At 54.5% G+C, this 225,224-nt stretch carries 231 protein-coding genes, 2 tRNA genes and 1 pseudogene (2 of these 234 cut by a window edge); 98 read left to right on the plus strand and 136 right to left on the minus strand.

Annotated features, from left to right (window positions below):
* The 4 genes in view from astB to ACG1VR_RS13960 are tightly spaced (each overlapping or abutting the next) and all read right to left on the minus strand, a layout consistent with a single transcriptional unit that may run on beyond the window.
* A protein-coding gene (gene astB, locus ACG1VR_RS13945) for an N-succinylarginine dihydrolase (RefSeq protein WP_395489098.1) crosses the window boundary here: on the minus strand, positions 1-218 show its 5' portion. 1,114 nt of this gene lie to the left of the window's left edge; only the first 218 of its 1,332 coding nucleotides appear in the window; the start codon lies at positions 216-218; its stop codon lies off the left edge, out of view.
* Complete coding sequence (gene astD, locus ACG1VR_RS13950; protein WP_395489099.1) at positions 215-1,693, minus strand: succinylglutamate-semialdehyde dehydrogenase; 1,479 nt, start codon at positions 1,691-1,693, stop codon at positions 215-217. Before astD ends, astB begins: the two co-directional genes overlap by 4 nt.
* The gene (gene astA / locus ACG1VR_RS13955) at positions 1,690-2,724 is read right to left on the minus strand and encodes an arginine N-succinyltransferase (RefSeq protein ID WP_016535985.1); all 1,035 of its coding nucleotides are present in this window, start codon (positions 2,722-2,724) and stop codon (positions 1,690-1,692) included. Before astA ends, astD begins: the two co-directional genes overlap by 4 nt.
* Positions 2,721-3,941 (minus strand): aspartate aminotransferase family protein, encoded by a 1,221-nt coding sequence (locus ACG1VR_RS13960; protein ID WP_016535984.1) that lies wholly within the window; start codon positions 3,939-3,941, stop codon positions 2,721-2,723. The genes astA and ACG1VR_RS13960 overlap by 4 nt, the downstream gene beginning before the upstream one ends.
* 444 nt (positions 3,942-4,385) lie before the next feature.
* Between ACG1VR_RS13960 and xthA the strand changes: the two genes are divergently transcribed.
* The 7 genes from xthA to ACG1VR_RS13995 all read left to right on the plus strand — a co-directional run bounded on the left by xthA (position 4,386) and on the right by ACG1VR_RS13995 (position 11,582).
* Positions 4,386-5,192 (plus strand): exodeoxyribonuclease III, encoded by an 807-nt coding sequence (gene xthA, locus ACG1VR_RS13965; protein WP_016535981.1) that lies wholly within the window; start codon positions 4,386-4,388, stop codon positions 5,190-5,192.
* Positions 5,193-5,270: 78 nt separating this feature from the next.
* Positions 5,271-5,939 (plus strand): TVP38/TMEM64 family protein, encoded by a 669-nt coding sequence (locus tag ACG1VR_RS13970; protein ID WP_395489100.1) that lies wholly within the window; start codon positions 5,271-5,273, stop codon positions 5,937-5,939.
* A gap of 203 nt (positions 5,940-6,142) precedes the next feature.
* Positions 6,143-6,805 carry a TVP38/TMEM64 family protein gene (locus ACG1VR_RS13975; RefSeq protein ID WP_395489101.1) on the plus strand — a complete coding sequence of 221 codons (663 nt, stop codon included), beginning with the start codon at positions 6,143-6,145 and terminating at the stop codon, positions 6,803-6,805.
* Positions 6,806-6,889: 84 nt separating this feature from the next.
* Positions 6,890-8,014, plus strand: coding sequence for an ABC transporter substrate-binding protein (locus ACG1VR_RS13980; protein ID WP_395491113.1), 1,125 nt, complete (start codon positions 6,890-6,892; stop codon positions 8,012-8,014).
* The gene (locus ACG1VR_RS13985) at positions 8,011-9,585 is read left to right on the plus strand and encodes an ABC transporter permease (RefSeq protein WP_395489102.1); all 1,575 of its coding nucleotides are present in this window, start codon (positions 8,011-8,013) and stop codon (positions 9,583-9,585) included. Before ACG1VR_RS13980 ends, ACG1VR_RS13985 begins: the two co-directional genes overlap by 4 nt.
* Positions 9,585-10,208 (plus strand): ATP-binding cassette domain-containing protein, encoded by a 624-nt coding sequence (locus ACG1VR_RS13990; protein ID WP_395489103.1) that lies wholly within the window; start codon positions 9,585-9,587, stop codon positions 10,206-10,208. Before ACG1VR_RS13985 ends, ACG1VR_RS13990 begins: the two co-directional genes overlap by 1 nt.
* Positions 10,209-10,292: 84 nt before the next feature.
* Positions 10,293-11,582, plus strand: coding sequence for a sulfurtransferase (locus ACG1VR_RS13995; protein WP_395489104.1), 1,290 nt, complete (start codon positions 10,293-10,295; stop codon positions 11,580-11,582).
* Positions 11,583-12,151: 569 nt separating this feature from the next.
* Here ACG1VR_RS13995 and ACG1VR_RS14000 read toward each other — a convergent pair.
* Together ACG1VR_RS14000 and ACG1VR_RS14005 are read right to left on the minus strand one after the other, a co-directional pair.
* Entirely contained in the window at positions 12,152-12,778 is a 627-nt protein-coding gene (locus ACG1VR_RS14000; protein WP_395489105.1) for a CDP-alcohol phosphatidyltransferase family protein, read from the minus strand.
* Entirely contained in the window at positions 12,779-13,345 is a 567-nt protein-coding gene (locus ACG1VR_RS14005) for a carboxymuconolactone decarboxylase family protein (RefSeq protein ID WP_016535972.1), read from the minus strand.
* 70 nt (positions 13,346-13,415) lie between these two features.
* On the opposite strand from ACG1VR_RS14005, the gene ACG1VR_RS14010 reads away from it, so the two are divergent.
* Positions 13,416-13,826: a pyrimidine (deoxy)nucleoside triphosphate diphosphatase gene (locus ACG1VR_RS14010; RefSeq protein WP_395489106.1), complete on the plus strand. Its 411-nt coding sequence runs from the start codon at positions 13,416-13,418 to the stop codon at positions 13,824-13,826.
* Here ACG1VR_RS14010 and ACG1VR_RS14015 read toward each other — a convergent pair.
* From ACG1VR_RS14015 to selD, 3 genes are read right to left on the minus strand one after another with little or no spacing between them, the layout of a single operon-like run.
* On the minus strand, positions 13,792-14,037 hold the full coding sequence (locus tag ACG1VR_RS14015) for a DUF1496 domain-containing protein (protein ID WP_227317665.1): 246 nt from the start codon (positions 14,035-14,037) through the stop codon (positions 13,792-13,794). The genes ACG1VR_RS14010 and ACG1VR_RS14015 overlap by 35 nt on opposite strands.
* Positions 13,994-15,988, minus strand: a complete 1,995-nt coding sequence (locus tag ACG1VR_RS14020) for a DNA topoisomerase III (RefSeq protein ID WP_016535970.1) — start codon at positions 15,986-15,988, stop codon at positions 13,994-13,996. Before ACG1VR_RS14020 ends, ACG1VR_RS14015 begins: the two co-directional genes overlap by 44 nt.
* Before the next feature lie 4 nt (positions 15,989-15,992).
* Positions 15,993-17,033 (minus strand): selenide, water dikinase SelD, encoded by a 1,041-nt coding sequence (gene selD, locus ACG1VR_RS14025; protein ID WP_395489107.1) that lies wholly within the window; start codon positions 17,031-17,033, stop codon positions 15,993-15,995.
* 229 nt (positions 17,034-17,262) lie between these two features.
* On the opposite strand from selD, the gene phoC reads away from it, so the two are divergent.
* A complete protein-coding gene (phoC, locus tag ACG1VR_RS14030) occupies positions 17,263-18,006 on the plus strand; it encodes an acid phosphatase PhoC (RefSeq protein WP_016535968.1) in 744 nt (247 codons plus the stop codon).
* Between the two features lie 56 nt (positions 18,007-18,062).
* Here phoC and ACG1VR_RS14035 read toward each other — a convergent pair whose 3' ends face one another.
* A complete protein-coding gene (locus ACG1VR_RS14035; protein WP_395489108.1) occupies positions 18,063-18,614 on the minus strand; it encodes an NAD(P)H nitroreductase in 552 nt (183 codons plus the stop codon).
* Between the two features lie 234 nt (positions 18,615-18,848).
* On the opposite strand from ACG1VR_RS14035, the gene sppA reads away from it, so the two are divergent.
* From sppA to ACG1VR_RS14055, 4 genes are all read left to right on the plus strand, one after another.
* The gene (gene sppA, locus ACG1VR_RS14040) at positions 18,849-20,699 is read left to right on the plus strand and encodes a signal peptide peptidase SppA (protein WP_016535966.1); all 1,851 of its coding nucleotides are present in this window, start codon (positions 18,849-18,851) and stop codon (positions 20,697-20,699) included.
* 97 nt (positions 20,700-20,796) lie between these two features.
* Positions 20,797-21,813, plus strand: a complete 1,017-nt coding sequence (ansA, locus tag ACG1VR_RS14045) for an asparaginase (protein ID WP_395489109.1) — start codon at positions 20,797-20,799, stop codon at positions 21,811-21,813.
* A gap of 9 nt (positions 21,814-21,822) precedes the next feature.
* Positions 21,823-22,458 carry a bifunctional nicotinamidase/pyrazinamidase gene (gene pncA, locus ACG1VR_RS14050; protein WP_172570238.1) on the plus strand — a complete coding sequence of 212 codons (636 nt, stop codon included), beginning with the start codon at positions 21,823-21,825 and terminating at the stop codon, positions 22,456-22,458.
* A 222-nt stretch (positions 22,459-22,680) separates the two neighbouring features.
* The gene (locus tag ACG1VR_RS14055; protein WP_395489110.1) at positions 22,681-23,955 is read left to right on the plus strand and encodes a glycoside hydrolase family 18 protein; all 1,275 of its coding nucleotides are present in this window, start codon (positions 22,681-22,683) and stop codon (positions 23,953-23,955) included.
* A 46-nt stretch (positions 23,956-24,001) separates the two neighbouring features.
* Here the strand turns inward: ACG1VR_RS14055 and ACG1VR_RS14060 are convergent, their stop codons facing one another.
* Together ACG1VR_RS14060 and msrB are read right to left on the minus strand one after the other, a co-directional pair.
* Complete coding sequence (locus ACG1VR_RS14060) at positions 24,002-24,283, minus strand: YeaC family protein (RefSeq protein WP_016535962.1); 282 nt, start codon at positions 24,281-24,283, stop codon at positions 24,002-24,004.
* A 39-nt stretch (positions 24,284-24,322) separates the two neighbouring features.
* The gene (gene msrB / locus ACG1VR_RS14065) at positions 24,323-24,736 is read right to left on the minus strand and encodes a peptide-methionine (R)-S-oxide reductase MsrB (protein WP_016535961.1); all 414 of its coding nucleotides are present in this window, start codon (positions 24,734-24,736) and stop codon (positions 24,323-24,325) included.
* 343 nt (positions 24,737-25,079) lie between these two features.
* On the opposite strand from msrB, the gene gapA reads away from it, so the two are divergent.
* Both gapA and ACG1VR_RS14075 read left to right on the plus strand, forming a co-directional pair.
* A complete protein-coding gene (gene gapA / locus ACG1VR_RS14070; RefSeq protein ID WP_016535960.1) occupies positions 25,080-26,075 on the plus strand; it encodes a glyceraldehyde-3-phosphate dehydrogenase in 996 nt (331 codons plus the stop codon).
* Positions 26,076-26,212: 137 nt separating this feature from the next.
* A complete protein-coding gene (locus ACG1VR_RS14075; protein WP_395489111.1) occupies positions 26,213-27,103 on the plus strand; it encodes a D-hexose-6-phosphate mutarotase in 891 nt (296 codons plus the stop codon).
* A gap of 56 nt (positions 27,104-27,159) precedes the next feature.
* Here ACG1VR_RS14075 and ACG1VR_RS14080 read toward each other — a convergent pair whose 3' ends face one another.
* Entirely contained in the window at positions 27,160-27,906 is a 747-nt protein-coding gene (locus tag ACG1VR_RS14080) for a GntR family transcriptional regulator (RefSeq protein WP_395489112.1), read from the minus strand.
* Between the two features lie 205 nt (positions 27,907-28,111).
* On the opposite strand from ACG1VR_RS14080, the gene ACG1VR_RS14085 reads away from it, so the two are divergent.
* From ACG1VR_RS14085 to ACG1VR_RS14105, 5 genes and pseudogenes are all read left to right on the plus strand, one after another.
* Positions 28,112-29,041, plus strand: coding sequence for a haloacid dehalogenase-like hydrolase (locus ACG1VR_RS14085; protein ID WP_395489113.1), 930 nt, complete (start codon positions 28,112-28,114; stop codon positions 29,039-29,041).
* Positions 29,042-29,071: 30 nt separating this feature from the next.
* The gene (locus tag ACG1VR_RS14090) at positions 29,072-30,988 is read left to right on the plus strand and encodes a hypothetical protein (RefSeq protein WP_395489114.1); all 1,917 of its coding nucleotides are present in this window, start codon (positions 29,072-29,074) and stop codon (positions 30,986-30,988) included.
* 589 nt (positions 30,989-31,577) lie between these two features.
* On the plus strand, positions 31,578-31,874 hold the full coding sequence (locus tag ACG1VR_RS14095) for a helix-turn-helix domain-containing protein (RefSeq protein WP_395489115.1): 297 nt from the start codon (positions 31,578-31,580) through the stop codon (positions 31,872-31,874).
* Between the two features lie 104 nt (positions 31,875-31,978).
* The gene (locus ACG1VR_RS14100; RefSeq protein WP_395489116.1) at positions 31,979-32,860 is read left to right on the plus strand and encodes a BRCT domain-containing protein; all 882 of its coding nucleotides are present in this window, start codon (positions 31,979-31,981) and stop codon (positions 32,858-32,860) included.
* Between the two features lie 235 nt (positions 32,861-33,095).
* Positions 33,096-33,251 (plus strand): annotated as a pseudogene (locus ACG1VR_RS14105) (DUF4760 domain-containing protein); the annotation flags it as partial.
* A gap of 210 nt (positions 33,252-33,461) precedes the next feature.
* Here ACG1VR_RS14105 and ACG1VR_RS14110 read toward each other — a convergent pair.
* Positions 33,462-34,208 (minus strand): MipA/OmpV family protein, encoded by a 747-nt coding sequence (locus ACG1VR_RS14110; RefSeq protein WP_016535958.1) that lies wholly within the window; start codon positions 34,206-34,208, stop codon positions 33,462-33,464.
* Positions 34,209-34,633: 425 nt separating this feature from the next.
* Between ACG1VR_RS14110 and yeaG the strand changes: the two genes are divergently transcribed.
* Both yeaG and ACG1VR_RS14120 read left to right on the plus strand, forming a co-directional pair.
* The gene (yeaG, locus tag ACG1VR_RS14115; protein WP_016535957.1) at positions 34,634-36,568 is read left to right on the plus strand and encodes a protein kinase YeaG; all 1,935 of its coding nucleotides are present in this window, start codon (positions 34,634-34,636) and stop codon (positions 36,566-36,568) included.
* A gap of 71 nt (positions 36,569-36,639) precedes the next feature.
* Entirely contained in the window at positions 36,640-37,923 is a 1,284-nt protein-coding gene (locus tag ACG1VR_RS14120; protein WP_016535956.1) for a YeaH/YhbH family protein, read from the plus strand.
* An 86-nt stretch (positions 37,924-38,009) separates the two neighbouring features.
* Here ACG1VR_RS14120 and ACG1VR_RS14125 read toward each other — a convergent pair whose 3' ends face one another.
* Both ACG1VR_RS14125 and ACG1VR_RS14130 read right to left on the minus strand, forming a co-directional pair.
* Positions 38,010-38,738 carry a MerR family transcriptional regulator gene (locus tag ACG1VR_RS14125; protein WP_395489117.1) on the minus strand — a complete coding sequence of 243 codons (729 nt, stop codon included), beginning with the start codon at positions 38,736-38,738 and terminating at the stop codon, positions 38,010-38,012.
* Between the two features lie 130 nt (positions 38,739-38,868).
* Complete coding sequence (locus ACG1VR_RS14130; protein WP_395489118.1) at positions 38,869-40,074, minus strand: diguanylate phosphodiesterase; 1,206 nt, start codon at positions 40,072-40,074, stop codon at positions 38,869-38,871.
* Between the two features lie 307 nt (positions 40,075-40,381).
* On the opposite strand from ACG1VR_RS14130, the gene ycgZ reads away from it, so the two are divergent.
* From ycgZ to ACG1VR_RS14155, 5 genes are all read left to right on the plus strand, one after another.
* Complete coding sequence (gene ycgZ / locus ACG1VR_RS14135) at positions 40,382-40,630, plus strand: regulatory protein YcgZ (protein ID WP_172570242.1); 249 nt, start codon at positions 40,382-40,384, stop codon at positions 40,628-40,630.
* A gap of 165 nt (positions 40,631-40,795) precedes the next feature.
* Positions 40,796-41,074: a hypothetical protein gene (locus tag ACG1VR_RS14140; protein WP_395489119.1), complete on the plus strand. Its 279-nt coding sequence runs from the start codon at positions 40,796-40,798 to the stop codon at positions 41,072-41,074.
* Positions 41,075-41,123: 49 nt separating this feature from the next.
* Complete coding sequence (locus ACG1VR_RS14145; RefSeq protein ID WP_392397297.1) at positions 41,124-41,390, plus strand: biofilm development regulator YmgB/AriR family protein; 267 nt, start codon at positions 41,124-41,126, stop codon at positions 41,388-41,390.
* Between the two features lie 199 nt (positions 41,391-41,589).
* A complete protein-coding gene (locus ACG1VR_RS14150) occupies positions 41,590-42,027 on the plus strand; it encodes an NUDIX domain-containing protein (RefSeq protein ID WP_395489120.1) in 438 nt (145 codons plus the stop codon).
* Positions 42,028-42,188: 161 nt separating this feature from the next.
* Complete coding sequence (locus ACG1VR_RS14155) at positions 42,189-42,692, plus strand: YbaK/prolyl-tRNA synthetase associated domain-containing protein (RefSeq protein ID WP_172570244.1); 504 nt, start codon at positions 42,189-42,191, stop codon at positions 42,690-42,692.
* Here the strand turns inward: ACG1VR_RS14155 and yoaI are convergent, their stop codons facing one another.
* Complete coding sequence (yoaI, locus tag ACG1VR_RS14160) at positions 42,693-42,830, minus strand: small membrane protein YoaI (RefSeq protein ID WP_172570245.1); 138 nt, start codon at positions 42,828-42,830, stop codon at positions 42,693-42,695. It abuts the gene before it with no gap.
* Between the two features lie 118 nt (positions 42,831-42,948).
* On the opposite strand from yoaI, the gene ACG1VR_RS14165 reads away from it, so the two are divergent.
* Positions 42,949-43,395 carry a DUF441 domain-containing protein gene (locus ACG1VR_RS14165; protein ID WP_039899230.1) on the plus strand — a complete coding sequence of 149 codons (447 nt, stop codon included), beginning with the start codon at positions 42,949-42,951 and terminating at the stop codon, positions 43,393-43,395.
* On the opposite strand, the gene ACG1VR_RS14170 is transcribed toward ACG1VR_RS14165, so the two are convergent.
* The 4 genes from ACG1VR_RS14170 to ACG1VR_RS14185 are packed head-to-tail and all read right to left on the minus strand — an operon-like array spanning position 43,376 to position 46,514.
* Positions 43,376-44,071, minus strand: coding sequence for an amino acid ABC transporter permease (locus tag ACG1VR_RS14170; protein WP_016535945.1), 696 nt, complete (start codon positions 44,069-44,071; stop codon positions 43,376-43,378). The genes ACG1VR_RS14165 and ACG1VR_RS14170 overlap by 20 nt on opposite strands.
* Positions 44,061-44,834 carry an amino acid ABC transporter permease gene (locus tag ACG1VR_RS14175; RefSeq protein WP_395489121.1) on the minus strand — a complete coding sequence of 258 codons (774 nt, stop codon included), beginning with the start codon at positions 44,832-44,834 and terminating at the stop codon, positions 44,061-44,063. Before ACG1VR_RS14175 ends, ACG1VR_RS14170 begins: the two co-directional genes overlap by 11 nt.
* Positions 44,834-45,655, minus strand: a complete 822-nt coding sequence (locus tag ACG1VR_RS14180; RefSeq protein ID WP_395489122.1) for an amino acid ABC transporter ATP-binding protein — start codon at positions 45,653-45,655, stop codon at positions 44,834-44,836. Before ACG1VR_RS14180 ends, ACG1VR_RS14175 begins: the two co-directional genes overlap by 1 nt.
* A 1-nt stretch (position 45,656) precedes the next feature.
* Entirely contained in the window at positions 45,657-46,514 is an 858-nt protein-coding gene (locus ACG1VR_RS14185) for an ABC transporter substrate-binding protein (RefSeq protein ID WP_016535942.1), read from the minus strand.
* A 294-nt stretch (positions 46,515-46,808) separates the two neighbouring features.
* On the opposite strand from ACG1VR_RS14185, the gene ACG1VR_RS14190 reads away from it, so the two are divergent.
* Positions 46,809-48,344: a methyl-accepting chemotaxis protein gene (locus ACG1VR_RS14190; RefSeq protein ID WP_395489123.1), complete on the plus strand. Its 1,536-nt coding sequence runs from the start codon at positions 46,809-46,811 to the stop codon at positions 48,342-48,344.
* On the opposite strand, the gene ACG1VR_RS14195 is transcribed toward ACG1VR_RS14190, so the two are convergent.
* Complete coding sequence (locus ACG1VR_RS14195; RefSeq protein WP_016535940.1) at positions 48,334-49,134, minus strand: helix-turn-helix domain-containing protein; 801 nt, start codon at positions 49,132-49,134, stop codon at positions 48,334-48,336. The two genes, ACG1VR_RS14190 and ACG1VR_RS14195, sit on opposite strands and share 11 nt — an antisense overlap.
* Before the next feature lie 98 nt (positions 49,135-49,232).
* Between ACG1VR_RS14195 and ACG1VR_RS14200 the strand changes: the two genes are divergently transcribed.
* Together ACG1VR_RS14200 and ACG1VR_RS14205 are read left to right on the plus strand one after the other, a co-directional pair.
* On the plus strand, positions 49,233-50,435 hold the full coding sequence (locus ACG1VR_RS14200) for a CynX/NimT family MFS transporter (protein ID WP_395489124.1): 1,203 nt from the start codon (positions 49,233-49,235) through the stop codon (positions 50,433-50,435).
* A 28-nt stretch (positions 50,436-50,463) separates the two neighbouring features.
* On the plus strand, positions 50,464-51,228 hold the full coding sequence (locus ACG1VR_RS14205) for a class I SAM-dependent methyltransferase (protein ID WP_395489125.1): 765 nt from the start codon (positions 50,464-50,466) through the stop codon (positions 51,226-51,228).
* A gap of 85 nt (positions 51,229-51,313) precedes the next feature.
* Here the strand turns inward: ACG1VR_RS14205 and ACG1VR_RS14210 are convergent, their stop codons facing one another.
* From ACG1VR_RS14210 to ACG1VR_RS14220, 3 genes are all read right to left on the minus strand, one after another.
* Positions 51,314-51,946, minus strand: coding sequence for a LysE family translocator (locus ACG1VR_RS14210; RefSeq protein ID WP_395489126.1), 633 nt, complete (start codon positions 51,944-51,946; stop codon positions 51,314-51,316).
* 49 nt (positions 51,947-51,995) lie between these two features.
* A complete protein-coding gene (locus tag ACG1VR_RS14215; RefSeq protein ID WP_395489127.1) occupies positions 51,996-52,907 on the minus strand; it encodes a phytanoyl-CoA dioxygenase family protein in 912 nt (303 codons plus the stop codon).
* 390 nt (positions 52,908-53,297) lie between these two features.
* Positions 53,298-54,005, minus strand: a complete 708-nt coding sequence (locus ACG1VR_RS14220; protein ID WP_395489128.1) for a CTP synthase — start codon at positions 54,003-54,005, stop codon at positions 53,298-53,300.
* A gap of 164 nt (positions 54,006-54,169) precedes the next feature.
* Between ACG1VR_RS14220 and ACG1VR_RS14225 the strand changes: the two genes are divergently transcribed.
* A complete protein-coding gene (locus tag ACG1VR_RS14225) occupies positions 54,170-54,673 on the plus strand; it encodes a DUF523 domain-containing protein (RefSeq protein ID WP_395489129.1) in 504 nt (167 codons plus the stop codon).
* The gene (locus ACG1VR_RS14230) at positions 54,670-55,020 is read left to right on the plus strand and encodes a DUF488 domain-containing protein (RefSeq protein ID WP_395489130.1); all 351 of its coding nucleotides are present in this window, start codon (positions 54,670-54,672) and stop codon (positions 55,018-55,020) included. Before ACG1VR_RS14225 ends, ACG1VR_RS14230 begins: the two co-directional genes overlap by 4 nt.
* On the opposite strand, the gene ACG1VR_RS14235 is transcribed toward ACG1VR_RS14230, so the two are convergent.
* Together ACG1VR_RS14235 and ACG1VR_RS14240 are read right to left on the minus strand one after the other, a co-directional pair.
* Positions 55,017-55,322, minus strand: coding sequence for a hypothetical protein (locus ACG1VR_RS14235; protein ID WP_016535932.1), 306 nt, complete (start codon positions 55,320-55,322; stop codon positions 55,017-55,019). The two genes, ACG1VR_RS14230 and ACG1VR_RS14235, sit on opposite strands and share 4 nt — an antisense overlap.
* 94 nt (positions 55,323-55,416) lie before the next feature.
* Positions 55,417-56,295, minus strand: coding sequence for a LysR family transcriptional regulator (locus tag ACG1VR_RS14240; RefSeq protein WP_172570254.1), 879 nt, complete (start codon positions 56,293-56,295; stop codon positions 55,417-55,419).
* A 130-nt stretch (positions 56,296-56,425) separates the two neighbouring features.
* Between ACG1VR_RS14240 and ACG1VR_RS14245 the strand changes: the two genes are divergently transcribed.
* Positions 56,426-57,280 (plus strand): Vmh family MBL fold metallo-hydrolase, encoded by an 855-nt coding sequence (locus tag ACG1VR_RS14245; protein ID WP_016535930.1) that lies wholly within the window; start codon positions 56,426-56,428, stop codon positions 57,278-57,280.
* Positions 57,281-57,355: 75 nt separating this feature from the next.
* Here the strand turns inward: ACG1VR_RS14245 and ACG1VR_RS14250 are convergent, their stop codons facing one another.
* The 6 genes from ACG1VR_RS14250 to ACG1VR_RS14275 all read right to left on the minus strand — a co-directional run bounded on the left by ACG1VR_RS14250 (position 57,356) and on the right by ACG1VR_RS14275 (position 60,705).
* Complete coding sequence (locus ACG1VR_RS14250; RefSeq protein ID WP_016535929.1) at positions 57,356-58,465, minus strand: SDR family oxidoreductase; 1,110 nt, start codon at positions 58,463-58,465, stop codon at positions 57,356-57,358.
* Between the two features lie 319 nt (positions 58,466-58,784).
* Positions 58,785-58,943 (minus strand): YqaE/Pmp3 family membrane protein, encoded by a 159-nt coding sequence (locus ACG1VR_RS14255; protein ID WP_016535928.1) that lies wholly within the window; start codon positions 58,941-58,943, stop codon positions 58,785-58,787.
* Between the two features lie 338 nt (positions 58,944-59,281).
* Positions 59,282-59,635 (minus strand): DUF1304 domain-containing protein, encoded by a 354-nt coding sequence (locus ACG1VR_RS14260; RefSeq protein ID WP_395489131.1) that lies wholly within the window; start codon positions 59,633-59,635, stop codon positions 59,282-59,284.
* Between the two features lie 40 nt (positions 59,636-59,675).
* On the minus strand, positions 59,676-59,891 hold the full coding sequence (gene fumD, locus ACG1VR_RS14265; protein WP_016535926.1) for a fumarate hydratase FumD: 216 nt from the start codon (positions 59,889-59,891) through the stop codon (positions 59,676-59,678).
* Between the two features lie 229 nt (positions 59,892-60,120).
* Complete coding sequence (locus ACG1VR_RS14270; RefSeq protein ID WP_172570256.1) at positions 60,121-60,390, minus strand: hypothetical protein; 270 nt, start codon at positions 60,388-60,390, stop codon at positions 60,121-60,123.
* A 135-nt stretch (positions 60,391-60,525) separates the two neighbouring features.
* Complete coding sequence (locus ACG1VR_RS14275) at positions 60,526-60,705, minus strand: hypothetical protein (protein ID WP_395489132.1); 180 nt, start codon at positions 60,703-60,705, stop codon at positions 60,526-60,528.
* 270 nt (positions 60,706-60,975) lie between these two features.
* On the opposite strand from ACG1VR_RS14275, the gene ACG1VR_RS14280 reads away from it, so the two are divergent.
* Positions 60,976-61,203, plus strand: a complete 228-nt coding sequence (locus tag ACG1VR_RS14280) for a hypothetical protein (RefSeq protein ID WP_016535923.1) — start codon at positions 60,976-60,978, stop codon at positions 61,201-61,203.
* Positions 61,204-61,307: 104 nt separating this feature from the next.
* Positions 61,308-62,201: a GGDEF domain-containing protein gene (locus tag ACG1VR_RS14285; RefSeq protein WP_395489133.1), complete on the plus strand. Its 894-nt coding sequence runs from the start codon at positions 61,308-61,310 to the stop codon at positions 62,199-62,201.
* Positions 62,202-62,447: 246 nt separating this feature from the next.
* On the opposite strand, the gene ACG1VR_RS14290 is transcribed toward ACG1VR_RS14285, so the two are convergent.
* Positions 62,448-62,930 carry a GNAT family N-acetyltransferase gene (locus tag ACG1VR_RS14290; protein ID WP_395489134.1) on the minus strand — a complete coding sequence of 161 codons (483 nt, stop codon included), beginning with the start codon at positions 62,928-62,930 and terminating at the stop codon, positions 62,448-62,450.
* Positions 62,931-63,112: 182 nt separating this feature from the next.
* Here ACG1VR_RS14290 and ACG1VR_RS14295 point away from each other — a divergent pair, with 182 nt between their 5' ends.
* Complete coding sequence (locus tag ACG1VR_RS14295) at positions 63,113-63,580, plus strand: GNAT family N-acetyltransferase (RefSeq protein WP_395489135.1); 468 nt, start codon at positions 63,113-63,115, stop codon at positions 63,578-63,580.
* Positions 63,581-63,729: 149 nt separating this feature from the next.
* Here ACG1VR_RS14295 and icd read toward each other — a convergent pair whose 3' ends face one another.
* Positions 63,730-64,980 (minus strand): NADP-dependent isocitrate dehydrogenase, encoded by a 1,251-nt coding sequence (gene icd, locus ACG1VR_RS14300; RefSeq protein WP_016535918.1) that lies wholly within the window; start codon positions 64,978-64,980, stop codon positions 63,730-63,732.
* Positions 64,981-65,116: 136 nt separating this feature from the next.
* Between icd and rluE the strand changes: the two genes are divergently transcribed.
* From rluE to ACG1VR_RS14340, 8 genes are all read left to right on the plus strand, one after another.
* On the plus strand, positions 65,117-65,749 hold the full coding sequence (gene rluE, locus ACG1VR_RS14305; RefSeq protein ID WP_395489136.1) for a 23S rRNA pseudouridine(2457) synthase RluE: 633 nt from the start codon (positions 65,117-65,119) through the stop codon (positions 65,747-65,749).
* A gap of 9 nt (positions 65,750-65,758) precedes the next feature.
* Positions 65,759-66,220, plus strand: a complete 462-nt coding sequence (locus tag ACG1VR_RS14310) for an NUDIX hydrolase (protein WP_395489137.1) — start codon at positions 65,759-65,761, stop codon at positions 66,218-66,220.
* Between the two features lie 53 nt (positions 66,221-66,273).
* Entirely contained in the window at positions 66,274-67,383 is a 1,110-nt protein-coding gene (gene mnmA / locus ACG1VR_RS14315) for a tRNA 2-thiouridine(34) synthase MnmA (protein ID WP_039898094.1), read from the plus strand.
* 22 nt (positions 67,384-67,405) lie between these two features.
* Positions 67,406-68,035, plus strand: a complete 630-nt coding sequence (gene hflD, locus ACG1VR_RS14320) for a high frequency lysogenization protein HflD (RefSeq protein WP_016535914.1) — start codon at positions 67,406-67,408, stop codon at positions 68,033-68,035.
* A 16-nt stretch (positions 68,036-68,051) separates the two neighbouring features.
* Positions 68,052-69,422, plus strand: a complete 1,371-nt coding sequence (gene purB, locus ACG1VR_RS14325) for an adenylosuccinate lyase (protein WP_227317690.1) — start codon at positions 68,052-68,054, stop codon at positions 69,420-69,422.
* Positions 69,423-69,541: 119 nt separating this feature from the next.
* A complete protein-coding gene (gene phoP / locus ACG1VR_RS14330; RefSeq protein ID WP_016535912.1) occupies positions 69,542-70,213 on the plus strand; it encodes a two-component system response regulator PhoP in 672 nt (223 codons plus the stop codon).
* Entirely contained in the window at positions 70,214-71,683 is a 1,470-nt protein-coding gene (phoQ, locus tag ACG1VR_RS14335) for a two-component system sensor histidine kinase PhoQ (RefSeq protein WP_016535911.1), read from the plus strand. It abuts the gene before it with no gap.
* A gap of 73 nt (positions 71,684-71,756) precedes the next feature.
* Complete coding sequence (locus tag ACG1VR_RS14340) at positions 71,757-72,878, plus strand: cupin domain-containing protein (RefSeq protein ID WP_016535910.1); 1,122 nt, start codon at positions 71,757-71,759, stop codon at positions 72,876-72,878.
* Between the two features lie 63 nt (positions 72,879-72,941).
* On the opposite strand, the gene ACG1VR_RS14345 is transcribed toward ACG1VR_RS14340, so the two are convergent.
* The 4 genes from ACG1VR_RS14345 to pepT all read right to left on the minus strand — a co-directional run bounded on the left by ACG1VR_RS14345 (position 72,942) and on the right by pepT (position 77,255).
* Positions 72,942-73,472, minus strand: coding sequence for a hypothetical protein (locus tag ACG1VR_RS14345; RefSeq protein ID WP_395489138.1), 531 nt, complete (start codon positions 73,470-73,472; stop codon positions 72,942-72,944).
* Positions 73,473-74,110: 638 nt separating this feature from the next.
* Positions 74,111-75,073 carry a Kiwa anti-phage protein KwaB-like domain-containing protein gene (locus ACG1VR_RS14350; RefSeq protein WP_395489139.1) on the minus strand — a complete coding sequence of 321 codons (963 nt, stop codon included), beginning with the start codon at positions 75,071-75,073 and terminating at the stop codon, positions 74,111-74,113.
* Positions 75,074-75,084: 11 nt separating this feature from the next.
* On the minus strand, positions 75,085-75,678 hold the full coding sequence (kwaA, locus tag ACG1VR_RS14355; RefSeq protein ID WP_395489140.1) for an anti-phage protein KwaA: 594 nt from the start codon (positions 75,676-75,678) through the stop codon (positions 75,085-75,087).
* 350 nt (positions 75,679-76,028) lie between these two features.
* On the minus strand, positions 76,029-77,255 hold the full coding sequence (gene pepT, locus ACG1VR_RS14360) for a peptidase T (RefSeq protein WP_395489141.1): 1,227 nt from the start codon (positions 77,253-77,255) through the stop codon (positions 76,029-76,031).
* A 295-nt stretch (positions 77,256-77,550) separates the two neighbouring features.
* Here pepT and potA point away from each other — a divergent pair, with 295 nt between their 5' ends.
* Genes potA through potD form a run of 4 tightly spaced genes read left to right on the plus strand, consistent with a single transcriptional unit; the run spans position 77,551 to position 81,374 of the window.
* Positions 77,551-78,687, plus strand: a complete 1,137-nt coding sequence (gene potA, locus ACG1VR_RS14365) for a spermidine/putrescine ABC transporter ATP-binding protein PotA (protein ID WP_172567808.1) — start codon at positions 77,551-77,553, stop codon at positions 78,685-78,687.
* The gene (potB, locus tag ACG1VR_RS14370; RefSeq protein ID WP_016535903.1) at positions 78,671-79,528 is read left to right on the plus strand and encodes a spermidine/putrescine ABC transporter permease PotB; all 858 of its coding nucleotides are present in this window, start codon (positions 78,671-78,673) and stop codon (positions 79,526-79,528) included. Before potA ends, potB begins: the two co-directional genes overlap by 17 nt.
* The gene (potC, locus tag ACG1VR_RS14375) at positions 79,525-80,316 is read left to right on the plus strand and encodes a spermidine/putrescine ABC transporter permease PotC (RefSeq protein ID WP_395489142.1); all 792 of its coding nucleotides are present in this window, start codon (positions 79,525-79,527) and stop codon (positions 80,314-80,316) included. The genes potB and potC overlap by 4 nt, the downstream gene beginning before the upstream one ends.
* The gene (potD, locus tag ACG1VR_RS14380) at positions 80,313-81,374 is read left to right on the plus strand and encodes a spermidine/putrescine ABC transporter substrate-binding protein PotD (RefSeq protein WP_395489143.1); all 1,062 of its coding nucleotides are present in this window, start codon (positions 80,313-80,315) and stop codon (positions 81,372-81,374) included. Before potC ends, potD begins: the two co-directional genes overlap by 4 nt.
* A 129-nt stretch (positions 81,375-81,503) precedes the next feature.
* Here the strand turns inward: potD and ACG1VR_RS14385 are convergent, their stop codons facing one another.
* The 6 genes from ACG1VR_RS14385 to lolC all read right to left on the minus strand — a co-directional run bounded on the left by ACG1VR_RS14385 (position 81,504) and on the right by lolC (position 87,673).
* On the minus strand, positions 81,504-82,646 hold the full coding sequence (locus tag ACG1VR_RS14385) for an IS481 family transposase (RefSeq protein WP_395488908.1): 1,143 nt from the start codon (positions 82,644-82,646) through the stop codon (positions 81,504-81,506).
* A 123-nt stretch (positions 82,647-82,769) separates the two neighbouring features.
* A complete protein-coding gene (cobB, locus tag ACG1VR_RS14390; protein WP_395489144.1) occupies positions 82,770-83,591 on the minus strand; it encodes a Sir2 family NAD+-dependent deacetylase in 822 nt (273 codons plus the stop codon).
* Positions 83,592-83,593: 2 nt separating this feature from the next.
* Positions 83,594-84,505: an N-acetylglucosamine kinase gene (gene nagK, locus ACG1VR_RS14395; protein ID WP_395489145.1), complete on the minus strand. Its 912-nt coding sequence runs from the start codon at positions 84,503-84,505 to the stop codon at positions 83,594-83,596.
* A 27-nt stretch (positions 84,506-84,532) separates the two neighbouring features.
* A complete protein-coding gene (gene lolE, locus ACG1VR_RS14400) occupies positions 84,533-85,777 on the minus strand; it encodes a lipoprotein-releasing ABC transporter permease subunit LolE (protein WP_216376812.1) in 1,245 nt (414 codons plus the stop codon).
* The gene (lolD, locus tag ACG1VR_RS14405; RefSeq protein ID WP_395489146.1) at positions 85,777-86,481 is read right to left on the minus strand and encodes a lipoprotein-releasing ABC transporter ATP-binding protein LolD; all 705 of its coding nucleotides are present in this window, start codon (positions 86,479-86,481) and stop codon (positions 85,777-85,779) included. The genes lolE and lolD overlap by 1 nt, the downstream gene beginning before the upstream one ends.
* Entirely contained in the window at positions 86,474-87,673 is a 1,200-nt protein-coding gene (gene lolC, locus ACG1VR_RS14410; protein ID WP_016535896.1) for a lipoprotein-releasing ABC transporter permease subunit LolC, read from the minus strand. The genes lolD and lolC overlap by 8 nt, the downstream gene beginning before the upstream one ends.
* A 354-nt stretch (positions 87,674-88,027) precedes the next feature.
* Here lolC and ACG1VR_RS14415 point away from each other — a divergent pair, with 354 nt between their 5' ends.
* The 4 genes from ACG1VR_RS14415 (at position 88,028) to ACG1VR_RS14430 (ending at position 96,469) form a co-directional block, all read left to right on the plus strand.
* Positions 88,028-89,086 (plus strand): acyltransferase family protein, encoded by a 1,059-nt coding sequence (locus ACG1VR_RS14415; RefSeq protein WP_395489147.1) that lies wholly within the window; start codon positions 88,028-88,030, stop codon positions 89,084-89,086.
* Positions 89,087-89,498: 412 nt separating this feature from the next.
* On the plus strand, positions 89,499-91,667 hold the full coding sequence (locus tag ACG1VR_RS14420) for a C10 family peptidase (RefSeq protein WP_395489148.1): 2,169 nt from the start codon (positions 89,499-89,501) through the stop codon (positions 91,665-91,667).
* 229 nt (positions 91,668-91,896) lie between these two features.
* On the plus strand, positions 91,897-95,343 hold the full coding sequence (gene mfd, locus ACG1VR_RS14425) for a transcription-repair coupling factor (protein WP_395489149.1): 3,447 nt from the start codon (positions 91,897-91,899) through the stop codon (positions 95,341-95,343).
* Between the two features lie 151 nt (positions 95,344-95,494).
* Positions 95,495-96,469: a L,D-transpeptidase family protein gene (locus tag ACG1VR_RS14430; RefSeq protein WP_395489150.1), complete on the plus strand. Its 975-nt coding sequence runs from the start codon at positions 95,495-95,497 to the stop codon at positions 96,467-96,469.
* 106 nt (positions 96,470-96,575) lie between these two features.
* Here ACG1VR_RS14430 and bhsA read toward each other — a convergent pair whose 3' ends face one another.
* Positions 96,576-96,833 carry a multiple stress resistance protein BhsA gene (gene bhsA / locus ACG1VR_RS14435; protein WP_016535887.1) on the minus strand — a complete coding sequence of 86 codons (258 nt, stop codon included), beginning with the start codon at positions 96,831-96,833 and terminating at the stop codon, positions 96,576-96,578.
* Between the two features lie 248 nt (positions 96,834-97,081).
* Between bhsA and ACG1VR_RS14440 the strand changes: the two genes are divergently transcribed.
* A complete protein-coding gene (locus ACG1VR_RS14440; RefSeq protein ID WP_016535886.1) occupies positions 97,082-97,717 on the plus strand; it encodes a TetR/AcrR family transcriptional regulator in 636 nt (211 codons plus the stop codon).
* 33 nt (positions 97,718-97,750) lie between these two features.
* Here ACG1VR_RS14440 and ACG1VR_RS14445 read toward each other — a convergent pair whose 3' ends face one another.
* Together ACG1VR_RS14445 and ACG1VR_RS14450 are read right to left on the minus strand one after the other, a co-directional pair.
* The gene (locus tag ACG1VR_RS14445) at positions 97,751-98,641 is read right to left on the minus strand and encodes a siderophore-interacting protein (protein WP_395489151.1); all 891 of its coding nucleotides are present in this window, start codon (positions 98,639-98,641) and stop codon (positions 97,751-97,753) included.
* A gap of 15 nt (positions 98,642-98,656) precedes the next feature.
* Complete coding sequence (locus tag ACG1VR_RS14450) at positions 98,657-99,868, minus strand: MFS transporter (protein WP_016535884.1); 1,212 nt, start codon at positions 99,866-99,868, stop codon at positions 98,657-98,659.
* Positions 99,869-100,000: 132 nt separating this feature from the next.
* Between ACG1VR_RS14450 and iucA the strand changes: the two genes are divergently transcribed.
* The 6 genes from iucA (at position 100,001) to ACG1VR_RS14480 (ending at position 109,127) form a co-directional block, all read left to right on the plus strand.
* Positions 100,001-101,725, plus strand: a complete 1,725-nt coding sequence (iucA, locus tag ACG1VR_RS14455) for an aerobactin synthase IucA (protein ID WP_395491114.1) — start codon at positions 100,001-100,003, stop codon at positions 101,723-101,725.
* On the plus strand, positions 101,726-102,673 hold the full coding sequence (iucB, locus tag ACG1VR_RS14460; RefSeq protein ID WP_395489152.1) for a N(6)-hydroxylysine O-acetyltransferase: 948 nt from the start codon (positions 101,726-101,728) through the stop codon (positions 102,671-102,673).
* Positions 102,673-104,406, plus strand: a complete 1,734-nt coding sequence (gene iucC, locus ACG1VR_RS14465; protein ID WP_395489153.1) for an aerobactin synthase IucC — start codon at positions 102,673-102,675, stop codon at positions 104,404-104,406. The genes iucB and iucC overlap by 1 nt, the downstream gene beginning before the upstream one ends.
* A 3-nt stretch (positions 104,407-104,409) precedes the next feature.
* Positions 104,410-105,744, plus strand: coding sequence for an NADPH-dependent L-lysine N(6)-monooxygenase (gene iucD / locus ACG1VR_RS14470; RefSeq protein ID WP_395489154.1), 1,335 nt, complete (start codon positions 104,410-104,412; stop codon positions 105,742-105,744).
* Between the two features lie 25 nt (positions 105,745-105,769).
* Positions 105,770-107,971, plus strand: coding sequence for a ferric aerobactin receptor IutA (iutA, locus tag ACG1VR_RS14475; protein ID WP_395489155.1), 2,202 nt, complete (start codon positions 105,770-105,772; stop codon positions 107,969-107,971).
* A 136-nt stretch (positions 107,972-108,107) separates the two neighbouring features.
* Positions 108,108-109,127, plus strand: a complete 1,020-nt coding sequence (locus ACG1VR_RS14480; protein ID WP_395489156.1) for a Gfo/Idh/MocA family oxidoreductase — start codon at positions 108,108-108,110, stop codon at positions 109,125-109,127.
* Positions 109,128-109,175: 48 nt separating this feature from the next.
* Here the strand turns inward: ACG1VR_RS14480 and ACG1VR_RS14485 are convergent, their stop codons facing one another.
* The 22 genes from ACG1VR_RS14485 to yceD form a co-directional block, all read right to left on the minus strand.
* Positions 109,176-109,712, minus strand: a complete 537-nt coding sequence (locus ACG1VR_RS14485) for a glycine zipper 2TM domain-containing protein (RefSeq protein WP_395489157.1) — start codon at positions 109,710-109,712, stop codon at positions 109,176-109,178.
* A 211-nt stretch (positions 109,713-109,923) separates the two neighbouring features.
* The gene (locus ACG1VR_RS14490) at positions 109,924-111,228 is read right to left on the minus strand and encodes an NAD(P)/FAD-dependent oxidoreductase (protein ID WP_039898090.1); all 1,305 of its coding nucleotides are present in this window, start codon (positions 111,226-111,228) and stop codon (positions 109,924-109,926) included.
* A 225-nt stretch (positions 111,229-111,453) separates the two neighbouring features.
* A complete protein-coding gene (gene ycfP, locus ACG1VR_RS14495; RefSeq protein WP_279044620.1) occupies positions 111,454-111,996 on the minus strand; it encodes an alpha/beta hydrolase YcfP in 543 nt (180 codons plus the stop codon).
* A gap of 41 nt (positions 111,997-112,037) precedes the next feature.
* Positions 112,038-113,063, minus strand: coding sequence for a beta-N-acetylhexosaminidase (gene nagZ, locus ACG1VR_RS14500; RefSeq protein WP_039898089.1), 1,026 nt, complete (start codon positions 113,061-113,063; stop codon positions 112,038-112,040).
* Positions 113,051-113,911, minus strand: a complete 861-nt coding sequence (gene thiK, locus ACG1VR_RS14505; protein WP_395489158.1) for a thiamine kinase — start codon at positions 113,909-113,911, stop codon at positions 113,051-113,053. Before thiK ends, nagZ begins: the two co-directional genes overlap by 13 nt.
* A complete protein-coding gene (lpoB, locus tag ACG1VR_RS14510; protein ID WP_395489159.1) occupies positions 113,889-114,530 on the minus strand; it encodes a penicillin-binding protein activator LpoB in 642 nt (213 codons plus the stop codon). The genes thiK and lpoB overlap by 23 nt, the downstream gene beginning before the upstream one ends.
* Before the next feature lie 10 nt (positions 114,531-114,540).
* On the minus strand, positions 114,541-114,912 hold the full coding sequence (locus ACG1VR_RS14515) for a YcfL family protein (protein ID WP_016535871.1): 372 nt from the start codon (positions 114,910-114,912) through the stop codon (positions 114,541-114,543).
* A gap of 4 nt (positions 114,913-114,916) precedes the next feature.
* Positions 114,917-115,273 (minus strand): purine nucleoside phosphoramidase, encoded by a 357-nt coding sequence (gene hinT, locus ACG1VR_RS14520; protein WP_172567827.1) that lies wholly within the window; start codon positions 115,271-115,273, stop codon positions 114,917-114,919.
* Positions 115,274-115,510: 237 nt separating this feature from the next.
* Positions 115,511-116,944: a PTS glucose transporter subunit IIBC gene (gene ptsG / locus ACG1VR_RS14525; protein WP_016535868.1), complete on the minus strand. Its 1,434-nt coding sequence runs from the start codon at positions 116,942-116,944 to the stop codon at positions 115,511-115,513.
* 301 nt (positions 116,945-117,245) lie between these two features.
* Entirely contained in the window at positions 117,246-118,040 is a 795-nt protein-coding gene (locus ACG1VR_RS14530) for a metal-dependent hydrolase (RefSeq protein WP_395489160.1), read from the minus strand.
* A gap of 10 nt (positions 118,041-118,050) precedes the next feature.
* Positions 118,051-119,058 carry a DNA polymerase III subunit delta' gene (holB, locus tag ACG1VR_RS14535; RefSeq protein WP_395489161.1) on the minus strand — a complete coding sequence of 336 codons (1,008 nt, stop codon included), beginning with the start codon at positions 119,056-119,058 and terminating at the stop codon, positions 118,051-118,053.
* A complete protein-coding gene (gene tmk, locus ACG1VR_RS14540; RefSeq protein WP_172567830.1) occupies positions 119,055-119,696 on the minus strand; it encodes a dTMP kinase in 642 nt (213 codons plus the stop codon). Before tmk ends, holB begins: the two co-directional genes overlap by 4 nt.
* On the minus strand, positions 119,686-120,708 hold the full coding sequence (gene yceG, locus ACG1VR_RS14545) for a cell division protein YceG (RefSeq protein ID WP_395489162.1): 1,023 nt from the start codon (positions 120,706-120,708) through the stop codon (positions 119,686-119,688). Before yceG ends, tmk begins: the two co-directional genes overlap by 11 nt.
* A gap of 10 nt (positions 120,709-120,718) precedes the next feature.
* Entirely contained in the window at positions 120,719-121,519 is an 801-nt protein-coding gene (gene pabC, locus ACG1VR_RS14550) for an aminodeoxychorismate lyase (RefSeq protein ID WP_395489163.1), read from the minus strand.
* Between the two features lie 111 nt (positions 121,520-121,630).
* Positions 121,631-122,872: a beta-ketoacyl-ACP synthase II gene (gene fabF / locus ACG1VR_RS14555; protein WP_039898088.1), complete on the minus strand. Its 1,242-nt coding sequence runs from the start codon at positions 122,870-122,872 to the stop codon at positions 121,631-121,633.
* Between the two features lie 85 nt (positions 122,873-122,957).
* Positions 122,958-123,194, minus strand: a complete 237-nt coding sequence (gene acpP / locus ACG1VR_RS14560; RefSeq protein ID WP_016535861.1) for an acyl carrier protein — start codon at positions 123,192-123,194, stop codon at positions 122,958-122,960.
* A gap of 154 nt (positions 123,195-123,348) precedes the next feature.
* Entirely contained in the window at positions 123,349-124,083 is a 735-nt protein-coding gene (fabG, locus tag ACG1VR_RS14565; RefSeq protein ID WP_016535860.1) for a 3-oxoacyl-ACP reductase FabG, read from the minus strand.
* A gap of 13 nt (positions 124,084-124,096) precedes the next feature.
* Positions 124,097-125,026, minus strand: coding sequence for an ACP S-malonyltransferase (gene fabD, locus ACG1VR_RS14570; protein WP_039898087.1), 930 nt, complete (start codon positions 125,024-125,026; stop codon positions 124,097-124,099).
* A 17-nt stretch (positions 125,027-125,043) separates the two neighbouring features.
* The gene (locus ACG1VR_RS14575) at positions 125,044-125,997 is read right to left on the minus strand and encodes a beta-ketoacyl-ACP synthase III (protein WP_016535858.1); all 954 of its coding nucleotides are present in this window, start codon (positions 125,995-125,997) and stop codon (positions 125,044-125,046) included.
* Between the two features lie 6 nt (positions 125,998-126,003).
* Positions 126,004-127,038: a phosphate acyltransferase PlsX gene (gene plsX, locus ACG1VR_RS14580; protein ID WP_071704086.1), complete on the minus strand. Its 1,035-nt coding sequence runs from the start codon at positions 127,036-127,038 to the stop codon at positions 126,004-126,006.
* Positions 127,039-127,050: 12 nt separating this feature from the next.
* Positions 127,051-127,221 (minus strand): 50S ribosomal protein L32, encoded by a 171-nt coding sequence (gene rpmF, locus ACG1VR_RS14585; RefSeq protein WP_016535856.1) that lies wholly within the window; start codon positions 127,219-127,221, stop codon positions 127,051-127,053.
* 16 nt (positions 127,222-127,237) lie between these two features.
* Positions 127,238-127,759: a 23S rRNA accumulation protein YceD gene (gene yceD / locus ACG1VR_RS14590; RefSeq protein ID WP_216376836.1), complete on the minus strand. Its 522-nt coding sequence runs from the start codon at positions 127,757-127,759 to the stop codon at positions 127,238-127,240.
* A 142-nt stretch (positions 127,760-127,901) separates the two neighbouring features.
* Here yceD and ACG1VR_RS14595 point away from each other — a divergent pair, with 142 nt between their 5' ends.
* Positions 127,902-128,486 carry a Maf family protein gene (locus tag ACG1VR_RS14595; RefSeq protein WP_395489164.1) on the plus strand — a complete coding sequence of 195 codons (585 nt, stop codon included), beginning with the start codon at positions 127,902-127,904 and terminating at the stop codon, positions 128,484-128,486.
* A 34-nt stretch (positions 128,487-128,520) separates the two neighbouring features.
* Here the strand turns inward: ACG1VR_RS14595 and rluC are convergent, their stop codons facing one another.
* The gene (gene rluC, locus ACG1VR_RS14600; RefSeq protein WP_167344794.1) at positions 128,521-129,474 is read right to left on the minus strand and encodes a 23S rRNA pseudouridine(955/2504/2580) synthase RluC; all 954 of its coding nucleotides are present in this window, start codon (positions 129,472-129,474) and stop codon (positions 128,521-128,523) included.
* Positions 129,475-130,045: 571 nt separating this feature from the next.
* Between rluC and rne the strand changes: the two genes are divergently transcribed.
* The 4 genes from rne to ACG1VR_RS14620 all read left to right on the plus strand — a co-directional run bounded on the left by rne (position 130,046) and on the right by ACG1VR_RS14620 (position 134,320).
* On the plus strand, positions 130,046-133,261 hold the full coding sequence (gene rne / locus ACG1VR_RS14605) for a ribonuclease E (RefSeq protein ID WP_395489165.1): 3,216 nt from the start codon (positions 130,046-130,048) through the stop codon (positions 133,259-133,261).
* A 179-nt stretch (positions 133,262-133,440) separates the two neighbouring features.
* Positions 133,441-133,767, plus strand: a complete 327-nt coding sequence (locus tag ACG1VR_RS14610; protein WP_016535850.1) for a DUF1971 domain-containing protein — start codon at positions 133,441-133,443, stop codon at positions 133,765-133,767.
* Between the two features lie 14 nt (positions 133,768-133,781).
* Entirely contained in the window at positions 133,782-134,135 is a 354-nt protein-coding gene (locus tag ACG1VR_RS14615) for a DUF1971 domain-containing protein (protein ID WP_039898085.1), read from the plus strand.
* Positions 134,136-134,137: 2 nt separating this feature from the next.
* Positions 134,138-134,320 (plus strand): DUF1869 domain-containing protein, encoded by a 183-nt coding sequence (locus ACG1VR_RS14620; protein WP_016535848.1) that lies wholly within the window; start codon positions 134,138-134,140, stop codon positions 134,318-134,320.
* 92 nt (positions 134,321-134,412) lie between these two features.
* Here ACG1VR_RS14620 and flgL read toward each other — a convergent pair whose 3' ends face one another.
* The 11 genes from flgL to flgB form a co-directional block, all read right to left on the minus strand.
* Entirely contained in the window at positions 134,413-135,381 is a 969-nt protein-coding gene (gene flgL, locus ACG1VR_RS14625; protein ID WP_016535847.1) for a flagellar hook-associated protein FlgL, read from the minus strand.
* 14 nt (positions 135,382-135,395) lie between these two features.
* A complete protein-coding gene (flgK, locus tag ACG1VR_RS14630) occupies positions 135,396-137,054 on the minus strand; it encodes a flagellar hook-associated protein FlgK (protein ID WP_016535846.1) in 1,659 nt (552 codons plus the stop codon).
* 75 nt (positions 137,055-137,129) lie between these two features.
* A complete protein-coding gene (flgJ, locus tag ACG1VR_RS14635; protein WP_395489166.1) occupies positions 137,130-138,074 on the minus strand; it encodes a flagellar assembly peptidoglycan hydrolase FlgJ in 945 nt (314 codons plus the stop codon).
* Complete coding sequence (locus tag ACG1VR_RS14640) at positions 138,074-139,171, minus strand: flagellar basal body P-ring protein FlgI (RefSeq protein ID WP_216376843.1); 1,098 nt, start codon at positions 139,169-139,171, stop codon at positions 138,074-138,076. Before ACG1VR_RS14640 ends, flgJ begins: the two co-directional genes overlap by 1 nt.
* A gap of 12 nt (positions 139,172-139,183) precedes the next feature.
* The gene (locus ACG1VR_RS14645) at positions 139,184-139,879 is read right to left on the minus strand and encodes a flagellar basal body L-ring protein FlgH (protein WP_115586290.1); all 696 of its coding nucleotides are present in this window, start codon (positions 139,877-139,879) and stop codon (positions 139,184-139,186) included.
* Between the two features lie 55 nt (positions 139,880-139,934).
* Positions 139,935-140,717, minus strand: coding sequence for a flagellar basal-body rod protein FlgG (flgG, locus tag ACG1VR_RS14650; RefSeq protein WP_016535842.1), 783 nt, complete (start codon positions 140,715-140,717; stop codon positions 139,935-139,937).
* A gap of 29 nt (positions 140,718-140,746) precedes the next feature.
* Complete coding sequence (locus tag ACG1VR_RS14655; RefSeq protein WP_016535841.1) at positions 140,747-141,502, minus strand: flagellar basal body rod protein FlgF; 756 nt, start codon at positions 141,500-141,502, stop codon at positions 140,747-140,749.
* A gap of 20 nt (positions 141,503-141,522) precedes the next feature.
* The gene (gene flgE, locus ACG1VR_RS14660) at positions 141,523-142,734 is read right to left on the minus strand and encodes a flagellar hook protein FlgE (RefSeq protein ID WP_395489167.1); all 1,212 of its coding nucleotides are present in this window, start codon (positions 142,732-142,734) and stop codon (positions 141,523-141,525) included.
* A gap of 26 nt (positions 142,735-142,760) precedes the next feature.
* A complete protein-coding gene (gene flgD, locus ACG1VR_RS14665) occupies positions 142,761-143,459 on the minus strand; it encodes a flagellar hook assembly protein FlgD (RefSeq protein ID WP_016535839.1) in 699 nt (232 codons plus the stop codon).
* Positions 143,460-143,470: 11 nt separating this feature from the next.
* Complete coding sequence (flgC, locus tag ACG1VR_RS14670) at positions 143,471-143,875, minus strand: flagellar basal body rod protein FlgC (protein ID WP_016535838.1); 405 nt, start codon at positions 143,873-143,875, stop codon at positions 143,471-143,473.
* A 3-nt stretch (positions 143,876-143,878) separates the two neighbouring features.
* On the minus strand, positions 143,879-144,289 hold the full coding sequence (gene flgB / locus ACG1VR_RS14675) for a flagellar basal body rod protein FlgB (protein ID WP_039898084.1): 411 nt from the start codon (positions 144,287-144,289) through the stop codon (positions 143,879-143,881).
* A 159-nt stretch (positions 144,290-144,448) separates the two neighbouring features.
* On the opposite strand from flgB, the gene flgA reads away from it, so the two are divergent.
* The 3 genes from flgA (at position 144,449) to flgN (ending at position 145,925) form a co-directional block, all read left to right on the plus strand.
* Positions 144,449-145,108, plus strand: coding sequence for a flagellar basal body P-ring formation chaperone FlgA (gene flgA / locus ACG1VR_RS14680; protein ID WP_395489168.1), 660 nt, complete (start codon positions 144,449-144,451; stop codon positions 145,106-145,108).
* Between the two features lie 95 nt (positions 145,109-145,203).
* Positions 145,204-145,497, plus strand: coding sequence for a flagellar biosynthesis anti-sigma factor FlgM (flgM, locus tag ACG1VR_RS14685; RefSeq protein ID WP_172567843.1), 294 nt, complete (start codon positions 145,204-145,206; stop codon positions 145,495-145,497).
* A gap of 2 nt (positions 145,498-145,499) precedes the next feature.
* Positions 145,500-145,925, plus strand: a complete 426-nt coding sequence (flgN, locus tag ACG1VR_RS14690) for a flagella biosynthesis chaperone FlgN (RefSeq protein ID WP_039898083.1) — start codon at positions 145,500-145,502, stop codon at positions 145,923-145,925.
* A gap of 58 nt (positions 145,926-145,983) precedes the next feature.
* Here flgN and ACG1VR_RS14695 read toward each other — a convergent pair whose 3' ends face one another.
* The 5 genes from ACG1VR_RS14695 to rimJ all read right to left on the minus strand — a co-directional run bounded on the left by ACG1VR_RS14695 (position 145,984) and on the right by rimJ (position 150,519).
* A complete protein-coding gene (locus ACG1VR_RS14695; protein ID WP_016535833.1) occupies positions 145,984-146,463 on the minus strand; it encodes a cold-shock protein in 480 nt (159 codons plus the stop codon).
* 78 nt (positions 146,464-146,541) lie between these two features.
* On the minus strand, positions 146,542-148,077 hold the full coding sequence (gene murJ, locus ACG1VR_RS14700; RefSeq protein ID WP_395489169.1) for a murein biosynthesis integral membrane protein MurJ: 1,536 nt from the start codon (positions 148,075-148,077) through the stop codon (positions 146,542-146,544).
* Between the two features lie 275 nt (positions 148,078-148,352).
* On the minus strand, positions 148,353-149,276 hold the full coding sequence (locus ACG1VR_RS14705) for a Gfo/Idh/MocA family protein (RefSeq protein WP_395489170.1): 924 nt from the start codon (positions 149,274-149,276) through the stop codon (positions 148,353-148,355).
* Between the two features lie 2 nt (positions 149,277-149,278).
* Positions 149,279-149,926, minus strand: a complete 648-nt coding sequence (locus ACG1VR_RS14710; protein WP_395489171.1) for a YceH family protein — start codon at positions 149,924-149,926, stop codon at positions 149,279-149,281.
* 2 nt (positions 149,927-149,928) lie between these two features.
* Complete coding sequence (gene rimJ, locus ACG1VR_RS14715) at positions 149,929-150,519, minus strand: ribosomal protein S5-alanine N-acetyltransferase (RefSeq protein ID WP_039899225.1); 591 nt, start codon at positions 150,517-150,519, stop codon at positions 149,929-149,931.
* A gap of 229 nt (positions 150,520-150,748) precedes the next feature.
* Between rimJ and mdtH the strand changes: the two genes are divergently transcribed.
* From mdtH to ACG1VR_RS14760, 9 genes are all read left to right on the plus strand, one after another.
* On the plus strand, positions 150,749-151,963 hold the full coding sequence (mdtH, locus tag ACG1VR_RS14720; protein WP_395489172.1) for a multidrug efflux MFS transporter MdtH: 1,215 nt from the start codon (positions 150,749-150,751) through the stop codon (positions 151,961-151,963).
* Between the two features lie 99 nt (positions 151,964-152,062).
* Positions 152,063-152,623 carry a lipoprotein gene (locus ACG1VR_RS14725; RefSeq protein ID WP_016535827.1) on the plus strand — a complete coding sequence of 187 codons (561 nt, stop codon included), beginning with the start codon at positions 152,063-152,065 and terminating at the stop codon, positions 152,621-152,623.
* A gap of 145 nt (positions 152,624-152,768) precedes the next feature.
* Positions 152,769-153,815 (plus strand): dihydroorotase, encoded by a 1,047-nt coding sequence (gene pyrC / locus ACG1VR_RS14730; protein ID WP_395489173.1) that lies wholly within the window; start codon positions 152,769-152,771, stop codon positions 153,813-153,815.
* Between the two features lie 75 nt (positions 153,816-153,890).
* A complete protein-coding gene (dinI, locus tag ACG1VR_RS14735) occupies positions 153,891-154,136 on the plus strand; it encodes a DNA damage-inducible protein I (protein ID WP_016535825.1) in 246 nt (81 codons plus the stop codon).
* A 298-nt stretch (positions 154,137-154,434) separates the two neighbouring features.
* Complete coding sequence (gene bssS, locus ACG1VR_RS14740) at positions 154,435-154,689, plus strand: biofilm formation regulator BssS (protein ID WP_039898081.1); 255 nt, start codon at positions 154,435-154,437, stop codon at positions 154,687-154,689.
* A 126-nt stretch (positions 154,690-154,815) separates the two neighbouring features.
* Positions 154,816-155,937 (plus strand): N-methyl-L-tryptophan oxidase, encoded by a 1,122-nt coding sequence (solA, locus tag ACG1VR_RS14745; protein WP_395489174.1) that lies wholly within the window; start codon positions 154,816-154,818, stop codon positions 155,935-155,937.
* Between the two features lie 47 nt (positions 155,938-155,984).
* Complete coding sequence (locus ACG1VR_RS14750) at positions 155,985-156,098, plus strand: DUF2770 family protein (protein WP_071704085.1); 114 nt, start codon at positions 155,985-155,987, stop codon at positions 156,096-156,098.
* 275 nt (positions 156,099-156,373) lie between these two features.
* Positions 156,374-156,928, plus strand: a complete 555-nt coding sequence (locus ACG1VR_RS14755; RefSeq protein ID WP_279044512.1) for a cytochrome b — start codon at positions 156,374-156,376, stop codon at positions 156,926-156,928.
* Positions 156,929-156,945: 17 nt separating this feature from the next.
* Positions 156,946-157,518, plus strand: a complete 573-nt coding sequence (locus ACG1VR_RS14760) for a YceI family protein (protein ID WP_016535820.1) — start codon at positions 156,946-156,948, stop codon at positions 157,516-157,518.
* Positions 157,519-157,553: 35 nt separating this feature from the next.
* On the opposite strand, the gene ACG1VR_RS14765 is transcribed toward ACG1VR_RS14760, so the two are convergent.
* Positions 157,554-158,603 (minus strand): rhodanese-related sulfurtransferase, encoded by a 1,050-nt coding sequence (locus ACG1VR_RS14765; RefSeq protein WP_016535819.1) that lies wholly within the window; start codon positions 158,601-158,603, stop codon positions 157,554-157,556.
* A 225-nt stretch (positions 158,604-158,828) separates the two neighbouring features.
* Here ACG1VR_RS14765 and ACG1VR_RS14770 point away from each other — a divergent pair, with 225 nt between their 5' ends.
* Positions 158,829-159,752, plus strand: coding sequence for a Kdo(2)-lipid IV(A) acyltransferase (locus tag ACG1VR_RS14770; protein WP_016535817.1), 924 nt, complete (start codon positions 158,829-158,831; stop codon positions 159,750-159,752).
* A 158-nt stretch (positions 159,753-159,910) separates the two neighbouring features.
* Positions 159,911-161,137, plus strand: coding sequence for a multidrug efflux MFS transporter MdtG (mdtG, locus tag ACG1VR_RS14775; protein ID WP_395489175.1), 1,227 nt, complete (start codon positions 159,911-159,913; stop codon positions 161,135-161,137).
* Positions 161,138-161,532: 395 nt separating this feature from the next.
* Here mdtG and ACG1VR_RS14780 read toward each other — a convergent pair whose 3' ends face one another.
* Together ACG1VR_RS14780 and ACG1VR_RS14785 are read right to left on the minus strand one after the other, a co-directional pair.
* Positions 161,533-161,949, minus strand: a complete 417-nt coding sequence (locus ACG1VR_RS14780) for a DUF2778 domain-containing protein (RefSeq protein WP_395491115.1) — start codon at positions 161,947-161,949, stop codon at positions 161,533-161,535.
* Between the two features lie 55 nt (positions 161,950-162,004).
* Positions 162,005-162,487: an Hcp family type VI secretion system effector gene (locus tag ACG1VR_RS14785; RefSeq protein WP_039898077.1), complete on the minus strand. Its 483-nt coding sequence runs from the start codon at positions 162,485-162,487 to the stop codon at positions 162,005-162,007.
* Positions 162,488-162,768: 281 nt separating this feature from the next.
* On the opposite strand from ACG1VR_RS14785, the gene ACG1VR_RS14790 reads away from it, so the two are divergent.
* Positions 162,769-163,143, plus strand: a complete 375-nt coding sequence (locus ACG1VR_RS14790; RefSeq protein WP_039898076.1) for a MysB family protein — start codon at positions 162,769-162,771, stop codon at positions 163,141-163,143.
* Positions 163,144-163,146: 3 nt separating this feature from the next.
* Here ACG1VR_RS14790 and ACG1VR_RS14795 read toward each other — a convergent pair whose 3' ends face one another.
* The 3 genes from ACG1VR_RS14795 to mdoG form a co-directional block, all read right to left on the minus strand.
* The gene (locus ACG1VR_RS14795; RefSeq protein WP_254065407.1) at positions 163,147-163,350 is read right to left on the minus strand and encodes a YceK/YidQ family lipoprotein; all 204 of its coding nucleotides are present in this window, start codon (positions 163,348-163,350) and stop codon (positions 163,147-163,149) included.
* 127 nt (positions 163,351-163,477) lie between these two features.
* Entirely contained in the window at positions 163,478-166,009 is a 2,532-nt protein-coding gene (gene mdoH, locus ACG1VR_RS14800; protein WP_395489176.1) for a glucans biosynthesis glucosyltransferase MdoH, read from the minus strand.
* A complete protein-coding gene (gene mdoG / locus ACG1VR_RS14805) occupies positions 166,002-167,537 on the minus strand; it encodes a glucans biosynthesis protein MdoG (protein ID WP_115586291.1) in 1,536 nt (511 codons plus the stop codon). Before mdoG ends, mdoH begins: the two co-directional genes overlap by 8 nt.
* A 295-nt stretch (positions 167,538-167,832) precedes the next feature.
* On the opposite strand from mdoG, the gene mdoC reads away from it, so the two are divergent.
* Positions 167,833-168,993: a glucans biosynthesis protein MdoC gene (gene mdoC, locus ACG1VR_RS14810; RefSeq protein ID WP_016535807.1), complete on the plus strand. Its 1,161-nt coding sequence runs from the start codon at positions 167,833-167,835 to the stop codon at positions 168,991-168,993.
* A 93-nt stretch (positions 168,994-169,086) separates the two neighbouring features.
* Here mdoC and ymdB read toward each other — a convergent pair whose 3' ends face one another.
* The 10 genes from ymdB to csgB form a co-directional block, all read right to left on the minus strand.
* Positions 169,087-169,617 carry an O-acetyl-ADP-ribose deacetylase gene (ymdB, locus tag ACG1VR_RS14815; RefSeq protein ID WP_172567857.1) on the minus strand — a complete coding sequence of 177 codons (531 nt, stop codon included), beginning with the start codon at positions 169,615-169,617 and terminating at the stop codon, positions 169,087-169,089.
* Between the two features lie 152 nt (positions 169,618-169,769).
* Positions 169,770-171,986: a TonB-dependent receptor gene (locus ACG1VR_RS14820; RefSeq protein ID WP_395489177.1), complete on the minus strand. Its 2,217-nt coding sequence runs from the start codon at positions 171,984-171,986 to the stop codon at positions 169,770-169,772.
* Positions 171,987-172,097: 111 nt separating this feature from the next.
* The gene (fhuB, locus tag ACG1VR_RS14825) at positions 172,098-174,035 is read right to left on the minus strand and encodes a Fe(3+)-hydroxamate ABC transporter permease FhuB (protein ID WP_395489178.1); all 1,938 of its coding nucleotides are present in this window, start codon (positions 174,033-174,035) and stop codon (positions 172,098-172,100) included.
* Positions 174,026-174,907: a Fe(3+)-hydroxamate ABC transporter substrate-binding protein FhuD gene (gene fhuD, locus ACG1VR_RS14830; protein WP_395489179.1), complete on the minus strand. Its 882-nt coding sequence runs from the start codon at positions 174,905-174,907 to the stop codon at positions 174,026-174,028. Before fhuD ends, fhuB begins: the two co-directional genes overlap by 10 nt.
* Positions 174,908-174,982: 75 nt before the next feature.
* The gene (locus ACG1VR_RS14835; RefSeq protein WP_395489180.1) at positions 174,983-175,624 is read right to left on the minus strand and encodes a 4'-phosphopantetheinyl transferase superfamily protein; all 642 of its coding nucleotides are present in this window, start codon (positions 175,622-175,624) and stop codon (positions 174,983-174,985) included.
* Positions 175,596-176,219 (minus strand): outer membrane lipoprotein carrier protein LolA, encoded by a 624-nt coding sequence (locus ACG1VR_RS14840; protein WP_016535801.1) that lies wholly within the window; start codon positions 176,217-176,219, stop codon positions 175,596-175,598. The genes ACG1VR_RS14835 and ACG1VR_RS14840 overlap by 29 nt, the downstream gene beginning before the upstream one ends.
* An 85-nt stretch (positions 176,220-176,304) precedes the next feature.
* Positions 176,305-176,613, minus strand: a complete 309-nt coding sequence (locus ACG1VR_RS14845; protein ID WP_115586262.1) for a hypothetical protein — start codon at positions 176,611-176,613, stop codon at positions 176,305-176,307.
* A 119-nt stretch (positions 176,614-176,732) separates the two neighbouring features.
* Entirely contained in the window at positions 176,733-177,062 is a 330-nt protein-coding gene (csgC, locus tag ACG1VR_RS14850; RefSeq protein WP_016535798.1) for a curli assembly chaperone CsgC, read from the minus strand.
* A gap of 65 nt (positions 177,063-177,127) precedes the next feature.
* Positions 177,128-177,541: a curli major subunit CsgA gene (gene csgA / locus ACG1VR_RS14855; RefSeq protein ID WP_395489181.1), complete on the minus strand. Its 414-nt coding sequence runs from the start codon at positions 177,539-177,541 to the stop codon at positions 177,128-177,130.
* Positions 177,542-177,586: 45 nt separating this feature from the next.
* Positions 177,587-178,042 carry a curli minor subunit CsgB gene (gene csgB, locus ACG1VR_RS14860; RefSeq protein ID WP_395489182.1) on the minus strand — a complete coding sequence of 152 codons (456 nt, stop codon included), beginning with the start codon at positions 178,040-178,042 and terminating at the stop codon, positions 177,587-177,589.
* Between the two features lie 776 nt (positions 178,043-178,818).
* Between csgB and csgD the strand changes: the two genes are divergently transcribed.
* Genes csgD through csgG form a run of 4 tightly spaced genes read left to right on the plus strand, consistent with a single transcriptional unit; the run spans position 178,819 to position 181,154 of the window.
* The gene (gene csgD / locus ACG1VR_RS14865; RefSeq protein ID WP_395489183.1) at positions 178,819-179,469 is read left to right on the plus strand and encodes a biofilm master transcriptional regulator CsgD; all 651 of its coding nucleotides are present in this window, start codon (positions 178,819-178,821) and stop codon (positions 179,467-179,469) included.
* A gap of 4 nt (positions 179,470-179,473) precedes the next feature.
* Entirely contained in the window at positions 179,474-179,857 is a 384-nt protein-coding gene (gene csgE / locus ACG1VR_RS14870; protein WP_016535794.1) for a curli production assembly/transport protein CsgE, read from the plus strand.
* A 9-nt stretch (positions 179,858-179,866) separates the two neighbouring features.
* Positions 179,867-180,283: a curli production assembly/transport protein CsgF gene (csgF, locus tag ACG1VR_RS14875; protein WP_039898072.1), complete on the plus strand. Its 417-nt coding sequence runs from the start codon at positions 179,867-179,869 to the stop codon at positions 180,281-180,283.
* Positions 180,284-180,320: 37 nt separating this feature from the next.
* The gene (csgG, locus tag ACG1VR_RS14880; RefSeq protein WP_016535792.1) at positions 180,321-181,154 is read left to right on the plus strand and encodes a curli production assembly/transport protein CsgG; all 834 of its coding nucleotides are present in this window, start codon (positions 180,321-180,323) and stop codon (positions 181,152-181,154) included.
* 51 nt (positions 181,155-181,205) lie between these two features.
* On the opposite strand, the gene ACG1VR_RS14885 is transcribed toward csgG, so the two are convergent.
* The 4 genes from ACG1VR_RS14885 to ghrA all read right to left on the minus strand — a co-directional run bounded on the left by ACG1VR_RS14885 (position 181,206) and on the right by ghrA (position 184,155).
* Positions 181,206-181,688, minus strand: coding sequence for a DUF1097 domain-containing protein (locus ACG1VR_RS14885; protein WP_039899218.1), 483 nt, complete (start codon positions 181,686-181,688; stop codon positions 181,206-181,208).
* 103 nt (positions 181,689-181,791) lie between these two features.
* The gene (locus ACG1VR_RS14890) at positions 181,792-182,346 is read right to left on the minus strand and encodes a molecular chaperone (RefSeq protein WP_395489184.1); all 555 of its coding nucleotides are present in this window, start codon (positions 182,344-182,346) and stop codon (positions 181,792-181,794) included.
* A gap of 28 nt (positions 182,347-182,374) precedes the next feature.
* Positions 182,375-183,112 carry a phosphatase gene (locus ACG1VR_RS14895; protein ID WP_039898071.1) on the minus strand — a complete coding sequence of 246 codons (738 nt, stop codon included), beginning with the start codon at positions 183,110-183,112 and terminating at the stop codon, positions 182,375-182,377.
* A 101-nt stretch (positions 183,113-183,213) separates the two neighbouring features.
* On the minus strand, positions 183,214-184,155 hold the full coding sequence (gene ghrA, locus ACG1VR_RS14900; RefSeq protein ID WP_016535788.1) for a glyoxylate/hydroxypyruvate reductase GhrA: 942 nt from the start codon (positions 184,153-184,155) through the stop codon (positions 183,214-183,216).
* Positions 184,156-184,358: 203 nt separating this feature from the next.
* On the opposite strand from ghrA, the gene ACG1VR_RS14905 reads away from it, so the two are divergent.
* Positions 184,359-184,446, plus strand: a tRNA-Ser gene (locus tag ACG1VR_RS14905).
* Between the two features lie 368 nt (positions 184,447-184,814).
* Positions 184,815-184,902: transfer RNA gene (locus tag ACG1VR_RS14910), tRNA-Ser, on the plus strand.
* A 251-nt stretch (positions 184,903-185,153) separates the two neighbouring features.
* Here the strand turns inward: ACG1VR_RS14910 and ACG1VR_RS14915 are convergent.
* The 12 genes from ACG1VR_RS14915 to putP all read right to left on the minus strand — a co-directional run bounded on the left by ACG1VR_RS14915 (position 185,154) and on the right by putP (position 197,633).
* Positions 185,154-185,498, minus strand: coding sequence for a nitrous oxide-stimulated promoter family protein (locus ACG1VR_RS14915; protein WP_395489185.1), 345 nt, complete (start codon positions 185,496-185,498; stop codon positions 185,154-185,156).
* Between the two features lie 94 nt (positions 185,499-185,592).
* Entirely contained in the window at positions 185,593-186,354 is a 762-nt protein-coding gene (gene chbG, locus ACG1VR_RS14920; protein WP_227317741.1) for a chitin disaccharide deacetylase, read from the minus strand.
* Positions 186,355-186,399: 45 nt separating this feature from the next.
* Entirely contained in the window at positions 186,400-187,743 is a 1,344-nt protein-coding gene (locus ACG1VR_RS14925; RefSeq protein ID WP_016535784.1) for a 6-phospho-beta-glucosidase, read from the minus strand.
* An 89-nt stretch (positions 187,744-187,832) separates the two neighbouring features.
* Positions 187,833-188,648 (minus strand): transcriptional regulator ChbR, encoded by an 816-nt coding sequence (chbR, locus tag ACG1VR_RS14930; protein WP_395491116.1) that lies wholly within the window; start codon positions 188,646-188,648, stop codon positions 187,833-187,835.
* A 32-nt stretch (positions 188,649-188,680) separates the two neighbouring features.
* Entirely contained in the window at positions 188,681-189,031 is a 351-nt protein-coding gene (chbA, locus tag ACG1VR_RS14935) for a PTS N,N'-diacetylchitobiose transporter subunit IIA (RefSeq protein ID WP_016535782.1), read from the minus strand.
* A 59-nt stretch (positions 189,032-189,090) separates the two neighbouring features.
* Positions 189,091-190,449: a PTS N,N'-diacetylchitobiose transporter subunit IIC gene (gene chbC / locus ACG1VR_RS14940; RefSeq protein ID WP_016535781.1), complete on the minus strand. Its 1,359-nt coding sequence runs from the start codon at positions 190,447-190,449 to the stop codon at positions 189,091-189,093.
* Positions 190,450-190,541: 92 nt separating this feature from the next.
* Positions 190,542-190,865, minus strand: coding sequence for a PTS sugar transporter subunit IIB (locus tag ACG1VR_RS14945; RefSeq protein ID WP_039898068.1), 324 nt, complete (start codon positions 190,863-190,865; stop codon positions 190,542-190,544).
* A 265-nt stretch (positions 190,866-191,130) separates the two neighbouring features.
* Positions 191,131-191,919 (minus strand): phosphate starvation-inducible protein PhoH, encoded by a 789-nt coding sequence (gene phoH / locus ACG1VR_RS14950; RefSeq protein ID WP_016535779.1) that lies wholly within the window; start codon positions 191,917-191,919, stop codon positions 191,131-191,133.
* A 566-nt stretch (positions 191,920-192,485) separates the two neighbouring features.
* Complete coding sequence (gene efeB / locus ACG1VR_RS14955; RefSeq protein WP_395489186.1) at positions 192,486-193,769, minus strand: iron uptake transporter deferrochelatase/peroxidase subunit; 1,284 nt, start codon at positions 193,767-193,769, stop codon at positions 192,486-192,488.
* Positions 193,770-193,774: 5 nt separating this feature from the next.
* Positions 193,775-194,899, minus strand: coding sequence for an iron uptake system protein EfeO (gene efeO, locus ACG1VR_RS14960; protein ID WP_395489187.1), 1,125 nt, complete (start codon positions 194,897-194,899; stop codon positions 193,775-193,777).
* 60 nt (positions 194,900-194,959) lie between these two features.
* On the minus strand, positions 194,960-195,793 hold the full coding sequence (gene efeU / locus ACG1VR_RS14965; protein WP_016535776.1) for an iron uptake transporter permease EfeU: 834 nt from the start codon (positions 195,791-195,793) through the stop codon (positions 194,960-194,962).
* A 331-nt stretch (positions 195,794-196,124) separates the two neighbouring features.
* Positions 196,125-197,633 carry a sodium/proline symporter PutP gene (gene putP, locus ACG1VR_RS14970; protein WP_395489188.1) on the minus strand — a complete coding sequence of 503 codons (1,509 nt, stop codon included), beginning with the start codon at positions 197,631-197,633 and terminating at the stop codon, positions 196,125-196,127.
* Positions 197,634-198,063: 430 nt separating this feature from the next.
* Here putP and putA point away from each other — a divergent pair, with 430 nt between their 5' ends.
* Positions 198,064-202,026, plus strand: coding sequence for a trifunctional transcriptional regulator/proline dehydrogenase/L-glutamate gamma-semialdehyde dehydrogenase (gene putA, locus ACG1VR_RS14975; RefSeq protein ID WP_395489189.1), 3,963 nt, complete (start codon positions 198,064-198,066; stop codon positions 202,024-202,026).
* Between the two features lie 61 nt (positions 202,027-202,087).
* Positions 202,088-202,480, plus strand: a complete 393-nt coding sequence (locus ACG1VR_RS14980; protein ID WP_395489190.1) for a lysozyme inhibitor LprI family protein — start codon at positions 202,088-202,090, stop codon at positions 202,478-202,480.
* 6 nt (positions 202,481-202,486) lie between these two features.
* Here ACG1VR_RS14980 and rutR read toward each other — a convergent pair whose 3' ends face one another.
* The 5 genes from rutR to ACG1VR_RS15005 all read right to left on the minus strand — a co-directional run bounded on the left by rutR (position 202,487) and on the right by ACG1VR_RS15005 (position 205,537).
* Positions 202,487-203,131 carry an HTH-type transcriptional regulator RutR gene (rutR, locus tag ACG1VR_RS14985; RefSeq protein ID WP_016535771.1) on the minus strand — a complete coding sequence of 215 codons (645 nt, stop codon included), beginning with the start codon at positions 203,129-203,131 and terminating at the stop codon, positions 202,487-202,489.
* 38 nt (positions 203,132-203,169) lie between these two features.
* Positions 203,170-204,105, minus strand: coding sequence for a DMT family transporter (locus ACG1VR_RS14990; protein ID WP_395489191.1), 936 nt, complete (start codon positions 204,103-204,105; stop codon positions 203,170-203,172).
* Positions 204,106-204,261: 156 nt separating this feature from the next.
* Positions 204,262-204,438 carry a general stress protein gene (locus ACG1VR_RS14995; RefSeq protein ID WP_016535769.1) on the minus strand — a complete coding sequence of 59 codons (177 nt, stop codon included), beginning with the start codon at positions 204,436-204,438 and terminating at the stop codon, positions 204,262-204,264.
* A gap of 341 nt (positions 204,439-204,779) precedes the next feature.
* Positions 204,780-205,352, minus strand: coding sequence for an N-acetyltransferase (locus ACG1VR_RS15000; RefSeq protein ID WP_395489192.1), 573 nt, complete (start codon positions 205,350-205,352; stop codon positions 204,780-204,782).
* A gap of 26 nt (positions 205,353-205,378) precedes the next feature.
* On the minus strand, positions 205,379-205,537 hold the full coding sequence (locus tag ACG1VR_RS15005; protein ID WP_172567876.1) for a hypothetical protein: 159 nt from the start codon (positions 205,535-205,537) through the stop codon (positions 205,379-205,381).
* A 248-nt stretch (positions 205,538-205,785) separates the two neighbouring features.
* On the opposite strand from ACG1VR_RS15005, the gene wrbA reads away from it, so the two are divergent.
* Positions 205,786-206,382 carry an NAD(P)H:quinone oxidoreductase gene (wrbA, locus tag ACG1VR_RS15010; protein ID WP_395489193.1) on the plus strand — a complete coding sequence of 199 codons (597 nt, stop codon included), beginning with the start codon at positions 205,786-205,788 and terminating at the stop codon, positions 206,380-206,382.
* Between the two features lie 15 nt (positions 206,383-206,397).
* Positions 206,398-206,625, plus strand: coding sequence for a YccJ family protein (locus ACG1VR_RS15015; protein ID WP_395489194.1), 228 nt, complete (start codon positions 206,398-206,400; stop codon positions 206,623-206,625).
* Between the two features lie 40 nt (positions 206,626-206,665).
* Here ACG1VR_RS15015 and agp read toward each other — a convergent pair whose 3' ends face one another.
* Together agp and ACG1VR_RS15025 are read right to left on the minus strand one after the other, a co-directional pair.
* Positions 206,666-207,910, minus strand: coding sequence for a bifunctional glucose-1-phosphatase/inositol phosphatase (gene agp / locus ACG1VR_RS15020; protein WP_395489195.1), 1,245 nt, complete (start codon positions 207,908-207,910; stop codon positions 206,666-206,668).
* A 92-nt stretch (positions 207,911-208,002) separates the two neighbouring features.
* Positions 208,003-208,887, minus strand: coding sequence for an HARLDQ motif MBL-fold protein (locus ACG1VR_RS15025; protein WP_172567878.1), 885 nt, complete (start codon positions 208,885-208,887; stop codon positions 208,003-208,005).
* Between the two features lie 73 nt (positions 208,888-208,960).
* Between ACG1VR_RS15025 and ACG1VR_RS15030 the strand changes: the two genes are divergently transcribed.
* The 3 genes from ACG1VR_RS15030 to ACG1VR_RS15040 all read left to right on the plus strand — a co-directional run bounded on the left by ACG1VR_RS15030 (position 208,961) and on the right by ACG1VR_RS15040 (position 211,340).
* Complete coding sequence (locus tag ACG1VR_RS15030) at positions 208,961-209,863, plus strand: LysR family transcriptional regulator (RefSeq protein WP_395489196.1); 903 nt, start codon at positions 208,961-208,963, stop codon at positions 209,861-209,863.
* A gap of 69 nt (positions 209,864-209,932) precedes the next feature.
* Positions 209,933-210,373, plus strand: coding sequence for a helix-turn-helix domain-containing protein (locus ACG1VR_RS15035; RefSeq protein ID WP_172567880.1), 441 nt, complete (start codon positions 209,933-209,935; stop codon positions 210,371-210,373).
* A 175-nt stretch (positions 210,374-210,548) separates the two neighbouring features.
* On the plus strand, positions 210,549-211,340 hold the full coding sequence (locus ACG1VR_RS15040; RefSeq protein WP_395489197.1) for an SDR family NAD(P)-dependent oxidoreductase: 792 nt from the start codon (positions 210,549-210,551) through the stop codon (positions 211,338-211,340).
* Positions 211,341-211,372: 32 nt separating this feature from the next.
* On the opposite strand, the gene ACG1VR_RS15045 is transcribed toward ACG1VR_RS15040, so the two are convergent.
* The 5 genes from ACG1VR_RS15045 to folE2 are packed head-to-tail and all read right to left on the minus strand — an operon-like array spanning position 211,373 to position 215,624.
* On the minus strand, positions 211,373-212,371 hold the full coding sequence (locus ACG1VR_RS15045; RefSeq protein WP_395489198.1) for a FecCD family ABC transporter permease: 999 nt from the start codon (positions 212,369-212,371) through the stop codon (positions 211,373-211,375).
* On the minus strand, positions 212,371-213,324 hold the full coding sequence (locus ACG1VR_RS15050) for an ABC transporter substrate-binding protein (protein WP_016535757.1): 954 nt from the start codon (positions 213,322-213,324) through the stop codon (positions 212,371-212,373). Before ACG1VR_RS15050 ends, ACG1VR_RS15045 begins: the two co-directional genes overlap by 1 nt.
* A 19-nt stretch (positions 213,325-213,343) precedes the next feature.
* The gene (locus ACG1VR_RS15055; protein ID WP_016535756.1) at positions 213,344-214,141 is read right to left on the minus strand and encodes an ABC transporter ATP-binding protein; all 798 of its coding nucleotides are present in this window, start codon (positions 214,139-214,141) and stop codon (positions 213,344-213,346) included.
* A 3-nt stretch (positions 214,142-214,144) separates the two neighbouring features.
* Positions 214,145-214,705 carry a transferase gene (locus ACG1VR_RS15060; RefSeq protein WP_016535755.1) on the minus strand — a complete coding sequence of 187 codons (561 nt, stop codon included), beginning with the start codon at positions 214,703-214,705 and terminating at the stop codon, positions 214,145-214,147.
* On the minus strand, positions 214,695-215,624 hold the full coding sequence (folE2, locus tag ACG1VR_RS15065) for a GTP cyclohydrolase FolE2 (RefSeq protein ID WP_395489199.1): 930 nt from the start codon (positions 215,622-215,624) through the stop codon (positions 214,695-214,697). The genes ACG1VR_RS15060 and folE2 overlap by 11 nt, the downstream gene beginning before the upstream one ends.
* A 190-nt stretch (positions 215,625-215,814) precedes the next feature.
* Here folE2 and ACG1VR_RS15070 point away from each other — a divergent pair, with 190 nt between their 5' ends.
* From ACG1VR_RS15070 to ACG1VR_RS15080, 3 genes are read left to right on the plus strand one after another with little or no spacing between them, the layout of a single operon-like run.
* Positions 215,815-216,426: a methylthioribulose 1-phosphate dehydratase gene (locus tag ACG1VR_RS15070; protein WP_216376897.1), complete on the plus strand. Its 612-nt coding sequence runs from the start codon at positions 215,815-215,817 to the stop codon at positions 216,424-216,426.
* Positions 216,427-216,472: 46 nt separating this feature from the next.
* Entirely contained in the window at positions 216,473-217,969 is a 1,497-nt protein-coding gene (locus ACG1VR_RS15075; protein ID WP_395489200.1) for an FGGY-family carbohydrate kinase, read from the plus strand.
* Positions 217,966-218,994 carry an NAD(P)-dependent oxidoreductase gene (locus ACG1VR_RS15080; protein WP_395489201.1) on the plus strand — a complete coding sequence of 343 codons (1,029 nt, stop codon included), beginning with the start codon at positions 217,966-217,968 and terminating at the stop codon, positions 218,992-218,994. The genes ACG1VR_RS15075 and ACG1VR_RS15080 overlap by 4 nt, the downstream gene beginning before the upstream one ends.
* 36 nt (positions 218,995-219,030) lie before the next feature.
* Here the strand turns inward: ACG1VR_RS15080 and ACG1VR_RS15085 are convergent, their stop codons facing one another.
* Genes ACG1VR_RS15085 through ACG1VR_RS15105 form a run of 5 tightly spaced genes read right to left on the minus strand, consistent with a single transcriptional unit; the run spans position 219,031 to position 224,488 of the window.
* Positions 219,031-219,975, minus strand: coding sequence for a carbohydrate kinase family protein (locus tag ACG1VR_RS15085; protein ID WP_395489202.1), 945 nt, complete (start codon positions 219,973-219,975; stop codon positions 219,031-219,033).
* Between the two features lie 7 nt (positions 219,976-219,982).
* Positions 219,983-220,987 (minus strand): ABC transporter permease, encoded by a 1,005-nt coding sequence (locus ACG1VR_RS15090; RefSeq protein WP_395489203.1) that lies wholly within the window; start codon positions 220,985-220,987, stop codon positions 219,983-219,985.
* On the minus strand, positions 220,987-221,973 hold the full coding sequence (locus ACG1VR_RS15095) for an ABC transporter permease (protein ID WP_395489204.1): 987 nt from the start codon (positions 221,971-221,973) through the stop codon (positions 220,987-220,989). Before ACG1VR_RS15095 ends, ACG1VR_RS15090 begins: the two co-directional genes overlap by 1 nt.
* On the minus strand, positions 221,970-223,475 hold the full coding sequence (locus tag ACG1VR_RS15100; protein WP_395491117.1) for a sugar ABC transporter ATP-binding protein: 1,506 nt from the start codon (positions 223,473-223,475) through the stop codon (positions 221,970-221,972). Before ACG1VR_RS15100 ends, ACG1VR_RS15095 begins: the two co-directional genes overlap by 4 nt.
* A 32-nt stretch (positions 223,476-223,507) precedes the next feature.
* Positions 223,508-224,488, minus strand: coding sequence for a sugar ABC transporter substrate-binding protein (locus tag ACG1VR_RS15105; protein WP_395489205.1), 981 nt, complete (start codon positions 224,486-224,488; stop codon positions 223,508-223,510).
* A 421-nt stretch (positions 224,489-224,909) separates the two neighbouring features.
* Between ACG1VR_RS15105 and ACG1VR_RS15110 the strand changes: the two genes are divergently transcribed.
* Positions 224,910-225,224 carry the 5' portion of a molybdopterin-dependent oxidoreductase gene (locus ACG1VR_RS15110; RefSeq protein ID WP_395489206.1) on the plus strand. The gene runs 1,992 nt beyond the window's last position, so 315 of the gene's 2,307 nt are visible here — the first part of the coding sequence; its start codon is at positions 224,910-224,912; its stop codon lies off the right edge, out of view.

The raw sequence follows: 225,224 nt of genomic DNA on the forward strand, positions 1-225,224 counted from the left end.
ACGCCGACATTTGGCCGCTCCTGCGGGGCAATCACGCCCTGCGGATAACCGGCATCCGCCAGCGCCTTCATTTTCAATAGCCCCTGCTTCGCCGCCAGCTTCGGATTAGAAACGCGAAACTGGTGCTTCGTGGAGGCTTCATTCCCAAACGACAGCCCGGCGTAATGGTGGGTCAGGCCCACCAGTCCGTCGAAATTGGCTTCACGCGCTTTCTTCATGGCTGCTCCTCGCGGCTAAAATCCAGCCCCGGGCTAAGCGTTTGCGGCAGCGGGAAGCCGGTGCTCTCCAGGGAAGCCATCGGCCAGGCGCAGTAATCTGCCGCATACCAGGCGCTTGCCCGATGGTTGCCGGAAGCCCCGACTCCGCCAAACGGTGCGGTACTGGCCGCCCCGGTCAGCGGTTTATTCCAGTTCACAATCCCGGCACGAGCCTCCAGCAGCAGCTGGTCGAACTGCTCACGAGAAGGCGAAATCAACCCGCTTGCCAGGCCAAAACGGGTGTTGTTAGCCATGCGGATGGCGTCGTCAAAGCTCTCATAGCGGTAAATCGCCAGCAGCGGGCCAAAGACTTCTTCATCCGGCACGTTAGCCACGCCGCTAAGATCGACAATGCCGGGCGTCAGCAGCGACGTGCCGGGGCGGATCATTTTGGGTTCCAGTAGCGGTTTGCCGCCGCGCGCCAGATGCTCCTGCCAGGCTGTCAGCACGCGCTCTGCGGCCTGTACCGAAATCAGCCCGCCGATAAACGGCTGCGGCATGGCATCCCACTCGCCCGGCTGCAGGCGGGCTGAAACCTCTACCAGACGGCGAATAAATTCATCGCCCTGAACGCCCTGCTTCACCAGCAGACGGCGGGCGCAGGTGCAGCGCTGCCCGGCGGTAATAAATGCAGACTGGATAGCAACATGAACGGCGCCGTCGATGTCCTGAGGATCTTCAACGATCAGCGGGTTGTTGCCGCCCATTTCCAGGGCGAGGATCTTCTCAGGCTGCCCGGCAAACTGGCGGTGAAGCTGGTAGCCGGTGCCCGCGCTGCCGGTAAACAGCAGGCCGTCAAGATCCGTCTGGGCGGAGAGCGCCTGGCCGGTTTCACGCCCGCCCTGCACCAGATTCAGCACCCCGGCAGGTATGCCCGCCTCTTCCCAAAGCTTCATCACCTGCTCGCCAATACGCGGCGTCAGCTCGCTCGGCTTAAAGATGATGGTATTCCCGGCCAGCAGCCCCGGCACGATATGGCCGTTCGGCAGGTGCCCCGGCAGATTGTAAGGGCCAAAAACAGCCAGCACGCCGTGCGGACGGTGGCGCAGCGTTGCCGCTCCGTCCGGCAGGGTGGAGTGAGTTTCGCCGGTGCGCGTATTATACGATTTAATCGAGATAGCGATTTTATTCACCATCGCCGTAGCTTCAGTAGCCGCTTCCCAGCGCGGTTTGCCGGTTTCCTGGGCAATGGTTTCGGCCAGCGCCTCTTTATTAGCTTCCAGCAGCGAAGCAAAGCGCTCAACAATCGCCTGGCGCTCGGCAAACGGGCGTTTTGCCCAGCCGGGGAAAGCCGCTCGCGCCGCTTTACAGGCTTCATCCACCTGCGCCTTATCGGCCACCAGCCCTTCCCACAGCAGCGAGCCGTTTACCGGGTTGTGTTTTAATAAAGCTTCGCCGCGTCCGGGAACCCAATGTCCATTGATCCAGTTAGTCATACTTTTTTCTCCTCGGGGCACAGGCGCACCACGCGTACGGTGTCACCGCTTGCGCACTTCAGCGCATCGGCGGTGGCGGCATCAATCACCAGTTTCTCGCCTTTCGGATCGGCCTTAATCAGCATCACGCGGAACTGGTGGTAATTTTCGTTGGCAACCAGGCAAAGCGGCAGTTCGTCCGTCGCGGGCTGGCCGATAGCGAGGGTTTGCAGGCGGCTTTTGCGGATGGCACGCACGCGGTCGATATCGCACTCAAGCGTCGGGCCGCCGTCGAAAATGTCGACATAGTTGCGGTAGCGGAACCCTTCGGCCTCAAGCACGGTCCGGGCTGGTGCAGTCTGAGGATGCACCTGACCAATAACCGCCTGCGCTTCTTTAGACAGAAAGTCGGTATAAATCGGGTGCTTCGGCATCAGCTCGGCAATAAAAGCTTTCTGCCCGGTACCGCACAGATAGTCGGCGCGGGCAAACTCCATCGAGAAGAAGCGGTTGCCAAGGCTTTCCCAGAAGGGGGAATGCCCGTGCTCGTCAATCACGCCGCGCATCTCGGCGACCACTTTCTCGTTAAACCGCTCACGGAAGGCGGCCATAAACAGAAAACGCGATTTAGACAGCAGGTAGCCGTTGCCCTCTTTGCGCCATGCCGGGTCGAGAAACAGCGTGCATAGCTCGCTGCTCCCGGTATGGTCGTGGCTCAGAAACAGCGTCGGCAGCGCGTTGTAGATATTCAGTTCTTTAGAGGCATGCACCAGCGTGCCGACCCGGTAGTTGTACCAGGGGTCATTAAGCCCGACGGCAACTTCAATCGCACAGATGCCGACCACCTGGCCGCTGGCGGAGTCCTCCAGCACAAAAACATAGCCCTGGTCTCCTTTCGGCAGCCCGCCCTGCCAGGTTTGCAGCGAGCGTTCGATTCGGTCGGCCAGCGTTTTTTCATCGGCGGGCAGCGAGGTCAGCCCGCCGCCGGTCTTCCCGGCAAGCGCAAGCAGCCCCGACAGATCGCCTCTTTCAACCGGGCGGATAACCATCATGATGAGACTCCCGCAAGGAAGCGTTCGCAGGCACGTTCAAAGCGATCCAGACCGAGCTGAACTTCCGCCTCGCTGACGGTTAACGCCGGGGCAAAACGCAGCACGTTGGCTCCGGCTATCAACATCATCAGACCTTCCTGCGCGGCGGCCTGCAAAATAAGTTTAGCTTTACCGGCGTGTTCCTGCCGCAGCGCGCAGCCGATTAACAGCCCCAGACCGCGCACTTCGCTGAACAGCTGATGTTTCTGATTAATGTGATTCAGGCGCTCCACAAACCATTCGTGGCGCTGCTTCACGCCGTTCAGAACTTCAGGCGTATTGATGATTTCCAGCACGCGACCCGCCACGGCAGACGCCAGCGGGTTGCCGCCATACGTGGTGCCGTGGGTGCCCACGGTCATCACTTTGGCAAAACGCTCACCCGCCAGCAAAGCGCCTATCGGGAAGCCGCCGCCGAGCGCTTTCGCGGTAGAAAGCACGTCAGGGGTTACGCCGTAATGCATGTACGCGTACAGCGAGCCGGTGCGGCCCACGCCGGTTTGCACCTCATCAAAAATCAGTACCGCATTGTGTTTGTCACACAGTTCGCGCAGCCCCTGAAGGAACTCAGGCGTGGCAGGTACTACGCCGCCCTCTCCCTGCATCGGCTCCACGATCACCGCGCAGGTATCATCATTAATCAGATCGCGGGCGGATTGTAGATCGTTAAATACCGCATGGTTGATTTGCGGTGGCAATGGCGCAAAGTCCTGGGAGTATGCAGGCTGCCCGCCGGCGGTAACGGTAAACAAAGTGCGGCCATGGAACGCATTTTTGAACGCCACGATGCCGCTCTTTTGCGCCCCGAAGTTGTCATGGGCGTATTTACGAGCCAGCTTCAGCGCGGCTTCGTTAGCCTCTGCTCCGGAGTTGCAGAAGAACACTTTGTCGGCAAATGTCGCGTCGATAAGCTGTTTAGCCAGCTTCAGAACCGGCTCATTGGTGTAGCCGTTGCCGGTATGCCAGAACTTCGCCGCCTGGCTTTCCAGCGCTTTACGCAATTCAGGATTAGCGTGCCCCAGGGCGTTAACCGCAATACCGCCCGCGAAGTCGATGTAGTCTTTACCCTGCTGATCCCACAACGTGGAACCCTCGCCGCGTACCGGAATAAAAGGCGCAGGGGCGTAAACCGGCATCATCCATTCGTCGAAATTTTGGCGTGTAATTGACTGCGACATAGTGACCCCTCACGGTAAACAAAAAGTTTATTAAATGTTAAATAATTGAGTGTTTGCGCTGTAAATGTAGATTGCAGACTTCGTGCCAGCCAGCGCTAAAATTGCATAAACCGAGGGGTAAAACGAAAAATCAAGGAGTTAGGAATTAGCGTTATTCATAAAAAATGAATAGAAAGTGCATAGTTTTAACGTGGCGCCTGAATCGCGACACGAAAACACGAAATATTATGCAGTGGTAAAATATAATGCTGGAATTGTGATCGCCTTCGGGATTTGCCTGCCGTTTTCGCCCCCTTTTTGCGCATATGGATCAATTTTGGTGCAATTGTTGCTTTATTTTCGCTCGCCCTGCGCGCCTATGACAGCGATTGCCCACAACGCAGCAACACGCGCCGTTTTCTGCTACCATCCTGCAACAATTAACCTGACAACCTGGCAGCGACTATGAAATTTGTCTCTTTTAATATCAACGGCCTGCGCGCCCGTCCGCATCAGCTTGAAGCCATCGTGGAACAGCATCAGCCGGACGTTATCGGTCTGCAGGAAACCAAAGTGCATGACGATATGTTCCCGCTGGAAGATGTGGCTAAGCTCGGCTATCACGTCTTTTATCACGGCCAAAAAGGCCACTATGGCGTAGCGCTCCTGACCAAAGAAAAACCAATTTCGGTACGCAAAGGCTTCCCCGGTGATGCAGAAGACGCCCAGCGCCGCATTATCATGGCGGAAATCCCGTCGCCGTTTGGCAACCTTACCGTTATCAACGGCTACTTCCCGCAGGGTGAAAGCCGCGATCATGAGACCAAATTCCCGGCCAAAGCTAAGTTTTATCAGGATCTGCAAAACTTCCTGCAAACCGAGTTAAACCCGGAAAATCCGGTATTGATTATGGGGGATGTGAACATTAGCCCAACGGACCTGGATATCGGTATCGGCGAAGAGAGCCGCAAACGCTGGCTGCGTACCGGCAAGTGCTCGTTCCTGCCGGAAGAGCGCGAGTGGATGGCACGCCTGCTCGGCTGGGGGCTGGTAGATACTTATCGCCACGCGAACCCGGAAGCGCAGGATAAATTCTCGTGGTTTGACTACCGCTCAAAAGGCTTTGACGACAATCGCGGCCTGCGTATCGACCTGCTGCTGGCAAGCAAGGGACTGGCGCCGCACTGCGTGGCAACCGGCATTGATTACGAAATCCGCGGTATGGAAAAACCGTCCGACCACGCGCCTGTTTGGGCGCAGTTTAAGCTGTAAGAGGAATACTAAAGCTCAAATGGTCACCTGAAAAGGACAGCAAGATGCGGTTTATTACCCTGACGAGGAGCGAACAGAATGCGTAAATTCCTGTTTTTGCTGCTGGCCACGCTGCTGCTCTTGCTGTTCATTATGCTGCCGCCGGGCACCCTCAGCCTGGCAACGCTACAAAAATATCACGCCCGGCTTGCGCTCTGGCATGCCGAGCGCCCGGCGCTGGTGATGAGCGCCTTTTTCCTCGGCTACTTCCTGATTTCCGCCCTTTCCGTTCCCGGCACCCGGATAATGACTCTGATGGGCGGCGCGCTATTTGGCCTGATAGAAGGGACAGCTCTGGTGGCGACCGCGGCGGCAAGCGGCGCAACCGTTGCCATGTTGCTGAGCCGCTATCTTCTGCATGACTGGGTGCAAACCCGGTTTTCAACGACGATGGCAAAGCTGAACCAGGGTTTAAAAAGCAATATTACGCACTATCTGTTTGCCCTGCGGCTGGTGCCGGTACTGCCTTTTTCAATCATTAATCTGGCGATGGGGCTGACGCCTATCTCCGCCGCCCGCTTCGCTATTATCACCTTTCTCGGACTGCTGCCGTCCATCGTGCTTTACATCAGCACCGGCCGCCAGCTTAGCCAGATAGAGAGCCTGCGGGATATTTTATCTCCCGGCATTCTGCTGCTTTTTGCCCTGATTGGCCTGCTGCCGCTGGTCTCCCACTGGCTGATTAAACAAATGTCCAAAGCAAACTAAACGCCCGGGCTGAGCGCAGGCGTGCGTGCAGAAATGTATAAGCCTGTATCCGCTTTTTGCCCGCTTCATGACATAACTCAAGAAGCGGGAAAGTTGTGAAAGCCATGCCTCCTCAACCCCTCAAACACTCCGCTATACTCCCTGCCTTTAAAGTACAGAGAAGATAAAAATGGATACCATCGGGCGAGAAGCAAGGACGACGCGTGCGTAAAATCATCTTCCTGCTGCTGGTGCTTGTTGTGGCGTTGTTTCTGGTCTGGCTGCCTCCCGGAACCCTAAGCCTGGCGACGCTCCAGCACTCTCAGGCTCAGCTCACGCTCTGGCATGCCAAACATCCCGTTCTGGCAGCGAGCGCTTTCTTCATCAGCTATTTTCTTATTGCGGCATTTTCTATCCCCGGCGCAACGCTGCTCACGCTGATGGGCGGAGCGTTATTCGGCCTGGCGCTCGGTACGCTGCTCGTCGCAACGGCGGCAACCTGCGGTGCGACAGTCGCCATGCTGCTCAGCCGCTACCTGCTGCGCGACTGGGTACAGAGGCGCTTTTCGCGCATGATGGAGAGAGTGAATCAGGGGGTGGAACGCGACGGCGGGCATTATCTCTTTGCGCTGCGGCTGACGCCGGTTTTCCCTTTTGTACTGGTGAACTTATTAATGGGTCTGACGCCGATTAGCATCACGCGCTATGCCTTTATCAGCCTGCTGGGCATGCTCCCCGCCATCGTGGTGTATATCAATACCGGCAGGCAGCTTAGCCAGATTGAGAGCCTGCGGGATATTGTCTCTCCGGGCATGATGCTGATGTTCACCCTGCTCGGTCTGCTGCCGTTGGCTTCGCGCTGGCTGGTAAAGCGAACCGCTAAATAACGTACTGAGGACTTTATCTTGCAACTTTTTGCTCCCGGAATAAGAGCCTTACTCCTCGCCCTGACGCTGACCAGCTTCGGAGCTATGGCCGGGCAAGGCAGCTGGCAAAACCTCAGCCAGCAGGCAAATGGCCAGACGGTTTACTTCAATGCCTGGGGCGGTGACCCGGCCGTAAACGGCTATCTGGATTTGGTAAAAGCTGAAGTAAAAACCCACTACGGCGTGAACCTTAAAATCGTCAAGCTGGCGGACGCCGCAGATGCGGTGAGGCGCATTCAGAGCGAGGCCGCCGCCGGAAGAAAAAACGGTGGCTCGGTAGACCTGCTTTGGGTGAACGGCGAAAACTTTAGCGTGCTCAAGCAGGCGGGCTTGCTCAGCGAAAACTGGGCTGAAACTCTGCCCAACTGGCGCTATGTGGACAGCAAAAAACCGGTACGGGAAGATTTCTCCGTCGCGGTTGACGGCTCAGAAGCCCCCTGGGGCAGCGCCCAGCTAATGTTTATCGGCGACGAACAGCGCACGCCCGCTTTCCCGCAAACTCCCCTGCAACTGCTGGCGTTTGCCAAAGCTAATCCGGGGAAAATCAGCTACCCGCGCCCGCCAGACTTCACCGGCACCGCGCTCCTGGAGCAGTTGCTGATTGTGCTGACCAAAACGCCCGATGCGCTGAAGGCCGCGCCCGATCCGGCGACTTTTGAGCAGGTTACCGCCCCGCTCTGGCACTATCTCGACCAGCTTCACCCTTACCTGTGGCGCGAAGGAAAAGGCTTCCCGCCAACCCCGGCCAGGATGGATCGCATGCTGGCCGACGGCGAGCTTCTGTTTTCCCTGACCTTCAACCCTGCCCACGCTGACAACCTGATCGGCCGCCGCCAGCTCCCGGCTTCTGCGCGCTCGTTTGGCTTTAACAACGGCATGCTGGGGAACGTGCATTTTGTTGCTATCCCGGCCAACAGCAGCGCCAAAGCGGGCGCTCAGGTAGTGGCTAATTTTCTGATGTCACCGGAAGCCCAAATCCGCAAGGCCGATCCCGCCGTTTGGGGGGACGCGAGCGTACTGGATAGCAGCAGCCTGCCCGCCGCCCAAAAAGCACAGCTGGAAAAACTGGCTCCGCGCAGCCAGCGCCCGGTGCCGTTCCTCGCTGAACCTCATGCAGCCTGGGTGACGGCGATTGAGCAGGCCTGGCTCCGCCGTTACGGTTCCCGATGAAAAAGGGCTTTGCCTGCGCGGCATGGCTGGCGGCTGGCATCGTATTTATGCCGCTGTTGCCCGGGTTCGTTTTAATGGCGAAACCGCTGCTGGCGGGCGAAATATGGCTGGCTTTATGGCGCGACTCCCAGTGGCCCGAGGCGCTGGAGACAACGCTTGTCTCAACTTTAATTAGCGTTTCCGGGGCGCTGCTGCTGGCGCTAATTATTCTGTGCGGCATCTATCCGGGAGAGCGCTGGCAACGCTATCTTCGCCGCCTCCCGCCGCTGCTGGCCTTTCCCCACGTGGCTTTTGCCAGCGGCTTTTACTTTTTGTTTGCGGATGGCGGCTGGCTGCCCAGGGCGCTCGGCCTCTCCCTGCCAGCGGATAATTACGGCGTGGGCCTGGGGCTGATGCTGGCGTTGAAAGAGGCCTGGTTTCTGCTGTGGTTTGCGGGCGCTCAGCTCGGAGCGCAGCGGATAAGCCAGCAGCTAACCGTCGCCCGCTCCCTCGGCTACGGCGAGCTGCAATCGCGCCTGCGGGTGCTGGTGCCGCAGCTGTTACCCCGGCTTGGCTGGGCGCTGGTGGCAATTACGGCTTATAGCCTTTCGGTTGTCGACGTCGCGCTGATACTCGGCCCCGATAATCCGCCGACCTTCGCCGTGCTGGCCTGGCAATGGCTGACCGACAGCGATACCCAACGGCAGGCAATGGGCCTGGCGGCATCCTGCGTTTTACTGCTGTTGCTGGGCGGTTTTATTTTTGGCGGGCGCTTACTGTGGAGCCTGGTCAGGCAAACCGGCGCGCATTTCTCCGGGCGGCGTAGCGATTTCAGTCTCAATTGTTTCGCCCGTATCCTGGCACGAACCTTATCGCTCATCGGGCTGTGTGCCGCCGCTATTTTAGCCGTATGGTCCTGCGCGGAAGGATGGTTTTACCCGGCGCTGTTCCCCGAAGCCTTTTCCCTGGGCGGCTGGCAGCAGGCCGCGCTTTCGCCGCTCATTACCAGCCTTTTTGCCGGGCTGGTCAGCGCCCTGCTTGCGGTCATTATCGTGCTGCTGTGGCTGGAAGGCGGCGAGCGGCACCATGATTTTTGGCTGCTGCTTCCTTTGCTGCTTCCCGCGCTCCCTCTGGCCGCAGGGCAATATCAGCTGCTGCTCAGGCTGAGGCTGGAAGGCAGCCCGGGCGCGCTTATCTGGAGCCATCTTCTCTGGGTCGTGCCCTATACTTTGATTATTCTCCGCCCCGCCTGGCAGGGCATAGACGCTCGTTCAGTGCTTACGGCGAGAACTTTTGGCTGGTCACGCGGCAAAATATTGTGCCTGATAAAAATCCCCCTGCTGATTCGCCCCCTGCTGGCGGCTCTGGCGGTAGGCTTCTCGGTAAGCATCGCACAATATCTCCCCACGCTGTATGCGGGCGCGGGGCGCTTTACCACGACGACTACCGAGGCCGTAGCACTCAGCAGCGGCGGCGATCCGCAGCAATTTGCTATCCAGGCGCTGCTGCAAACCCTGCTTCCGCTGCTGGTATTTATCGCTACGGCCCAGCTAAGCCGCCTGGCCGGTTTCTATCGAAAAGGATTACGCTAATGCTCAGCGTGCTAGATTGCTCCATTTTTAAAGACGGTTTTCCGCTGCTCGGGAGCATCAGTTTTACGGTCGCCGCAGGCGAAGTCGTCACCCTTATGGGGCCGTCCGGCTCGGGGAAATCAACATTTTTAAACTGGATGGTCGGGGATTTACACCCGCCCTTTAGCGCCAGTGGAGCACTACTACTTAACCAGCGCAGGATAGAGACGCTCCCGGTTGAGCACCGCCGCACGGGAATATTGTTTCAGGATGCGCTGCTGTTTCCCCATCTTAACGTCGAGCAAAACTTAATGATGGCGCTTCCGGCGGCCGCAAAGGGGCGTTTGCACCGGCAAAGCCTGGTGGCTAAGGCGCTGGAGAGTGCCGGCCTGGAAAACTATCAACGCAGAGATCCGGCTACGCTTTCCGGCGGCGAACGTTCACGAATAAGCCTGCTGCGCACGTTACTGGCCGAGCCACAAGCGCTGCTGCTGGATGAGCCATTTTCCCGGCTGGACTTGCCGCTACGCCAGTCATTCCGGCAATTTGTCTGGCAGGAAGCCGAACGTCTGGGGCTGCCGGTGGTGCTGGTCACCCACGATCCTCAGGATATCCCAGCGGGCAGCCAGGTTATCCGGCTTTAAGGAACCGAACATGAGATATCGCAAAGAAGCCAGAAACGGGGGTGAATAGAATGGCGTCTCTTTTGCTATCCTTCAGGTTATTAGATGAAACGTGTTTCTCAGTTAACCACCGCCCTGCTGCTTGCCGGGCTGTCACAATGTTCCTTCGCCGCCGCTATGCCTTCCAGCCTTAACTTCGCCAGCGTAAAAGCTGAAAACGGCACCCTTATCGATACGCGCCCGAGCGCGTTTTACAACGGCTGGCCTCAGTCGCTTAACGGCACGGGCGGGCATGAACCGGCCGCGCTCAATCTTTCAGCCAGCTGGCTTACGCTGATGAACGATGAGCAGCTCGGGCAGTGGGTGAAACAGCATCAGCTGGATAAAACCGGCCTCATTGCACTTTACGGCGATAACGCTCAGGCGGTAAAAAACCGCCTCGAAAAACTGGGTTTCAGCCACGTTGCGATGCTCGCAGATGGCCTGAAAGAGCCTTCCCGCCTGCAAAAATTGGCACATTTTGAACAGCTGGTTTACCCCCAGTGGCTCCATGATTTACAGAATAAAAAGCCGGTTACTGCCGCTCCTGCTGGCGACTGGAAGGTTATAGAAGCGGGCTGGGGCAAGCCGAAGAAATACCTGCTCAGCCATATTCCGGGCGCGGACTATATCAATACCGAAGAGGTGGAAAGCGAGCCGCTGTGGAACAAAGTTTCTGACCAGAAACTCAAAGAGATGCTGGCAAAACACGGCATCCGCCACGACACAACGGTGATTTTGTACGGGCGCGATGTCTACGCCGCGGCGCGCGTAGCGGTGATCATGCTTTACGCCGGGGTGAAAGATGTTCGCCTGCTGGACGGCGGCTGGACGACCTGGAGCGCGGCTGATTTACCGGTTGAACGCGGGCTGCCTGAGAAGGTCGAACCGGCACCTGATTTCGGGGCCGCCATCCCCGGCCAGCCGCAGCTGGTGCTGGACATGGAACAGGCCCGAGCCCTGCTACACCGCAAAGATGCCTCGCTGGTCAGCATTCGTTCCTGGCCTGAGTTTATCGGCACCACCAGCGGCTACAGCTACATCAAACCAAAAGGTGAAATCGCCGGCGCACGCTGGGGCCACGCGGGTTCGGACTCCACGCATATGGAAGATTTCCACAACCCGGACGGCACAATGCGCACCGGGAGCGACATAGCGGCGATGTGGAAAGAGTGGAATATCACGCCGGAGCAACAGGTTTCCTTCTACTGCGGCACCGGCTGGCGCGCCTCGGAAACGCTGATGTATGCCCGGGCAATGGGCTGGAAGAACGTCAGCCTGTACGACGGCGGCTGGTATGAATGGAGCGCCGATCCTAAAAACCCGGTGGTTAGCGGGGAACGTAAGCCAGAGTAACCTTCACTCTACCCTCTATCAGAGGGAAATCTGTCAGCCCGCAGTTGTTCCGTTCACCCGCACAGCAGATTATCTCTGTCACTGCCGCGAACGGTGAACGTATCAGGGGAAATTACGCCTTTCCCCCTGACAACCCCCAGCGCCGGGAACAAGACCGTGGCTTTTAGATTTAACGCGACGTGGGGTTTGAATGTGGCTGAGAGACGGAAGCGTGGCCGTTGTTCCGGCTTAAATCGCCTCCGTGTTCTCTCCGACTGACCAGGGTCCGAACGCCGGGAGCGGGCGGAGGCTGTGAGCGTCGGGAACGCATCTCAGCCGACCCAGGGCTGGGAGATAAAACGGAGGTTTACCGCTTGCGGCGATTTATCTCGCCGGGAGTCCGGGGTCTCGGGGGAGTGACGGTGACTCCCCTGAGACGTTCACCGGTTCGGTGGCCACATATGAAGCTGTGCTGGAAGTGACCGGAATCATCTTCGGATTTACATAAACGGCAGCTCAACCCCGCCTGAAATGGGTCAAAGCCAGGGGCGCTGAAAGCCGGGGACAAGGGCATCTCTGTGGATCCCCCCTTATAAAGAGGGGCCTCCCATCCGCTTCAACGTCCGATAGCCACTCCAGATGCGGTTCAGCGTCGTCAGCCAGCATAGCGCGCCAAATACCCACGCCAGTAAGGTAAACCAGCCGGGGAACAGACAGCTCAGCACAAACAGCAGAATGGTTTCGCTGCCTTCGGTCAACCCGCCAAGATAGTAAAATGATTTATGGGCGTAACCGGGGTTGGCGATGTTGTGTTTTTGCGCCAGCGCGGCAAAGGCGAGGAAGCTGCTGCCGGTGCCGATGAACGCAAACAGCAGCCATGCACCCGCCAGCGCATTTTGCGCCGGATCTGCGAGGATAAAACCAAACGGCACCAGGGCGTAAAACAGAAAATCCAGTGCGATGTCCAGGAAGCCCCCCGCGTCGGTCAGCCCTCTTCGCCTGGCGAGCGCGCCGTCCAGGCCATCAAACAGGCGGTTAACCAGAATCGCGGCCAGCGCCGCGCCGTACCAGTGCAGCGCCAGGAACGGCAACGCCAGCAGGCCGATAACGAAACCCGCCAGCGTAACGGCATCTGGCGTAATCGCAGGCTTATCGAGAACGCCCGCCATACGATTTAATACAGGCTTGATTCGGGGATGCAGGTAGCTGTCGAACATCTATTTTTTCCCGTTCGTTGGGCATAAACCCTGAGAGGGAATATCCAGCGCGGCATTGAAGCGGGCAGAGAGATTCTGGAAGGCAATCAGCGCGGTTAGCTCGGTGAGCGCCTGCTCGTTGAAATGCTTTTTGAGCGTCTCTTTCAGCTCGTCTCCTACTGCCGGAGGCGTGGCCGTTACCGCTTCAGCATAGGCCAGCGCGGCGCGTTCCTGCTCGCTAAAGCAAGTTTCTTCCCGCCAGTTCGCCACCGCCAGCACTTTGTCCAGCGAGCCGCTACGCTCGGCAAGTCTCAGGCTATTGGCATCAATACAGAATTCGCAACTGCACTGCTGTGACACCCGGGTCATCACCAGTGAACGGGTGACAGGGTCGAGTTTTGCCCGCCGCCGCTCAAGAAAACCAACAAACAGCGCCACCAGCCAGAATAAATACGGCAGCCTTCCCCACCAGCGGGTTGGGTTCAGCGGTGCGCCAAAATGTTTTTCCTGCATAGCCACAATCGGGCGCAGGCTTTTTGGCAAAACTTTCAGAGGCGCAATCCAGGCCGCGCGTTTGCTTTCCATCATCCTTCAGCTCTTCAGATAACCTTTGATGGCGGGTATTATGCCACGCCAGCCCCACGGAGAATGGACACTGATGCTAAAAAACCTTGATGTTGTCGCGGCTATTATCGAGCGCGAGGGAAAAATTCTGCTGGCTCGCCGCCCTGAAGATGGCGATCAGCCGGGACTTTGGGAGTTTCCGGGCGGCAAAGTGGAAGCGGATGAAACCCAGCCTGAGGCGCTGGCGCGTGAACTGCTGGAGGAGCTGGGCATTGCGGCAAACATTGGCGATTATGTTGCCAGCCACCGGCGCGAGGTTTCGGGCAGGATAATTCATCTGCACGCCTGGCATGTAGCGGCTTTTCAGGGCGAGTTAACCGCCCACTGCCACAGCGCCCTGGTCTGGTGCGAGCCGCCGGAAGCGCTGAACTATGCCCTCGCCCCGGCGGATATTCCCCTGCTGAAAGCGTTTATGGCTTCACGCGGTGCCAGACCAGCGGATTAGTCCCCAGCACTTTTTCATCGCGCTGGCACTGGAGCAGAATACCTTCGGTTTTCACCACCGCCCCTTCGGTATAGCTTTTGTTTTCGTAAATACAGCACTGGTTGCAGGGCGCGGCCTGCTGTTGGTTGCTGCTGGTAAACACTTCCGGGGGCACCACCACGTCAACGTCAGGCTGACGGTGCTGAACCGCCATCACCGGCAGACTCATCATTAGCGCCACGGCGGCGGCGAGCAGGCTTTTTACTGGCATCATCATTTCCTTCTTTTTTGGCCCAACGTTTCGATTTTTTTCCATCATCCGGGGCTTTGATGCCCTTAAAAGCATGGCGCACCGGCGTGGTACGCGCCTGGTGGATAAGCTCGTACAACGTCTGCACCAGCGGCTGCATAAAGTCCTGATAGCGGCACTGCTTCTCGCTGATTTGCGTCAGCGTTGACTCCCAGTGCGCCGTCATATCCGGCCTTGCGGCTAATTCAGGCAGCGAATGGATAAGCGCTCTGCCTGGCTCCGTAGAATGAATATAGCGCCCTTTTTTCACCAGGAAAGCGCGCTTAAACAACAGTTCGATTATCCCGGCTCGGGTCGCTTCTGTACCCAGGCCGTCCGTCGCTCGCAGGATCTTTTTAAGATCTTTGTCCTGCACGAACCGCGCGATCCCGGTCATCGCCGAGAGCAGCGTGGCGTCGGTAAAGTGCCGGGGCGGCTGAGTTTGCCGCTCGACCACTTCGCCGTGCTCGCACAGCAATTCGTCGCCCTTTGCCACCACCGGCAGCGGCGTACCGTCGTTTTCCTCATCGCGCTCTTTGTTACCCAGCAGCGCACGCCAGCCCGCTTCCGCCAGGAAACGCGCTTTGGCAATAAACTTGCCCCCGGCGATATCCAGGTCGATGGTGCATTTGCGGAACACCGCGTCGGGGCAGAACTGCATTAAGTACTGACGGGCGATCAGACCATAAACTTTAGCTTCATTTTCATTTAGCGAGATTGAACTGCTGCGCGCGGTCGGAATAATGGCGTGGTGGGCATCGACTTTTTTGTCGTCCCAGCAGCGATTGCGCAGGTCTGCATCTACCGCAGGCTGCGGCAGCAAATCGGGCTGATGCACGCTGATGGCGTTTAATACCGCGTGGCGGCCGGCGAAATGCTCTTCGGGCAGATAGCGGCTGTCGGAACGCGGATAGGTAATTAACTTGTGGGTTTCGTAGAGCTTCTGGCAGATATCGAGCACGTTTTGCGCGCTGAGGCCAAACCGCTTCGCCGCCTCAATTTGCAGGCTGGAGAGCGAGAACGGCAGCGGCGCAATTTCTGATTCCCGTTTATCGTTATAGGCGGTAACCAGCGCCGGATGGCCGTTAATACGCGCCACAACATGCTCCGCCAGCTTGCGGTTAAGCAGACGGCCCTCTTCATCCTGATGCGGCTCGCACGATTCGCTCGGCTGCCAGGTGGCGACAAAGCGCTCGTCCGCAGGAGTGACGATATGGGCCTTCACTTCGAAATAATCTTTGGCGACGAAGTTCTCAATCTCTTCGTCGCGGCGCACCACAAGCCCGAGCACCGGCGTTTGCACCCGGCCAACGGAGAGCACGCCCTGGTAGCCCGCATTGCGGCCAAGAATGGTATAAGCGCGGGTCATATTGATGCCATACAGCCAGTCGGCTCGGGCTCGGGCAAGCGCCGAGACGCAGAGAGGAATGAATTCGCTGTTGGCACGCAGGCGGGAAATCGCCCGCTCCACCGCCGACGGGTTAAGGTCGTTAATCAGGCAGCGCTGCACCTGCTGGCGCTTTTCCGGGGACAGTTGTAAATAGTCCAGCACCTCGTCCACCAGCAGTTGCCCTTCCCTGTCCGGGTCACCCGCGTGAACCACTTCGGTCGCCTGAGCCAGCAGCTTTTTTATGGCATTAAGCTGTTTTGTCACCGAGGGGCGCGGCTGAAGCTGCCATTTTTCAGGCACGATGGGTAAATCTGCCAGGTTCCAGCGGGCGTAGCGCCCGTCGTATGCGTCCGGCTGCGCCTGCTCCAGCAGGTGGCCGATGCACCAGGTCACCACCTGGCCGTTGCCGCATTCGATAAACCCATCGCCGCGACGATGCGGCTTAGGCAGCACGTCTGCAATGGCACGCGCCAGGCTCGGTTTTTCCGCAATAAACAGCCGCATGAAATTAACGGATCTCAATCATTGGGCGGCCTGCACGGGCATCTTTAAGCTCCCCGATAGGGCTGAGTTTGATTCCGTTGCGCTCCGCGACGGCAAAAACATCGGCCTCTGCGTCAGGGCGCACCGCCAGCAGCAGGCCGCCGGAGGTTTGCGGGTCGCACAGCAGGTTGCGCCACGCTTCCGGCATGTCGCCAACCAGCTGGCCGTAGCTTGCAAAATTACGCGAAGTGCCGCCGGGCACGCAGCCCTGTTCGATGTAGCTTTCAACGCCCGGCAGTTTAGGCACGCACTCAAACCAGACATCCGCCTGGACGCCCGCGCCCTGGCACATCTCGCTCAGGTGGCCAAGCAGGCCAAACCCGGTGACATCGGTCATCGCGGTGACGCCCGCAATATCGGCAAACTCGGTGCCGACCTTGTTCAACTGGCACATGGTTTCCGCCGCCAGTCCCTGATGCTCAGGCAGCAATAATGATTTTTTCTCGGCTGTGGTCAGCACGCCAATACCAAGCGGTTTGGTGAGGAACAATTTGCAGCCTGCTTCGGCGGAGCTGTTTTTCTTTACTCGTTCGGTCGGCACCACGCCGGTGACCGCCAGGCCAAAAATAGGTTCAGGCGCGTCGATTGAGTGGCCGCCCGCCAGTGAAATCCCGGCCTGCTGGCAGACAAAGCGCCCGCCCTCAATGACCTCGCGGGCAATTTCCGGCGCCAGGGTATTGATCGGCCAGCCGAGGATAGCAATCGCCATGATAGGCTTACCGCCCATCGCGTAAATATCGCTGATGGCGTTGGTCGCCGCGATGCGGCCAAAGTCGAAAGGATCGTCAACAATCGGCATGAAGAAGTCGGTAGTGCTGATGATGCCGGTACCGTTGCCCAGGTCGTAAACCGCCGCGTCGTCACGGGTTTCATTGCCCACCAGCAGATTAGGATCGGCAAACTTCGCCTGCTCGCTGTGCAAAATTGTTTCTAAGACTTTCGGGGAAATTTTGCAGCCGCATCCTGCGCCGTGGCTGTACTGGGTCAAACGAACGATTTGCTTCATGAACATCTCCTTTCTTTGCCAAATTCTGTACCTGATATGGTAGCGCTCAAACGCCCCGGGAGTAAGTCTGTCTATCTTAATTCGCGTCCCGTTGCTCACTATGCAGGCAAACCAGCGGTTTTGTGAACCTGCGCCACATTTTGGCGACGCCCGCTTTTACTTAATTATGACGGAAATGTTACAACCGGGAGGCACTTCTCTGGACTGTTAACGCAAGTAAGGAATAAGAATGAAAAAACGCGTAATTGCTTTTTGTATTGCCGGTTTATTTTCCTCAGCCGCCTTTGCCCTTGCCGGGAACGACGCCACAACCAAACCTGACCTCTATTACCTGACAAACGCCCAAGCCATCGACAGCCTGGCGCTGTTACCTCCGCCGCCGGAAATCGGCAGCATCGCCTTTTTAAATGACCAGGCGATGTACGAGAAAGGCCGACTGCTGCGTTCCACCGAGCGCGGTAAGCTGGCGGAAGAAGATGCCAACCTCAGCGGCGGCGGCGTGGCTAACGCCTTCTCCGGCGCTTTTGGCTCACCGATTACCGAGAAAGATTCGCCTGAACTGCACAAGCTGCTGACCAATATGATTGAAGATGCCGGTGACCTGGCGACGCGCGGAGCCAAAGAGAAGTACATGCGCATTCGTCCGTTCGCCTTCTACGGCGTGCCGACCTGCAACACCAAAGAGCAGGATAAGCTGTCGAAAAACGGCTCCTACCCTTCAGGCCACACGTCCATCGGCTGGGCCACCGCGCTGGTGCTGGCGGAAGTTAACCCGCAGCGCCAGAACGACATCCTCAAGCGTGGGTTCGAACTCGGCCAGAGCCGCGTAATTTGCGGCTACCACTGGCAGAGCGACATCGACGCCGCGCGCGTGGTCGGCTCTGCGGTTGTGGCAACCCTGCACACTAACCCGGCCTTCCAGCAGCAATTGCAGAAAGCCAAAGACGAGTTCGCTAAGCACCAGAAACAGTAAGAGAGTCACCTGCCGGGCGTCGGAAACGGCCCGGCAGGGTTAACAAATGATGAGGTTCAGAAGCGGGAAACGAAGGCGGAAGTATCCGGCACGCTAATGGTAGTAGACGCTTTTAGCTGCGGGGTGCCGAGGTAAAGGAAGCCGACCACTTTGTCCTGCTCGCGGCCGCCAAAAGCCTCGCGGATCGTGTCGTTTTCGGTCCAGATGCCGCTCCGCCAGATGCCGTTAAAGCCCTGAGCTACCGCCGCCATCTGCATCGCCATTACCGCACAGCCCGCAGAAACCACCTGCTCCCAGACCGGCACTTTATGATTAGCATCGCAGTGGGCGACCACGGCGATAATTTGCGGCGCGCGGAACGGAGAGGTACGCGCTTTCTCTACGCCCTTCTCATCCATGCCTTCGGCAATCGCCGCTTTCTCTAAGAGCTGGCTGAAGCGCTCGCGCCCCTCGCCTTCAATCACGATAAACCGCCACGGTTGCAGCGTGCCGTGGTCCGGGGCGCGCATACCGGCCCGCAGGATATTATCCAGCACTTCTCCGGCAGGGGCAGGTTCTGCCAGGCGGGACGCGCTGCGGCGGTTAATCAAGAGTTCAAGTGCATCCATTTAAAAGCCCCTTAGTTGCATGAAATGGCTGGCAAAGTGCAAAGCTTGTCACCAGCCTGTTAAATGATTTTCATTCACAAAATTAACACAGCCGTAGTTTTTGTTACAGCGCAACCCCGATTTCCTGCTGACATTTCCCCGCCCTCTCTTTAGGATAGCCTTTACTTTCGCCGCGTTAGCCAGAGTGATTGCGGCGTGCGGGTCAATCCCCCTATTGAAGGTTATGGAGAATACATGCGCACCATTGGGCGATTTATTAGCGGCTTTTTTAAGTGGACCTGGCGTCTGCTTAACTTTATTCGGGAATTTATTCTCAACTTGTTCCTCATCCTGCTGATTCTGGTTGGAGTCGGCGTCTGGATGCAGGTAAAAAGCACGCCGACGGAGCCTTCCCGCGGCGCGCTGCTGCTGGACATCACCGGCGTCGTGGTCGATAAGCCTTCGGTCAGCAACAAGCTGGGCGTCATTGGTCGCCAGCTGGTGGGTGCCAGTTCAGACCGGCTACAGGAAAACTCGCTGTTCGACATCGTCGATGCGATCCGCCAGGCAAAAGATGACCGCAATATCACCGGGATCGTGCTCGATCTGAAAGATTTTGCCGGAGCCGATCAGCCTTCCATGCAGTACATCGGTAAAGCGCTGCGCGAATTCCGCGACGGCGGCAAGCCGGTATATGCGATGGGCGACAGCTATAACCAGAGCCAATATTACCTGGCAAGCTTTGCCAATAAAATCTGGCTCTCACCGCAAGGCACGGTTGACCTGCACGGCTTTGCCACCAACGCGCTGTATTACAAAACGCTGCTCGACAAGCTGAAGGTTTCCACGCACGTATTCCGCGTCGGCACCTATAAATCCGCAGTTGAACCGTACCTTCGCGACGATATGTCCCCTGCTGCCCGCGATGCGGACGGCCGCTGGATTGGCGAACTGTGGCAAAACTACCTGAATACCGTAGCGGCTAACCGCCAGATAACTGCTCAGCAGGTGTTCCCTGGCGCTCAGGCGCTGCTGGACAGCCTGCAAAAGCTGGGCGGCGACACTGCAAAATACGCGCTGGATAACAAACTGGTAGACGAGCTTGCGAGCAGCGCGGTAGTTGATAAGGCGCTGGTCAAGCAGTTCGGCTGGAGCAAGGCCAACAAAGACTTTAGCTACACCAGCATCTACGACTACAACGTGAAGAAACCGGTTGAGCAAGGTGAGGCCATTGCGGTTATCTTTGCCAACGGCGCAATCATGGACGGGGAAGAAACGCCGGGCCAGGTCGGCGGCGACACCACGGCGATGCAAATTCGCGAAGCGCGTCTTGACCCGAAAGTAAAAGCGATTGTCTTCCGGGTTAACAGCCCTGGCGGCAGCGTTACCGCTTCTGAAACCATCCGTGAAGAGCTGGTTGCCGCGCGCGATGCCGGTAAACCGATTGTCGTTTCGATGGGCGGCATGGCGGCCTCCGGCGGCTACTGGATCTCCACGCCTGCGAACTACATCATCGCCAACCCAACCACCCTGACCGGCTCCATCGGCATCTTCGGCGTGATTAACACCGTAGAAAACACGCTGGATTCCATTGGCGTGCATACCGACGGCGTTTCAACTTCACCGCTGGCCGACGTGGCGGTTACCAAAAAACTGCCACCTGAAGTTCAGCAGATGATGCAGTTGAGTATTGAAAACGGCTATAAGCGCTTTATCGGCCTGGTGGCGGCTTCACGCGGCAAGACCCCGGAGCAAATCGACCAGATTGCCCAGGGCCACGTCTGGACCGGGGAAGACGCCAAAGCCAACGGTCTGGTGGACAGCCTGGGTGACTTTGACGATGCGGTTGCCAAAGCTGCGGAGCTGGCGAAACTGAAGACCTGGCACCTCGCCTTCTGGCAGGATGACGCAACCTTTACCGATATGGTGTTTAACGCCATGACCGGTTCAGTTCGTGCGGCGCTGCCGCAGGCGATTCAGGCTTACCTGCCTGCTCCACTGGCTGATGCCGCGCTGGCGATAAAAGCCCAGAATGATAAGTTCGGCACCATGAACGACCCGCAAAACCGTTACGCCTTCTGCCTTACCTGTGGCGATGTGCGTTAATTTACTTAAATGAAGCAAAGCCCGGTTACACCGGGCTTTTTTTTTCCGCCATCCTCTCTATACTCTGCCGCAAATATCGAAAGCGTTGAGCTACCCCATGCAAAAGAAATCCATCTACGTTGCCTACACCGGCGGTACTATCGGTATGCAGCGTTCTGAACACGGCTATATCCCCGTTTCCGGCCATCTACAACGCCAGCTGGCGATGATGCCCGAATTCCATCGTCCGGAAATGCCTGACTTCACCATTCACGAATACAACCCGCTGATGGACTCTTCGGACATGACGCCCGAAGACTGGCAGCACATTGCCGACGATATCAAAGCCCATTACGACGAATACGACGGCTTCGTTATCCTGCACGGCACGGACACCATGGCGTTCACCGCCTCGGCGCTCTCCTTCATGCTGGAAAACCTCGGCAAGCCGGTTATCGTTACCGGGTCGCAAATTCCGCTGGCCGAGCTGCGATCCGACGGGCAGATCAACCTGCTGAACTCACTCTATGTGGCGGCGAACTACCCGATTAACGAAGTGACGCTGTTCTTCAACAACCGTCTTTACCGCGGAAACCGCACCACCAAAGCGCATGCCGATGGCTTCGACGCATTTGCTTCGCCTAACCTTGCCCCGCTGCTGGAAGCCGGGATCCACATCCGTAAGTTGAATACGCCGCCTGCGCCGGGCGGTGAAGGCGAGCTGATTGTTCATCCGATAACCCCTCAGCCCATTGGCGTGGTCACCATCTACCCGGGAATTTCCGCCGATGTAGTGGGCAATTTCCTGCGCCAGCCGGTAAAAGCGCTGATCCTGCGTTCATACGGCGTGGGCAACGCTCCGCAGCAGGGGGCGTTTATTAAAGAGTTACAGGAGGCCAGCGCGCGCGGTATCGTGGTGGTTAACCTCACGCAGTGCATGTCCGGCAAAGTCAATATGGGCGGCTATGCCACCGGCAACGCGCTGGCGCAGGCAGGCGTTATTGGCGGTTCAGACATGACGGTTGAAGCCACCCTGACCAAGCTGCACTATTTGCTGAGCCAGGGGCTGGACGCACAGGCGATCCGCGAGGCCATGCCTCTGAACCTGCGCGGCGAGTTAACGCCGGACGAATAAGGAGTTGCCATGAAGCAGCGCGCTTTATTGTTGGTTGATTTACAGAATGATTTTTGCGCCGGAGGCTCGCTTGCCGTCCCCGAGGGCGACAGCACTATCGACATCGCGAACCAGTTAATCGAGCTGGCTAAGGCGCGCGGTGAAAGCGTTGTTGCAACCCAGGACTGGCACCCGGCAAACCACGGCAGTTTTGCCAGCGTTCAAAATGTGGAGCCTTACGGCCAGGGCAAGCTGGACGGGCTGGCACAAACCTGGTGGCCCGATCACTGCGTACAAAACAGCGAAGGCGCCCGGCTGCATCCGCTGCTGAACGCTTCAGCTATCGACAAAATCGTGCATAAAGGTGAAAACCCGGCGATTGACAGCTACAGCGCCTTCTTCGATAACGGCCATCGGCAGAAAACCGGGCTGGACGAATGGCTGCGTGAGCACGGCATCGCGGAGCTTATTGTCCTCGGTCTGGCAACAGACTACTGCGTGAAGTTTACCGTGCTGGATGCGCTGGAGCTGGGCTACGAGGTCACGGTCATTACCGACGGCTGCCGTGGCGTGAATATACAGCCGCAGGACAGCCTGTTCGCGTTCCAGGATATGGCGGTTGCCGGCGCAACGTTAATGACCCTCGCAGACTTTACCTGCCAGTAATCCACCCGCCAATAATTCCAGGGGCGATCCACCGCCCCGCATTCTTGTAGCGATTCCGCTCACAATCTAAGCTTTTTTTGCTCGCCCTATCCTGGGAGCGCTCTCATAATCACAATCAATGAATTTATTCAGCAGTTTAGCTGATTTCGCTTTCCGCCGTTTTCGTCAGTGCTCTGCGTGGCCGGGAAGCTTTTATGTTGTACCCGTCAAAGAGGAATCATTATGCCATTCACACGTAAACTGTTGCCCATTGTGGCCGCGGTGTCGTTAGCCTTTAGCGGCGTTGCGCAAGCTGAATCATTGCTTTCCGTGGGTTACTTTAACGGCGGCGGCGACGTAACCGCCGGGCCTGGCGGCGATATCAATAAGCTCGACGTACGCCAGATTACCCACCTTAACTACTCCTTTGGCCTGATTTATAACGACGAGAAAGGCGAAACGAACGAAGCGCAAAAAGACGCGTCAAAACTGCACCAGATTTATCTCTCGCCTAAAGTCATTGCCGACCTGGAAAAACTCCCGGTGTTGCGTAAGCAGAATCCGCAGCTGAAAGTCCTGCTTTCCGTTGGCGGCTGGGGCGCTCGCGGCTTCTCCGGAGCAGCCGCCTCTGCGGAAAACCGCGCGGTGTTTATCCGCTCTGTTCAGGAAGTGATGGACCGCTACGGCCTGGACGGTATCGACCTCGACTGGGAGTTCCCGGTGAACGGTGCCTGGGGGCTGGTCGATAAGCTGGATGCAGACAGGGACAACTTCACCGCCCTGCTCAAAGAGCTGCGCCACGCGGTGGGCGATAAAAAGCTGGTAACTATTGCCGTTGGCGCAAATGCCGAAAGCCCAAAAAGCTGGGTGGATGTGAAAGCTATCGCCCCCCTGCTGGACTACATCAACCTGATGACCTACGACATGGCGTACGGCACGCAGTATTTCAACTCCAACCTTTACGACTCGAAAAAGTGGCCAACCGTTGCCGAGGCTGATAAGTACAGCGCGGACTTCGTGGTTAATAACTATCTGGCAGCCGGGCTGAAGCCGCAGCAAATGAACCTCGGCATTGGCTTCTATGGCCGCGTGCCTAAGCGTGCCGTCGAACCGGGTATTGACTGGTCAAAACCGGATGCACAGAAAAATCCGGTGACCCAGCCTTACTTTGGCGAACGCGAGCTGGAGTTGTTCAAAACCGCCCTGGGCGTGGATCTGACGAAAGACACCTACGTTAAATACAACGATCTGGTGAAGAAGATGCTGAACGATCCGCAGAAGCGCTTTACCGAAGAGTGGGATGACGACGCGAAGGTGCCATACCTGACGCTGAAGTCTGCTGAAGGCAAACCGCTGTTTGCGATTTCTTATGAAAATCCGCGCTCGGTGAAAATCAAAGCCGAGTACATCAAAGAGAAAGGTCTTGGCGGGGCGATGTTCTGGGAGTACGGCGCGGATGATAACAACCAGCTGGCGAAGCAGCTCGCCGAATCGCTGGGCATTAAGCACGCGAAGTAACTTTTAACCGGGAAAAAGAAAGGGAGGCCGGTGCCTCCCTTTTTGCTTATTGCAGCTTCATGGTGACAAACGGAGCAGGCTCAATGCCGAAATCCGCTTTCAGCTGCTGCTTGCTCTTCATCACCATCTGGCCGCTGGTGTCGATGGTCATATGCTGCGCCTCGGTATTGTGGCGCGCCTGCCACAGCATCACCAGTTGCAGGCTGTTGTCCTTCTGCTCCTGGGTTAATGCCACGCCGTCGGGCCACTTACCCAGCTCTACCGCCGTCGCCAGACGCTGGTAAATTTCCGGCGTCATCACGCTCAACATATCATCCAGATTGCTCATTTTTCACCCCACAGAGGAATAATTAGCTGAATCGATTCTTCAACCGTCAACCTGCTCGCCGTTTTGCCCGTCGGTAAAGCTCATGGACGCGGAGTTCACGCAATAGCGTTCGCCGGTAGGCTGCGGGCCGTCCGGGAAGACGTGCCCCAGGTGCGCATCGCAGCTGCCGCAGCGGATCTCAACGCGCTCCATACCGTGGGAGTTATCGGTCAGGTAGCGGATGGCGTCCGGGTCCACCGGCTCATAGAAGCTGGGCCAGCCGCAGCCGGAGTCATATTTGCTCTCTGAAAGAAACAGCGGCGCATCGCAGACCAGGCAGTGATAAATCCCGTCGCGCTTATTATGCAGTAACCGCCCGGAGTATGGGGGTTCAGTGCCGTGCTTCTGGGTCACGTAATACTGCATTTCGCTGAGGTTTTTCTTATTTGAATCAGGGGGTAATTGATTAGACATAGGTGTACATCTCGGTCAGTTCAATTGGGACAGCTCACGGCGCTATTCTAACAAAAAATTAACAACACCGTGCTGGTTTTTGTTCTAAACTTAGCCCTGAAATTCTGGCACGGCACAAAACGTGACGTGAATCACATTTTTGTTGGAATTGGCGTTTAAAATCCCCCGCATCGTCCCCATTTGGACTTTAGCCCAAAAGGAAGTGTGAGGCGTTCAGTCGTACAAAGCATGTCCACAGGATTGATTTGTCGCAATGATTGACACGATTCCGCTTGACGCTGCGTAAGGTTTTTGTAATTTTACAGCCAACCTTTTATTCACTAACAAATAGCTGGTGGAATATATGACTATCAAAGTAGGTATCAACGGTTTTGGCCGTATCGGCCGTATCGTTTTCCGTGCTGCACAGGAACGTTCTGACATCGAAATCGTTGCAATCAACGACCTGTTAGACGCTGACTATATGGCTTACATGCTGAAGTACGACTCAACTCACGGTCGTTTCAACGGTACTGTAGAAGTTAAAGACGGCCACCTGGTTGTTAACGGTAAAACTATCCGTGTTACCGCAGAACGTGACCCGGCTAACCTGAAGTGGAACGAAGTGAACGTTGACGTTGTTGCAGAAGCAACTGGTCTGTTCCTGACTGATGAAACCGCTCGTAAGCACATCGCTGCTGGCGCGAAAAAAGTGGTTCTGACTGGTCCTTCCAAAGACAAAACGCCAATGTTCGTTAAAGGCGCTAACTTTGAAAAATATGCTGGCCAGGACATCGTTTCCAACGCATCCTGCACCACCAACTGCCTGGCACCACTGGCTAAAGTTATCAACGACAACTTCGGTATCGTTGAAGGCCTGATGACCACCGTTCACGCTACCACCGCAACTCAGAAAACCGTTGATGGCCCGTCTCACAAAGACTGGCGCGGCGGCCGCGGCGCAGCTCAGAACATCATCCCTTCTTCTACCGGTGCTGCTAAAGCGGTAGGCGTTGTACTGCCAGAACTGAACGGTAAAATTACCGGTATGGCGTTCCGCGTTCCTACTCCTAACGTATCCGTTGTTGACCTGACCGTTCGTCTGGAAAAACCAGCAACTTACGAGCAGATCAAAGCAGCAATCAAAACTGCTTCAGAAACCACCATGAAAGGTGTTCTGGGCTACACCGAAGATGACGTAGTTTCTACCGACTTCAACGGCGAAATCTGCACTTCCGTGTTCGATGCTAAAGCTGGTATCGCACTGAACGACAACTTTGTGAAACTGGTTTCCTGGTACGACAACGAAACTGGCTACTCAAACAAAGTACTGGACCTGATTGCTCACATCTCCAAATAAGTTGAGATGAGTAATTAATCCTTTAAAGGGCGACGCATGTCGCCCTTTTTTATTGCTTCCACCCTCGCCCACCTTTCGGTTAACGCCGCAGCTGGCCTTAACCCGAACGTGCACCGGGAAATAATAAGGTTGAGCCAATGATTACTAAAATTTTTGCCCTTCCGGTTGTTGAACAAATTAGCCCCGCCCTCTCTTTGCGCAAGCAGGATCAGCTCGACGTCATCGTCGTTGACCACCCTCAGGTTAGCGCCTCTTTTGCGCTTCAGGGTGCACACCTGCTTTCCTGGCAGCCTGCCGGTGAAGACGAAGTGTTGTGGCTGAGCGACATTACCCCGTTCCATAAAGGTAAAGCCCTGCGCGGCGGCGTGCCTATCTGCTGGCCGTGGTTTGGCCCGGCTGAGCAAGCAGGCCTTCAGGCACACGGTTTTGCCCGCAATCTACCCTGGACGCTCAGCGCCCATAATGAAGACGCCAACGGCGTGGTGCTGACTTTTGAACTGCATCATAACGAAGAAACGCTGAAGCTATGGCCGCACGAATTCACGCTGTACGCGCGCTTTAAGCTGGGTAAAACCTGCGAAATTGAGCTGGAAGCCCACGGCGAATTCGAAACCACCTCCGCCCTGCATACCTACTTCAACGTGGGCGACATTGCCGATGTGAAAGTCAGCGGGCTGGGTAATCCATATATTGATAAAGTGCTGAACGAAACCGCAGGTCAACTGACCGACGGCGTGCAGACCTTCCCTGACCGTACCGACCGCCTCTACCTGGAGCCGGAAGAGTGCAGCGTTATCCACGACGCAAGCAGCCTGAAGCGCACCCTGAACGTGGTTCACCACCATCACTATAACGTCGTCGGCTGGAACCCTGGCCCGGCGCTCTCCGTTTCAATGGGCGATATGCCGGACGACGGCTACAAAACCTTCGTCTGTGTGGAAACGGCCTGTGCTTCTAAAAAGCAGAAAGCCGCTGCGGAAAAACCGACTCGCCTGAGCCAGACCATCAGCGTGGCGAAGAAAGGCTAAACCATGTACTGGGCGCTTTCCCTCGACGTTATTCCTGAGCCGAAAGCGCCCTCTTATTATTTTTTGCGATGTAGCTCAATCGTGAAATCGTAATAATCGTTCAAACACCAGGTCCGGGTATATTCAACAGGCAAATCGTTATGCGTAAAGCCTGTTCTGGTAACCAGTAGAATGGGCTCATGCTCATCCGTACCGAGATAGCTTGCTAGTTGGCTATCCATGCTGGTGGCGCTAAAGCGCTGGCTAGCCCGTAATACCTGTACCCCTTTTTTCTCCAGATATAAATACAAAGACTCACCCAGGTCACTTACATCATCCAGCAAATATGCCGGTAAAATAGACATCTGAAGGGAGACAGCGATACCATTGATCTTTCTCAATCGAGTCAGCTCAACGACATGGTCTTTATCTTCAGCCAGTTGCAGGACACGATATTCTTCTGTCGTCGGGAGCCGCCGCAGATATCCCACCACCTCGCTTTGCGCGATGCCTCCGCTGGCCGCAGCCATTTCACTAAAGCTTTCCAGCAGCGGTAGCGACTGGCGTATATGCGGCGCAATAAACGTCCCCACACCTTGATTGCGTAAAAGAATACCTTCATCAAGTAGCTGCTGTAAGGCTTTACGAATCGTCCCACGCGCAATGTTCAACGTCTCTACCAGAGTCCGCTCTGATGGCAGAACATCGCCAGCATGTAAGTCCCCTTCCGCAATTGCGAATTTTATGGAGCTAACCAGTTGCATATACAAAGGCATAGCACTGGAAGCATCAAGTTGAAATAGGGCTGACGGGGCTATCTTCATTGCGCCTCTGATTCTGTTCTCGCTGGTTCAGCATTATGGGGAAATTATCACGCCGTAAAATCCCGCTATCCGCCAAAAGTACCAGGAATGAATTAATAAGGCCAGGTGAGTCACAAAATAGCTTTCCTCCGGTAGGGATCGGTATCGAATGTTTGTTAGGGTTCGAGTGGTACACAAATGGTACACACACTAAAGGGCACTACCAATGACGAAAAAACGCTTGCTGGACTGCTGTGCTTCCGATTTTGTATCGATGAATAAGGCAGATCTTCTGTATGCCATCCGCGCGAGTGAAGGCCGGGTGATGGTTAGCGAAACCATCGCAATCGCCCAGCCCTTACTGAACAATGTTACCAATGCTGAACTGGCTGCCTCACAAGGGGCAGATATCTTATTGATTAACATGTTTGATAGCGAAAACCCTCAAATCCAGGGACTCCCTGCTGATATTGAACCACAGCAAATGCTACATGCACTACAGCACCTGACAGGGCGTGTTATTGGTGTGAATCTGGAAGCTGTTGACCCCAAATTTGCCATCGCCCATGACGATATCTGGAAAATGAAATCGGGACGTGCCGCAACAGCAGAAAACGCACGTAAGTTAGTCGCTATGGGCGCGAAGATCCTGGTGCTGACCGGTAACCCCAATAATGGTGTCAGCAATCACGCGCTGGGAACGGCTATCGCGGATATTCGCGATGCCGTTGGTGACCGGGCTATCATTATCGCCGGGAAAATGCACGGTGCAGGCGTTGTTGGGGAAAGCGGAAGTAAGCTTGTGAGTGAAGAGGATGTTATCTGGTTCGCCTCTCAGGGGGCCGATATTGTTTTACTTCCTGCACCGGGAACAATACCCGGTATGAGCCAGCAACGCGTAGCATCACTTATTGAGGCTGCTCATCATCATGGCGTCCTGGCGATGACGGCCATAGGTACTTCTCAGGAAGGCGCAGACCTCTATACCATCCGCCAGATAGCGTTAATGAGCAAAATGGCAGGAGCAGACCTGCACCATATTGGTGACACGGGGTATATGGGAATGGCATTGCCGGAAAATATTCAGGCTTACAGTGTCGTGATTCGCGGGGTAAGGCATACCTATACCCGTATTGCGCGGTCAATTAATCGATAATAAATTTCTCACTGAACAGGGAGAATTACTGTGATTAGTGCATACGCCAGAGAAATGGACTCACTAAAACCGCAAAATAAAGTGGAATGGGAAAATAAATCAATAATTGAAAATTCTCCTCTACTGGAGGTTAAAAACGTCAGCAACGATAATGTTAAAATCTTAATAGTTGGCTATTCACCTACTGGCGGAGGGCATACGACCCGTATATTGAATGTCGTCGAGTACGCCCTCAACCAAGGATCGTTACCTGTTGGCAGCCAAGTATATTTTCATATACCTCCACGTTGGGAAAGTACAGCAAGACCCGCTTTACTAAAAAACATAGCAAATAGACTTGTATCTGCGGGGGTACAAGTCAAAGTTACTGAATCGGATAAGCCGGTATATGGGTATCTGGATGAAAAAACAGGTTCCTCTAACGACCCTAAAATTCTGAAACGCATCGCATTACATCCGTTACGTGATAAAAAACAATTTGGCAAAAACTTATTTTTAAAGAATTACTTCCCACAGCATCACTTACCTCATAAAAATGAGATAAGACATTACGCCAAAGATGACGACCTTGAAATTTTACCCAGAATTTCAGCCACCAACCTTTTTGAAAACATAATTCACATTAGTGGCCATAGCAAAAAAAACATATGGATCTTGTCAGATATGGATCCGGGTCTACAAAAAGCAGCTCATCTGTATGACATTCCTAATGTGCAGCGGGTTGATCAGCAGAATCATTCTCTTTTACTGAAAAAGAATGATGATGATTCAAATTTATCACTGGCTAATGCTATTCTGACAAAAGTCCTGGATGCCCGTGAAGCTAATATCTCTCATATAGCACTTGGTGGGAAAAACACTTTAATTGATGTATTAACAATGGCGACAACACTCGGCATTGACGAAAAATCAACATTAACCAACAGAAAAGCAACAATAAACAAAGTTATTTTCCCAATAGCTAAACTTGTGAATGAACTACCTCATGATGTTATTAATGGCTGTGTATTAAAAGGAGATAATGTTAATACACCTGATGATATTGAAAAGATCGTTTACGTGTACGCTCATAAAAAAACCAATATTGTTGCAGAGCATATCTGCAAACAGTTAGCTGCCAAAAACTGTCATTATCTTAATAAAGCATTTATTTTTTGTGGTAAAAATGCCGTCCCCGGCTATAATTCGATGCATCTGGCTTATTTAGCGGATGCCGATGGTATTACAACGGCCGGAGCTGGTACCAGCGGTGAGTTCGTATACCTGCATAGAGAAAGTGGCACTCAATCTAATCTTTTAATTTTACCGATAGAGAATCATAATGAACAGGAGACTATTGCCAATACTCTACAACTAAATTTCCCTGATTACATATTACGCTTGAACTTAGGAGAAAAGCTGGAGCATGGAGGGAAAATTGATGAACTTATCGAACGTAATAACATAAAAAACAATGGGATAATGTCAGGCTCAGGAAAATTAATGAACGCCATCAGCGCCTCCGAAAGTTACGTCAAACAAACGTACGACATATTATTCCACAATAAAGAAATGGATGAGGAAATATCAGCTCTCCGTAATATCCAACGTAAAATGTACAACGACCAGGATATGAAGGCCACTCGGCATTACCTTAAATTATATTTCCAGCTCACAACTTACCTTGCTATGGATGAAATAGCATTCCCTATAGAGATCTTATTCAAAAAAAAAAAAAATGAAAAGCCTGCAATAATATTTAATAGTGCCGAAGAAATTAACTTCTTGTTCAGCGATAATAATACGATCATGGCCCTTATCGACATGTCAAGCGAGGAGAAAGTTAATAAACTTCCATTATTTTATGAAGTTAAGAAACTTATGACCCAAAAAACATTCCCTCCATCTTTAGATAAGATAAATGCTTTAAATAAATCGTTTGGTCACTATATGACTACCGGCTTCTGACCTAATTGATATTGCATATTTTATTATTACCGATTGGGCTTTAAACCTATAAAAGGGGCTTAAGTGCCCCACAATGAATCGCTTAAGACATTAATATTCAATAAAATATTTATTAGCCACGAATGGCTCATGAATAATTCGGGGCTTGCCAGAGGCTACTATAAAACCAAACTTAACTGATTCTCTCCAATGTTATTGTACGGAAGTAAGGGCGCGCATTGCCATAGTATCTTCCAGATAAAAAACCAGCATCCACCAAGAGATCTATGATGCACCATAAGTACATGGCCTCGTTGCAAAGCACCAAGCTCAACAGTGACACGACCATGTTACGCCGTAACCACTCATCAACGGCAGCCACGCCGGGATAATCGTATATCCACGAAGGCCAGCGTCATAATTTCACATTCTTTTGTACCGCAAACAGGTATTTCTGTGATTTTACGCACCTTTGAAGACACAGCATTTTCTATGGTACTTTTCCGCGTTGTCTTCATGGGCTATCCTTACGATCGATTTAGATTGGTTTTGATAGGATTCTTTAAGGAACCTTTGAGTGAATATTAGGATGCTTTGGAGAATCCTGACAATGACGGGTGGAGAAAAATTACGCGGGATAAGTGAAGCTGAAGGGTTAACGCGCGAGGAGCTTGCTGAAATCACAGGGATTCCAGTGCCTACGATGAAACGTTATGAAACTGGTCGAAGCGCAACCATCGCAAGCGATACGCTCACTAAATATACTCAGTCCCCAGGATTTACAAAATATGCCCTCTGGCTCATGACCGATCAGATTGCGCCAGATTCCGGGCAGATATTCCCGGCTATATCCCCTGATGGGCAAAACAAAACATCTATTTCTCCAAAAGACCAGAAGGTTGGTTAACTGCCTATAAAATCTCAAAGATCCGGTATTATAGCGGTTTATACTTTGAAAGGTATATGTGAGTATAGAAGACTGTTTTAATTGAAATTTAAATGAGACTAGGTATGGAAACTAAATACAGCAAGTTCAATTATGTTCGTAAAAAAGACAAGCTTTTAACAAATCTGATCAGCTTAATTGATGGGATTTTAAGTGATGGAAAGATCACTCAAAACGAAGTGCTTTTCCTTGATACATGGCTCATGGAGGCCGACGTAATAAGCCGCAATTATTGTGTCCGCGCCATACGTAACAGAGCAGCGGATATCCTTGCGGATGGCGTGGTAACTGAAACTGAACTCAAGTTTTTTAAAGCTGACCTTCTTAAAATTCAAAAACAACTTATTGATACTCCCAGCCTGGATCTTTACTCAGATGAGGCAGATCGCCACCTGCTAGAAGGTCTTTGCAAAGGTATGCTTGCAGATCATCAGTTGCTTGATGAAGAAATTAAATATCTCAATTGGTGGCTTACAAGTAACGGAGTCTTAAAAAACAATTATCCCGGTAAAGAGTTATATCAGCTCGTTTCTGAAATTCTTAAAGACGGAGTCATTACTCCCGAAGAACGAGAATCATTGAAAGAAGGATTAATTGCTTTTACTGGATGTGATTTAACTAATGGTGTTGTTGATGGTATGTCAACGCGATTGCCTATAGATGCCGTGGATTCACTTGATTTGAACGGTTCTGTTGTATGCCTTACTGGTGACTTTCTTCATGGTAAACGAAGCAAATGCAAAGCCGATATTGAAGCCGCAGGCGCAAAAGTATGCGATAGCGTAACCATGAAAATTGATTATCTAATTGTTGGCACCTTGAGTGCTAAAGACTGGATGTACCAGAGTCATGGAAGGAAGATCGAGAAGGCTGTTGATTATAGAGATAATAAAAATATTCCTTTAAAAATCATCAGTGAAGAGCAATGGCAAAGCTTCATGATCTAGCTGGCGATGGCAATAAAATTGTTAGGTTCGGATGGCTGTATGGTGGATGTGCGCCCGCAAGGGCGTACAACAAAGCGTATCCGCAAAAAATTCACTACCAAAGCAGAAGCTCAGCAATATAAACGCTGGGCTATTGCCACCCTTCACAATAAAGAATGGCTTGATAAACCCAGGCATCGCAGAGCACTTAGTGACCGGATAACCCTGTTGTGGGAGCGATGCGGCAACACTCTGAAAGGTGACATCCTACACCACCGTATTGGATACTTACGAAATAGCGGAACCATTAATCAAAGCACTGCGAGAAAAGCTTTGTAACACTCTCACTTATCAGGAATTTGAGTGGCTACATAAACGCTGGAAGGGCAAACCGCCGAAGAGCAATAAATAATCCCTGCGAATAAATGGGACGACAAGACTTGCCGTAGAATGACCACAAAAGAAAAAATACTAATCCACATTTTAACCACGCAGGATTGATTTAGAGGGGTTTTGGTTGGTTTCGCCGCAAGTGTAAACGATTGATTCTGATGCGATTTACTTTTTCACTGATATTAAAACGGGGCGTAATCGCCCCGTTTTAGTGCGTTAGTTGCACCAATTAGAAGCTGTAGTTAACCCCGGTCAGCAGAACGCCGGTCCAGTTGCTGTTAACCATTGGGCTGTCGGTCACTTCTTTAGACAGGCGCACATAACGCCCCATGCCGAAGATGTTCCAGTCGTCGGTCAGCTTGTAGTTAACCGAAAGCTCAACATACGGCGACCAGCTGTTGCCCGCGTCGTACTCATTCAGGCCGCTGCGGGCAGATTCCTTGCCGCTTACGCCATAGTAGTAATCGTTCTGTTTCTTACTGTCCCACGTCACACCCACTCCAGGAGTCAGAGTTAAGCGGTCAGCATTGTAGCGATACAGCCAGGCGGTATCCCAGGTGATCCCGTTGCTGTTGTCGAGGATGTCCCCGGCAAGCACGGTACGCAGGAACCCGTAATCGGTGTTATGCACCCAGGAAAGACCGGCCATCACGGTTGAATGGCGGTAGTCCAGGGCGCGCATGCTGTCGTAGTTGCTGTCTTTCGGCCTGAAATGCAGCGGCGAATAGTACGCGGTAACGGAAAGCTTGTCCGCTTCGTCATTCCACAGGTAGTAACCCGCGTTGAAGCCACGGAAGTAGAAGTTTTCCCCTTCATAGCCAAACAAAGGAGCCGGATAAACGCGGTTCTGATCACCTTTATAAGGGTTTGGCGATACCAGAGCACCAGCACCAACGGACCACGGCCCTTCAGCGTGAGCCGCGGTAACGGAAGAAGCAAGCAGCACGCCTAATGCGAGAAGTTTGAAATTGGTCACAATCCTTTCAGTCCTTTAATCAAATAATCAGCCGAAGAAGTTTAACCGCCCTTGGCTCTCATCCCAAATAATTTACTTAATCTCAACCTTTAACCAACCCATAAACATCCCGTAACTCGATGACGGGAGGTTTTCATATTTATGGCAGCGGCGTGAACGGTGTTTCCCTCGCTTATCTCAAAAGCGAAATTTTTATGATGAGTTATTGATATGTCATTGAAATTGAGTTTCGGCCGTATGCAAGTTTTGCAAATGCCATCTACGCTTTATTTTAGGGAGACGAACGACCAGGAAAGCAGCGCTGATGCCCGTCATCAACCTGGCATAAGGGTTGCTGTAACTTAAGCAGACGTCTTCCGGGGAGCCTCTACTACACATTCCAACGGCTCTTTAACCTGTGCTAAAAAACGAAAGGACGGCATGCCATGAATATATTCGATCACTATCGCCAGCGTTATGAAGCTGCCAAGGACGAAGAGTTCACACTGCAGGAATTTCTTGCTATCTGTAAACAAGATCGCAGTGCCTATGCCAACGCGGCAGAACGGCTATTGACGGCCATTGGTGAGCCAGTGATGGTGGATACTGCCACAGAGCCACGGCTGTCCCGTCTCTTTTCGAACCGGGTGGTTGCCCGCTATCCTGCTTTTGAAGAATTTTATGGCATGGAAGAAGCCATCGAACAGATTGTTGCCTATCTGAAACATGCGGCCCAGGGCCTGGAAGAGAAGAAACAGATCCTCTATCTGCTGGGGCCGGTGGGCGGCGGTAAATCATCGCTGGCGGAACGCCTGAAAGCGCTTATGCAGCGCGTACCGATTTATGTGCTGAGCGCCAACGGCGAACGCAGCCCGGTGAACGACCATCCTCTTTGCCTGTTCAATCCGCAGGAAGATGCCAATATTCTGGAAAAAGAGTACGGTATCCCTAACCGCTACCTCGGCACGATTATGTCGCCGTGGGTGGCAAAACGCCTTAACGAATTCGGCGGCGACATCACCAAATTCCGCGTGGTGAAAGTCTGGCCTTCTATTCTTGCCCAAATCGCTATTGCCAAAACCGAGCCGGGCGATGAGAACAACCAGGATATCTCCGCCCTGGTCGGTAAAGTTGATATCCGTAAGCTGGAGCACCATGCGCAAAACGACCCTGATGCCTACGGCTATTCGGGCGCACTGTGCCGTGCCAACCAGGGGATTATGGAATTCGTCGAGATGTTCAAAGCGCCCATTAAGGTGCTGCACCCGCTGTTGACCGCCACTCAGGAAGGAAACTACAACGGCACCGAGGGTATCTCCGCCCTGCCGTTCAACGGGATAATCCTGGCGCACTCCAACGAGTCGGAATGGGTGACTTTCCGCAACAACAAGAATAACGAAGCCTTCCTTGACCGTGTATACATCGTCAAGGTGCCTTATTGCCTGCGCATCTCGGAAGAGATCAAAATCTACGAGAAGCTGCTTAACCACAGCGAGCTGTCCCATGCGCCTTGCGCTCCAGGCACGCTGGAAACGCTGTCCCGCTTCTCTATCCTGTCGCGCCTGAAAGAGCCGGAAAACTCAAGCATCTACTCAAAAATGCGCGTCTACGATGGTGAAAGCCTGAAAGACACCGACCCGAAAGCCAAGTCCTACCAGGAATACCGCGACTACGCAGGCGTGGACGAAGGGATGAACGGGCTCTCCACCCGCTTCGCCTTTAAAATTCTCTCCCGCGTGTTCAACTTCGACCACGTTGAAGTGGCGGCCAACCCGGTGCATCTGTTCTACGTGCTGGAGCAGCAGATCGAACGCGAACAGTTCCCTCAGGATCAGTCCGAGAAATACCTCGAGTACCTGAAAGGCTACCTGATCCCGAAATATGCTGAGTTTATCGGCAAAGAGATCCAGACCGCGTATCTCGAATCCTACTCGGAATATGGGCAGAACATTTTTGACCGTTATGTGACCTACGCCGACTTCTGGATCCAGGATCAGGAATACCGCGACCCGGACACCGGCCAGCTGTTTGACCGTGAAGCCCTGAACGCGGAACTTGAGAAAATTGAGAAACCGGCCGGGATAAGCAACCCGAAAGATTTCCGTAATGAAATCGTGAACTTCGTGCTGCGCGCCCGTGCCAATAATAATGGTCGTAACCCGAACTGGACCAGCTACGAGAAGCTGCGTACGGTTATCGAGAAGAAAATGTTCTCGAACACCGAAGAGCTGCTGCCCGTTATCTCGTTCAATGCCAAAACCTCCACCGACGAGCAGAAAAAACACGATGATTTTGTCGACCGTATGATGGAGAAAGGCTACACCCGCAAGCAGGTTCGCCTGCTGTGCGAATGGTATCTGCGGGTGCGTAAGTCTTCTTAAGGGAGTTTGCTGCGGACCACGCCGGGCGGCGTGGTCCCTTTGCGCACCTGGCATAAGCAGTTGGGGGAACTATGGCCTACTTTATAGACAGGCGGCTTAACGGCAAAAACAAGAGCGCGGTCAACCGCCAGCGCTTCTTGCGTCGTTATAAGGCGCAAATTAAACAGTCGATCTCCGGGGCCATTAACAAGCGTTCGGTTACCGACGTGGAGAGCGGTGAGTCCGTCTCCATTCCAAATGAAGATATCAACGAACCTATGTTTCATCAGGGGCGCGGCGGCCTGCGTCACCGCGTACACCCGGGCAACGACCACTTTGTGCAAAACGACCGCATCGAACGCCCTCAGGGCGGCGGAGGTGGCGGTGGGAGCGGCCAGGGCCAGGCAAGCCAGGACGGCGAAGGCCAGGATGAATTCGTATTCCAGATCTCCAAAGATGAATATCTCGATCTCTTGTTCGAGGATCTCGCCCTGCCGAACCTGAAGCGCAATCAGCACCGGCAGATAACGGAATTCAAATCACACCGCGCCGGTTTTACCTCAAACGGGGTTCCGGCCAACATCAGCGTCGTTCGTTCGCTTCAAAACTCTCTGGCCCGCCGCACGGCGATGAGCGCCGGTAAGCGCCGCCTGCTGCATGAGCTGGAAGAGAGTCTCGAAGCCGTTAGCCGCAGCGAGCCGGCCCAGTTGCTGGAAGAAGAACGCCTGCGCAAAGAGATAGCCGAACTGCGGGAAAAAATCGCCCGCGTGCCGTTTATCGACACCTTCGATTTACGCTACAAAAACTACGAAAAACGCCCGGAGCCTTCCAGCCAGGCGGTGATGTTCTGCCTGATGGACGTTTCCGGATCGATGGATCAGGCCACCAAGGATATGGCGAAGCGCTTCTATATTCTGCTTTACCTGTTCCTGAGCCGGACCTACAAAAACGTGGAAGTGGTTTATATTCGCCACCATACGCAGGCCAAAGAGGTAGACGAGCACGAGTTCTTCTATTCGCAGGAAACCGGGGGCACCATCGTCTCCAGCGCCCTGAAGCTGATGGATGAAGTGGTTCAGGAGCGCTACGATCCGGCGCAGTGGAACATTTACGCCGCGCAGGCATCGGACGGCGACAACTGGGCGGACGATTCGCCGCTGTGCCACGAAATACTGGCGAAAAAACTACTGCCGGTAGTGCGCTATTACAGCTACATAGAAATCACCCGCCGGGCGCACCAGACCCTGTGGCGTGAATATGAAAACCTGCAAAGCACCTTTGATAACTTTGCTATCCAGCATATTCGCGATCAGGATGATATCTATCCTGTATTCCGCGAACTGTTTCAAAAGCAAACCAGCGATGCTCATGGCTAGCATAAAACCGAAAGCCGGTGAATCACCGGCTTTTTTATCAATGGCAGAGGAGCGGGACGGATAAAATGAATTAAGTTTACGTCCGTTTATTGATGAAGTTCGATGTCATATCCCCACTGTTTCCAGTGAGCGAGCTGCTGCTGCTGCTCTTCTAATAGCGCTTTTCCCGTCCACAAAAAAATGTGCTGCCCCGGAAAAAGCTCCGGGCGAAAAGTTTCAACAGGCTCCGCAAGCACGTTAACTTGCATACCTCTGCGGGATAGACGCCACGCCTCAAGCCACAACGCTGTTCGGTCGTCTGTTTGCCAACCGATGAGCAGCACCTCCTCCCCACTTTGGCTTTGCCCTTCTGTCAGGCATTGTGCGCAGTGCCTTATCAACACGCCATCCAGCAGGCTGCACATCAAAGAGGCCGTAGATTCATCCTGGCTGAGTTTATTTCTCACCGGTAACAAAAGATTATCGATAAGCAGATCTGCGCTGTGTTCCCGGCTCAAAGCAACAATTTTATCACGTAGCTTTGCGGGGTTAACCTTTCGCAGAAGTAGCATCATTTCTTCTTGCAGAGTCACCCACAGCTGCTCTTCCGGAACGTGGCTGCGCTCAAGCAGGGCTTTCACTTTGCCCACGGAAACGCCTTTGCTCATCCAGTATTTAATTTCTTCAATGCGCTGGATGTCCGCATCATCAAACTGCCGATGACCGCCTTCGCTACGTTGAGGCTTTAGCAAACCATATCGGCGCTGCCAGGCACGCAGCGTGACCGGGTTGATTCCACATCGCTCTGCTACATCGCCGATAGTGTAATAGGCCATAGTGTCCCTCCCCGTACACAGTTCTCATGCTTCCATTAAAACACCCGTCAATCTGTTCAATGTGTACAATTTTTTCCGGTGTTGTACAAGAAAAAATTAAATGGCTGCCAGGCAGGGTATTCGACAGACATCACAATTCGGCCTGTCGTTCCGGCCAGGCAATCGCAAAATGGCCCCCGGCACAGGGTTTAGCAAACAGGTTACCCTGGAAGTGAGAAATCCCCGCCGCCTCCAGCCACATCCACTCTTCCGGTTGTTCAACGCCGGTTGCAGAGACCGCGATTTCAAGCGAGGCGCAGCACTTGATAATCGCCAGTATGATAGCCTGCCGCGGCCCGCTTTTATGAATATCCCGAATAAGCTCTCTGTTAATTTTGAGTCTTTCGGGCTGGAACTGTGCCAGCAGTTGAAGCCCTGCAAAACCGGCACCAAAATTATCTATCGCCAGCTTGATACCTGCGGATTTAAGCTGCCTGATGGCTTCGGTAAAGGCGCCAATATGCGGAGTAATTTCACTTTCGGTAAATTCAATCACCACCTGCTCGGGTACAAGCTTGTTAGACTCAATTTCCGCTAGCAGTTGTTCTACGGTCCCGGGGATTATCACCAGAGTCATGGGCAGAAGGTTGATGCATAGCGTTTGCTGGCCAATATTCGCGCCCTGTGCTGCGGCAAAGGCCGCTTTAGCATTCAGCAGATCGCGCAGGTAAAGATTGTCATTCATATCTTCATTGCCGGAGTCAGGTGATAAAACCGCATCCGCTGTTAATGCTTCAATCGCCGCTACCGAGCGCGCCATGGGGTCAACAATCGGCTGAAAAACAGTCTTTGCACGCGGGTCATCCATGGCGGAAGCTCCGCTATCTGGCGCATCGACGACAAATTCCCACGTGCCGCGTTGGGGGATCTCAAAATAATTTTCTTTTTCAGTCGATTCGATAAAGGTGCGGAAAAAATTTAAAGCACGGTCATCATAGGCCAGCTGATACCGGCTGGTACCTTTTTCCAAAACGACCTGTAATACATCGTGTTTATCGTGTTCCCTTAAATCAAAAAGCTCCATTCCCACTCGCCCGAAGCGGCGGGCTGGCGCGTAGTCACAAAGCAATTCAACGATGTTGTAGTGGCGGCTGTCTTTGCAAATAGCGTGATAAATTTTCTCTACGCATTCTTCAGGGCCTTCCAGCAGTTGAAAGAAATGCGTGCCGTTGAAAAGCAGTATTCCCGTCACATCCGCGTCAATATTTTTAGCGTTTGCGGCATAAACCATCTCCTGCAAGACCTCGAAAGGCGTGCTGCTGTGAATATGGCTGCGATAGATGATAGTTGTGAGCATGAGCGTTCCCTGCGGAAGGATAAGCTAATAATTTAACAGATAGCCGCTGAGACGTCGCCACAAACCCAACAAAACCTAAACAATTGAACAACATCCCGCATTTTCTTTTGCATTCCCCCTCAGTTTATCTTGTACAAGTTGACGCACAAATAATTTAAACAAAACCAAAAATAACTAACTGATAAATAACAAATAGCATTTTTAATCAAAAAATAGCAAGCGAAGTAATACACCTTTGTGTACAGTTTTTATAGCAATTGCATAACTTAGTTAACATTTTGCAAAGTTTAAATTACAGGAGCGGCTTATGCGACAGAACACTTTTATGCCCGGTCAGAACACGGCAGAAAATGATATTGCTCGTTATTTCAGCAACGCAATCCCTCTCTCTCAGCAGGAGACCATGGGGCAGATCGTGCTAGAAATTCTTAGCGATGGCCGCAATTTGAACAGAAAAGCGATTTGTACAAAATTACTGTCGCGCCTGGACAAGGTTTCGGAACCCGAAGAAGAAAAGCATTATCAGGCGCTGTTGGGCATGCTTTTCACTCGCTAACGTGATGGCCAAACCGGAGTTCCACCAGATTAATGGTCTGTGCCCCCCAACAGGGGAGAAGCCACAGTGTTGCAAATACTGAGTTCTTCCTCATTCTCAGGCTCCGGCTAATGACTTCATGCCAGCACTTATCCAAATACTGGCGAGGAAATCAGGAGTAAAGACGTGAAGAGAAGCGATGATGAACAATTAACGGACGAGATGATCGGTGAGGCAGCTTTATCCCTGCTCAAAAGTAACAGCGCAATAAGTACTCGCGCCTTAGTCGCCAAATTAGAGGCGATGTTTATATCCGAACAAGACACACGGCGGCGCAAAGTGCTGCAAAAAATTATCGAAGAAATTGAGGGCAATATTTCCCGGGTTTCGGCGGGAAAGAGAGAAAAAGAAGCGCGTTCAATAGCGGTAGAGACTAACCAGCGTAACGCAAAAAATGTCCACTAGCGGCCCATGGCCAATAACTGAAAAACGGTGAGTGACTATGACACAGCTAATTTCCAATACCTCTGAAATGCATACCGGGCTTGCTGATAAAGCATTAACCGACTACATCAGAAGCGCCGGAGATCGGCATGCCGAGGAGAATGCGGCTATTTCTCAGGCAATAACGGCCATTCTGTCTGCCAATAAGTCTGTTTCTAACAAAGCCATTATCATCTGGCTGGTGGAGGCTCTGGAAACCACCGACGATGTTGTGATGTGCGATGTCTACCGCAACGCCCTGGAAATTGTGGTCGGCCACACCATGGATGATATTTAGAAAGCGTTGGGAAACATTCGTGCCAACCGCATGGCCAACGCCATTTAGCGATCACACAAAGTAAAGGCCGATCATCAACGGCCTTTACTCTTCCTTCTCCACCAACTCTCCCCCGCTGTCACCCTACCAATTCAGGCATTGAAACTGGCCGATAGCACTGTATATATTTACAGAACCCTTGTTTAAAGAATCGAAGACAATGAAAAGAGAACGCTACCAGCTCTCCATTGCAGTGTTTGTGGTGCTACGCCGTGACGACGAAATTTGCCTTATCCGTAGGGCTAACACCGGCTGGATGGATGGCTTTTATAGCCTGCCAGCCGGTGGCCTTGAGTACGGGGAAACGCTTCTTTGCGCGGCGGCCAGAGAAGCAAACGAAGAGACAGGCGTCATCATCAGGCCCGAGCATCTAAAGTCAGGCCATTCAATACATGTCAAAACCGATGACCGCTCCTGGCTGGGCCACTTTTTCCTCTGTTCCGAGTGGCGGGAAGAACCTTATGTGGCAGAGCCTGATAAGCATTCCGAACTGCGTTGGGTAAACATCAGCGCGCTGCCGGACAATACCGTACCCTATGTTAAGCAGGCTCTGAACGCGATTCTTGCCGGAGAGATCTATTCAGAATACGGCTGGTAAGGCTTGCCATGAAGCGGGTAGTTGCGCAGCGTTGCTCTCCCCGTTTGCGTTAAGCAATGCCCGGCCATTTTCTCCTCTGGATTTTCAGACCTGCGGCATTTATCATCTCCAATAGATAAAACATCGAATATTGGACAAAGTGTTCATGCAGAGGGCAGGCAATGACAACCGAAATCAAAGGTGAAAAGGTTCATCAACAGCTGGTTAACCTGCTGGAGGAGAATCAGGCTCGTTATCGGGTGGTCAGCCACGTTGCGGCAGGCAAGTGCGAGGAAGTCTCGGCTATTCGCGGCACCGAACTTGGTCAGGGGGCAAAAGCGCTGGTGTGTAAGGTGAAAGGCAACGGTCTGAAACTGCACGTTCTGGCGATTCTGGCGGCAGATAAACAGGCCGATTTAAGCCTGCTGGCGCAGCATCTTGGCGGGCTGAAGGCCTCGCTGGCAAGCCCTGCAGAAGTGGACGAGCTAACCGGCTGCGTATTTGGCGCTATCCCCCCGTTTAGCTTTCATCCTCAGCTTAAACTGGTGGCAGACCCGTCTATTTTTGAGCGCTACGACGAAATAGCCTTTAACGCCGGGCTGCTGGAAAAATCAGTCGTAATGAATGCGCAGGATTACCTTCGTATTGCCGAACCCGAGCTGGTGGATTTTCACCGCACGGCATAGCTACCAGCGGCGCTCGAGATAAAGTACCGACATCACCAGCGCCGAAGCTATCACCAGGAATACTGCCGTAATACAGAGCGTATCGAAAAACGCAGGATCGTTCATCGCCTTGCCGCCTTTAGCCATTACATCGGTCAATTATTAAACACCAAAAATGACAAAATGATGAATGCTAAGAAATAAAGCGGCGGGTACATTAGCAAATGAATAACGATAAAAATCTTCTTTTGGCTCGTTTTTGCAAGGAAACCTCATGATATTCGACTCAACTTTATTAATACTTCTGGGCCTCGCCGGGCTGGGTTTTGTTAGCCACAACACCACGGTCGCCGTCTCCATTCTCGTGCTTATCATCGTGCGGGTTACGCCGCTCAGTACCTTTTTCCCGTGGATTGAAAAACAGGGCCTGACCGTCGGGATTATTATCCTCACCATCGGCGTGATGGCACCCATTGCCAGCGGCACTCTGCCCGCCAGCAGCCTGCTCCACTCCTTTACTCACTGGAAGTCGCTGGTTGCCATCGTGGTGGGTATCGCCGTTTCGTGGCTGGGCGGGCGCGGCGTAACGCTGATGGGCAACCAGCCAGGCCTGGTTGGCGGCCTGCTGGTAGGCACCGTCATTGGCGTCGCCCTGTTCCGCGGCGTGCCCGTCGGGCCGCTGATTGCCGCGGGCCTGGTTTCCCTTATAGTGGGGAAGCAATAGCTCCGCGGCGCTGCCAGCGACCAATCCGCCAGGCTAGCGCGCTGCACAGCAGGTAATACACCAGCCCGGTAAAGATAAAGATAGCCGCCGGGTATATCTGCACCCGGCTGTTAACCTGCCCGGCAACGGTGGTTAACTCCGGCACGTTGACGATAAACGCCAGCGAAGTATCTTTGATAAGCGAGATAAACAGCCCGGCGAAAGACGGCAATGCGTTACGTAGCGCCTGAGGCAGCAGAACCAGCCTTAAAGACTGCCACGGCGTAAAGCCCCCGGCCACGGCCGCTTCACTCTGCCCCTTCGCCAGCGACTCCAGGGCGGCAAGCGCGGTGTACATTACCGCCGCCGAGGTAAACCACGCCAGCGCCAGCGTGACGGTCAGCGGCCCCGGCAGGTCACGCCCGGTGATTGCAGGCAGCAGGAAATAGAGCCAGAAGATAACGAAGATCAGCGGAATACCGCGGATAAGATCGGCCCAGATAAACAAGACTCTGCGCACCACTCCGCCGTAACGCCAGGCTAAGCAGGCGAACAAAAGCCCGAAAATAAGCGCCAGCACTCCGGCACCGGCCGCCATCAACAACGTTAAGAGCACGCCACCCGGCTCGCCCTGCGCCATTCGCCCCCACAGCAAATAGTCGAGGTTATCCGAAATAACGGTCAGATTAGCTATCATGCTGCACCTCCGCTTTTAAAGCAGCCTGCCCTTCCCGCCTGTGCTTGCCCGGCGCAAAAAGCGTAAACAGTCCGCTCATAACCAGCCCCAACAGCAGGTAAAGTACCGTTCCGACGGCAAAGGCCGCCAGCGCATGCGCGTTGTAGCTTTCGATTCTGCGCACCTGGCTCGTGAGTTCGGCAAAGCCGATGCCGGTTGCCAGGGAAGAGAGCTTCATCAAATTAAGATACTGGCCGACCACAGGCTGCCAGGCGTTGACCACGCCCTGCGGGAGCAGCACGCGGCGGAACAGCTGCCAGCCGGAAAAACCCTGCGAAAGCGCCGCCTCGGTTTGCCCTTTCCCCACGGCCTGTAGCCCGCTGCGGATCTCTTCGACCAGAAATGCGGAGGTAAAAAGCCCCAGCCCCCAGGCCGCGCAGAGGAATTCAGGCGTCAGCCACCAGACGCCTCCCGGCAGCTGAGACCAGTTGTGATCGTCGTTGATAAACCAGCGTAAGCTTTGCGGCAGCGCGTTCCACGCGGCGAAGTACCAGAAAAGAAGCTGCACCAGCAGCGGCGTATTGCGGAAAATAGACACCCAGCCTGCGGCGATAAAACGCCCCCAGCGCCCGCCCGCCAGCCGCAACCCTAGCAACAACAAGGTACAGAGCGTGGCAATTACGCTCCCGGCAAGCGTAACCCAGGCGGTAGTCAGCAAGCCGGAGATAAGCCACTCGCGCGGCGCGCCGGTCAGCACCCCGGCCCAGTCAAAATAGTTGTTCATCACTCATCCCTTGCATCCGCATGCAGCGGGTCGAGAACCTTTTGCAGAAAACGGCGCGCCCGCGGGTGCTGTGGCGAACGGAAGAACTGAGCCGGAGCCGCCTGCTCGAGGATTTCGCCGCCGTCGATAAACACCACCCGGTCGGCAATTTCGCGGGCGAACTGCATCTCATGCGTGACCACAATCATGGTTATGCCGCTGTGAGCAAGATCCTTCATCACCTGAAGCACCTCGCCTATCATCTCCGGGTCCAGCGCCGAAGTTGGCTCATCAAACAGGATGATTTGCGGAGAAGAAGCCAGCGCCCTGGCAATAGCAACGCGCTGCTGCTGCCCGCCGGAAAGCTGCGCCGGGTAGTGATGAGCTTTCTCGGCCAGCCCCACCCGCGCTAACAGCGCCAGCGCCTGCTCACGCGCTTTATCGCGGCTCCAGCCGTGCACATGAGTCAGCGACAGCGTAATGTTTTTTTCGGCGGTTAAATGGGCATAAAGGTTGAACTGCTGGAAGACAAAACCGATCCGGCTACGCAGGCGGCGAAGCGCGGCACCGCTCAGCCGCCGGGTGGGTTTCCCGTCGATATAAATATCGCCATCGCTGAGCGTTTCAAGCTGGTTAATCAGCCTGATGAGCGTGGATTTTCCCGACCCGGAAGGGCCGCAAATCGCCACCACTTCGCCCCGCGTGATGCTGAGATCTATCGCGCGCAGCACGGAATTATCGCCATAGCTTTTACTGGCTTTGCGAAACTCCACGCTGGCGGACTCCAGATGCAAAAAATCCGCAGCCGAAGCTGCGGACAAATGAGGCGGTCTTTTAAACATATTATTTGGCTACAATTTTAAAGCTGCGCGGCTGTGGCGTTTTGCTGTCCGGGCCAAACCAGGCGTTGTAGATTTGCTCTGCCTGGCCGTTCTGTTCCAGCTTCACCAGCTCGTCGTTAACGGCTTTCAGCAAGGCTGGCTCTCCCTTTTTCACTCCGACGCCAATCTCCTCTTTACTCAGCAGGTCCGGCAGAATTTTAAACTTCGCCTTATCCGGCGCTTCGGCCAGCAGCCCGGCAAGAATAGTGCTGTCCTGCGTTATCGCCTGCACGTTGCCGTTACGCAGAGCGGTAAAGGCGAGCGGGATATCGTCATAAGAAAGCACTCGAATTGACGGGAAACGTTGCTGAAGCGCCTGTTCTCCTGTGGTGCCTTTTACCGCACCCACACGCCCTTTGGCGTAATCATCAAGCTTGTCCGGCCCGGAAACCGGAACCAGGAATTGCTGCCCGGTCACGAAGTACGGCGTGGAGAAATCGATTACCTGAGCACGCTCGGGCGTGATGGTGATATCCGCGACGATCAAATCCACTTTGCCGGACTGCAACAGCGGAATACGGTTTGCCGGGTTAGTGGCCACCAGTTCCAGCTTTACGCCCAGCGTTTTTGCCAGCGCTTTAGCAAAATCAACGTCATAACCCACGATATCGTGCGTTTTGGCATCTATGGAGCCAAACGGAGGGTTAGCGTCAAATGTCGCCACTTTGATTACCCCAGCCTTGTGGATATCCGCCAGCTGGTCTGCGTGGACCGCGGCGGAGGTCAGGCCGGACAGGGCCAGAACCAGAGAGGCAAGAGCGGTTTTGCCGCGCGCTGTGTTGTGTGCAGTTTTTTTAGATAAAGACTTTACCTGTGCCATTGATTTCCCTTGTTATCCCGTCTGTGAGCGAGCTATGCCTTTACGCTCGCATAAGCTTTCTCCCCTCGCCAATACTTAATCCTGCATTACATATGCAAAAATTGTATTAGTTAAAGCAGGGTTAACGCATTCGCTTATAGATTTAACAAATAGTTTTTCTAAGTGATTATTTTAAAAATAAAAAATCGGCCTTTTTTAGCCTAAATTTGTGATTAACCCTGTGGTTTTGGCATCAGGCGGCAAAGTTTCCCCTCTTCCTCGCCGATAACTTTTCAAAATAACAGGAGAGGCAAAATGAAATCACTGGCTCGCAATTTGTTGTTGTTAATTTGCTGTTCGATTTTGATGTCTGCTCTGGTTACCGCTATTTCTCTGTACGGCAGTCACCGGAGTGCGCAAAGTACCGAAAGCGGCCTGCTGGCCAAGGATTTAATGTCGGACATTAAGCCCGCGCCTATCTATCTTATTGAGCTGCGGCTGGTGCTGTCCCGCGTGGTAGAAGGCACGCTGAACGTTGACCAGGCCGATGCGGAAATCAAACGCCTGAGCAGCCAGTGGCACCAGCGTGTGGACTACTGGAAAACCACTCTCCCCCCGGAATTACAGGACAACTTGCTCGGCGAGCAGTACAAGGCCGGAGTGGCGATGATCAAAGACGCCAACGAGCTGGTGGAGCTGATTCGCTCTGGCGCACCAACGCCGCTGTTTGAAAAACTCAAAGCCGCAGATAAAGATTTTTTTGCCCATCAAAAAGGGATCGAGTCGCTTGTTAAGGCCTCCGACCAATATGCCGATAACGCGGTTGAAAACGCCAGGGACAGCAACGACATCTCAACCCGCTGGCAGCTGATTGGCTCCGGTGCCGCCGTGCTGCTGCTGCTGGTTGTTGGCTGGTGGGTACACCGCACGATTTTCCGCTCTCTGGGCGGGGAACCGAGCGAAGTGGCCGAAATCGCAAACGCCGTGGCCTGCGGTGACCTGACCCGCGAGGTTAAGGTGCGCAACGGGGACCGAAACAGCGTGATGGCGGCGATGGAAACCATGTGCCAGCAGCTGACGATGGTTATTCATCTGGTTCACGAAAGCAGCAATCAAATTTCCACCAGCTCCAGCGAAATCGCCAGCGGCAATATTGACCTTGCCTCTCGCACCGAAGAACAGGCCAGCGCGCTCGAGCAAACTGCTTCTTCTATGGAAGAGATGACCGCCACGGTCAAACAGAACGCAGAAAACGCCCAAAGCGCCAGCCAGCTTGCCAGCACCGCCTCACGCAGTGCGGAACAGGGCGGCGCGGTGGTGGCTCAGGTGGTCCAAACCATGGATGATATTTCCACCTCCGCCAACAAGATCACCGATATCATTGGCGTTATCGACAGCATTGCCTTCCAGACCAACATTCTGGCGCTGAATGCTGCTGTAGAGGCGGCAAGAGCGGGTGACCAGGGGCGTGGTTTCGCCGTGGTAGCCGGTGAAGTTCGCAGCCTGGCCCAGCGCAGCGCCAGTGCGGCAAAAGAAATTAAAGGGCTGATTGAAGATTCGGTACATCAGGTTTCTAACGGCAGCAGGCTGGTAAACGAGGCGGGTAAAACCATTAATACGGTGGTGCAGGACGTTAAGCGCGTTGCCGCCCTGATGGTGGAAATTACCCACGCCAGCGATGAGCAAAGCAGCGGTATCGAGCAGGTCAGCACCGCCATCAGCCAGATGGACGTCACCACCCAGCAGAACGCGGCAATGGTGAACCAGGCCTCTGCCGCCGCCGAATCTCTGCTGGCGCAAACCTACGAGCTGAACACCGCCGTTTCCCAGTTTAAGCTCGCTAGTCTGTAAAATCGTCCCCGGCCAGGGTGCTTAAATAACGCCCTGGCGTGGTCCCAAGCGCCTTTTTGAACATAGTGATAAACGCGGTTGTGGAGTCGTAGCCCAGCGACTCCGCCGCGTTTTGCACCGTCTGGCCGCTAATCAGCAGCCGCAGGGCAATGATCAGCTGCATCTGCTGCCGCCAGCGCAGAAAACTCAACCCCGTTTCCTTCACCACCAGCCGCGAGAGGTTACGCTCGCTCATCGCCATCTCGCCCGCCCACTGTGCCAGAGTGCGCCTCTGTTGCAGGTTTTTTGCCATTTCATCCGCCATCGCGCGGATTTTGGGGTGAGAAGAGATAGGCAACTGCAATTGCTCTACCGGCTGATTGGGCAGTTCGTCGAACAGCACCTGCACCAGCCGCTGAGTAGCCGCGCAGCCGAGGTGTTCATGCGGCACGTTAGACAGGCGCAGGATAATTTCACGTACCAGCGGCGAAATCTTAAGGGCGCAGCATTGATCGGGCATCGCGACCGCACCCGGTTCAATAAACAGAAAACAGAGGCGCGCATCGGCGGTGACTTTATTGCTGTGCGGCATTTGCCCCGGCACCCAAACCGCATACTGCGGCGGCACCATCCACATTGAGTTGGTGACTTCGCTGGTGATGCCTCCGTGCAGCGCCAGAATCAATTGCCCTTTACGGTGGGTATGAATTGGCTTTTCGTTGTAGCTTTGCGCCGCGCGGATCCTGAACGCCAGCGCGGGCGTTATAATGCTATCCGGGTCAAAGCCCTCAAGATCTAAATCGCGTTCCATAACTTGTCCGAATTTAGCGATAATCTGTCATTCTAGCTTGATTCGTAAAAGGGCAGAAGCGTGTATCTTTGCCCTCCCGTACTTTTGGATACTCTCTCATGACCTCGATAACTTCAGCGAGCAAGAAGAGCCGCTTTGTGCTTCTGCTCGGTATTCTGATGATTGCCACCACTTTGCGCGTCACCTTTACCGGAGCCGCACCGCTGCTGGATATGGTGCGCGACGCGCTGGCGCTCTCCACCGCGCAAATCGGTATTCTGACCACCCTGCCGCTGCTGGCCTTTGCCGTGGTGTCGCCGCTCGCCGCCGGGATCGCCCGCCGCTTTGGCACCGAACGCAGCCTGTTCGGGGCATTGGTTATTATTTGTGCCGGCATCGCCCTGCGCTCGGCGGGCCACGCCGCGTTTCTTTACTTCGGCACGGCGATTATCGGCTGCGGCATTGCGATGGGTAACGTCCTGCTGCCGAGCTTGCTGAAGCGCGATTTCCCCGGACAGGTAGCAAAACTTACCGGTGCTTATTCCCTGACGATGGGCGTTGCCGCCGCGCTTGGCTCCGTGATGGTGGTCCCGATTGCCCTGCACGGTTTTGGCTGGTCGGGCGCGATGTTGTCATTGATGATCTTCCCGCTGATTGCCCTGATTGTCTGGCTGCCGCAGCTGGGCAGCCACACGGTAATGAACCTCTCCGGCAACCCGGCGATGCAAAGCAGAGGCATCTGGTCTTCACCGCTGGCCTGGCAGGTTACGCTGTATCTCGGCATTAACTCACTGATTTATTATGTGATAATCGGCTGGCTGCCGTCGATTCTTATCAGCCACGGCTATAACGAGGCAGAAGCCGGGTCGATTCACGGTATTTTGCAGCTCGCCACCGCTATTCCCGGCCTGTTTGTCGGCCTGATCCTCAGCCGGCTGAAAGATCAGCGCGGTATCGCGGCCCTGATGGCCGTTCTGTGGTGTATGGCGACGCTGGGGCTGTGGCTGATGCCTGACTTCTCAATATTCTGGGTGTCGCTCGGCGGATTTGGTTCCGGCGCGGCGATGATCCTCGGCCTCTCGTTTATCGGGATGCGTACCGGCTCCGCTCACCAGGCCGCGGCGCTCTCCGGCATGGCGCAGTGCGTGGGCTACCTGCTTGCCGCCTTCGGGCCGCCGGTAATGGGTAAAGTCCACGATATTTCGGGAAGCTGGGCTTTACCCCTGCTGGGATGCGCGCTACTTTCGGTGGTAATGGCGGTATTTGGCGCTTATGCTGGCCGCCAGAAAGAGATAGGTGCAGCGGAGAAAACCGCCGCCTGATAGCCTGGCGATGAACAAGGAGGATCGAATGAACCCTAAAAACACCACGGCAGCGCCGCAGAATATTTTTGATGACCCGGTATTTTTTGAAAACTACCGCCAGCTACGCGAGAACGACTCCGGTCTTAACGGGCTGCTGGAAATTCCCGAACTGTATTCTCTGCTGCCCGCGCTGGATGGGCTAACGATCCTCGATCTGGGCTGCGGGTTTGGCGATTTCGCACGCTTTGCCCGCAGCCACGGCGCGGCCAGCGTTACCGGGTTTGATATCTCGGAGAAGATGCTGGCCCAGGCCCGCGCCGCCACGCAGGATGAGCATATTAGTTACCATAATTTGCCGATAGAACAATTTCCGGCGCAGTCCGGCCCGTGGGACTTAGCCATCTCGTCGCTGGCGCTACATTACATCGAAGACTTTGCCGCGCTGAGCAACAGAGTCTTCGCTGCCCTCAAGCCAGGCGGGGAATTCATCTTCTCCGTTGAACACCCTATGTGTACCGCCTTCCCGGTGGGCTGGCAGCCTTACGAAGAGGAAACCATCTGGCCGGTAAACCATTACCACCAGCAGGGGCTGCGCCACACCAAATGGTTTGTTGAGGATGTGCAAAAGTACCACCGCACCACGGAAACTTATGTCAATACGCTGCTGGACAGCGGCTTTGCGCTCACCCGAATGCTGGAAACTAAGCCCACACCCGAGGCTCTGGCTCTGCGCCCCGCCCTTGCTAAAGAATTGCGCCGCCCGGCATTTTTGATTCTCCAGGCGACAAAAAAAGAGATGATGGCAATATAAACCGCTTGCATATATCGATTGTGAGCTAAATTGAAAAAAGAAGCAGCTCTGATATTAAGGGCTGCTTCCTGAACTTCAAATATAATCAATTTATATAGGGCGCCAGAGCTGAAATCAGCAAGCCGGTAGCAAAAACCATGAATACGCAACCACCGATCTTGTTCAGCCAGGAAAACATATTCCCATTAGCCAGTTTTTTCTTGACTGTGCTTGCAGATACCGCATAAAGAAAATGAATAAGGACAACTAATATGCAAAAGATTGCTGAAAGCAGACAGAATTGCCAAATAAAAGATTTTTCATAATTAATAAATTGAGGGAATAAAGCCATGAAAAAAACGATAGGTTTTGGGTTGAAAATTGAGACAAAAAAACCCTGACGAAACCGCGATGAATTTGAAGGCAGCAAACTATACCTGGCGCTATCGCTCATTTTCTTTGGCGTGGTCCGAAATAGCTTTACCCCTAACCAGGCAAGATAGGCAGCACCAACGACTTTAACTATTATCAGTGCAAACTGAGAGGTCGTAATAATTATCCCCAAACTGCTGGCAGCAACGACAGAAATTACGCCCATACCGGCTGATACTCCGATAATACCGGCTAACGCACTCCTCAGGCTGTAATTTAGCGTATTCGTCAAAGTGAGCAGCACTCCCGGCCCCGGGCTTGCAATTGTAAGGCTTGCAATTAAGACGTACAGGTAAATCTGAGACATGATGACACCCTGTTCAATGGGGGGAAACGGGCCCCCCGTTAGTTTTAAACTAAAGTGAGAGGTCTCTGTAGTCCTGCCCGGCAAACAATGGGCTATCCACCAGACGTTCGCCTTCATGTTTTGCGACTTCTAAATGAAACTTTGTAGGGCCGGCGTATTTAAAGTAGCTTCGCGGAATTTCAAGACTGTTTGCACGTTTTGCGTCATATGTGCTTTCAGAGCAGAAGAAACGCATCACAAATGCGGCGCGCACATCTAACTCCCCCTCTTCAAGCATAATGCTGCGATGAATCACATACTTGTCGAAGATAAGTGCATCACCGGGTTCAAATTCATCCTCAACGCCAAAATGGTTCAGAATAGACATTTGTGCATTGTCGTTCAGCGGTCCATCTCGCCATTGCACAAAATCCTCCAGAGTTGGCTTCTCATTAGCATCGATTTTATCTTTCAGCATCTGGAATACTGCGGGGTCAATATGGCTGTAAAGGTATTCACCATTTACGCGATTTTTGGGAACGTAAGCCATACCTCCACGTTGACCTTTAGGGTTGATATTGACCAGTGGTGCCCAGATGGTGCATCCAAAATCCTCAGCATGCTGGTGGCCAAAGCTCTGCGTTCCGATGTGCCATGGAAACCCTTTGTTTTTAAGTTTTTCAAGCTCAAATGACAGCGCCTGTGCATAAAACATATTTCTGCCCGTCAGATCTTTCATGGCTTTTTTAAAAGCCGGGCTTTTCAACAAGCCGATTACCACCTCATCACCCTCGTACATATCAAATGCCAGGCGGCTAAATCCAGTCTGATATTTATCAGTGGGTTTATCAATATACTTGCCAATTGTTGATTTTATATAGCTTACAAACTCCGGAGCATAGAAGCCCTTAAGTAAAAGGAATCCTTTTTCCCGGAAGTCTGAGATTTGTTCTTGTGTCAGGCTGAATTGTTGATTAATCATTTACTGCTCCATTGTAAAAGCCCGTCAGGGCAAGACCAACCTTAGTGGTTGAGACTGATACCGATCCCTTTGTTTATTAATCTACAAAATCGAGCATGACATAATAGTCGTTATATCTTCATCTAAAACTGAAGTTCATAAAGCCACTATATTTCACATTTAATTTACTTTAGTCGCAATTGATTTATTTGCAATTAATTTACCCAGGCAACTCCATTTATCAATTAAATTATAAAAATCATAGAGTAAGCTTCAGTTATAGATTGCTTCAGGAATTTATAAACTTGCAAAATAAGCTCATTCCAGAATGCGATACATCAATATCGGATCGAACCCACATCATTAATGTTACCCGCACAGTTGCAGCACAAAAATGCGGGCTTTTATCCGTTATCTCTCGGCGGCAGCCAGCCAGGCCTCAACCAGCGGCGAAGGCTTGCCTTTCAGGGCGTTACGCTCATGCTGGAATAGCGTTGCCACAAAGAAAGGATGACCCTCAAGTTCTACCGCGCGGATCTCACGCTGCTTATCCCATCCCGTTGCTTTAAGAGGCTCGCAGGCAAGCGCGGTGGCAAACAGATCGGCTACGCCGTAGTTGCAGTGGTAGCCCTCTTCAATCTCCGTTTTACCGTAAGCCCTGCCGACGATGGATCCCGCTTTCAGCTCAATCACATCAGACACTTCCACCAGCGAGCAGCTCAGGCGGCCAATCACCAGGCGGCCTTCACTGGTGGTTTCCGCATGCCCTGCATCCTGCCAACCGAGGACGTTGCGCGCATATTCAACCACCGCGTATTGAAAACCCGCGCAGGTGCCAAGGAACGGAATATTGTTTTCGCGGGCAAAGCGAATGGCCAGGTAAGCCGCATCTTCATTCAGATAGGGGCTGGACGGAACGCACCAGATGGCGTCGTAACCGACAAGATCCTCATTGCTGATGACTTCAGGCGAAGGTAGCCAGTCATAGTCGGCGTTGACGCCAAGCACGGCGGCCGCGTTATCTAATGCCAGAGGAATAGCCTGATGAGCGATAACCGCAGGGTTATAATCACCGATAAGCGCAATGCGTAAAGTGGACTTCAGCTGTGTACCTGACATGCTTGTGTTGGCCTTATGTTTGAGGGAAGAGAACAACATAAGGAACGATAGATTAGGCGTTTTGCCCGGAGCTGACAACAGCAAAAATTAGCAGGCTGCCCCCTCTTCCCAGGCCTGCTGGCAATGTAGTACCGTGACAGGTTCACTTCGCAGATAAAATTTCCATGAAAGCAAAAATACTGGTCAGCGCCTGTCTGATGGGGTTCAAAGTTCGCTACAACGGCAGCGAAAAATCGCAAATCGGAGCCGCACTTGAACGGCTACAGCAGGATGAACGCCTGGTGGTTCACTGCCCGGAGCTTGCCGCCGGTTTATCTACCCCGCGCCTGCCCGCAGAGCTGCTGGGCGGCGATGGCGAAGCGGCATTTCTCGGCAAAGCCACAATTGTTGAAAGCGACGGAACCGACGTCACCCAGCCCTATCTGCTGGCCGCCTGGCTGGCTCTGCAAACCGCCCGCGAAAATAACTGCCGCTTTGCTATCCTTACCGACGGCAGCCCAACCTGCGGCAGCCAAAAGATCTACAACGGGCAATTTGAAGGCGCGACAATTCCGGGACAGGGCGTCGCCTCGGCGCTATTGCGCCAGCACGGAATTGAGGTATTTGCCGACCACCAAATCCCGCAGTTGCTGGAACGACTGGAAGAGGTTGATAAGGAGAGAGCATGATCCGCTGCAAACGTGTTTATGAAGCCCCCGCCCCGGAAGATGGTTACCGGGTGCTGGTAGACCGGTTATGGCCGCGTGGAGTTAAAAAAACGGATTTGCACTACGATGAATGGCCGAAGGATCTGACGCCGTCCAGCACACTGCGCAAAGAATTTCACAGCGAGGCCATCGACTTCACCGAATTCAGCCGCTGCTATAAAAAAGAGCTGGAACAGAATCTCAGCGCGGCAAAAGCGCTGGCAAAACACGGAAAGGAAGGAACGTTAACATTGCTGTATGGCGCAAAAAATGCCGACCAAAACCATGCTCTGGTGCTGGCCGATTTTCTGCGCCACTACGTGGATTAATGGCTGAGATGCAGCTCGTCGGTTTCCAGGGAAAAATCTTTATCCAGCGGCATCAGGTGCTCGGCTCGCACAAACGCGTAACCCTGGCGGCCATCAAATGCGATAACTTCGCCGGTGACCAGCCATAGCGGGTAATTCGCCTCCGGCGGCAGCTGCGTTACCACGCCGGTAACCGGATTAACAAAGCGCTCGCCCGGCTGGCACAGGCCAAACAGTTCCACCGCTTTACCAATATTCACCCGCCCTGCTGCGGTGCGGGCGCCAATGACCATCGCCAGGGTGCCCGGTTTTAATTGAAACATCGACTTCTTCCTCACATTTTTCGCCGCGAGATCAGAACATTCCTGGAATAAAAAGTAAACGGTACAGCGGCCAATTAGTGAGATTTTTCTTAGGTTATTTTGCCAGCCGCTCCGCCAGGGCAGTTAAAAAGATCCTCAGCGCCGCCGGAAGATAGCTGCGGCTGCGGTAGATACCGTAAATGCCCATCGTTCTGGGCGGGCAATCCTCCAGCACTTTCACCAGTTCGCCGCTATCAAGCCGCTGCTGCGCATCCTGCACCGGCAGCATGGCTATCCCCACGCCCTCCGCCACCGCGTCCATCAACACTACCGAGTCGTTGGCGCTAAAGTTGCCGCTCACCTCTACGCTAAGCGGCTCGCCCTGTTCGTCCACCATTTGCCAGATGTTGCGCAGAAAATAGCTGTATTGCAGGCAATTATGGTGCGCGAGATCGGCTGGCGAACGCGGCATGCCCTTGCTTTCTATATAGGCGGGCGAGGCGCACAGCACCGAATCACACTCCCCGAGGCGGCGGGCTATAATATTCGGGTCGAGGTCGTTAGTGATGCGGATAGCGAGATCGATGCGCTCTTCTATCATGTTTACCGCCTGGCTGCTGACGTGCAGCTCAACGCGGACATCCGGGTAGTTGCGCAAAAAGTCAGACAAGAAAGGCACGATGTAATAGCGGGCGCCAAACTGCGAGCAGGCTACGCGCAAGGTGCCAGAGGGCAAATCCTGCTGTTTCTGGCCGGTTATCCCCTCGGCAACTTCATTTAAACTGCGGGCCTGGCTGAGCACCCGCTCGCCCGCAGGCGTTAAGGTTAACTTGCGCGAGGAGCGATGCAGCAGCCGCTCCCCCGCCCAGCGCTCCATGTGTTCAAGATAGCGGCTTACCATCGGGCGGGACATATCCAGCGCTCGCGCCGCGGCGCTCAGGCTGCCGAGTTCACAAATCCTGGTGTACACCTTTGCCGCCACTATTCTGTCCATTTCTCACCCTATCTGCTCGATTTATGAAATTCATGTTACCTGAATAAGGCCGTTACGATTCACATAATGCAATTTAAACTGCTTTTATTCCCAAACGGGCTAACCAACTCAGTTAATCAGGATTAATGATATGAAGAAACATGCTCTGGCTGCGGCCATCTCCACTCTGGTATTCAGCGGCGCAAGCTTTGCCGCCCCGTTAACGCTTGAAGTCTACAACCCGCAGGATAAGGGCGTGTTCCCTGTGACCTCCACCCTGATTTCCGGCCCAACCGAAGCAACGCTGGTTGACGCCCAGTTCAGCGTTAAGGACGGCGCAGAGCTGGTCAAAATTATCCAGCACAGCGGTAAAAAACTGACCCGTATCCTGATTACCGCCGGTGACCCGGACTTTTACTTTGGCCTGGAGCCGATTGTTAAGGCCTGGCCGGATGTAAAAATTGAAGCCACTCCGCTGGTCGTTGAACACATCAATAAAACCAAAGACGCAAAAATTAAATACTGGGGCCCGATCCTGAAAGACGGTGCGCCGCAGAAAGTCTTTGTGCCTCAGGTGACCCATGCCACCACGTTTACCGTCGACGGTGAAAAGGTAGAACTGCGCCAGCCTGCTTCCCACGCCGCTTATTTGTGGATCCCTGCGAATAAAACCATCCTCGGCGGCGTGGCCGTAGATTCCGGCATTCACGTCTGGACGGCAGACTCGCAGACTAAAGCAGCACGCCAGGAATGGCGCGACGTGCTGGACGAAATGGCTGCCCTGAAGCCTGAGCGCGTGATCCCGGGCCACTTTATCGGTGAAGTGAAGCCGGGCACGGCTCCGGTTGTTTTCACCGGGGATTATTTAGCGGACTTCGAACTGGCGTTGAAGAAAGGCAAAAGCGCACCGGTTATCGCGGAGATGAAGCAAAAATATCCTAAGCTCGCGGATGAAAGCTCTCTTGAGATGAGCGCGAAGGTGAATACCGGCGAAATGAAGTGGTAAACCTGAAATGACAAAAGGAGCGAAAGCTCCTTTTTCTATGGCTGATAAAAAAGGGAGCATTTGCTCCCTTCTTCGTTATTTAAAGTCGACTTTCATCAGCTCGGGGATCGAGTATTCGCGAGTGGTTTCCACGCAACGGCTGATATAGTCCACGAAGCGCGGCGGCGGAGACATGCCCAGGTCCAGCAGCTTCTCGTTGGAGAAACGCACGTTCAGCATTGAGAATTCACCGTACAGGCGCATTGCCCTCAGCATCAGGCGTTCGTTACACGGCCCGTAAATAGACTTGAAGCTTCTGCGGCTCTTCACCAGCTCGCTGTAATCTACCTGCTCGTAATTGGTGCAAATTGGCTGCTGGTTAAGCGCGCCGGACATCGCCATATCAATATCGGCAAAGCGGGTGCTGCTCACGTCGCCAGCGGAAATATGGTAGACCTTCTCTTTCAGCGAGTCGCTCTTCGCCAGCAACAGCAGCGCTTCAGCGCAGTAGTCCACCGGGATAACGTCGATGTTATCGTCGAGCGAGCACATAAATTTGCCGAGCATCAGCACCATGCGGAACACCCAGAAGATGCTGCTGGACGGGCGGCAGCCCTGCTCGCTGTGGCCAACAACGATGGACGGGCGAGCGATAACCAGCGGCAGGTTCGGGAACTGCTCGGCCATCATATGTTCAATGGTGGACTTGGACCAGGTGTACTGAACCAGATGCTCTTCTTCCGGCTTGCGGGTCATGCTTTCGGTCACCAGAGTCCCGGCTTCCGGCACGCAGGACATCGCGGTGCCAACGTGCAGGAAACGCTCCAGGCCTTCAACCTGTGACATTCTGCGGGCAAACTTCAGGGTGCCCTCAACGTTAACTTTCCAGATCAGCGCATTTTCGCCAAAGGAAGCCACCGCCGCGCAGTTTATAACGTGAGTAACCTGCGACAGTCTTTCGTCATCAAGGAAGTGTTCCGGCTCGGCCAGGTCGCCCAGCAGGATATTTTTTTCGGTGATCCGCGCCAGTTGCGCTTCGTCGCAGCCAAAGTTAACCAGGTTATTCCTGATTCTTGCCACGCCCTCCTGAGGCGAATTCGCTCGCACCAATAATAAAACAGAGCTAAAAGAGGATTCAGAAAGTGATCGAGCTAAAACCGCGCCGCCCAGGAAACCTGTAGCGCCGGTTATCAAAAGATGATTCATTATTATAACCTCAGGAGTGAAAACATGGGCATAGTAAGGCCGCTAAAATAAACGCTACCTCAATAAACCGGATTACCTTAGCGTATTGCCCGATGCTTTCGTGTAACGGTTTGTACATCCTTGTTTTACAAAGACTTTAAATAAAAACAAATAATTCCTGGCGAAATTATTTTAACTATTTATTAATGACAGGATTATTAAGAAAACCTTAATAACAGATAAACAAAAGCATTATTTTTGCAGATTGAGGAACTCTTTTTAATTTAAGTGAAATAAAAAGCCCACCGAAGTGGGCCGAGCTGGCGATAACCGCAGCAGATCAATCCCGGGTCTGCACCCAGAATGCATGGATAAGCCCCGGGATGTAACCCAGCAGCGTAAGAATGATGTTGAGGAGGAAAGCCCAGCCAAACCCCTTGCCGAGCAGCACGCCCAGCGGCGGCAGAATAATAGTGAAAACGATGCGCCAGAATCCCATATAAACTCCTGATAAATTCGCTTAGTCCATTCAAAAAAACAACTCAGAACTTAAAGCATAGACGAATCTGAAAATCTCTTCAGGCCGATTATTCTGGAAAATTTAGTTTCAAAATTCATTATTAGAAAATATCACTCTCCGGCTCTTGCCAACGCCCCCGACTCAGGATAATTTCGAGCCTTCGCTGACGCTGTGAACCCTCATTCCGTTAGCGAAATATGCCTATATTTCTCCTCCTCTGGGGGGACCGGAACCACTTTAAAAACGATCCGGTCGATCACCTATTATATTAATGATGATAGCCTTGTGGTGACCCGGCATAGCCGGGTTTTCTTCGTTTATACTCCGCTGAGTAACGCAATTAATGCCAGCGCAGCGGGTACTGCCTGAACATAAAGAATTTTTTTACTCGCGGTAAAGCCGCCAAATAACCCTGCTATTAATACGAATATTAAGAAGAATACTTTAAATTCATAGCCCGCGCTGCTCGCCAGCAGGCCATAAATTAACCCGGCAGCTAAAAAGCCGTTATACAGCCCCTGATTGGCCGCCAGCGTTTTGGACTGGGTGGCAAACTCCGCAGACAGGCCGAAAGCCTTGCGTCCGGTGGGTTTATCCCAAAGCAGCATTTCCAGGACCAGAATATAAACGTGAATCAATGCGACCAGAATAATAAGGATGCTGGCAATCATAGGCGGTTCCTGAAGGGGTTATGTTCTGAGTACAAGGGGCTTACAGTTCGTAGCCCAGCGCTTTAATAACATGCTCCATGGCTTCTTCCGTCAGCGCCGAGCGTTTGATTTTGTGGTTGGCCAGCATCGTTCTTACCACTCCGGCAATGACGATATGCTTTGGCTCCTGCCCGAGGTCGCGCATCTCCAGCACCACCTTTCCCACGACGCGGCACATTTCCTGATACAGCTCATCGTCTTTCGCTTTTTTATCCATCTTGCCTCCGGCTTATCTGTTTGATCTTACAGTAGCATTTAAGTTGCTTATTATTAAATGGAGAAAGATCAGAATACAGAGCTTAGCCGCTATTTTGTTCATGTGGCTCAGGGCCTAATTGATGATAAAGGCGTGCTCACGCAGCATCGCTTTTTCTGACTTGTATGGCGGGTTTACTGAACAAAGATGAGAGCCGGGCGGCTCTCATTATTAGCAAAGCGCGGCTATATTAATCCCACTTAAACGTAACTCCGGCACGGGCTGTACTACTGCTATCGCGATCGTATTTAGAATAAGGGTCGGTCAGTAGTTGACGTTCAGTTTTGTCCAGCCTGCTGAACATATCCGGCTTTTTGTTCGAATCATTGTTGACGCAAACATTGCCCCGGCAGCCTTCTTCTTCAGCTTCGGTCCAGACCAGTTCGGACGCCGGTTTATTTGCGGCATGGGCCGCCGTGGCGCACAGTAGAGTCGTGCAAAGAATGAGCATCTTACTCATGAAACCTCCATTTGATAATGATAACCACTATCAATTATAACATTTGGGTATGAAAAGAAAACCAAGATTTAAGCGTTGGTTTAACTGATGTTAAAAAACGGCCCGTGGGCCGTTTTCTTGAGTTGGAGTCTGGTTTTATCCCAGAATGAGCAGATCAACCGCCCTTTGTACCGCCTGGTCGTCCAGATTGTTTGCGTAAACCACCTGCACCATATCGGCTATAGATTCCCGCGATATTGCCTGCTCCCGGGCAAGCAGCTGCATCACAGCCGTACCTACCACCTGCAACATGTCGGGATGAAATTCCTCAGTCACGCTTTTATCCATACCCATAGCCACTCCCTTAAAATTCCCTGAATGCTAAAACTAACACAACAAGATCGGCGAAAAACCGGGATTCAATCCGGAAAATTCCTCCGCGCGCGGCGTGCCTCATTAACTCATTGAAACAACTCCGCAACATATAGCGAAATTTTTTATGTCTGAATTTTACAGCCATTGCGATGCCTGACTGACAATCACCTCGTCAACGCCGCGCAAAGCTTTTATCATTGGCGGAGGTACGGGTATTGAGAAGGAGCGAACATGTTGCAATTCGATGTTTTTGGCCGCCGGGTCGGCGTAAAGCGAGTCGGTGAGCAATGGCTGCTCTACCGCGTTGACCCCAACGAGGGTAAATCATCACGCATTTATGACGTCGCGATCCCGCCTTATTTAACGGTAGAGGAGTTATCCGGCTGGCTGGGCGATATTTACCACGAGGCAGCAAACGAACGGCATCCTGATGTTCGCTTAATTGATACGGACGAGTAGTGTTCCAGGGTGCTCATTTGCAAGCGGCTAAAACAATATAATATTATATCCCCGGCTGCCTGAATAATTAGCACTTATGCCCCGAAGTTAGCAAAGGAATGAAAATGAACTTTAAAATACACGACAAGCTTATTGAAGGGGCCGGGTCGGCACGCGGATTGCTCTATCGAATGATTATCGCATTCGTCTGTTTTACAATGACGATAATTTTTATTCTGGCGTTTACCATAGGTAACCCGTCCAAAGTTAACTTTTATTTCCTTATTAATACCTGCACCGTTTTAATTCTGACATGGATCATAAGAAAGTCATTTAACATTCAATCAAAAGAAAAGCACCTTGCGATTTTTAGGATCAGTTTGTTTCTTTTGTTAAATTCAAGTCTTGTGTCCCTTGCCGGTGGACTGGGAGTGATAGACCGTGATTCAGCATCGCTGGTTGCAGCGCTTCTGTATGCCCCGGCTATATTTCTTATCACGCTGTCCTTCAATAACTTCGTCAAATACATAAATCGGAATTACAAAGCCGCAGTCAAATTATCATTAACTGATGAGTTAACGGGGCTGCCAAACAGAAGGCACCTTAATATAAAGTTAAGAGAATTAGAGCCGAAAAGTGGCACCCTTTGCATTATCGACATCGATCATTTCAAGAACATAAACGATACTTACGGCCATGATTTTGGTGATAAAGTTCTTAAAGATACGGGATTGCAATTAGGGGCATTTATTTCCGAAGACGTTTTCATCGCCCGTTCCGGAGGAGAGGAGTTCGCGGTTATCATCTTTAACAACACAGACGCGGAAGAGTTTATCAATAAAATAAAATCATCAATATCCTGCAAAGATGCTAGCGGAGAAGCCATTACCCTGAGCATTGGCGTTGCTGTGAAAAAGAACCATCATTCCTCCTCACACATTCTTACCGCCGCCGATGAAGCGCTTTATCAAGCCAAAAGGAACGGGAGAGACTGTATTATTTATGCCCTTCCGCGCTGACAGACCGAGTTATTTATATTAAGTCTGCCGACCTTTGCAAAGCCCTGCCCCTCATATAGCAAATTGAAATGCCCCCCCAGGTATTCGGATCTGGTTCATCGCTATTATCGGCAAACAGCGGCGCGGCATCTTTGTCTTCAAATGAGCGAATGATGAGCCGCGTTGTGGGGGTGACTAACATGAAAGCCTCGTTTCGTCGGATAATTTTCGCAAGCTCATCATAGTATTCTTGAATATAGGTAAATTCTATTCCGAAGGCTTTATCGCTTTACTCATGTTTATGCCCGTGACGCCAAAACCCGTCGTTTCGTAAACATGCCGGGCACGGACGTTATCTGCGGCAACACGGAGTTTTATCTGCTCAAACCCCTGTTCCTGCAAATCCAGCTCAAAAGCGCGGAGAGCCTTTTTAGCCAGGCCTTGCCCCTGGTAAGCATTGAAGATGTAAAAATCGTAGATAAATACGCTACGTTGAACAAAGTCGGGTTTGTACCAAAGGTAGCCGACATGCCTGCCAGCGCTGTCTACCGGGTCAATTAAACACAGGAGAACTTGCCCGGGAGTATTGACGCCATTGGGGAGCTGCATGGCTATTTCCTGTTCCGCTTTTGCAGTAGGATCCTGGCCGGAAAGCGGATAGTTTGAGGCAATTTCCTGTGCATAATCCGGAATGAAATACGCTAAATAAGCAGGATATTCATCCTCACGCATTGGGCGGAGCAGTATCATTTATTTATCCTTATCTTCTGCTGGAGCACATCCTGCTCCCTCAACTTTACACTTTATCTTTCGCATACATTTTTCCTTAGCGCCATTGCAATTATCACTTCCAGGGTATTCAGCAGTCCATTATGTTTGTATTTTCATGTGAATGATAAGTTAGGTCCCCACCCTTATAAGCAGGAGTGAACGTGAGTATTTCAAAGAAGCTCGAATGGCGTAAGCATCACTATCTGGTAAGTACAGACAGGGAAAAGCTGGACTTGCAGGCTATCCATCGCTACCTGACCAGATCCACTTGGGCGAAAGGTATTGACCTGGCGACTGTCGGCGCATCAATTGAAAACAGCCTGAACTTCGGTGTTTATCATAATGAAACACAGATAGGCTTCGCTCGTCTCATAACGGATTATGCTACGTTCGCTTACCTTTGCGACGTTTATGTTCTCGAAGAATACCAGGGTGAAGGGCTTGGAAGATGGGTTATGGAATGCATACATAATCATCCTGTTTTTGAGCAACTTCGCAGAATTTTGTTATTCACAACCACAGCTCCCTGGCTTTATGAAAAGTTTGGCTACGAGCCGGTCAACCGGGAAAACTATGCATGGGCCATCACCAGACCTGATATTTATACCAATAAAAAAAAATCAGGCTAATCTACGCCTGTATTCAAAGCAGGGTGTATGGAGGATCCAGTCCGGGCAGAAATGGGGCTTTTTACGCAGGGATTTTGATAACCGTTCGAAAGCTAATAATAAAAACGGGAACCATCAGGCTCCCGTTGTCACATCATCAGCAGAGCTGATTACATGTGTTTAATGATTGCGTCGCCAAACTCTGAACATTTCAGCAGTTTAGCGCCATCCATCAGGCGCTCGAAGTCGTAAGTTACGGTCTTCGCGTCGATAGCGCCTTCCATACCTTTAACGATCAGGTCAGCGGCTTCGAACCATTCCATATGACGCAGCATCATTTCTGCGGACAGGATGATGGAGCCCGGGTTTACTTTGTCCTGGCCTGCGTACTTAGGCGCGGTGCCGTGGGTCGCTTCGAACAGCGCGCATTCGTCACCGATGTTTGCGCCCGGTGCGATACCGATGCCGCCAACCTGCGCCGCCAGGGCGTCAGAGATGTAGTCCCCGTTCAGGTTCATACAGGCGATAACGTCGTATTCAGCAGGACGCAGCAGGATCTGTTGCAGGAACGCATCGGCGATCACGTCTTTAACCACGATCTCTTTGCCGGTTTTCGGGTTCTTGATTTTCACCCAAGGGCCGCCGTCGATAAGCTCGCCGCCGAACTCTTCGCGAGCCAGCTGGTAGCCCCAGTCTTTGAACGCGCCTTCGGTGAACTTCATGATGTTGCCTTTGTGCACCAGGGTCACGGAATCACGGTCGTTGGTGATTGCGTATTCGATGGCCGCACGCACCAGGCGTTTGGTGCCTTCTTCGGAGCAAGGCTTAATGCCGATACCGCAGTGCTCAGGGAAACGAATTTTCGTTACGCCCATTTCGTCACGCAGGAACTTGATAACTTTATCCGCTTCGGCGCTGTCTGCTTTCCACTCGATACCCGCATAGATATCTTCGGAGTTCTCACGGAAGATAACCATGTCGGTCAGCTCTGGCTGTTTAACCGGGCTTGGGGTGCCCGCGTAGTAACGCACCGGGCGCAGACACACGTACAGGTCAAGCTGCTGACGCAGCGCAACGTTCAGGGAACGAATACCGCCGCCGACCGGGGTGGTCAGTGGGCCTTTGATAGCAACGCGGTAGTCACGAATCAGGTCAAGAGTTTCTTCTGGCAGCCAGACGTCCTGGCCATAAACCTGGGTAGATTTTTCACCGGTGTAGATTTCCATCCAGGAAATTTTCCGCTCGCCCTTATAGGCTTTCTCCACGGCGGCATCCACCACTTTAATCATGGCTGGCGTTACGTCCACACCAATCCCGTCCCCTTCAATGAAAGGAATAACCGGGTTATGAGGAACGTTGAGTTTGCCATTTTGCAGGGTGATCTTTTTACCTTCCGCCGGAACGACTACTTTGCTTTCCATTCACCTCTCCTTCGAGCGCTTCTGGTTTTTGTTAATGATTTGTAATTTGCGGGCTCATACTACTGCAATATCAGGCTCGCGCCAATCACTCATGATTTCCGTTATAATGCGTTAATCCACCCGCCCTGAAAATACTATGAACAAAACTTCTTTTAAGAATCACCAAGTTAAACGATTCAGCAACCAGCAGACCGCGAAGCGCAAGAAGCCCGACGGGCCAAAGAGGCTGGTTATCTTTAATAAACCTTACGATGTGCTGCCGCAGTTCACCGACGAAGCGGGGCGCAGTACGCTGAAGGATTACATCCCGCTGGCGGGGATTTATGCCGCAGGCCGCCTGGACCGCGACAGCGAAGGGCTGCTGGTGCTGACCAACGACGGCGCGCTACAGGCCAGGCTGACCCAGCCGGGCAAAAAGACCGGCAAAATTTACTATGTGCAGGTGGAAGGCGAGCCGACGCAAGAAGCCCTTGCCGCACTGCGTAACGGCGTTGAGCTGAACGATGGCCCCACCCTGCCCGCAGGTGCAGAGCGGGTGGGCGAGCCGGAATGGCTCTGGCCGCGCAACCCGCCAATCCGCGAGCGTAAATCTATTCCCACCAGTTGGCTGAAAATCACGCTTTATGAAGGCCGTAACCGCCAGGTCCGCCGCATGACGGCGCACGTTGGCTACCCTACTTTGCGCCTGATTCGCTATGCAATGGGGGATTTAACCCTCGACGGCCTCGAGCCGGGCGGCTGGCGCGAACTCCCACTCACCTCAGCATAAGGAAAGCCCATGTTTAAACCGCACGTCACCGTTGCCTGCGTAGTCCAGGCCGAAGGTAAGTTTTTGGTTGTTGAGGAGACAATTAACGGCAAGGCGCTGTGGAACCAGCCTGCCGGGCACCTGGAAGAGGATGAAACGCTGCTCCAGGCCGCTAAACGCGAGCTGTGGGAAGAAACCGGCATTACCGCCGAGCCGCAAAGCTTTATCCGTATGCACCAGTGGATAGCCCCGGACCAGACGCCGTTTTTGCGTTTTCTGTTCGCGATCGATCTCGAAAAACAGCTGCCGACCACGCCGCATGACAGCGACATTGATTGCTGCCACTGGCTGGACGCGGAGCAAATTCTTACCGCCGCTAACCTACGCTCGCCGCTGGTGGCAGAAAGCATCCGCTGTTACCAGCAGAAGGAGCGTTATCCCCTCTCGATGTTAGGCGCTTTTAACTGGCCGTTTTCCGGGGGTGCCAAGTAAAAGGCTGCGTGATAGAATACGCTGCTTTGAAGTTCAATGTCGTGAGTATCTCCATGTCTGATAACAGCCAGAAAAAAGTAATCGTCGGGATGTCCGGCGGTGTCGACTCCTCCGTTTCCGCCTGGTTGCTGCAACAGCAAGGTTATAAGGTGGAAGGCCTGTTCATGAAGAACTGGGAAGAAGACGATGGCGAGGAATACTGCACCGCGGCGGAAGATTTAGCTGACGCCCAGGCGGTCTGCGACAAGCTCGGCATTGAACTGCACACCGTTAACTTTGCCGCAGAATACTGGGACAACGTGTTCGAATTGTTCCTGGAAGAGTACAAAGCCGGACGCACGCCAAACCCGGATATTCTGTGCAACAAAGAAATCAAATTTAAAGCCTTCCTTGAGTTCGCCGCAGAAGATTTAGGTGCCGACTACATCGCCACCGGCCACTATGTGCGCCGCGCTGACGTGAACGGTAAAAGCCAGCTGCTGCGCGGCCTGGACGGCAACAAAGACCAGAGCTACTTCCTGTACACCCTGAGCCACGAACAGATTGCCCAAAGCCTGTTCCCGGTTGGCGAGCTGGAAAAACCGGAAGTGCGCCGCATCGCCGAAGAGCTGGATCTTATAACCGCGAAGAAAAAAGACTCCACCGGCATTTGTTTTATCGGCGAGCGCAAATTCCGCGACTTCCTTGGCCGCTACCTGCCGGCCCAGCCGGGCAAAATCATCACCGTTGACGGGGATGAAGTAGGCCAGCACCAGGGGCTGATGTATCACACGCTCGGCCAGCGTAAAGGCCTCGGCATCGGCGGAACCAAAGAAGGGTCTGAAGATCCGTGGTACGTGGTCGATAAAGACGTCGAAAAAAATATTCTGGTGGTTGCCCAGGGTGGCGAGCACCCTCGCCTGATGTCGGTTGGGCTGATTGCCCAGCAGCTGCATTGGGTAGACAGAGAGCCGCTGACCGCGCCGCTGAGCTGCACGGTGAAAACGCGCTACCGCCAGGCAGATATTCCCTGCACCATTACGCCGCTGGACGCTGAACGTATTGAAGTGCGTTTTGAAGAGCCGGTTGCAGCCGTTACGCCAGGCCAGTCCGCGGTGTTCTACCTCGGCGAAGTGTGCCTCGGCGGCGGCATTATTGAGCAGCGCCTGCCGCTCGTTAATTAATTACACACAAGGACGCAGCCCGGTGGCTAAAAACTACTACGACATTACTCTCGCGCTGGCGGGCATTTGCCAGTCGGCTCGTCTGGTGCAGGAGTTAGCGCATCAGGGCCATTGCGACAGCGACGCGCTGCGCGTCTCGCTCAACAGCGTGATTGACCTGAACCCGGGCTCGACTTTAGCGGTTTTTGGCGGGAGCGAAGCTAACCTCAAGCCGGGCCTGGAAACACTGCTCGGCGTGCTGAACGCCAGTAGCCGCCAGGGGCTGAACGCCGAGCTGACCCGCTATACTCTCAGCCTGATGGTGCTGGAGCGTAAACTCCACGCCAGCAAAGGCGCGATGGACACGCTGGGCAGCAAAATTAACGGCCTGCAACGCCAGCTTGAACATTTTGATCTTGAGTCAGACACGCTGCTGAGCGCGATGGCCGGGATTTATGTTGATGTCATTAGCCCGCTTGGCCCGCGTATTCAGGTCACCGGCTCCCCTGCCGTGCTGCAAAGCCCGCAGGTGCAAAGCAAAGTGCGCGCCACGCTGCTGGCCGGTATTCGTGCCGCCGTGCTGTGGCACCAGGTCGGCGGTGGCCGCCTGCAATTAATGTTTTCCCGTAGTCGCCTGACCACTCAGGCCAAACAAATTCTTGCTCATTGTTAACCTCTCAGGAGTTGTTATGGAATTATCCTCACTGACCGCCGTTTCCCCCGTTGACGGGCGCTACGGCGACAAAGTCAGCGCTCTGCGCGCTATTTTCAGCGAATTTGGTCTGCTGAAATTCCGCGTACAGGTCGAAGTACGTTGGCTGCAAAAGCTGGCCGCGCACGCAGCGATCAAGGAAGTTCCTGCTTTTGATGCGGACGCAAACGGTTACCTTGATAAAATCGTCGCTGAGTTCAGCGAAGCCGATGCGGCACGCATTAAAACCATCGAGCGCACCACCAACCACGACGTAAAAGCGGTTGAATACTTCCTCAAAGAGAAAGTGGAAGCGATCCCTGCCCTGCACGCGGTGTCCGAATTTATTCACTTCGCCTGTACTTCCGAAGACATTAACAACCTGTCTCACGCCCTGATGCTGGAGACGGCTCGCAAAGAAGTGGTGCTGCCGTACTGGCGCAAAATTATTGATGCGGTGAAAGACCTGGCGGTGCAGTACCGCGACATCCCGCTGCTGTCCCGTACTCACGGCCAGCCTGCTACTCCGTCCACCCTCGGTAAAGAGATGGCTAACGTCGCTTACCGTATGGATCGCCAGTTCCGCCAGCTGGAAAAAGTCGAGATCCTCGGCAAAATCAACGGCGCGGTCGGGAACTATAACGCCCACATCGCCGCTTACCCGGAAGTGGACTGGCACCAGTTCAGCGAAGAGTTCGTGACTTCTCTGGGCATTCAGTGGAACCCGTACACCACTCAGATCGAGCCGCACGACTACATCGCCGAGCTGTTCGACTGCATCGCCCGGTTCAACACCATCCTGCTGGACTTTGACCGCGACGTGTGGGGCTACATCGCCCTGAACCACTTCAAGCAGAAGACTATTGCGGGTGAAATCGGCTCGTCCACCATGCCGCACAAAGTGAACCCGATTGACTTCGAAAACTCCGAAGGCAACCTCGGCCTGTCTAACGCCCTGCTGCAACACCTGGCAAGCAAACTGCCGGTTTCCCGCTGGCAGCGCGACCTGACCGACTCCACCGTGCTGCGTAACCTCGGCGTGGGCATCGGCTATGCGCTGATCGCTTACCAGTCCACCCTGAAGGGCGTGAGCAAGCTGGAAGTGAACCGCGACCGCCTGCTGGACGAGCTGGATCACAACTGGGAAGTGCTGGCTGAGCCAATCCAGACCGTGATGCGCCGCTACGGCATTGAAAAACCGTACGAGAAGCTGAAAGAGCTGACCCGCGGCAAGCGCGTTGACGCCGAAGGCATGAAGCAGTTCATCGACGGCCTTGAGCTGCCGGAAGAAGAAAAAACTCGCCTGAAGGCGATGACCCCGGCAAATTACATTGGCCGCGCAACCACTATGGTTGACGAACTGAAGTAATCCCCGTGACGCCGTCGCCCGGCGGCGTCTATTTCCTGCTGTTTATCCGTCGTTTACTCCTCCTCTTTGATAATTCGCGTTAAACTAACATGGCAAATTAACGGATTGAGGGAAAAGCGATGCGCGTTCTGGTTGTGGAAGATAATGCCCTGTTGCGTCACCACCTGAAGGTGCAGCTGCGTGAAGCTGGCCACCAGGTTGATGCTGCGGAAGATGCAAAAGAGGCCGACTATTTCCTTAATGAACACACGCCGGATATTGCGATTGTTGACTTAGGCCTGCCGGACGAAGACGGCATGAGCCTGATCCGCCGCTGGCGCAGCCACGATGTCACCATTCCGATTCTGGTGCTGACCGCCCGTGAAGGCTGGCAGGACAAAGTAGAAGTACTCGGCGCGGGTGCCGACGACTACGTGACCAAACCGTTCCACCTGGAAGAAGTAGTGGCGCGCATGCAGGCTTTAATGCGCCGTAACAGCGGCCTGGCCTCGCAGGTTATTTCCCTGCCGCCGTTCCAGGTTGACCTGTCCCGCCGTGAGCTGTCGATCAATGACAATCTGATCAAGCTGACGGCATTTGAATACACCATTATGGAAACCATTATCCGCAACGCCGGAAAAGTGGTAAGCAAGGATTCGCTTATGCTGCAACTGTACCCGGACGCTGAACTGCGCGAGAGCCACACCATTGACGTGCTGATGGGCCGCCTGCGTAAAAAAATTCAGGCAGAGTATCCGCAAGAGGTGATTACCACCGTGCGCGGCCAGGGCTACCGGTTCGACTTACACTAAATGCCAAATATTTTTCGCCATATTCTGCCGCTCTCGCTGCGGGTTCGCTTCTTGCTGGCTACCGCAGCGGTCGTGATGGTGCTGTCTCTTGCCTACGGCGTGGTTGCGCTGGTTGGCTACAGCGTCAGCTTCGATAAAACCACCTTCAGGCTGCTGCGCGGTGAAAGCAACCTGTTCTACACCCTCGCCAGCTGGAAGGACGGCAAACTACAGGTTGACCTGCCCGAGAACGTAAGCGTGCAAAGCCCGACCATGGCGCTGATTTACGACGAGCACGGCAAGCTGCTGTGGATGCAGCGCAACGTGCCGGACGTAGTACAGCAGATCCAGAAAGAGTGGCTGAGCGGGAACGGCTTCCACGAACTGGAAGCGGACTTCGCCACCAGTAGCGCCCTGCTGGATAACGACAAAGACCGCCTCGCCCAGCTAAAAGACATGCACGACGACGAAAGCGACGACGGCTACGAAATGACCCACTCGGTGGCGGTTAACCTCTACCCTGCCACCGCGCACATGCCTGCCCTGACCGTGGTGGTTGTGGATACCATTCCTATCGAGCTTAAACGCTCCTATATGGTCTGGAGCTGGTTTATTTACGTCCTGCTTGCCAACCTGTTACTGGTGGTGCCGCTGCTGTGGCTTGCCGCCTGGTGGAGCCTGCGCCCTATTCAGGAGCTGGCCCAGGAAGTGCGCGAGCTGGAAAAACACGACCGCGACAGCCTGAACCCGGAAACCACCCGCGAGCTGACTAGCCTGGTGCGTAACCTTAACCAGCTGCTGCGCACCGAGCGCGACAGGCACGACAAATACCGCACCACGCTGACTGATTTAACCCACAGCCTGAAAACGCCGCTGGCGGTGTTGCAGTCCACCCTGCGTTCGCTGCGCACCGACAAGATGGACGTTGAGGAAGCCGAACCGGTGATGCTGGAGCAGATCAGCCGTATTTCTCAGCAAATCGGCTATTACCTGCACCGCGCCAGCATGCGCGGCAACAGCACATTGCTTAGCCGCGAACTGCACTCGGTTGCCCCCCTGCTGGACAAACTCTGCTCGGCGCTGAACAAGGTTTACCAGCGCAAAGGGGTAAACATCACCCTGGATGTGTCGCCGGAAATTACCTTCGTCGGCGAGAAAAATGACTTTATGGAAGTCATGGGCAACGTGCTGGATAACGCCTGTAAATACTGCCTTGAGTTTGTTGAAATCACCGCCCGCCAGACCGAAGACTCGCTGCACCTGATAGTGGAAGACGACGGCCCCGGCATCCCGGAGAGCAAGCGAGCCATGGTGTTTGACCGCGGCCAGCGGGCCGACACGCTGCGCCCCGGCCAGGGCGTGGGGCTTTCTGTCGCCAGAGAAATCGTGGAGCAGTACAGCGGCGAGATCCAGACCAGCTCCAGCCCGCTCGGCGGCGCAAGAATGGAAGTTATTTTCGCCCGCCAGCAGCCTGAACAGGATGAGGATTGAAATAGTCCCGTAAGCCGGGCCGCCATCCGTTATAATCCGTGTCAGGCTCCTCCACCTGCAGGAAGACAACAATATGGATTACCAACTGGACTTAAACTGGCCCGACTTTATCCAACGCTACTGGCAAAAACGCCCGGTGGTGTTGAAACGTGGCTTTAAAAACTTCATCGACCCTATCTCACCGGACGAACTCGCGGGCCTGGCCATGGAAAACGAGGTGGACAGCCGCCTTGTGAGCCACCAGGGCGGGAAATGGCAGGTCAGCCACGGGCCGTTCCAGAGCTACGATCACCTGGGCGAGAACAACTGGTCGCTGCTGGTGCAGGCGGTGAACAACTGGCACGAACCTTCCAGCGCCCTGATGCGCCCCTTCCGCGCCCTGCCCGACTGGCGCATTGACGACCTGATGATCTCTTTCTCTGTTCCCGGCGGCGGCGTTGGCCCGCACCTGGATCAGTACGACGTGTTTATCATTCAGGGAACTGGCCGCCGCCGCTGGCGCGTGGGCGAAAAAGTCGCCATGAAGCAGCACTGCCCGCACCCGGATCTGCTCCAGGTTGAGCCGTTCGACGCCATCATCGACGAAGAGATGGAGCCTGGCGACATTCTGTATATTCCACCGGGTTTCCCGCACGAGGGGTACTCCCTGGAGAATGCCCTGAACTATTCGGTTGGCTTCCGCGCCCCCAGCGGCAGAGAGCTTATCAGCGGTTTTGCCGACTACGTGTTGCAGCGTGAGCTGGGCAGCCTGCGCTATACCGACCCGGATGTTCCTGAGCGCCAGCATCCGGCGGATGTTCTGCCCCAGGAGCTGGATAAGCTGCGCGGCATGATGCTGGACATGGTTAACCAGCCGGAAACCTTCAACAGCTGGTTCGGGGAGTTTATTACCCAGTCCCGCCATGAGCTGGATGTGGCCCCGCCGGAGCCGCCTTACCAGCCGGATGAGATTTACGACGCACTCCAGCAGGGGGATTCCCTGGTTCGCCTTGGCGGCCTGCGCGTGCTGCGCATTGCCGGTGAGGTTTACGTTAACGGCGAGAAGCTGGACAGCCCGCACCGCCCGGCGGTAGAAGCCCTGGCAAGCCACATTAAGCTGGATGCGGAGAAATTTGGCGACGCGCTGGAAGATCCTTCCTTCCTGGCGACGCTGGCCGCTCTGGTGAACAGCGGCTACTGGTTCTTCGAAGACTAACGCCCTGCTCTCCCGCCTTCTCACCAAAGCCGCTTGCCGGCTGAGAAGGCGGGACGCTTCTGCTTAATGAAGACCCGGCAACACGTCACCGTCTATCATTGCCAGCCCTTTCTTCGTGCGCACGAACCGCGGCGCTTTTAAATCCTCTTCCAGCATGCCGAACACTTCATATAACAGGTCCGTTATTTGCACCTGCTGCTCCGCTGAAAGCTCCTGGTTCAGCAGCACCAGGGTTAAGGCGGAACAATATTCGCAGAGGGTTTCTGACTCTGTTTCCAGCGGGGTGCGGAGCTTATCTAGCTGCCCTTCTTCTACCGTTAACTGCTCAATAAGGTATTGCGGCAGCGGGTTATCTAACACCGCTCTCAGCACATTAAACCCCGCCAGCAGACGCCCGCACAGCGCGATATATTCAACGTGGTTATCTGTTTCGATTAATTCACCGGCCCAGCAGCGGCAAACATTCAGCACATGAAATAAATCGTCCGTTGCGCCCAGCGGCATTTTTAATAAAGCTGTAATATCTCCGGCCATAAGCTTTTGATCATCTTTGATTTCCGGGTGGATAAATGTGTTACTATCGGCACCAGCCATAGTGTGACTCCTTTGAAGTTACATTGTGGTTAGCCCTCGTTTGGTGTTGGCGCACCATTCGGGGGCGACTCTATATTCACTACCTTAAATTGCCCTATCACCCTCTTACTTATCACTGGATAAGTCAACAGTATGGGATTGCTAAATTATTGGAAACCTTGAAAATTCGATGAAGATCCCGAAAACGTGATAACTGGAAACCTCGTTGCATTTCCTTATCCCTTTTTCGGTTTATTTGATAATTGCGAGCTTGATTCCAAATTCTTGCTGCTTATATTTCTTGCGTGATCTTTACTTCTGAAAAAGAATCCTGGTTTCTTTAGAGACATTTCAGTGACGGATATATTTTTGTTGGATTTGTTATGATTCCCATTCGCGTAGCTCTGCGAAACACCGCTCTTGCCAGGGATCTTAGCTACCAGAATTGGTAGATGGGTTAATTGATGGTTGGTATTGATTACTTTGGTCATTTAGGGTGGCATTGGATATCTGATTTTAACGAGAAGTGGAAGTTCACTAGTCTGTCCACCGCAGATGTGTACTTACCTAACATCACGACGTGCTAATGAACGGTAAGGATATCACAATAACGATTTATATAATATATTTAAAGGGCTACAAGTTATAGCCCAACATAGTTATATTGCCGACTCTCTGTCATCTGCCAGGAAAACGTTATTAGTCAACGCTGACCTGACCGCCTCGTCGTTAAGGAGACGGATAAAAAGCAACTTTTTCTTTTGAGACGAAAGCTCAATAAGGTTATTTTGAATGCTTAGTTCGCGTCCAAATTTTGGGAAGTCATGCAGTATAACACTTATTTGTTGAATAGTTATTGCAGGCAAGTTGTTGCTCTGAATCTTAGCCAGCTTTTTCATGCAACTTCTATTCGACTTCATATCATCAAAAATCCCAAGTGGGTTAGAAATTCCACTGACATCGATAATGTTCAAGGAAACTATTTTAGGTATTGCCAAGTTTACCATGTTGTCAATAATCGCGTTTAAGCCATAGTGATTTTCTAATACTTTAAGGTTGCATATATAATGCTTTCCGTTGAAATAGAAAAAGTCGAAATCTTTTCTAACATCAATAACGTCATGATCAACCTCAGTTAATAAATTCCCATTCATTGACTTCAAAAAGGAAAGACCGCTTTTTTTATGAAGTGATACTTGATAGGTATGTTGATATAAGAACAAACTATCATTACCGTCAGTCAAATTAAGAACAATACCTTTTATATCAGAGAAACTATCAGTTGAGAAATCAAAGGATTTGACAATCGACGACGCGGTGAGTTGACTGATTTTTTCAATTAGAACAAACTCTTCTGCTGGCGGAGTGATATCGTACTCATAAATTTCATCTCCTTTACTTAAAAGAGCTGACACAGGATTTAGTGAACTATTTGATGATGTTGTATTGATAACGTCATCTTGAAATTTTTTAGTGAACTTCGTCGTTAAACTAGCCTGTGCTGAAGGCTCTAACGCAATCTTCTTAATTTCTAACTGCGATGTGGCATTAGATTTTGTTATGAAGAACATTTCACACGATGTATGGATCGATGTGCATAATGAACTTAGTGAGTTGAACATAAATATTCCTTTTATGCTTTAACAAGTAGTGTGCTGTCGTCTAAGTTAATATACTTCAAACGCTTACCATCTGATATTTCCCCTCGACATATCATAATGTACTTCTTATCTCCTTTATTTTTAATTTTCGCCTTATAAATTTTAAACCCTAATATCGCTAATGATGGATTGGAATAGAATTTATTTGTTCTAATATATATGGCACCAATAGCAATAATCATGACCAGAAGATTCAAGGCGGTTCTTTTGCTATTTACATCAGTAAATACCAAAGGCATAACATATGTTGTGAGAAATTCTAGATGCTCATGATTTTCATTCGATACGTCTTCAGCGATTATAGTAGCACTCCAGCCTGCCGATGTTTTAAGATAAAAGTAACCAAAACCAAAAAAACCAACAAACATAAATAACAGACTCAACAAAAAAACGTAATTCCGCGTCTTTAGCTTTTCATAAAGTGAAAATGAAAAACCCTCATCGCCTAATGTATGCGAGTATGCTTTAGCTAAAAAATCAGAATCCCATGACATTATAAACAGAGAGAAAAATAGCAACCAGAGTGATAATATGTAAAGTAATATTTTTAGTTTTAAGTTCCCCATAAAGATAGCCCTTGATTAATGTTATCATTTCATAAATATTTTTTGATGGAGCATGCAAAATTCAACCACATCTTCTTTCAGGTTTAATTCACTGTCATAAAAAACTGGATCAATTAATTTTTAATAGTAAAGTTTACTCTCCATTACAGTATAAATATAGCTTATTTTCATGATATCAAAGCAGGCAAGCTAACCAAGCCGGAAATACGCTGTGAGCGAGCTACAGATATTGCTAACAGAGTTCTGAATCAAACAATGGAGAACAGTTCAAAGCCACCAACAACACTAATAAAAAAAGGGGCCAAAAGCCCCTCCCAATATTAGTAGGTCGCCGAGCCGGTTTTAATCCATCAGCCTTTTTTAGCCGTCAATTCAGCAATACGGACAATAACCGCCACTGCCTTCTCCATTCCTTCCAGGGTCACAAACTCGTGTTTGCCGTGGTAGTTATAGCCGCCGGTGAACAGGTTCGGGCACGGCAGGCCTTTAAAGGAGAGCTGTGCGCCGTCCGTGCCGCCGCGGATGGGCTTCATAATCGGCTCTATATTGCAGTCGCGCATTGCCTGCCGGGCGACTTCAACAATATAAGGGTGCTCGGCCACTTTCTCGCGCATGTTGTAATAGCTGTCTTCTATTACCAGCTCTATATAGCAGTCCGGGTGCAGGCCTTTGCCGACCTTTTTGGCTATTTCCATCATTTTCCGTTTGCGGGCTTCGAACTGCTCGCGGTCGAAGTCGCGGATGATGTAATGCATCTCGGCGCGGTCAACCGAGCCTTTCATGGTGTTCAGGTGGTAGAAACCTTCATAGCCTTCGGTGCATTCCGGGCTTTCGTCCGCCGGGACTTCGGCATGAATACGCGCCGCCAGCGACAGGGCGTTAACCATCACGCCTTTTGCCGTGCCAGGGTGAACGTTATTCCCGACGATTTTGATAGTGACCGAAGCAGCATTAAAGTTCTCCGACTCCAGCTCGCCTACCCCGCCGCCGTCCACGGTGTACGCCCATTCGGCGTTAAAGGCTTCCACGTCGAAGAAATGCGCGCCTTTGCCGACTTCTTCATCCGGCGTGAACGCTACGCGGATATCGCCGTGAGGAATGTTCTTCTCTTTAAGCACCGCCAGGGCGGTCATGATTTCGGCCACGCCTGCTTTGTCGTCCGCGCCCAGCAGGGTTTTGCCGTCCGTGGTGATGAGCGTTTGCCCCATCAACTGGTGGAGCACCGGGAACATCACCGGAGAAAGAATTTCATCCCCAATGCCCAGGGCAATATCGCCCCCGCGGTAGTTTTCGACTATCTGCGGGTTAACGTTTTTCCCGGTAAAGTCCGGGGCGGTATCAACGTGGGAGATAAAACCAATCGCCGGAACGCGGTGCGTAATATTCGCAGGCAGCGTGCCCATCACCGTGCCGTGGTCGCTGAGCGTAACGTCCACCAGCCCCATCTGCTCCAGCTGTTCCTTTAACAGACGCAGGAGCTTCCATTGCCCTTCCGTGCTCGGCACCTGCTTAACGCCGGGTTTGGATTGTGTATCCAGAGAGACATACTGCAAAAAGCGCTCAAGTAATTTATCCATTTAGCCACCCTCGTTTTTTGTGACACCAATTATCAATAAGCCGCATCGGGCAGATATTGCGTCAGGTCACTTTTAATGGGTTACGGGAAAAATAGTTTATCGCGTTTGTAACAATGCCGTGTTATCAACCTACCCTTAACAAGAGAAAATAACCGCCGATTTCGGGCCTGCTTTCTCCATCGCGGGATTGGCGATTACCTCCTCTTTGCCGTAGAATCCTTGCCCTCACTCAACGTGCCAAAACCCAAGGTGGTTAATCACAAACCCCGTATCCCCGCTTTCGGATACGTTATTTATGGGACAGCGTAAAAAATTGAATAAACAGCAACGTTCGCGCTCGACGCTGGTCAACCTGGCCGGGGTCGCTAAGAGCTTTGATGGTAAATCTGTAATTTCTGACTTCTCTCTCACCATCAATCATGGTGAATTCCTGACGCTGCTCGGCCCTTCAGGCTGCGGCAAAACCACCGTATTGCGCCTTATAGCGGGGCTAGAAAGCACCGACTCCGGCCAGATAACGCTCGACAATCAAGACATCACCCACGTTCCTGCCGAGCATCGCCACGTGAATACCGTGTTCCAGAGCTATGCTCTGTTCCCGCATATGACGGTGTTTGAAAACGTCGCCTTCGGCCTGAGGATGCAAAAAACGCCTGCGGCGGAAATCACGCCCCGCGTGACCGATGCCCTGAAAATGGTTCAGCTCGAAGAGTTTGCCCAGCGTAAACCGAACCAGCTTTCCGGCGGCCAGCAGCAGCGCGTTGCCATTGCCCGCGCGGTGGTGAATAAACCTCGCCTGTTATTGCTCGACGAGTCGCTCTCGGCGCTGGACTACAAGCTGCGCAAGCAAATGCAGAACGAGTTGAAAGCCCTCCAGCGTAAGCTTGGCATTACCTTTGTGTTTGTCACGCACGATCAGGAAGAAGCCCTGACCATGTCGGACCGCATCGTGGTAATGCGCGACGGCAAAATTGAGCAGGACGGTACGCCAAGAGAGATTTACGAGGAGCCGAAGAACCTGTTCGTTGCCAGTTTTATTGGCGAGATCAATATTTTCGACGCCACCGTGGTGGAGCGCACGGATGACCAGCGCGTGCTCGCCAACGTTGAAGGCCGCGAGTGCCATATCTTCGTCAGCAAACCGGTTACGCCGGGGCAAAACCTCAAGGTGCTGCTGCGCCCGGAAGATTTGCGCGTTGAGGAGATTAACGGCACAACCGAGGCCGACGGGCTGATAGGCTACGTGCGCGAACGTAACTATAAAGGTATGACGCTTGAGTCCACCGTGGAGCTGGAAAACGGCAAAATGGTGATGGTGAGCGAGTTCTTTAACGAAGACGACCCGGACTTCGACCATTCGCTGGATCAAAAAATGGCGGTGACCTGGGTTGAAAGCTGGGAGGTTGTACTGGCCGATGAAGAGCTCGCGTAAATTCCAGAATGTGGTAATTGCCACGGTGGTGGGCTGGCTGCTGCTGTTTGTCTTCCTGCCCAACCTGATGATTATTGTCACCAGCTTCCTGACCCGCGATAACGATAACTTCGTGAGCATGGTCTTTACGCTGGATAACTACACCCGGCTGGCGGACCCGCTGTACGCCCAGGTGCTGCTGCACTCGCTGAATATGGCGGTGATAGCCACCCTCGCCTGTCTGGCGCTCGGGTATCCTTTTGCCTGGTTCCTCGCCCGGCTGCCGGAGCGCGTGCGCCCCCTGCTGCTGTTTCTGCTGATTGTGCCGTTCTGGACCAACTCGCTGATCCGCATTTACGGACTGAAGATCTTCCTCAGCACCAAAGGTTATCTCAACGAGTTCCTGCTCTGGCTGGGGGTTATCGACACGCCCATTCGCATTATGTTTACCCCGAGCGCGGTGATAATCGGCCTGGTCTATATCCTGCTGCCGTTTATGGTGATGCCGCTCTATTCCAGCATTGAAAAGCTGGATAAACCGCTGCTTGAAGCCGCGCGCGATCTAGGGGCCAGCAAGCTGCAAACCTTTATCCGCATTATTATTCCCCTGACCATGCCGGGCATTATTGCCGGCTGCCTGCTGGTGATGCTCCCGGCGATGGGCCTGTTCTACGTGTCGGACCTGATGGGCGGCGCGAAGAACCTGCTTATTGGCAACGTGATCAAGAGCCAGTTCCTGAACATCCGCGACTGGCCGTTCGGGGCGGCAACTAGCATCACCCTTACGCTGGTGATGGGCCTGATGCTGCTGGTGTACTGGCGCGCCGCGCGCCTGCTGAACAAGAAGGTGGAACTCGAATGACAGGACGCCTGCTCCGCGGCGGCTTTATGTCCGCGATTTATGCCTTTTTGTATATTCCGATCATTATTCTGATCGTGAATTCGTTTAACAGCTCGCGCTTCGGCATCAACTGGCAGGGGTTTACCACCAACTGGTACAGCCTGCTGATGAATAACGACAGCCTGCTTCAGGCGGCTCAGCATTCATTAATCATGGCGATTGTTTCCGCGAGCGCCGCCACGCTTATCGGCTCGCTTACCGCCGTGGCGCTTTACCGCTACCGCTTCCGGGGCAAGCCGTTCGTCAGCGGCATGTTGTTTGTGGTGATGATGTCGCCGGACATCGTAATGGCTATCTCGCTGCTGGTGCTGTTTATGCTGCTGGGCGTTTCGCTTGGCTTCTGGTCGCTGCTGTTTTCCCACATCACGTTCTGCCTGCCGTTTGTGGTGGTCACCGTTTATTCCCGCCTCAAGGGTTTTGACGTCAAGATGCTGGAAGCGGCGAGGGATCTGGGTGCCAGCGAGCTGACCATCCTGCGCAAAATTATTGCCCCGCTGGCGATGCCCGCAGTTGCCGCAGGCTGGCTGCTGAGCTTTACCCTCTCGATGGACGATGTGGTGGTTTCCTCGTTCGTTACCGGGCCGAGCTACGAGATCCTGCCGCTAAAAATTTATTCCATGGTCAAAGTTGGCGTCTCGCCGGAAGTGAACGCCCTGGCCACTATTTTGCTTTTACTCTCGCTGGTTATGGTGATTGCCAGCCAGCTTATCCTGCGCGATAAAACTAAACCTCAGGGGACGTTAAAATGAAAAAGTTGCCTTTCATAAAATGGTCACGCCACCTGCTTGCTGCGGGCGCTCTGGCGCTCGGCGTTAGCGCCGCTCATGCCGACGACAGCAAGACGCTCTATTTCTACAACTGGACGGAATACGTGCCGCCGGGCCTGCTGGAGCAGTTCACCAAAGAGACCGGCATCAAGGTGATTTATTCGACCTACGAGTCGAACGAAACCATGTACGCCAAGCTCAAGACCTATAAAGACGGCGCTTACGACGTTGTGGTGCCGTCCACCTACTTTGTGGCGAAGATGCGCAAAGAAGGCATGATCCAGAAGATAGACAAAAGCAAGCTCAGCAACTTTAAGAATCTCGACCCTGAGATGCTGAACAAGCCGTTCGACCCTAATAACGATTACTCCATTCCGTATATCTGGGGCGCAACGGCGATTGGCGTCAACAGCGAAGCGATGGATCCGAAGAGCGTTACCAGCTGGGCCGACCTGTGGAAGCCGGAATACAAGCAAAGCCTGCTGCTGACCGACGATGCGCGCGAAGTGTTCCAGATGGCGCTGCTCAAGCTCGGCTATTCCGGCAACACCACCGATCCTAAACAGATTGAAGCCGCATACCACGAGCTGCAAAAGCTGATGCCAAACGTCGCGGCGTTCAACTCAGACAACCCTGCTAACCCGTATATGGAAGGTGAAGTGAATCTGGGCATGGTGTGGAACGGCTCCGCGTATGTTGCGCGCCAGGCCGGTACGCCGCTGGACATCGTCTGGCCGAAGGAAGGCGGGATTTTCTGGATGGATAACCTGGCTATCCCGGCCAATGCTAAAAACGTGGACGGCGCGCTGAAGCTGATCAACTTCCTGTTGCGCCCGGAAGTGGCGAAGCAGGTTGCGGAAACCATCGGCTACCCGACGCCAAACCTCGAAGCACGCAAGCTGCTGCCGAAGAACGTAGCGGAAGATAAGTCGCTGTACCCGGATGCGGAAGTGATTAAAGCCGGTGAGTGGCAGAACGATGTCGGCGAGGCGAGTGCTTTGTATGAGTCTTACTATCAGCGGTTGAAAGCCGGGCGGTAATTCGCCCCTCACCCTAACCCTCTCCCCAAAGGGGCGAGGGAACCGGAGCTTCGCTTTCCCCCTCTCCCTTTCAGGGTGTACGTTCCGGGGACATAGTAGACAGATGTTCGGGGACATAGTGAACACCTTTTAACATCTTTTACCCATGATGATCGACCGGTTCTTCAGGTCGATCATTCCCACTTTCGTGCTGTACCACCACACCTCATAACAACCGTCCTCACCGCTTTCCTTCAGCCCCACTCGCTCTCCCCTGAACGCTTTGCCCGCTTTCAGGCTGATACCTCTGATGCTCAGGCTTCCACTGATATCCACTTTTCTTACCGCCACGCCGTCATCGTACTCCGGCCCGGGAGCATCGCTTCTGTACTGTCTGGCCGAAGGCTGATAGCGCGAACCCGGGACCGCCATATTCAGTCCCTCATGCGGGCGTTCAAAGTTATAGACCTCCCGCCAGTGGTCAAATACCCGCTGGAGCTGGTCGCTGTCCGTGAACCATTTCCCCTGCAGAACCTCCGCCTTCAGACTGCGGTGAAAACGCTCGAGCTTGCCCTGCGTCTGGGGATGATAAGGCCGCGAGTGCCCCACCCGGATACCCTGACGCATCAGCCACAGCTCCAGCGCGGTCCAGGTCCCGGTGGTGTCTCCCCAGGGCGCCCCGTTATCCATGGTCATCCTCTCCGGCAGGCCATAGCGCTCAAACACCTTTGTCAGATGTGACTGCACGGTCTCACGCCGCTCGTTGTCGCAGTGCGTCAGGCAGAGTGAAAACCGGGAGTGGTCGTCCAGCAGCGTGAGGGGATGGCTGCGCCCACCGGCGAAGGGAAAGTGTCCCTTAAAATCCATCTGCCAGAGGGCGTTCGGCCTGCCGTGTTCGAAGCGACCGGCAGAGGGGATACCCGGCGGTACACCGGGTAGCAGGCCGTGACGGTGCATCAGGTTGTGCACGGTACTGACGGCAGGAAGGTGGTGCCCCTGCGCTTCCAGCCAGGCCTTAATCTTGCGGGCTCCCCAGCGGGGATGGGCCAGGTGTGCCTGCTGTAACAGGTCAGCCACCTGAGCGGCGGTGGCGTTGGGAGAATGATGGGGAGCCCGTGAGCGGTCAGCGAGGCCGGGAAGTCCGGCCTCGAGAAAGCGGCAAAGCCACTTATATCCGGTGGCGGGCGCGATGCCGAAGTGGCGACAGAGCGCCCGGATGTTAGCCCCGTCCTGCGAGGCAAAGTGAACAAACTCGTGACGTAATGACATGGTATCTCTCGCATCCCAGGGCATAAGCGACTCCGGAAGAGGGTTCTTATGCCGTAGTTGTAAGTGTCTACCATGTCCCCGAACAAGTGTTCACCATGTCTCCGGTATGTACACAGGGAGAGGGTCGGGGTGAGGGTCAACCGCTAACTACAATCCCTTCAAAAGCTTATCCACAAATTCAGGCACCACCTGGCTTGCAAGCCCGTAGTGTTTCTCTTCGAATTCGCTGCCTACCTGGCTTGGCTCCAGGTTCAGCTCCACGGTGTGCGCCCCCTGTAGACGAGCCTCATGCACAAAGCCCGCCGCCGGATAAACGTGCCCGGAAGTGCCAATAGCAATAAAGTAGTCTGCGGTGGCGATCGCCTGGTAAATATCGTCCATGCCCAACGGCATTTCGCCAAACCAGACGATGTGCGGGCGCAGCGCAGAAGAGATCTGGCAGCAGTGGCAGCGGTCTTCAGGCGTAATATCGTCCTTCCAGTCCAGCACCTGGCCGCTGCTGGCGCAGCGAACTTTTAACAGCTCGCCGTGCATGTGGATAACGTTCTTGCTGCCCGCGCGTTCGTGGAGGTTGTCGATATTCTGGGTCACCAGCACAAAATGGTCGCCCAGCGCCTCTTCCAGCTTCGCCAGCGCAAGGTGTGCGGCATTAGGCTGGATCTCCGGCTGCTGGAGCTGGCGGCGGCGTTCATTGTAGAAGCGCTGCACCAGCTGCGGATCACGGGCAAAGCCTTCCGGGGTCGCCACATCCTCAACGCGATGCTCTTCCCACAGCCCGTCCGCCGCTCTGAAAGTACGAATACCTGACTCGGCGGAGATCCCCGCCCCAGTCAGCACCACCACTCTTGGTCTATCCATCAGTTCCGGCACCATTCTGTCTCTGAAAAAAATACGCTGACGCAACCGTTGACGCAGCAGACGTTTGTTCTTCCGAAACCGGCTAAGCCGGTGTTGACGACGAGAAAGCATAGTTACTCCGCGTAGTGGAGGAATGCAGCGCCGCGCATACCGCCTGCGTCGCCGTGCCGTGCCTGTTCAATGCGCGGAACCGCCGCCACCGGCAGCAAATACTTCGGCAGGCGCTCCGGCAGTTGCGCGTAGATATCGCTAAAGTTAGACAATCCTCCGCCAATCACCACCAAATGTGGGTCGATTGAGGTCAATAAATTGCCGAGGCAGGCCGCCAGCAGCTCGAGGAAGCGGTCAACATGTTCGATGGCCTGCTCGTCGCCCTGGCGGTAGCGGGAGATTATCTCTTTTGCATCCAGCGGTTCGTGGTAGAAGTGCTGCCACAGCCAGGCAAAACCGCGGCCAGAGAGGTAGTTTTCTATGCAGCCGTTTTTGCCGCAGCCGCAGCGGGTGAACGGAATATCGCGCCCGAGGATTTCCAGAGCATCTACCGGCAGGCGCGTATGGCCAAATTCGCCGGTAATGTAGCTGCGCCCGGTAACGGATTTGCCGTTAACGATGATCCCGCCGCCCACGCCGGTGCCGAGGATAAGGCCCATCACCACAGGATAATTGAGGAATTCGTCGTCCCACGCTTCGGAGAGCGTGAAGCAGTTGGCGTCGTTGTCGATACGCACGTCGCGCTCAAGCATGGCGCTCAGGTCGGCGCGCAGAGGCTTGCCGCTGGCGGCAGGCACGTTGGCGGCGTAGAGCGTGCCGTCGTCGGTTTCCGGCATACCGGGAATACCAATGCCCACGGAGCCACGGCAGTCAAAGCGCTCGTCTGCCTGAGCAACAAGCCCGGCGACTGCCTCGAGGAAATTTTCATAACTGTCATGGGGAGTAGCAACCCTGGCTTCCCAAAGTAAATGCCGCTGCTGGTCGTAAACGCCAAGTGCAATTTTAGTGCCGCCGATATCGAATCCGTAATACATCGCTGCTCCCCAAAAGTAAGGTAAATTTTATTGTCCGCTTAGCACCCTTGCCGGATCGATATTGCTTGCGCGCCGTGCCGGGTACCAGCTAGCCAGAAGGCTGAGCAGGAGCGCCGTCACCAGGACGTAAACCACGTCCAGCCAGTGCAATTCTGAAGGTAAGAAATCAATGAAATAAATGTCACCGGACAGGAAATTGTGCCCGATCAGTTTTTCAATAAAGTTAATAATGTTGGTCAGCTGCCACGAGGCGAGCACGCCAACAATCACGCCGCTCACGCTGCCCAGCAGCCCGGCCAGCAGCCCGTACCAGACGAAGATCGCGCGGATAAGCCCGTCTTTTGCCCCGAGCGTACGCAGCACGGCGATGTCGCCGCTCTTGTCTTTAACCGCCATCACCAGCGTAGAGACGATGTTGAAGCAGGCCACGCCGATAACCAGCACCATTGCCAGGTACATAATGGCGCGGATCATCTGGATGTCGCGGTACATGTAGCCGTAGGTGCCTATCCAGCTGGAAATGTAGACGTAGGAATTGGTTGCCATTCCGGCGTCGTGCACCAGCTTAACGGCATTAAACACGTCGTCCACTTTGATGGAGATGCCGGTCACGCTGTTGCCCATATCCAGATAGCCCTGAGCATCCTGCATCGGAACCATCGCCAGGCTGTGATCGAGCTGGCCGCTTAAAGCCAGGATACCGGCGACCTGGAGCCTGACTCGTTTCGGCTGCATCAGCTTAGTGCCGCCGTCGTTGTTGGGGATCATGATAGAAACCCAGTCGCCCTGCTTCACTTTCAGCGCATCCGCCACGCCTTTGCCCATGATTATCTGCTGCTGCCCGGCCTTAAAATTCGCCCAGGCATGGTTCTGCACATATTGTGGCAAAGCGCTCAAACGCTCTTCCTGCGCCGGATCAACGCCTTTCACTTCTATCGCCCGCAGGTTCGCCCCGCTCTCCACCAGCCCGGTAAAGCTGATGTAAGGCGCGGCGGCAACAATGCCTTTGACCTTTTCAATCTTAGGCAAGACGTCCTGCCAGTTGGTAAACGGCTGGTTCACCGGCTTGATGTCGCCGTGCGGAACCACGGCCAGCACGCGGTTTTTCAGCTCGCGCTCGAAGCCGTTCATCGCGCTCAGGCCGACTATCAGTACCGCCACGCCCAGAGCAATGCCCAGGGTGGAGATAACCGAAATCAGCGACACCATGCCGCTGCGGCGACGCCCGCGGCTAAACCGCAGGCCTATCAATAAAGAAAGGGGTGAAGCCATTACTGCGCTCCCATCAAGGTCAGCTCGCTTGTCAGGCGGCCATCGCGCATTTCCAGCTGGCGCGACATGCGTTTTGCCAGCTGCAAGTCATGGGTGACGACTAAGAAAGCGGTACCCTGGCGCACGTTCAGCTCGCCCAGCAGTTCAAAGATGCTGTCGGCATTGCGCGCATCCAGGTTACCGGTCGGCTCGTCCGCCAGCACCAGGCGCGGATTGTTCACCAGCGCACGGGCAATCGCCACGCGCTGACGCTCGCCGCCGGACAGCTCCGACGGGCGGTGATTACTGCGGTGATCCAGCCCAACGGCGGCCAGCATCTCCAGCGCGCGTTTCTGCACTTCTTCCGGCTTCTTCTTGCCGATAAGCAGCGGCATAGCGACGTTTTCCAGCGCCGTAAAGTCCGGCAGCAGGTGGTGGAACTGGTAGATAAAGCCCAGCTCGCGGTTACGCAGTTCGGCTTTGGCCGCAGACGAAAGCTTGCTCATCGCCAGGCCGTTAAACACCACGTCGCCGGAGGTTGGCGTATCCAGGCCGCCCAGCAGGTGCAGCAGGGTACTTTTGCCCGAGCCGGAAGTGCCGACAATCGCCATTAGCTCGCCCGGGTTCATGCTGAAGCTGACATCGTGCAGCACATCCGTTTGCACTTTGCCTTCCTGATAGCGTTTGCACAGCTTGTCACACTGCAACAGGACAGAATTACTCATAACGTAAAGCCTCAGCGGGTTGGGTAGCGGCGGCGCGCCAGGAAGGGTAAAGCGTGGACAGCAGGGCAATCAACATCGCCACCAGGGCAATAACGACCACCTGTAACGGCTCGATGGCAACCGGCAGCGCCGCACCATCCAGCAGGATGCCGATAACCGGCATTAAATTATTCAGCTGGCTGGCGAGCAGCGCGCCGAGCAGCGCACCCAGCAGCGCGCCAATCACCCCCGCCCCTGCGCCCTGCACCATAAACACCGCCATAATCTGGCGGCGGGTCAGGCCCTGGGTTTGCAGAATGGCGACTTCGCCCTGCTTCTCCATCACCAGCAGGCCCAGCGAGGTAATAATATTAAACGCGGCGACCGCAACAATCAGGCTCAGCAGCAGGCCCATCATGTTCTTTTCCATGCGCACGGCCTGGAACAGCTCGCCTTTGCGCTCGCGCCAGTCTTTCCATTCAGTCCCCTGCGGCAGGGTTTGCTGGCTAAGCACGTCAACTTTCAGCGGTTCGGCCAGCCACAGACGCCAGCCGGTGATATTGCCCGCCGGGTAGCGCATCAGGCGCGAGGCGTCCTGCTGGTTAACCAACATCTGGTAGCCGTCGACTTCACTGCTCGCAGCGAAAGTGCCGATGACCGTGAACAAGCGCTGGCTCGGCACGCGGCCCATCGGCGTGAACTGGCTTGCGGAAGGCACCATAATACGGATGCTTTCCCCGCGTTTTACGCCAAGCGAAACGGCCAATTGCTCGCCGAGAATGACATTGTACTGCCCGGCAACCAGGCCAGTCTGCTTAACGTTCACCAGATAAGGCGACAGCGGGTCTTTTTCGTCCGGCTGCACGCCAAGCATTACGCCCACCGCCACGCTGCGCGCGCTTTGCAGCACCACGTCGCCGGTGGTCAGCGGCGCAATACGCGTCACGCCCTGTAGCTTGAGGGAGTCAGCCGGGAGTTGTTGAGGATTAATCGAACCGGTGGATGAAGTGACCATCGCCTGCGGCATCAGCCCGAGGATGTTGTTTTGCAGCTCGCGCTCAAAACCATTCATCACCGAAAGCACCGTGACCAGCGCCATAACCCCGAGGGTGATGCCAATGGTCGACAGCCAGGAGACAAAGCGGCCGAAGCGGTCGGCGGCTCGCCCACGCATGTAGCGCAGGCCTATAAATAACGCGACAGGTTGATACATGAAATCCGTCTTGTTGCAGTTGCATATTTGCTCTAAATAATTCGGGTTGCAGGAAGACGGCAAGACCGGGAGCCTCCTGGCACCTGGCTCACTGTTGCCAGGGCTATCGGTGCAGCCACGCACCTGCAACTTGAAGTATGACGAGCAAACAAAGATCCGGGAAGTATACGACACCTCCCCGGCCAAATGAATTCAATACCCTAAATTATTCCCGTTACTTCTCAAGCGCCTGCAACTTTTCCTAAATTTACCAAATCAGCGCCAAATACAGACAATTGAGGTCGTGCTCGCCGCGTGTTGCCGCCAGGATAAAAGGCCAATGACGACGATAAAACATAAAGACGTGGATATGGCATGAAGAAAAAGCAGCTATGGATTAATCAAATCAAAGGATTATGTATTTGCCTGGTGGTTATCTACCATTCGGTTATCACCTTCTACCCTCACCTCACCACGCTCGGGCCTGGCTTCAATTTGTATCTCGCCAAACTGTGGGTGTACCTCAATCTCTACCTTGCGCCGTTCCGTATGCCGGTATTTTTCTTTATCTCCGGCTATTTGATAACCCGCTACATCCACGAAGTGAGATGGCGTGACAGCGTGGACAAGCGGCTGTGGAGCATTTTCTACGTGCTGGTGCTCTGGGGGATGATTCAGTGGGTGGCCCTTACCCATCTGAACCAGTGGCTGGCGCCGGATCTGGATCGCAACCCAACCGCCAACGCCGCCTACGCCGATACCTTCTGGCAGTTTGCCGCCAGCATGGCGAAGGCCAGCACCAGCCTGTGGTATCTGTACGCCCTGCTGGTCTACTTCGTTATTTTTAAGGCACTGCGCCGCTACCGCATGCCGGTACTTATCCTGCTGATGGCGGTAAACATCGCTATTACTTTTATGCCGCTGCCGTGGTGGGGGCTGAACAGCGTGATGCGTAATATGGTTTATTACGGCCTCGGGGCATGGTTTGGCCCGCTGTTAATGGCCTGGATGAAAGAGTTCCGTTTTTCGCGCCATCCGTTTACCTGCGCGGGTGTCGCCTGCGGCGCTATGGCGCTTTACCTGGTCAACGTCCCGCTAGTGATTTCCCTGGTCTCTATCGTGGTAATCCTACGGGTGTTCTATCTGCTGGACGGCTGGCGCGAAACCGGCGCGAACTCATTCCTTAACGTGGTCGGCTCAAATACCATCGCGATTTACACCACGCACCGCATCCTGATAGAGGCGATGAGCCTGATAATGATAGCCCGCATCAATAACGGCAGCTTCTCCGGCCCGCTGCTGCTGGCTATTCTGCTGATTTATCCATTCATCAGCCTGGCTATCTGCACGCTGGCAGGGCTGGGCTTCCGCAAGCTTTCGGTGGCGCTGTTCGGGGATATGTTCTTCTCCCCTCCGGCTAAAATCGTGGTTTAAGGCAGCATTTTGCCCTGCACTTCTGACATCGTGCAGGGCAATGTTTCCAACATGGTCATAAATATCATAAACTTAAATACATTCACACTCCTCCCGCCACTTGCAAAAAAGCCAGCAATTAAAACGTATCATATTGATTTTAAATAAATTCTCTCTTTCTTTGGCACGATCTTCTTATAAACCAGGATATATTTTTAACCCTTCAGAAAATAACCCTCTGCCCTTATATTTATTGAAATAAAAAATTAAATAGCACCGGCACAACAATATTAATATTCACATTGCTTTGAGGAGGAGTAGGATCGCAATCAAATTCATCGCATAAAATTATTTACATCTTAAATATTGCGCCGTCATGTAAATAATAAATAGAGTAAATCTTTTCGCATAGAAAATATCAGGTATTAATATTATGAAAATAAAACGCATTGACAGAAAAAAACCAGATTTAATTGTAGGGCCGCTCACCACAACAGAATGGGGTCAGGACCGCCCATACAACGAAGTGTTCGATGAATCAAACATCGCCATGGGATGTGCTGGCGTTGCAGGGGGGCAGGTGATGAAATACTATAATCATCCCCCATTTGCTACCGGTACCTTACCAGAATACTTTACTACTGAGCTCCAGCCAGAAATGGATATTGACGGCTATGAATATCGCTGGGACTTAATGCCAGATATTCTTACTGACGACAGCTCACAGGAACAAAAAAACGCAACATCCACTTTTTTATACCATGCAGGGTATGCAGCTCAAACCACTTTTAATGCGGGTTCACCTGGGCATGAGGAATTCCTTGCTGAGGCAATGGTAAATAATTTCGGTTACGACAAAAATCTGACACAAATCCTGCTGTATAAACAAGAAGAGCAAGGGTATACAATTCAGGAAGTGGGTAAACTCCTCAGGGAAGAGCTGGATTTGGGCAGAGTTATAATGACAGCCATTCCCGGCCATGCTGTCGTTTGTGATGGTTATGCAGATGATGATTATTTTTCATTTAACTATGGCTGGGATGGTGAATGGCATGAGCAAAAACTTGACAATTCGGATATCGAGGCAAGAAAGCTCTATATTGGCATTCAACCAGCAAAAGAAGAAACGTTGCTGATATCACACCTGGATATCGGTAGCCTTGAGGGCTTCCCTGGAAATTCCACCCGCCTTAAAGCGCAGGTCTCAACATCAGGCAAGGACTTTACCGGCTATTACAGAGCAGTTTTGCTCGATAGCGCCGGCGTGCGGCGATCTTTCCTGACTCTCCCTCAAGAATTATCCCTGCCGGCAGGAAATAACGCGCAGATAGAATTGCAAATAGATATTCCCGTTGATGCCACGTACGGAAAACGGAGAATTGCCCTGACTTACAGTGAAGATGGTAAAGATTACCGGCCATTAAGAAACAACGCTGACCAGATAATTTCTTATGATATCACAATAAAAAAATACATCTCCGATGAATTAATTATTAACCGTAATACAACAATACCGGAAGAGGCATTTCTCAACAGGCCTGTCGATGTTAATTTCGAAATCACCAGCAGCATATCTGCATCTAAAAACATTGGTTGTTATATTGTAGGAAAATATTATAACTCGATTTATAAACTGGGCTCCGGCACATACAATATTGATGCGTCAGGAATAAACAAATGCACCATGACATTAGATTTTGGCAATATCGATCCCTACCATGACTATTTCCTGGCATTTGTAGAGGATGATGATGCTGATGATACTGATTTTTCCACCAGCAAACTTCTACCAACAAATGACGGTACGATACTCATACAAAACATACGTGTTAAAGATAAAGATGTAGTGTATGGCGATGTTATTCTTCTTTCTAACATAGACACATCCAAACCATTTTACACCCCAGGTTTAAATAAAGTTTCATTTAAACTCTGGTGTGATGAACAATTGGGTGGCGTAATAAAAATTATATTATTAATAAATGACAAATCAAGCAACTACAATAAATCATTTGAAACTACGATAATGGCCGGGCATGCTGGGGAGTATACAGCCTCCTTTAACATTCCATTTTCTGACTTCATGCAGAGTGAGAAATTAACGTTTAACCTGCTTTATCAAAAAACACTTGAAGATGATACTTTTTATTTGAAACCTAAAGACAATGAAATTTTCAACCCTATTGACTTTATCCTACAGTACAGAAATGCTTATGATTATCTGCATTTGGTTAAATCTATTGACTGTGATAAAACAGAATTACAGCCAAATGATGAACTAACCGTTCATTCATCCCTGCTATTCGATATGAAAAACGGGGTAGGTGACATGGTAGCCCTTGAACTTTATGCAGTATTAAGTAACGCCGACGGGGATTATTATAATATAGGTAAAGCCTCTGGTTTTATGATGGATACATTCGAAGAAACGGATGTATCACTTGATTGTAAAATTCCCGAGGGAATTGCTCCTGGCCGTTACACCCTCTTTTTAAGAGCCGAGGAAATGGTGCCTTATCAGGCTGAAAGCACTCCACCGGAAATGCTCAGCGGTGTAAATAATACGATAATCAATCAGATTGAGATCGAGATCACCGCGTAGTTTTTGCAAGTCCTCCCTTCCCTCTTTTCTTGCGCCTGAAAGAGGGAAGGCACATCAGCCAGCCCGCTCAATGGATACCCTTTTAGCAAGCTTTTTGCCTTCTCTTTTCGCCTCCGATGGTTGCTAATGTTCAACTATCAAGGATAATAATCGCTATCTGTTCATGACTTAATGCACCTCTTATGCCGGGCCCGACTACGGCATAACCTACGAGATCCTGACGCTTTCTATGCCTGAACAATATCGCTATTCCTTACCCGCTAAAGCCGCTGAACAGCGCCTGCTTGGAGAGTTAACCGGTTCGGCCTGCGCCACCGAGGTGGCCGAAATCGTCGAGCGCCATAGCGGCCCGGTGGTGCTGATTGCCCCGGATATGCAGAACGCCCTGCGCCTGCACGACGAAGTCTCCCAGTTTACCGACAGCCTGGTGATGAACCTCGCGGACTGGGAAACGCTGCCGTACGATAGCTTCTCTCCGCATCAGGAAATTATCTCTTCACGCCTGTCTACCCTTTACCAGTTGCCGACCATGCAGCGCGGCGTGCTGATCCTGCCGGTTAATACGCTGATGCAGCGGGTCTGCCCGCACAGCTACCTGCACGGCCACGCCCTGGTGATGAAAAAAGGCCAGCGCTTATCGCGGGATAATCTGCGTGCTCAGCTGGAGCAGGCGGGCTACCGCAGCGTCGATCAGGTCATGGAGCACGGCGAGTTCGCCACCCGCGGCGCGCTGCTCGATCTCTACCCGATGGGCAGCGCCCAGCCGTACCGCATTGACTTCTTTGATGATGAAATCGACAGCCTGCGCGTGTTCGACGTGGACTCCCAGCGCACGCTGGAAGAAGTGGAAGCCATTAACCTGCTGCCCGCCCATGAATTCCCGACCGATAAAAACGCCATCGAGCTGTTCCGCAGCCAGTGGCGGGATAAATTCGAAGTTAAGCGCGACGCGGAGCACATCTACCAGCAGGTGAGCAAAGGCACTTTACCTGCGGGTATCGAATATTGGCAGCCGCTGTTCTTTAGCGAGCCGCTGCCGACGCTGTTCAGCTACTTCCCGACCAACACGCTGCTGGTGAATACCGGCGACCTGGAAGCCAGTGCCGAACGCTTCTGGCTGGACGCTAACGCCCGCTTTGAGAATCGCGGCGTTGACCCGATGCGCCCTCTTCTGCCGCCGGAAGATTTATGGCTGAAGACCGACTCGCTGTTTAGCGAGCTAAAGGCCTGGCCGCGCGTTCAGCTCAAAACTGACTCTCTGGCGAAGAAAGCGGCCAACGTTAATCTGGGTTATCAAACCTTGCCGGACCTGGCGGTACAGGCGCAGCAGAAAGCCCCGCTGGACAGCCTGCGTAAATTCCTTGAGTCCTTTACCGGGCCGGTTGTCTTCTCGGTGGAGAGCGAAGGCCGCCGTGAAGCGCTGGGCGAACTGCTGGGGCGCATTAAAGTTGCGCCAAAACGCATTTATCGCCTTGAAGAAGCCGAAGGCACCGGCCGTTACCTGATGATTGGCGCCAGCGAGCACGGCTTTATTGACACCCTGCGCAACCGGGCGCTGATCTGCGAGAGCGACCTGCTGGGCGAGCGCGTAAGCCGTCGCCGCCAGGACAGCCGCCGCACCATTAACCCGGACACCCTGATCCGCAACCTGGCCGAGCTGCATCCAGGCCAGCCGGTGGTTCACCTCGAGCACGGCGTTGGCCGCTATGCGGGGCTGACGACGCTGGAGGCTGGCGGGATCACCGCTGAATACCTGATGCTGACCTACCTGGGCGACGCGAAGCTGTACGTTCCGGTCTCGTCCCTGCATCTTATCAGCCGCTATGCTGGCGGCGCGGACGATAACGCACCGCTGCATAAACTGGGCAGCGATGCCTGGTCCCGCGCGCGCCAGAAAGCCGCGGAAAAAGTGCGTGACGTTGCCGCCGAACTGCTCGACATTTATGCGATGCGTGCCGCCAAAGAAGGCTTCGCCTTTAAGCACGACCGCGAGCAGTATCAGCTGTTCTGCGACAGCTTCCCGTTCGAAACCACGGCGGACCAGGCTCAGGCAATCAATGCCGTCCTGAGCGACATGTGCCGCCCGCTGGCGATGGACAGGCTGGTCTGCGGCGACGTGGGCTTCGGCAAAACCGAAGTCGCTATGCGAGCCGCCTTCCTGGCCGTGGAGAACAACAAACAGGTCGCGGTACTGGTGCCAACCACCCTGCTTGCGCAGCAGCATCTGGACAACTTCCGCGACCGCTTTGCCAACTGGCCGGTGCGCATTGAAATGCTTTCCCGCTTCCGCAGCGCCAAAGAACAAACGCAGATCCTGGAGCAGGCAAGCGAAGGCAAGATTGATATTCTGATAGGCACCCACAAGCTGTTACAGGCCGACGTGAAGTGGCGCGATCTGGGCTTGCTGATCGTCGACGAAGAGCACCGCTTCGGGGTGCGCCACAAAGAGCGCATCAAAGCGATGCGCGCCGACGTGGATATCCTGACCCTGACCGCAACACCAATTCCGCGAACCCTGAATATGGCGATGAGCGGCATGCGCGACCTGTCGATTATCGCCACGCCTCCGGCTCGCCGCCTGGCGGTAAAAACCTTTGTGCGCGAATACGACAGCCTCGTAGTGCGTGAGGCTATTCTGCGTGAAGTGCTGCGCGGCGGGCAGGTTTATTACCTCTACAATGACGTAGAAAATATTCAGAAAGCCGCCGACAAACTGGCCGAACTGGTACCGGAAGCGCGCATTGCCATCGGTCACGGCCAGATGCGCGAGCGCGAGCTGGAACGGGTGATGAACGACTTCCACCACCAGCGTTTTAACGTGCTGGTCTGTACCACCATCATCGAAACCGGGATCGATATCCCGACCGCCAACACGATTATCATCGAACGAGCCGACCACTTTGGCCTCGCCCAGCTCCACCAGCTGCGCGGCCGCGTGGGGCGTTCGCACCATCAGGCTTATGCCTGGCTGCTGACGCCGCATCCTAAAGCGATGACCACCGACGCGCAGAAACGCCTGGAGGCAATAGCCTCTCTGGAAGATCTCGGGGCGGGCTTCGCTCTGGCGACTCACGACCTGGAAATTCGCGGCGCGGGCGAGCTGTTGGGCGAAGATCAGAGCGGGCAAATGGAAACCATCGGCTTCTCGCTGTATATGGAACTGCTGGAAAACGCCGTCGATGCCCTGAAAGAAGGCCGTGAGCCGTCGCTGGAAGATCTCACCAACAGCCAGACGGAAGTCGAGCTACGCATGCCGGCCCTGCTGCCGGACGACTTTATTCCTGACGTGAACACCCGCCTGTCGTTTTACAAGCGCATCGCCAGCGCGAAGGGCGAGCACGAGCTGGACGAGCTGAAGGTTGAGCTTATCGACCGCTTCGGCCTGCTGCCGGACGCGGCCCGCAATCTGCTGGACATCGCCGCCCTGCGCCAGCAGGCGCAGAAGCTCGGCGTGCGTAAGATTGAAGGTAACGAGAAAGGCGGCGTGATTGAATTTGCCGAGAAAAACCATGTTGATCCGGTCTGGCTGATTGGCCTGCTGCAAAAGCAGCCGCAGCATTTCCGCCTCGACGGACCGACCCGCCTGAAGTTTATTCAGGAACTTGCCGACCGCAAAACGCGGATGGAATGGGTGCGTAACTTCATGAACAGCCTGGCGGAAAACGCCGCCACATAACCCTCTGCGCCTTACCGCCCGGTAAGGCGCAACTTTCTGTGACATTTACACATTCTTTGCAATCTCCCAGGACTTCCCGACATTCCGCTAGCCGATAATTGGCGTCTATCTGTCTAATAAAATTAGCCATTTTAAACGCAGGGTTTAAGCTATGTTTGCAACGCGTACTTTGTTATTCCGCCGCTGGTTTGCCGCCGTGGCCCTGATGGGCGCGGCGATTATTGCGCTACCCGCCAGCGCTAACGATTACCCGCTTCCGGCCGCCAATAGTCGCCTGATTGGCAAAAACCTGTTCCACCAGGTTGAGAACGACGGCGGTTCGCTGGAGGCGATTGCCAAGAAGTACAACGTCGGTTTCCTGGCTTTATTGCAGGCCAACCCGGGCGTCGATCCTTACGTTCCGCGTGCCGGTAGCGTGCTGACCATCCCACGCCAGATGCTGCTGCCGGACGTGCCGCGCGAAGGCATTGTTATCAACCTCGCCGAGCTGCGCCTCTATTACTTCCCTGCCGGGCAAAATAGCGTCACCGTTTACCCGATTGGCATCGGCCAGCTGGGTGGCGATACGTTGACTCCAACAATGGTGACAAAGATCTCCGATAAACGCGCCAACCCAACCTGGACGCCAACGGCAAATATTCGCGCCCGCTATCTGGCTCAGGGCGTGAAGTTGCCTGCCGTGGTTCCTGCGGGGCCGGATAACCCGATGGGCCACCATGCGATCCGCCTCGCGGCGTTCGGCGGTGTTTACCTGCTGCACGGCACCAACGCCGACTTCGGCATCGGGATGCGCGTAAGCTCGGGCTGTATTCGCCTGCGCGACGGTGACATTAAAGCCCTATTTAACAAGGTTCCGGTCGGCACCCAGGTGCGCATCATCAATACGCCAATTAAAACCTCCATCGAGCCGGATGGTTCCCGCCTGGTTGAAGTTCACCAGCCGCTGTCCAAAGCCATTGATGACGATCCAAAAGTGCTGCCGATTGTGCTCAACGAGCCGATGAAGCAGTTCCGTGACGCGCCGCAGACCGACGCTCAGGTCATGGCGCAGGCAATGGAGCACCGCTCCGGGATGCCGGTTAACGTCAATGCTCATACGGCTGACCAGCCAGCAAACGAAATCTAGATTCAGATTTTATGCGTAAAAAAAAGGCCCTGTCGAAAGACAGGGCCTTTTGCTTGCAGTGGCATATAACGAATAAGGTCAAACGTATTGAGGGTTAACGTCCGGCTTATTTATAGATGACTGCTGTACCGTGCAGGGTGTTCGGACCGTTAACGGAGGTAATACGGAACGATTTAGCGCCCATTGCATCGGCCTTGGCGGCCAGCTGTTCTTCCAGGGAAGAGAGATTACTGCCCGCGTCCGCGCTGATGGTGCCGACTTTCTGCTGACCGGCCGGAGTGGCGGAGACTTCAACAGCCGCAAAGCTTGCGAATGAGAGTGAGCTAAGTACGGCGGCAGCGAACAGAGTAGTTAAAGTTTTCATCGTAAATGTCCTAAGCAGGTGATTATTTAGGTCGCCAACCCGAATTAGTTAACGATCGATAGAAAAATGATAAACGTGATCTGCGTCACACGTCAACACATTTTAATAACGAACGTTAAGTAATTAAAAAAAGCGCTATTTTTCATTGTGATAAGAAATAATTATTTTTCATAACAAGCCTCTGGCTACTGTCGTCGATTATTTTTATAATAAGTGTTCACTAATTAGACAGAGGTTAAACGGCAGATATGGCAACCGAGACATTAAGTTGCAGCAAAAAAAGCCGTGGCCGTCCAAAAGTGTTTGACAGGGAAGCGGCACTCGACAAGGCCATGACACTCTTCTGGCAGCATGGCTATGAAGCAACATCCATGGCGCATCTGGTAGAAGCCACCGGGGCAAAAGCGCCCACGCTGTATGCGGAGTTCACCAACAAAGAAGGGCTATTCCGCGCGGTGCTGGACCGCTACATCGCACGGTTTGCGGCAAAGCATGAAGCCTGCCTGCTGTGCGAAGAGCAGACGATGGAAACCGCGCTGGAGAACTATCTCTCTGCGGTGGCAAAATGTTTTACCGACAAAAGTACGCCCGCGGGCTGCTTTATTATCTGCACCTCGTCGGTGCTGGCGGCTTCTTCGGAAGATATTGCCGCCACGATAAAGGCCCGGCACGCCGTGCAGGAGCAGACGCTGATCCGCTTCCTTGAGCAGCATCAGCAGAAAGGGGAAATACCGGCAGAGCGCGATGTGCGCTGCCTGGCAAAATATCTGTGCTGTATTATTCAGGGAATGTCGGTCAGCGCGCGGGAAAACGCCAGCTACGAAGAGTTAATGCAGATAGTCAAAACGACGGTACGTTTGCTGCCGGAGCTGAAGAAGATCTGACTCGCAGGGCGGCCATGATGGCCGCCCTTTTTGTTAGCGCACGCGCCCTTTCGCCCAATAGGCCATAAAGTTAATCGCCTCGTGCTCCACGCCCCGCTCGCCTATCAAATGGCGACGCAGCAGCTTAACCACGGTGGACTCGGCCGCCACCCAGCCGTAAAACTCATTACTGCCGGTAGTCGCTTTGTCCCACAGCAGCTCATCCTCGGCCTCTTCCCGCACATCTTCATGATGGCTGCTTTCCGGCACGCGGGCATGGGTTTTCACCGCCTGAATCAGGCATTCTCCGTGCGTTGCCGCCGCAGGTTTACGCGGTAGCCAGTTAATCTCGGCGAAGCTAAAGGCGCTCAGGTCAACGCAATCGCCCTGCTCCGGTACTTCAAAAAATGCCTGCACTTTTGGCGGATTGGGCTGGCCCGCCAGCATCTCAAGAATGCCCCGCGCCGCAGGGAGTGCTGTTTCGTCGGCAACGATCAGCGCATTGCGCAATCCCGCCGGAGGCGTCCATTCATAGCCACCGCTGTCTTCCGGGTGGGCGGCATTAGGCGCAACTATCTGGATGCAGTCTCCCGGCACGGAGTTAATTGCCCATGCGGAAGCGGGCCCTTCGGTACCGTGGCTGACAAACTCAACGGTCACTTCCTGGCGGGCTGCATCAACGTGGCGCAGCGTATAGGTACGAATAACCGGACGCTTCTCTTTGGGCATGCCCTGCGAAATCTGATACCACTGCCCTTCGGCGGGGAGCGAAGGCGGCGTGCCATCCTCAGAAGGAAACAGCATCTTAATACGCTGATCCGGCGAATCGCATTTCATCTGCGCCACATCCGGCCCGCTAAACACCAGGCTCAGCAGCGAAGGAGAAACTTCGGTTTTGCGCGCCAGTTGAACGTTGAACAGACGGTAGCCCTGAACTCCAGCCATAACTTTTCCTTACGCTTAAATTGCAGAATGACGTGAACGGTGGCGGCTGCGCCAGATAACGCCGGACACCACGGTAAATAACACTGCGGCCAAAAAAGCCACCGTAATCAATGCCGCTTCAGCGCCTGTTTTGGACACCAGCGGCACCAGTAATGCACATAAGCCGTAGCCCAGAGTGTGGCTGGTCGCAATCCAGCCTGCCCCCGCGCCGTCGGCAAGCTTGTCGTTCAGCAGCAGCTGGTAGGCCGGGGTGGCCAGCGCCGCGCCAAATGAAAGCAGCGCGCAGCCGAGATAAAACAACCACAGCTCTACGGAAATCATCATCGCCAGGCCGCAAATCATCAGGGCACCGGCGCTCAGCAGCAGCGACATCGGGGCCATGCGCTGCGGGCGAAGAATAACGAACTGGGCGAGTAATGAAGCCACTGCGGCCAGGCTCAGCAGCCAGGCAACCTGATGGCTGATGGCGGCGGTATCGGTAGCGAACTGCCGGGTAAGCGCCGGAGAAAGCCCAAGCTGCATCAGGCTGACCGCCGCAGAAAGCAGAATGGCGCACAGCAGATAAGGCATACAGTCGAGGCGCAGGCGGGCGCTTTTACGTTCGCTGGCGGGCAAAGGAGGCGTACCCGGCAGGCGCAGCAGCATCACCAGCGCCAGCAAGGGAGCCACCATCAGCAGCCCCAGCGGCGCGAGAGGATGAATAGCCAGCATACCGGCGGCACACAGAGGCCCGAACAGGCGGCCGCTGCTCAGCCCGGAGCTGATGGTTGCCAGCGCCGCCATCCTCTTGCCCTCGCCCGCCCGCTGTAGCGCCCACACCTGGCAGGCAGGCACCATCGCCGAGACGGTAAGGCCGTAGATAATGCGCGCGACAATTAATATCCCCAGCCCGACGGCACCCGTTACCGCATGGGTTGCCAGCAGCGCGCTGCCCAGCCCCAGCAGAGTAAAGCTCGCGCCATACCCCGCCAGCGCCCATAGCACCACGGGCTTACTGCCCAGGCGGGCAATTTGTTTTCCCCACCAGGGCGAGGACGGCAAAAACAGCATCGACCCCAGGGTCAGTAAAGCCGCCCAGACGGACAGGCTCAGGTTTGTCTGAATCACCAGCACGGGGATGGCAACCAGCAGTCCGTTCTGCCCGACGCCGAGCAACCCGGCGCTAAGCGCAAGCGGCCAGCAGGAAAGGGATTTTTGCGGCGCGGCCGCGACGTCGAGAGATGTCAAAGTGTTGCTAACCCGTAGAGTGATTGTGCGTATTTGTAAAATTTATTTTAGCGATTCTAACAATTGTTATTGATAATGAGAACCGTTATCGGCAAAATTCGCATTATCATAACGCGTGGAAACTGTTTGATGATGACTTTGCCAAATAAAACTCTGGCCTGGGATGTGGCCGCGCAGTGCTTCCTCAATTCCCTGGTCCGTGAAACCAACGACTGGCGTCTTACCGAAAGCCAGCCAGCCGAACTAATTATCCCGCTGGGTGAACAGCAAGCTCTGCACTTTAAAGTGGCTTATTTCTCTCCCACCCAGCATCACCGCTTTGAATTTCCGGCCCGCCTGGTTAACGCTACCGGCAGCCAGCCGGTTGATTTTGCCACTCTCTCCCAGCTTATTGTCGATAAACTCCAGCACCAGCAAATGCTCCCGGCCACCGGCTGCGAGGCGTTTTATCAGCGCGTGATGGAAAGCCATGCCCATACTCAGCAGGCAATTGACTCCCGCCACGACTGGAGCGGGCTGCGCGAGCAGGCGTTGAACTTTGGCGAGGCGGAGCAGGCATTATTGGTCGGCCATGCCTTCCACCCTGCGCCTAAGTCTCACGAACCCTTTAATCAACAGGAAGCCGAGCGCTATCTGCCGGACTTCGCCCCGCACTTCCCGCTGCGCTGGTTTGCGGTCGATAAGGCCCAGCTGGCGGGCGAAAGCCTGCACCTTAATTTGCAGCAGCGTCTGACGCGCTTTGCCGCTGAAAATGCTCCGCAGTTGCTGAACGAGTTAAGCGATAATCAGTGGCTGTTCCCGCTGCATCCGTGGCAGGCGGAGTACCTGCTGGAGCAGGAATGGTGCCAGCAATTAGTCGCCAGAAATCTGATAAAAGATTTAGGCGAAGCCGGTGCGCCATGGCTGCCAACCACCTCTTCCCGCTCGCTTTACTGCGCCACCAGCCGCGACATGATTAAGTTTTCCCTGAGCGTGCGCCTGACCAACTCGGTGCGCACCTTATCGGTGAAAGAAGTGAAGCGCGGAATGCGCCTGGCCCGCCTGGCACAAACCGAACGCTGGCAGGATTTGCAGGCGCGCTTCCCGACCTTCCGCGTGATGCAGGAAGACGGCTGGGCCGGGCTGAGAGATTTGCACGGCAATATTATGGAAGAGAGCCTGTTCGCCCTGCGTGAGAACCTGCTGGTTGAACAGCCGCAGAGCCAGACCAACGTTCTGGTCTCCCTGACCCAGTCTGCGCCGGACGGCGGCGATTCACTGCTGGTTGCCGCGGTTAAACGCCTTAGCACTCGCCTGAATATTACCGAGCAGCAGGCTGCCCATGCCTGGGTTGAAGCCTACTGCCGGCAGGTACTGAAGCCGCTGTTTACCGCCGAAGCGGATTACGGCCTGGTGCTGCTGGCCCACCAGCAAAATATTCTGGTCGAAATGCAGCAGGACTTACCGATAGGCCTTATCTACCGTGACTGCCAGGGCAGCGCGTTTATGCCGCATGCCGCAGGCTGGCTGGACACCATCGGCGAGGCTCAGGCGGAGAACGTCTTTAGCCGCGAGCAGCTGCTGCGCTATTTCCCTTATTACCTGCTGGTCAACTCCACTTTTGCGGTTACCGCCGCGCTGGGTGCTGCCGGGCTGGATAGCGAAGCTAACCTGATGGCCCGCGTGCGCGACTCGCTCAGCGCCGTGCGTGACCAGGTGACTCATAAAACCTGCCTCGACTACGTGCTGGAAAGCACGCACTGGAATGTGAAGGGCAACTTCTTCTGCTACCTGCACGACCACAACGAAAACACCATCGTCGATCCTTCGGTTATCTACTTTGATTTCGTGAATCCGCTGCTGGCTCAGGAGGGCTGAATGTTTCAGGCAACTATCGTTCACGGCGGGCACGGCCTGCGCTGCGAAAAGCTCGCTAAACCGCTGAACATCGGCTGGGGTCAGGATAACAGCGCCGTTCTGCACTGGCCCGGCCTGCTGCCGGACGGCTGGCTGCGCGACGCGCTGGACCAGATGTTTATTGCCGCGCCTCAGCTTTCAGCCATCGTGCTGCCTTACGCCGAATGGCGCGAGGAGCCGCAGGCCCTGGTGCTCTTCGACTATCTGAAAAGCGATATCGTACATCGCGCGGCCTTCTGGCAGCTGCCTCTGTGGCTCAGTACCCCGGCGAAACGCGCTTCCGGCGAGATGGTATTTGATGCCGAACGCGAGATTTATTTCCCGCAGCGCCCGGCTCGCCCGGAAGGCGAAGTTTACCGTCGCTACGATCCAAAAGTCCGCAAGACGCTGAGCTTCCGCGTTGCCGACCCGGCGCTTGATGCAGAGCGCTTTACGCGCTGGATGAACGATCCCCGCGTCGAGTATTTCTGGGAGCAAAGCGGCTCGCTGGAGCTGCAAACCGCCTATCTCGAACGCCAGCTTACCGGCACACACGCCTTCCCGCTGATCGGCTGCTTTGACGACCAGCCGTTCAGCTATTTCGAAATTTACTGGGCGCCGGAAGACCGCATTGGTCGCCACTACGCCTGGCAGCCGTTTGACCGCGGCCTGCATCTTCTGGTCGGCGAGCAGCAGTGGCGCGGCGCGCACTATGTGCAGAGCTGGCTGCGCGGGCTGACCCATTACCTGCTGCTGGACGAGCCGCGTACCCAACGCACCGTGCTGGAGCCGCGCGCCGACAACCAGCGCCTGTTCCGCCATCTGGAGCCTGCGGGCTACGCGACTATCAAAGAGTTCGACTTCCCGCATAAGCGTTCGCGCCTGGTGATGGCTAACCGGGATAACTTCTTCAACGAGGTGGGCCTGTAATGAATCGCAAGGATTGGGATTTTGTAAACCGCCAGCTGGTGGCAAAAATGCTGGCCGAGCTGGAGTATGAGCAGGTTTTCCAGGCCGAATCTCAGGGCGATAACCGCTACTGCATCGGCCTGCCCGGTGCAGAGTGGCACTTCAGCGCCGAGCGCGGGATCTGGGGCTGGCTGTGGATTGACGCGCAAACCCTGCGCTGTGCGGACGAACCGGCACTGGCCCAAACCCTGCTGATGCAGCTCAAGCCGGTGCTCTCGATGAGCGATGCCACCGTCGCCGAGCATATGCAGGATCTGTACGCCACGCTGCTTGGCGACCTGCAATTGCTTAACGCCCGCCGGGGCATGAGCGCCAGCGAGCTTATCGCCCTGGACCCGGATCGCCTACAATGCCTGCTGAGCGGCCACCCGAAGTTCGCCTTCAACAAGGGCCGCCGCGGCTGGGGTAAAGAGGCGCTGGAGCGTTACGCCCCGGAGTACGCCAACACCTTCCGCCTGCACTGGCTGGCGGTAAAGCGCGACCATATGGTGTGGCGCTGCGACAGCGAGCTGGATATTCAGCAACTGCTTAGCGCCGCGATGGACCCGCAGGAGTTTGCCCGCTTTAACCAGGCCTGGCAGGAGAATGGCCTGGACGATAGCTGGCTGCCGCTGCCGGTTCATCCGTGGCAATGGCAGCAGAAAATTGCCCTTGATTTCGTTGCTGATCTGGCCGAAGGCAAGATGATTTCCCTCGGGGAATTTGGCGACCAATGGCTGGCCCAGCAGTCGCTGCGTACTCTGACCAACGCCAGCCGCCAGGGAGGGCTGGATATCAAGCTGCCGCTGACCATCTACAACACCTCCTGCTATCGCGGTATTCCCGGCAAATACATTGCCGCCGGGCCGCTGGCCTCGCGCTGGCTTCAGAGCGTCTTCGCCACGGACGACACGCTCAGGCAAACCGGAGCCGTCATCCTCGGTGAGCCCGCTGCGGGCTACGTTTCCCATGAAGGCTACGCCGCGCTGGCTCAGGCCCCCTACCGCTACCAGGAAATGCTGGGCGTTATCTGGCGTGAAAACCCGAGCCGCTGGCTGAAGCAGGACGAAACCCCGATCCTGATGGCGACCCTGATGGAGTGCGACGAAAATAATCGGCCTCTGATTGGGGCGTATATCGCCCAGTCAGGCCTGGATGCTGAAACCTGGCTCAGCCAGATGTTCCGTGCGGTAGTTGTGCCGCTTTATCACCTGCTCTGCCGCTACGGCGTAGCGCTGATTGCCCACGGGCAAAATATTACCCTCGCCATGAAAGATGGCGTGCCGCAGCGCGTCCTGCTGAAAGATTTTCAGGGCGATATGCGTCTGGTGAAGGATGAGTTCCCGGAGATGGACTCCCTGCCTCAGGAAGTGCGGGACGTTACCGCCCGCCTGAGCGCCGATTACTTAATTCATGATTTGCAGACCGGCCACTTTGTTACGGTACTGCGCTTTGTTTCGCCGCTTATGGCCCGCCTCGGCGTGCCGGAGAGACGTTTTTACCAACTGCTGGCCGCAGTGTTGAGTGATTACATGCAGCAACATCCGCAAATGTCGGCGCGCTTTGCGCTTTTCTCACTCTTTAAGCCACAAATCATCCGCGTTGTGCTGAACCCGGTAAAACTGACCTGGCCTGACCAGGACGGAGGCAGCCGCATGCTGCCGAATTACCTCGAGGATCTGCAAAACCCATTGTGGCTGGTAACCAGGGATTGAATTATGACAAACACTGTTGATTTTATTGGCGTAGGTATCGGCCCGTTTAACCTGAGCATTGCGGCGCTGTCACACGAAGCAGAGGGATTTAGCAGCCGGTTTTTCGACAGCCGTCCCGACTTTGCCTGGCACCCCGGCATGCTGGTGCCGGACTGCCATATGCAGACCATGTTCCTGAAAGACCTGGTCAGCGCCGTGGCACCCACCAGCCCGTTCAGCTTTGTGAACTACCTTGTGAAGCGCAAGAAATTCTACCGCTTCCTGACTACCGAGCTGCGCACCGTCTCGCGCGACGAGTTTTCCGACTACCTGCGCTGGGCCGCAGAAGGCATGAACAACCTGCACTTTAACCAGACGGTAGAGCGCGTTGATTTTGACGAGCGCCGCCAGCTGTTTGTGGTGCAAACCGGCCAGGGCGAAACCCTCGCCCGCAATATCTGCCTCGGCATAGGCAAGCAGCCGCACCTGCCGCCGTGCGTGAAAACCGCCACTCCAACCTGCTTCCACGCCAGCGAAATGAGCCTGCGCCTGCCGAACCTGAACGGCAAACGCGTAACGGTTGTCGGCGGCGGGCAAAGCGGTGCCGACCTGTTCCTGAACGCCTTCCGAGGCGCATGGGGAGAAGTGGCCGAAGTTAACTGGGTTTCACGCCGCAATAACTTCAACGCCCTGGATGAAGCGGCATTTGCCAACGAATACTTCACGCCGGAATACGTTTCAGGCTTTGTTGGCCTGGATGAGAAAGCGCGCCAGAAAATGCTGGATGAGCAGAAGATGACCTCCGACGGCATCACCGCCGACTCGCTGCTGACCATCTACCGCGAGCTGTATCACCGCTTCGAAGTACAGGGCCTGCCGCGTAACGCGCGCCTGCTGCCAAGCCGTTCTGTGACCGGCCTTGAGAGCCGCGGCCAGGGCTGGCAGCTACTGCTGGAGCACCATCTGGATAAGGGCTACGACACGCTCGACAGCGACGTGGTTATCTTCGCTACCGGCTACCGCCCGACCCTGCCGCAGATGCTCTCCCCGCTGATGCCGAAAATGGCGATGCGCGACGAGTGCAACTTCCGGGTACGTGACGACTTTACGCTGGAGTGGGATGGCCCGAAAGAAAACAGCATCTTTGCGGTTAACGCCAGTATGCAAACGCACGGCATTGCCGAGCCTCAGCTGAGCCTAATGGCCTGGCGCTCCGCCCGTATTCTGAATCGCGCACTGGGGCGTGATTTGTTCGATCTCAGTACGCCGCCAGCGTTGATCCAATGGCGCAGCGGCAGCCGGGAAAAACCGCAGCAGAATGCTGCTTCTTTAACACACTACACAGCATCTTTGGGGTGATTTTTTAAACCCCGTTGAAGGAACAATGATGATAACCAAAAAGCACACACTTTGGGCGCTCAACCCGCTACTTCTCGCCATGATAGCGCCGGCGGTTGCCCAGCAAAATAGCGACGAGACGATGGTGGTTTCCGCCAACCGCAGCAACCGCACCGTCGCTGAAATGGCCCAAACCACCTGGGTGATTGAGAAAACCGAACTGGAGCAGCAGATCCAGGGCGGCAAAGAGCTTAAAGACGCGCTGGCCCAGCTGATCCCAGGCCTGGACGTCAGCAGCCAGAGCCGTACTAACTATGGCATGAACGTCCGTGGCCGCCCGCTGGTCGTGCTGATTGACGGCGTACGCCTCAATTCATCGCGCACCGACAGCCGCCAGCTGGACTCTATCGATCCGTTCAATATCGAACATATTGAAGTGATTTCCGGCGCAACGTCGCTGTACGGCGGCGGCAGCACCGGCGGCCTTATCAACATCGTGACCAAAAAAGGCCAGCCGGAAACCCAGATGGAGTTTGAGGCAGGCACCAAAAGCGGCTTTAACAGCAGCAAAGATCATGATGAGCGTATCGCCAGCGCCATCTCCGGTGGCAACGAGCATATCTCCGGCCGTATGTCGGTGGCGTATCAGAAATTTGGTGGCTGGTATGACGGTAACGGCGATGCCACCCTGCTCGATAACACCCAGACCGGCCTGCAATACTCCGACCGCCTGGACGTAATGGGCACCGGCACGCTGAATATCGATGAAACCCAGCAGCTGCAATTAATTACCCAGTATTACAAAAGCCAGGGCGACGACGATTACGGCCTGAATCTCGGGAAAAACTTCTCGGCAATTAGCGGCAGCAGCTCGCCGTATGTGAGCAAGGGCCTGAATTCCGACCGTATTCCGGGCACCGAGCGTCACCTGATTAGCATGCAGTATTCTAATAGCGATTTCCTCGGCCAGGAGCTGGTAGGCCAGGTTTACTATCGCGACGAATCGCTGATGTTCTATCCGTTCCCGACCGTAGACGCGAATAAAAAAGCGACTGCTTTCTCTTCCTCTCAGCAGGATACCGATCAGTACGGTGCAAAGCTGACGCTGAACAGCAAGCCGCTGGACGGCTGGCAGCTGACCTACGGTCTGGACGCCGACCATGAACGCTTTACCTCTAACCAGATGTTCTTCGATCTGGCCCAGGCAAGCGCTTCCGGCGGCCTGAACAACCAAAAAATCTTTACCACCGGCCGTTATCCGGGCTACGACATCAGCAATCTGGCTGCATTCCTGCAATCCAGCTATGACATCAACGAAATCTTTACCCTGAGCGGCGGCGTGCGTTACCAGTACACCGAGAACAAAGTCGATGATTTTATCGGCTTCGCCCAGCAGCAGCAGATTGCCTCCGGCAAAGTGAAGTCTGCCGACGCGATTCCTGGCGGCTCCACCGATTACGACAACTTCTTGTTTAACGCCGGGCTGCTGATGCACATCACCGAGCGCCAGCAGGCCTGGGTAAACTTCTCCCAGGGCGTTGAGCTGCCGGACCCGGGCAAGTACTACGGCCGCGGAACCTATGGCGCAGCGGTTAACGGCCACCTGCCGCTGACCAATAGCGTGAACGTGAGTGCCAGCAAGTTGCAGGGCGTGAAGGTTGACTCTTATGAGCTGGGCTGGCGTTACACCGGCGATAACCTGCGTACTCAGATTGCGGCTTACTACTCGCTGTCCGATAAAAGCGTGCTGGCGAATAAAGACCTGACCATTAGCGTAGTTGACGATAAACGCCGTATTTACGGCGTTGAAGGCGCGGTGGATTACTTTATTCCCGATACCAACTGGAGCACCGGCGCAAACTTTAACGTGCTGAAAACCGAGTCTAAAGTGAACGGTAGCTGGCAGAAATATGATGTGAAAGTTGCCAGCCCATCGAAAGCAACCGCTTATATCGGCTGGGCGCCGGACCCGTGGAGCCTGCGCGTTCAAAGCACCACGTCCTTCAACGTAAGCGATGCCGCTGGATACAGCATTGATGGCTACACTACCGTTGATTTACTCGGCAGCTACCAGCTTCCGGTGGGTAAACTTAGCCTTAGCGTAGAAAACCTCTTCGACCGCGACTACACCACGGTCTGGGGCCAGCGCGCACCTCTGTATTACAGCCCGGGCTATGGCCCTGCTTCGCTGTATGACTACAAAGGCCGCGGCCGCACCTTCGGTATGAACTACTCCGTTCAGTTCTAAAACCGCGCTGACTTGCCCGGCATTTGTCGGGCAAGTTCACATGCTTACTCTTCCTCACATATTAACCCTCGACCGCCGGCAAATAGTCTTTTAAAAATAAGGGCTATTTAACGCTATTTATTTTTCAGAGGGCGTCATGAATATTGGTTTTATCGGCGTGGGCAGCGTCATTGAAACGGCCTATCTCCCGGCGATCCGCCGTCTCGCTCGCCACGACGTTGTTTGTTATGGCTTCGACCCCGCACCGCGTTACTGCTCTGAATTCATTACCTTCCTGCCCTCTTTAGGGCAGCTGCTTGCTCAGCAATTAGACCTGGTGTTTATCACCACCTCTTCTCTCCAGCACTTACCGATGCTGAAAAGCGTGCTGCAACAGAGCGCCCTGCCCGTGGTGGTGGAAAAGCCCGTGGCCGCAACGCTTGAACAGCTGGAGGAGTTAGCGCAGCTCTTAAGCGACCCGGCAACGGCAGGCCGCGTCCTGGCGCTGGATCACTGGATGGTAAGAACCGATGCGGCGCAGTTTATCCCCCGCCTGGAAGAGATAGACCGTATCGAAGGCTTTTTGCTGGAGCCAAGCGGCTTTAACCCGGCTGGAGAACCCATTGCGCTGAATTTTGCTACCGGCGAGGCCGACACCCGCATACTGCGCCACCCGGACGGCGTGATTGTTGATATCGGTACTCATGTGCTGGCGATGATGCGGGAAACGCTAATGCTGGCAGGAGCGGATGAGTCGCTCAGCCTTGAGTTGTTACTGGCAAAAGACAGGCTCGGCAATAATATTGCCTCCGGAGACGTCACTACCGCCGAAGGCCAGGCGCTACTGCGCGGCGAGCTGGGCGGTATTCCCTGCGTATTGCAGCTAAATAAATACGCAGGCCCCGCTGGCGGGCAGAAAGGTATCAATATCGTGCTGAAAGATGGCCGGACTATCAGCGCTGACCGGCGCGGCAGCGAAGAGAAAATCATCATTAACGATGAAATTGTTCTCGATGCCAGCGGCCCGCTTTACGACCGCTGCCTGGGAGAAGTGATTTTTGGCGTAGCCACGCTATTTGCCCGCTCTCCTCAGGCCGTTGCGGATTTCACCCGGCGCAGAATTCACGAGGTCAGGGCTTTACTGACTCTCCAGCAGCAGCTGCGTGGTACGCATTAAACGAAAAAACCCGCCTTTAACCAGCGGGTTTTTCCTCTCAACAATTCATCAGGCTTTATTCAGCACCAGCTGGCCTTTACCGTCGAGCGGGATTTGCGTGCCGGGATCTTTATCCATGCGGATTTTCCCCTGCTGATCGCCAATCTTGTAGGTTACGTCGTAGCCGAGCATTTTTTCTGATTTGCCGTACACGGTCTTACAGCGCTGCTGCGTCGTGGTGTAGGTATCGCCGTCCTGCATCGCGCCCTGGACCTGGTTACCGGCGTAACCGCCGCCCAATGCCCCGACTACGGTAGCAACATCTTTGCCACGGCCGCCGCCGAACTGGTGGCCCAGCACGCCGCCCGCTACCGCACCCAGCGCAGAGCCGAGAATGCGGTTCTCATCCTGAACCGGTTTACGGTGCGTCACGGCCACATTCCGACATTCCTGACGCGGCGTTTTTACCGTTTCCTTGATTGGCGTGGCGGAAACCACCTGTGCGTACTGGGGGCCGCTATTAAATACGTTAAGACTGGCGACCGCGGCTACACCCAGCGCAGCGGCCACGCCAATACCAATACCCGCTAACATTGATTTATTCACAGGACATCCTCCTGACCTTGTTGTTAACCTAATTTTGCACTCAGGTGACGGGTTTGAGAAATCAGACTGCGGATGAAAAGTGCGGGATAATGCGGTGAAACTTCGTGTTTAAGACAACTCTGAGGCGCGGGTTCGGAATATGCCGAATTTTATGCTGATACAGCCAATAAAAAACCCGGCACGATGGCCGGGTTTGCGGGAAAAATAAATCTTAGTGCAGCTTCAGGCGCGGGCGGATCACGCGGTTGATACTGCCAACCAGCATCATCAGGCCGGTCTTGAAGTAGCCGTGGAGCGCAATCTGATGCATGCGGTAAAGCGAGATGTAGACGAAGCGAGCGATGCGCCCTTCTACCATCATCGAACCGCGCATCAGGTTACCCATCAGGCTGCCCACGGTGGAGAATTTAGACAACGAAACCAGCGAGCCGTGATCTTTATAGCTGTACGCCTTCAGCGGCTGGCCTTTCATCTGCGCCAGAATGTTGGTCAGGGCGCGGGAAGCCATCTGATGAGCAGCCTGGGCGCGCGGAGGCACAAAACCGCCTTCCGGACGGGCGCAGGATGCACAGTCGCCGATAGCATAAATATCCGGGTCACGGGTAGTTTGCAGCGTAGGCTCAACCACCAGCTGGTTGATGCGGTTGGTTTCCAGGCCGCCGATATCTTTCAGGAAATCAGGCGCTTTAATTCCCGCAGCCCAGACCATCAGATCCGCTTCGATAAACTCGCCGTCTTTGGTGTTCAGGCCGTGAGCTTCGGCGCTGGTGACCATAGTTTGGGTCAGCACACGCACGCCAAGCTTGGTCAGTTCGCTGTGGGCTGCTGCGGAAATACGCGGCGGCAGCGCAGGCAGAATACGTTCCCCGGCTTCAACCAGCGTCACATTCAGCGCTTCATTAGTCAGCCCTTTGTAGCCGTAGCTGTGCAGCTGTTTCACCGCGTTATGCAGCTCGGCAGACAGCTCAACGCCCGTTGCCCCGCCGCCGACGATGGCAATATTCACTTTGCCGCTCGCGCCAAGGTTAGCGGAGTATTTCAGGAACAGGTTCAGCATCTCGGAGTGGAAACGACGAGCCTGGTGCGGGTTGTCGAGGAAGATGCAGTTGTCCTTCACGCCCGGCGTGTTGAAGTCGTTGGAAGTGCTCCCCAGCGCCATCACCAGCGTGTCGTAAGGCACTTTACGCTCGGGAACCAGCAGCTCGCCCTTCTCGTCGCGCAGTTCGGCGATGGTCAGCGTTTTGCTTTCGCGGTTGATGTCGACCACCGAACCCAGCTGGAACTGGAAGTGGTGGTTGCGGGCGTGCGCCAGGTAGCTGAGCGCATCCACGCCTTCATCCAGAGAGCCGGTGGCAACTTCATGCAGCAGAGGCTTCCACAGATGGCTGTGGTTGCGGTCGACCAGGGTGATTTTGGCTTTTTTGCCGCGCCCCAGTTTTTTACCCAGCTGAGTCGCAAGCTCCAGACCACCTGCTCCACCGCCGACAATCACTATTTTTTTCAATGGCGTAGTCAACTTGACCCCCTAAAATATTAACCAATTGTTAACTAAAAGTTATCTAAATAACCTTTAGTTAACAAAGGGTTAGTTCAGTAAAATTGCTGAACTTTATCGAGAATAACATGAAGGGTGCATTGGTCATACCAAAATTGATGTACATCAATTTTTTATGCCGAAAAGATAAACAAAAAGGCCAGCCGCCTGGCTGACCTCTGTTTTTGACCGGCGAAGACGGGGAAATTAGCCGAGGGTTTTAAAGGCTTTAATGCGCTGAAGATGCGGAGATATGTTCTTGAATTTATGGGTTTGCTGCTCGTCCCAGACTATCTCATAGTAGCGATGCAGAGCTTCGGCGCTGCGTTTGTTATCCAGCGCTTCGTCATTACGCGAGAGGATAGCCAGGCAGCGGTCGCGGTTTTTCTCGCGGAAGTTCTGCACGCATTTGGTGGTGATATCCGCATACTCTTCCGGGCGGTCTATTTTCCCTTCCATGTTTTCATGCGGATAGAGATTCGGGTTGAAAATCACCTGCCGCATATCGCACAGAAAACCGATGCGCTCTGCCCAGAAGCCACCCAGCCCCACGCCGCAGATCAGCGGCCGCTCATCGTCGGTGAGCTGCTGCATTTTATCCACTTCTTTGAGCAGGTGCTGCATGTCATGTTTCGGGTGCAGCGTGCTGTAGCTGATAAGCCGAACATCCGGGTCAATAAACTGAAGCTGGAGCACTTTTTCATGGTTACCGGGACTGTTTGAGTCAAAACCGTGTAAATAGATAATCATCGCATCCTCACCGCATACAATCAGGCCTCACGGCCTGAATATTAGACGCCCGCCTTCTGGGCCTGCCACTGCTCATGCAACGCTTCAAGCTGCTGGTTAACCTGCTTCCAGCGCGCCGACGAGCGCAGTTCCTGACGGGTAAACGAACCCTTATGATACAAACCTGTAACACGTTCCGCTTTGACCGGAGACAGGTTATCCAGCACGCTCACCGCTCCACTACGATTATTGCAGACGAGGATCATATCGCAACCCGCATCCAGTGAAGCCTGGCCACGTTCGGCGTAGCTGCCCATGATTGCCGCGCCTTCCATCGACAGATCGTCAGAGAAAATCACGCCGTTAAAGCCCAGTTCACCGCGCAATACCGTTTTCAGCCAGTATTCGGAGCCGCTGGCCGGGCGAGGGTCAGCCTCATCGTAAATAACGTGCGCGGGCATGATGGCATCCAGCTTATTTTCGCTAATCAGCGAAGCAAAAATGCTCATGTCATGGCGGCGAATTTCTTCCTGCGGGCGCGGGTCATGCGGCGTTTCTTTATGGGAGTCCGCCTTGACCGCTCCGTGCCCCGGGAAGTGTTTCCCGGTGGTTTTCATTCCTGCGGCATGCATGCCGTCGATAAAGCGGGTCGCCATCGCCAGCGCTTTGGCCGGATCTTCATGATAAGAACGCTCGCCGATTGCCGCGCTGATATGCCCGATATCCAGCACCGGCGCGAAGCTGATGTCGATATCCATGGCAATCATTTCGCTCGCCATCAGCCAGCCGGCTTCTTCCGCCAGCTTACCGCCCGCTTCCAGCCCGTGCAGCGCGGCAAAAGATTGTGCGGCAGGCAGGCGGGTAAAACCTTCCCGGAAACGCTGAACGCGGCCGCCTTCCTGATCGACGGCGACCACCAGACGGTTGCGCGAGGCTTCACGGATCTGACGAACCAGCTCGCGCAGCTGCTCCGGGTCATGGTAGTTGCGGGTAAACAGAATTAACCCACCCACCAGCGGGTGCTGCAATATTTCACGCTCTTCGGCATCCAGCTCAAAGCCAGCCACATCCAACATTACTGGGCCCACGATACTCTCTCCTGATGTTTCATCGCACGCAGCGCACGCCATGCGTCGTCTGCCAGCGTAATAAAGTGTTGTTGTCCGGTTTGCCGCCAGCGGCATTCATACCAGGACGCCATAAGCAACGCTATCCACGGCTGCCAGCGCGTAACCTGCTGGCGGAGCTTATCAACGTTAAGCGACGCCAATGCGGCATACTGCACCAGCAGCGCCTCGCCGTCGACGGGGTTAGCGGCCAGCACCGCCGCCAGCTCCAGGGCAATATCACCGTCACCGGCATATTCCCAGTCGATAAGCCCCGGCTGGCCGTCGCCCTGCCGTACCAGATTCCCGGCGTGGACATCCATATGCAATGGTGCCAGCCGCAGGGGACGCGGCTCTTTGGCTCGTTTGAGGCGCTTCAGCTCTCTCAGCCAGGCCAGCGTTCGCCTTTTGGGATCGCTCTCCTGCCAGTAAAACTCCAGCAGCGGCACCAGACTAATGCGCCAGCCAAACGGCGGCTGACGGTGAAGATAATACAATAAGCCGGTTAATTCCCTGAGCGGCGGCAGAGCCGGGGAAACTTCTCCTTCCAGCCAGCGCGTCAGCAGCCAGCCCTCTACCAGGCAATACGGCTTTGGCGCAATGCCAGCCGGTAGTCGTTTAAGCGCCCGGTAATGCCGTTGCAAAGACAGACCCGGCAGGCGCTGGGGAGATAGTTTCCTTGCCGTGAAATTACCCTGCTCCGTCACCAGACGGTAGCTGGTGCCGCTCAGCCCTTCGAGAGCAGAAAAACAACCGGCGGCCTGGGCCGCCGGAAGATATCGGGCAATAATGGCGTCCAGAGACGCCTTAGTTGGTTTGCTGAACAGCACCGCTACCCGACCAGATAATTTCCCCGGTTTGCACCAGCATCAGCTGCATTTTCAGGGTTGGCGTGTTCACATTGCCGCTGGCGTTGGTGTACAGCACGTACTGAGCGCCGGTGTTGCGCGCAATGCCGATAGCTTTGCTGCGGCTGCCGAGGCTGTCCTGCGGTGAAAGACCAAGCTGCTGTTTCGCCATGGAGAGCTGCTGGGCGGACACCAGAGTAAACTTGTTATTGTTGGCAAGCGCCCCGCGCAGCGCTTCGGTCGCGCCGCTGGTTTGCAGGCTGCCGTTGGTGCGGTTATTGACGCTGTCCACCAGCAGGACGCTGCCCGGCGTTACGCCGTCTGCCTGCAGCATTTTGCCCACCATCGGCTGGATGGAACTGCCCCAGTCGTAGGTGCGAACCTTAGGCTGCGCCGGGATCGTCGGCTGCGGCTGCTCAACAGGCCCTGGCTGCGTTGGCACCGTCGGCACGGTTGGTACAGTAGGTTCCGGCTGAGCTGGCTGCTCAACGCCTGGCTTAGCTTCTTCTACCGGCGCGGGCTGTTCGCCGCGGTTAATACACCCGGTAAGCACCAGCGCCACGACGGTGGCGGCCAGATAACGATGAAGTCCCCTAATCAAAATTCACTCCTTACAGAGAGAGAGAAAGACGCACTTTTTTAGCCCCCGGATACGCAGCCGTCGAGTGAACGACTAATGCTGACTGCGCCGGGAGGGTAACGGTTTGCACTTTTTCGAGCGGATGGATTTCCAGCCCTTTTGCGTCATACCAGTAGAAACGATAGTACAGCGTAACCGGCTTGTGCTGTTCATTATACAGCGAGGCCTCGGCAACGGTTGCGCCATCCTGACGTGAAATATCCGGTTTTTCGGCGCTAATCCCTGCGGCCAGAACTGCGGCTTCCATTACCAGCGTTTGATCGTTATTCACCGGGATCGCCGGGCGCGAGCTACAGCCCGCCATCAGCAACGTGGCTAACAGGCAAAGGAAAAAGCGCTGCATCGGATTAGCCCTTATGCGCCAGCATCGGCCCAAGCGGACGGCCGCCCAGCAGGTGCATATGGATATGATAGACTTCCTGCCCGCCGTGGCGGTTGCAGTTCATTATCAGGCGGTAGCCGTCCTCGGCAATCCCTTCCTGCTGCGCAATTTTGGCCGCTACGGTCATCATGCGCCCCAGCGCCAGCTCGTGTTCGGCTTTGACGTCGTTAGCGGTAGGAATAAGTACGTTCGGAATAATAAGAATATGGGTTGGAGCCTGAGGGGAGATATCGCGAAACGCGGTAACCAGCTCGTCCTGATAAACCACATCCGCCGGAATTTCACGACGAATAATTTTGCTGAAAATAGTTTCTTCGGCCATGACCTGTTCCTTGAAGGAGAAAACGGTGATGGGAGTATGAGCGAGGCGCTCAATTGACTCAACCTTCAGCGTGCTTTTCTTTAGTTAAGTGCTGGCCTTTAAAACAAAAAAGGGAGGCTTTCGCCTCCCCGAGGACCGCTGGCAAATCTTATATGAGAGAAGAAACACCAACGAGCATTGATTTGTAGGCAACAAAAAAGGGAGGCTTTCGCCTCCCTTATCGCTCCCCGAACAAACTTAGTTGTTACGGATCCACTCATCCATTTCGGTTTTCAGGTTATCGGACTTGGTGCCGAAAATAGCCTGAACGCCGGAACCTGCGACAACCACACCTGCTGCACCCAATTTCTTCAGGCCAGCCTGGTCGACTTTGGCAACGTCGGCCACGCTAACACGCAGACGGGTAATACAGGCGTCGAGGTTAGTGATGTTTTCTTTACCGCCGAAAGCGTTAACCAGAGCAGGAGCCATTTCGCTGGTCACGCCAGCGGTGCTTTCTGCGGTGGCGTCTTCACGACCCGGGGTTTTCAGATCCAGCGCCTTAATCAGTACGCGGAAAATGGTGTAGTACACAATCGCGTAGCAGATACCGACGATTGGGAACAGCCACAGCTTGCTGCTGTTACCGCTCAGCACGATGAAGTCAATCAAACCGTGTGAGAAGGAAGTCCCGTCACGCATACCCAGCAGAATACAGATTGGGAATGCCAGGCCAGCCAGAATCGCGTGGATAACGTACAGGATCGGCGCCACGAACATGAAGGAGAATTCGATTGGCTCGGTGATACCGGTCAGGAACGAAGTCAGCGCGGCGGAGATCATGATACCGCCCACTTTTGCACGGTTCTCTGGTTTAGCAGAGTGCCAGATTGCAATCGCAGCAGCCGGCAGGCCGTACATTTTGAACAGGAAGCCACCGGACAGTTTACCTGCGGTTGGGTCGCCTGCCATGTAGCGAGGGATATCACCGTGGAATACCTGGCCCGCAGAGTTGGTGAACTCACCAATCTGCATCTGGAATGGAACGTTCCAGATGTGGTGCAGACCAAACGGTACCAGGCAACGCTCGATGAAGCCATAGATACCGAATGCTACAACCGGGTTCTGGTAAGCAGCCCACTGGGAGAAGGTCTGGATAGCCGTCCCGATTGGTGGCCAGATGAAGGACAGCACGATACCGGTGAAGATAGCGGCCAGACCAGAAATGATAGGCACAAAGCGCTTACCGGCGAAGAAGCCCAGATACTCAGGCAGCTTGATGCGGTAGAAGCGGTTAAACATGTACGCTGCGATAGCACCGGAGATAATACCGCCGAGAACGCCGGTATCCGCCAGGTGTTTAGCGGCAATTTCTTCCGCAGGCAGGTGCAGTACCAGAGGCGCAACCACGGCCATGGTTTTCACCATGATGCCATAGGCAACGACCGAAGCCAGTGCGGAAACGCCGTCGTTGTTAGTGAAGCCCAGCGCAACACCGATAGCAAAGATCAGCGGCATGTTGGCGAAGACCGAACCGCCCGCCTCCGCCATAACGTGGGATACGACGACCGGCAGCCAGCTGAAGTTTGCAGACCCGACGCCCAGCAGGATACCTGCGATAGGCAGTACGGATACTGGCAGCATCAGCGATTTACCCACCTTTTGCAGGTTAGCAAATGCATTCTTAAACATAATTGAGAGTGCTCCTGAGTATTTGTGCTTTTTTTGTACGCATTTACGCATCGAACCGGGGGGAGAACCGGCTCATCAACAGGACATCTAAGTGCCCTTTTAATTATTACGAAGAGTAAAATAAATAACTAAAACTTTGTTTGACGGCTATCACGTTTCTCAGCCAGCCGAGCGAAAAACTTTCAGTAATTTACATAAAGCGTACACAAACAGTTCAAAAAGGGCGTACACCGCCCCTTTTGTGGCGGTGCACTTTACTCGCTTCGTGTATTAATTACGAGCTTTAAAATAACTATGGATTTCAGAGAGATTGCAGGCGGGACAAGGGAATATGGAACAAATCAGCAAAGTTTTGCGTGGTCGTTGACGCCAGTTCTTCCAGCGAAACGCCCTTTAAAACGGCCATGTACTCGGCAACGTCGCGCGTCATTCCAGGCTGGTTTTCCTTGCCGCGATGCGGAACCGGCGCGAGATACGGCGAGTCGGTTTCCACCAGCATTCTGTCCAGCGGCACGTAACGAGCCGCATCGCGCAGTTGCTCAGCATTACGGAAGGTCACGATGCCGGAGAACGAAATATAAAACCCCATATCCAGCAGTTTGCCCGCAGTTTCTCTGTCTTCCGTGAAACAGTGTAGTACCCCACCGCACTCTGTCACTTTTTCTTCCTGCAGGATGGCGAGCGTGTCGGCGCGCGCATCGCGGGTATGGACGATAACCGGCTTGTTCAGCTCGCGGCCAATGCGGATGTGGTTGCGGAAAGACTCCTGCTGGCGCTCTTTAGTTTCCGGCGTATAAAAATAGTCCAGCCCGGTTTCACCCATCGCCACAACGCCGGGTTCTGCGGCCAGGCGGCGCAGCTCTTCTACGTTATATTCTTCATCCTGGTTAAGCGGATGCACGCCGCAGGAGAAAGCCACGTTGTCGCGCTCCCCAACCAGTTCGCGCATGCCGCGATAGCCGTCAAGCGTGGTCGCTACGGCGAGGAAAAATTTAACATCCCGCGCGGCGGCCTTTTCCAGAACGTCATCAACGTTTTTGTGCAGGGTTTGATAGTCGAGGCCATCGAGATGGCAGTGTGAGTCAACCAGGAACATAGCAATACTCTTAGAGATGATGTGAGGGGAGCATCGCGCCGGGACGAGACCGGCGCTCCCAAGTAAGAAGACTTTCGGTGAGCAGCAGCTCGCGGTTAACGCCTACCACGTTAAGCAACGCTTCGCGGCAGGTAAACCAGTGGTGCAGCACGCTTTGTAAGACCGCAGGCGAATGCCGCGATGCCAGAGCCGCCACCAGCGGCTGCATATCGACATTGGTGAGCCAGTCTCCGGCTCCCTGCTGCCATTTCAGGGCATCAACTAGCAGGGCGCAAAGCCAGTGAACGCGGCGGGAGGCATCCTCATGGTTGAGCGCGGGCAGCAGCGCAAGCAGATTACCGGCGGCACCGGCCTGGCCCAGCTTATCGCACAGCTGTTGGCGAAGTTTCCATTGCTCGGGCTGTAACAGCTCGAGAGCCGCTGCGGGCGCCCCGGAACTAAGCCGCAGGGCCGCCTGAAGTTGAGCCTGGCCCTGACTCGTTTCCCGCGCCAGCCAGGCCAGAGCAAAGCTCTCGTCCGGGGGCGCAAGGTGCCAGTAGAGACAGCGGCTACGCAGCGTGGCAGGCAGATGGGCCGGTTCGCGGCTGCTGAGGAAAAACCAGGTGTTAGCCGGGGGTTCTTCAAGGGTTTTCAGCAGGGCGTTGGCGGCGGCCTCGGTCAGCATGTCAGCATCTTTTAGCCAGACAACCTTCGCCCCGCCCTGCTGCGCATGGGTATAAAGCTTTTCGGTTATCTCACGAACCGCATCGACACCCAGGCTTGATTTCCCTTTTTCTACCTGCAGGGTGTAGCTGTCCGGGTGCGTTCCGGCCTGCATCAGCTGGCAACTGTGGCAACGCCCGCAGCTTTTGCTGCCTTCCGGGGTCTGGCACATCAGCCAGCGGCAGATTGCGTAAACCAGGGCGTCATCGCCAAGGCCTGGCAAAGCGTGAACCATGAGGGCATGATGTCCGCGGCCTGCCTGATACTGGCCGATTAGCTGCTCAAAAGCGCCGCGTAGCCACGGATACCATTTCACTCTGCCTGCTCCCGATACCAGCTCAGTACCGCTTCACGTACCGCAAGGGAGACATCATCCAGCGGGCGAGTGGCGTCGATGGTTTTAATCCGAGAATCGCTGCCCGCCAGCTCAAGATAACGGGCGCGGGTGCGGTTGAAGAAGTCGATAGACTCCTGTTCGATGCGATCCAGCTCGCCGCGGGCGCGGGCGCGGGTCAGCCCGACTTCCGGGGTCACGTCGAGATAAATAGTCAGGTCGGGGTAAAAGTCTCCCAGCACCGTGTTGCGCAGCGCCATCAGCAGACTTTGGTCGATTTGACGGCCGCCGCCCTGATAAGCCTGGGTAGACAGGTCATGCCTGTCGCCAATCACCCAGCTTCCACGAGCCAGGGCGGGCTTGATAACCGTCTCTACCAGCTGGATGCGGGCGGCGTAAAACATCAGCACCTCGGCCTTGTCGGTAACCTTTTCATCACCGATACCGGCGTTATTGAGCGTCAGCTCGCGCAGGCGTTCGGCCAGCGGCGTGCCGCCCGGCTCGCGGGTGAAGGTAAGGTCGCTGATACCAAGCTCTTTTAAGGTCGCCACCACAACGTTATGGGCGTTGGTTTTACCCGCTCCTTCAAGCCCTTCGATGACGATAAATTTACTGTCCATTCTTATCCTTGAGTGCTTTGATATAAACCTGCACCGCCTTGTTATGGCTGGCGAGATTGGTGCTAAAAGTGTGCCCGCCTTTACCGTCGGCAACAAAATAAAGGTACGGCGTTTTAGCCGGGTGCGCGGCGGCCTGAAGCGAAGCCTCGCTCGGGATAGCAATAGGCCCCGGCGGCATGCCGCTAATCACATAAGTATTGTATGGCGTCGGCGTTTCCAGATCTTTGCGCGTCAGCTTACCATTATAACTTTCTCCCATCCCGTAGATAACGGTTGGGTCGGTTTGCAGGCGCATGCCGATCCGCAGGCGGTTGATAAATACCGAAGCAACCTGGTCGCGCTCGCTGGCCACCGCGGTCTCTTTTTCAATGATCGAAGCCATGGTGACCAGATCGTTTTCGGTTTTATACGGCAGGCTGTCGATCTTACTCTCCCAGGCCTGCGCCACCGCTTTTACCATTTTTTGATGTACGCGTTTGAGCAGCGCCACATCGGTCGTGTTGGCGGTGTACATCCACGTATCAGGGTAGAACCAGCCTTCCACCCACTCGGGGTGCTCAAACTTCAGCGTTTCAGCCACCGTGGCATAGCTGTCGTCTTTCAGAGTGTGCTGGACGAATGGTGCCTCGCGCAGCTGTTCCAGCAGGTCGCTCAGGCGCATCCCCTCAACGAGACGCAGCGGGAATTGCGCTTCTTTGCCGCTGGCAAGCAGCTCCAGCATATCGCTGACCGTCATCCCCGGCGTAAAGCGGTAAGTCCCGGCCTTAAATTTCGCCAGCTCGGGCTTCACGCGCAGCAGCCACTGGAAGACTCGCGGGCGGGTGATGAGCTTCTCGTCGTAAAGCTGGGTTCCCAGCGCCAGGCGCCCGGTGCCCTGTTTCAGGGTGAATATAGTTTCCTGTTTAATCGGCAGCGGTGTTTTCGCCAGCTGGCTGACCTTCCACACGCCTGCCCCGGCCGCAACGCCCAGAACAATCAGCAAAACAAGAAAGAAACGAAACATCTTTTTCATCGGTAATCGGCTACTCACAAAGTGGGGCTAAAAAATGATAAAGCTCGCGTGATGTATAGTGCCAGGCTTCGGCCTGGTTCACCGGAATAACCGGCATCAACGCATTACAAATAATAATTTCATCCGCATCGGCCAGGGTTTCCGGCGCTTCAATAACTTGCTGAAGTTGCCAGGGTGAACCCTCGAGCAGCGAAATAATGCGCTGCCGCATCGTGCCGTTGACGCCCGCCCTGTCGATACGCGGCGTGTAGACATTGCTGCCTTTACGCCAGAATAAATTAGCCGCACAGCATTCCACCAGGCTCCCTTCGCTGTCAAGAACCAGGGCTTCCTGAGCGTCCGTCTGTTCAAGATGCGTGCGGATTAATACCTGCTCAAGGCGATTAAGGTGCTTAATACCGGCAAGCGTCGGGTTCAGCCCCAGCCGCACGGGGCTAAGCGCAAGGGTGACACCCTGCTCGCGCCAGGCAAGGTAAAAATCAGGATAAGGCGAAACGGAAAGTATACGCGTTGGCTGGGTACAATTTGCGGCACTGTAGCCGCGCCCACCCGCGCCGCGAGAGATAATGACTTTAAGAACCGCTTTCTTCTCGGCCGCGGCCAGCTGTTTCATCTCATCCGCAAGCAGCTGCCAGTCCAGCGGACCAATCATCAACGTCTCGCAGCCCTGCCGCAGTCTACGCAGATGATCTTCCAGAAAACGAACGCCGCCGTCGGTAATGCAGGCCGTGGTAAAGCAGCCGTCGCCAAACTGAACCGCCCGGTCGTTTACCGGCAGCGCGTCCTGCCATTGACCATTGATAAGGTACATAGGGATTCCTCGGGATGCGGATGATTAAGGTTGCCAGAGGGATGAGCGTGCGACAAGAGGGGAATTCTGAACAACAAAATGGCCCGCAAGCGGGCCATTTTTAAGCGACGGTCAGACCTTTTTGAAGATCAGAGAACCGTTAGTGCCACCAAAACCGAAGGAGTTACACAGCGTGTATTCCATACCGCTAACCTGACGAGCTTCGTGTGGAACAAAGTCCAGGTCGCAGCCTTCATCCGGGTTATCGAGGTTGATGGTTGGCGGTACCGCCTGGTCGCGCAGAGCAAGGATAGAGTAAATTGACTCTACCGCGCCCGCCGCGCCCAACAGGTGGCCGGTCATCGATTTGGTAGAGCTGACCAGCACGCGGCCAGCATCTGCACCAAAGATAGACTTAACCGCCTGAGTTTCGGCTTTGTCGCCAGCAGGTGTTGAGGTTCCGTGGGCGTTGACGTAGCCAACCTGCCCTGCGGAGATCCCGGCATCACGCAGCGCGTTTTCCATCGCCAGCGCGGCACCTGCACCGTTTTCCGGCGGAGAAGTCATATGGTAGGCATCGCTGCTCATACCAAAACCGACCACTTCCGCATAAATTTTCGCACCGCGTTTCTTAGCGTGCTCATACTCTTCCAGCACGATAACGCCTGCGCCGTCGCCGAGTACGAAACCGTCACGATCTTTATCCCACGGGCGGCTTGCCGCTTGCGGGTTATCATTACGGGTAGACAGCGCGCGAGCTGCACCGAAGCCACCAACGCCCAGCGGGCTACTGGCTTTTTCAGCGCCACCGGCCAGCATCGCATCAGCATCACCGTAGGCGATAATGCGAGCAGCATGACCAATGTTATGCACACCGGAGGTACAAGCGGTGGCAATGGAAATACTCGGACCACGCAGCCCCAGCATAATGGTCAGGTGACCTGCCACCATGTTGACGATGGTTGAGGGTACGAAGAACGGGCTGATCTTACGAGGGCCACCGTTAACTAACGACGCGTGGTTTTCTTCAATAAGAGTCAGGCCACCAATACCAGAGCCGATAGCAGCGCCGATACGAGTCGCATTTTCTTCCGTTACTTCCAGACCAGAATCCTGCATGGCCTGAACGCCAGCAACAATTCCATATTGAATGAATTCATCCATCTTGCGCTGATCTTTGCGCGAGATAATGTCTTCACAGTTAAAATCCTTTACTAAGCCAGCAAATTTCGTTGCATAGGCGCTAGTATCGAAATGGTCGATCAGGCTGATGCCACTCTGACCGGCAAGGAGAGCTTTCCAGGTAGACTCTACGGTATTGCCGACAGGAGACAACATGCCCAGTCCGGTCACAACTACACGACGCTTAGACACGTTTGTCCTCCAGGGAGGGAAAATATACTAGTGGGACAATTCAGATAAAACTCAGGCGGTCGAATGACCGCCTGGAGATGTTCACTTACGCCTGGTGACCGTTGATGTAATCAATGGCAGCCTGAACGGTAGTAATTTTCTCAGCTTCTTCGTCCGGAATCTCAGTATCAAACTCTTCTTCCAGAGCCATTACCAGCTCAACGGTGTCAAGAGAATCAGCGCCCAGGTCCTCAACGAAGGAAGCGGAGTTGGTAACTTCTTCCTGCTTAACGCCCAGTTGTTCGCCAATGATTTTCTTAACGCGTTCTTCGATAGTGCTCATACTCTTAAATTTCCTATCAAAACTCGCTTTCGCGATGGTTTTCGTAGTGTATAAAATGTTGAAAAAGATGCAACCAAATCCCGGCAGGTCTTACCACGATTTTACGCTATTTTGCGGGCATTCGCCCAAATAACGCAAATATTTTTCACCGTGATTAAACCATGTACATTCCGCCGTTGACGTGCAGGGTCTCACCAGAGATGTACCCGGCTTCGTCAGAGGCTAAGAATGCTACAGCACTGGCAATTTCTTTTGCGTCGCCTAAGCGACCCGCAGGAACCTGTGCCAGAATACCCGCACGCTGTTCATCAGAGAGCGCACGCGTCATGTCCGTTTCAATAAAGCCCGGAGCAACAACGTTTACAGTAATACCACGCGACGCAACTTCGCGCGCCAGTGATTTACTGAAGCCAATCAAACCAGCCTTCGCCGCAGCGTAGTTAGCCTGACCAGCATTTCCCATGGTACCAACCACAGAACCGATAGTGATAATACGCCCATGACGCTTTTTCATCATAGCTCGCATTACCGCTTTTGACAGACGGAAAACAGATGACAGGTTGGTTTCGATAATATCGTTCCACTCGTCATCTTTCATGCGCATCAGCAAGTTATCACGAGTGATCCCGGCATTGTTGACCAGAATGTCCACTTCGCCAAACTCTGCACGAATGCTGCCGAGCACCGAGTCGATAGAAGCCGAGTCGGTCACGTTGAGCATGAAACCTTTACCGTTCGCGCCCAGATAGTCACTGATAGCCTGCGCGCCGCTTTCGCTGGTCGCAGTACCGATAACTTTTGCGCCGCGAGCCACTAAGGTCTCAGCGATAGCGCGGCCGATACCGCGGCTTGCGCCGGTTACCAGCGCAATTTTTCCTTCAAAACTCATGGTCTTCCTCGTTTTATTGTTCAAGCGCCGCTGACAGCGTAGCCGGCTCGTTAATCGCCGTCGCCGTCATGGTGTCAACAATGCGCTTAGTCAGGCCGGTCAGCACTTTACCCGGGCCGACTTCCAGCAGCTGGGATACGCCCTGCGCCGCCATAAATTCTACTGACTTCGTCCACTGCACCGGGCTGTAGAGCTGGCGAACCAGCGCGCTACGGATAGCTTCCGGCGAAGTTTCACATTTTACATCGACGTTGTTTACTACCGGAACTGTCGGTGCATTAAACGTAATCTCTTCCAGCGCAACCGCCAGTTTGTCGGCAGCAGGCTTCATCAGCGCGCAGTGAGACGGCACGCTAACCGGCAGCGGCAGAGCACGTTTCGCGCCCGCGGCTTTACAGGCAGCACCCGCACGCTCTACGGCTTCTTTATTACCGGCAATCACAACCTGACCAGGCGAGTTAAAGTTCACCGGAGAAACAACCTGCCCCTGCGCCGCTTCTTCACACGCTTTCGCGATGGAGGCGTCGTCAAGACCGATAATGGCGGACATAGCGCCGGTGCCTTCAGGCACGGCATCCTGCATCAGTTTACCGCGCAGTTCGACCAGGCGAACGGCATCGGCGAAATTAATCACACCGGCACACACCAGCGCGGAGTATTCACCCAGGCTATGGCCCGCCAGCAGAACAGGGCTTTTACCACCCTTCTGCTGCCACAGACGCCATAAGGCAACTGAAGCGGTCAGCAGCGCAGGCTGAGTCTGCCAGGTTTTGTTCAGCTCTTCGGCCGGGCCCTGCTGAGCCAACGCCCACAGGTCATAGCCCAGCGCGTCGGAAGCTTCGCGGAAAGTAGCTTCAATCACCGGATTAGCGGCGGCAAGTTCAGCCAGCATGCCAACAGACTGGGAGCCTTGTCCCGGGAAAACAAAAGCGAATTGCGTCATGTTGAAAATTCCTTTAATCAAAAACGAACCAGAGCTGAACCCCAGGTAAAGCCGCCGCCGAACGCCTCAAGCAGTACCAGTTGGCCACGCTTGATACGACCGTCACGCACTGCTTCATCCAGCGCGGCCGGAACCGACGCGGCAGAGGTGTTGCCGTGTCTGTCCAGGGTAACCACCACGTTATCCATCGGCATACCGAGCTTTTTCGCGGTTGCGCTGATGATACGCAGGTTAGCCTGGTGCGGCACCAGCCAGTCGAGGGCTGAGCGATCGAGATTGTTCGCTTCCAGGGTTTCGTCAACAATGTGAGCCAGTTCGGTCACCGCGACTTTAAAGACTTCATTACCGGCCATCGTCAGGTGAATTGAATTCTCAGGATTCACGCGATCGGCATTCGGCAGAGTCAGCAGCTCACCATAACTCCCGTCCGCATGCAGATGGGTAGAGATGATGCCCTGCTCTTCGGACGCGCCCAGTACCACAGCACCGGCCCCGTCACCAAAAATAATAATTGTGCCGCGATCGGTCGGATCGCAGGTGCGCGCCAGCACGTCAGCGCCGATCACCAGCGCATTTTTTACCGCGCCAGATTTAACATACTGATCGGCAACGCTCAGCGCGTAGGTAAAGCCCGCGCAGGCAGCGGCTACGTCAAATGCCGGGCAGCCTTTAATGCCCAGCATCGCCTGAATCTGGCAGGCCGCGCTCGGGAAAGCATGCGTCGACGAAGTCGTGGCAACGACGATTAAGCCGATGTCATTTTTATCAATGCCGGCCATTTCAAGCGCACGGGTAGCGGCTGCGTAACCCATGGTTGACACGGTTTCATCAGGCCCGGCGATATGGCGCTCACGGATACCGGTACGGGTGACGATCCACTCGTCAGAGGTATCCACCATTTTTTCAAGGTCAGCGTTAGTACGCACTTGTTCAGGCAGGTAGCTGCCGGTACCAATAATCTTCGTATGCATTTACGCTCAATCACTCTTGGGTAATACAGATTCCAGGCGGGCAGCAATTCTGGTGGGAACTTGCCGCCGCACCGCCTGCACTGCCTGTTCAATCGCGACAGCAAACGCTCGCTGATTGGCCGCACCGTGGCTCTTAATCACCGTGCCGCGCAATCCTAACAGACAGGCGCCATTGTACTGGTCGGGGTTGAGGTGACTGAATCGCCTTATCAGGCGTTTTTGTAGCCATTTCTTCAATATTATCAGCCACCACGACCTTTTTTTTCCTTCACCCTGCGATTTCAGCAGCGAAAGGAACATCCTGACAACACCTTCCATCGTCTTGAGTGTGACATTGCCGACAAAGCCGTCACAAACCAGAACATCGGTTTTACCGGTCAACAGTTCGTTGGCCTCAAGGTATCCAATATAGTTCATCGAAGGCATTGTTTTTAGTAATGCTGAGGCATCGCGGATACTGTCCAGCCCCTTAGTCTCTTCCTCGCCGATATTCAGCAGCGCCACGCGCGGCCGACTTACGCCGAGCACTTCTTCGGCCATTACGGAACCCATAATGGCAAACTGGACCAGCATCGTGCTGTCGCAGTCTACGTTGGCACCGAGATCGAGCACCACCGTTTTGCCCTTCTGCTGATGCGGCAATACCGTCACCAGCGCCGGACGCTCAATGCCCTCAATCGGCTTGAGCAATAATTTAGCCAGCCCCATCAACGCCCCGGTGTTTCCGGCGCTGACGCAGGCCTCTGCACGCCCCTCTTTTACCAGCTCAAGCGCAATACGCATTGACGACCCACGGCTGGCGCGGATAGCCTGAGACGGTCTGGCATCACTGGCAATAACCGATTCCGCAGGGATAATCTGCAGACGTGAGCGTTGCTCGAAATCAGCTTTGGCAAGTAATGGCGTGATTGCGTCGGGATTGCCGACTAAAAGAAGGTTTAGCGAAGAGTCAGAGTCCAGTGCCTGCAAAGCTGCAGGCACTGTCACGGAAGGACCGAAGTCCCCACCCATGGCATCTAACGCTAGGGTTAGACGTCTCAAGGTTGCGCCAGATTACTTAGCGATAACCTTACGGCCGCGGTAGAAACCGTCGGCAGTGATGTGGTGACGCAGATGAGTTTCGCCAGAAACTTTGTCCACGGACAGGGTGGTGGTGGTCAGCGCGTCATGGGAACGACGCATGCCACGTTTGGAACGGGTTGGTTTATTCTGTTGTACGGCCATGGACCTTACTCCTCAATTACTTACGCTTTAAACTGGCTAATACGGCAAATGGGTTTGGTTTCTCCGCCTCTTCAGGCAGTTTGCCAAAGACCATGTCCGCCTCGGACACTTCACAGTGTTCAGAATCATGCACCGGAACTACAGGCAAGGAGAGGATAACTTCATCTTCTACCAGCGCCCGCAGATCGATTTCACCGAATTCGTTAACCTCAATCGGCTCATACGCTTCCGGGAGTGCCTCAGCCTGTTCGTCGGAGCGAACCGGACTGAAACAATATGTTGTGTGAACATGACGCACAAACGGTTTCCCGCAACGCTGGCATTCGAGCGTTACCGTCACCTTTGCATCGCCGGTTATTACCGCGAGGCGCTGGTTATCGATATCGAATCTCATGGAGCATTCTACATCACTGTCCACACTGACTACAGATGCGGCAATACGCTCAACCTGATCGGAAGCATACACTCCCTCATAATCAAGGCGTTTTTGAGCCGTACGAACCGGATCAAGAGTCAGGGGTAATTTTACCTTTTGCATAGGGCGCGCATATTAACTTTGTAACGTCATAGAGTCAAAGAAAAAGGCCTGGGAACAGCGCCTTTTGCCATTTATTCGCACACATTGCGGCGACACAGTTTAAAATGCCTTTATCCAATTCGCTATCTTTAATGATAAAAATATGAAACCGATTGTTCTCGCGTCCACTTCCCCGTTCCGCCGCAGCCTGCTGGAGAAACTGGGCCTGCCTTTTATTGCCGCCGCTCCGCAGGTCGATGAAACGCCACGCCCGGGCGAAGATGCACGGCAGTTGGTCACACGCCTGGCTCAGGCCAAAGCCCAGGCATTAAAAGAACATTATCCTGAGCATCTTATTATCGGCTCCGATCAGGTTTGTGTACTGAATAATCAAATTGCCGGAAAACCGCACACCGAAGAGAATGCCGTTCAGCAATTATTGCAGGCGCGCGGCACTATTGTGACCTTTTATACCGGGCTGGCGCTTTATAATTCCCGGAACGGTCAGCTGCAAACTCTGTGCGAACCCTTCGACGTCCATTTTCGCCATCTGAGCGAAGAAGAAATTCGCCGCTACGTGCAAAAAGAGCAGCCGCTGCAGTGCGCCGGGAGCTTTAAGAGCGAAGGGCTGGGTATTACGCTGTTTAACCGGCTTGAGGGAAAAGATCCGAATACTTTAATTGGCCTGCCGCTGATTAGCCTGTGCGAAATGCTGCGCAACGAAGGCTGTAACCCTCTGCTGGCTTAAACAAAAACGCTCCGCCGGGGCGGAGCGTTAAACTTTACTTAGCGTTGCGTAATACCGTGAGGCAGCGCTTAAGCTGGTCGTCCAGCGGCGCCTCAATACGAATCACCTCGCCGGTGTTCGGATGGGTAAACTTCAGCGCGGCGGCGTGCAGGAATAGACGGTTAAGGCCGGTTCCCGCCAGCTGTTTATCAAACTCACGGTCGCCGTAGCGATCGTCAAAGGCAATAGGATGCCCGGCGTGCAGCGTGTGGACGCGGATCTGATGGGTACGGCCGGTAATCGGGCTACAGCGCATCAGGGTCGCGAACTCATAGCGCTCTTCTACTTTAAAGCGCGTTTCTGAAGGTTTCCCCTCGCTGTTCACCCGCACAATGCGCTCCCCGCTTTGCAGAATATTTTTCAGCAGCGGAGCCTGCACGGCTTTAACGTGGGACTGCCACTGCCCGCGAACCAGCGCCAGATAGTCTTTCTGCATCCCCTTCTCACGCAATTGCTCATGCAAAGAACGGAGCGCAGAGCGTTTTTTGGCGACCAGCAGAACGCCGGATGTATCGCGGTCAAGGCGGTGCACCAGCTCGAGGAAGCGGGCTTCCGGGCGCAGGGCGCGCAGCCCTTCAATAACGCCAAAGCTCAGGCCGCTGCCGCCGTGTACTGCGGTGCCGGACGGTTTGTTGAGCACGAGAATATGGTCATCTTCGTAAAGGATGGCATCGGTCAGCGCCGCCACTTTTTGCAGATGCGGGGAAACGGCCTCTTCTTCACGCTCGGCCACGCGCACCGGCGGGATACGCACTTCGTCACCGGCTTCAAGTTTGTACTCGGGCTTGATGCGTTTTTTGTTTACCCGCACCTCACCTTTACGCACGATGCGATAAATCATACTTTTTGGCACGCCTTTCAGGCGGGCGAGCAAAAAGTTATCGATACGTTGCCCGGCCTCATCGGCGGAAATAGCAACGATTTTTACTGAAGGAGTCTCTGTTTTCATGGTCGGCGATTCTAAATAGCCCACGCGCGTAGCGCCACTCATTTTTATGTGCTTAACTGACAATCTGTCCTGTTTTAAACCGTTTGCGCCAGCGTTTGCCTCGTTAGCCGTACCAGAGTCAAAACGCAGGTTAAAAAACTGTAAGAAACAGGGCACTAATAGCAAAAGTCATCTTGCTATAACAAGCGTAGCAGTGGAATAATGTTGCCGTTTTCCGTGTTGAAACTTGTTAGAACAAGAAAATTTGCGGAAAGACCAATTTTGCCTGAACGTTCATCCACGCAGCAATGGCGTAAGACGTATTGTACTTTCAGGCAGTTAGCGGGCTGCGGGTTGCAGCCTGACCGGTAAAATGGAATCAACTTTTAAGAAATATTCTGAGGTTATTCCCACGATAATTGCGCTGTATTCCCGTATGAAATACAGGCAACCGACACTTTGCGCCTCTCAGCCAGCGACAACCGTGAGGTTGGCGACTACGCGTTTAGTCACGAGGCCATCGGTTCACTCCCGGTTAGCGTTACCATGTCCGCAGCTCTGTCGCCAATGTAAGAATAATGAGTAAGTTACGATGAAAAGAATGCTAATCAACGCAACTCAGCAAGAAGAGTTGCGTGTCGCCCTTGTAGATGGGCAGCGTCTGTACGATCTGGATATCGAAAGCCCTGGACACGAACAGAAAAAAGCGAACATCTATAAAGGCAAAATCACCCGTATTGAACCAAGTCTGGAAGCGGCGTTTGTTGATTACGGCGCAGAAAGACACGGTTTCCTTCCTCTGAAAGAAATCGCTCGCGAATACTTCCCGTCCAACTATTCCTCTCATGGCCGTCCTAATATTAAAGACGTGCTGCGTGAAGGCCAGGAAGTTATTGTTCAGATTGATAAAGAAGAGCGCGGCAATAAAGGCGCGGCATTAACCACCTTTATCAGCCTCGCGGGTAGCTACCTGGTTCTGATGCCAAACAACCCTCGCGCCGGTGGTATCTCACGGCGTATCGAAGGTGATGACCGTACCGAATTAAAAGAAGCCCTCTCCTCGCTGGAACTGCCGGACGGCATGGGTCTTATCGTGCGTACCGCCGGCGTGGGTAAATCCGCCGAAGCGCTGCAGTGGGACCTGAGCTTCCGCCTGAAGCACTGGGAAGCTATCCAGAAAGCGGCAGAAAACCGCCCTGCTCCGTTCCTGATCCACCAGGAAAGCAACGTTATTGTTCGCGCCTTCCGCGACTACCTGCGCCAGGACATCGGCGAAATCCTGATCGATAACCCGAAAGTCCTCGAACTGGCTCGCCAGCACATCGCCGCGCTGGGCCGTCCGGATTTCAGCAGCAAAATCAAGCTCTACACCGGTGAAATCCCGCTGTTCAGCCACTATCAGATTGAGTCGCAGATTGAGTCCGCCTTCCAGCGTGAAGTCCGTCTGCCGTCCGGCGGGTCGATTGTTATCGACTCTACCGAAGCGCTGACCGCCATCGACATCAACTCCGCGCGAGCAACCCGCGGCGGCGATATCGAAGAAACTGCGTTCAATACCAACCTTGAAGCAGCCGATGAAATTGCTCGCCAGCTGCGCCTGCGCGACCTCGGTGGCCTGATCGTTATCGACTTCATCGACATGACGCCGGTTCGCCACCAGCGTGCGGTTGAAAACCGTCTGCGCGAAGCCGTTCGCCAGGACAGAGCGCGTATCCAGATAAGCCATATCTCTCGTTTTGGCCTGCTGGAAATGTCGCGTCAGCGCCTTAGCCCGTCGCTGGGCGAGTCCAGCCACCACGTCTGCCCGCGCTGTAGCGGTACCGGCACCGTTCGCGATAACGAATCTCTGTCGCTCTCCATCCTGCGTCTGATTGAAGAAGAAGCGCTGAAGGAGAACACCAAAGAAGTTCACGCCATCGTGCCCGTGCCGATTGCCTCTTACTTGCTGAACGAAAAACGTGATGCGGTAAGCGCGATTGAAAAACGCCAGGGCGGCGTGAAAGCCATCATCGTGCCAAACGACCAGATGGAAACCCCGCACTATTCCGTACTGCGCGTGCGCAAAGGCGAAGAGACTCATACCCTCAGCTACATGCTGCCTAAGCTGCATGAAGAAGAGATGGCGATGCCGTCCGAAGAAGAGTTCGCCGAGCGTAAACGCCCTGAACAGCCTGCTCTGGCAACCTTCGTGATGCCAGAAGTTCCGCCGGTGCCGGAAGAATCCGCTGCGGCTAAACCAGCCGCTGCCGTGAAGGCCGCACCAGCCGCTCAGCCGAAAGCCAATGCTGAAGCTCAGCCAGGCCTGGTTAGCCGCTTCTTCTCCGCGCTGAAAAAACTGTTTGCCGGTGATGAAACCGCAGCCCCGGTAAAAGAAGTTAAAGAAGAAGAGAAAACCGCAGCGACCGATGCCCAGCGTCAGGATCGCCGCAACAACCGTCGCCAGAACAACAACCGCCGTGACCGCGGCGAGCGTAATGAGCGTGGCGACCGTAACAACCGCGATCGCGATAACCGTGAAGGCCGTGATAACCGCAACAGCGAAGGGCGTGAAGCTCGCGAGCCGCGTGAAGGCCGTGATGATAACCGCCGTAACCGCCGTAACGGACAGCAGCAGAATGCGGAAACCCGTGAAGTTCGCCAGAACGTAAGCGCGGTTGAAGAAACCGAGAAGCAGCCGAAGTCCCGTGACGAACAGCAGCCACGCCGCGAACGCAACCGCCGCCGTTCTGACGATAAGCGTCAGGCGCAGCAGGAAGTGAAAGAGTTGCAGCGCGACGTTGCCGCCGAGCCTGAAGCCGAGCAGGAAGAACGTACCCAGGTGATGCAGCGTCGTAAACCGCGCCAGCTGACCCAGAAAGTACGCTTTGAATCCGAAGTCGCTCCGGCAGCGGAAGAAGCTAAGGTTCAAGAGGCGAGCACCGAACTGGCAACTATCCCGCTTCCGGCCGTGGTTGACGCTCCGGTTTCTGCCGAACAGCAGGATGACAGCGCGGATAATCGTGAAACTGCCGGCATGCCGCGCCGTTCACGCCGTTCCCCTCGCCACCTGCGCGTGAGCGGCCAGCGCCGTCGCCGCTACCGTGACGAGCGCTACCCGGCAGTGTCTCCAATGCCGCTGGCAAGCGCCTGTGCCTCTCCTGAGCTGGCTTCCGGCAAAGTGTTTATCACTTATCCGATTGCCCGCCCGCAGGACCAGGTCGCTCAGGATGAAGTCTTCCAGGCTCATGAAGACGCTCCGTACACTCCGGTAGCCGAAGCAGCAGCTCCGGTGGCCGAAGTTCAGGTTGTAGAACCTGTTAAAGCTGAAGAAGTCGTGGTTGAAAACGCACCGGTTGAAACCTCTCACCCGGAAGTGATTGAAGCCCCGGTAACCGAACAGCCACAGCTGATTGCTGCCGAAGACGAAACCGTAGCCGAAGAAATTGTTGAGCAGGCTGAACCCGTACAGGAAGAAGCTGAGCCTGTAGTCTCTCAGGCGGCGGAAGTTGCTGAACCAGCCCCGGCGGCCGTTCAGGAAGCCGTAGTTGAGCCCGTTGTTGAAGCTCCGGCCGCGGTAGCTGAAGAAGCCAAACCGACTGTAGAAGCTGCACCGGCTAAGCCTGTCGTGAAGGCTGAACCTGCTGTTGCTGCTGTCGTGGCGTCTTCTCCGATGACCCGCGCGCCGGCTCCGGATTATACGCCTGAAGCGCCACGCCAGAGCGACTGGGTTCGCCCTGACTTCGAGTTCAGCGGTAAAGGTTCTGCCGGCGGCCACAGCGCCAGCCACCAGGCAACCGCCCCGGCTACTCGCCCGCAAAGCGCCGAGTAACCCTCAAGCGTAATGCCAAAAGCCGGTCAAATGACCGGCTTTTTTATTGGCTGTAGTGGGCTAATTAAAAGGGAGTAATCTTCTACCCATTAAAGATGCATTTAAAATGCACTTTATGTCAAACCCGCTTTCCGCCCGCGTGATTTAATACCTGCAGCACAAGATGAGGAGAAAATCTCATGCTGCGAATTCCACCAAACTGCATCCATACCCGCTCCTCCCCCTTCTGGGACAAAGACACCGCGCCCGCCGGGCTGTTTCAGCGCCATCTCGATAAAGGCACCCGCCAGGGCGTCTACCCTCGCCTCAGCGTGATGCGCGGGCAAGTTCGCTACCTGGGCTTCGCCGATGAACACGCTCCCGAGCCGGAAACGGAACTGATTATTAACGCCGGGCATTTCGGCGTGTTTCCACCGGAAAAGTGGCATCACATCGAGCTGATGACCGACGATGCGCTGTTTAACATCGATTTCTTCGTGTCCCCGGATGTACTCCGGTCTATGTAGTCAGAGGAATGAATATGAACATTATCCCGCAAAGCTATCTTCACACCCGCTCCACGCCGTTCTGGACTAAAGACACCGCCCCTCAGGCGCTGTTCACCCACCACAACACAAAAGCTGGCGTCTATGGCAGGCTCTCGGTGATGAAAGGCGCGGTGAAATATTTCGGTTTCCCGGACGCAGAAGCTACGCAGCCGGATATGGAAATCGTCATTGAGGCAGGAACCTTCGGCATTTCCCCGCCGCAGAAATGGCATCGCATTGAACTGTTAACCGAAGACACTTATTTCAATATCGACTTTTTCGCCGCGCCGGATGCGGCCCTGGAAGGCGCAGGCCTGGGTAAAGTCGTCAATACTCATAAGGGCTAATCATGGGCAAGGCAACTTATACCGTCACCGTAACCAACAACAGCAACGGCGTTTCCGTAGATTACGAGACAGAAGCGCCGATGACGCTGCTGATACCGGACGTTGCCGCCGAGGTCGTAAAGGATCTGGTGAATACCGTACGCGCCTACGATACGGAAAATGAGCACGACGTCTGCGGCTGGTAACCGGCCTTCAAGATAAAAAAAAGCCCGCTCCGGGGTGCGGAAGCGGGCAGAGAAGGCGCACCCAGTTTCATGGCGCGCCCAAATCGTAAAACTTATCGGCTATTTAGCTGGAACAGAGACATGCCCTGCATATCGCTAAAGGTTTTATAAGCTGCCTGTAAGGCGGCCTGCTGCTGAACATAGTTAGAAACGGTGGAAGTCCAGTCCGCCCCTACCAGCTGGCTCATCTGGTCAGTCTGCCCCAGCGCACGTTCATTGCCTAAATCGTCAAGCTTGCTTAACTCGTTAAGCTGAGTACCCAGCTCCGCACGCACGGTAGAGACGTTGCTTAGTGCGTTACCCAGGCCACGGTTGGTTTTGGCTACCACATCATCAAGCGCTTTTTTCCCTGCTGCATCCAGCCCTGCCGCAGGCGTTTTCAATGCCTTAATAGCGGAGTCCAGCATATTAAACAGGTTGGTTTCACTCGGTGACCCGTCCGGCTCAGGAGTGGCGTTGCTGGAAATACGGTTAAAGACTTCATCACCGGTATGCCCAATAGTCATATTACGTGCGCTATCAACCTGCTGAGTAATCGGGGTCGTTCCGCCTTTATAGGTCACGCTTCCGGCGGCTCCGGTGAAAGGCTCCGCTTCGGTTTTATAACCGGCGAAAATAAAGCGACCGTTGCCGTCGGTACTGTTGGCAAGGTTCATCAGCTGATTACGAATACCTTCAAGGTCGGTCGCCAGAGACGCACGGTCGTCATCGCTTAACGTGCCGCTGTTACCGGCATTAACGATCCTTTCCTGGGCGCTCACAATTGAAGTCGTCGCCTGTTGCAGCACGCTCTCTTCAAGAGACACTTTCTGGTTGGCGAAAGTACGCGCCAGCTTGAACTGATCGTTCTGCGCCTGAGCCTGGGAGAGCACTACCGCCTGAGAGGCGGCAATCGGGTCGTCAGACGGCTTGTTGACGCGTAGCCCGCTGCTCATCTGTTCGCCGTAACCTAACCATAAACTCTGCGCGTCGCTGACGCCGCGCATGTTCTGGTCATACATCATTTGGGTACTGATACGCATTGCTTTAGCCCCCGTTAGCGAATATTAAGCAGCGCATCGAACAGCGATGATGCAGTCTGTAAGACCTGAGCATTAGCCAGGTAATATTGCTGATAACGCTGCAGGTTGCCGTACTCTTCGTCGAGGTTAACCCCGGAGATAGACTGCTGCTGCTTGGTCAGCTGCGTAACCACGTTATTCTGGGTGGTGCTGGTCACCTTCAGGCTGGCGGTTTTGTTACCCACGTCGCTCACCAGAGTAGCGTAAGCATCGTTAAAGGTTTTATTGCCATCTATCTGCTTCTTGTTTTGCAGATCGAGCATCGCCTGCGCGTTGCGGTTGTCGCTCTTACCGGAAGTCGGGTCGCTTGCCAGCGCCAGTTTCGCTTCGTCTTTAATCGCCAGCGTCATGCCGCCGACCACATTAGCTACGGGCTTCACGATAAAGCTATCGTTGGCGGCAGGCGTGCCGGAAACGCCGACTTTCAGGCCATCAAAGTTCAGGCTAACGCTGCCGTCTGGTGCGGTAGCTGAGCCCGGGTTAATTGTTGCGTTATCGGACAGGCGGGTAACCTGCCACGCGTTATTCACGAACTCAATTTTGTAATCGCTGGCCTGCACTTTGGTGCTGTCGGCAAACGTTGGGGTCAGCTGGGCGGAACCGGTATTCTTGCTGTTGCTCAGTACGGCAGGGCCGCCGATGGTGAATAGGTCGGTGCCTTTGTCGCCGTTGGCATCATAGCCCTGAGTGTGCTGGGCGTTGAAGGCGCTGGCAAAAGCCTGAGCCATCTGTCCGAGGCGGTTACGTGCGCTGTCCAGGTCCTGGCTACGGAAGGCGATAACTCCGCCCAGAGAGCCGGACGTGATCCGTGCTTCCGGAATTTCCATATTGCCTGCAACCGGGTCAACAAAAGCAACCGTGGTGCGGGAAGGATCGGCGCTGGAATTTACCGCTGCAAGCTGATTCGCCGTGGTCCCCTGAACAATGCTCAGGCCGTTGGCGATAGTAATATTGTAGGTGCCGCTGTCCTGGACGCTGACTTCCACGCCAACAACCTGGTTGAGCTGGCTCACCAGCTGATCGCGCTGATCCAACAGGTCGTTTGGTGCCGTACCGCCGCCAACGCCTTTAAGACGAGAGATCTGGTCGTTCAGGTTAGCAATCTGTTTAGCGTAGGTGTTTATCTGGTCTACGCTGCTGCTGATGGCGAGGTTAACCTGTTTGTCCTGATCGCGCAGGTACTGGTCGGTAACTTTGAACTGGTTTACCAGACCATCTGCTTTGCCCAAAACCGCCTGACGAGCCGCTGGATCCTGGGCGTTACTGGTCAGCGTTTGCAGGCTGGAGAAGAAGTCCTGCATGGTTTTAGACAGCGAGTTGGTGGTGCCGGACAGAATATTGTCAATTTTAGACATCTGCTGGTACTGGGTCGCCAGGCCGCTATTCTGCGTTTGCGCCGCGCGCAGCTGGTTGGTGATGAACGAATCATATTCGCGCTGCACGCCGCTGACATACACGCCATTACCTACATAGGTATTATTGTTAACCAGGGTGCTGCTGCTTTGCCCGAGGATGGTGGTCTGACGGGTATAGCCGTTAACATTATAGTTAGAAATGTTGTTACTCACGGTGCTTAACGCCGCCTGGGCAGCATTCAGGCCACTCATGGCGCTGTTAATCAGGCTACTGGACATGAAGGTTCCTTAATAGCGTGTGGTCAAAGGTTCTGCTGATGATTATCGGCAGCAGGCGGCCAGACTTGAGTCTAATCAGAACAAATTTGACAAATCAGTGTTGTAGGCTTTTGAAACTTTGTCGCTCATGGATTTCAGCTGCTGGATCATTCCGGTCAGCTTGCGCGCATAGTTCGGGTCTGTGGCATAACCGGCGTTTTGCAGCGCCTGTGCGCCCTGCTCTGCCGATACCGCATTCGCAACTGCGGCATAGCGTGGGTTCTTACTCAGCAGGCCAACATAGTCCGAAAGTGCTTCAAGGTAAGAGCTGTAAACGCGGAATTTGGCTTTCACCTTTTTCGCTTCGCCGTTTTCAAACTCGGTCGTGGTAATTTCGGTGGTCGGCCCTTTCCAGCCCGATGTTGCTTTAACCCCAAACAGGTTAAAGCTCGGCTCGCCTTTCTCGGTGCGGATCTGGCGCTGGCCCCAACCGGACTCCAGCGCGGCCTGCGCCAGAATCAGGTGATGCGGAATGCCGCTCGCCTCACTTGCCAGGCGCGCCGGAAGCGAGAGCTGGGCGAGGAAGTCTTTGCTGTCGCCGCTCATCGGCTCTTCATTAGACGGCGCACGCGGCACCGCCTGGCGAACGAGCTGCGTCAGGGACTGATTTTGATAGCTGGTTATCGTCTGCGGGTCGAGCTTTAACGGCACCTGTCCGGCCATTTCCGAAGGCTCCGCCTGCTCACCGGCCATCTGCTTAACCATTGCATCGGCCAGCCCCAGCCCTTTAGCGCTGAGCTGCTGGGCTATTTGCTGGTCGTACATGCTGGTATACATGCGCGTGGACTCGCTGCTGAAAATACCGTCTTTCGGCAGCGCCTCGCGCATGCTTTTCAACATCATCTGAACAAACATCCCCTCCACCTGGTGGGCAACTTCTTTCAGGTTGCCGCTCGGATCTTTCCCCGCCTTCGCTTTTAAATCGTTAAGCGAGTTGGCGTCAAAAGCCGCATTAGCAAGTGAACGGGTATCGTTAAGCATCAGATGATTTCCAGTTTCGCGCGCAGGCAGCCCGCGCTTTGCATGGATTGCAGAATCGACATCAGATCGATTGGCGTTGCGCCCAGCGCGTTCAGCGCTCGCACTACATTGTTCAGATTTGCGCTGGAATTCACACGCTGTACCGCTCCGCCGCTCTGGCGCAGATCGATTTGCGTTTGCGGCGTCACCACGGTCTGGCCGCCGCCAAACGGCGTATTCGGCTGACTGACCTGGTTCTGGCGATTAACCGTTACCGACAGGTTGCCCTGAGCCACGGCGCAGTTGTCCAGCGTCACTTCGCGGTTCATCACCACCGACCCGGTGCGGGAGTTAATCACCACGCGAGCATCCTGAACCGGCATATTCACTTCCAGATTCTGGATATCCGCCAGGAGGCGCACCTGCGAGCTACCGCCGCTTGGTACGCGGATCTGAATAGTGCGTCCGTCCAGCGCCGTTGCGCTACCGAAGCCGCGGGAACGATTAATGGTGTCGGTAATTTGCTGAGCCAGGCTGAAGTCATCGTCATTGAGCTGCAGGTTCAGGGTATTGCCGTTACCGAAGGTTCCGGCCAGCTCGCGCTCAACAACCGCCCCGCCGGTAATACGTCCACCGTTAAGCTGGTTGACCTGCACGCTGCTGCCGCCCGCGGCCGCGCCTGCCCCGCCCACCAGCACGTTACCCTGTGCCAGAGCATAAACCTGGTTATCCACCCCTTTAAGCGGGGTCATCAGCAGCGTACCGCCGCGCAGGCTTTTGGCGTTACCCATAGAGGAAACGACAACATCAATATTTTGTCCCGCGCGCGCAAACGCCGGGTATTTAGCGGTAACCATTACCGCCGCTACGTTCTTCAGCTGCATGTTGGTGCCGGTTGGCACGGTAATGCCCAACTGGGAGAGCATGTTGTTAAGGCTCTGGGTGGTAAACGGCGTCTGCGTTGTCTGGTCGCCCGTACCGTCAAGTCCCACTACAAGGCCGTAGCCAATCAGGGAGTTTTCACGTACGCCCTGAACGGTAGTCAGGTCGCGGATGCGGTCTGCCGAGGCGTATGTTGCCGTCAGCAGGACGACCATTCCGAGTAAATATTTAATCATGCTACCCCTCGCTTACATCGGCGATACGTTAAGGAAGAAGCGCTGCAGCCAGCCCATATTCTGCGCTTCATTAATATAGCCGTTACCGACATACTCAATTCGGGCATCCGCCACCTGGGTGGAGGCAACCGTGTTGCTGCCGCTGATGGTGCGCGGGTTCACTACGCCTGAGAAGCGTATAAATTCTGTTCCCTGATTGATGGCTATTTGTTTCTCGCCCACCACATGCAGGTTGCCGTTGGTCAGCACCTGGTCGACGGTTACCGTCAGGGTGCCGCTAAAGGTGTTGCTGGCGTTGGCGCCGCCTTTACCGTTAAAGCCGTTGCTGCCGGAGGCATTCAGATCGGCTTTTCCATTGCCCAACAACCCGGCGGCGAAGGTCGGCACGGTATCAAAGCCAAGCGCCGATTTACCGTCGCGGCTGGCATTCGCAGAGGAACTTTTACTGGCGCTAACGTTTTCCTGAAGCTGGATGGTCAGGGTGTCGCCGATATTACGCGGGCGGCGGTCTTCAAACAGCGGCTGATAACCGTAGTTCATCGGCTGTGCTGTCTGGAAAATGGACCCATTGATCGCAGGAGCAGGACCGGGCACCGGCTGGGCGGTGGTAGCACCTTCAACCAGCGGCTTACTTGGTACAAGGGCGCAGCCGCTTACGGCAAGCACCAGACTCAGAACAACAGGACGGAGCACCATTGGGTTTTGCATTGCTTTCATCTTCAGGTCACGGCAGCCGACGCGCGTATGCGCGCCGGCAAACGCCTTACATTTGCGTCAGTTTTTGCAGCATCTGGTCGGTCGTGGAGACCGCCTTGCTGTTAATTTCGTAAGCGCGCTGAACCTGGATCATATTCACCAGTTCTTCAGCAACGTTCACGTTTGAGGTCTCAACGTAACCCTGATAGAGCAGCCCGGCACCGTTCAACCCCGGAGTGGTGTCGTTTGGCGCGCCGGATGCCTGGGTTTCGGTGTAGAGGTTTTCACCAATACTTTCCAGACCGGTATCGTTCATAAAGGTGGTCAGGTTCAGCTGGCCAACTTGTACCGGGGCAGTTTGCCCCTGCAGGGTTGCGCTCACCACGCCGTCGCGCCCGATGGTAATGCTAAGGGCGTTGGCCGGAACGGTTATCGCAGGCTGAACCTGGAAACCGCCCGCCGTCACCAGCTGGCCGTTCTGGTCAGTCTGGAAGGAGCCGTCGCGGGTGTAGGCCGACGTACCGTCCGGCAGCAGCACCTGGAAGAAACCTTCGCCTTTAATTGCCACGTCTTTGCTGTTGTCGGTCTTGGACAGGTTGCCCTGGCTGTGCAGACGTTCAGTCGCGACCGGGCGAACGCCGGTACCAATCTGCAGGCCCGACGGCAGCGTAGTCTGTTCAGAAGACTGCGCGCCAGGCTGGCGGATGGTTTGATAAAGCAAATCTTCAAACACGGCGCGTTGACGCTTGAAACCGTTAGTGGAGACGTTTGCCAGGTTGTTGGCAATCACATCCATATTGGTTTGCTGTGCATCAAGACCCGTTTTGGCGATCCATAAAGAACTGATCATGTTTGAATCCTGTTGTTAGTAAGCGGCCGTCAGGACATTTGCAGCAGCGTGTTGGCGCGCTGTTCGTTTTCGTCAACGCCGGCAATCACTTTCATCTGCATTTCAAAGCGGCGGGCGTTGGCAATCATATCCGCCATCGCTTCCGCCGGTTTAACGTTACTGCCTTCGAGCACGCCGGACATCACCTTGATGGTAGGGTCAGCCTGCAATACCGCGCCGCGAGTGGCCTGCGCGGCTGGGTTAAGGCGGAACAAACCGTCATCGCCGCGCACCACTTCCCGCTGCGTCGCTTTCACCAGCTTAAGCTGGCCAATCGGCGCAATAGTATTTGGCGCGTCGCCCGGGTTCAGCGCGGAGATGGTGCCGTCCGCGGCGATAGTCACCTGAGCACCTTCCGGCACGGCAATCGGGCCGCCGTCGCCAATAACCGGACGGCCACCGATGGTCAACTGACCGGCGGGGCTGACCTGGATATTACCGTTGCGGGTATAAGCTTCTGTGCCATCCTGAGTCTGCACCGCCAGCCAGCCATCCTGCTGTAAAGCAACGTCCGTAGGGCGCGAGGTGTAATCCATTTGACCCGGCGTCATATCCGCCCCAGGCGTAGAGGCGATGACGAGGGTACGGGTTGGCAGAGAAAGCCCTTCAACCGGCACCGCACGCAGGGCATTAAGCTGCGCCCGGAAGCCAGGAGTAGAAGCGTTCGCCAGGTTGCTTGCCGTCACGGCCTGTTGGTTCAGGGTTTGACTGGCCGCGCCCATGGCGGTGTAGATTGCGTGATCCATTAAACCGTCCCGTCAGGCGCTTAGCGCAGGTTAACCAGGGTGTTGAGGATCTGATCCTGGGTTTTGATAGTCTGCGCATTCGACTGATAGTTACGCTGCGCGACGATCATGTTCACCAGTTCTTTACTCAGATCGACGTTTGAAGACTCCAGCGCACCGCTGGTCAGGGTGCCGAAGTTACCGGTGCCCGCGGTGCCCAGCAGCGCAACGCCGGAAGAGTTAGTTGCCGCCCAGACGTTATCGCCCTGCGGCGTCAGGCCTTCCGGGTTAGCGAAGTTTGCCAGCGCGATTTGCCCTAACAGCTGGTTCTGCTCGTTAGAGTAGTTACCCACGATGGTGCCATCGTTGTTGATGCTGTAAGAGATAAGCTCGCCAGGTTTATAACCGTTCTGGGTAGTGCCAACGATAGTGGTCGCGCCGGTGTTCTGCTGCATCGAGTTTTTGAAGTCGATGCTGAAGGTGGCCGGAGTCGCCCCGTTGATGGTGCCGGTCATGATACCGTTAGCTACGCCGCCAGAAGTCAGGTTACCGTTATTGTCGAATACCATGGTGGTTGCGAGCGCTGGCGTGCCGCCAGCTACGCTGCTGTCTACGGTGTAGACTTTCCAGGTGTTCGGGTTCGCGCTGTCTTTTACGAAGTAGGCGTTCATGTTGTGAGCGTTACCCTGGCTGTCATACACGGTCAGCGGGCCGCTTTTGTTAAAGCTGTCCTGGTTAGCCGGGTTAAATGCTACGGTTGGCGCTTTGTCGGTAGAGTTCAGGTTAACCTGCATGGTGGCCGTGGTGGTGATTTTGGCCGGCATCAGGGTATTAGGAACGGACAAAGCAACCGGGCTCGCACCCTGCTGAATAGTCGGCGGGCTGCCTACTGCCGGGTAGCCGGTCAGGCTCAGGCCCTGCATGTTCACCAGGTTACGGCTTGGGTCGAGCGTGAACTGGCCGTTACGGCTGTACAGCACGGAGCCTGCGCTATCGACCATGCGGAAGAAGCCGTTCTGGTTGATAGCAACGTCCAGGCCGCGGCCGGTGTTGGTTGGCGTGCCGCTGTTAAAGTTCTGAGTCACACCCACAACTTTAACGCCCAGCCCCACTTTGGAACCTGCAAACATATCGGCAAATGAAGCGGTGCCGGATTTAAAACCGTAGGTGGCGGAGTTGGCAATGTTGTTACCAATCACATCCAGGTTGGTGGCCGCAGCATTCAGGCCGCTGACCGCTTGAGAAAACGCCATGTCTTACTCCTGCTAAGGTTGTAGGCTTAGATAATCTGCCTGATTGCATCGAGGGTCGTGGAACCGTAGGTTCCGAGATCCAGCTTGAGGCCATCTTTGTTATTGATGACGCCGTTCACCATGGCGAAGTTCAGCGGCTGAGCCACCAGCTGAGTCCCGCCGTTAGTTGCGCTGATACTTACGTTGTATGAACCATCCGCCACCGCGGTGCCGTCGCTTGCCGTGCCGTCCCAGGTGAAGGTATGCACACCTGCGCTAAGCCCGCCAATTTCGATAGTGCGCACCACTTTGCCGTCTTTGTCGGTAACCGTGGCGGTAACTTTATCCGCAGCCTGCTGGAGCTCAACGCCAAACGGCGTGGTGCTGATGGTCTTGGTGGTCGCGTCAGTACCCGCCAGAATCTTGTTACCCGGGATCATCACGCCGTGGCCAATCAGGGCGCTGGCCTGCAGCGACTGGTTCTGATTAAGCTGGCCGGAAACCGAGCCAAGGGTGGTGTTCAGCTTTTCGATGCCGCTAACGGTACTGATCTGCGCAAGCTGCGTGGTCAGTTCGTTGTTCTGCATCGGGTTGGTTGGGTCCTGGTTTTTGAGCTGTGCCACCAGCAGGGTCAGAAAACTGCCCTGCAGGTCGGAGGCGCTGTTGCCCGTCAGGCTGTTTTTTGATGCCCCTGCCGTAGGGTCAACATTATCAGCCGGGTTGTTCATTTTGACTGCAATGGACATATAGGCTCCTGTTACTGACCGAGGGTGAGCGTTTTCATCATCATGCCCTTCACGGTATTGAGCACTTCGACGTTGGCCTGGTAGCTGCGGGAGGCGGACATGCTGTTAACCATTTCCCCCACCACGTCCACGTTAGGCATGCGCACGTAGCCACGCGCGTCGGCAAGCGGGTTTCCAGGCTGGAACACCATTTTGTCCGGCGCGTCGCTCTCTATCACTTTGGTCACTTTTACGCCGCCGGTGGCAGCGCCTGGCGCGGCATCGAGCTGGAAAACGACCTGTTTTGCGCGGTAAGGCTGTCCGTCCGGCCCGGTTACGCTGTCGGCGTTGGCGAGGTTACTCGCCGCCACGTTCATGCGCTGGGACTGGGCGGCCATTGCCGAACCCGAGATATCAAAAATATTGAGTAAAGCCATCAATTACCCCTGAAGCACAGACATCATGCTTTTGATTTGCCCACCAAGAACCGTAAGGTTGGTCTGGTAGTTCAGGCTGTTATCAGCAAACTGCGTACGCTCGCGGTCCATATCGACGGTGTTGCCGTCCATTGCTGGCTGGTCAGGTACGCGGTAGAGGAGATTGAGCGACGGAGTGGAGTGGGTTTGTGCCGGGATATGGCGTGAAGAAGTCAGCGCAAGGGACATCCCGCCGCCTTCAACGCGTCCGCGCTCCATCACTTTTTTCATTTCACTGGCAAAGTCGATATCGCGCGCCTGAAAGCCCGGCGTGTCGGCATTGGCGATATTCGCGGCCAGGATCTCTTGACGCTGAGCACGCAAATTAAGCGCTTCTTGCTGAAATCGCAGTGCGGCGTCCAGTTTATCGAGCATGCTTCCTCCATGGTCCATAGAATTAGGAATCGTCCGAAAGCTTAAAGCCCCTTACGCGTACGTGATGGGTGGAATAAGCACAAAATACGTCGCTATTTATCGCCTTGATCAAATCGGCTCGCGGTTAAAATCACCGCAACCTGAAAACGGAGAAGCGCGATGAGAAGCCTGAAAATCTGGAGTGGCGTGGCAACCATGCTGGTAAGCCAGTTGGCCCTGGCGGGTGCGCTGGACGAGCCGCTGACCCAGTATTTCCAGCAGCGTCTGGCGGGAATTAGCGACGACGTCAGCGTCAACGTGAGAACCGCAGATGCGCAGCTTCCCGCCTGCCCGTACCCGGAGTTTTCAACCCCTGGCAACGCTAAGCTTTGGGGCAACGTCAGCGTGATGGCGCGCTGCGGGAGCGACAAACGGTTTATTCAGGTTCAGGTTATTGCGACCGGAAATTATGTGGCAGCGGCGCGGGCTATTAGCCGAGGTTCGAGGCTCGACGAGAGCAGCGTTGAACTAAAAAAGGGCCGTCTTGACCAGTTGTCGCCGAGAACGATGATGAATCTCAGCCAGGCAACTGACGCGGTTTCACTGCGGGATATCGCCCCCGGCCAGCCCGTTATTCAGTCGATGGTTCGCCAGGCATGGCGCGTAAAAGCCGGGCAGCAGGTGCAGGTTATTGCCTCCGGCGACGGCTTTAGCGTCAACGGTGAAGGCAAGGCGTTAAACAACGCGGCGGTGGCGCAAAATGCCCGCGTCAGAATGTCTTCAGGACAGGTGGTAAGCGGGACGGTAGACTCTGATGGGAATATTCTGATTAATCTATAATCTTTTTAAAGATTCCGCGGCGACTGCCGATAGTAATATCAACTAATGATACTGACTGGCTCTTACGCCGCGAGCCCCTCGATGAGTAGAGAATAATGAGCATTGATCGCACGTCGCCATTGAAACCGGTAAGCACCGTACAACCTCGTGAAACCAGCGAGCCGCAGACGCTTAAAAGCCGTCTGGAAAAGTCTGCCACGGCTAACAGCACCAGCGTGAAGTTAAGCGATGCGCAGGCCAAATTGATGCAGCCTGGCAGCAGCGATATCAACATGGAACGTGTTGAAGCGCTGAAGACGGCAATTCGTAACGGCGACCTGAAGATGGATACCGGCAAAATCGCCGATGCGCTTATCCAGGAAGCCCAAAGCTATTTATCGAGTAAATAACGGTGAGTCGTCTGTTAGAAGTGCTGGACCAAATGACCGCGGTGCTGAATTCACTGAAAGAGGTGATGGACGCCGAACAGCTGCAACTTTCCGCAGGCCTGATAAACGGCAACGCGCTGCAACGTATAACTGAAGATAAAAGTTCGCTGCTGGCTACGCTGGACTACCTGGAGCAGCAGCGCCGCGCTGAGCAAAATGCCGGAGCGGTTATCAATATTGATATCAATCAGCGCTGGCAGACGATTACGCAAAAAACCCAGCATTTGAGGGATATCAACCAGCATAACGGCTGGTTACTGGAAGACCAGCTGGCCCGTAACGAACAGGCGCTGGCGGTACTGAAGCCGCATCAGGCTCCTGACTTTTACGGTGCGGATGGGCAGGCTACGTCCGGAAATAATCGCGGCGGCAAAAAAATCAGTATCTGATTTTTAAATAATTTTGATAACTGCTGGCAGCCTGATTCAGGCGCCAGCAGTTTTGCTATTACAGGGCGTTCAGAATTTTTGCAGTAGCGTCCACATCAATCTCATCTTCCGAGAAGATATGCGTGGTGTTCTGGAAGGTAGTAATCGCCAGCATCTTCACGCTACGCATCTCCCCTTCTTTCTTTTCTGTCTTCGGGCGAATGCTGTTCATCAGCAGGCCAACGGACAATACCGCATTTTCTTTATCGATTTTCGCCTCTACCGGCTTCTCTTCGCTGTAGACCAGGAAGGATTTAATCGCGGTAATTTTGAAACGCTCACCGGCAATAAAGATATGCTTGCTCTCCGGCTCGACCTTCACGGCAAATGCGGACAGCCCTTTATTGTTAGTCCCCGGCTCGAAGGTCACCGCGGCGTCTTTCTTAATCAGCTCCGGGTTGGCGACTTTAATCACATGGAAGTAACGGTTATCGCCGTTTTCATCTTTGATAAATCCGAAGCCTTTATCTTCGAACCAGGTTGTGATTATTCCGTTCATCGCTCTATCACCTAATTAAACATTCAACATATAAAGAATAGGGTGGAGCGCGCAAAGCGCCATCCACCTCAGGAAAAGTTATATCGTGCGCCGGGCAAAATCTTTCAACCTGAAGCCCAGCAAAAGCAGCGTCGCAAAGTAGGCAGCAATACCGGCCAGCACCACCGCCATCAAACGCACCAGGCGATACGGCATCGCGCCTAAGTCCCAGGCCGGCATCAGGTGCATCAGGCCAATCAGCACCGCGGACATCACAATGACCGCCGCCACCAGGCGCAGCAGAAACGCGCTCCAGCCAGGCTGCGGCTGGAAGATATCCTGCTTGCGCAGCTGCCAGTAGAGCAGCGAGGCGTTAATACAGGCTCCCAGACCAATGGACAGCGAAAGCCCCGCATGCTTCAGCGGCCCGATAAATACCAGGTTCATCAACTGGGTCAGGATCAGCGTCACGATGGCAATCTTGACCGGGGTTTTAATGTCCTGGCGCGAGTAAAAGCCCGGCGCTAACACTTTAACCACGATAAGCCCCATCAGGCCGACGGAGTAAGCCACCAGCGCGCGCTGGGTCATCAGCGCATCGAAGGCGGTGAATTTACCATACTGGAACAGCGAAACGGTAAGCGGTTTTGCCAGGATACCCAGCGCAACCGCACTCGGCAGCGCCAGCAGGAAGCAAAGGCGCAGCCCCCAGTCCATCAGTCGCGAATATTCGTCGTGGTTGCCTGTGGAAAAACTTTTCGCCAGCGACGGCAGCAAAATAGTGCCCAATGCCACGCCCAGCACCCCGGAAGGGAACTCCATAAGGCGGTCGGCGTAATACATCCAGGAGACCGAGCCGGAAACCAGGAAGGAGGCGAAAATGGTGTTAATGATAAGCGAGATCTGGCTGACCGAAACCCCAAGAATAGCCGGGCCCATCTGCTTGATGACCCGCATCGCCCCGGCGTCTTTAAAGCTGATACGCGGCAGCACCAGCATGCCGATTTTCTTGAGATGAGGAAGCTGGTAGGCGAGCTGTAATACCCCGCCCACGGTCACCGCCCAGGCAAGCGCCAGGATCGGTGGGTTAAAATGCGGCGCGGCAAACAGCGCAAAGCCTATCATGCTGAGGTTAAGGAAGGTCGGGGCAAACGCCGGTACCGAGAAACGGTTCCAGGTATTCAGGATGGCCCCCACCAGCGACGCCAGCGAGATAAGCAAAATATAAGGGAAAGTAATACGCAGCAGGCTTGAGGTCAGCGCAAACTTGTCTGCGGTATCCGCGAAGCCCGGTGCGGTTACCAGAATAACCCACGGCGCGGCCAGCATGCCGAGCACGGTAACCAGCGCCAGCGCCAGCGTCAGAAGCCCGGAAACATAGGAAACAAAGACGCGGGTGGCATCTTCGCCCTGCTTGCTTTTGTATTCGGCCAGAATCGGCACAAACGCCTGGGAGAACGCGCCCTCGGCGAAAATACGCCGCAGCAGATTCGGCAATTTAAAAGCAACGAAAAAGGCATCCGTCGCCATCCCTGCACCAAATACCCTCGCCACAATGGCGTCGCGCGCAAAGCCAAGCACGCGGGAAAACATGGTCATCGAGCTGACGGCCGCCAGCGATTTTAATAGGTTCATTTATTTTGTTATTCCACAAACATTAACGCCAGCGTTGCTGGCGTTTAAGGTTGCTAACAAAGAGGAAAAAAGCGTGGTTTTTTCCTCTTTGTGGCTATCAGCCGAAAATCAATGAATTGATTTTCCTTGTCTATTTTTTGTGCCCTCTGTGGCGTTATCTATCACCTGAGGTTTGTCAGCCGTCTGAACGCCAGCGTTGCTGGCGTTAATGGATGATGACAAGTCGGCATAGTCTACCGATACAGCGACGAAATACTACCGCGATGTGTTACAGACTATTCGCTAATGGCCTCGCGCCACAGCTTCTCCACCACGCGCTGCGCGAGTAGCGCCTGTTCGCCGGAGGTTTCCGGAACCGTCTGATTTGCCACGCAGTCAATAAAGTGGCGTGCACAGCCCGCAAAGCCGCGCTGTTCAAGCGTAGTTTGCCAGCCCGGGATCGGCTGTTCTACCAAGCCTGAGCCGCATTCTTCGCGCCACTGGCGCATATCGGTCACCTCAAACAATCCGCCGTCGGTAACCGCCTGAACCCATTCACGCTGGCTTCCGGCGCGGCGATGCATACTGGTGGTTATCGCCATATTACCCTGGCTGAAGTGGTGCTCAGCGTAAAGCATTTGCCCCTGCTCGTTGGTTTGCAGGGTGCCGCTTTGTAACTGCCCCGCACCGCCGCCCAGCCACAACGCGGTATCAACAACGTGCAGATAATCATCGAGCAGCGTAAAGCGCAGGTCATGAGGACCGACGCTGTCGGTGCGGTGCTTATCCATGCGCAACGAAGCCCCGCCGGACAGCTTCTCTTTTAACTGCCGGTAACGAGGCGCAAAACGGCGGTTAAACCCGACCATCAGCGTACGCTTCGAGCGCTCGGCCAGCTCAACCAGCCTCTCGGCATCCGCCAGATTTTCGGCCAGCGGCTTGTCGACACAAACGCTCACTCCCGCCTTCAGCAGCTCGCTGACTACCGCATAATGCGAGCTGGTGGCGCTGTGGACGAACACCGCGTCGCACTGCGCGGCCAGGTCGTTCAAAGAGCCGATGTAGGGAATACGCCAGGTTTCGCACACCGGCAACGCTTTCGCTCTGGTGGGTGAAAATGCGCCCACCAGCGCCCAGTCGTTGGATGCCCCAAGCACCGGCAGCCAGGCTTTCTGCGCGATGCCGCCCAGCCCCACTACGCCAATTCGCAGCTTAGTCATGATTAATCTCCCAGGTGAGCGAGCAGCGAGTCCAGACGTTGCTTCAGGTCGGCGACTTCATTTTCCAGCGCCTCAACTCTGGCGGTGAGACCTTCAGAAGCCGGGCTGCTGCCCTGTTCCACCTGCGCTGAAACGTCTACCTCGCCGCTGAACAGGTGCATATAGCGACTTTCGCGTTTACCGGGCTCACGAGCCAGGCGTACCACAAACGGCCCGTCCTCGCGGTTTGCCAGCCCTTCCAGCGTGGCTTCGACCTGCGCCATATCGCTGAACTCAAACATTCGTGCGGCACGGCTTCGCAGTTCACCCGGAGTCTGTGCTCCACGCAGCAGCAAAGTGGTGATGACCGCGACTTCCGCTGGCGTCAGTTTTAAATTGCCAAACTCGGAGTTACAGAAGCGCTGCTCATATTTCGTCACGCGGTTGCCAAAACCGCTGACGGTGCGCAGATAGTGGCTTTTCACCAGCGCGTCCAGCGTGTCCTGGACTTCATGCTCTTTCAGCTCCATTACCGGCTCGCGGTTGGTCTTTTGGTTACTTGCGGTAAGCACGCCGTTGACCGACATCGGGTATTGCTCAGGCGTCGTTATCTGCTTTTCCAGCAGGCTGCCAATCACGCGGGCTTCTACCGCAGTTAACTGATATTTCATTTTTACGCTCCACGCCCTGGGGTCCAGTCTTTAGCGGTCAGCGCGGTCAGGACGTGGTCCCGCCATGCGCCATCAATCAGCAAATAATCCTTTGCGTAGCCTTCTTTCTCAAAACCCAGCCGCGCCAGCAGGTCGCCGCTGCGCTGATTATGCGGCATATAGTTTGCCATAATGCGGTGGATATTCTGGCTGCGCTGTATATAGCGAATCGCGCTGGTCAGCGCCTCATACATTAGCCCCTGCCCCTGCCACTTCTCGCCGATGGAATAACCGAGATAGCAGGCGTGAAAAGAGCCGCGAACCACGTTGGAAAAATTTGCCACACCCATGACTTCTTTCTCTTCCGGGTCGAGCAAGGCAAAGTAGTAAGCGCTGCCCTGCTTATGCATTTCATTAATCATGCCGAGCCTTGCCTGCCACCCGGAAGGGTAACAGTGGCTTTCATCGCGAATGGGTTCCCAGGGTTTTAAAAACTGACGGTTCTCGGTGTAATAATCCGCCAGACGCCAGGCGTCACGCTCATAAACCAGACGTACCACTAATCGGTCCGTGGTCAGACGGACTTTCGGCACGTTACTGCGGTAGCCAAACATGTTCATCCCACTCCTTCATCCCAGTTAACGGGGCTATTCCCGTTACTATACCTGCGGCTGCCCGCCGTGTGAAAACAACAACATGAAGCAACATCACTTTTTTCGATTAAAGAGTTGAATCAAACTCTCTGAACGATAAAAAAATATTGTCCTGCGCCGGGTGTCAAAAGCCAGGGCGACGGGCGAGAATAAGTTACTGTGTTGTTTAATTAAGTTCCCTGGAGGGGAGATGTCGCGGGTGGCGCAGGCAAGGAGCCTGGGTAAATATTTCCTGCTGCTTGATAACATGTTGGTGGTATTAGGCTTTTTCGTCGTCTTCCCTTTAATTTCCATTCGCTTCGTTGATCAGCTCGGCTGGGCCGCGTTGATGGTGGGTATTGCCCTCGGCCTGCGTCAGTTTATTCAGCAGGGGCTGGGCGTGTTTGGCGGAGCTATCGCCGACCGTCTGGGCGCCAAGCCGATGATTGTCACCGGAATGCTGCTGCGAGCCGCCGGGTTTGCCACCATGGGCATCGCTACTGAACCCTGGATGCTGTGGCTTTCCTGCCTGCTTTCCGCCATCGGCGGTACGCTGTTTGACCCACCGCGCTCTGCGCTTGTCGTCAAGCTGGTTCGTCCTCAGCACCGCGGGCGCTTCTTCTCTCTGTTGATGATGCAGGACAGCGCCGGGGCGGTTATTGGCGCCCTGCTCGGCAGTTGGCTGCTGCAATACGACTTCCGCCTGGTTTGCGCCGCAGGAGCGGTAATGTTTGTGCTCTGCGCCGCGCTGAACGCCTGGCTGCTTCCGGCCTATAAGCTTTCAACCATTCGCACGCCAATGCGCGAAGGGATGAGCCGCGTGTTCCGGGATAAGCGCTTCGTTACCTATGTGCTAACGCTGACCGGCTATTACATGCTGGCCGTACAGGTGATGCTGATGCTGCCGCTGATGGTTAACGACATCGCCGGTACGCCATCGGCGGTGAAGTGGATGTATGCCATCGAAGCCGCTCTATCCCTGACGCTGCTCTATCCCATTGCCCGCTGGAGCGAAAAACGCTTCCGCCTTGAGCAGCGTTTAATGGCGGGCCTGGTGCTGATGACCCTCAGCCTGCTGCCCATCGGCCTCGCCTCAAGCCTGCAACAGCTCTTTGCCCTGATCTGCACGTTCTATATCGGCTCAATTATTGCCGAACCGGCGCGTGAAACCCTGAGCGCCTCGCTTGCCGACGCCCGCGCACGCGGCAGCTATATGGGGTTCAGCCGCTTAGGCTTATCGCTGGGCGGAGCGCTCGGCTATACGGGCGGCGGCTGGTTATTTGACGTCGGTAAAACCCTCGGGCAGCCGGAACTGCCGTGGGCAATGCTCGGCATAATCGGCTGCATTACGCTTGCCGCGCTGTGGTGGCAGTTTAGCCTTAAGCGGGTAGAGCCGACGATGCTGGAGCCGGGCGGCCAGAGGTAAGCATCCCGCTTTCATACTTTTCCGGTAGCAGCGCCTGCCGTGTCGGATTATGCTGATTAACGCAAGGCACGGCATTGGAGCCGCTATTTGAGGAAGCCTATGAAGAAGATTGTTTTTGCCGCAGCATTGATGCTCAGCGGCCTGCTGGCAGGATGTAACCAATTAACGCAGTACAGCGTCAATGAACAGGAGATTAACCAGGCGCTGGAGAAACACAATAACTTCTCAAAAGATATCGGCCTGCCCGGTATTGCAGACGCGCACGTTGTGCTGACTAACCTCACCAGCCAGATTGGCCGGGAAGAACCAAACAAAGTGACGCTAACCGGCGATGCTAACCTGGATATGTCTTCTCTGTTCGGCAACCAGAAAGCCACCCTGAAGCTGAAGCTCAAGGCGCTGCCGGTGTTCAACAAAGAGAAAGGCGCTATCTTCCTGCAGGAAATGGAAGTGGTGGATGCCCAGGTTGAGCCGCAAAAAATGCAGAGCGTGCTGCAAACCATCGTCCCTTATCTGAACCAGTCGCTGCGCAATTACTTTAACCAGCAGCCGGCTTACGTTCTGAGCGAAGATCGCAGCAAAGGCGAGTCGCTGGCGAAGAAATATGCCAAAGGGATTGAAGTCAAACCCGGCGAGATCGTTATTCCTTTCACCGACTAATCGCTTAACCATCGGGGCAGCTAACTGTCCCGATGAGTTTGTGCAACATAAGTGGTGCAAACGATAACGTTTCCCCTTATCCTTAGTGCCCGGCATAAAACCAGCCCCAGATGACTGATTTTCCCTCACACGCCGGAGCACATTCATGACCGCATTACCTCAGGTATTAAAAATCCGCCGCCCAGACGACTGGCATATCCACCTTCGCGACGGCGAGATGCTGAAAACCGTGGTGCCTTATACCAGCCAGGATTTTGGCCGCGCGATTGTGATGCCTAACCTTATGCCGCCGATTACCAGCGTTGAAGCCGCCGTTTCCTATCGCCAGCGTATTCTGGATGCCGTGCCTGCCGGGCAGACGTTTGAACCGCTGATGACCTGCTACCTGACCGACACGCTCGACCCGAACGAGCTGGAGCGCGGCTTTAACCAAGGCGTGTTTACAGCGGCCAAGATGTACCCGGCAAACGCGACAACCAACTCCGCCCACGGCGTAACCAGTACGGCCGCAATTATGCCGGTGCTGGAGCGCATGCAAAAAATCGGCATGCCTTTGCTGGTGCATGGCGAAGTCACCCACGCCGATATCGATATTTTCGACCGCGAAGCCCGCTTTATTGAAACCGTAATGGAGCCGCTGCGCCGCCAGCTGCCGGGCCTGAAAGTGGTGTTCGAACATATCACCACCAAAGACGCCGCTCAGTATGTGCAGGAAGGTGATTCACTGATTGCGGCTACTATCACGCCTCAGCATCTGATGTTTAACCGCAACCATATGCTGGTTGGCGGTATTCGCCCTCACCTTTACTGCCTGCCTATCCTGAAACGTAGCGTTCATCAGGAAGCGCTGCGTGCGCTGGTCGCCAGCGGCTGCGAACGCGTGTTCCTCGGTACCGACTCGGCTCCGCACACTCGTCACCGTAAAGAAGCCAGCTGCGGCTGTGCGGGCTGCTTTAACGCGCCTTCTGCCCTTGGCGCCTATGCCACGGTATTTGAAGAGATGAATGCCTTGCAGCACTTCGAAGCCTTTACTTCGCTGAACGGCCCGCGTTTCTACGGCCTGCCGGTGAATGAAGAGAGCATCGAGCTGGTGCGCGTGGCGGAGAAAATGCCGGAGCTGATTGAAACCGAAGATGACAGCATCGTGCCGTTCCTCGCCGGGGAAGAGGTTGTCTGGTCGGTAAAACGCTAAATTTTTCAGCGCCCCCTGTTGCGAAGTGGATAATTAGGCTGTATAAATATCCAGTATATTGTACAGGGGGTCGTTATGCGTATTGAAGTCACTATAGCTAAAACTACACCGCTACCGCCGGGGGCGATTGACGCCCTTGCCAGCGAGCTTTCCCGCCGTATTAATCAGCATTTCCCCGACACCAGCAGCGAAGTCCAGGTGCGCTACGCGTCCGGCAACAACCTTTCGGTGCTGGGCGGAGCAAAAGAAGATAAAACGCGAATCAGCGAGATCCTCCAGGAAACCTGGGAAAGCGCTGACGATTGGTTTTCCGCCGACTAATACCCTCAATTATGTTGGTACTTTTTTGCCGGGTGTCGCCATCCGGTTTTTTTATTTCTACGCTTTATTTTGCTCGTTTTTTAAACTACCCGCTGATTAATTTCCACTTTATCTCAGACAAATCGGAATAGCCTGTCGATTTATTGCTCACCCAACGTCAATAATGCAAAAAAAGTGTTGCGGAGTATTTATTTAACCCCCATACATACAGAGTATTGATATACTTAAGTCGCTTCACGATAAATCACGCATGAACCTCGCTAGCCGTTGTCTTTAAACACGTATAAAAGGGGTTATGATGGAAAAAAATAGTGATGTTATTCAGACTCATCCCCTCGTCGGATGGGACATCAGCACCGTCGATAGCTACGATGCCATGATGCTGCGCCTGCACTACCTGACATCCAATAATCAGAAGCAAGATGAAACCGAGGTAGGCCAGACGCTCTGGCTGACCACCGATGTCGCCCGGCAATTTATATCAATTCTCGAAGCCGGGATTGCAAAGATTGAATCCAGTGATTATCAGCAAAACGATTATCGCAAGCATTGACGAGCAATGCTGACAAAAGCCACAGGCACCCAATGGGTGCCTTTTTTATTTTATCCGTACCGTTAATTGCATCCCCACGGCGAATTAATTACCCTGCTACAGATAATTTTCCACAGAGAAAAGCTTATGAACTACGACCTCATTATCGTCGGCAGCGGCTCCGTCGGCGCAGCAGCAGGCTGCTATGCAACCCACTCAGGCCTCAAGGTGCTGATGATTGATAGCGGCCACCCGCCGCACGACCAGGGTAGCCACCACGGCGGTACTCGTCTTATCCGCCACGCCTACGGTGAAGGGGAAAAATACGTGCCTATGGTGCTGCGCGCCCAAAAACTGTGGGATGCGCTGGCGGAAACCAGCGGCGAAAAGCTGTTTCACCGCACCGGCGTTATCAACCTCGGCCCCGCTGATTCGGCGTTTATTCGCAATGTAGCGGCCAGCGCCGAAAAATTCTCTCTGCCGCTGGAAACATTAGACTCAGCGGCGGTAACTGCCCGCTGGCCGGAAATCGTGGTGCCTGAAAATTATGTAGGCCTGTTTGAGCCGAACTCAGGGGTGCTTAAAAGCGAAATCGCCGTTGAGACGTATATCAGCCTCGCAAAACAGGGCGGCTGCGTGCAGCTGTTCAACTGCCGCGTCACCGACATTCACCACGGGGAAGAAGGCGTGACGGTAGTCACCGAAGAAGGCGAATATCACGGCAGCAAGCTACTGCTCAGCGCCGGAACCTGGGTCAGCAAACTGCTGCCGGAACTGCCGGTTACGCCAGTACGCAAAATCTTTGCCTGGCACCAGGCCGATGGGCGCTACAGCGAGAACAACAAATTCCCGGCCTTTACCGCCGAAACGCCCAACGGCGACCAGTATTACGGCTTCCCGGCTGAGGACAACGAGCTCAAGCTCGGAAAACACAACGGCGGCCAGAACATCGACTCCCACGAGCAGCGTAAGCCGTTTGGCGCCCTCGCCAGCGATGGCTCCGAAGTGTTTCCCTTCCTGCGTGAGTTCCTGCCGGGTATTGGCTGCTGCCTGCACGGAAAAGCCTGCACTTATGACAACTCGCCGGATGAAGACTTCATCATTGATACCCTGCCCGGCCATGACAATACGCTGGTGATTACCGGCCTGAGCGGGCACGGCTTTAAATTCGCCTCCGTACTGGGCGAGATTGCCTGTCAGTTTGCTCTGGGGCAAAAACCTGCATTTGATTTGTCCCCGTTCGCACTTTCTCGCTTTAAAACGGCGTAAAATCTCCCGGTGGCGGAACCTTCCGCCACTTTTTAACCGGAGTCGCCATGAGCAAATTTATTCATTTTTTAACCAATAATATCCGCGAGCACTTTATCCTTTACCTTATTCTCTGGGCCATCGTGGCGATAATCGATCTTGCTTATATCTATTTTTATTAAATAACTCGCCGCCGGTTATATTGACAATAATTGACGATGAATTTAAATAAATATAGTTTTAATGCAAACAATTAAATTCACAATCATTATTTCCACTCGGCTTCCCACCTGAAAAAACCACTATTCATTCGACTCAACTGATAACAATCGGCATGAGTCATTCAAAAAAATAGAAACAGGTAAGATATATTTATAAAAAAGCATATTTATGTTGATCTGAGGTTAACAGAAAGCCTATTTTTAATTTCTTCAGAAAAATACATGGACGCATAATTATGCAATGGCGAAATTCACCCGAGCGCTACGGACATCTTTCGGTACTGCTTCACTGGCTGACCGCCGCCACGGTTTACGGGATGTTTGCCCTTGGCCTCTGGATGGTCACCCTCGGTTATTACGACGTCTGGTATCACAAAGCGCCAGAGATCCACAAAAGTATGGGTATTTTACTGATGCTGGGGCTGGTCATTCGTGTTATCTGGCGTTTTATTTCGCCACCTCCCCCGGCGCTGAAAAGTTATTCACGCCTGACCCGAATTAGCGCGTCAATCGCCCATATTCTGCTGTACGCATTGTTGTTCGCTATTTTACTGAGCGGTTACCTGATATCCACCGCGGACGGGAAACCTGTCAGCGTGTTTGGCTGGTTTGATGTTCCGGCAACGCTTACCGACTTCGCCAGCCAGGCCGACCTCGCGGGGACCGTTCATCTTTGGCTTGCCTGGACGGTGGTAATTATTTCCCTGCTCCACGCGATCGCCGCCCTGAAGCACCATTTTATAGATAAGGATGCCACCCTCAAGCGCATGCTGGGCAAAGTATCCCGTTAACCATGGAGAGTTAGACGATGAAAAAAATCCTGCTGGGAGCCACATTAAGCGCTCTGTTATTCACTACTGGCTCCGCCGTCGCTGCGGACTACAAAATTGATAAACAGGGCCAACACGCCTTTGTGAATTTCCGTATTCAGCACCTCGGCTATAGCTGGCTGTACGGTACTTTCCGCGATTTTGACGGTACTTTTACCTTCGATGAAAAGGATCCAGCCGCCGATAAGGTAAACGTTACCATCAACACCACCAGCGTTGATACCAACCACGCCGAACGCGATAAGCACCTGCGCAGCGCGGAATTCCTCAATGCGGCAAAATTCCCTCAGGCGACCTTTGCTTCGACCGAAGTGAAAAAAGACGGCGAGAAGCTGGATATTACCGGCAACCTGACGCTAAACGGCGTTACTAAGCCAGTGACGCTGGCGGCCAAACTGATTGGCCAGGGCGACGATCCGTGGGGCGGCGTACGCGCGGGTTTTGAAGCACAGGGCAAGATCAAGCTGAAAGACTTCAATATTACCCAGGACCTGGGGCCGGCTTCGCAGGATGTGGACTTGATTATTTCTGTCGAGGGCGTTCGCCAGTAGTCGAAAGGCCTCCCTTTTCGGGGAGGCTTTCAATCTTACTCGGGGTCAGGAATACCCAGCGTGGTGTTTAGCGCACCGCGAGATTTATTGAACACCTTATTACCGTTTTCACGACCGGCGCGGCGGCGACGCTGCTCTTCCGGCGTCAGGGCCAGTTCATCACGGCACACTTCGCTGCAACAGCCTGAAAATTTCTCGGCGCAGGCAGGACACTGGATAAACAGCAGATGACAGCCGTCATTTTTACAGTTGGTGTGACTATCGCACGGTGCCCCGCACTGATGGCAGTGGGCAATCACGTCATCGGAAATGCGTTCGCCCATACGTTCATCAAACACAAAGTTCTTACCGACAAAACGTACGGGTAACCCCTGCTCACGGGCGCGGCGTGCATACTCGATAATCCCGCCTTCAATGTGATACACGTTTTTAAAACCGTTGTGACGCATCCACGCGCTGGCTTTTTCACAGCGAATGCCGCCGGTGCAATACATGACGATTTTTTTGTCTTTATCGTCCTGCATCATATCTACAGCCTTCGGCAGCTGCTCGCGGAAGGTGTCGGCCGGTATCTCAACCGCATCTTCGAAATGGCCTACTTCATATTCATAGTGGTTGCGCATATCGACAAACACCGCGCTCGGGTCGTCCAGCATCGCGTTGACGTCCGCAGCCTTCAGGTATTCGCCCACGTCGCTGGCATCAAAGGTTGGATCGTCGATACCGTCGGCAACAATGCGCTCGCGCACCTTCATACGCAGCACCCAGAACGATTTACCGTCGTCTTCAAGGGCGATATTAAGGCGCAGGTTACTCAGCGCCGGGTGGAAGGCATAAAGCGCCTCACGGAAAGCGTCTACCCGGCTCTCAGGCACGCTAATTTGGGCGTTAATCCCCTCGCGGGCGAGATAGACACGACCAAATACGTTGAGGCTCAGAAACAGCTGGTAAAGCGCATCGCGTGTCGCCTGAGGCTCTTCAATAGTGAAATATTTGTAGAATGAGATAGTAGTACGCGGCTCGGTTTCGGCAAGCATGCGCTCGCGCAGCTCCTCATTCGAGACGCGGTTGTGTAACACTGGCATGGTGTTCGCTCGCAATCGTCGGAAAAAAAGTGGGCTGCATCATAAAGCAAATAACGATAATTTACATCCCCACGATTTACGCTACATTTTGCTCACCCATCGTCAAAAACAGCAACAATCGATGAAATATCAGGCACTCTGCCACCGCTAATTTTGGCTCTGCGCCAAAAAATGCCACAATGGAATGATTAGAAGATCCGGCAATTGCCGTCACAAAGGTTTTAAATGACGAACTTACCGCAATTCTCGCGCGCGTTACTGCATCCGCGCTACTGGCTTACCTGGCTTGGCATCGGTTTTTTATACCTGCTGGTACAGCTCCCTTACCCGGTTCTTTACCGCATTGGCTGCGGCCTGGGCCGACTGGCTAAACGCCTGATGAAGCGCCGCGCGCGCATAGCCTACCGTAACCTCGAGCTTTGCTTCCCCCAAATGAGCGCCGACGAGCGTGAAAAGATGGTGGTGGAAAATTTCGAATCCGTGGGTATGGGGCTGATTGAAACCGGGATGGCCTGGTTCTGGCCGACTAAACGCATCAATAAATGGTGCCACTACGAAGGCGTAGAGATAGTTAAAGAGATTGAAAAGACCGGCCAGGGCATTTTGCTGATCGGCATCCACTTTCTGACGCTGGAGCTTGGCGCGCGTATATTCGGTATTAAAACTCCGGGTATTGGCGTCTACCGGCCTAACGACAATCCGCTGCTGGACTGGCTGCAAACCTGGGGCCGCATGCGCTCCAATAAGAGCATGATCGATCGTAAAGATCTGAAGGGCATGATCCGCGCCCTGAAAAACGGCGATATCATCTGGTACGCGCCGGATCACGACTACGGCCCGCGCGGCAGCGAGTTTGTGCCATTCTTCGCGGTTGAACAGGCGGCAACCACCACCGGAACTTATACGCTGGCGAAGCTTTCAGGCGCCTGCGCTGTTCCTTTTGTTCCGCGCCGCCTGCCGAAAGGTAAAGGTTATGAGTTAACGATCATTCAGCCGGAGCTTAATCCGCCGCTGGAAAGCCCGGCAGAAACCGCCCGCTGGATGAATAAAATCGTCGAGAAATGCATTCTGATGGCACCGGAGCAGTATATGTGGCTACATCGCCGCTTTAAAACCCGCCCCGAAGGCATGCCGGACAGATATCAATGACCGCAGGGTGGCTACGGCCACCCTTTCTTTTTCTACCTGCCTCTGTTTGCTCAAAAAAGCCCTTCGATTTGCCAGCCCGATATCATCGGGCGCATAATTAGCAGAGTAATAGTTCTACTATCTTGCCATTCGGCTTTACTTTGCAATTTCGGAGCGGTATGACTCCCCCTGACACCACCATCAACTGGAAGCGCAATCTCGCCGTCGCCTGGCTGGGCTGTTTTCTCACCGGCGCGGCCTTTAGCCTTGTTATGCCCTTTCTGCCGCTCTACGTCGAACTGCTCGGCGTAACCGGACATAGCCAGCTGAATATGTGGTCCGGGTTGGTGTTCAGCATTACCTTTTTATTCTCCGCGGTTGCTTCGCCATTCTGGGGCGGTCTTGCCGACCGGAAAGGCCGCAAGCTTATGCTGCTGCGCTCCGCATTGGGTATGTCGATTGTGATGCTGCTGATGGGGCTGGCGCAGAATATCTGGCAGTTTCTGGCGCTGCGTGCGCTATTGGGCCTGCTGGGGGGTTTTGTTCCCAATGCCAATGCGCTGATAGCCACTCAAATTCCCCGCCATAAAAGCGGATGGGCACTTGGCACGCTGTCGACGGGCTCAGTCAGCGGCGCGCTGCTTGGCCCGCTGATGGGCGGCCTGATGGCAGACACCTACGGCCTGCGTTCGGTTTTCTTTATTACCTCTCTGGTGCTGTTTATCTGCTTTGTGATGACGCTGTTTTTCATCCGCGAGTCGTTCACGCCGGTGTCTAAAAAGGACATGCTGCACGCTCGTCAGGTGCTGACCTCGCTGAAAAATCCGCGCCTGGTGCTGAGCCTGTTTGTCACCACCATGATAATTCAGGTCGCTACCGGCTCCATTGCGCCCATCCTCACGCTCTATGTCCGCGACCTTGCGGGGAACGTCAGCAATCTGGCGTTTATCAGCGGGATGATTGCTTCCGTCCCCGGCGTGGCGGCGCTGATTGGTGCCCCGAGGTTGGGCAAGCTCGGCGATCGCATTGGCCCGGAGAAAATACTTATCGGCGCATTAGCCATTTCGGTGCTCCTGCTGATCCCAATGTCGCTGGTCCAAAACGTCTGGCAACTTGGTATCCTGCGCTTCCTGCTTGGCGCCGCCGACGGAGCGCTATTGCCCGCGGTACAGACTCTGCTGGTCTACAACTCTTCTAATCAAATTGCTGGCCGAATATTTAGCTACAACCAATCCTTCCGCGATATCGGCAACGTCACCGGCCCGCTGCTGGGCGCCGCCGTTTCCGCCAGCTACGGCTTCCGCACCGTCTTTCTCGTCACCGCAAGCGTGGTGATGTTTAACGCCGTCTATTCATGGATAACCCTGCGCCAGCCCGCCGAGCGGGTGCGTATTCCGGGAGAGTAAAAAAATTGCGAGCATATACACAGGCTGCGACCTGAATTGAAGACAGGTCGTTGCCGGAAAAAATAAATATAGTCGTCAGGACAGATTTTATATGCTACAGATAAATCGAAAATGAATTATTTATTCACTTTTCTAAAATTTAACAATAATAGTTACAAACACTCAAAAAAACATGGCCTTCAGGCGTGCTACTATGTAGATAACCAGCGAAACTATTAGTAACGATAGCACGCAGAGAGAAAGGAAATAATATTTATCCCATACATCACCAGGTATAACTCCCGTGAATTGTCGTACGAAGCGGTAAGCAGCAGCTTCTGGTACCGTGATGAAAAGGATTACTAATATCGCACAGTAAAGCATTGACTCACAAATCCACATGATTACATATTTCATCAATATACCTGTATAGTACCAAAGGCTGAGAACGTGGCGGCAATCTGTATTCTCGGTGTATTAAGTAATGCATTTCGTAATAATATGAAATCTGATAGCCGAGGTAATGTAATACATCCTTCGCTAACACCTTTATATCCTGCCGGATGTAGACGAAAATGCCCCCGTTCAACCTGCCCAATATAAGTCAGATCATCAATCTGTGTATCGTTACGGTAAAGGGAAAACCAAATTGATCTGTCTGAGCCACTGATGAATGATGCAAAGGAGTCTCTGACTCCAGTGAACAGACCGCCACTCCCTCTTGTAACTATGTAATATTGTCCAGGAGGAAGTGGCCCGATGTTCTCTACGGCGATGTCATCTGGGTTGTTACGTGATGCTCCCGTTCCAGAATAAGCCGGAAAGAAACCTATTCAGGGCAGCTGAGGTTACTCAAGGATCCGCCGTTGAGATAGAAGGTGCATTTGATCATCTTTCATTCCAGCTGTCGGAGAAGACGACGTTTCCATCACAGTATTTCCACGTAATTTTCTCATAACGCAAGGAAACAGCTTCCAGATGGGTATGTTTCTCCGTCGCCGGATTTTTACAGTCATGCATCATTGGACAGATAGAAATGACTTTCACGCCCTCAAGCAGCATATTGAAATACTCTTCTTCCTGCCCTGCGTAGTTAATTTTATACCATTTAATTTCTACACTTTTCAGCGTTTGGCCCTTAGCTACTGCCTTGTAGATATATGGACTGGATGAATCAAACTCTTTTTCGAAGGTTAACGGGGCATGAACGCGTGTACCGGTGATCTTTCCTGTACTGTTATCCGTTGGCAGATGTAAGCCGTGACCAAATCCTGATACTTCAATGCTGCCTTCACGATCGATAACATCAACAGAGCCTCGTATATCAGCCCCACCATCATCTTTCATCCATAAATAAGCGGGTATTGCCATTTTTGAAATCCCTTTTTCATTGCAAAGCCCAAACCATACGCTTTGAAATTTTTTAGTTCCATTCTGAGTAGCTCAAAAAACATGCAAAAATCAACCTTCTTTGAGAGGAGAAATATTGCTGATACCCAGACGATTCAATAAATATAATCATCCAACAACACTTTTCCCTTCATCTAATATACCCGCCGCTTTAAGGCTGATGAAAAGCGGCTTTGACAGCTTTCTTATCGCCATCTATACATTCTTTTACGCCCATTCTGAAGCGATTAAAGGAGATGCCGATGAGCCTGTATGCAACCCTGGAAGAAGCCATTGATGCCGCGCGGGAGCAGTTTCTTGCCGAGAACCCGAACGTGGATGAAGAAAGCGCCAACGTCGAACAGTTTAATTTTCAAAAATACGTGCTGCAGGATGGCGATATTATGTGGCAGGCCGAGTTCTTTGCCGACGATGGTGAAGACGGCGAATGCCTGCCGATGTTAAGCGGTGAGGCAGCGCAAAGCGTGTTCGACGGCGATTTTGACGAAATTGAATTGCGTCAGGAGTGGCTGGAAGAGAATACGCTGCACGAGTGGGATGAAGGTGAATTTCAGCTTGAGCCGCCGCTGGACACCGAAGAGGGCCGCACGGCAGCAGATGAATGGGATGAGCGGTAAAGATTATTCGTACGGGCCGTGGCTGGCGTCGATCGGCAATAACAGCGTGTCGAAGATCAGCGAAAACGGCAGGTCAAGCACGGTGATATAGCGCCATGCGCCATCACGGACGTCCCAGCGCACGCCGGGGTAGTATTGGTTACCGTGCCCCTGCCCCGGTACAGTTCTGCTGATAATGCTGCCGCAGCCGCTCAGCAAGCAGGCCATCGCCAGTACAATAATGATTTTACCCACAACTACCCTCCGGTTCAGGAAGCGCTGAGTATAACTTCCGCCAGATAAAAGACAAAAAAATGCCGACCTCAAAGGGCCGGCATTTTGACGTTTTACGCCATTATTTTGACGATAGCGCCAGCGGGTTCAGCTCCAGCTTTTTATAGCTGTCCACCCACGAGGTGTAGCGCTCAGGATTTGCCCACACCCGGTAATGCAGGCGGGACATGGTCATCGGGTCGCTCAGCAGCACCAGGCGACGGTCACGGTTAAGCTTGTCCGGCGTTTCGTTAAGCGCCTGCTCAACGTGGCGATCGCGTGCGATCTCCAGCACCAGGCTTTTACGGTGACGCGCGGTAGCCATCGCGGTAGTCAGGGCATTAAATGACGGGTTAAATACCGCGTGCATAAAGCCATCGTCCAGCGTGCGGCTACGGTTCAGCTGCAGATAGTTGTCCGTATCGACCAGAACCTGAGGCGGAGAATACTCTTCCGGGATCAGGAACAGCTTCCAGCGCTTGGTGCGAAGCCCCACCGTTGCGCGGCTTGAAATAACCGACACAAACGGCGACAGGATAAGCGAGAAGACAATCGGCGCCAGCCAGAACAGGAAGCGCAGATCCAGCCACGCCATGCCGACAGCCCACACCAGACCCAGAAGCAGCTGAGAGCCGTGGCGCATAAACGCCTCACCCCATGGAGTGGAGTCATCGTCACGCTGCGGGGAGTTCCATACCACTTCCCAGCCGAGGAACGCACTTACCACAAACACCGTGTGGAACAGCATGCGCACCGGCGCCAGCAGTACCGAGAACAGCACCTCAAGCAGCAGAGAACAGGTAACCCGCAGGAACCCGCCGTACTCTTTCGAGCCTTTGCACCAGATAAGAATAATGCTCAGCAGCTTCGGCAGGAACAGCAGTACCATCGTCGAAGCAAAGAGCGCTATCGCCAGCTCAGGACGCCACTGCGGCCATACCGGGAACAGCTGGCGCGGCTGCAGGAAGTACTGCGGCTCGGTCAGAGCGTGAACCACCTGTAGGGCGGTAGACAGCGCAAGGAACATAAACCACAGCGGAGCCGACAGATAGGACATTACGCCCGTCAGGAATACCGCACGGTGTACCGGGTGCATGCCCTTAACCAAGAACAAGCGGAAGTTCATCAGGTTGCCCTGGCACCAGCGGCGGTCGCGTTTCAGCTCGTCCAGCAGGTTCGGCGGCAGCTCTTCATAAGAACCCGGCAGATCATAGGCAATCCACACGCCCCACCCTGCACGGCGCATCAGCGCGGCTTCCACAAAGTCGTGAGACAGGATAGAACCGGCAAAGTTACCCTCGCCCGGCAGAGGAGCCAGCGCGCAGTGCTCGATGAACGGCTTCACGCGGATAATCGCGTTGTGGCCCCAGTAGTGCGATTCACCCAACTGCCAGAAGTGCAGGCCCGCGGTAAACAAAGGCCCGTAAACGCGAGTCGCGAACTGCTGACAGCGCGCATACAGCGTATCCATACCGGACGCTCTCGGCGAAGACTGGATGATACCGGCCTTCGGGTTAGCTTCCATCAGGCGCACCAGGTTGGTCAGGCAGTCCCCGCTCATCACGGAGTCCGCATCCAGCACCACCATGTAGCTGTACTGGTTGCCCCAGCGACGGCAGAAGTCATCGATGTTGCCGCTTTTGCGTTTCACGCGACGGCGACGGCGACGGTAGAAGATTTGCCCTTCGCCCTGCACTTCGGCTATCAGCTCCATCCACGCTTTCTGCTCGGCTACGCAGATATCCGGGTTGTAGCTGTCACTCAGGATATAAACGTCAAAATGCTTCTGCTGCCCGGTCGCTTTTACCGACTCCCAGGTTGCACGCAGGCCGGCAAACACGCGATCCACGTCTTCGTTACAGATAGGCATGATAAGCGCGGTACGGTGCTCTGGATTGATAGGCTCATCGCCCACCGTCGAGGCCGAGATGCTGTATTTATCTTTGCCCATCAGCAGTTGCAGGAAGCCCATCAGCGCGGTCCAGAAACCGGCAGAGACCCAGCAGAACAGAATGGCGAACAGGATCAGAATGCCGCTTTGCAGGATATACGGCAGCAGTTGCATAAAGGAGACCCACAAATCCTGGCCCCCCATATCCGTCGGGTTAATCAGCGCCCAGCCCTGGTACGGAAGAATGGTCTTCATATACCAGGTTGCCACCACGGTTTGTGCCAGCGTCAGGATCAGCAAAATATAGCGGCGGATGGTGCCCACGGTACGCCATTTCTGCTCGGAGGCCTCTTCCTCTTTGGAGGAGAACTTCGAGTGCGTTTCGCGGCCGCGCAGGCGGTCCCAGAAGCGGCCAATCGGGTTAGTGCGCCACGGATCCGGGAACATAGAAGAGCGCGTGGCCTTCGGCATCGCCTGCAGCTGGGGGCGCCCCTCTTCGTCTCTGATCAGCTGATCGCCACCAAGAGAACCCGGCCAGCTAGCCTCAAGGCGAGCTTCTACCGATGCAAGGGGAGAGTCATCCGCTCGCTCATAGTGGTGATGCTGCGCGTCAAGCGCCTCATGCACCGCCTGAAGATCGGATGTCGGAAGAGCCGCCTTCTGCTCGGCAGAAAGCGGCAGTGCCTCAATATAATCGGGCGCGAGTTCAGTAGACTTATTCATTGGCAGGCAGCTGGTAGCTCCAGGTTTCACTCAATGTCTGCTCGCCGTTAACCAGCGCAGCACGCATGTCGGTCGTCTTCTTCTCGTCCTTCAGCTTCACGCGCAGGGTTAAACGCCAGCCTTTATTGACCGGGTTGTAGCGCACCTGGCTGTCCACTATTTCACCGTTATCGCCAATGCTGGTCTGCGCGGTGACCGGAGTATCCGCAGGCAGTTTTTTCATCTCAGCGCCGGTGAAGTCCACCACAAACGCGATGGTGCCATCCGGCTGACGAATCAGATTGGACTGCTTAACGTCGCCGGTCGAACGGCGGGTTTGCAGCACATACGCGCTGTCCGGCGCATGCATTTTGTCTTCATCGCGGCTAAAGGTGATGGTGTACTTAAAGTTCATCTCTTTGCCCGGATCCGGCAGTTGATCCGGCGTCCAGTAGGCAACGATGTTATCGTTGGTTTCGTCGTTAGTCGGGATCTCAACCAGCTCGACGCGGCCTTTACCCCAGTCGCCAACCGGCGCAACCCAGGCACTTGGACGTTGATCGTAACGATCGTCTAAATCTTCAAAACGCGAGAACTGACGGCCGCGTTGCAGCAGGCCAAAGCCAACCGGATTTTCCGTAGCGTAAGAGCTTACCGCCAGGTGTTTCGGGTTGTTCAGCGGACGCCAAATCCACTCGCCGTTACCGGCGTGAATTGAAAGACCGTTAGAGTCATGCAGTTCCGGGCGGAAGTTAGTGGTAGGGGACGGCTGGTTTGGCCCAAACAGGAACATGCTGGTCAGCGGAGCAATGCCCAACTTGCCGACTTTGTCGCGCAGATAAACTTTAGACTGCACGTTGACCACGGTATCGCGCCCCGGGGTGATAACGAAGCGGTATGCACCGGTGGCGCGCGGGGAATCGAGCAATGCATACAGGGTCAGCGTCTTGTCCGTTGGTTTCGGACGCTCAATCCAGTATTCGCGGAAGCGCGGGAACTCTTCGCCGGACGGCAGCGCGGTATCAATAGCCAGGCCGCGGGCAGACAGGCCATATACCTGGCCAGAACCGATTACGCGGAAATAACTCGCTCCGAGCATGCTGACTATTTCGTCGTTCTTATCTTTGCTGTTGATCGGATAGAGCACTTTGAAACCGGCAAAACCGAGATCTTTTACGGTGTCTTTATCGTGTTTTACATCCCCGAAGTTAAAATAATCCGGGTTGTATTTAATCTTATGTACCGCGGTGGCAGTCACTTCATTGATGGCAACCGGGGTGTCGAAGTACATACCCTGGTGATAGAATTCGAGCTTGAATGGGGTCTTAATGTTGTTCCAGTAAGCTTTGTCATGATTGAACTGGATCTGCTGGTAATCCGCGTATTTCATGTCGCGGAGTTGCGAAGGCAGGTTGCTTTTCGGTGCTTCGTAGCTCTTGCCCGCTAAGGTTTTCGCCTGTTTTGCGACGTCGTCGATAGTGAAGGCCCAAACCGAAGTGGTATAAAGGGACAACATTACGGCCGCGCCTAACCAGCGCACTTTCATCATATTTGCTTTATGTTTCATATTAACCAGCACATCCCCCTTTGTGTGCTTAAATCAATCTATCCATTTTAATGGAAACTTTTGCTTTCCGACAACCAATTCACCGCTTTGTTCAGCGTACTGGCTCAGGGTTTAAGCAAAATAAAGACAACTGCTTACGCTTTAAGAGTTCACCCTGGCGACAGGATGACATGCTTAGTGTAGGGTTGCCACGAATATGTAGACTGAACTGGACTTTTAGCCTGATGGGATAGGGTCTTAAGGATAAGACGAATAGTCTGAAAATGTCTGGAGTATTATGAGTAACGCACCGCAACAACGTGAGTTTTTCCTGGATTCCATCCGGGCATGGTTGATGCTATTGGGCATCCCGTTTCATATCTCGCTTATCTATTCGAGCCACCACTGGCACGTCAATAGCGCGGTGCCCTCTGCGAGCCTGACGCTATTTAATGATTTTATTCACGCGTTTCGCATGCAGGTATTCTTCGTTATTTCTGGTTATTTTTCCTACATGTTATTCCTGCGCTACCCGCTCAAGCGCTGGTGGACGGTGCGCGTGGAGCGCGTCGGCATCCCGATGCTGACCGCCATCCCGCTGCTGACGCTGCCTCAGTTCCTGATGCTGCAATACATCAATAACAAGACCGGCACCTGGCATACGCTTACCGGCTACCAAAAATACAACACCCTGGTGTGGGAACTGGTCTCACATCTGTGGTTCTTACTGGTGCTGGTGATATTAACCACGCTGGGAATGGTTTTGTTTCAAAAAATTAATAACTTTATAATTAGAAACGAACAGAATAATAAATCACCGGTTACGATGGGAAAACTCTCAGTTCTGTTTTTGGCCTGCGGTATTTTATATGCCGCTATTCGCAGAACCATTTTTATTATTCATCCGCCGTTATTAAGCGATGGTCTGTTTAATTTCGTGGTGATGCAGACGCTGTTTTACCTGCCCTTCTTTATGCTGGGGGCGCTGACGTTTAAACGCGAATCGCTAAAAATACTGTTCACAACGCCTTCGCCGTGGAGCGCGGTGGCCGCCGCATTCGCCTTTGCCGCCTATCTGCTAAACCAGCGCTACGGCAGCGGTGATGCGTGGATGTACGAAACGGAAAGCGTGATAACCATGCTGATGGGCCTGTGGATGGTTAACGTGGTGTTTTCTCTGGGCTACCGGATGCTGAATTTCAAATCGGCCCGGGTGACCTATTTCGTCAATGCGTCGCTGTTTATCTATCTGGTTCACCACCCGCTGACGCTATTCTTCGGCGCATTTATTACGCCGCATATTACGTCCAATATCCTTGGATTTTTCAGCGGGTTAGTATTCGTTGTCGGCATTGCGCTGCTGCTCTATGAGCTGCATTTACGCATTCCGCTATTGCGCTTCCTGTTCTCCGGTAAACCGAAAAACAAAACGGTCACGCCGCCTTCTTTCGCTGGTTAATACACGGCGCATGCCGGGCTTCGCCCCGGCTTATCACTCTGATTTCGACGAGAATAGCCTTCACAGATTGATTTTTTGTGAAGGCTAAATGATTTATTTATTACAGTCGGCGGCAATTTGCTGATAGATGGCGGTATTTTCGTCATCGAAGCAGACAAAAACAACCTGTTCCGGCAGCGGACGAATACCAATGTACTTGTAAACCGTGTCCCAGGCGATACGCGCCGCCTGCTGCTTAGGAAAACCGTACACGCCGGTACTGATGGCCGGGAAAGCAATGGTGCGGTAGCCGTTTGCGGCGGCTAAATCCAGGCAATTGCGGTAGGCGAGTTCCAGCAGCTCAGCTTCGTTTTGCTCGCCGCCGTGCCAGACTGGCCCCACGGCGTGAATAACCGCTTTTACCGGAATGTTTCCCGCCTCGGTGATAACCGCGTGGCCGGGGGCACACTCGCCCTGATGCTGAAGAACCACCTTACAGGCTGCCAGCAGCGCAGGTCCGGCGGCGCGATGAATCGCTCCGTCCACTCCTCCACCGCCCATCAGCGAAGGGTTTGCTGCGTTGACAATCACATCAACATCCGCCTTTGTGATATCGCCCTGCACCACCTGTATTCGTTCACTCATTAAGCATTCTCCCGCTGTACTTTGCCGTAGTCTAGTCTCCTGCAGCGCACCGCGTACATGACTATTATCGTTTCGGAACGTTACTATATTTGAAATCCTTTTGGTTTCAGAAACAAAAATCCCCGCCGCAGCGAGGATTTCAGGTCTTTCGGTCAGAAATCAACCGTCATAGACAACTTCAGGGTTCGTGGATCGCTTTGGGTAATGTAAGACCCGCTATCATCCACAGAAGCCCAGTACTTCTCATTAGTCACGTTTTCCACGTTAGCACGCCAGGTTAGAGTCTGGCTATTGAGCTTCGTGCTGTAACGCACGCCTAAATCGAGGCGGGTCCAGCCGTTCAGCTTCACGCTATTGTTCGCATTCGCATACTGAGAGCCGGTGCGAATCAAAGTCCCGGTTGCCGTCAGGTTCTGCACCCACGGCAGATCCCATTCGCCGCCAAGTGACCAGGAGTAACGCGGCACGCCAATCGCATCTTTCCCGTCGTTAGCGCCGCCGGTCGTTTTGACCATCTCCGGCGCCAGCCACAGCGCGCTGCCCAGCAGGCGCACGCCGTAGAGCGGTTCGCCAAACACGTTCAGCTCCATCCCACGGCTGCGCTGCTCGCCGTACAGCCCGTAAACGTTGTCATTATCAATCATGCCAACCGGCTTTTTGATTTCAAACAGCGCCAGGCTGCCGCCAACCCGCCCAAAGTCCATTTTCATGCCGACTTCGTTCTGCTTCGACTGCACAACTCCGACAACATTACCTGCATTGATGGCTTTTGAGGTGGCCGTCGGCCCCGGCTGTAAAGCTTCAATATGGTTAGCGTAGAAGGACACCGGCTCCCACGGCTTCACCACCAGGCCATACACCGGCGTCACTTTGAAGGCGTCGAAGCGCGTTTTCGGATCTTCCACGCCGGTATAACTGTAGTTACGGATCCTCACATCCTGGCGACGGGCCCCCACGGTGAGCAGCACTTTATCATCCAGGACTGAAAGCGTATCGGAGAGAGAAATGCCTCCGGTAATCGTACGGCTGCGCTGGGTTGGGTCATCCATATTGCTGCCGGACGCTACCGTCGGGAACCGGTCAAGGCCAACGTCGGAAGGATGATAAATATTATTACCAACCGCCGTCTTGCCCGAAGACATGGTATAAGCCGCACGAGTTTTGCGGTACACGCCGGAATAACCGAGGTTCACGCTGTGGCCGATAAAACCAGTATCGAATTTGCCGCGCACGCCCGCCATGCCTGAGAAGGAGTCGGCTATAAAACGCGTGGAAAGCCGTGTCTGGCTGGTGTTGCCGTTGTTATCAACAAACTTCGGCACGCTGTAGTTACCGCGCTCGTCGGTTTCGCTGGTGCCCAGTGCGCCGTAAACCGTCCAGCTATCCAGCATGTCGTATTCGCTGCGTAACGCGGCAAAACGGCTACTCATATCGGAATAGACCCACGGCTGGCTGTAATTGGTTCGGTTGTCGGGCACTTCCGGCATTTCTGTGATTGCGCCAACGCCTACCCCGATACGCCCGTTATGAACCGTCATTTTCTGGTAACCGGCGTCAAAAGAGCTGCGCAGCTTATCGCCTTTGTAATCAAGCCCGACGCTGCCCAGAGAAGTCCGGTTTTTCTGGTCGTGGATTTCACTCTCACCTTCTCGATGAAGAAGGTTAACCCGCGCGCCAAACTGGTCGTTATCGCCAAATCGACGGCCAGTATCCAGCGAACCACCTACCTGAGAGCGCCCGGTGTAATCAACACCAACCCGCGTGTGCGGCTCGCTCCCCGCACGCTTAGGCTCGATATTAATCGCCCCGCCAACGCCGCTTCCACCCGGAGGTACGCCGTTCAGGAACGCGGTCGAACCTTTAATCACCTCAACGCGCCCGGCAATCGCGGTGCTGGTAATCTGCCGTGGCAAGACGCCGTATAAACCGCCGTAGGAGATATCATCTCCGTCCAGCAGGAAGCCACGCACCCGGTAGGACTCGCCAAAGTTACCGTAGCTGCGCACGGGCTGAATGGTCGCATCATTACGAATAATATCGCTGAGGGTGTTGGCCTGCTTATCCTCAATCATTTTTGAGGTATAGCCGATAACGTTAAACGGCACGTTGCGGGCGTCCTGCTCGCCCAGCATCCCAAGACGGCCGCCGTTAGCGACCTGCCCGTCAAGATATGCCGGAACAAGCTCATTGCCACCGGACTGGAAATCATTTTCCGGCGTGGCCGTCACCGTGATGGTTTCTTCTTTGGCGCTGTTTTTTTGCGGCAAGCTTTGTTGAGTAGCGGCGACGGCGGGAAAGCAGAGAGTAGCTATCGTTGCGGCGAGCAGGCGCGGGCGTAGCCCGGCCTGTTGAGAAGTGAGGTAGTGCATAGTAAATCCCTGGTAAGATAACGAAATTAATAATGAGAACGGTTCTGATTTTGATCGCAATTATCATTTGCAGGTTAATAATTGCAAGTAAAAATGACAGTCTGTTACTCGTTACGCTTTTCGTAATAACCAGATGAAGTAAGGCGCGCCGCACAGCGTCGCCAGCAGCCCTGCCGGGATCTGGAACGGGAATATCAGGCTACGTCCAAGCCAGTCGGCTACCAGCATCAGCCCCGCGCCAATGGCTATCGCCATCACGAGCTGCGGCATAGCTCGGCGGAAGCCCAGCATCCGCGCCATATGGGGAGCCATTAGCCCAATAAAGCTCAGCGGGCCAACGCACAGCGTCGCGGCGGCAACCAACCCGGCAGCCAGCATCAGGATAGTGATGCGCGACCGGCTCAGCGCCACGCCCAACGCCTGAGCGGCCTCGCCGCCTAACGGCAGAATAACCAACCAGCGCCGGACCAGCGGCGTCAGGCCAATAAAGGCGAGTGCCATAGCGCCGCTCACCAGCGCCTGCTGCCCGGTCACTTTCCAGGTCGACCCGGAGAGCCACGTCAGCACCGCCCCGCTACGCGGATCGCCACTGGCAAGATACAGCGTCAGCAGCGTGGCAAACACGGTACTCAGCGCCACGCCCGTCAGTAATAGCCGCCCCGGAGCCAGCCCCGAGCGCGCCAGCACCAGCATCGCCAGCAACGTTAACGCCGCGCCGGCAAAGCCGGCCGGAAGCTGCCAGGCGCTGATATCCCCGGGAACGAGGAATGTCAGTAATACGATGGCGCAAGCGGCCCCCGAGCTGACGCCAAGCACTTCCGGGCTGACCATTGGGTTACCGGTCATCTTCTGCACCAGCGTTCCCGCCGCGGCCAGCATCGCCCCTGCTGCAAGCGCCGACAGTACACGCGGCCAGCGCCATTGCCACATTTCCTGCATACCCACGAACCAGCCTGCGCTTTCCCGCCCGACGCCCAGGGCCAGCAGCGACACCAGCAGCAGCACGGTAGAGGCCAGTATTATGGTTTTAGCCGAAAGCGGCCGTTCGGCAACGGCGCTGGTATCCTGCGTGGCCGCAAGACGTTGATGGCGCAGACGCGGCAGCAGCCAGAGCATGAGTGGCGCGCCGACCAGGGCCGTTATCGCGCCGGTAGGCAACTCCTGCCAGAAGCTGCCCAGCCAGATAACCAGCTGATCGCTAAGCACCAGCAACAAAGCGCCCATCACCATCGAAGCCAGCAGCTTCGGCAGCAGGCGGCGCACGCCAAACATTCCCGCCAGAATCGGCGCAAACAGGCCAATAAACCCGATAACCCCCACAATGCTGACCAGCATGGAGCTGAGCAGCAAAGCAAGAAACAGTCCGGCAACCCGCACTACGGCAAGTTTCATTCCCAGACCACGCAGCACCGCATCGTCCAGCGCCAGCATGCCCAGTGGCCGAATCATCAGGACGATTAACGCCAGCACGGCCAGCAGTCGCGGCCAGAGAAAATCAACGCCCGCCCAGTCATACTGGTTCAGCATGCCGCTGCTCCAGATAAACAAGTTTTGCAGACGTTCATGGTTAAACAGCACGAGGAAGCTTTTTACCGCTCCGCAATACAGGCCGAGCACCAGCCCGGCAAGGATCAGCGTGACCGGAGACATGCGCTTGCCCCAGGCCGCGCCGAGGACAATACTGCCGACCGCCATCGCTCCGGCCAGCGCCGCAAGCTGCTTGCCCGTTTCCCCTGCTCCGGCTAAAAATAGCGTCGCCAGGGTCAATCCCAGCTGAGCACCTGCCGCCACTCCGAGCGTTGCCGGTTCCGCCAGGGGATTACGCAGAATATGCTGAAACAGGCAACCTGCCAGCGCCAGACCTGCCCCGGTAAGTAAAGCCAGAGTTGTGCGCGGCAGCATGCTGTAGTGAAACAGCATCTGGGAAACATCGGTCACCTGCGGGGCAACGATTGCCTGCCACCAGAGGCTGGCGGACAACGTCTGCTGAAAGTTATAGCCGGTCAGAAACAACGTAAAAGCACAAAGTAAAACGAGAATTAAGCGCACAGGGCCTCCGGCAGCAGCTGACAAAAACGCAGCGCCGAAAAGCTGCCGCCATAGAACCAGACGGCAGGCAATAAATGCAGCTGCCCTTCGCGCACAAAAGGCATCACCTGCCACAAAGCAGACTTAGCCACCGTTTTAACCGGGTCATCATCGCCGTGCATAAAGCAAAGTGCGGTCACATTTTCCAGCCTCACCAGGGTTTCGATACCCACAATAGCGCTACCCCAGGGATTGGTTTTACCCTCCCACGCATTGCGCAAACCCAGGCGTTCAAGCAAATCGTTAAACAGGCTGTTTGCGCCGAAAATCATCACCCGGCGGCTATCGAGGAAGGAGAACATCACCAGCGGTTTAGGGTTAGCGGGGATCTTTTCTCGTGTTGCGGCAATTTGCTGATGCAGATAAGTGAGGTGTTCAACAGCCTTTTGCTCGCGGCCGAGAAACTGCCCCAGGCGCAGCAGATCCCGCTCAAGCAGCCCGAGTGGGCGGCCGCTGGCGTCGTTAAAAGCGGTAGACCAGCACGGAGCGATAGGTGTTAGATCGGACTCTGAAGGGCCAAAACCTTTGGAGATAATAAATGCGGAGGGTCGCAGGCGCTGCATCAGCTCGCGGTTAGGCTCATTGCGCAGACCCACATCTACCACCGAATCAGGCAGCGCTGGCTCCCTCACCCAGCGATGATAATTACGCTTATCGGCAATCGCCAGGGGCATAATATCCAGCGCCAGAAGCATCTCCACCGGCCGCCACTCGAGCGCAATAATACGTTCTGAATCAATGCCCCGCGCGTGAGCACGACCCGGAAGAATCGTAGCCAGCGGCAGCAGTGCCGAGAGCGTAAGAAGCCGACGACGGCTAAAAGAAACGTCCATATAAATAGCAATAGTTATCGTTCTAATTAAGTTTTACTTATTATGCCGCCGAAGCCCGACAACGCAATCAAAAACTTAGACCCGGCCGACAACCTGCCCGGGAGCAAAATCCGGTGAAAAAACCTGATGTCCGCAGCAGGCGATCAGCATTTCTCCGCAAACAATATGCATCAGATGCAGGCCCGGCGGGCACAAGGTCAGCGGCGGCAAATTTAGCTCGGGTAATTGCCAGACCGTTCCTCCCCGCTGCTTCACTACCGCTTCATGGGCCGTCCAGAGACGCCAGAACTCCGTCAGCTGTTCCTCCTGGGGCAAAGCCAGCAGCCGGTCATACAGCGGGGCAGCAAAACTGTGTTGCGCCACGGCCTGCCAGCGTTTGCGGGGGCGTAACAGCTCCATATCACAGCCCACAGGCTGGCAGCCGACCAGCACCGCAACCGCATGAGCACTGTTGGTAATATTGAAAGCCGGAAGCTCTGGGTGCCAGGGCTTACCGTGGGGGCCACTTTGCAGCAGCGGCAACATTCCGTTGTCCAGCAACTGCGACAGCAGCACGCGCCCGGCTAACCATACCGGGCGGCGCATTCCCTGAGGCGCGCTGGCAATAAGTTCAGCCGAGAGCCAGCGGGATACAAACGCCGGTGAACTGAGACTTGTTACCTGCCCCACCGCAAGGCGATAAGGTGCTTCAGTATGCAAAGCGTTTACGCTCTTCACGAGTCAGCTTTCGCGGTTCCGGCTGATAATGGGTAAAGGAGATTTCGGTATAGTCTTCCTCGACATCATTGAGCTCAATGCGCTCGATATACTTTTCCCCACGGAGCGTGACCGAACGGAACAGTTTATTCAGCGGCTCGTCTGCGGGTATCAACACCAGGCGCCACCTTCCCTGCCCCAAATCGGTAAATTCGCTGATAAAACTTTTCTCCAGCACTTTACGATCGATATGAAACAGCGTGCGCAGCAGCTGGTTAAAATGAAACATCTGCGGGTTACTCTCGCCCGTTATAGTCTGGGGTGGCTGGCTGCCCATAACCTGCACCATATGCCCGCCATTCACAATCAAACGCATCGGGAAAGGCTGGCGCTGTTGCCACCATAGCCCCTTGTTTTTAGCAATCAGCAGCTTTCCGCTGGAATGCAGCGGCTGCGCTGTCCCTTTAATCTGGCGCTCCTGCTCAAAATTAGCGCGCACTACCGGCGACGCAGCGAACCGTTTTTCTACCTCATCGAGCGTAACGGCTCCGGTCGCTCTGGCAACCAGCATAAGAGAGAGAAGCAGACATTTTTTCACAGCACTGACCCTATACATTCAACCTGAACCGACAGGGGCTAGTTTACTCTGCTATACGGCAGGAACCCAAGAGAGTCGGCCCGTGATTTAACGGGCCGCGACATTATTGATAGGTCACCTGTAAAACGGCGAGCTTATGCTGAGCATCAAGGTATTGCACCCTGGTTTGCACCGTGCTGTCGTTATAAAGAGTGATGCCATTAAGGGAATTGAGCGCAAGGGTCTGGGTGACGGGCTTGCCTTGCTGTGAGCAGGTAACGGCGACATCAGCACTCGCCGGCGCCCACTGGCACCCGCCTTCTACTATTTCACCTCGAAAATGAATAACGCCGGATGATGCAGCCTGAGATAGCGATGAAACAGCCATTCCCAGCGCCAGACAAAGCAAATATTTCGCACAAGCTGTTTTCACTTCGGTACTCCTCGATTGCTGTCGTCCCTGAAGGTTATCGGCAGAAAATCAAAGATTCTTAAACAGTGATACACACTCGCGATTCTTGCAATCCGTTCATCATTTATATTTCATGCCAGTTACGGCTTTCCTGCCCCGACCCAGTGCTGCTCAAGATGGAAGGATTTACCATCACTCAGCGTAACGGTCACGACAACGCTGTCGCCTGGATCGATATTCATACTGAGCTGGGACAGCGGCACCGCCTCGTGCGCTTTAATAAAGAGATCGCTGCTTTGCTTGCTTTCACTTTGCCCTGAGGTTCCGCTTCGCCTGGCCGCGAGCGTCATAGTGCACTGGCAGTCCGCAGCCAACGTGGCAATGGGGGTGATGGTATAAATATTGTCCTGCTGTCGGGTATTAAACGTTAGCTGGCTTGAGAGCGCGGCAAGCAGCACTAAGGTATGCATACGGCCTCCAAAGAAAAAACAGGGCCACAGGCCCTGTTAAGTTGCTTGCGAATAAATCGGGCCTGCTAGTACTGGGAAGCTGATGCGTGGTTGCCGTTGCCGTACTGGATTACGGAGACCAGAGAGCTTGAAGCAGTCTGGTTAACGACGGCTCCGTTGTTAGTACCAAACTGTTGAACGTCGGTTTGCGCGTTTTTACCATTCCACTGGCTGATGGTTGCATTGTTGCCATAGCCGTCCTGCAGCAATTTAATATCGCTGTGGTCAGAACCCTGGCCCACTTTGGCACCGTTAACGGTACCAAACTGTTTAATTTCCGTTTTTGAATACAGCGCATTTGACTGTAGAGCTGTAGCGTTATTTCCGTTACCCTGCTGATAAATTTTCAGGGTTGAGTGCTGAGCCTGCTGCGGGTAAGTAGCCATTGCACCTGCGGACACTACTAATGCTGCTAATGCTGCAACTTTGAAAAGATTCATACTAAAACCCCCATCGGATTGATAATTTCAGCACAAACGTTCTGCTTATCGCTGAATAATGCGAATCGCCATTTGTGACTGGTTTTGCACTACAACTGCTGACTTCTGGGTACCATACTGAGTAATGTTTGCTTTATTACCTGAACCTCGTTGAATAATAAGCGCAGCATTACCAAATGCATCCTGCTTAATACTCGCATCGTTGGCTACGCCGTCTTGCGAGATGTAAGCCAGATTATAACTACCTGATTGTTCTATATTAGCCCGATTTCCTGCACCATTTTGAACTACTTCAGAAAATTGGCGCTGGCCTCTCTGAATAACATCGGCATTATTACCGCTGCCGTACTGACCAATAATTGCCGCCTGATTAAATTGAGGATTACTCAACTCATTAACGGCAAAGTTATATTCTGCACCGGCAAGATCGTTACCGTTGGCCATGGCGTTATTTGAAAGCCCAACAAAGAACAACATTGACAATAGCGATTTAATTTTCATCTCATCACCCTGAACCTAATTGAGCCGGAACTTAATGATGCTCAGTTCAAGTGGTAACACCTCACAAAAACGGCAGTAAACTGTTATTGTTCGGTTACGAAATTGAGTATGTCCCGATAAATTTTTAAAATATCTCATGCGCAGGAATTATTTTGACTTATTGGATTAATACCAAAGTGTGAATTCACAATACATTTGCGCTATGGCGCTACAGATACAATCATCAGGAAAGAGAGAGCTAATCATTAGCACACTTATTTAAACAAACCATAAACCTCACGCACTTAGCACATCCGATGCGATGCTTAGTCACATTATGAAAAACCACCGTCACCACACCAAGTTTTCTTAAGCGAAGCGAGAGAATTCCAGGAACAGCGTTTCTTAAAATATGATTTTAAAATGCAAAATCAAAACACGAAAAATAAACACATACAACTCAGATGGATACGTATTTAACATATGATATATTATCTATACATAAAATATATAATGTACAACTTTAGCGTTAAATCTAAATAGACGAAAACGCTAATGGAAACATTTTAATATTCTGAGTTACATTTTGTTACATACTTAACACTTGCTTTAAAATATCTACTGGTTAAATTGAATATGAAAGCACTCCTTTAGTTAAATTTTCTCATTCATCGGGAACATCACGCCCGAATATTAAAAATATTAATACACAGCAATGCTGCAGCTATCGGTACCACTGGGAGAATTAATATCTATTAATTCATACGGTAGCGGCAAAAACCAGGTGGAGTTTCATCATGTATAATGAAGTCCATGCCCTACAGGGGCCTACGCTACTGCTAATTACTAAACCCTCTCTTCAGGCATCTGCCTTATTGCAACATTTACGCGCCTCGCTGGCAATAAACGGCCGGGTGCATAATATACAACGCTCACTCGATGAGATTGCCAGTAATTCTCTGATTTTATTCGATATGGCAGAAGCGGATAAAAAGACTATCCAATGCTGGCAGGAAAAATTAAGCCGTAGAAACAATCATATAAAATTACTGTTACTTAATACGCCGGAAGAATATCAATTTAAGGATATTGAAAACTGGCCGTATATCAACGGGGTATTTTATCTGACAGCAGAAGAGCCAAGGGTAGTCGAGGGACTGCGCGGAGTAATGGAAGGTGAATGTTACTTCTCGCAAAAGCTGGCCAGCTATTTGATAAGCAACTCAGGGAATTATCGCTTTAATAGCGCAGAATCTTCGCGCTTAACCCAGCGCGAAAAAGAAATTCTGAATAAATTACGCATTGGCTCGTCAAACATCGAAATAGCCCGCTCGTTGTTTATCAGCGAGAATACGGTAAAAACCCATCTGTACAACCTTTTCAGGAAGATAGCGGTAAAAAACCGCACCCAGGCCATTTCCTGGGCCAACGATAACCTCAGGCGCTAAGGCGATGAAACGCTCAGCCGTTTTATTGCTGGCAACCTGCTGGTGCGCCAGCGTCGCTCACGGTGAAGAAGTTGAGATCCCAGGCCTGCTCACCGACCACACAGTGACTTCGGTGGGGCACAGCTTCTATCGCGCGTTCAGCGATAAATGGGAAAGCGACTTTACCGGCAACTTAACCATTAATGAGCGCCCCAGCGCCCGCTGGGGAAGCTGGATAACCATTACTGCAGGGCAGGATGTTGTTTACCAGGCCTTTCTTTTCCCCACTAAACGCGACTTCGATAAAAACGTTGAGGTTGCACTGGTCCATACAGACGAGGCGCTAAAACGCAGGCTTATCGATAAGCAATTATTGAGCACCGGCGATTTAACCCATGACGAATTCTAGGAGAAGATGATGCGTATCTACTTAGTCGTGCTTTCCATGCTGCTGTTTTCGCCGCTGTCCTGGGCCGGGAATATGGTTTTCCAGTTTGTTAATCCCAACTTTGGCGGTAACCCTAATAACGGTGCCTATCTGCTTAATTCCGCTCAGGCGCAGAACTCTTATAAAGATCCAGCCTACAGCAGTGACCTGGGTATCCAGATGCCGAGCGCGCTGGACAATTTCACCCAGGCTTTGCAATCGCAGGTGCTGGGCGGGCTGCTGACCAATATCAACACCGGTAAGCCGGGGCGCATGGTCACCAATGATTTTATCGTCGATATCGCCAATACCGACGGCCAGCTACAGCTGAACGTTACCGACCGAAAAACCGGCAAAACCTCCACCATTCAGGTGTCCGGCCTGCAATCAAACTCCACCAATTTCTAGTGGCGTAAACCAACAATAAATTTAAAGGGTAAACATCATGCAGCGCTTACTCCTGATTGTGGCGGTGTGTTTATTGACGGGCTGTTTAACGGCCCCGCCAAAAGAAGCAGCGAAACCCACGCTAATGCCCCGGGCACAAAGCTACCGCGACCTGACGCATTTACCGGATGCCAAAGGCAAACTGTATGTTTCGGTCTATAACATTCAGGACGAAACCGGGCAGTTCAAGCCTTATCCTGCGAGTAACTTCTCAACGGCCGTGCCGCAAAGTGCAACCTCAATGCTGGTGACGGCGCTGAAAGATTCACGCTGGTTTATTCCGCTCGAGCGCCAGGGCCTGCAAAACCTGCTTAACGAGCGCAAGATAATCCGCGCGGCGCAGGAAAACGGCACCGTTGCCGACAATAATCGCCAGCCGCTGCAATCGCTGATGGCGGCAAACGTAATGATTGAAGGCTCGATTATTGGCTACGAAAGCAACGTGAAGTCCGGCGGCGCGGGCGCCCGCTACTTCGGCATCGGGGCCGATACGCAGTACCAGCTCGACCAGATTGCCGTTAACCTGAGGGTGGTGGATGTCAGTACCGGCGAAGTGCTCTCTTCGGTCAACACCAGCAAAACCATTCTTTCCTACGAGGTACAGGCCGGGGTCTTCCGCTTTATCGATTACCAGCGGCTGCTGGAAGCGGAAATTGGCTACACCAGCAATGAACCCGTCATGCTATGCCTGATGTCCGCGATTGAAACCGGGGTTATTTATCTGATTAACGATGGAATAGACAGGGGACTTTGGGATCTGCAAAAACCATCCGACATTAACAACCCGGTGCTGGTGAAATATAAAGAGCTGTCTGTCCCACCCGCCTCGTGATAACCGATAACCGCATGTATCCATAAAAAAACCGGCTGATGCCGGTTTTTTTTATTCGCTGAGTAATGAGCCTTGCTTCGGTTTATCTCGCCTTGCGGCCAGCCACAGCCCGCTGTTTTTCATCGCGAAGCCAAATACCAGCCCCAGCAGCAATGAAGGCACCACGATATGCCATTCACCATTGTTGGCAAAAGTCGCGCAGGCACCGATAAAAGTCCCCGGAACAAACGAAAGCAAAATATGCCGCGCCTGAATACACATCAGAAATGCGACAATGCCGGTCATCACATACCCAAGAATATCGGCATGGGGAGCCAGCGCGCTGCCGTGAATAATCACCAGCGCCCAAAGAACGCCGCTACAAAGCGTGCACAGCGAAATAAACAGCCCCTTAACTCCGCCCTGCGGACAGGCAAAATAGGCGGTACAGCCGAGGAAACCGGCCCAGCCCAACAGGCCGAGGCTCACCGCAACCCAGCCCCAAAGGCCAGAGAGAATACCGGTGGTAATAGCGAGAGGAATAAGTGTCTTCATGGCGCCGTATCATAGCAGAGCCGGCATGGCCCACTACGATCCAGCGCACATTTTTTGCAAGTTTGCTTTTGCTGTTACATTCTAATTGTGATTCAAATCACAATTACTCTTCCTCAGATTCCTGCAATTCATCGCGCATCGCCTGCAATGCTTCGCGGCTGATGGCCGCCAGCGTACGATAGAACGGCGTCGTCGCGTGGGCTTCTACCTTGCCGAGGAAGGTGCCGCACCACGGCAGCAGGTACTCATCGAACAGCGTAACCTGTGCTTCAAACTCATCTTCCTGAGACTGATCTTCCAGCCATGAAGCGGCCAGCAGCAGCGTCCCGAAATGATCGGCCGGCGTTTCGCCCAGCGGCATGCCGCGCTGCTTGAGGAACTGGCGTACTTCACCTTCATCGCTCCCTTCAACCCATTCGGAGCGGAAAGGCGGCACGCTGCATTTCTCACCGATAAACAGCGCATTAAAGTCCGCCGCCAGCAGCTGAGGATCGCAGCTGGTTTGCAACCGCCCCAGCAGTTCGTCCTGTTCCAGTGGCCAGCTTGCCGCCAGCTTCCCTTCGCGGATCAGCGTAAACAGCGGAACCAGCAGCGGATCCTGCGGCTGGCGATAAAATAGCGATCCTAAAACACGGCAAATAATTGAAAACTCATTCATGACTGGCTCTATCCATTACGGGTGTTAATTACAGTGTGGCAAATTCGGCAATCGGCGCCATTCCGCGGGCTTCAAGGAACCCGAGCAGGCGCGCCGGAGAAACGTTGAGAATACGATCTTCCGGGAAATCAATTTCGTCGAGGATTTTGCGGCATTCGCTGAAATCACCGAGGGTAAAAGCGGTATGGGAATCTGAACCCAGCGCTAACCAGCCTCCGGCATCGCGCACGGCCTCGGCGATGGCGCGGCAGTTCGGACCGCTGCCGATACGTGAATGGGTAAAGGAGGAGTTATTGAGTTCGAGCGCGACGTTATATTTTGCCGCCGCGGCAGCCACGGCCGGAATATCAATCTCAAACTTAGGGTTACCGGGGTGGCTGATGATATGCACATCGCCGTTGGCCATCGTCGCTATCATCGCTTCGGTATGGGTCGCTTTATCCTGAGGCGGGAACACCGGCTCGTGGAACCCCGCGATAATGAGATCCAACGCATCCAGCATCGGCCCGGTACAGTCGATTTCACCGGCGGTATTTTTAATATTGGACTCGATGCCGCGCAGAATGCCGACGCCGTCTACCAGACGCGGCCAAATACGCATATTCACAAAGTGCCAATAATGCGGTGCATCCGCCATATCCGGGCCATGGTCGGTGATGGCAAATAGCCGAATGCCTTTGGATTTAGCGACAGCGATGTAGTCGTGGAGGGTACTGTAGGCGTGGGTGCTGGCAACGGTGTGCATATGCAGGTCAACGGGATACATGGTTTTCTCCTTTTCTATTTTGGCTAAGGATACCAGTATTCCGTGACAATTTTTAGCTTGTGGAGCGGGCGATATATGCCCGGCCAAAGCCGGGCTTTGTATCAATAACCGTGCTGGAGAGAAACCATCCCCGACACCGCTTCTCCTTTCTCCAGTTGGGTGATGGTCTTCGCGATATAGGCGATGGCTTCATCCGGGCGGGTTACGGCCGCAATGTGCGGCGTCATTGCAACACGCGGATGCCCCCAGAGCGGGCTTTCTTCTGGCAGAGGTTCTTTAGAGAAGACGTCAAGCATCGCTCCTTTCAGCTTGCCGCTGTCCAGAGCGGACAGCAGGTCGGCTTCAACCAGATGAACTCCGCGCGCAAGGTTGATCACATAAGACTCATCCGCCAGTTGACCAAGCAATTGACGATTAATAATGCCGACGGTCTGCGGCGTATTCGGCAGCAGGTTAATCAGCACCCGGGTTCCGCTCAGGAAGCTGCCCAGTTCTTCGCTACCTGCAAAGCTGGCTACGCCGGGGAAGTCTTTTTTACTGCGGCTCCAGCAACGAACCGGGAAGCCCCAGGCCACCAGGCTTTCAGCAACTTTTCCGCCGAGTACACCAGCCCCAAGAATGCCGATGGTGAAATCCTCGCGGCGATAATCGTTCAGCGGCTGCCATTTGCCCTGTAATTTTTGCGCTTGATAATCATCAAAACGGCGGAACCAGTGCAGCACCTGGCTGACGGCATACTCCTGCATTTGCAGCCCCATGCCGGTGTCTTCCAGTCGGAACAGCGGCACGCCGTCCGGCAGCATATCCGGGTGGGCCTGCAGTTTACTGAGAATGGCATCCACGCCTGCGCCAAGAGCAAACACGCCCTTCAGCCCTTTACGGCCGCTAAGCATTTCTACCGGCGGCTGCCAGACCAGCGCGTAGTCGGCAGGCTGCTGGTCGCCCTGCTTCCACTGGCGCACGCGCGCCCCCGGCAGAGCCTGCTGAAGGCGATTCAGCCAATACTCAGTATCAAAAGTGGGGTGATGAAAAATAATGTCCATACTGCCTCCTTTTTTCCTTAGGCTTACCCGAAATGAAGCGCTATGCAAGCGCTAATGCGATAAAAAGCAGCATCTTGTGGTGGTTTAAGAATCAAGTTGGACGAAGTTTGGCTAAATGCACCAAAAACATGAAATTAGCATTGACGTAGCGGGCGGTTTTCCCTAAATTAGCGCCCGTTCCAGCAGCGCTGGAGCGACAATACGGTGAGGTGTCCGAGTGGCTGAAGGAGCACGCCTGGAAAGTGTGTATACGGCAACGTATCGAGGGTTCGAACCCCTCTCTCACCGCCACATTCTATGAGAAAGCCTGAACTTACGTTCAGGCTTTTTTATTGCCCGAAATTCCTTGAGGCAAGAATGAAAACCCTCGACGGCGCGAGTAAGCCCCTCTCTCGCCGCCACATTTAAAGAAAAGCTCGCATACAAATGCGGGCTTTTTTTCGCCCGTCCTTTGTCCTTCTTCTACCGCCAGAATACCCTCATCCCGGCCTTCTCCCTGGAAGGGAGAAGGAGAAAAGCACAAATTTGTCTTAAAACAACCTCAATCGCTCAGACCTTAAGCGAACGCGCCATAATCCTGAAAATAGGCTTGACCGAAGAGGTCTGACTCCCTATAGTAGCGCCCCGTTACCCGCCTAAGGTGAGCAGCGGAAAAATACGGTGAGGTGTCCGAGTGGCTGAAGGAGCACGCCTGGAAAGTGTGTATACGGCAACGTATCGAGGGTTCGAACCCCTCTCTCACCGCCACATTTAAAGAAGAGCTCGCATGCAAATGCGGGCTTTTTTTTCGCATATAACTCCCCCGCAGAGAGTGGGTGAGAACCCTCGACCGGGTTCGACAAAACGGCAGGACAGCCGTTTTGTACCGCCTCCGGCGACCCGCAGGGCGAGCGCCATGGACGGCGCGAGTAAGCCCCTCTCTCACCGCCACATTTAAAGAAGAGCTCGCATGCAAATGCGGGCTTTTTTTCGCCTGTCGTTTGCGGCCGCACGCCACACTATTTCTTTCTCTGATATTTTTCAGGCAAAGGCGGCACAGGGCGGCGGTCGTCAATCAGATGACGAACGGTAAGGATCGGGTGCCAGACCAGCATCCTTGGCCCTCCCCAGCGCATTATCTGCTTCATCTCTTCCCGCCTGGCGGGCTGATAACAATGGATGGGGCAATGCTTGCAGGCTGGTTTTTCCTCGCCATAAGCGCAGCGATCCAGCCTTTTGGATGCATAGTCGAATAGCTGCTGATAATGCCCCGGAGAGGTATTTGCTGAGGGGTGTTTGCGCTCAAAGAGGTTGAGCATTTTTTGAATGGTTTGCTTCTCGCGCTGAATACGTTTGCCTGACATAGCGACTACCTGATTGACCGGTAAGGCGGTCGAGGCCGCCGGTAAGATGCATATATAATACACCTTACCGGGCAAAAGCTAATAGCAACTTTGCTTAGATGTCGCGGAACGTACCCAGCCGGTAGCCGCGCTCGGCAAGCGCGTATTTCAACGCGGATGAAGTCAGCACTTCCAGCTCCGCAAGGCGCGGGTAGCAGTAGTTGCTTTTCAACAGCGTGTTATCGACAAATGACGGGTGGCACATCACTTCCAGCGATTTCTCCCGGCGTTGAGCAGAGGCGTCCACGCTTTCCAGCAGCAGTTCCTCAGAAATAGCATCGCCATAAAATTCGCTGCTAAAGCCTTCGGTGGAGCGCACGCCGGCAAGGGCAATATCGTCCCGTGCGGCAGCATCACGGTCAACGCGCAGCGGAATGCCTTTAGCATTGGCAAAAGCGGCAACTATGGGGAAAATTTCCGGGATCATATGAACGTGATGATGGCTGTCCAGATGGGTTGGCTCAATACCGAAGACATCAATAAAGCGCTGATACTGACTTTCAAGCTCTTGCCTGATTTCTGCCAGATCCAGCTGCCCCTGCTCCGCCATTTCCCAAATCCACTTGCCCAACACGCCTTCACCGCGCGTCAGAACCGGCATTTCGGTTAACGGGCGGCCAAGGGTTAAAACAAAGTGCATCCCCACGCCAAGCCCCGGATAACGAGCGCAAAGCCCGGCGGCATGTTTGATGGCTTCAGCATTCATCATCGCGGTGGTCGAGGTCACCACGCCGTGGTGAAACGCCTCGATAATGCCGTAGTTTTGCGCCTTGCTCAGGCCAAAATCGTCGGCGTTGATAATCAGTAAGCGGTCCATAGCATCCCTCTTAAGTGGCCCTCCCCGTCCGGGGAGGGCGAGGCATTAAGCCAGTTTCTCAATCGTCTTCGCAAAGTTCGGCAGATACGCTTTGTGCGCGAGCAGCATCTCTTTGGCGATAACTTCCGCATCCTTGTCAGAATGGATAAGCGGGCTAAGGTTCAGCGCCAGCAGCACATCGTTCAGCTCTCCGCTCAGCGCCGCGTGGCTTGCCGCAACTTCAAAGCCCTTGATGGTGTGGATAAGCCCCATCACTTTCTCGTCAAAATGCGTTACGCGCGGATGCGGTTTCGCACCGTCGCGGCCGATGATGCTGGTGATTTCAATCGCCCAGTCGGCCGGAATGTTGTCCACATGGCCGTGGTGCGGAATGTTCACATAGTGCTCGGTCTGCTTATCATTGTAGATAGCGCTAATCACTTCGCACGCCGCGTCGGAGTAATAGGCCCCGCCGCGCAGTTCCAGCTCTTTTGGCTTCACGTCGAGGTTTGGATCTTTATACAGGTCGAACAGCTGTTTTTCGACCTTCTGGACTACGGTAGCGCGCGCGCCGCCTTTATAGAACTCGCCCATTTCAATTGCCAGCATCTCTTTCTGCTTGAAGTAGTACAGCAGGTAAGAACACGGCAGCAGGTTGAGGGAACGGATCAGCCCTTCGCTAAACGGCATATCGAAGATGTTTTTCACCGAGTTGGCGCTGAGCTTGCCGCTCGCCACGCCGTCCAGCAGCTCGGCAAAGCGTGATTCGCCGTTCACCAGCACGTCTTTGATAAAGACCATGTGGTTGAGGCCGAACAGATCGATGCCCAGGTCGTCTTCCGGGGTCAGCTTCAGCACGTCGGTGATAAACATCTTCATGCCCACAGGAATGTTGCACACGCCGATGAATTTCTTGAAGTTGGTATGACGGAATACCGCCTCGGTCACCATACCGGCCGGGTTAGTGAAGTTAATCACCCACGCATCCGGGCAGATTTCCTGCACGTCTTTGATGATGTCAAAAATAACCGGAATAGTACGCAGCCCTTTGAACAGGCCGCCCGCGCCGTTAGTTTCCTGGCCCAGATAACCGTGGCTCAACGGAATACGCTCATCAAGCTCACGGGCCTTCAGTTGGCCAACACGCAGCTGGGTAGTCACGAAGTCTGCATCTTTCAGCGCTTCACGGCGGTCGAGGCTTTTGTGGACCGTCATTGGCACGCCCGCGTGCTCAATCATGCGCTGGCAAAGATTAAAAATAATATCCTGCTTCTCTTTTCCGGCTTCTACATCCACCAGCCACAATTCGGTAATGGGCAATTCGTGGTAACGCTTAATAAAACCTTCAAGTAATTCCGGGGTATAGCTGCTGCCGCCGCCGATAGTAACAACTTTTAATTTCTTAGTCATATGGGCTCCCGTACGGCGTCTGGCGCCGTATTGATAAAATTGAATAAGTTAATAAAACTCAATAATGACAGTGATGATTCACCAGCACTCTAATTAATGCTGTATAGCTTCCTGCGATAATTATTTGGCGTGAAAGATGTCACTTTCTTAAAATTCTTAATAAACATACTGGGGCTGCTGTAACCGGACTCAAAGGCGATATCGGTAACCGATGCGTTGGTTATCTCCAGCTGTTTTTTGGCAAAATTGATACGGATTTCATTAATAATCTGCATCGGCGTTTTGCCATAATAGCGCTGCGTGGCGCGCGTTAAGTACTCCTGCGACTTACCCGAAAGCGCAACCATGTTTAATAAGGCTTTATCGCCAAAACGCATTTTGTCGTGCATCCCTTCGACGGTGGTTTTTAACCACAGCGGAATATCATCCTGAATATCCGACTCTTTATAATGGCGCAGTCGATTAACGACATAAAAGCTCACCATTTCGAGAAACTCGTTGAATTCACCTTCACGGAAATTAAACGAGGCAATCACCGACTCCATAAACGTAAGGAATTCATCCTTAACCTGATAAACCTGCGAGGCAACCAGGTGGGACGGCAGCAGCGGCATATAATGTTGCTCAAAAAACTGCTGGCTAATGCCGACGTTAAATAACCGGGTAGCGCCAAACTCATAAAAGCTCTGATGATGGGAGCCTACGGGAATAAAAACAAAGTCTCCGCGCTCCATCAATACCCGTTTACCGTTAATTTCCTGGTAATAGCGCCCGGTGAGCACGATGGTGAATTCGTAATAGTCATGCTGATGCAGCCCGCTCACGCTCTCTTCTTTGGTGTAGATAAACGCATGGAAACACTTGCCGTTAAACAGCTGGCTTTCTCGAACAATGTTGATTTCCATATTGTCTATCTCTGGCTGCATACTCTGACCTTCTACTTATCCATTTTCTCGTGTAATTCAATCAGCTCGGTCACCAGCTCGCGGGCCAGCATCGAGGTCATCAGGTGATCCTGAGCGTGAACCAGCACCAGGCTTACTTTGGTTTTGCCTTCGCCCTGGTCGCCTTCAATCAGTTTAGTCTGCACCAGATGCGCTTCGTTCAGCGCGGTGCGGGAGTCACGCATCATTTCCCATGCGCCTTCAAAATCGCCCTGCTTGGCTTTTTTCAGCGCGCCGTAAGCGAGGCTGCGAGCCTGCCCGGAGTTGATGATTAAGCCCATTACCACTTCTTCGAGGTCATCCACTTCAACTTCAGTTTCCACCACATTATCTAAATCAAACATACTGCTTCTCCCGGGTCATTCTGAAAACGGGGGGAGGTTGCCCTCCCCTGCGTTGAAAATTAGAACTTAAGTGCGTTTGCGATATCTTCTTCGCTTTCTTCTTCTTCAATAACCGCCTGTGCCTTGTTGGACAGGATAACGAACGGCATGTAGACCAGCGTTGCAACACCAAGGTTGAACAGCGCGACCAGCAATGCAGCGACGCTACCGTTACTGTTGAAGAATGCGCCCAGGCCGGTAGGCATGGTCCACGGAGCCAGGTTAGTGACCGGCGGGATAATGCCCATTGAGTACGCAATCAGGGTGATGGCGGCCAAAATCGGCTGTACCGCAACAAACGGGATGAACATAACCGGGTTCATGATGATCGGCAGACCAAACAGAATCGGTTCGTTAATCTGGAAGATGCCTGAAGGCAGCGCCAGCTTAGCCACTTGACGGTGATCCGCGCGGCGAGAACCGATGAAGATGGCGATAATCAGACCCAGCGTCGCACCAGAACCACCCAGCAGGATGTAGGAGTCGAGCATTGGTTTCGCCCAGAAGTGGAACTGTTTACCGGCTTCGATAGCCGCTTCAACAGAACCGTACTGCTGGTACAGCGCCACGTTTTCCAGCGCCCATGGGGTCATGATGCCGTTGTCCAGCGCGGTCAGCGCCAGAGAACCGTGAACACCGAAGAACCACAGCAGGGAGTTGAAAATAACGTACGCCCAGCCTACCACGCTACCCATTGACGCCAGCGGAGTCGAAATGGAGTCCATGATAATCTGGTGGAAGTTGCTGCCGTAGTGGGACAGCGCCCAGGAGATGATCCCAAAGATAGAGAGGATCAGGAAGCCTGGAATTAACGCCGAGAATGAACGAGCAACCGAGGTCGGCACGCTATCCGGCAGGGTAATGACCCAGTTTCTGCGTATAACAAAGGTAAACAGCTCGGCGACCACCAGACCGATAATCATACCGGAAATAATGTTCTGGCCGCCTAACCAGTTAGCCCCAACGGCATAGGCTTCACCCACGCTATATGGCGTAACGGTCATAAAGGCTGCAACGGATAATAAGCCGGCAGCTAATGGGTCGACCTTCCTTTCTTCAGCTAAAGCCATACCGATGAAAAAAGGAGCCATCAGCGACATAATGCCCAACGTACCGTTGTACACGTTGCCGCCGATAGCTTTGAACCCATTCAGGGTTTCAATGGTCTCGGGGTCTAAACGGATGCCTAACGAGTAGAAAAATGAACCTGCGCCAAAACTTAAAAATACGTTGTTAATCAGTACAAACATTGCCCCTGTGAGGGTTAATGGCATTAATTTAATAAAACCGTTTTTAATGGCATTAACGTGAGGCTGCTTTCCTATTTTTACAGCAAAAGGCAGGAGAACCTTCTCAAGTGAATCAATGACTTTACTCATATTATAAATATCCTTGAAAGCCGTAATTAATATTACGGCTGTAGGTGTAAGTCGCTCTTTGACGGAAAATTAAGCAAATCAATAATAAAAAATTAACTACCGGCCGCTGCTTTCTTAATTGCTGCCACAGCCGCTTTCAACACACCCAGCCCATCGACTTTACCGTACAGAGTCGAATCGATAACTTCTACAGGCTTAGTGGGCAACAACTTCTTGATGTCTGCCTGCATATAGGCAATCTGCGGCCCGAGTAATACCAGGTCCGCATCCTTCCCTTTTTCATTGGCCAGAGCCTCAGAGAAAGCTTCAATTTCTACCGGAACTTCATACTTTTCGGCCTGCGCTCGCATTTTGGTCACTAACAGCGAGGTTGACATCCCAGCGGAGCAGAACAGATAAATTTTTTTCTTTTGCATAAGTTGTTCCTCAAGTCTCAATACGCTGTAACGGACTTCCGCGACGTATTGTTGCTGTTCCAAAGCGGGTTTGTGGGGAGAGACTATTGTCTCTGCTTGAAGAAAGTATACGGCATGGGTTAGCCGTGGAGATAATTCCTAAGTCTCATAAATTGTCTCTCCTTGACCTGGCGTTATGACACCCTTCACATTTTGGCCAAATAATTCGCGCAAAGAAAAAAGCCCAAACCGAAGTTTGGGCTTTTCTTAGCGAAGCAGACGAAAGTTAATCGTAGGCGTTGAGGGTGCGCTGACACAGAGCGGAGCGCACGCAATCCTGCTTGCCAAAGCGCACCACGCCGACCATTTCATCCTCTTCAAAACGGTTCAGGGCATCGCTAAGGCCTGACGGCACGCCTGCGGGTAAATCGCACTGCGTGATATCGCCATTGACGATGACCGTGACATTTTCCCCGAGGCGAGTCAGGAACATTTTCATTTGCGCTGCGGTGACATTCTGCGCCTCATCCAGAATAACCACGGCATTTTCAAAAGTACGCCCGCGCATATACGCGAATGGCGCAATCTCAACCTTACCTATTTCGGGCCGCAGGCAATACTGCATAAAAGACGACCCTAAACGTCGCACCAGAATGTCATACACCGGGCGGAAATAAGGGGCGAACTTCTCCGAAATATCGCCGGGCAGGAAGCCGAGATCTTCATCGGCCTGCAATACCGGGCGGGTCACAATAATCCTGTCGACATCCTTATGTATCAGGGCCTCAGCGGCTTTCGCCGCGCTGATAAACGTCTTGCCACAGCCGGCTTCGCCGGTAGCAAATATCAGCTGCTTTTTCTCGATGGCATTAAGATAGTGCGCCTGAGCTTCATTTCGCGCTTCGATAGGTGAATGATCGCGGCTGTCCCTCGCCATGCCTATAGATTCTACGCCGCTCATCTGCACAAGCGTGGTGACCGATTCCTCTTCACGCTGCCGGTGGCTACGTGAATCCCGTCTCAGCACACGTTTTGCTTCACGACGAGCTTTGATCACAGCTTTCTGTCTTCCCATGGATGGCACCTTACAGTTGGTTTCATTTCCCGCGCCGTCTCGGCAGGCGCGATTATCGCAACTAACGGATGAGGTTTGGCTTCCTTGTAAGCCATTAACTGCCGGTTGAGAGGGTGCGCAAGGCGAACGCAAAGCGCCGCATAACGCACCATTATGACGTTGATTCGATTCTGATTGGGGAAATTTAGCGGTGAAGATAGCGAAGCCGGAGGAGAAGCCTCCGCGCTGGTTTGTGCGGGTATAGTGTTTGAGTAACCGTCCAGTACAGGACCCAACCATTCGCGATCTCCATAGTGATTAAACGTCACAGCAGGGAACTACCGCTCATGCTCTAAGTACAACAACTCTTACCTAAAACGCAACATAAATTTCACTTTTAAGTAACGTTTTATCTCAATCCGCTGCTGACATTAGTTGTCGCACAGCAATATTACAGAAATATATCAGCGGGATAGTCATAGGGAAAAATAATGGATAACGGGGTGGATGAATTGTTAGCAAATGAAAAATTAGCACCCTTACTCTGGCCCTCTCCCTCAACGGGAGAGGGCCAGAGTAAGGGGGAATTACGCCTGAATCAGCGCCTGCCCCAGGTAATGCTGTTTATCCTTCGCACCCGGTAGCGCAAAGAAGTACCCACCGCCGATGGGTTTGATGTACTCCTCCAGTGCCTCGCCGTTGAGCCTGCCCTGCACCGTCAGGAAACCTTTCTCCAGGTCGTGCTGGTAGCAGACAAACAGCAGGCCCATGTCCAGCTGCCCTGATTTTGTCGCGCCCAACGAATAGCTATAACCCCGGCGCATCATCAGGCCCGACTGGGTCTCCCTGGTACGCGGGTTCGCCAGCCGGATGTGCGCGTCGAGCGCAATCACGTTGCCGTCGGGATCTGCGGCGTAGTCCGGAACGTCGTGCTCATTCTTCATGCCCAGCGGCGCACCGCTGTGCTTCTCGCGCCCGAAGATAGTTTGCTGCTCTTTAAGCGGCGTTCTGTCCCAGGACTCAACGTGGAACTGAATAATGCGTATCGCCTGATAGCTGCCGCCGGCCGCCCAGGCAGGCTCCTGCTGCTGCTGCGTGACCCACACCACCTCATCCATCAGCGGCTTATCCTGGCTATCCGGGTTGGCGGTACCGTCCCTGAAGCCAAGCAGGTTGATTGGCGTCTCTTTTCCACGGCTGCGGGCCGCATGGTTAGAGATAAAACCTTCACGCTTCCAGCGAACGCTGAGTAAGTCCGGCGTGTGCTTGATGATGTCGCGCAGCGCGTGGATCACCGTATCGTTGGTATTGGCGCAAATTTGCAGCAGCAAATCACCGTGGCACAGGCTGGCGTCCAGCGAGTCATTGGGGAAGCTTGTCATCTGCTGGAGCTTGTTCGGCTTCTGCTTTTGCAGGCCAAACCGCTCATCAAACAGCGAGCTGCCAACGGAAAGCGTAATCGTAAGGTTATCGGGATAAATTTCCGCACCGAGAATGCCGGAGTCCATTGGCGGCATACGCGGGTTTGGCGTATCGGGTGCCGGGCCGCCGCTGGTGAGGAAATCAAAGCGCGCGGTTAACAGGCGGAACAGGCGTTCAAGGTCGGCCTTATCGCCTGCAAGCACGTCAAACGCGACCAGCATCATTGACGCCTGCTGCGGCGTAAGGATCCCGGCCTGGTGCTCAGCGTAAAAAGGCTGACTTTCCTGACGCCCGTCCGGCGGCAACGTGCCCGGAGAAGAAACCGGTTTTGCGGCAGCGGCCATCGGGCAGCCTCCGCCAACGGCAAAGGCGCCCCCAAGGGCGCCCAGCGTTTTCAAAAGCTGGCGGCGCGCCGGTTGATGCGCGCCGATTTTATTCTTATCGCTCATGATGCTTAGTCCAGACCCATCACGCCGCGCAGCTGGGAGAGATCCTCCGCCAGAGTAGTGATTGGCCCTTTCAACGCTTTACGGTCGGCGTCGGTCAGCTTGTCATAAGTTTCAAAGCCGTCTTTGGTGCGGTATTTGGCCAGGATGGCGTCAACTTTCTTGAAGTTGGCATCGACTTTAGCCAGCAGCGCCGGGTTCTCTTTGCTCAGTTGAGGACGCAGCAGGTTAACAATCTTCTGGGCACCGTCTACGTTCGCCTGGAAGTCCCACAGGTCGGTATGGCTGTAGCGATCTTCTTCTCCGCTGATCTTGGTTGCGGCAACTTCTTCAATCAGGCCTGCTGCGCCGCCAACGACTTTGCTCGGCGGGAACGCCAGCTCGGAAATACGGGTTTGCAGATCCAGCACGTCGGCATTCAGCTTGTCGGCAAACGGCGCGGCGTCTTTAGTGGTGTTATCCCCGAACAGGATTTTCTCCAGACGGTGGAAGCCGGTGAACTTAGGATCGTCCGCCTTTTTCTCAAAATCATCTTCACGGGCGTCAATGCTGCTGTCGAGGTCGGAGAACAGTTCCGCAATCGGCTCAATGCGCTCGTAATGCTGGCGGGTTGAGGCATACAGCGATTTCGCTTTTTCGATATCACCGGCTTTCACCGCGTCGGTAAAGGCTTTGGTGCCTTTTACCAGCTCGGCAACTTCGGCGGTGACATAGGCTTTGTATTCGGTAATGGGGCCGGTCAGCGCCAGCAGGTCAGTTTTCGGCGCTTCCTGCTTACCGGTAGCTTTCACTACCAGCTTGCCTTTCGGGTTGGTCAGCAGGCCGCAGGTCATGTCGTATTCGCCAGGCTGCAGGTTAGCTGTCAGTTTCTGCGAGAAGCCCGGGGCAATGTTTTCGCGCTCTTCCACCACCATTACGCCTTTGAGAATTTCCCACTCCAGCGCTTTCTGGCTGTTGTTCTGAATAATAAACTGGGTTTTCCCGGCGTTCACGGTCACATTCATCGGCTCGCACTGCTTGTCGGTGACGGTGACTTTAACCTGCGGAATATCTGCCGCCTGGGCGGCAAATGCGGAAGAGACCAGCGCCAGCAGCGCGACGTGCAGTGCCTTCAGACGAAAATGTTGGGTCATGACCTATCCCTATTAAACAATGAGTCGTAATCACAAGGCGGCCGGGCCGCCGTTAATAAATTAGCGAGCCGTATTGGTCGCCTGGTTGTTCACGCGCGGCGGCATAAAGAACAGCACCAGCGCCGGAATCAGATAGATAAAGTACATCGCCACTTCGCTGACCGTCGGCGTCTCCTGATAACCGAAGATCCCCTCCAGCAGCGTGCCGGTAAGCGAATGGGTCGAGAGGGTGTTGCTCATATCGAAGGCAATATCCTGGAAGTGGTTCCACAGCCCCGCCTCGTGGAACGCCCGCACCGCTCCGGCGGCAAGCCCGGCGGCAACCAGCAGAATAAACAAGCTGGTCCATTTGAAGAACGCGCCCAGGTTAAGGCGAATACCGCCCCAGTAAATCAGGAAGCCGAGCACAATCGCGGTGGCCAGGCCAAGCATCGCGCCCAGCGGCGGCATAATGCCAACGTCCTGCTGGAACGCGGCCAGCAGGAAGAACACCGACTCCAGCCCTTCACGCGCAACGGCGAAAAAGACCATCATAATCAGCGCCCAGCCGTGGTTTCCCTTGCTTTGCAGCGCGTGATCAACCGCCTGCTCAAGCTGCACTTTCACGTTGCGCGACACTTTGCGCATCCAGAACACCATCCAGGTGAGGATAAACACCGCAATGACCGCGACTATCCCCTCGAACAGCTCCTGCTCTTTTTGCGGGAACTCGCCGGTGGTTTCGTTGATAAAGATGCCGAGGCCCAGGCAAAGCGCGGCGGCGGCAAACACGCCAATCCACATAACGGCGATCCACTGGCCGCGCTGGGTACGCTTCAGGTAGCTGGCAATCAGGCTGACGATGAGCGCTGCCTCCAGCCCTTCACGTAACATGATGAGAAACGGAACAAACATGCCTGACACCTCAGATGTGAATACAAGTCAATTGACGTAAAGAAAAGTAAACCAGAACGATAGTGATTATCATTAGCAGAAGTAATAAAAACAAGAGGCCGGGATTACATATTTATGACCAGATGTAAAAGGGCCGGATGATCCGGCCCTTCAGACTGATGACAACCCTCTGGCGAGAGAAGAAATATCAGACGGTTCGTTAAAAAAACAGGAAAATCAATTCATTGATTTTCGGCTGATTACCACAAAGAGGGAAAAACCACGCTTTTTTCCTCTTTGTCAGCAACCTAAAAAGGGCCGGATTAACCGGCCCCTGTAAAAAGTCATGTTTTTAGTCGGTCTGTAATTTGCCCGGAGGCGGAGTGTGATAAACCGCATCTGCTTCAGCAAAACGCTTCTGCATTGAGGTGGACGGCGCTTTGCCCAGCAGGCTCACCGCCACAATTGCTACGCTTGCGAAGACAAAACCAGGAATGATTTCGTAAAGCCCCAGCCAGCCAAACTGTTTCCAGATAAGCACCGTGGCCGCGCCAATAATCATCCCGGCCAGCGCCCCGTTGCGGGTCATACGCGACCACATTACCGAGAACAGCACTACCGGCCCGAACGCCGCGCCGAAGCCTGCCCAGGCGTAGCTCACCAGACCGAGTACGCGGTTTTCCGGGTTCGCCGCCAGTACGATTGCCACCAGAGCAACCACCAGCACCATCATGCGTCCTACCCACACCAGCTCTTTCTGGCTCGCGCCTTTGCGCAGGAAGGCCTTATACAGGTCTTCGGTAATTGCGCTCGAGCACACCAGCAGCTGGCAGCTCAGGGTCGACATCACCGCAGCCAGAATGGCAGACAGCAGGATCCCGGCAATCCACGGGTTAAACAGAATTTGCGCCAGCTCGATAAACACCCGCTCACCGTTCTGGGACACGGCGCCAGCCTGCTCAGGGTTATTGGTAAAGTAGGCGATGCCGAAGAAGCCCACCGCGCAGGCACCCGCCAGGCAGAGGATCATCCAGGTCATACTGATGCGGCGAGCGTTGACGATGGTGTGATGCGAATCAGCGGCCATAAAGCGCGCCAGGATGTGCGGCTGGCCAAAATAGCCCAGACCCCAGCCCATCAACGACACGATAGCGACGAAGTTCAGCCCTTTCAGCATATCGACGTTTTCGATGCTCTTTTGCTTGATAACCATCAGAGAGTCGTCGAGGCCGCCAACCGCCATTATCACCATGACAGGCGTCAGGATCAGCGCGAAGATCATCAGACTAGCCTGCACGGTATCGGTCCAGCTTACCGCCAGGAATCCGCCCACGAAGGTATAAATGATGGTTGCCGCTGCTCCGGCCCAAAGCGCGGTTTCGTAGCTCATTCCAAAGGTGCTTTCAAACAGGCGGGCGCCCGCGACAATGCCGGAAGCACAGTAGATGGTGAAGAACAGCAGGATAACCAGGGCGGAGATAATACGCAGCAGGCGGCTGCCATCCTCGAAACGCCCGGTAAAATAGTCCGGGAGAGTCAGCGCGTTATTATTCACCTCGGTGTGAACGCGTAAGCGCCCGGCAACCAGCTTCCAGTTAACCCAGGCTCCCAGCGTCAGCCCGATGGCTATCCAGCTTTCGGAGATGCCGGAGATAAAAATCGCGCCCGGCAACCCCATCAGCAGCCAGCCGCTCATATCGGAAGCTCCCGCAGACAGCGCGGTCACCACGCTGCCGAGGCTTCGGCCGCCGAGAATGTAATCATCAAAACTTCGGGTTGAGCGCCAGGCGATAAAACCAATCAGTATCATGCCAAAGATATAAACCAGAAAGGTCACCAGCATCGGTGTGCTTATTGTCATTCAGACTTCTCCATAGCTATTTTTACGCCTGCTCTCTCTGACCAGGCCACTTCGCGCCGGAACGGGGCGCTGTATTGTTATCGTGATTTAAAATGGGGAATGCATCCTGCCGGAACCCTTTATTTTTCACAAACGATTTAACACAGCATTTACATCGATTGCATCCTCGTTAGGTGAGCATTTCTCGCCAGGTTGCACTTGCTCACATTTTTATCGGTTGCACCTTCAAAAAGTGTTAAGCACGTCGGGAAATTTACCGTTTCGCCTGTCCTGCGGTCAGACGATTTCCTTATCTTAAATGTAACAATTCAGCGTTTTTGCGAATGGCTTAACGGCTTCGATTTAACACGGTTGCACAAAGTTGCAACTTAATAGATATTGCCGGTTAACTAAGTAACACCCGAACAACCTTTAACCTGGAGACTGTGGCATGGGCACCACCACCATGGGCGTAAAACTGGATGAAGCAACGCGCGAGCGTATTAAAGAAGCCGCTTCGCGCATTGACCGCACGCCGCACTGGCTGATTAAGCAGGCGATATTTAATTACCTCGAGCGCCTGGAAAGCAGCGACGAGCTCCCGGAGCTGCCTGCCCTGCTGGCAGGTGCGGCAAACGAAGCGGAAGAGTCTCCGACCCAGCCGGAAGAAGTTGCTCAGCCGTTCCTCGACTTCGCCGAGCAAATCCTGCCGCAGTCCGTTAGCCGCGCGGCTATCACCGCCGCATGGCGCCGCCCGGAAACCGATGCCGTGCCGATGATCCTCGAGCAGGCTCGCCTCGCTCCGGCGGTTGCCGAGCAGACCCAGAAGCTGGCCTGGCAGCTTGCCGATAAGCTGCGTAACCAGAAAACAGCCTCTGGCCGGGCGGGCATGGTGCAGAGCCTGCTTCAGGAATTCTCGCTCTCCTCTCAGGAAGGCGTGGCGCTGATGTGCCTGGCGGAAGCGCTGCTGCGTATTCCCGACAAGGCCACCCGCGATGCGCTGATCCGCGACAAAATCAGCAACGGCAACTGGCATTCGCACATTGGCCGCAGCCCGTCGCTGTTTGTTAACGCCGCCACATGGGGGCTGCTGTTTACCGGCCGCCTGGTCTCCACCCACAACGAAGCCAGCCTCTCCCGCTCCCTGAATCGCATTATCAGCAAGAGCGGCGAGCCGCTGGTGCGTAAGGGTGTGGATATGGCGATGCGCCTGATGGGCGAGCAGTTTGTGACAGGCGAAACCATCGCCGAAGCGCTGGCCAACGCCCGCAAGCTCGAAGAGAAAGGCTTCCGCTACTCCTACGATATGCTGGGTGAAGCGGCTCTGACCGCCGCCGACGCGCAGGCTTATATGGTTTCTTACCAGCAGGCTATCCACGCTATCGGCAAAGCTTCCAACGGCCGCGGAATTTATGAAGGCCCGGGCATTTCAATCAAGCTTTCCGCCCTGCACCCGCGCTATAGCCGCGCGCAGTACGACCGCGTAATGGAAGAACTCTACCCGCGCCTGAAGTCCCTGACCCTGCTGGCACGCCAGTATGACGTGGGTATCAACATCGACGCAGAAGAAGCCGACCGCCTGGAGATCTCCCTCGATCTGCTGGAAAAGCTCTGCTTCGAACCTGAACTTGCGGGCTGGAACGGCATCGGCTTTGTTATTCAGGCTTACCAGAAGCGCTGCCCGTTCGTTATCGACTACCTTGTCGACCTCGCCAGCCGCAGCCGTCGCCGCCTGATGATCCGCCTGGTGAAAGGCGCGTACTGGGACAGCGAAATCAAACGCGCCCAGGTCGACGGTCTGGAAGGCTACCCGGTCTACACCCGCAAGGTTTACACCGATATCTCCTACCTCGCCTGCGCCAAAAAACTGCTGGCGGTGCCAAACCTGATTTATCCTCAGTTTGCGACCCACAACGCCCATACGCTGGCCGCCATTTACAACCTGGCCGGACAAAACTATTACCCCGGCCAGTACGAGTTCCAGTGCCTGCACGGCATGGGCGAACCGCTGTATGAGCAGGTGGTGGGCAAAGTGGCCGACGGCAAACTCAACCGTCCTTGCCGCATTTATGCTCCGGTAGGCACCCACGAAACGCTGCTTGCTTACCTGGTTCGCCGCCTGCTGGAAAACGGCGCTAATACCTCGTTTGTTAACCGTATAGCGGACGCAACCCTGCCGCTGGACGAGCTGGTAGCTGACCCGGTTAGCGCCGTTGAAGCTATGGCCGCCAAAGAGGGCCAGCCGGGCCTGCCGCACCCGAAAATTACGCTGCCAAAAACCCTTTACGGCACGGAACGCACCAACTCCAGCGGCCTGGATCTCGCTAACGAACACCGCCTGGCCTCCCTCTCCTCCGCCCTGCTGAACAGCGCGACTCAGAAATGGCAGGCCGCGCCGGTACTGGAAGCGCCGGTTGCCGAAGGCGAACTGACGCCGGTGAAAAACCCGGCAGAGCCAACCGACATTGTCGGCTACACTCGCGAAGCCACCGCCGAAGAGGTTTCTCTGGCGCTGGATAATGCCGTTAACAACGCGCCAATCTGGTTTGCCACTCCGCCTCAGGAGCGTGCCGCCATTCTGGAGCGCGCGGCGGTAATGATGGAAAGTCGCATGCAGCAGCTGATCGGCATTCTGGTACGTGAAGCCGGTAAAACCTTCAGCAACGCGATTGCCGAAGTTCGTGAGGCGGTAGACTTCCTGCATTACTACGCAGGCCAGGTACGCGACGACTTCGATAACGAAACCCACCGCCCGCTCGGGCCGGTAGTCTGTATCAGCCCGTGGAACTTCCCGCTGGCGATTTTCACCGGCCAGATTGCAGCCGCCCTTGCCGCAGGCAACAGCGTGCTGGCAAAACCTGCCGAACAGACTCCGCTGATTGCCGCTCAGGGCGTGGCTATTTTGCTGGAAGCCGGCGTGCCTGCCGGAGTGCTGCAACTTCTGCCTGGCCGCGGTGAAACCGTTGGTGCCCAGCTGACCGGCGACGCCCGAGTACGCGGCGTAATGTTCACCGGCTCCACCGAAGTCGCCACGCTGCTACAGCGCAACATTGCGGATCGTCTCGACCCGCAGGGACGCCCAACGCCGCTGATCGCCGAAACAGGCGGGCTTAACGCGATGATCGTTGATTCCTCGGCGCTGACCGAGCAGGTTGTGGTGGATGTGGTTTCCTCCGCCTTCGACAGCGCGGGCCAGCGCTGTTCAGCTCTGCGTGTACTGTGCGTTCAGGAAGATGTTGCCGAGCACACGCTGCAAATGCTGCGCGGCGCGATGGCTGAATGCCGCATGGGCAACCCGGGCCGCCTGACGACCGATATCGGGCCGGTTATCGATGCCGAAGCTCAGCAAAATATTGAGAAGCACATCCAGGCTATGCGCACTAAAGGCCGCACCGTCTTCCAGGCGGTACGCGAAAACAGCGTTGATGCCCGCGAATGGCAGTCCGGCACCTTCGTCCCGCCGACGCTTATCGAACTGGACAGCTTTGACGAGATGAAAAAAGAGGTGTTCGGGCCGGTGCTTCACGTTGTGCGCTACAACCGCAATAATCTCGCCGCACTGATTGAGCAAATCAATGCGGCCGGTTATGGCCTGACGCTCGGCGTTCATACCCGTATCGATGAAACTATCGCCCAGGTGACCGGCTCCGCCCACGTCGGCAACATGTACGTGAACCGCAATATGGTCGGCGCGGTCGTGGGCGTTCAGCCGTTTGGCGGCGAAGGCCTGTCCGGCACCGGGCCGAAAGCCGGTGGCCCGCTGTACCTCTACCGTTTGCTGGCTAATCGCCCGGAAAACGCGCTGCAAACCACCTTTAACCGCCACGACGCCCAAACGCCGGTGGACGCCTCGCTGAAAGACGAGCTACAGGCGACCCATCACGCGCTCGGCGAGTGGGCGGTAAATCGTGACGAGCTGAAGTCTGTTTGCCAGCGATTTGGCGACCTGGCTCAAAGCGGCACCCTGCGCGTATTGCCTGGCCCAACCGGCGAGCGTAATACCTACGCCCTGCTGCCGCGTGAACGCGTGCTGTGTATTGCGGATGATGAACGCGATGCCTTAATTCAGCTGGCGGCGGTAACCAGCGTGGGCAGCCGCGCCCTGTGGCCTGATAACGCCCTGCACCGCGAATTGGCTAAACAATTGCCGAAAGCGGTTCAGCAGAGGGTGGACTTCGCTAAGCAGGAAGAGTTGCTCAAACAGCCATTCGACGCGGTGATTTACCACGGCGACTCCGATCAGCTGCGCAAGCTGTGTGAAGCCGTTGCGGCAAAAGAAGGCGCGATTGTTTCCGTTCAGGGCTTTGCCCGCGGCGAAAACAACATCCTGCTTGAACGCCTGTACGTAGAGCGCTCGCTGAGCGTTAACACAGCCGCGGCGGGCGGTAACGCCAGCCTGATGACAATCGGCTAACAGTCTGCCAGGATACCAGGGCTCTCGTCATGAGGGCCTTTTTTTTAATGAGGACACCAGAATGAAACGCGTGTGTTTACTTGTTGCCGGGCTGCTGCTCAGCGGCGCGGCGCTGGCGGACGGCTGTGACTCAGCCACCACCCAGGTGGATATGAACCAGTGTTATGCCGCCGAGTATAAAAAGCAGGACGACCTGCTGAATAAGACTTACAAAGAAGTGATGTCCAGGGCGACGGACAAGCAGAAAGTGCAGCTTAAAAAAGCGCAAAATGCGTGGATTGCCTTCCGCGATGCGGACTGCGATTTTATGAGCTCAGGGGCAGAACAGGGGTCGGTTTACCCGATGGTTCGCGCCAACTGCCTGGCGGATAAAACCCTCGAACGCACCGAGTTGCTCAAGGGCACGCTGGAATGCGAAGAGGGCGATGTCAGCTGCGTTTTAGCGCCAAAATAAGCGCGATTAACGCACGCGAATACCTTCAATAATCATCCGCTGCACGTTCTCCACCGTGCGGCGGAAGAACGCCTCATCCTGTAGCGTGCTGCCGGTAACGGCCTCAACCTGGCTGGCAAAATCCGCGTAGTGCTGTGTGGTCGCCCACAGCATAAAGATAAGATGATGAGGATCGACAGCAGCAAGTTTGCCGCTTGCCACCCAGCCAGCAATAATCGCCGACTTCTCATCCACCAGCGCCTTCAGGTCGCCGGTTAGCTCGCCTTTGAGCAGCGGCGCGCCCTGCAACATCTCCAGGCAAAACAGCTTTGACGCCTGAGGGTAATCTCGTGATACCTCAAGCTTGAGGCGGATATACTCCCCAATGGCCACCAGCGGCTGCAAGTCCTCGCGGAAAGCACGCAGCGGCGCAAGCCAGATATCCAGAATCTGCTTCAGCACCGCAATGTAGAGCGCCTCTTTGGAAGGATAGTAATAAAGCAGGTTGGTTTTTGAAACTTCGGCCCGCTCGGCAACCTGCTCGAGGCTGGTGCCGTGAATACCAAACTGGGAAAAGAACTCCAGCCCGGCGGCAAGGATGGCCTGTTTTTTGGCGGCCACCGCTTTCGAACGGCGGCCGGGGGATTTGATATCAACGGCGGCTTCAGCCATGCAAGCTCTCCTTGTTAGTCGCTGGCATGAATTATAGCTCAGGCGCTCTCGTCTCCGGTATCTTCCTTCCAGCCCTGGGGCTTAACTGCCGCTTTCTTACGCTTCAGCTTCAGCTCGCTCACCAGTACGCCAAGCACGATAAGCGCCGCCCCCACCAGCGCCAGTACCGGCAGGCGCTCACCCGCAATACGCCCGAAGATGCCGGCCCAAACCGGCTCGCCGGTATAAATTACGGTCGCCCGGGTTGGCGAAACGCTGCGCTGCGCCCAGTTCATCGTGACCTGAATAATGGCGCTGAAAATACCCAGTCCCAGAGCAATAATCACCAGCCCCGGCGAGAACGTCGGCACGCTCTCCCCCGCCGGAACCATTGCGGCAAAAGAGACCAGCGAAGCGGTAGCCAGCTGAACCACGGTCACCCGTTTAATATCCACCTTGCCCGCCCAGGCGCTAATCAGAATGATTTCTGCGGCAATAGCAACCGCGCCGATAAGCGTGATGATTTCCCCGGCACCCAGCGCCAGGCTGGTACCTTCCGGCCCGGCAAGAAAAATAAGTCCGATAAACGCCAGAACCACGCCAATCCACGACATCAGCCCCGGCATACGGCCAAGGCAGAGCCACTGTAATAGCGGAACCACCGGTACATACATCGCGGTAATAAAGGCCGATTTACTGCTGGGAATGGTCTGTAACCCCCAGGTCTGCATGCTATAACCGATGGCGATGGCGACGCCAATCATCACCCCCGCTTTAATCTCCAGCCAGGTTAAGCCACGTAGCGATTTTAACGACAGCAGCCCCAGCGCAGCGGCGGCAGTAGCGAAACGCAGGCCGACAAAGAAGAACGGATCGCTCATCGTCATGGCGTACTGAACGGCAAGGAACGTCCCGCCCCAGAACATGGTTATCAGGATCAGCAGGGCTTCTTGCGGCTTAACGGAAAATTTATAACGGCTTAATGGCGCAGACATGAACGGGACCGGGAACATCAGAGTAAGAGTTGAGGCTCTATACTGCGGCCAGTCACATTTTGTTGCAACGGGGAAACAAAAAAACCGCCGGAAAACCGGCGGTCAGGGCAAATTCAGCATGAGGATTGATCCATCATGCATCTGGAGAAGCTGCGGCTACTTGCTTTTGCTGCTGCCGTGGCTGTTTTTGCCCCCTTTCTGGCCAGCTTCTGAGGCGCGCTGCGGATCGTTTTTGAAATTACCGCCGCTGTGCTGGCCACCTTTACGACCTGCTTCTGATGCTCTTTCACGGTTTTCAGCGAAATTACCTGAACCACCACGATGGTTTGCCATTTCTAACCTCCGGATATAGGACATCATTTTGCATTCGATAAAAGAGGATTCTTTCACCGCGCGGCAAAACGGACTGGCCGTTATTGTCACCGCGTGGAACTAAGTCTAGTGCAGCTCAGCCTCCTGCCCGGCCATCAGCAACATTTGGAAACATCGCGTCGGCGAAAACCGACCGGCTCTCCGCTTTGCGGCCATAAGGCCCTCTTATCCCTGATTAAAAAACAGGCTAAAAAATGTGAGCTGATGCTACAGGGCAGCCATGCTGCTCCCGCTTGTGATATATCAAGGAAAAGCCAGTCAGGTTTGCAGGGCGGTATAACGATTTGAACTTTATAAGTTAATTACAGCAGCGTGTGCAGATCTACAAACATGATGGGATGCTTTGCCGAATGGTTTTCCTCTGTATCAAGTAATTCCATTCCTTGTCGGTTATAGAAGTCCATAGCATTCCTTTTGGAATCCGTAATTAGAAACCTGCAACCAACCAGCGGACGGATATCATCTAACGACATTGATAAGGCAAAACCAAAAAGCATAGCGCCAATGCCCAATCCCCGGCTTCTCGCATCTACCGCCAAACGGGCAATCTTTACCGCAGGGAGATACTCATATCTTTCAGCTCGCGCGCAATCCCCGAGGTGATAATCCTTCAAGTTAACCTGGCTACAGGTCAGAGTGATGTAACCCAATACTCTATAAGGAAAAAAATACTTATTTTTTGTCTTATCAATGCGTGCATTATCATCAATAACCACGTAGCTCTGAGCGATACATGCATCCTGAAACAGGAGAGCATCTTGTTGGAGGAAAGTCTTTAGAGGCTGGAACTGCTCACCACCGCTCTTGAAATTTTTGTGATGATGAAATTGATTTAAAGGTAAGATTTTAAGGTCAGCCCGTGCCGCATCATCCATGTCGCTAACACTCTAATTAGGTGAAATTATCCAGGTTTAGACATTTTTTCACGTAAGGCGCGAGCCTCCTGTAACGAACGCTTCGCATTTTCATTGGGTTTAGAATTGCTCATTTGCCTGAGCATTTGTTCGGCGTCTTTACCCGTCAGGATAGTACGGCCAAACATACTGCTGGTAATTGCCATCCCTACCTCCCCGGTTTGCCTGTATGAAATCAGCTGCTGAAATTTGGTGCAATTTTAAGCGGTCACTGGCAAATACGTCAACCGATTCAGTGCTAAAACGATAGGTAGCCCCTCCTGAGTCAAAATAATAATCACCGCCGCTTGTGATATATCATGGAAAAGCTAGTCCGGTTTGCACTCTCGGCCACAGGTCATATCTTTAAAGGAACGCAGACAAAAACTGCAGTTCAACTGAGGAGTGAAGCAAGATGGCTAAAGTTCTGGTGCTTTATTATTCAATGTATGGACACATCGAAACCATGGCCAAAGCCGTGGCGGAAGGTGCGCAAAAAATCGATCGCGCCGAAGTAACGGTAAAGCGAGTCCCCGAAACCATGGCACCCGAGGCCTTTGCTAAAGCAGGCGGTAAAACCCACACCGCGCCGGTCGCTACCCCGCAAGAGCTTGCCGACTACGATGCAATTATCTTCGGCACCCCTACCCGCTTTGGCAATATGGCCGGGCAAATGCGAACCTTCCTCGATCAAACCGGCGGGCTTTGGGCCTCCGGCGCGCTTTACGGCAAACTTGCCAGCGTTTTCAGTTCTACCGGAACCGGCGGCGGCCAGGAACACACAATCTCGTCAACATGGACTACCCTTGCTCATCACGGAATGGTGATTGTGCCTATCGGCTACGCCGCGCAGGAGCTGTTTGATATCTCTCAGGTTCACGGTGGCACGCCCTACGGCGCGACAACCATTGCCGGTGCCGACGGTTCACGTCAGCCAAGCCAGGAAGAGCTGGCCATCGCCCGCTATCAGGGTGAATACGTGGCAGGCCTGGCGGTAAAACTCAAAGGTTAAGTTCTGGAGGTTCGCATGGCATCGACACAAGCGAAAGCGCATCACGTAGGCGAGTGGGCAAGCTTACGCAATACTTCACCGGAGATTGCAGAAGCCATTTTTGAGCTGGCGAAATATGATGAAAAGCTGGCTGAAAAAATCTGGGAAGAAGGAAGCGACGAGGTACTGCCGCTTGCCTTTGCCAAAACGGATAAGGACTCCCTGTTCTGGGGAGAGCAAACCATAGAGCGTAAAAACGTTTGACCGCGCGTTCTGCCCCCGGCTCCGGGGGCAGATTTCAGGCTTACTTCACAGCCTGGCTAAGCACTTCGCTAAATTTATCCCACGAGCAGTAACCGTTCGCATCGGTCGGGCAGCCTTCCAGCTGCAAAGTGACGCGTTTTGGCGGATGCTGGAGAGTTAATACCTCGCCGTTACGCAGCTGCTCTGCGCTCTGGTAAACGTATTCCACTTTCAGCAGGTCGCGGTTGTTGTTCTTGTCGTGCCAGCGCTGGAACATAATGTTGCCGCCGATTGGCGTGCGCTCATACTGCCCCGGCAACTGATAAGGCTTAAACTGCAAAGCGGTTAACAGAGAGGCGATATTCGAGTCATGGCCGACCATCAGCGTCACTTTCGGCCCGGTGGACGCTTCTTTACTCGTCAGCGCGTTCTGAATGTATTTCACCAGCGGCGCAGCCACGTTACGCGCCACTTCCGGCGAGGTAAACAACGTGTCCTGGTAGCCGTTTTTCAATTCGGAAAGCACGCGCCACTGCTCGGCGGTTTTGATTTTCCCCCAGGCCACCTGGTCCATCGGGAAACCTTCGTAGTATTGCAGCGTGAAAGCATCCACCAGCGCATTCCCGGTTTTCAGCGGGCCGTTGACGCCCGGCTCCTGAGTCGCATTGGCGCTGAATTGATCTTTCGGCCCGGTTAAATCGCACTGCTGTTTTTCTTTGCAGGTCGGCGAGTCTTTGAAGCTAACAATCTGCTCCAGCAGTTTATAACTGTCGGTCAGCTTGTATTCGGTGCGCTGTTTTTCCATCGCCCGCACCGCCTTCTCTTTAAATTCAGGCGATGCATTGGTGATGACCGGGTTAAACACCGGGTCCATGGTGCCCATTTTTTCCTGATGGTGCACCGGTACGTCGCAGCCCGGGAAGGCGCCGGTAATAAAGAATTGGGCTGTCGCAACGGTACGTTGCAGGCTGTTGGCATAGGCATAAACGCTTTCCGGCGCCGGGCATTCGCCGCTGGTCACCAGCTTCTGGTCCGCCAGCCATTCGCGCACGTAGTGGCCCATATAGACTTCCAGCACGCCGCCTTTGGTGGTGAGCTGCCCGCCCGGTACGTCCCACTCCGGCCAGGACTGAGCCGTAGACTGCTCCAGCACGCTGCCGTTGTTGGCCAGTGGGGCGCGCAGGTTATGGCGGCTCATCAGCAGCACCTGCTGCAATTGGTAACCTTCCGGCGCGGCTTCCGCTTTTGCCACGCCCGGGGCAATACAGGCGATGGCAAGCAATGAGGCGACAATTTTCTTCTTCATTACTTATTCCTCAGGGAGTTATTAACGAATTGTAAAGAATATATTGTGACAGAAAAATGACGCACCTCCTGCCTGCCGGATCGCAAAAAGTCCTATTGTTCCGTTTGTTGTTTCAGCTGTAATTCAAAGCGCTGGCGAGATTGATCCACATAGCGTTGTAAACCAGTCCGGTCGATAAATGCATTGCTATCTCCGGCGGCAAGTTTGGCCTGCTTAGCGGCGAGAGCAAAGCGCTCCCCTTTATTAGCGACAAAAATATCCACCTGCTGCGCGGCAAGTGTGGCAAAACTCCCCCGGATATCGCTTACCAGCGTCGGGTAGTTTTTGTTGTTCACCAGATAATAATCCGGCGTTGCCAGGCTATCGGCGTAAATCAGCTTTTTACCCTCCGGCAGGGTAAACAGCCATGAAGTGCTCCCCGGCAAATGTCCGGGGGTTAACAGAGCTTTGAACGTGACGCCGCCCAGCGAGAGCGTTTCGCCATCGACCACCGTTTTATCCACTGTTACCGCAGGGAAAGGCAGCGCGTCGCCAAGGGCAAAATCCTCTTTACCGCCAAGCGCCAGCTGTTTTGCATTCGCCACGCTGGCAATGACCTGCGCCCCGCTCCACGCTTTCAGCCTGGCGATGCCTCCGGCCTGGTCAAGACGAGCATGACTGTTAAGAATGAAGCGAACGTCGCGGATATCAAAACCAAGTTCGGCGATATTACGCTTAATCCCCCCGGCGCTGGCGTCTAGAGCCCCATCCACCAGAATATGTCCCTTTGGCGTAGTGATAAGGATTGAAGAGAGGTTTTCTGTCCCAACGTACCAGACGTTTTCTGCCATACGAAACGGCTTCACTGGTTTAGCCCACGTTTCAAATAAGGCGTACGGCGGCGCGGCACAAAGCGGCTGAGCCGGATCAAGAGCAGCATAACCGTCGAGGGAAATTGCGGATATCAGGCAGGCAAATAGCAGGGTGGAACGCTTCATGGTTTCTCCTTTTTGTCAGGAGCCGCAGTATAATCTCCGGTAATTTAATACTGTGCAATTGAGATGCGACCTTGTGAACATTCTGCAATTAGATATGAATCTGCTCAAAGTGCTGTACGTGATGCTCACCACCGGCTCCACCAGCCGTACTGCGCAGAAGCTGGCGCTTAGCCCGTCGGCGGTAAGCCATGCCCTCGCCCGCCTGCGCGAATCCCTCGGCGATCCTCTATTCCGTCGGGAAGGCAATTCACAGGTTCCCACGCCTTTTGCGCTGGCGATTAAAGACCGCCTTATTCCGCTTTTTATCTCCCTCAACGAAGAACTGTTTGGCGAAGAAAATGGCGAGGAGCGGCGCTTTCGCGTAGTGCTGCCCCCGGCGCTCAACGTGCTTCTCACGCCGGAGCTGGCGCGCAAAGGACACCAGGTTGGGGCAATCATTGAATGCCTGCCCTTTGAACGGCGCGCCTGGCGTGACGAACTGCTGGAAGGGAAAATAGATTTACTGATCGCGATTGGCGATCACCAAAAAAGAGTAAGCGCTCTGCATTATGAACGGGTTGGCAGCACGCGCCTGATTGCCGTTTATGGCCCGCCGCTACACGGCAAGCTCAAAGGACGCACAGCGCTAACGTTTGAGGAGTTGGGGCAGTTCAGTCATTTTTACTGCCACCCGTGGCCGCAGGCCAGCAACGAGCTGGATCGCCAGCAGGCGCGAGCCGGGCTTGCCCGACGCCTGGCTTTTACCTGTAGCGATTACGGTCAGTTGGCTCCGGCGCTGCGCAGCGCGCCGCTGATGGCGATTGTTCCCGCGCCGTGGTTTGAAACCCTGAGCGACAAACAGCATCTCTCTACTTTGCCGCTGTCCGGCGACAAGGCCGAAGGCAGCCTGTTTTTGCAATATCGCACCTCCACGGTGGAATGGAAGCGTCGGCTGATAGCCGCGCTAAAACAGGCGCTGACGGCCCATTATCGCTAGCAAATTGGCGCTCATCTTTTCGGCGAAAAAGTTTTATAATAGAACCATACGACTTCACCGGGAGAAGAGATGAAACGCAAAAGCCTCGAAGACAGCGCCTGCTCGGTTGCCCGCACGCTGGACGTCATCGGCGACTGGTGGTCATTGCTGATAGTGCGCGATGCGCTAAACGGCATGGCGCGGTTTGGCGAATTTCAAAAAAGCCTCGGGATCGCCAAAAACATGCTGACCCAGCGCCTTAAGCAGCTGGTAGAGAGCGGCATTCTCGAAGTTCGCCCCGCCTCCGACGGCAGCGCATGGAATGAATATGTTTTGACGGACAAAGGGCGCGAGTTGCAAACCGTGCTTGCCGCGCTTTCCCAGTGGGGCGGGAAAAACCTGTTTGATCGAAACGAAATCTGCACCGTGCTGGTCGATAAACAGCATCGCCGCCCTATCCGCAAACTCACTTTGCAGGCCGAAGATGGCCGCGAACTGGCCGCCGAAGACATCACCATTCAGACCCGCTAATATTCTCTATGCGCCTGATAATTCAGGCGCTTCGTTTTTCTACCGCCGTATTCGCCCGAGATAAGCAAAAAATACCCACCAAATTGGTTGCATTATAGAACCAATATATCTAGATTCTGAACATGGTTTCATTATTAAACCAATCAACCCAATACAACATTCTACGAGGTGCTTTATGGCTAACGCCCACTCTGTCGCGGTTATCACCGGCGCGTCTTCCGGTATCGGTGCTGTTTATGCGGATCGCTTTGCCGCCAGGGGTTACGACCTGCTGCTGGTTGCCCGGCGTGAAGATCGCCTGCTCGAACTGGCGGAGAAGCTGGAGGCGCGCTACGGCATTCACGTCACCACGCTAAAAGCAGACCTGACAAACGAAGAAGGGATCGTCGCCGTTGAGCAGGCACTGCGTGATAACCAGCGCATCAGCGTGCTGATCAATAACGCCGGAACCGCCCATCTGGCCCCCTTTACCGAAGGGAGCGCAGAGCTGCATCAGGCGGATATTACGCTGAATATTACCTCGCTAACCCGCCTCAGCCTGGTGGCGCTGGCAAAATTCCAGGCCGAAAACAGCGGCACGCTGATTAACATTGCCTCGGTGCTTTCCCTGCACGCTCGCGCCGGAAGCGCCGTTTATAGCGGCACCAAAGGCTATGTTCTCAACTTTACTCGCGGGCTTCAGGAAGAGGTTGTGGGGTCCAATATCCGTATTCAGGCCGTGCTGCCTGCGGCTACGGCCACGGAAATCTGGGAGCTTTCCGGCGTCCCGGTGACCGCTCTGCCAGAAGGCTCCGTGATGAACACCGAAGAGATGGTAGACGCCTCGCTGGTTGGGCTGGATAACGGCGAGAACATTACCATGCCGCCGCTGCACGATGAAAAGCTCTGGGAGGCATACGAAAAAGCTCGCCTGGCGATATTCGATGCTTCTCGCACCGGCGTTCCGGCTCCACGCTATACGGCTTAAAACTCAAGGCGGATGCTGTACGGCATCCGCTTTTAGCGCCGGGCGACCATCGCCACGATAAAAAAGCCGCCAATACCCGCGGTAATAATGCCGATCGGCAACTCCTGGGGCGCAACCAGCACCCGGCTGAGTATATCTCCGCCGCACAGCAAACCCGCTCCCACCAGCCCGCAAAGCGGCAAGAGTTTTGCGTGTTTAATCGCGGAAAAATGGCGGCAAAGATGCGGCACCATCAGCCCGACAAAACCGATAACTCCGGTGAGCGCCACCAGAAGAGAAGTTGAAAAAGCGCAGCAGAGAAAAATTTCGGTACGCAGGCGGTTAACATTGATGCCGAGAGAAAACGCCGTTCGGTCTCCGGCCAGCAGCCCGTCCAGCTCGCGCCACCTCAGTAAGCAAAAAGCCAGCAACAGCCCCAGGCTCGCGGCGGCAAAGCCCAGATTATCCCAGCGCGCCAGGCCCAGCCCGCCCAGCGACCAGAACAGTATCGAGCTTGCCGTGCGCTGGTCACCGGCGAACACCAGATAACTGGTCAACGCCCCGAACAAAAAGGAGATCGCCAGCCCGCAGATAATCAGCGTTTCCGCCCCGCGCTCCCGCTTAAATTGAAATAGCGAAAGCACCGCTATGGAAGAGAGCAGACCGCCGCAGAAGGCGGCGACCGGCAACGTCCATGCGCCAAAAAAGTCGTCAAAACGGGTAAATACCAGCACCGCACCGGCAGACGCGCCCGAAGAGAGACCGAACAGGAACGGGTCAGCCAGTTCGTTGCGCGACGCCGTTTGCAGCAGCGCCCCCACTACCGCAAGCCCGGCCCCGGCGATCAGCGCAAGCAGCGTTCTCGGCAGCCTGATATCCATGACGATGCTGCGGATCATCGGCGCAATATCGCTCGAACCGGGATGAAGTGCGGCAACAACCTGATGCGGCGTAAGCCGAACCGTGCCCTCCGTCAGGCTCAGCGCGGAAAACAGCAGAATCAGCAGCGCGGCCAGGCAAACGATCGTCCAGTAGCGCGATGCTACCGCCATCAGTTAGCGCCTGGCGCATACAGCGCGTGAGCCAGTTTTTCTACCGCGCCGATGTTCGCCGGGCCGGGCGTTAGCTCTGAATATTGCAGCTTCAAATAGCGGTGATTTTTTACCGCCGGAGTCAGCTTCATCAGCGGATGGCGCTCAAGGAACTGGCGCAGCGAATCCGCGCCGCCGCCGGTCTGATAATCCAGCAGGATAATAAAATCCGGCTCCGTCGCCGCCACATTTTCCCATGATGTCGTGCCCCAGCTGGTATCCAGGGCGGCCATCGCGTTCTGGCCGCCCGCCGCCTCGATTATCGCCTGCGGCATGGCATATTTGCCGCTGGTGAACGGCTTATCTTCCCCGGAGTCATAAACAAAGACTTTCGCCCGGCTGCCGCCCGGGGCATGAGGGAGCGCGGCCAGCCGCCGTTTCCAGCCATCCACCAGCTGCTGCGCGGCCTCCTGCTTGCCGAATATTTTGCCGAGCGTTAGCTCATCGTTATAAAGCAGCTCCATGCTGGCTTTCTTTTTGCTCTCGCCGGAGATGGCGCAGCTTTCGCTGAGCACAAACGTTTTGATGCCATATTTTGCCAGGCTATCGGGCGTAACGTCCCCGCCGACTTTCATGCCGTAATTCCAGCCCGCAAAGAAGAAGTCCGGCTCGGCGGCAAGCAGCGTTTCCAGCGCCGGGTATTTGGGCGCCAGCTCGGGAATCGCCCCCATTTGCTGCCTGAATTCCGGGGTCATTTTGTACCAGCCGGAGATGCCGGTAAGGCCAACAATCTGCGGCTGTAGATGGAGGGCAAAAGCCATCTCCGACATATTCAGATCGTTAATCACCGCCCTTTTGGGCGCCTGGGTGAATACCACGGGCTTACCGCAGCTGGAGACAGTGACGGGAAAACCAGAGGCGAAGGCCGTGGCAGATGCAAAGGCGAACACCAGGCCTGCGGTAGTTTTTAGCATGTGAATAATCCCTGAAAAGTTAGTGTTGGCGTGAAGTTTCAAAAAAACGCACCCGCTTTCCATGCCTGTCTGGATGGGCAACCGTAAAGCTCTCAAGCCCGAAGACCGGGCGAATAGCCTCGGTTCGCAGCGCAGAATCCGGGGCGTTAAAAGCAAGCTGCTGGCCCGCCGACAAAATCAGCACCTTGTCGGCAAACCCTTCAATAAGATTAAGATCGTGCAGCACCGCAATAACGGTCGTTCCACGGGCTTTAACCAGCGACAGCAGCTCTTCCCGCCCGGCGAGATCGAGATGGTTGGTCGGCTCATCAAGCAGCAGCAAGCGTGAGGTCTGGGCTAAAGTACGGGCGAGAATCGCGCGCTGCCGTTCACCGCCGGACAGGCAGGCAAGAGATTTATGGCGCATGCCCAGCACGCCTGCCTCCTTCATAGCGCCGCAAACAATGCAGCGGTGAGCTGGCTCGGCCATGTCGCGCACGAATGGCAGCCGCCCCAGGGCCACATAATCCTCAATCGACAGGCGCAGGTCCGGGACATCGTTTTGCGACATCACGGCAATAAGTTTTGCCCGCAGCAGCGGATGCAGGGAAGCAAGCTGCTGCCCGGCTAAGGTTATCTCCCCTTCGGCTTTAAGCTCGTGGCTCAGCGCGCGCAGCAGCGACGTTTTCCCGCTGCCGTTGGGGCCAATGACCGTGAGGCACTCTCCTTTAAGCAGCTGAAAATCTATCGCTACCGGCCAGCGGCCTCCGTGCGGGCGCGTAATTGAGCGCAGCGTGACCTCAAGTTCCGGCAAGCCGCTCTGCTTATTCCCTGTCATTATTCAAAACTCGTTGCGCAGCAGCTGGTAGCCTTCCACCAGCCTGACGTTGGTACTGGCAACCTCTTCCGAAAATTGCAGCGAAGCCGGGTCAACGCGGGCGTATTTTTCAAGTTCGGAGTCAGGCCCCACGCGCTCGGTAGAAGGGATATAGGTTTGCTCGGGCAGCGTTACGCCGTCCACCACCGCGTTATAGCGAATAACGCAGCCTGTTTTGATATGGCAGTTGAACAACACGCTGTTAAAGCCGATAAACACGCGCTCATCAACCCTGCAAGGGCCGTGAACAATCGCCCGGTGCGCAATAGAAGTCCCGCTGCCGATGGTCACCGGCGCGCCGCTTTTAGAGTGGATAACCACGCCGTCCTGAATATTGGAATGCGAGTGGATGATAATCGGGTCCATGTCGCCTTCGGCATTCAGCTCGTCGGCGCGGATAACCGCATACGGGCCGACATAAACATAATCATGAATAATCACCCGGCCACAGATAACCGCCGTCGGGTCGATATAGGCTTTAGTCGAAACCTGCGGGAGGTGGCCGGAGGGGTTTTTACGCAGCATAGTGATTTCCTGTCCAGTTAATACGGGCCACGGCATTGTGGGCATGAAGGCTTTCCTGGTGCTCGACGCGAACTTCGAAAGCGGAGCAAAAGGCGCTCCCCAGCAGCGCCTGATTCAGGCGGCGGGCCGCGTCTTCGCAAAACATCAGGTTCTGCCCGTTAGCCAGGGCAAACGCCTGCTCATCGGCGCGTTTGACTACCGTCTGCACCGCGGTCGCTAAGGCCGTTTCGCAGCAATCAATCACATCAATAAACGGCAATATCCGGGCATCAGGCTTCAGGCGGCAACTCACCCATGCCCAACTTCTCTGGCTGTGGGGCGTACCGGGCATGCCACGCTCGCCAAGCCAGGCTTCAACTTCCGCCACGGACAGGCGGTCGCTACGCTCGCCAAAGTCGAGCTGGAACTGCTGTTGCGCCAGATTGCGGCTCAGCGCCGCCGAGGCCGGGCAGGTAGATGAATAAGGAATGCCCACCCGCACGGTGACGGTGAAATCAGAGCCGCGCTCGGCCTGTACCTGAACGGGATAGGCCTTCCAGCCGAAGCGGTTTGAGGTGAGAGATTTACGCGACAGCAGCAGATCGCCGGACAGCGTTATCGAGGCCATATTGCTGCAACGCTGGTGCGAGACAAGAAATTCGCCGAGCAAATTACGCAGCGAGGCAGGCGTCACCTCCTGCTGGGTCAGCGCGTCCAGCAGCAGGTAAAGTCGCGACATATGAATGCCTTTCTCCGCCTCCGGGGAGCTGAGAAGATTAATCCCCGCGCTCACTTTCGCCGTCAGCGGCCTCCCCGCAATTTCGACCGGGAGATCTATTTGCTCCATGCCAACCCACGAAAGGGTGGCGTCGCTATGCTCTCCTTTCAGCGACTGAATATCAGGGAGTGTTTTTGGGCAAAGCGCGGGCGTTACGGTCATAGCAGAAAGAGTCACCTTTAGATTGATTTGTTACGTTATAACATAACAAATATCATCAATGCAAAATGGCGATTTTTCTGTCGTTTCACGATGCGGGAAGTGTTGCCCGTCTGTTCACACAATGATAGCATCATGTAAACGGCCATTTAGACGGCTAGACAGACAAATTACAAGAATAAGGAACACCTGTATGTGGCAAGAAAGGCTCGGGCAGTTAGTCACCACCTGTCATTGGATCGGCGCCAAAGGCTGGGCACCGGCTACCGGCGGCAATATGTCGGTGCGTCAGGACGCGCAGTGGTGCTGGTTAAGCGAGTCCGGGCGCGATAAAGGCAGCCTGACCGGTGAAGACTTCCTGCAGGTTGATATTGCCACAAACCAGGCGCCTTCAGGCCGCAAACCTTCGGCGGAAACCGGGCTTCATACTTTGGTTTATCGCCTGTTCCCGGAAGCAAACGTGGTGCTCCACGTTCACACCGTCAACGCTACCGTGCTGTCGCGTATTGAAAAAAGCGCCACCCTGAACATCAGCGGCTACGAAATGCAAAAGACCCTTACCGGGCAGCAATCGCACCTCGACACCGTGCCTATCGCCATCTTCGACAACGATCAGGATATCGATGCGTTAGCCAAACGCATCGAGCAATATGCTCAGCACAACCCGCTGAACTACGGCTTCCTGCTGCGCGGCCACGGCCTCACCTGCTGGGGCAAAGACGTGAATGAAGCCCGCCGCCAGCTGGAAGGCCTCGAGTTCCTGTTTGAGTGCGAAATGCAGCGCCGCCTTTACCAGCGCGATTAATTTTTAGTCTTTCTGACTCCGGCTCACCAGCGCGAGGGCAAGCGGTATGGATTATTTCCTGGGTATTGATATCGGCACGTCGCGGGTAAAAGCCGTGCTGTTTGACGGCAATTTTCATGCGGTTGCCAGCGCGGCGGAGTCAACCGCACCTTCACTCTCCCCTCAGGGCTATGCTGAACAGGATATGGAGCAGCTCTGGCTGTCGGTGGTGCGCACGCTGCGCCAGGTTGCCGACTCGCCAGAGCTACGCCACGGCGAGCTGAAGGCAATTGGCCTCGCGGGCCAGGGCGAAGGCGTCTGGCTTAGCGACCACAGCGGCAATCCCGTCAGCCCCGGGATTTTGTGGAGCGACACCCGCAGCCGCGCGCTGATGGACGAACTCCTGCTGGCCCCGGGCCTGGACAAAGCGCTATTCGATGAAACAGGCTCCCAGCTACAGCCCTGCAACACCAGCCTGCAGCTTTGCTGGCTCCAGCGTAACCAGCCGGAACGCCTCGCCGCCGCCGACTATATTTTCTTCGCTAAGGACTGGATCCGTTTTCGCCTGACCGGATCCGCCGCGCTCGAGCTTACCGATACCAGCGCGTCATTACTGAACCAGTCGAGCGGCGAACTCTCAGACTTTGCTCTCAACGCGCTGGGCATTAGCGAGCTGAAAGCAAAATTCCCTCCCCTGCTGCGCCCCGAATCTGTGGCGGGCAGCCTGAGCGAAGAGGCTGCATTGCTGTGCGGGCTTGCCGCAGGCACGTCGGTCGCCGCCGGTGCTCTGGATGTATGCAGCGCGGCGCTGGGCTGCGGCGCGATCCATGACGGCGATATTTACACAATTCTCGGCACCACCTGCTGTACCGGCGTGGTTTGCCACGGCCGCGAGACGGTAAGCAGCGGCACACGCTTCGTCACCCACACCGAGCCGGGCAGTTTTATCAATCTGTTCCCGATGCAGGCCGGAACGCCGAACATTGACTGGCTCCAGCAGCATATTTCCCTGACGCCGGACCTGGTCGAGCTGGAGCGGCAGATTGCCACCGTCCCACCCGGCAGCGGCGGCGTGTTCTGGCAGCCTTACCTGAACGGCGAACGTGCGCCATTTTACAGCCCGACCGCCCGCGCAGGATTCTTTGGCGTAGACCAACACACCTCCCGCGCGGCTTTACAGCGTGCGGTTTTCGAAGGGCTGGCTTACGCCATCGTTGATTCACTGGCGGGCTACTCCAGCGAAGGCGACCTCTATCTCACCGGCGGCGGCGCGGCATCGGCAACGTGGCTCCAGATTATTGCCGACTGCACCGGCAGAACCGTAATCGCCAGCCACTTTAATGAACTTAGTGCCAGAGGCGCAGCATTGCTGGCTGCACGTAGCGTTCACGCCCTGAATGATTACCCGGCCATCGAGCAAACCCGCTATCGGCCACACCCGCAGGCGCATGCCGCCTACAGGGCGCTGTTCCCGGTCTTCCGCCTGCTGCGCGAGCAGCTCCAGCCGGTCTGGCAGGCCAGACACCAGGCTTTACAGAGTGTTTCTCAGGATAACGAACAATGAAAATCGTCTTTACCGCCGAATACGCAGGAAGTCTTGACCCCTTCAGCCAGCTCGGAGAGCTGATTGTCGAGGGCTGGGCCATCGGCAAGCCAAAACTCCAGGCCCCGCAGATTATCGATCTCGCCCACGATGCCGAAGTGATTGTCACCAGCTATGACGACATCACCGCCGAAGTGATTAACAGCTGCCCGAAACTACAGGTTATCGCCTGCACCCGCGCTAACCCGGTCAACGTTGATATTCAGGCCGCTCGCGAGCGCAATATTAAAGTGCTCTACACGCCGGGCCGCAACGCGGACGCCGCCGCAGAGCTGACCCTGGGCCTGATGCTGGGATTAATGCGCCATATTCCGCAGTCGCATGCCGCCCTGAAACGCGGAGAGTTTACCCGTGCGGCTCAGGCTGAACAGCATACTCAGGAAGGCCTGCGCAAGGATGTGGTCTGGGATGTTAGCCCGGAAAGCCCGTATGAAGTCTTTAAAGGCGGCGAGCTGCGCAACAAGACTTTGGGGCTGATTGGCTACGGCAATATTGGCCGCCGCGTAGCGCGCATCGCCCGCGCATTTGGGATGAATATCCTGGTGGTTGATCCCTTTGTTGCCGCCGAAGATATCGACGAGCCGGGACTGCATAAAACCACACTGGACGCGCTATTCCGTGAGGCCGATATTGTCAGCCTGCATTTAAGCAGCGGGCCGCACAGCGATGGGCTGGTCAACGCGAAACTGCTGCAAACCATGAAGCCCGGTGCAAAGCTGATTAACACTTCCCGCGCCTCGGTCGTGGTAGAAGCCGACCTGATAGAAGCCCTGCGGCACGGCCCGCTCGGCGGCGCAGCGCTGGACGTTTATCACCAGGAGCCGCTGTGGCGTGACCACCCGTTCATCAGCGAGCTGAATAACGTCATTATTACCCCGCACATTGCCGGGGCCACACGCGAAAGCATTCAGAAACATACCGCGATGATTGCCGCCGATCTTCAGCGTTTTGTGGCGGGAGAACCGCTGCTATACGCCTGGCGCTAAGACAAAAAAAACAGGCCTTCGGGCCTGTTTTTACGGTTATGCAATCAGCGGCGTTGTCGCCATAAAATCCTGCAAGTGTTCCCAGTCCACCACGCCTGCATCCGATCCTAATCCTGTTGCCACCAGCGCCGCCGTTGCCGACGCAAACCGGCAGGCCTCTTCCACGGATAGCCCCCGCGCAAGAGCAGCAATAAACCCGCCGCAGTAGCTATCGCCGCAGCCGGTAGTGTCGCTGGCCGTCACTTTATAGGCCGGAAAATACAGCGTGCCCTCAGGGCTGAACAGCCACGAGCCGCTGGCTCCGTCTTTGAAAATACAGCAGCCGACGCCGAGACTCAGGAAGAAATCCGCTACTTCGGCAGGCTCGGACAGCCCTGAGATGAACTGCGCTTCTTCGAGCGCGGGCATAAAATAATCCACATACGGCAGCAGCGGGCGTAAAAGCTCAAGCGTGTTTTCATTCGGCGCGATCAAATCAAAGCTGGTAATGACCCCGCGCGCTTTAGCCGCAGCCAGCAACATCGTGCTTTGCCCGCCGTCCATCGCCGCCAGCAAACCGGTGCCGCCGTGGTGCAGAAAGCGGCAGTCGAGCACGTCGTCAAACTGAGCCTCATCGACAAAAAGCTCGTCAGACGCGCCGCGGCAATGCAGCGCCGGGCGTTCGCCGTTGGGGCGAATCGGTAAGATTGTCGCCGAGGTTTCTTTGCGCGCGGTACGGCTTATTAGCGAGCAGTCGATGCCGAGACGGCGATAGCTGCCAAGAATAAACTCCGCCTTTTCATCTTCACCAAGACAGGCCGCCGTGGCGGTGCGGATACCCAGTTTTGCCGCATTCACCAGCGCACCGGCCGCCGTACCCGCCGGATTAAGCCTGATTTGTTCAATAAACTGCACCCCGCCACCCTGCGGAATACTGACCACCGGGCGACCAGCGATATCGAGAATAGTCAGGCCGACGAAGACTGCATCAAATTTGCTCATGGCTTCCTCACTCATTCCGCTGACGCAGGCGCGCCTGCCAGAACGATACGGCCAGCGCCACCACCAGAATCACGCCGACCAACGCATCTTTTACCAGGTAGTTAAGCCCCATCAGATTCAGGCCGTTATCAATAATCGCCAGGAACAGCACTCCGCCGAGCGTTCCGCCCATGCTTACCCGGCCCTGGCGCTGGAACGCGGTGCCGATAAAGACCGCGGCAATGGCGTCCATCAGGTAGGACTGCCCGGCAAGCGGAGTAAACTGCCGCAGGTTGGCCGACAGAATAATGCCGCCGACGGCGCACATCGCCGAGGCGGCAATCAGCACCCAGAAGAGAGTGCGTTTATCGGCGATCCCGGCAATACGCGCGGCTTCGCTGTTTTGCCCTACGGCGCGCACGCGCTTGCCAAACAGGGTTCGCTCGGTCAGCAGCCAGGCCGCAAGCCAGACCACCAGCACAATCAGCACCGGCATCGGAATGCCCCACAGATTGCCGACCGCAAGGTCATGATATTCCGGCGCCATGCGGCGCATAGAAATCGCCCCGCCGCCGTCGGTGTAAATACGCTCCGCGCTGCTGGCGATAAACCAGGTGCCAAGCGTGGCGAGGAACGGTTTGATACGGCAGGCCAGAATCAGGAACGCATTAACCAGGCCAATCATCACCCCGCCCAGCAGGGCGCACAGCACCGCCACCTGCCACGGAAGCTGCCAGGTTTTCAGCGCAATCAGCGCCATCATCGCGCCGAAGTCGATAGCAACGCCGACCGAAAGATCGATAGCACCCGCGCTAACGATAAGCGTCATCGCCAGCGCCACAATCAGCAGAATGGCGCTGCCCTGAAGCAGATTGCTCCAGTTATCCAGCGTCAGAAATACCGGGTTAGACAGGCTAAACAGCACGATAAAGAATAGCGTGACCAGGACAAACCCGGCGCGAGAGAGCCAGGCGAGCGGTTTCTTGCCGGACTCGCCTGCCGGTATGGCCGCCGCGGCAGAAATGACTTTCATTATTTGCTCCCCTTCTGCTGCAAGGCGGAAGCCGCCAGCACCACCAGAATCAGCACGCCTTTAATCGCGCCGACCCAGAAAATATTCACGCCCAGCAGCCCGAGGCCGTTAGACAAAGCGTTAACCAGAATGGCGCCCAGCAAAGCGCCCCAAATGGTCACCACGCGGCGGCGGGAAAATGCCGCGCCGAGGAAGGTTGCCAGCACCGTTTCCATCAGCAGCGGCGTTGCCGTTCCGCTGGAGCTGCCGGAGCCCTGAGCCAGCAGCGGGAATACGGCAAGCCCGGCGGCAACGGCGGCAATCAGCCAGGAGGCCAGCGTCAGGAGGCGCACATTAAGCCCGGACATCTGGGCCATATCTTTGCTGCCGCCGGTAGCCTGCAGGTGCTGGCCGAAGCGGGTGTAATGCAGCAGAAACTGGAAGCCAGCAAAAACCAGCAGCAGATAAATCAGCGCGTAAGGCACGCCGAGCAGGCTGCCGTCGCGGAATGCCACCATAAGCGGATCGCTTACGCTGATGCGGCGCTGGCCGGTAATCAGGTCGGTCAGGCCGGTAAAAGCCACAGAAGTCGAGAGCGTGGCAAGCAACGGCGGCAGCCCGGCCACCAGCACCAGCAGAGCGTTAATCCCGCCGCAAAGCAGGCTGAGGGCGGCGACCAGCAGCAATAGCAGAGGCCACGGCGTCAGCCAGTCGGTCATTCCGAGGCTCAGCAACGCTACGCCGAACACAGCAATGGCCGGGAGGGAGAGATCGATGCCTCCGGAGACAACATCATCCCCGCCTGCGGCAATCACGCAGACCAGGCCAAAGCTCAGGATGGCCAGCGGCACGCTTTGCACCAGCATCAGGCTGATGTTTTGCCAGCTCAGGAACCACGGGGACTGAATACTCAGCCAGACCAGCAGCGCCACAAACAGCAGCAGAGGGAATTTTTCAAACAGCGCGACGGAGCGACGAGCCACGAAGCTGCGAATTTCAGTGCTCATAAAGATTGTTCCTGCCCACCGTTGATCGTTGCCAGCAGCGCATCAAGCGTTAGCCCCCGGGTCGGCAAATTCGCCACCAGCGAACCGCGCCACATCACCAGAATGCGGTCACACAGGCCAAGCAGCTCGGTGGCATCGCTCGAAGAAACCAGCACAGAGCGCCCCTGGTCGGCCAGCTGGCGCGTGCGCTGGTAGATGTCGCTTCTGGCGCCGATATCCACGCCGAGCGTTGGCTCATCAAGGATAAAGAGGCGTGCGTCGGTGCCCAGCCAGCGGGCAAGGATAACTTTCTGCTGGTTGCCGCCGCTCATATAGCGCACCGGCAATTCCGGTTTAGCGGGGCGAATGCTGAGCCGCTCTATCCAGTCGCGGGCTTTTTGCAGCGCACGCGAACGGTGCTCCCAGCCCAAAGTGGCCGTCTCGTGCAGCGAGGCAAGGTTGATATTGTCGGCGGCTGAAAACGGCAGGATCAGACCCTGATGGCGGCGATCGCGGGGTACCAGGGCCATACCGACCCGAATAGCCTGTCGTGGAGAGCGAATGCGGCGCACACGCCCGTTTATCGCTATTTCGCCCCGTTTAGCAACGCTAAGCCCGTAAAGGGTATCCACCAGTACGTCACGCCCTGCACCAAGCAGGCCCGCCACGCCGACGATTTCACCTTTATGAATGTCAAAGCTGATGTCCTGGAGCTGCTGACCGTCGGAAAGTGAACGTACGCAGAGCAGCGGCACCTCGTCGGCTGAAGCATCGGCTTCGTGCTGGCGAGGGGTATAGAGCCGGTCGATTTCGCGACCCACCATCATATGAATCACCGCGTCGGTATTCTGTAATACTTCGCGGTCGGGATAACCCACAACTTCCCCATTACGCAGCACGGTTCCCCGATCGCACAAAGAGGCGATTTCGTTCAGGTAATGGGAGATATAAAGGATGGCGATGCCCTGATCCCGCAGCCGCAGTATGGCATCGGAAACCAGGCTTGCTTCGTGGGCTTCAAGCGGCGCGGTAGGCTCGTCGAACACCACCAGTTTTGCCGCGCCATCTATCAGCGCTCTGGCAATTTGCACCAGTTTGCGCTCGGCAAGGCTGAGCTGGCGAATAAGCCTGTCCGGGTCGATAGTCAACTGCCAGGTAGAAAGGAAAAAGTCCCGCGTGGCCTGGCGCATGCGCCGGGAGTCCAACATACCGCCCGCGCGGTGATACTCCTGGCCGAGAAATACCGACTCCGCCACGGTAAAATGTGGGATCAGGTTCAGCTCCTGGTGAATAACCCGGATCCCCTGAGCCTCTATAGCCGCAGGCTTGCCAAGCGGAAGCGGAACGCCGTCAAGCGTTGCCGTCCCGCCATCGGCCTGATAAACCCCGGCAAGAATTTTGATTAATGTGGACTTGCCCGCCCCGTTCTCACCGATCAGGCCGTGAATTTCACCCGGCCCGATAGTCAGCGTGACCGCGTTTAAAGCGGCCACATTGGCAAAGCGCTTACTAATGCGGTCCATCACCAGACCGCGCTGCGTCGTTGCTGCGTTCACTACTTCAGTTCACCGTAACCCAGTTTTTTATATACGGCTTTGGCTTCATCCGGGCCTTTAACCGGGATAACCGGAATAAAGGTCTGGATTGGCAGCTTCTGGCCTGCGAAGTAGCGTGCCACGTTCTCGGCGGAGGTCTGGCCAATCAGATGCGGCTGCTGGGCGACGTTTGCCACCAGCGGACTGTCTTTTTCTGCCATGATCTCCAGCGTTTCCGGGCCAGCGTCAATAGCGGTTACCTTCACGTCTTTATCACGCCCGGTCTCTTCCAGAGCCTGAACAATACCGATTGCGGGCTGGTCCCAGCAGGCTACGTGGATAGCATCCAGCTTGCCTTTCGGGTACTGGCTCAGCAGTTCGAGGGTTTTCTTGCGGGCGTCTTCCGGCGAGTTAGCAAATTGCTCTGCCAGCTCCGGCTGAATAATTTTAATGCCAGGATAATCCTTCAACACATATTTCCACTGGTCATAACGAATACCGCAAATGCGCAATGAGTTAGAAAATGCGTTAAATACCGCCACGTTGCCCTTCCCACCCAGCGCATCTGCCATATAGCGGCCAATGGTTGAACCCAGAGTGTAGTTGTCGGACGTAGTGTTATTTACGGAATACTGCGAAACATGGTCAACGGTAAATACCGGAATACCGGCATCGCGCAGCGCTTTGAATTTAGGCTCAACCGCGCTGTCGCCCAAAATACTAATTACCGCGTCAACTTTGCGCGACAGCAGAATATCGTGGTTATTGGCGTGAACCTGGTTATCTCTGCCGCCGTCAACGCCAATGACCTTGCCGCCGAGTTTTTCAACCTCTTCGGTCGCGCCTTTATACGCCTCGCGATCCCAGAAGTGCTGGGTTCCCACTACCGCAACCCCGATGGTTTTACCCTGTAACGAAAGTGCGTCTGCGGCAAAAGCAGACCCGGATGCCAGCGTCATCAGGCCCACGGCGACAGATAAAATTCTTTTTTTAACCTTCATTGCTATAATTATCCCGTATTCATTGGTCATTAATGCCACAGCATGACAACAAGCAGAACCCGACCCAAATAAAAAATAGATATATCTTATATTTCCATAGTCACGCCGCTATGTCACTTTGCAACTACCCTTATGAACATGAATAAAATACATGTAAAACAGCAACAAGAGAAAAATTCAACCACAATAAAATAAAGGCCAATGCCATTTTCGGGCTTTATTTTTAGAATCACAAAATAATATTAAACGGCGATATATTCGGGCGAATTAATTATAAATTCTGCCACTTTATAAAAATAAAACAGCATCGACTGATATTGCGATCATTTACCCCATTTCGCATTGTTGAGCGGATTTTATTTTTTCTTGTTTCCACCTTTATGATGCCGGTTTAGCGCTATTAACAAAGCATGGTATGAGCATGAAAGCCGAACATCAGCTGGCGGTAATGCACTGGGGCACTTACCAGGTCACGACCGAAGGCGAACGCATCGCCGCCGTTTCCCCCGTCGAGTGGGATAAAAACCCGTCACGAATTGGTCAGTCCTTAACGGATTCCGTCACCGGTAATACGCGCATTCGCCGCCCGGCGGTTCGCCTCGGCTATTTGCAAAATGGCCCGGCATCCCGCGAAGGGCGCGGCAAAGAGCCGTTTGTGGAGGTGAGCTGGGAACAAGCGCTGGATCTTCTGGCGCGGGATCTTCGTTCGGTGCAGGAGCGCTGCGGCAACGAAGCT

The sequence above is a fragment of the Cedecea davisae genome, from assembly GCF_044095835.1.
In the GTDB taxonomy this organism is placed as follows: Bacteria; Pseudomonadota; Gammaproteobacteria; order Enterobacterales; family Enterobacteriaceae; genus Cedecea; species Cedecea davisae.

Coding starts and splice junctions, on each gene's coding strand:
- efeO (WP_395489187.1), bottom strand. CDS start 194,899: ATGACCCAACATTTTCGTCTGAAGGCACTGCACGTCGCGCTGCTGGCG.
- ACG1VR_RS14925 (WP_016535784.1), bottom strand. CDS start 187,743: ATGACTAAGAAATTAAAAGTTGTTACTATCGGCGGCGGCAGCAGCTAT.
- phoH (WP_016535779.1), bottom strand. CDS start 191,919: ATGGGAAGACAGAAAGCTGTGATCAAAGCTCGTCGTGAAGCAAAACGT.
- ACG1VR_RS14785 (WP_039898077.1), bottom strand. CDS start 162,487: ATGGCAATACCCGCTTATTTATGGATGAAAGATGATGGTGGGGCTGAT.
- ACG1VR_RS14980 (WP_395489190.1), top strand. CDS start 202,088: ATGAAACGCGTGTGTTTACTTGTTGCCGGGCTGCTGCTCAGCGGCGCG.
- mdtG (WP_395489175.1), top strand. CDS start 159,911: ATGACTCCCCCTGACACCACCATCAACTGGAAGCGCAATCTCGCCGTC.
- flgG (WP_016535842.1), bottom strand. CDS start 140,717: ATGATCAGTTCTTTATGGATCGCCAAAACGGGTCTTGATGCACAGCAA.
- wrbA (WP_395489193.1), top strand. CDS start 205,786: ATGGCTAAAGTTCTGGTGCTTTATTATTCAATGTATGGACACATCGAA.
- rutR (WP_016535771.1), bottom strand. CDS start 203,131: ATGGCTGAAGCCGCCGTTGATATCAAATCCCCCGGCCGCCGTTCGAAA.
- ACG1VR_RS15075 (WP_395489200.1), top strand. CDS start 216,473: ATGGATTATTTCCTGGGTATTGATATCGGCACGTCGCGGGTAAAAGCC.
- ACG1VR_RS14250 (WP_016535929.1), bottom strand. CDS start 58,465: ATGAATCATCTTTTGATAACCGGCGCTACAGGTTTCCTGGGCGGCGCG.
- mfd (WP_395489149.1), top strand. CDS start 91,897: ATGCCTGAACAATATCGCTATTCCTTACCCGCTAAAGCCGCTGAACAG.
- fabG (WP_016535860.1), bottom strand. CDS start 124,083: ATGAGTTTTGAAGGAAAAATTGCGCTGGTAACCGGCGCAAGCCGCGGT.
- fabD (WP_039898087.1), bottom strand. CDS start 125,026: ATGACGCAATTCGCTTTTGTTTTCCCGGGACAAGGCTCCCAGTCTGTT.
- ACG1VR_RS14235 (WP_016535932.1), bottom strand. CDS start 55,322: ATGTTTCAATTAAAACCGGGCACCCTGGCGATGGTCATTGGCGCCCGC.
- ACG1VR_RS14885 (WP_039899218.1), bottom strand. CDS start 181,688: ATGAAGACACTTATTCCTCTCGCTATTACCACCGGTATTCTCTCTGGC.
- ACG1VR_RS13990 (WP_395489103.1), top strand. CDS start 9,585: ATGCTCAGCGTGCTAGATTGCTCCATTTTTAAAGACGGTTTTCCGCTG.
- ptsG (WP_016535868.1), bottom strand. CDS start 116,944: ATGTTTAAGAATGCATTTGCTAACCTGCAAAAGGTGGGTAAATCGCTG.
- rluE (WP_395489136.1), top strand. CDS start 65,117: ATGAACAAAACTTCTTTTAAGAATCACCAAGTTAAACGATTCAGCAAC.
- ACG1VR_RS15055 (WP_016535756.1), bottom strand. CDS start 214,141: ATGACAGGGAATAAGCAGAGCGGCTTGCCGGAACTTGAGGTCACGCTG.
- potA (WP_172567808.1), top strand. CDS start 77,551: ATGGGACAGCGTAAAAAATTGAATAAACAGCAACGTTCGCGCTCGACG.
- potB (WP_016535903.1), top strand. CDS start 78,671: ATGAAGAGCTCGCGTAAATTCCAGAATGTGGTAATTGCCACGGTGGTG.
- flgM (WP_172567843.1), top strand. CDS start 145,204: ATGAGCATTGATCGCACGTCGCCATTGAAACCGGTAAGCACCGTACAA.
- pncA (WP_172570238.1), top strand. CDS start 21,823: ATGAAGCAGCGCGCTTTATTGTTGGTTGATTTACAGAATGATTTTTGC.
- ACG1VR_RS14760 (WP_016535820.1), top strand. CDS start 156,946: ATGAAAAAAATCCTGCTGGGAGCCACATTAAGCGCTCTGTTATTCACT.
- potD (WP_395489143.1), top strand. CDS start 80,313: ATGAAAAAGTTGCCTTTCATAAAATGGTCACGCCACCTGCTTGCTGCG.
- ACG1VR_RS15000 (WP_395489192.1), bottom strand. CDS start 205,352: ATGGATGATGCGGCACGGGCTGACCTTAAAATCTTACCTTTAAATCAA.
- ACG1VR_RS15040 (WP_395489197.1), top strand. CDS start 210,549: ATGGCTAACGCCCACTCTGTCGCGGTTATCACCGGCGCGTCTTCCGGT.
- ACG1VR_RS13970 (WP_395489100.1), top strand. CDS start 5,271: ATGCGTAAATTCCTGTTTTTGCTGCTGGCCACGCTGCTGCTCTTGCTG.
- ACG1VR_RS15085 (WP_395489202.1), bottom strand. CDS start 219,975: ATGAGCAAATTTGATGCAGTCTTCGTCGGCCTGACTATTCTCGATATC.
- mdtH (WP_395489172.1), top strand. CDS start 150,749: ATGTCGCGGGTGGCGCAGGCAAGGAGCCTGGGTAAATATTTCCTGCTG.
- agp (WP_395489195.1), bottom strand. CDS start 207,910: ATGAAGAAGAAAATTGTCGCCTCATTGCTTGCCATCGCCTGTATTGCC.
- ACG1VR_RS14285 (WP_395489133.1), top strand. CDS start 61,308: ATGAACTTTAAAATACACGACAAGCTTATTGAAGGGGCCGGGTCGGCA.
- ACG1VR_RS14035 (WP_395489108.1), bottom strand. CDS start 18,614: ATGGATGCACTTGAACTCTTGATTAACCGCCGCAGCGCGTCCCGCCTG.
- ACG1VR_RS14150 (WP_395489120.1), top strand. CDS start 41,590: ATGAAAAGAGAACGCTACCAGCTCTCCATTGCAGTGTTTGTGGTGCTA.
- ACG1VR_RS13960 (WP_016535984.1), bottom strand. CDS start 3,941: ATGTCGCAGTCAATTACACGCCAAAATTTCGACGAATGGATGATGCCG.
- kwaA (WP_395489140.1), bottom strand. CDS start 75,678: ATGGGGAACTTAAAACTAAAAATATTACTTTACATATTATCACTCTGG.
- ycgZ (WP_172570242.1), top strand. CDS start 40,382: ATGCGACAGAACACTTTTATGCCCGGTCAGAACACGGCAGAAAATGAT.
- ACG1VR_RS14130 (WP_395489118.1), bottom strand. CDS start 40,074: ATGCTCACAACTATCATCTATCGCAGCCATATTCACAGCAGCACGCCT.
- purB (WP_227317690.1), top strand. CDS start 68,052: ATGGAATTATCCTCACTGACCGCCGTTTCCCCCGTTGACGGGCGCTAC.
- ACG1VR_RS14655 (WP_016535841.1), bottom strand. CDS start 141,502: ATGGATCACGCAATCTACACCGCCATGGGCGCGGCCAGTCAAACCCTG.
- pyrC (WP_395489173.1), top strand. CDS start 152,769: ATGACCGCATTACCTCAGGTATTAAAAATCCGCCGCCCAGACGACTGG.
- astA (WP_016535985.1), bottom strand. CDS start 2,724: ATGATGGTTATCCGCCCGGTTGAAAGAGGCGATCTGTCGGGGCTGCTT.
- ACG1VR_RS14170 (WP_016535945.1), bottom strand. CDS start 44,071: ATGATAGCTAATCTGACCGTTATTTCGGATAACCTCGACTATTTGCTG.
- mdoC (WP_016535807.1), top strand. CDS start 167,833: ATGAGTAACGCACCGCAACAACGTGAGTTTTTCCTGGATTCCATCCGG.
- ACG1VR_RS15050 (WP_016535757.1), bottom strand. CDS start 213,324: ATGCTAAAAACTACCGCAGGCCTGGTGTTCGCCTTTGCATCTGCCACG.
- mdoG (WP_115586291.1), bottom strand. CDS start 167,537: ATGATGAAAGTGCGCTGGTTAGGCGCGGCCGTAATGTTGTCCCTTTAT.
- astD (WP_395489099.1), bottom strand. CDS start 1,693: ATGACTAACTGGATCAATGGACATTGGGTTCCCGGACGCGGCGAAGCT.
- flgL (WP_016535847.1), bottom strand. CDS start 135,381: ATGCGTATCAGTACCCAAATGATGTATGACCAGAACATGCGCGGCGTC.
- ACG1VR_RS14990 (WP_395489191.1), bottom strand. CDS start 204,105: ATGTCTGCGCCATTAAGCCGTTATAAATTTTCCGTTAAGCCGCAAGAA.
- iutA (WP_395489155.1), top strand. CDS start 105,770: ATGATGATAACCAAAAAGCACACACTTTGGGCGCTCAACCCGCTACTT.
- lolE (WP_216376812.1), bottom strand. CDS start 85,777: ATGGCTTCACCCCTTTCTTTATTGATAGGCCTGCGGTTTAGCCGCGGG.
- ACG1VR_RS14020 (WP_016535970.1), bottom strand. CDS start 15,988: ATGCGGCTGTTTATTGCGGAAAAACCGAGCCTGGCGCGTGCCATTGCA.
- fhuD (WP_395489179.1), bottom strand. CDS start 174,907: ATGGACGTTTCTTTTAGCCGTCGTCGGCTTCTTACGCTCTCGGCACTG.
- ACG1VR_RS14575 (WP_016535858.1), bottom strand. CDS start 125,997: ATGCATACGAAGATTATTGGTACCGGCAGCTACCTGCCTGAACAAGTG.
- phoP (WP_016535912.1), top strand. CDS start 69,542: ATGCGCGTTCTGGTTGTGGAAGATAATGCCCTGTTGCGTCACCACCTG.
- ACG1VR_RS14260 (WP_395489131.1), bottom strand. CDS start 59,635: ATGATTGCCAGCATCCTTATTATTCTGGTCGCATTGATTCACGTTTAT.
- ACG1VR_RS13985 (WP_395489102.1), top strand. CDS start 8,011: ATGAAAAAGGGCTTTGCCTGCGCGGCATGGCTGGCGGCTGGCATCGTA.
- rimJ (WP_039899225.1), bottom strand. CDS start 150,519: ATGTTTGGCTACCGCAGTAACGTGCCGAAAGTCCGTCTGACCACGGAC.
- ACG1VR_RS14060 (WP_016535962.1), bottom strand. CDS start 24,283: ATGAGCAATCTGGATGATATGTTGAGCGTGATGACGCCGGAAATTTAC.
- flgK (WP_016535846.1), bottom strand. CDS start 137,054: ATGTCCAGTAGCCTGATTAACAGCGCCATGAGTGGCCTGAATGCTGCC.
- ymdB (WP_172567857.1), bottom strand. CDS start 169,617: ATGAGTGAACGAATACAGGTGGTGCAGGGCGATATCACAAAGGCGGAT.
- ACG1VR_RS14340 (WP_016535910.1), top strand. CDS start 71,757: ATGGATTACCAACTGGACTTAAACTGGCCCGACTTTATCCAACGCTAC.
- ACG1VR_RS14640 (WP_216376843.1), bottom strand. CDS start 139,171: ATGATTAAATATTTACTCGGAATGGTCGTCCTGCTGACGGCAACATAC.
- ACG1VR_RS14000 (WP_395489105.1), bottom strand. CDS start 12,778: ATGTTCGACAGCTACCTGCATCCCCGAATCAAGCCTGTATTAAATCGT.
- ACG1VR_RS14015 (WP_227317665.1), bottom strand. CDS start 14,037: ATGATGAGTCTGCCGGTGATGGCGGTTCAGCACCGTCAGCCTGACGTT.
- acpP (WP_016535861.1), bottom strand. CDS start 123,194: ATGAGCACTATCGAAGAACGCGTTAAGAAAATCATTGGCGAACAACTG.
- ACG1VR_RS14270 (WP_172570256.1), bottom strand. CDS start 60,390: ATGAGTAAGATGCTCATTCTTTGCACGACTCTACTGTGCGCCACGGCG.
- ACG1VR_RS15080 (WP_395489201.1), top strand. CDS start 217,966: ATGAAAATCGTCTTTACCGCCGAATACGCAGGAAGTCTTGACCCCTTC.
- ACG1VR_RS14175 (WP_395489121.1), bottom strand. CDS start 44,834: ATGAACAACTATTTTGACTGGGCCGGGGTGCTGACCGGCGCGCCGCGC.
- ACG1VR_RS14790 (WP_039898076.1), top strand. CDS start 162,769: ATGAGCCTGTATGCAACCCTGGAAGAAGCCATTGATGCCGCGCGGGAG.
- ACG1VR_RS14795 (WP_254065407.1), bottom strand. CDS start 163,350: ATGGCCTGCTTGCTGAGCGGCTGCGGCAGCATTATCAGCAGAACTGTA.
- ACG1VR_RS14480 (WP_395489156.1), top strand. CDS start 108,108: ATGAATATTGGTTTTATCGGCGTGGGCAGCGTCATTGAAACGGCCTAT.
- efeB (WP_395489186.1), bottom strand. CDS start 193,769: ATGAGCGATAAGAATAAAATCGGCGCGCATCAACCGGCGCGCCGCCAG.
- ACG1VR_RS15070 (WP_216376897.1), top strand. CDS start 215,815: ATGTGGCAAGAAAGGCTCGGGCAGTTAGTCACCACCTGTCATTGGATC.
- ACG1VR_RS14055 (WP_395489110.1), top strand. CDS start 22,681: ATGCCATTCACACGTAAACTGTTGCCCATTGTGGCCGCGGTGTCGTTA.
- ACG1VR_RS15060 (WP_016535755.1), bottom strand. CDS start 214,705: ATGCTGCGTAAAAACCCCTCCGGCCACCTCCCGCAGGTTTCGACTAAA.
- phoQ (WP_016535911.1), top strand. CDS start 70,214: ATGCCAAATATTTTTCGCCATATTCTGCCGCTCTCGCTGCGGGTTCGC.
- ansA (WP_395489109.1), top strand. CDS start 20,797: ATGCAAAAGAAATCCATCTACGTTGCCTACACCGGCGGTACTATCGGT.
- ACG1VR_RS14245 (WP_016535930.1), top strand. CDS start 56,426: ATGAAGAAACATGCTCTGGCTGCGGCCATCTCCACTCTGGTATTCAGC.
- ACG1VR_RS14125 (WP_395489117.1), bottom strand. CDS start 38,738: ATGGCCTATTACACTATCGGCGATGTAGCAGAGCGATGTGGAATCAAC.
- csgC (WP_016535798.1), bottom strand. CDS start 177,062: ATGCATACCTTAGTGCTGCTTGCCGCGCTCTCAAGCCAGCTAACGTTT.
- ACG1VR_RS14385 (WP_395488908.1), bottom strand. CDS start 82,646: ATGCCCTGGGATGCGAGAGATACCATGTCATTACGTCACGAGTTTGTT.
- hinT (WP_172567827.1), bottom strand. CDS start 115,273: ATGGCCGAAGAAACTATTTTCAGCAAAATTATTCGTCGTGAAATTCCG.
- ACG1VR_RS14075 (WP_395489111.1), top strand. CDS start 26,213: ATGATTACTAAAATTTTTGCCCTTCCGGTTGTTGAACAAATTAGCCCC.
- gapA (WP_016535960.1), top strand. CDS start 25,080: ATGACTATCAAAGTAGGTATCAACGGTTTTGGCCGTATCGGCCGTATC.
- ACG1VR_RS14350 (WP_395489139.1), bottom strand. CDS start 75,073: ATGTTCAACTCACTAAGTTCATTATGCACATCGATCCATACATCGTGT.
- solA (WP_395489174.1), top strand. CDS start 154,816: ATGAACTACGACCTCATTATCGTCGGCAGCGGCTCCGTCGGCGCAGCA.
- yceG (WP_395489162.1), bottom strand. CDS start 120,708: ATGAAAAAGATGTTTCGTTTCTTTCTTGTTTTGCTGATTGTTCTGGGC.
- ACG1VR_RS14225 (WP_395489129.1), top strand. CDS start 54,170: ATGAAAGCAAAAATACTGGTCAGCGCCTGTCTGATGGGGTTCAAAGTT.
- chbG (WP_227317741.1), bottom strand. CDS start 186,354: ATGGACCGCTTACTGATTATCAACGCCGACGATTTTGGCCTGAGCAAG.
- iucB (WP_395489152.1), top strand. CDS start 101,726: ATGTTTCAGGCAACTATCGTTCACGGCGGGCACGGCCTGCGCTGCGAA.
- flgC (WP_016535838.1), bottom strand. CDS start 143,875: ATGGCTTTACTCAATATTTTTGATATCTCGGGTTCGGCAATGGCCGCC.
- ACG1VR_RS14080 (WP_395489112.1), bottom strand. CDS start 27,906: ATGAAGATAGCCCCGTCAGCCCTATTTCAACTTGATGCTTCCAGTGCT.
- ACG1VR_RS14945 (WP_039898068.1), bottom strand. CDS start 190,865: ATGCAAAAGAAAAAAATTTATCTGTTCTGCTCCGCTGGGATGTCAACC.
- ACG1VR_RS14215 (WP_395489127.1), bottom strand. CDS start 52,907: ATGATTAATCAACAATTCAGCCTGACACAAGAACAAATCTCAGACTTC.
- ACG1VR_RS14005 (WP_016535972.1), bottom strand. CDS start 13,345: ATGATGGAAAGCAAACGCGCGGCCTGGATTGCGCCTCTGAAAGTTTTG.
- ACG1VR_RS14010 (WP_395489106.1), top strand. CDS start 13,416: ATGCTAAAAAACCTTGATGTTGTCGCGGCTATTATCGAGCGCGAGGGA.
- ACG1VR_RS14290 (WP_395489134.1), bottom strand. CDS start 62,930: ATGATACTGCTCCGCCCAATGCGTGAGGATGAATATCCTGCTTATTTA.
- bssS (WP_039898081.1), top strand. CDS start 154,435: ATGGAAAAAAATAGTGATGTTATTCAGACTCATCCCCTCGTCGGATGG.
- ACG1VR_RS13995 (WP_395489104.1), top strand. CDS start 10,293: ATGAAACGTGTTTCTCAGTTAACCACCGCCCTGCTGCTTGCCGGGCTG.
- selD (WP_395489107.1), bottom strand. CDS start 17,033: ATGAAGCAAATCGTTCGTTTGACCCAGTACAGCCACGGCGCAGGATGC.
- csgG (WP_016535792.1), top strand. CDS start 180,321: ATGCAGCGCTTACTCCTGATTGTGGCGGTGTGTTTATTGACGGGCTGT.
- ACG1VR_RS14240 (WP_172570254.1), bottom strand. CDS start 56,295: ATGGACAGAATAGTGGCGGCAAAGGTGTACACCAGGATTTGTGAACTC.
- sppA (WP_016535966.1), top strand. CDS start 18,849: ATGCGCACCATTGGGCGATTTATTAGCGGCTTTTTTAAGTGGACCTGG.
- putP (WP_395489188.1), bottom strand. CDS start 197,633: ATGACAATAAGCACACCGATGCTGGTGACCTTTCTGGTTTATATCTTT.
- ACG1VR_RS14255 (WP_016535928.1), bottom strand. CDS start 58,943: ATGGGATTCTGGCGCATCGTTTTCACTATTATTCTGCCGCCGCTGGGC.
- ycfP (WP_279044620.1), bottom strand. CDS start 111,996: ATGATTATCTATTTACACGGTTTTGACTCAAACAGTCCCGGTAACCAT.
- iucC (WP_395489153.1), top strand. CDS start 102,673: ATGAATCGCAAGGATTGGGATTTTGTAAACCGCCAGCTGGTGGCAAAA.
- lolC (WP_016535896.1), bottom strand. CDS start 87,673: ATGTATCAACCTGTCGCGTTATTTATAGGCCTGCGCTACATGCGTGGG.
- ACG1VR_RS14195 (WP_016535940.1), bottom strand. CDS start 49,134: ATGGAACGCGATTTAGATCTTGAGGGCTTTGACCCGGATAGCATTATA.
- ACG1VR_RS14915 (WP_395489185.1), bottom strand. CDS start 185,498: ATGTCAGGCAAACGTATTCAGCGCGAGAAGCAAACCATTCAAAAAATG.
- csgF (WP_039898072.1), top strand. CDS start 179,867: ATGCGTATCTACTTAGTCGTGCTTTCCATGCTGCTGTTTTCGCCGCTG.
- csgE (WP_016535794.1), top strand. CDS start 179,474: ATGAAACGCTCAGCCGTTTTATTGCTGGCAACCTGCTGGTGCGCCAGC.
- rpmF (WP_016535856.1), bottom strand. CDS start 127,221: ATGGCCGTACAACAGAATAAACCAACCCGTTCCAAACGTGGCATGCGT.
- ACG1VR_RS14180 (WP_395489122.1), bottom strand. CDS start 45,655: ATGTTTAAAAGACCGCCTCATTTGTCCGCAGCTTCGGCTGCGGATTTT.
- rluC (WP_167344794.1), bottom strand. CDS start 129,474: ATGAAAACAGAGACTCCTTCAGTAAAAATCGTTGCTATTTCCGCCGAT.
- icd (WP_016535918.1), bottom strand. CDS start 64,980: ATGGAAAGCAAAGTAGTCGTTCCGGCGGAAGGTAAAAAGATCACCCTG.
- flgJ (WP_395489166.1), bottom strand. CDS start 138,074: ATGCTTAACGATACCCGTTCACTTGCTAATGCGGCTTTTGACGCCAAC.
- ACG1VR_RS14085 (WP_395489113.1), top strand. CDS start 28,112: ATGACGAAAAAACGCTTGCTGGACTGCTGTGCTTCCGATTTTGTATCG.
- ACG1VR_RS14095 (WP_395489115.1), top strand. CDS start 31,578: ATGACGGGTGGAGAAAAATTACGCGGGATAAGTGAAGCTGAAGGGTTA.
- folE2 (WP_395489199.1), bottom strand. CDS start 215,624: ATGACCGTAACGCCCGCGCTTTGCCCAAAAACACTCCCTGATATTCAG.
- ACG1VR_RS14190 (WP_395489123.1), top strand. CDS start 46,809: ATGAAATCACTGGCTCGCAATTTGTTGTTGTTAATTTGCTGTTCGATT.
- flgA (WP_395489168.1), top strand. CDS start 144,449: ATGAGAAGCCTGAAAATCTGGAGTGGCGTGGCAACCATGCTGGTAAGC.
- ACG1VR_RS14615 (WP_039898085.1), top strand. CDS start 133,782: ATGAACATTATCCCGCAAAGCTATCTTCACACCCGCTCCACGCCGTTC.
- murJ (WP_395489169.1), bottom strand. CDS start 148,077: ATGAACCTATTAAAATCGCTGGCGGCCGTCAGCTCGATGACCATGTTT.
- ACG1VR_RS14210 (WP_395489126.1), bottom strand. CDS start 51,946: ATGTCTCAGATTTACCTGTACGTCTTAATTGCAAGCCTTACAATTGCA.
- ACG1VR_RS14710 (WP_395489171.1), bottom strand. CDS start 149,926: ATGAAATATCAGTTAACTGCGGTAGAAGCCCGCGTGATTGGCAGCCTG.
- csgA (WP_395489181.1), bottom strand. CDS start 177,541: ATGAATCTTTTCAAAGTTGCAGCATTAGCAGCATTAGTAGTGTCCGCA.
- ACG1VR_RS14280 (WP_016535923.1), top strand. CDS start 60,976: ATGTTGCAATTCGATGTTTTTGGCCGCCGGGTCGGCGTAAAGCGAGTC.
- csgD (WP_395489183.1), top strand. CDS start 178,819: ATGTATAATGAAGTCCATGCCCTACAGGGGCCTACGCTACTGCTAATT.
- ACG1VR_RS15105 (WP_395489205.1), bottom strand. CDS start 224,488: ATGAAGGTTAAAAAAAGAATTTTATCTGTCGCCGTGGGCCTGATGACG.
- rne (WP_395489165.1), top strand. CDS start 130,046: ATGAAAAGAATGCTAATCAACGCAACTCAGCAAGAAGAGTTGCGTGTC.
- ACG1VR_RS14620 (WP_016535848.1), top strand. CDS start 134,138: ATGGGCAAGGCAACTTATACCGTCACCGTAACCAACAACAGCAACGGC.
- ACG1VR_RS14515 (WP_016535871.1), bottom strand. CDS start 114,912: ATGCAGCGCTTTTTCCTTTGCCTGTTAGCCACGTTGCTGATGGCGGGC.
- ACG1VR_RS14895 (WP_039898071.1), bottom strand. CDS start 183,112: ATGTATCCCGTTGACCTGCATATGCACACCGTTGCCAGCACCCACGCC.
- ACG1VR_RS14445 (WP_395489151.1), bottom strand. CDS start 98,641: ATGGCTGGAGTTCAGGGCTACCGTCTGTTCAACGTTCAACTGGCGCGC.
- ACG1VR_RS14440 (WP_016535886.1), top strand. CDS start 97,082: ATGGCAACCGAGACATTAAGTTGCAGCAAAAAAAGCCGTGGCCGTCCA.
- ACG1VR_RS14770 (WP_016535817.1), top strand. CDS start 158,829: ATGACGAACTTACCGCAATTCTCGCGCGCGTTACTGCATCCGCGCTAC.
- ACG1VR_RS14415 (WP_395489147.1), top strand. CDS start 88,028: ATGAAGAAAAAGCAGCTATGGATTAATCAAATCAAAGGATTATGTATT.
- ACG1VR_RS15045 (WP_395489198.1), bottom strand. CDS start 212,371: ATGGCGGTAGCATCGCGCTACTGGACGATCGTTTGCCTGGCCGCGCTG.
- ACG1VR_RS14230 (WP_395489130.1), top strand. CDS start 54,670: ATGATCCGCTGCAAACGTGTTTATGAAGCCCCCGCCCCGGAAGATGGT.
- fumD (WP_016535926.1), bottom strand. CDS start 59,891: ATGGATAAAAAAGCGAAAGACGATGAGCTGTATCAGGAAATGTGCCGC.
- ACG1VR_RS14705 (WP_395489170.1), bottom strand. CDS start 149,276: ATGACTAAGCTGCGAATTGGCGTAGTGGGGCTGGGCGGCATCGCGCAG.
- ACG1VR_RS14310 (WP_395489137.1), top strand. CDS start 65,759: ATGTTTAAACCGCACGTCACCGTTGCCTGCGTAGTCCAGGCCGAAGGT.
- iucA (WP_395491114.1), top strand. CDS start 100,001: ATGACTTTGCCAAATAAAACTCTGGCCTGGGATGTGGCCGCGCAGTGC.
- xthA (WP_016535981.1), top strand. CDS start 4,386: ATGAAATTTGTCTCTTTTAATATCAACGGCCTGCGCGCCCGTCCGCAT.
- yeaG (WP_016535957.1), top strand. CDS start 34,634: ATGAATATATTCGATCACTATCGCCAGCGTTATGAAGCTGCCAAGGAC.
- ACG1VR_RS14755 (WP_279044512.1), top strand. CDS start 156,374: ATGCAATGGCGAAATTCACCCGAGCGCTACGGACATCTTTCGGTACTG.
- ACG1VR_RS14100 (WP_395489116.1), top strand. CDS start 31,979: ATGGAAACTAAATACAGCAAGTTCAATTATGTTCGTAAAAAAGACAAG.
- ACG1VR_RS14155 (WP_172570244.1), top strand. CDS start 42,189: ATGACAACCGAAATCAAAGGTGAAAAGGTTCATCAACAGCTGGTTAAC.
- iucD (WP_395489154.1), top strand. CDS start 104,410: ATGACAAACACTGTTGATTTTATTGGCGTAGGTATCGGCCCGTTTAAC.
- ACG1VR_RS15100 (WP_395491117.1), bottom strand. CDS start 223,475: ATGGACCGCATTAGTAAGCGCTTTGCCAATGTGGCCGCTTTAAACGCG.
- ACG1VR_RS14220 (WP_395489128.1), bottom strand. CDS start 54,005: ATGTCAGGTACACAGCTGAAGTCCACTTTACGCATTGCGCTTATCGGT.
- efeU (WP_016535776.1), bottom strand. CDS start 195,793: ATGTTTGTTCCGTTTCTCATCATGTTACGTGAAGGGCTGGAGGCAGCG.
- phoC (WP_016535968.1), top strand. CDS start 17,263: ATGAAAAAACGCGTAATTGCTTTTTGTATTGCCGGTTTATTTTCCTCA.
- ACG1VR_RS14345 (WP_395489138.1), bottom strand. CDS start 73,472: ATGGCTGGTGCCGATAGTAACACATTTATCCACCCGGAAATCAAAGAT.
- ACG1VR_RS15095 (WP_395489204.1), bottom strand. CDS start 221,973: ATGAGCACTGAAATTCGCAGCTTCGTGGCTCGTCGCTCCGTCGCGCTG.
- ACG1VR_RS15035 (WP_172567880.1), top strand. CDS start 209,933: ATGAAACGCAAAAGCCTCGAAGACAGCGCCTGCTCGGTTGCCCGCACG.
- ACG1VR_RS15025 (WP_172567878.1), bottom strand. CDS start 208,887: ATGAAGCGTTCCACCCTGCTATTTGCCTGCCTGATATCCGCAATTTCC.
- yceD (WP_216376836.1), bottom strand. CDS start 127,759: ATGCAAAAGGTAAAATTACCCCTGACTCTTGATCCGGTTCGTACGGCT.
- ACG1VR_RS14610 (WP_016535850.1), top strand. CDS start 133,441: ATGCTGCGAATTCCACCAAACTGCATCCATACCCGCTCCTCCCCCTTC.
- ACG1VR_RS14840 (WP_016535801.1), bottom strand. CDS start 176,219: ATGTATAGGGTCAGTGCTGTGAAAAAATGTCTGCTTCTCTCTCTTATG.
- dinI (WP_016535825.1), top strand. CDS start 153,891: ATGCGTATTGAAGTCACTATAGCTAAAACTACACCGCTACCGCCGGGG.
- ACG1VR_RS13980 (WP_395491113.1), top strand. CDS start 6,890: ATGGCCGGGCAAGGCAGCTGGCAAAACCTCAGCCAGCAGGCAAATGGC.
- chbR (WP_395491116.1), bottom strand. CDS start 188,648: ATGGAAATCAACATTGTTCGAGAAAGCCAGCTGTTTAACGGCAAGTGT.
- ACG1VR_RS14200 (WP_395489124.1), top strand. CDS start 49,233: ATGACCTCGATAACTTCAGCGAGCAAGAAGAGCCGCTTTGTGCTTCTG.
- mnmA (WP_039898094.1), top strand. CDS start 66,274: ATGTCTGATAACAGCCAGAAAAAAGTAATCGTCGGGATGTCCGGCGGT.
- nagK (WP_395489145.1), bottom strand. CDS start 84,505: ATGTATTACGGATTCGATATCGGCGGCACTAAAATTGCACTTGGCGTT.
- ACG1VR_RS15090 (WP_395489203.1), bottom strand. CDS start 220,987: ATGAAAGTCATTTCTGCCGCGGCGGCCATACCGGCAGGCGAGTCCGGC.
- mdoH (WP_395489176.1), bottom strand. CDS start 166,009: ATGAATAAGTCTACTGAACTCGCGCCCGATTATATTGAGGCACTGCCG.
- ACG1VR_RS14595 (WP_395489164.1), top strand. CDS start 127,902: ATGAAACCGATTGTTCTCGCGTCCACTTCCCCGTTCCGCCGCAGCCTG.
- flgD (WP_016535839.1), bottom strand. CDS start 143,459: ATGTCCATTGCAGTCAAAATGAACAACCCGGCTGATAATGTTGACCCT.
- ACG1VR_RS14420 (WP_395489148.1), top strand. CDS start 89,499: ATGAAAATAAAACGCATTGACAGAAAAAAACCAGATTTAATTGTAGGG.
- ACG1VR_RS14820 (WP_395489177.1), bottom strand. CDS start 171,986: ATGCACTACCTCACTTCTCAACAGGCCGGGCTACGCCCGCGCCTGCTC.
- ACG1VR_RS14725 (WP_016535827.1), top strand. CDS start 152,063: ATGAAGAAGATTGTTTTTGCCGCAGCATTGATGCTCAGCGGCCTGCTG.
- chbA (WP_016535782.1), bottom strand. CDS start 189,031: ATGTTTGATTTAGATAATGTGGTGGAAACTGAAGTTGAAGTGGATGAC.
- bhsA (WP_016535887.1), bottom strand. CDS start 96,833: ATGAAAACTTTAACTACTCTGTTCGCTGCCGCCGTACTTAGCTCACTC.
- putA (WP_395489189.1), top strand. CDS start 198,064: ATGGGCACCACCACCATGGGCGTAAAACTGGATGAAGCAACGCGCGAG.
- ACG1VR_RS15015 (WP_395489194.1), top strand. CDS start 206,398: ATGGCATCGACACAAGCGAAAGCGCATCACGTAGGCGAGTGGGCAAGC.
- flgB (WP_039898084.1), bottom strand. CDS start 144,289: ATGCTCGATAAACTGGACGCCGCACTGCGATTTCAGCAAGAAGCGCTT.
- tmk (WP_172567830.1), bottom strand. CDS start 119,696: ATGGACAGTAAATTTATCGTCATCGAAGGGCTTGAAGGAGCGGGTAAA.
- ACG1VR_RS14750 (WP_071704085.1), top strand. CDS start 155,985: ATGAGCAAATTTATTCATTTTTTAACCAATAATATCCGCGAGCACTTT.
- ghrA (WP_016535788.1), bottom strand. CDS start 184,155: ATGGACATTATTTTTCATCACCCCACTTTTGATACTGAGTATTGGCTG.
- ACG1VR_RS14890 (WP_395489184.1), bottom strand. CDS start 182,346: ATGAATGAGTTTTCAATTATTTGCCGTGTTTTAGGATCGCTATTTTAT.
- ACG1VR_RS14530 (WP_395489160.1), bottom strand. CDS start 118,040: ATGTTCCTGGTTGACTCACACTGCCATCTCGATGGCCTCGACTATCAA.
- ACG1VR_RS14120 (WP_016535956.1), top strand. CDS start 36,640: ATGGCCTACTTTATAGACAGGCGGCTTAACGGCAAAAACAAGAGCGCG.
- msrB (WP_016535961.1), bottom strand. CDS start 24,736: ATGTCTAATCAATTACCCCCTGATTCAAATAAGAAAAACCTCAGCGAA.
- pepT (WP_395489141.1), bottom strand. CDS start 77,255: ATGGATAAATTACTTGAGCGCTTTTTGCAGTATGTCTCTCTGGATACA.
- potC (WP_395489142.1), top strand. CDS start 79,525: ATGACAGGACGCCTGCTCCGCGGCGGCTTTATGTCCGCGATTTATGCC.
- lolD (WP_395489146.1), bottom strand. CDS start 86,481: ATGAGTAATTCTGTCCTGTTGCAGTGTGACAAGCTGTGCAAACGCTAT.
- flgE (WP_395489167.1), bottom strand. CDS start 142,734: ATGGCGTTTTCTCAAGCGGTCAGCGGCCTGAATGCTGCGGCCACCAAC.
- csgB (WP_395489182.1), bottom strand. CDS start 178,042: ATGAAAATTAAATCGCTATTGTCAATGTTGTTCTTTGTTGGGCTTTCA.
- ACG1VR_RS14995 (WP_016535769.1), bottom strand. CDS start 204,438: ATGGCAAACCATCGTGGTGGTTCAGGTAATTTCGCTGAAAACCGTGAA.
- ACG1VR_RS14765 (WP_016535819.1), bottom strand. CDS start 158,603: ATGCCAGTGTTACACAACCGCGTCTCGAATGAGGAGCTGCGCGAGCGC.
- ACG1VR_RS14430 (WP_395489150.1), top strand. CDS start 95,495: ATGTTTGCAACGCGTACTTTGTTATTCCGCCGCTGGTTTGCCGCCGTG.
- ACG1VR_RS14185 (WP_016535942.1), bottom strand. CDS start 46,514: ATGGCACAGGTAAAGTCTTTATCTAAAAAAACTGCACACAACACAGCG.
- chbC (WP_016535781.1), bottom strand. CDS start 190,449: ATGAGTAAAGTCATTGATTCACTTGAGAAGGTTCTCCTGCCTTTTGCT.
- pabC (WP_395489163.1), bottom strand. CDS start 121,519: ATGTACCTTATCAATGGTCAATGGCAGGACGCGCTGCCGGTAAACGAC.
- ACG1VR_RS14645 (WP_115586290.1), bottom strand. CDS start 139,879: ATGCAAAACCCAATGGTGCTCCGTCCTGTTGTTCTGAGTCTGGTGCTT.
- cobB (WP_395489144.1), bottom strand. CDS start 83,591: ATGCTTTCTCGTCGTCAACACCGGCTTAGCCGGTTTCGGAAGAACAAA.
- ACG1VR_RS15005 (WP_172567876.1), bottom strand. CDS start 205,537: ATGGCAATTACCAGCAGTATGTTTGGCCGTACTATCCTGACGGGTAAA.
- ACG1VR_RS14205 (WP_395489125.1), top strand. CDS start 50,464: ATGAACCCTAAAAACACCACGGCAGCGCCGCAGAATATTTTTGATGAC.
- ACG1VR_RS14695 (WP_016535833.1), bottom strand. CDS start 146,463: ATGAACGGAATAATCACAACCTGGTTCGAAGATAAAGGCTTCGGATTT.